Below are 230,023 nucleotides of genomic sequence, written 5' to 3'. Positions count from 1 at the left end.
ACCTGTCGGTCATCGCGAACGCCATGCGCCGACTGCGCGAGCGGCCGCCGACGGAGCTGGCCGGTCTGGCCATCACCCGTGCCGAGGACCTCACCCGGGGCACCGAGACGCTCCCGCCCACCGACGGCCTGCGCTACACCCTCGAAGGCGCCCGCGTCATCGTCCGCCCCAGCGGCACGGAGCCCAAGCTGAAGTGCTACCTCGAGGTGGTCGTCCCGGTCGCGACACACGCCGACCTCCCGGCCGCCCGCGCCAAGGCGACCGACCTGCTCGAGACGATCAAGCGGGACCTGTCCGCGGCGGCCGGCATCTGAGCCGTACGCGGCTTGCCGGTCGCTCCCGTCCCTGGTCGCTCCCGACCGTTCCCGAAAGGGTGCCCCCATCCGGAGGCACCCTTTCGGGCGTTTTCCCCCCGGCAGTTGACCCGCGCTCCACGCCCCGCCCCATCCCCCGGGCAACGGTGGACGGGAAAGCGCACCGCCAACCGCCTGGAGCAGCGCCGTGTACACGACCGCATCCCGGCAGACCACCCGAGCGACCACCCGAGAGGCCCCCACCCCCGGAAACCACGTCCCTCCCGGCTCCCGCCTCCCACCACCTCCACGCACCCTCCCCGCTCCACTGCGCGCCCTGCGCCACGCGGCCCCCGCCCTCCTCGCCTACCTCGCCGTACGCGGCACGGGCCTGCTGCTCCTCACCGTCTGGGCGCACCGCCAACAGCACGGCGTCTGGCCGATCCTGGCGACGCAGTGGGACGCCGACTGGTATCTCGGCATCGCCGACCACGGCTACGCACACGCACTCGGCACCGCGTACAACGCCAACAACCTCGCCTTCTTCCCGCTCTACCCGGTCCTGGTCAAGGCGGTCGCGGCCGTCACGCCCGGCACCCGCGCCAGCACCGGCCTGGCCCTCGCCGTCATCGCCTCCTTCGTCGCCGCGTGGGGCGTCTTCGCCGTCGGCGACCGGTTGCACGGCCGCCGGGTCGGCGTCCTCCTCACGGTCCTGTGGGCCGCGCTCCCGGTCGGCCTGGTGCAGTGGATGGGCTACACCGAGTCCCTGTTCACGGCGCTCGCGGCCTGGTCGCTGTACGGCGTGCTCACCGGCCGCCTCCTCACCGCGGCCTGCCTCGCCGCGCTCGCGGGCCTGACCCGCCCGACCGGCATCGCGGTGGCGGCGGCGGTCACGGTGACGGCCCTGCTCGCGCTGCGCCGCCGCTTCCGCCTCCGTACCCTCGCGGCCGCCGCGGTCGCGCCGCTCGGCTGGTGCGGATACGTCGGCTGGGTGGGCCTGCGCGTGGGCCGCTGGGACGGCTACTTCGCCGTGCAGCGGCTGTGGCGCAATGAGCTGGACGGCGGCCGCGAGACCCTGCGCGTGATGCGACGGCTGCTGGTGTACGACCCGCGGCCCGGGCTGTTCCTGGTGATGGTGACGCTCACGCTGATCGCGTCGGTGGTGCTGTTCGGGCTGTCGGTGTGGGATCGGCAGCCCGTGCCGCTGCTGGTCTTCACGGCCGTACTGCTGACGATCGTCCTGGGCAGCGGCGGCGTCTACTTCCCCCGCGCCCGTTTCCTTCTCCCCGCCTTCCCCCTCCTGCTCCCCCTCGCCCTGCACCTGACCCACGCCTCCCGCCGCTACCGCACCCTGGCCCTTACGGCGGCGGTCGCCGGCTCGGCGTACTGCGGCGCGTACATGGCACTGGTGTATCCGGGCGCGCCCTGAGGTTCCGTCCGCGCTTCCGCGATGCCCACGGCGAGCAGCGCGCGGCCCCAGCGGGCGTCCACGCTGCCGCACGTCACTCACGCCGACTCGCGGCCGAGCAGGCCGACCTACCGACTCAGGCCCTCAGGACGTACCCAAACCCGCAGGCCGCTCAGGCCCCTCAGGCCATCACCAGCAAGATCACCAGCAACACAGCCCCCGCAAGCACCGGCCCCGCCACCTCATAAGCCCACCGCACGGTCACCTCACCCTGCGCGGACTCCGCCGTCTCCCGGTGCTCCAGCAGTTCGCGCAGGTCGTCCATGACCTTGTCGGTCTCGGCCCGCATCGGTCCACTCGCGTCGACATCCCCTCGCGGCGCCCCGAACCCGAGCCCTCCGAGCCCCGTTCCCCCGCCCGCGCGGCCACCGCGCTCGCCCCGCGCGGCGGCGCTCCGCTCCGCGGCCGACCGGGCTGTCCGGCGCGCCGCCTTCTTGCGGGCCCGCAGCGAGACCGGGACCGCCCAGAGCTGGAACTTGGTGCCGGACTTGGTGACGACCTCGTTCGAGTATCCGGAGCGCAGTGCGGCGATCTGCCCCCAGGGGAGCACGATCACACGCAGGGGGTTGCGGATGCGCAGTCGGTCCTCGTTGGCGTAGACGGCGGGCCGCAGCGTGAACGCGGACACCAGCGGCACGATCAGGATCAGCGCCGCGAGCGCCAGCCACTGCGTGCGCCCCTCGCCCCGCACCAGCGCGTCCACGCCCAGCCAGAGCACGATGGCCAGCAGCGCGACGCCGCCGACGATACCCATGGGCGAGCGGAAGACCCGGTCCTTCGAGGCGGGGTCCGGGGTGGGGGGCTGCTGCTCCGGGGTCGTCATGGGCCCGATTCTGCCCGACGCCTCGGACAGCGCTCATACGCACCACCCCCCACACAAGATGAGCGCCCGGGCCTGTACAGCCGCTACGCGCGTAGATATGCTCGTCTGGTGACCATGCCCACCAATGCATCCTCCCCCGCTGCCGAAAGCGTGGGAGGTACCCCCAGCGCCCATGCCCTCACGGACGTGACCGCGTCCGACAGCACGCTGCGCCGCTTCCTCCACGGGCTGCCCGGCGTCGACGCGGTCGGCCTGGAGGGGCGCGCCGCGTCCCTCGGCACCCGTTCCATCAAGACGACCGCGAAGGCGTACGCCATCGACCTCGCCATCTCGATGGTCGACCTGACGACGCTGGAAGGCGCGGACACCCCGGGCAAGGTCCGGGCGCTCGGCGCAAAGGCGGTCCACCCCGACCCCACCGACCGTACGACTCCGGCGACCGCGGCCGTGTGCGTCTACCCCGACATGGTGGCCACCGCCAAGCAGGCCGTCGCCGGCTCGACCGTGAAGGTCGCCTCGGTCGCCACCGCCTTCCCGGCCGGCCGCGCGGCCCTCGCCGTGAAGCTGGCCGACGTGCGCGACGCCGTCGCGGCCGGTGCGGACGAGATCGACATGGTCATCGACCGCGGGGCGTTCCTCGCGGGGAACTACCTGAAGGTGTACGACGAGATCGTCGCCGTGAAGGAGGCCTGCGGGGCGAGCGCCCGCCTCAAGGTCATCTTCGAGACCGGCGAGCTGTCGACGTACGACAACATCCGGCGGGCGAGCTGGCTCGGCATGCTGGCGGGCGCCGACTTCATCAAGACGTCCACCGGCAAGGTCGCCGTGAACGCCACCCCGGCGAACACCCTCCTTATGCTGGAAGCGGTACGCGACTTCCGTACCCAGACCGGCATCCAGGTCGGCGTGAAGCCGGCCGGCGGCATCAGGACGACCAAGGACGCCATCAAGTTCCTCGTCCTGGTCAACGAGACCGCGGGCGAGGACTGGCTGGACAACCACTGGTTCCGCTTCGGCGCCTCCTCGCTCCTGAACGACCTGCTGATGCAGCGTCAGAAGCTGGCCACCGGCCGCTACTCCGGCCCCGACTACGTGACGGTGGACTGATCACCATGGCATCGGCATTCGAATACGCACCGGCCCCCGAGTCCCGCGGAATCGTCGACATCGCGCCCTCCTACGGCCTCTTCATCGACGGCGAGTTCGTGGAGGCGGCGGACGGCAAGGTCTTCAAGACCGTCTCCCCGTCCACCGAGGAGGTCCTCTCCGAGATCGCCCAGGCCGGCGAGGCGGACGTGGACCGCGCGGTGAAGGCCGCCCGCAAGGCCTTCGAGAAGTGGTCGGCGCTGCCCGGCTCCGAGCGCGCGAAGTACCTGTTCCGCATCGCCCGGATCATCCAGGAGCGCAGCCGGGAGCTGGCCGTCCTGGAGACCCTGGACAACGGCAAGCCGATCAAGGAGACCCGCGACGCCGACCTCCCCCTGGTCGCCGCGCACTTCTTCTACTACGCGGGCTGGGCGGACAAGCTCGACCACGCCGGCTTCGGTGCGTCGCCGAAGCCCCTGGGTGTGGCCGGCCAGGTCATCCCCTGGAACTTCCCGCTGCTGATGCTGGCGTGGAAGATCGCCCCGGCCCTCGCGACCGGCAACACGGTGGTGCTCAAGCCCGCCGAGACGACCCCCCTGTCCGCCCTGTTCTTCGCGGACATCTGCCGCCAGGCGGGCCTGCCCAAGGGCGTCGTCAACATCCTTCCCGGATACGGCGACGCGGGCGCCGCGGTCGTCGCGCACCCGGACGTGAACAAGGTCGCCTTCACCGGCTCCACGGCCGTCGGCAAGGAGATCGCGCGGACCGTCGCCGGCAGCCGCAAGAAGCTCACCCTGGAGCTGGGCGGCAAGGGCGCCAACATCGTCTTCGACGACGCCCCGATCGACCAGGCGGTGGAGGGGATCGTCAACGGGATCTTCTTCAACCAGGGCCAGGTCTGCTGCGCGGGCAGCCGTCTGCTGGTCCAGGAGTCGATCCAGGACGAGCTGCTGGACTCCCTGAAGCGGCGCCTGTCGACCCTCCGTCTCGGCGACCCGCTGGACAAGAACACGGACATCGGCGCGATCAACTCCGAGGAGCAGCTCACCCGCATCACCTCGCTCGTCGAGCAGGGCGAGGCGGAGGGCGCCGAGCGCTGGTCGCCGGCCTGCGAGATCCCGACCTCCGGCTACTGGTTCGCCCCGACGCTCTTCACGAACGTCACCCAGGCGCACCGGATCGCCCGCGACGAGATCTTCGGCCCGGTCCTGTCGGTCCTCACCTTCCGCACGCCGGACGAGGCCGTCGCCAAGGCCAACAACACCCCGTACGGCCTGTCGGCGGGCATCTGGACCGAGAAGGGCTCCCGCATCCTGGCGGTGGCGAACAAGCTCCGCGCGGGCGTGATCTGGTCCAACACGTTCAACAAGTTCGACCCGACCTCGCCGTTCGGCGGCTACAAGGAGTCGGGCTTCGGCCGCGAGGGCGGCCGCCACGGCCTGGAGGCGTACCTCGATGTCTGACAAGAACGACAAGACCGAGCGCGCCGAGCGGCTCTCCGTCTTCAAGACCTACAAGCTGTACGTCGGCGGGAAGTTCCCGCGTTCCGAGAGCGGCCGGGTGTACGAGGTGTCGGACTCCAAGGACAACTGGCTGGCGAACGTACCCCTGTCCTCCCGCAAGGACGCCCGTGACGCGGTCGTGGCCGCCCGCAAGGCGTTCGGGGCGTGGTCCGGCGCGACGGCGTACAACCGCGGCCAGATCCTGTACCGCATCGCCGAGATGCTGGAGGGCCGCCGCGAGCAGTACGTCCGTGAAGTCGCCGACGCCGAGGGCCTGTCGAAGTCGAAGGCGGCGGCGCAGGTCGACGCGGCGATCGACCGCTGGGTCTGGTACGCGGGCTGGACCGACAAGATCGCCCAGGTGGTCGGCGGCGGAAACCCGGTCGCGGGCCCGTTCTTCAACCTCTCCTCCCCCGAGCCGACGGGCGTGGTGGCCGTCCTGGCCCCGCAGGAGTCGTCCTTCCTGGGCCTCGTCTCGGTGCTGGCCCCGGTGATCGCCACGGGCAACACGGCGATCGTGGTCGCCTCCGAGAAGTCCCCGCTCCCCGCCCTCTCCCTCGGCGAGGTCCTGGCCACCTCCGACCTGCCGGGCGGCGTCGTCAACGTGCTGTCGGGCCGTACGGCGGAGATCGCGAAGCCGCTGGCCGCGCACCAGGACGTCAACGCGATCGACCTCGCGGGCGCCGACGACGTACTGGCGAAGGAGCTGGAGATCGCGGCGGCGGACAACCTGAAGCGTGTCCTGCGTCCACAGCCTGTGGATTACACGGAGACTCCCGGCATCGACCGCATGACGGCGTTCCTGGAGACCAAGACGGTCTGGCACCCGACGGGGTCGCTGGGCGCGTCGGGCTCGTCGTACTGACACCGGCCCACAGACCAGAGGGCCGTGCCTCCTCTCCGTCCGGAGGAGACACGGCCCTCTTCCTCTGCCCCCCCGATGCCCCGGACGCCCCGGAGGTCACCGCCCCGAGGACCCTCAGGGCGTTCAAAATGTGACGCACGTTTCAATCTCCGTCCACCGGGTCGTTCCCTGGCCTGGCCATGCCTCACACTGGTGTCCCGTGAGTTCCCAACCGCCCATACCGACGCGAGTCGTGCTGCTCTGCGGCCCCTCCGGCTCCGGCAAGTCCCTTCTCGCCGCCCGCTCCGGTCTTCCGGTGCTGCGGCTCGACGACTTCTACAAAGAGGGCGACGACCCGACCCTGCCGCAGGTCCCCGGGAGCGCCGACATCGACTGGGACCACCCGGACTCGTGGGACGCCGACACGGCCGTGGCGGCGATCACGGAGCTGTGCCGCACGGGCCGTACGAACGTGCCGCTGTACGACATCTCGCTCAGCGCCCGCACGGGCGAGGAGGCCGTCGAGATCGGCCGGACCCCGCTGTTCATCGCGGAGGGCATCTTCGCGGCCGAGATCGTGAGCCGCTGCCGGGAACTCGGTGTGCTGGCCGACGCGCTGTGCCTGAGCCGCGGCCCGGTGAAGACCTTCCGCCGCCGCTTCGTGCGCGACTTGCGGGAGGGCCGCAAGTCGGTGCCGTTCCTGCTGCGCCGCGGCTGGCGTCTGATGCGTCTGGAGCAGTCGATCATCGCCCACCAGACGTCCCTGGGCGCCCACGCCTGCGACCGGGACGAGGCCCTCGGCCGCCTCACCGCGGCCGCCGCGGGGCGGTGCCCGGCGGCGACCGGGGCCACCTGAACGAAGCCGGCGCCTGCTCCGTCGTAGGACCGGAAAACGGTCCCGTGGAAAGGAAGCCGATGACGACTGCTCTCCAGGCCGGCCGACGGCTGATCATGACGTCCCTGCTCCTCGCGGCGGCCGTCGGCTGCGCGGAGTCGGGCGGTACGGGCGGTTCGCCCGCGGCGTCGTGTGCGTACCTGGTCACCTACGACGGCCGCACCTACCTGGATGTCGCGAACGTCGACTTCACCGTCGGCGAGAAGCTGGGCACCGCCACGATCCCGGCGTGCGACGACACCCCGAACGACGCCGGGAACACCGTGCCCGAGGGCAGGATCACGGCCTACGAGGTCGAGGGGACGGACCCGGCCGTCGCCATCGCCGTGGGCGACACACCCGCCGAAGCAACGCTCATGAAGGTCCGCTGACCACACAGCGAAGCGGGACTGGACGGACCCCCCGGCCCTCCAGCCCCGCACTCGTTGTGCTCCCCCGCTTCCCGGTCTCCCGGACCCCCGTGGTGGAGCATCCCCCGTGTTTCCCCCGTTGGTCCCCCCGCGGGCCCCCCGGCCCCCGTTGGGTCCCCCCACTTGCCACCGCTCCCCCGAGCGGCCCCCCAGACCTTCAGGCGACGAGCTCCCCGAAGGCGTCCTCCTCGTCACGGCCGAAGCTGAGGACCTCGTCCTCGCGCAGCCGGCGGAGCGACCGCCAGATGCTGGACTTCACCGTGCCGACACTGATGTCGAGGATCTCCGCGATCTCCGGGTCGGTGCGGCCCTCGTAGTAGCGCAGGACCAGCATCGTGCGCTGGAGTTCGGGGAGGCGGGTGAGCGCCTGCCACAGGACCGCGCGCAGCTCGGTGCCGCGCATCGCGTCCGTGTCGCCGGGCGTCTCCGGCAGCTCCTCGGTCGGGTATTCGTTCAGCTTGCGGCGGCGCCACGCGCTGATGTGCAGGTTGGTCATGGTGCGGCGGAGGTATCCGCCGACCGCGGCCTTGTCGCTGATCCGGTCCCATGCCCGGTACGTCGAGAAGAGGGCGCTCTGCAGGAGGTCCTCGGCCTCGAAACGGTCACCGGTCAGGTGGTAGGCGGTTGCGTACAGGGAGGCGCGGCGCTCCTGGACGTAGGCGGTGAACTCCGCCTCCGACAGCGAGCGACGACGCTCCCCCGAGTCCTCCCTGTACGCGGCTCCCCCGTGCGTTTCCCCCGTGAAACCGTCAACCACCGTCATGTACGTGGTGTGCTGACGCCCGGTGCCGCGAGCGCACCCCCGCCCGCTCACGGCACCGGACTTCTCCGAACCCCGGCCCCCGTTCACGTCGTGCAGACGCGTGATCACTGCGCTGGTGCTGGTGCCGTGCAGCGTGTTCATCTCGCGCCCCCCGTCGTGGACTTCCGGTGTTCTGCTCGTTCGTCTTGCTCGACTTGCTGTCGTGCGTCTTGCTGTCTTGCCTGTGCCGAAAAGCTTGCCCGGGCACCTTCATGGCCGTGTCCGCCGACTGTCACAGACCTGTCACAGGGGCCGGCGCCAGAGGTCGCCCCCAGGCGCGGGACAGTCCGGTCACAGACAAACGCGCTACGTGCGCGTAGCCGTACAGCTCGTACAGGTGTCGAAAGACCGCCCCGCATGGGCCAGAATGACCCCCGTGCCTTCCCTGTTGCTGATCGAGGACGACGACGCCATCCGCACGGCCCTGGAGCTCTCACTGACGCGCCAGGGACACCGTGTGGCCACGGCTGCCACCGGCGAGGACGGCCTGAAGCTGCTGCGTGAGCAGCGGCCGGACCTGATCGTGCTGGACGTGATGCTGCCCGGCATCGACGGCTTCGAGGTGTGCCGCCGCATCCGGCGCACCGACCAGTTGCCGATCATCCTGCTGACCGCGCGCAGCGACGACATCGACGTCGTGGTCGGACTGGAGTCCGGCGCGGACGACTATGTCGTCAAACCCGTGCAGGGACGCGTCCTCGACGCCCGGATCCGGGCCGTGCTGCGGCGCGGGGAGCGGGAGTCCAACGACGCGGCGACGTTCGGCAGCCTGGTCATCGACCGCGCGGCGATGACCGTGACGAAGAACGGCGAGGACCTCCAGCTGACCCCGACCGAGCTGCGGCTGCTGCTCGAACTGAGCCGCCGGCCGGGCCAGGCCCTGTCCCGCCAGCAACTGCTGCGCCTCGTCTGGGAGCACGACTACCTCGGCGACTCACGCCTCGTCGACGCCTGCGTCCAGCGCCTGCGCGCCAAGGTCGAGGACGTCCCGTCTTCCCCGACCCTGATCCGTACCGTCCGTGGGGTCGGCTACCGCCTGGACACGCCTCAGTGACAAAGACGCAAGGGGGGGTCCGCGGCTGGTTCGCGGCTCGTAAGGGAGTGTGGTCGCGGCTGCGTTTCACCAGTCTGCGGCTGCGGCTCGTGGTCGTCTTCGGCCTGGTGGCGCTCACGGCCGCCGTGTCGGCGTCCGGCATCGCCTACTGGCTCAACCGCGAGGCGGTCCTGACCCGCACTCAGGACGCGGTGCTGCGCGACTTCGAGCAGGAGATGCAGAACCGCGCGGGCCTGCTGCCCGAGACGCCGACGCAGGACGAACTGCAGCACACCGCCGGGCAGATGGCCAACAGCAGCCAGCGCTTCAGCGTGCTGCTGGTCGCCGACAACGCCGACGGCACGCCCGCCTACGGCTCCTCCGGCGGCCTGGACGGCTTCACGCTCGCGGACGTGCCCGCGTCGCTGCGCACGGCGGTGAACGAAAAGCAGCCGGTCAACTCCACCAACAAGTCGGAGTACCACCTGTACTGGCAGCGGATCGTGGAGGACGACCAGCCGTATCTGATCGCCGGCACGAGGGTGAACGGCGGCGGTCCGACCGGCTACATGCTCAAGTCCCTGGAGCAGGAGGCCAAGGACCTCAACTCCCTCGCCTGGTCGCTCGGCATCGCCACGGGCCTCGCGCTGATCGGCTCCGCGCTGCTCGCGCAGGCCGCCGCCACGACCGTACTGAAGCCGGTGCAACGGCTCGGTGCCGCCGCCCGTCGGCTCGGCGAGGGCAAGCTGGACACCCGCCTCAGGGTCTCCGGAACGGACGAACTGGCCGACCTCTCACGGACGTTCAACAACGCCGCCGAGGCGCTGGAGAAACGCGTCGACGACATGGCCGCACGCGACGAGGCGTCCCGCCGCTTCGTGGCCGACATGTCCCATGAACTGCGCACTCCGCTCACCGCGATCACCGCCGTGACGGAGGTGCTGGAGGAGGAGCTGGAGGCGGAGACCGGCTCCATGGACCCGATGATCGAGCCCGCCGTACGCCTGGTCGTCAGCGAGACACGCCGCCTGAACGACCTCGTCGAGAACCTCATGGAGGTCACCCGCTTCGACGCGGGCACGGCGCGCCTGGTCCTGGACGACGTCGACGTCGCCGACCAGATCACGGCGTGCATCGACGCCCGGGCCTGGCTGGACGCGGTGGACCTGGACGCCGAGCGCGGCATCATGGCCCGCCTGGACCCGCGCCGTCTCGACGTCATCCTGGCCAACCTCATCGGCAACGCGCTCAAGCACGGCGGCTCGCCGGTCCGCGTCACGATCCGGGAAGCGGACGACTCCGTCGTCATCGAGGTCCGCGACCACGGCCCCGGCATCCCCGAGGACGTACTCCCGCACGTCTTCGACCGCTTCTACAAGGCCAGCGCCTCCCGCCCCCGCTCCGAAGGCAGCGGCCTCGGCCTGTCCATCGCCCTGGAGAACGCCCACATCCACGGCGGCGAGATCACCGCCGCCAACTCCCCCGAGGGCGGCGCGGTGTTCACCCTGCACCTGCCCCGGGACGCGTCGAAGCTGGCGGAAGAGGACGGCAACGAGAACGACGGCACGGGCGCCGACGACACGAAGAAGGGGGACGCGTGATGCCGGAGCGGAACGTACGCCGTCTGCTGGCACTCTCCACCCTCACCGCCGCCCTCCTGACCGGCTGCGGCATACGCTCCACGGAGGTCCCCACCGACTTCGGCCCCGCCCCCTCGCGCGTGCACTGCTCACTCTCCGAACCGAACGTGTCGATGCAGGCCGCGCGAGGACTCCCGGTGCAGGTGTTCCTGCTCTGCGGCTCCCAACTGGTCGCCGTCGACCGGACCGTACGCGTACCGGAAGGCACGGCGGACTCGGAGCGACGCGTCCTCGTGGCCCAGGGCCTCCTCGACGAACTCGAGGCAAGTCCGTCGCCGGACGAGAAGGAGGCCGGCTACACCACGGACGTCCGCGGCGCCATGAGCGTGAGCAGCCCCCGCGCCGACGACCCCGACGAGGCACTGCGCCTGAGCACACGCCCCAACGACCTCACGTCGTACGCACTCGCCCAGATCGTCTGCACCTTCTCGGACTCGACAGCAGCCGAGGGCGACGGCTCGGTAATCCTGGGCGGCCCCGACAACGAGCCCCCACGCCGCTACGAGTGCACGGACGAGGTCCGCACCCGCCCAGGCAGCAACGAGCCCCCGTCGACCGAGGTAACGAACGGCTGACACACAGGCTCCGGGGCAGGCAGCCGCGTACGGCGGCGCGGCCCCGACCCACAACGCACCCGCAGGCGCTGCGCGAACCCCCACCAAGGCCGCACAGGCCGCCGCAGGCATCCCCCGGCCCCACCGCCGGAGGCCCCCGCACAGGCCGCCGCAGGCATCCCGGCCCCACCGCCGGAGGCACGTGTGGCGGACGCCTCACCCCACTACGCCCCGTCCCGGAACCGATCCTGCCGGGGGGCGCGTCTTGGGGGGCGTGCAGCGTCAAGGCTCCATCGGCGGCAGCGCCGTGATCCGCATCCGTGCGACTGGGGGTGTCCTCCTGGTCGCGCATCTCGCGTTCGTCGCCTGGCTCACGCTGCGCCCCCTGGACGTCCCCTGGGTGATGCCGGCCAACCTGCGCCCGTTCGCCGGGATCAGGGCGGATCTGGCGCTGGGCTGGCAGGAGGCCGCCCGCCGCATCATCGAGGGGCTCGCGCTGCTCGCACCACTCGGCGTACTGCTCCCGATGGCACACGGCAGACTCACCGCCTCCCCTCTCGGCTCCCTGGTCCGCGCGGTCGCCGCCGGCGCCCTGATCTCGCTGGGCATAGAGCTGCTGCAGACCGGCGTACCCGGCCAGGTCGTAGACGTCGACTCACTGCTGCTGAACACCGTGGGCGTGGCCTTGGCACACACAACGGTGGTCCCCGCGGCCCGCGCCTGGCTCCGCCGCAGGTCCGAGCGCGCACACCGGGCGACGGTCCCCCAGGAGGAGCCCACTCAGGGTCGGACCCCGACGATTCCCAGGGTCGGGATAGCTCCGTAGAGTGACGCTTTGCCCGCTTCGTCGCCATAGCGTTGATGTCAGATGAGGCAACGCCTCGTCAGGCCCCACAAAGGGGCCTTCGACTGACGCTCGCGAAGGAGCCGCACCATGACCGCGCTTGCCCGCCCCACCCACGGCCGCATGATCGGCGGCGTGTGCGCCGCGCTGGCCCGGCGCTTCGGCACCTCCGCGACGACGATGCGCGTGATCTTCCTGGTCTCCTGCCTGCTCCCGGGGCCGCAGTTCCTGCTCTACATAGCCCTGTGGCTCCTGCTCCCCTCGGAGGACAAGGCGAACAAGACGCGCACCGCCTGGTGAACCGCCCGACGCGCAGGCGTACACACGTACGCCGCTGGGGCGCACCCGGTGTCCAAGGGTGCGCCCCAGCGGCGCGCTTCGGGTGAACGGACTCAGCCGAGCGGAAGGCCGTTCACGGGGAGGCCCTGGGTGGGCAGACCCTGCGTGGGCAGACCCTGGGTGAGCCCCTCGGTCGCCAGGCCCTGCACCGGCAGCCCGCCGAGCAGCCCGACCACGCCGGTCGGGCCACCGGCCAGCGCCCGCTCGGCAGCCGGCTGCACGCCGGACTGCACACCGGTCTGCGCGGCGGCCAGTCCGCCGGTGACCGCCTCGGGCCCCTGGGCCAGCCCCGCACCGGCACCCGGCGCCGCCTGGGCGAGGTCCCCGGCAGGGAGGGTCTGAACGGCGCCCAGCGCCGCGCCGGCGGCGTCCGGGGCGACCGGCGCGGCGTTCGCGGCGCCCGCACCGGCGGCGGCGAAGGCGGCACCGAGCGCGGCGACACCGAGGGTCTTGGCAGCAGACTGCTTCATGAAATGCGTCCTCGAAAATTCGATACGGGTTGTGAGCGGTTCTCGACCGTAAACACGCCCAGCACGCCGCCGCAAACATCGAAATGAGGACGGATTGTGAATGGTGCCTGCATTCCCTGTAGGCGGAGAGCCCCCAGTCACCCCTCCTCGGCCGCAGAGTCGCTGGTAGACGTGGCCTGTCGGAAAAGCCACTCGGACTTCAGTTCGGCATATCCGGGCTTGATGACGTCATTGATCATCGCGAGCCGTTCATCGAAAGGAATGAACGATGATTTCATCGCATTGACGGAGAACCACTGCATGTCGTCGAGCGTGTAACCGAATGCCTCGACAAGGTGCTCGAATTCCCGGCTCATGCTGGTGTGGGACATGAGGCGGTTGTCGGTGTTCACGGTGGCCCGGAAGTGCAGCCGGCGCAGCAGACCGATGGGGTGGGCGGCGTAGGAGTCGGCGGCGCCCGTCTGGAGGTTGGAGCTGGGGCACAGCTCGAGCGGGATGCGCTTGTCCCGTACGTAGGAGGCGAGCCGGCCGAGCTTCACCGAGCCGTCGGCGTGCACCTGGATGTCGTCGATGATGCGCACCCCGTGCCCGAGCCGGTCGGCGCCGCACCACTGCAGGGCCTGCCAGATGGACGGCAGACCGAAGGCCTCGCCCGCGTGGATGGTGAAGTGGTTGTTCTCGCGCTTGAGGTACTCGAAGGCGTCGAGATGCCGGGTGGGCGGATGGCCGGCCTCGGCGCCCGCGATGTCGAAGCCGACGACACCGAGGTCGCGATAGCGGTTGGCGAGTTCGGCGATCTCCAGGGCGCGGGCGGCGTGCCGCATGGCGGTGAGCAGGGCGCCCACCCGGATACGCTGGCCGTTCTCCCGCGCGATCCGCTCGCCCTCCCGGAAGCCCTCGTTGACGGCCTCGACGACCTCTTCGAGGGTGAGCCCGCCTTCGAGGTGCTGTTCGGGCGCGTACCGCACCTCGGCGTAGACGACCCCGTCGTCGGCGAGGTCCTCGGCGCACTCGGCGGCGACCCGGACGAGTGCCTCGCGGGTCTGCATCACTGCGACGGTGTGGGAGAAGGTCTCCAAGTACCGCTCCAGGGAGCCGGAGTCGGCCGCCTCGCGGAACCACACGCCGAGCTTGGCGGGGTCGGTCTCGGGGAGCTGGGAGGAGCCCGTCGCGCGGGCGAGCTCGACGACGGTGCCGGGGCGCAGCCCGCCGTCGAGGTGGTCGTGCAGCAGAACCTTCGGCGCCCGGCGGATCTGGTCCGAGCTCGGGATGGTCTCCATCTGGGCAGTCTGGCTCGTCATTTTCGCACTGTAGCGCCTACGCGCGTAGACGGCGCGCTCATCGCGCCGTTTCCCTCGCTGTACGAATCCGTCGATACGTAACGGTGACCCCACGGCAGGGTGGCGTACACCCGCGCTTCTGACACTGTTCTGTCATGGCAACCCAAGCGACGCCGGTTCGCAGGGCCCGGCTGGGCAGAGCGATCGGGCCGGAGCCGACAGCGGTGAGCGGCGTGGTGCTCCTGCTTCCTGGCGGTGATGAGGTCTCACATCGCAAGCCGGCAACGTTGTTGGCGACCTCGTACGTGCGGACGCTGGGGCGCCGCCTGATGCGGGCGGCACGCGGGGAGGGGCTGGCCGCGCATGTCGTCCACTACCGCTTTCGCGGGTGGAACGGCACTGCCGCGAACCTCGCGAGCGACGCGTCATGGGCCGCGGACGAGGTCGTACGGCGCTATGGGGACGTCCCGGTGTGCCTCGCCGGGGTCGACATGGGCGGGCGGGCTGCCCTGCACGCGGGTGGCCACGAGGCCGTCAACTCCGTGCTGGCGATTGCCCCTTGGTTGCCGGAGGAGGACCTGGCGGCCTCACCCGAACCGGTGAAACAGCTCGGCGGGCGGCGGGTGCTGGTGGTGCACGGCACGAATGACGAGCGCACCGATCCCGAGCTGTCGTTCCGGTTGGCGGAGCGGGCGAAGAAGGCGAACAGGGACGTGTGCCGGTTCGAAGTGCACTCCGATCGGCATGGGTTGCATCAGCATCGCGACGAAGTCCTCGCGTTGGCCGAGGACTTCGTCATGGGGGTGCTGTTCGGGAGGGCATTCTCCCGGCCGGTCGCCGACGCGTTCGCGGCTCCGCCGCCGCTGGGGTTGCGGATGCCGTTGGCCTCCGGCTTCGGGCAGAGACGATAGCGCCGTAGGGGTTGCGATTGTCCTCGGACTGCCGGTCGTCCGTGGCTGGTCGCGCCCGCGCGGCGGAGCCGCACAGTGAACAGGGTCCCGCGCCCCCCTAGGTCGGCAGCAGGCTGCCCCTCCTCGAGAGCAAGAACTTCTTGAAGGCGGCCACCGGGGGTGTGTCCGGTCGGTCCGCCAGCCAGGCCACGCCGATTTCGCGGGCCGCGCGTGGGGCCGTGACCGTCAGCTCCGCCACTCCCGGGCGGGGCACCGCCGGCGGGGGCAGCAGGGCGACTCCCAGGCCCGCCGCCACCAGCCCCCGCAGTGTCTCCGCCTCCTCACCCTCGAAGGCGATGCGCGGCTTGAAGCCTGCCTCCTGGCACAGGTCGTCGGTGATGCGGCGCATGCCGTAGCCCGGCTCCAGGGTCACGAAGGTCTCGTCGGCCGCCTCGGCCAGGCGGATGCGTTTGCGCGCCGCGAGGCGATGGTCGGCCGGGACGACCAGGCGGAGTTTCTGTTCGTCCAGGCGGCGGGCCACCAGGTCGGGGGCGTCCGGCACCGGGGAGGTCAGGCACAGGTCGAGCTCACCGGAGCGCAGACGCTCGATCATCGCCTCGCCGTAGTTCTGGACGAGGCTGAAGCGGATGCGGGGGTGGTCGGCGCGGAAGGCGTGGATCAGGCCGGGGACCGTTTCCGCGCCCATGGTGTGCAGGAAGCCGAAGGCGACCTTGCCGGTGGCCGGGTCGGCGTCGGCGCGCACCTCGTCGGCGGCGCGCTCGATCTCGGCGAGGGCGCGTTCGACGGAGGTGAGGAAGGTGCGGCCGGCGGGGGTCAGGGAGACCGTACGGCCGTGGCGGGCGAACAGGTCGACGCCCAGGTCCTGTTCGAGGCGGGCCATGGCACGGGAGAGCGTGGACTGCGGGACCTGCATCTCCTGGGCGGCCCGGGTGACGTGCTCGGTGCGGGCGACGCCGGCAAAGTACGCGAGGCGGGGCGCCAGCAACATCACCATGTCTTCTGTGTCACTGGATGGTGACAGGCGAGCTCGTGACCTCTGCTGATGCTCCATGGGAACGATTATGGCCAATCCATGCATTGGACGGATCAGCGGGATCGTACGTAGCTTCGAAGCATGTCTCCCGCCAGTACCGGGGCGTCCACCATCGTGGGCGCCGCACCCTCTGTCCCTGTCGTCGACTCCCGTATGGCCCCGGGCGGCCCCGGCTACCGCCGGATGAGCTTCGCCCTCTTCCTCGCCGGTGTCGCGACCTTCGCCCTCCTCTACTCCACGCAGGCCCTGCTGCCGCTGATCTCGGGTGAGTTCGGGGTGGCGGCGAGCGAGGCGAGCTGGACGGTGGCGGCGGCGACGGGCGGTCTGGCCCTGTTCGTACTGCCGATGAGCGCCCTGTCGGAGCGGTTCGGACGCCGTACGGTCATGACGGCGTCGCTGGCGGTCGCGGTGACGGTCGGGCTGCTGGTCCCCTTCGCGCCGAACCTGACCGCCCTGGTCGTGCTGCGGGCGGTCCAGGGCGCAGCGCTGGCCGGACTCCCCGCGTCGGCGACGGCGTATCTGGCCGAAGAGGTCCGCCCGAAGGCGCTGGTCACGGCGATCGGCCTGTTCGTCGCGGGCAACAGCGTCGGCGGGATGAGCGGCCGGGTCATCACCGGCTGGGTCGCGCAGGAGTGGGGCTGGCGGGTCGCGATCGGTGTGATCGGCGTGATCGCGGTCGCGTGCGCGGTGGCCTTCCGGCTGCTGCTTCCGGCGCCGCGCCACTTCAAGCCGGGCTCGCTGCGCCCGCGCGTCCTGGCCCGCACGGTCCGCGCCCACCTCGCGAACCCGCTGCTGTGCCGCCTGTACGCGATCGGCGCCCTGTTCATGACGGTCTTCGGCGGCGTGTACACGGTGATCGGCTACCGCCTGACGGAGGCGCCGTTCGGCCTCCCCCAGGGCGTCATCGGCTCGATCTTCCTGGTGTACCTGGTCGGTACGGTGTCGGCGTCGACGGCGGGACGGCTGGTGGGCCGCCTGGGCCGCCGAGGCGCGCTGTACGCGTCGGGCGCGACGACGGCGACGGGTCTGCTGCTGTCCCTGGCGGGCTCGCTCCCCCTGGTCCTGCTGGGTCTGGTCCTGATCACCGGCGGCTTCTTCGCGGGGCACGCGGTGGCGTCCTCTGCCGTCAGCAAGACGGCGACGCAGGGCCGCGCCCAGGCCTCGGCGCTGTACCAGTCGGCCTACTACATCGGCTCCAGCGCGGGCAGCACCATCGGCGCGATCGCCTTCCACGCGGGTGGCTGGGCCGGCACGGTCGGGGTCGGCCTGCTGGCGGTGCTCGGCGTCGTGACGATCACGGTGTTCGGGACCCGGGCGGCCCGGCTGCAGCGGCAGCAGCTGGCGACGGCGGCCTGATCCTCCGGTACGTCCCCTCCCCCTGGTCGGGGCCGGTTGTCAGTGGCCGCGGATAGTCTCCGCGATCACTGACGACCGGGCCGACCAGGGGGATTTCTGATGCAGTTCCGAATCGAGCGGGCCGCCTTCGCCGAGGCCGTGGGGTGGGCGGGGCGCGCGCTTGCGTCGCGCACCCCGGTGCCGGTGCTGGGCGGTCTGCTGCTGGCCGTCGACGCCGGGCGGCTCACCGTCTCGGGGTTCGACTTCGAGGCGGCCGCGCGGACGGAGGTGAGCGCCGAGACCACGGGGGCCGGCGAGGTGCTCGTGCCCGGGCGTCGGCTGCTGGACATCTGCCGGGTGCTGCCGGACGGGCCGGTGAGCTGTGCCCTGGAGGGCACACGGTTCACGGTGGAGGCGGGCGGCACCGAGTTCGGCCTTTCGACGCTGCCGCGGGAGGAGTATCCGACGCTGCCGTCACAGCCTGCGGCGTACGGCAGTGTGGACGCCGCGGCGTTCGCGACCGCCGTCGGGCAGGTCGCCGTGGCGGCCGGGCGGGACGAGACGCTGCCCGTGCTGACCGGCGTGCAACTGCGCCTGGACGGCGACTCGATGACCCTGGCGGCGTCGGACCGGTACCGGTATGCCGTACGGCGGGTGGAGTGGAAGCGGGACGGGGCAGCGGGCTCCGAGGCTGTCGTGGAGGGCTCCGACGGTGTCGTGGACGCGCTGGTGCCCGCACGGCGGCTGCTGGACGCCGCGCGGGCGCTGGCGCGGTGCGGGGCCGTGCGGGTCGGGCTGGACCCGGCCGCCGGTGGTGGGCTCATCGGCGTCGAGGGCGGGGGCCTGCGGACCGTCGTACGGCTGCTGGACGGGCAGCTGCCGAAGTACGGGTCGCTGTTCGACATGGGCGGGGCCGCCGTCGCCGAGGTGGAGTGCGGGGCGCTGACGGAGGCGGTACGGCGGGTCGCCGTGGTGGCGGAGGCGAGCAGTCCGGTGCGGTTGGACTTCTCGGCCGACGGGACCGTGCTGCTGCGGGCCGGGTACGGGGACGACGTGGCGGCGCAGCGGCTGCCGGCCGTGCTGAGCGGCGCCCAGGAAGTCGCCGTGGCCTTCAACCCGGCGTATCTGCTGGACGCGCTGAACTCCTTCGAGGCAGCGCGGCTGCGGCTGGAACTGCTGGGGACGGGGCAGCGGGCACTGCTCAGTGCCGTGTCTGCCGAGGATGGCGCGGCCGACAGTCACCGGCATCTGCTCATGTCCGTGAAGCAACTGGTCTGACACCGGCTCCGACCTGGGCGTTTGTGCGCTCCGGGGGCCATTGTCAGTGGGCTGCGGTAGCTTCCGAAGTGTGGGGCGCGATGAGGCGCACTTCGGGACAGGGCCACAGGGGTGGGTGGACGATGAGCGACGGTACGGCGACTACGACAACGGACCTCGACGTCAGGCTGGAGAAACACCGCGTCGAACTGACCGGGTACTGCTACCGCATGCTCGGCTCGTCCTTCGAGGCCGAGGACGCGGTGCAGGACACGATGGTCCGCGCCTGGCGGAGCTACGAGAAGTTCGAGGGGCGCTCCAGCCTCCGGTCGTGGCTGTACCGCATCGCGACGAACGTCTGCCTGGACATGCTGACCGCCGGCAACAAGCGGGCCAGGCCCATGGACCTGACGGAGTCGACGCCGCTGGCTCAGGCGGCGCTCTCGCCCCGTCCGGACAACACCTGGCTGGAGCCGATGCCGGACAGCCGGGTGCTGCCCACGACCGACGACCCGGCGGAGGCGGCCGTCGCCAAGGAGTCGGTGCGCCTCGCCTTCATGGCCGCCCTGCAGCAACTGCCGCCCAAGCAACGGGCGGTGCTGATCCTGCGCGAGGTGCTGGCCTGGAAGGCGAGCGAGGTCGCCGAGCTGCTCGGCACGACGGTCGCGTCGGTCAACAGCGCGCTCCAGCGGGCCCGCGCGACACTCGCCGAGCAGCAGCAGCCGGGCAGCGGCGCCGACGCCTCCGACCCGCTGGACGACGAACAGCAAAAGCTCCTGGAGCGGTATGTCGCCGCCTTCGAGGGCTACGACATGACGGCGCTGACGGCCCTGCTGCACGAGGACGCCATCATGACGATGCCGCCGTTCGACCTGTGGCTGACCGGCGTCAAGGACATCACCGGCTTCATGACGACCCTCGGCGCCCCCTGCGCCGGCTCGCACCTGGTCCCGGTCCAGGTCAACGGACTGCCGGGCTTCGCCCAGTACAAGCCGGACCCGGAGAAGGGCGGCTTCACCCCCTGGGCGGTCCAGGTCCTGGAGATATCAGACGGCCGGATCACCGGGTTCCACTGCTTCCTCGACACCCAGCGCTGGTTCCCGCTGTTCGGGCTCCCCCTCCATCTCGAAGCGGAGGCCGACCAGGTCGAGGAGGGCGTGTAGGGCCGGGTCCGGGTCGCGTAGCCGTATCCGGCCCCCGGCACGCCGGGCGGCGAGCTGCAGCCGCGCCAGCAGGTCGACGGCGCCGAGCCCCGGCGGCCCGAGCCCTCCGACGTCACACACCACGACTCGGGTTCCCGAGGCCTCCAGCAGCGCACGCACGTCGTCGCACAGCCCTGCCACCTCGTCCCGGGTGACGGGGCCGGCCAGCACGAGTACAGCGGGTGTCATGGCGTCCACGATCGGTAGACCGGGCGGGGCGGCGTAACTCATCGGGCCAGCTCCGGTCGCCGTATTCCCGCTGCTCGTGGCCCGTGCGCGGGTGTCCGCCGACCGAGATCACGTTGACCCGCTGCCCTCCTTCCCCAGAGGGTTGGCTGTATGCCCCACGCATCAGCGCATCCCCGAATACCCTGCGGCCTCCTCTCCGCCGAGGAGGCGCCGTGCAGGGGGTGTTGACGGGGTTCGCGGTGATCGCGGTCGTCATCGGGGTGGGCTATGTGATCGGCCGGCGCGGTTACCTCGGCGGCAATGGCCGCGAGGTGCTGACCAAGCTGGCCTTCCATGTGGCGTCCCCGGCCCTGCTGTTCACCACGCTGGCGCAGACCGACCTCTCGGTGATCTTCTCCAGTCGCCTGCTGGTCACTGCACTGAGCACGGCCGCGGCGGCCGGAGTCTTCGTCACGGTCGGGGTCGTACGGCGCTGGGGCGTGGGCCGCACGACGATCGGCGCGCTGTGCTCCAGCTACGTCAACTCCGGCAACCTCGGCATCCCCATCGCGGTGTACGTCCTGGGCGACGCCTCGCTGGTGGCGCCGGTGCTGCTGTTCCAGCTGGTCGGGGTCACCCCGATCGCGCTGACGGTCCTCGACCTGTCCGGCGAGGGCGAGAAGGGCCCGCTGTGGCGGCGGCTGCTGACGCCGTTGCGCAACCCGATCGCGGTGGGCTCACTGGCGGGGGTGGCGGTGTCGGCGGCGGGGTTGAAGGTCCCGGCGCCCGTCCTGGACCCGCTGACCCTGATCGGCGGCATGTCGGTCCCGGCGGTCCTGCTGGCCTTCGGGATCTCCCTGTGCGGCAGCACGATGCCCGGCCGGGGCCCGGACCGGCATCCGGTGCTGCTCTCGGTCGCGTTGAAGTCGGTGGGCCAGCCTGCCGCGGCCTGGGCGCTGGCGGCGGGGGTGTTCGGGCTGCGGGGCGCTCCGCTGCTGGACGTGGTGGTGACGTCCGCGCTACCTGCGGCGCAGAACCTGTTCACGTACGCGTCGAGTTACGGGGTGGGTGAGCGGTTGGCGCGGGACTCGATTCTGCTGTCGACGGTGTTGTCGGTGCCGGTGCTGGTGGGAGTGGCGGCGTTGTTGGGGTGAGGGCCTCAGGTCAGAGGGAAGATGCCGGTGTCGAGGACCAGCTTGAACGGTGCGGGTAGCGTCAACTCCTCGCCGTACTCCACCGAGGCGAGGACTCGGTACGTGCCGCTCTGAGGTTCTCCGTAGAGCGTCGCCGTGGGGCGCCCCGACTGCCAGGCGTCCAGGAGAAGGTAGAGCGGCACGCCTGCCACGGCGTAGCCATGGGCCTTCTTGATGCGATCGTGGTTCGCATTGCTCCGGGACGTGACCTCGACGACCAATTCCGCCTCGCCTGCGTGCACTCGCGTGCCACGGCGCAAGGCAGCTCTCGGCACCACACACAGGTCGGGAACGAACAGGCTGCCCGTCTCCGGACACGTCAGCCCGAGGGTCTGATAGATACCCCAGTCGCAGCCAGGAGGTCGTGCGCCGTACAGGAGCTCGTGAAGCAGCTCGGCAGTGTCGTTGTGCTCTTCGGACGGCGGCGGCGGCACGGTGACGACCGCTTCGATGATCTCCACCTTGCTGCCCTCGGGAGCGTCCGTCTCCTCCCAGACACGGACGATCTCGTCCCAGTCCGTGCCCTCAGGGGCACCGGACTCGGCGGCGAGTGCGCTCATGGCGGTCTCCAATCGGTCGTCACCGATCCCAGCATGCCGAACGGGACCGGCGCCGGTCCACCGATCCCGTTCACCCGAAAGGGAAACCGCCTGGTCAGGCGATACGTTCCAGCACGACAGGCGACGCCGTGAAGTCCGTCCCCGTCGCCGCGATGTCGTACGACCCCTCCACCGACTGGAGCGCGTACTCGAAGCGCTCCGGGGTGTCGGTGTGCAGGGTCAGCAGGGGCTGGCCCTCGGTCACCGTGTCGCCCGGCTTGGCGTGCAGTTCGATGCCCGCGCCCGCCTGCACCGGGTCCTCCTTGCGGGCACGTCCGGCGCCCAGGCGCCAGGCCGCGACACCGATGTCGTAGGCGTCGAGGCGGGTCAGGACACCGGACGACGGTGCCTTGATCACGTGCTGCTCGCGCGCCACCGGCAGCTCCGCGTCCGGGTCGCCGCCCTGGGCCGCGATCATGCGGCGCCAGACGTCCATCGCCGAGCCGTCGGCCAGGGCCTTGGCCGGGTCGGCGTCCTTCACTCCGGCGGCGTCCAGCATTTCGCGGGCGAGAGCGATCGTCAGCTCGACCACGTCGGCGGGACCGCCGCCCGCCAGGACCTCCACCGACTCGCGGACTTCGAGGGCGTTGCCCGCCGTCAGGCCCAGCGGGGTCGACATGTCGGTCAGCAGGGCCACCGTCTTCACGCCGTGGTCCGTGCCCAGCCCCACCATCGTGGACGCCAGCTCGCGCGCGTCCTCGATGGTCTTCATGAAGGCGCCCGTGCCGACCTTCACGTCCAGGACCAGAGAGCCCGTGCCCTCCGCGATCTTCTTCGACATGATCGACGAGGCGATCAGCGGGATCGCCTCGACCGTGCCGGTGACGTCGCGCAGTGCGTACAGCTTCTTGTCCGCGGGGGCCAGCCCGTCGCCCGCCGCGCAGATCACCGCGCCGGTGGTGTCGAGGACGTTCAGCATCTCCTCGTTCGAGAGGAGGGCGCGCCAGCCCGGGATCGACTCCAGCTTGTCGAGCGTGCCGCCCGTGTGGCCGAGGCCTCGGCCCGAGAGCTGGGGAACGGCGGCCCCGCAGGCCGCCACCAGGGGCGCGAGCGGGAGGGTGATCTTGTCGCCGACGCCGCCCGTGGAGTGCTTGTCGGCGGTGGGGCGGGACAGGGACGAGAAGTCCATGCGCTCGCCGGAGGCGATCATCGCGGCCGTCCAGCGGGCGATCTCACGGCGGTTCATGCCGTTGAGGAGGATCGCCATGTTGAGGGCGGCCATCTGGTAGTCGGCGACCTCGCCGCGGGTGTACGCGTCGATGACCCAGTCGATCTGCTCGTCGCTGAGCTCGCCGCGGTCCCGCTTGGTGCGGATGACGGAGATGGCGTCCATGGCCATGGCTTGGCTTCCTTCCGAGGGTTCCAGAAGTCGTACGGCCCCTCCGAGCCGGTCGTGTGAACAACTCGGAGGGGCCGCACGGGAGTTACGAGTTACTTGGTGAGGTGGCCCGGCCCGAAGGCCTGGGGCAGCATCTCCGACAGCGGCAGGATCCCCGCCGGGGTCTCCAGCAGCAGGTCCGGCCCGCCGAACTCGTACAGCAGCTGTCGGCAGCGGCCGCACGGGACCAGGGGGTCGCCGTTGCCGTCCACACAGGTGAAGTGCGTCAGGCGGCCGCCTCCGGAGTTCTGCAGCTCCGAGACCAGTCCGCACTCGGCGCACAGGCCGAGACCGTACGACGCGTTCTCGACGTTGCACCCGGTGATCGTGCGGCCGTCGTCGACCAGGGCCGCGACGCCGACCGGGTAGCCGGAGTACGGGGCGTAAGCGCGGGACATCGCGTCCCGGGCCGCCGCGCGCAGCTTGTCCCAGTCGACGTCGTGGGAGGCGGCCGAGGTCACTTGCCCTGGCCCTTCCGGTACGGCAGGCCGTCCGCCTTCGGCATGCGCAGGCGTTGCGCGGACAGTGTGAGGACGATGAGCGTGATGACGTACGGCGTGGCGGAGACGACCTGGTTCGGGACCTCGTTGGTGGTGGCGTACCAGGCGTACACCAGGGCACCGACGACCGCGGTGATCATCGACGAGGCGTACTTCTTGGTGACCACGAGCCAGATGGCGCCGATGATCAGCAGGAGCGCGCCGAGCAGCAGCAGGGCGTGGACGTTCTGGGAGCCGCCGCGCAGGTTGAGGCTGTCGGTGTAGCCGAACAGACCGGCGCCGAGGGCGAGACCGCCCGGCATCCAGTTGCCGAAGATCATCGCGGCGAGACCGATGTAGCCGCGGCCGCTGACCTGGCCCTCCAGGTAGAAGGGGTTGGCCACGATGGAGAGGAAGACACCGCCGAGGCCGGCCAGGCCGCCGGAGATGACCACGGCGATGTACTTGTACTTGTAGACGTTCACACCGAGGGACTCGGCCGCCACCGGGTTCTCACCGCAGGAGCGCAGCCGCAGACCGAAGGCCGTACGCCACAGGATCCACCAGGTCGCCGGGATCAGCGCGATGGCGATCAGGGTCAGCCAGGAGACGTCGGTGACCAGGCCGCCGAGCAGGCCGGCGATGTCCGAGATGAAGAACCAGCCGTGGTTGTTCAGGTCCCGCAGCCCGTCGGACAGGCCCGGCACGGTGAAGTGGCCGAGCGAGTCGATCGCCGGGGACTGCTTGGCGGAGCCGCCCGCGTGGCCCTCGAAGGCGAGGGGCGCGAGGTAGCGGGTGATGCCGAGGGCGAGGATGTTGATCGCCACACCGGAGACGATGTGGTTGACCCTGAAGGTGACGGTGGCGATGGCGTGCAGGATGCCGCCGATGCAGCCGCCGATGATGCCGACGACGACACCGGTCCACGGGCCCCACTGGAAGCCGGCCCAGGCGCCGAACCAGGTGCCGAGGATCATCATGCCCTCGAGGCCGATGTTGACGACGCCCGCCCGCTCGGCCCACAGACCGCCGAGACCGGCGAGGCCGATCGGCACGGCGAGCTGGAGGGCGGTGGACATCTGGCTGACGTTGGTGATGCCGTCGGCGCCGGTGATGATGCGGACGATCGAGGTCAGCGCCAGGGCTCCGGCGATGACCAGCAGCAGGACCTGCCACGACAGGCGGCGGCCGGTCGGCGCGGCGGGCTGCAGCGTGGGCTGGTTGACGTCGGTGGCGGTGGTCATCGGCCAGCCACCTCCTTCGTGTTGTTGTCGGCGCCGAGCACGTGGCCGGCGGCGAGTTCTGCGCCGACCCGGCGCTGCTGGCGGCGCAGGCCCCACTCACGGACGGCCTCGTAGGAGACGACGACCGAGAGCACGATCAGGCCCTGCATGATGACCGCGATCTCCTTGTCGTAGCCGTGGAAGTCCAGCTCGGGCGACGCCTTGTCGAGCCAGGCCCACAGCAGGGCGGCGAACGCGATGCCGACGGGGCTGTTGCGGCCGAGCAGCGCGATGCCGATGCCGAGGAAGCCGATGCCGGTGGGGAAGTTCAGGCTGTACGTGTGGGTGTCGCCGAGCAGGATCGGCAGGCCGGCGAGGCCCGCGATGCCGCCGGAGATCAGCATGGCGGTGAGCACCATGCGCTTGGGGTCGACACCGCTGGCCGCGGCGGCGGACTCCGAGGCGCCGGAGGCGCGCAGGTCGAAGCCGAAGCGGGTGCGGTTGAGGACGACCCAGTAGCCGATGCCGAGCAGGACGGCGAGGAAGACCAGGCCGTAGATCTCGCCGGCGTCACCCATGTCGATGCCGGGGACCCAGCCGGACTCGTGCATCTCGCCGGTGGTGTTGTTGTTGCCGACCTTGACGCCGAAGACGTTCGGCAGCCACAGGTAGGCGATCACGGAGGTGGCGATCGCGTTGAGCATGATCGTCGCGACGACCTCGCTGACACCGCGGGTGACCTTCAGGACACCGGCGATGCCGGACCAGAAGGCGCCGGTGCAGACCGCGGTGAGGATCAGCAGCGGGACCTGGAGGGCGGCCGGCAGGTTCGCGTGGGCGCCGACGACGGCGGCCATCATGGCGGCGAGCTGGTACTGGCCGTCGACGCCGATGTTGAACAGGTTCATCCGGAAGCCGATGGCCACCGCGAGGGCCGCGATGTAGTACATCGAGGCCTGGTTGATGATCAGCACCTGGATGTCCGAGAAGCTGAGCTGCTCGAACATCAGGGTGTACGGCTCGACCGGGCTCTTGCCCGAGGCGAGCAGCACGATCGCGCTGAGCACGAAGGCCACGGCGAGCGCGATGACCGGTCCGGCCACGGCGAGGAGCACGCGCTCCTTGTCGAACTTCTTCATCAGCGGGCCTCGTCTTCCGGAGACTCGGGAGACTTGCGGATCTCGGGAGTCTCGGGGGTGTCTGCCGGGGACTCGGGGGTCTCGTCGTGTTCCAGGTGACCGGTGGCGGCACCGGTCATCGCCGAGCCCAGCTCCTCCGGGGTGATGGTGGCCGGGTCGGCGTCGGCGACCAGCTTGCCGTTGTAGATCACGCGGAGGGTGTCGGACAGGCCGATCAGCTCGTCCAGGTCGGCGGAGATCAGCAGCACGGCCAGGCCCTCGCGGCGGGCCTCGCGGATGTGGTCCCAGATGGCTGCCTGCGCGCCGACGTCCACACCACGGGTGGGGTGCGCGGCGATGAGGAAGCGCGGCTTGTGGCTCATCTCGCGGCCGACGATCAGCTTCTGCTGGTTGCCGCCGGAAAGGGAGGCGGCGGTGACGTCGATGCCGGGCGTGCGGACGTCGTACGCCTCGACGATGCGGCGCGTGTCCGCCTGCGCGGCCTTCGGGTCCAGCCAGACGCCCTTGGCGTTGGGCTTCTCGGTGACGTGGCCGAGGATGCGGTTCTCCCAGAGGGGGGCCTCCAGGAGCAGGCCGTGGCGGTGGCGGTCCTCGGGGATGTAGCCGATGCCCTGCTCGCGGCGCTTGCGGGTGGTCCAGCCGGTGATCTCCTCGTCGATCAGCGTGATCGTGCCGGAGTCGGCGCTCTTGAGGCCGATGAGCGCGTCGACCAGCTCGGTCTGGCCGTTGCCCTCGACGCCGGCGATGCCCAGGACCTCGCCCGCGTGGATGGTGAAGGTGATGTCGTCCAGCAGGGCCTTGCCGCCGGCCGCCTCCAGGCGCAGCTTGTCCACCGTGATGACGGGGCGGTCGGTGACCGTCGACTCCGCGGTCTCCGGCGTCGGCAGCTCGCTGCCCACCATCATCTCGGCGAGCTGGCGCGGGGTGGTCTCGGCGGGAACGGCGGTACCGACGGTCGTACCACGACGAATGACGGTGATCTCGTCGGCGACGGACAGCACCTCGCCCAGCTTGTGGGAGATGAAGATGACCGACAGGCCCTCGGCCTTCAGCTCGCGCAGGTTGTCGAAGAGCGCGTCGACCTCCTGCGGCACCAGGACGGCCGTCGGCTCGTCGAGGATCAGCGTGGTGGCGCCGCGGTAGAGGACCTTGAGGATCTCCACGCGCTGGCGGGCGGCGACGCCGAGCTCCTCGACCAGGAGGTCGGGCTTCACGCCGAGGCCGTAGCGCTCGGAGAGCTCCTTGATCTTGCGGCGGGCCTTGGCGCCGATGCCGTACAGCTTCTCGCTGCCCAGCACGACGTTCTCGAGGACGGTGAGGTTGTCGGCGAGCATGAAGTGCTGGTGCACCATGCCGATGCCGCGGACGATGGCGTCGGCCGGCGACGAGAAGGTGACCTGCTCGCCGTCGATCGCGATGGTGCCCTCGTCCGGCTTCTGCATGCCGTAGAGGATCTTCATCAGCGTCGACTTGCCGGCGCCGTTCTCGCCGACGAGGGCGTGGACGGTGCCCTTGCGGACGCTTAGGTGGATGTCGTGGTTGGCCACGACGCCCGGGAAACGCTTAGTGATCCCGGCGAGTTCGACGGCGGTCACCTGACCGTTGACCGCCGCGCCGGCCGGAGGGCTGCTGGACGCGTTGATGGCGCACTCTCCTGGGGACGGGGGTCGTCTACGCGCGTAGCGCCCCTATGGCCTGATAAGGGGCCGACGCACCGCGACAACGGGGTACGGGGAGAAGCTTCCCCGTACCCCGTTGAGCGGACGTAACCCCTCGGTTACCGCTGCTCAGGGTGTTGCTGCAATCAGCTGGACTTGACCTTGATCTCGCCGCTGATGATCTTCTCCTTGGCCGTCTTGATGGCGTCCTGGAGCTCGGTGTCGTCCGCGAACTTCGGGTTGGAGTTCGACAGGCCCACCTCGCCGGTCTTCAGATCGCCACGAACGATACCGGTCTCGGGCTTGCCGTCCTCGACCGACTTCGCCAGGTTGTACACCGCCTTGGCGACGTCCTTCATCGCCGAGGTCAGGATGGAGTCCTTGTACTTGGCGAGGGCTTCCTGCTTGTACTGGTCGGAGTCGACACCGATCGCCCACACCTTGTTGGCGGCGGCGGCCTCGATGACACCCTGGCCGGACAGGCCGGCGGCCGCGTAGACGACGTCGGCCTTCTTCTCGATCTGACCCTCGGCGGCCGACTTGCCCTTGTCCGGGCTGGCGAAGCCGCCCTCCTCCGCGGTCTGCGTGAGGTACTGGGAGAGGACCTTGACCTTGGGGTTGGTGTCCTTGACGCCCTGCTCGTAGCCGGCCTGGAACTTGTGGATCAGCGGGATGTCCACACCGCCCACGAAGCCGACCGTGTTCGTCTTGGTGCTCTTGGCGGCGGCGACACCGGCCAGGTACGAGGCCTCCTCCTCGGAGAAGACCAGGTCGGCCACGTTCTTCGACTCGACCGTGGAGTCGTCGACGATGCCGAAGGTGGTGTCGGGGAACTTCTCCGCGGCACCCTTCACGGCGGTGGCGTACGCGTAGCCGACACCGATCACCGGGTTGTAACCCTGCTTGGCCAGCGACACCAGTCGCTGCTCCTTGTCGGCGTCCGTCTCACCCTCGGTGGGCTCGACGTCGGCGGTGTCGTACTGGAACTCCTTCTTCGCCTGCTCCAGGCCCGCGTACGCGGCGTCGTTGAAGGACTGGTCGCCCTTGCCGCCGACGTCGTACGCGATGGCGAGGCCCTTGTTGCCGCCCTTCGACTCCGACGACGAGGCCGAGGTCGAAGTGCCGCCGCAGGCGGAGAGAGCGAGGGCCAGAGAGGCGGTCGCTGCGCCTGCGACCGTGATCCGGGAAATCCGGCGCATGTGTAGAGCTCCTGTCGGTTCGCCCAGCGCCGGACGGTACAGCTCGGGACAGCTTCACAGCTACGGCGCTGGCTTTCGCCGCAGATTAACGCGCGTAGACCTGCCTGAAAACCCCTTCTGTCCACCTTGTTATGCGCCCGTGGCCAACACCACGTCAGACCTTGACCAAGGCCTTGCCGACAGCAAACAGAGCGTGGCGGTGGGTGATCCGGAGAAGCCGGGAACGACAGAGCGGGCGGGCACCCCCCGGATGCCCGCCCGCTCTGTGTGCGTACGACCGCTGCTACTCGGTCTTGACCTTGATGGAGCCGTCGATGATGCCCGCCTTGGCCTTCGCCACGGCGTCGGACAGGCCCGCGATCTTCGCGAACTCCGGGTTGGACTCGGACAGGCCGACGCCGTTGACCTTCAGGTCGAAGGTCTGGGTGCCGGTCAGCGGCTTGCCGTCCTGGACGGACTTGGCCAGCGCGTAGACCGCGCCACCGACGTCCTTGAGAGCGGAGGTCAGGATGTAGTTCTTGTAGTTGGCGAGCGCCGCCTGCTTGTACTGGTCGGAGTCGACGCCGATCGCCCAGACCTTGGCCTTCGCGGCGGCCTCGATGACGCCCTGACCGGACAGACCGGCCGCCTGGTAGACGACATCGGCCTTCTTCTCGATCTGGCCCTCGGCGGCGGCCTTGCCCTTGTCGGGGCTGGAGAAGCCGCCCTCCTCCGCGGTCTGGGTCAGGTACTGGGAGACGACCTTGACCTTGCCACCGCTGGTGTCCTGGACACCCTGCTTGTAGCCGGCCTCGAACTTGTGGATCAGCGGGATGTCCACGCCGCCCACGAAGCCGACGGTGTTGGTCTTGGTGGCCTTGGCGGCGGCGACACCGGCCAGGTAGGAGGCCTGCTCCTCGGCGAAGACGAGGGAGGCGACGTTGTCGCCCTCGACGACCGAGTCGACGATGCCGAAGGTGGTCTTCGGGTACTTCTTGGCCACGGCCTCCATCGCGGGGCCGTAGGCGAAGCCGACGCCGATCACCGGGTTGTAGCCCTGCTTGGCCAGCGACGCCAGGCGCTGCTCCTTGTCGGCGTCCGTCTCGCCCTCGGTGGGCTCGATGTCGGCGGTCTGGTAGCCGAACTCCTTCTTGGCCTTCTCCAGCCCGGCGTACGCGGCGTCGTTGAAGGACTGGTCGCCCTTGCCGCCGATGTCGTACGCGATGGCGAGGCCCTTGGCCGCGCCGCTCGCGTCGCTGTCGCCGCCGCTGTCGCTGCTGGTACCACCGCACGCCGTGGCAGCGAGCGCGATCGACGCAACCCCCACCGCGACACGGGTCAGTTTGGATATCCGACGCATCGTGAAGTCCCCATTCTCCAAGCCCCGCAGTGGGTGCTGAGTTCGGCGCACATTAACGCGCGTAGACACTCCTGGGAACGGGGTTCCGTCGTGCCGTTATCCATTCGTGCCGATGGCCGGTTACGCCCTTGTGAACCACCGGACCGAAAGGTGCGCATGGGACATTGCACCCCCTTACGCACCACACATTCCGTCACCAGGGCTGTCGTCAGCGTGATGGCGCTCGGGTGGGATCGCCATGCGCTCAGGCTGCCTCCGCGGCACGTCGGCCGCAAGCGGAGGGTGCTCTCTCGGCGCCGCATGCAGCAACGCCCTCAAGGGGCGCAGGGAACTGCGCGACCGGCCACAACGAGCCCGCAGTCGCTGAACAACCTCGCCCCTTACAGCGAGGGCGCTCCGACTAACCCGCGGCAGCGTCGAGCAGCGCCGCCGCCGTGAACAGCTCCACCCCCACCTTGATGGCGGACTCGTCGACGTCGAAGTCCCCTTGGTGCAGATCCCGCCCGATCCGGTCACCAGGCGTGCGTACACCCAGGCGGGCCATGGCGCCGGGGACGTGCTCCAGGTACCAGGAGAAGTCCTCGCCGCCGAGGCTCTGCTCGGTGCCCTCGACGGAGTCGGCGCCGCGGCGGGCGGTCATGGCGTCGCGCAGGAGGTCGGTCGCGGCGGGGTCGTTGACGACGGGCGGGACGCCTCGGATGTAGTTGATCTCCGACTTGGCGCGGTGCAGGTTGGCGATCTCGTCGATGGCGGCGACGACGAGGTCGGGCGCCTGCCGCCAAGTGTCGAGGTCGAGGCAGCGCACGGTCCCGGAGAGCTCGGCGTGCTGCGGGATGACGTTGGGCGCGTGGCCGGACTCGATGCGGCCCCAGGTCACGGCGAGGCCGCTGCGGGCGTCGGTGCGTCGGGCGACCAGCGCGGGCACGTCGGCGACGACCCGGGCGGCGGCGGTGACGAGGTCGGTCGTCAGGTGGGGGCGCGCGGTGTGCCCGCCGGGCCCGTCCAGGGCGATTTCCAGCCGGTCGCAGGCGGACGTGATGGCGCCCTGCCGCAGTCCGATCTTCCCGGCGTCCACCTTGGGGTCGCAGTGCACGGCGAGGATCCGGCCCACCCCTTCGAGCACCCCGCACTCGATGACGTCGGCGGCGCCTCCGGGGAGCACCTCCTCGGCGGGCTGGAAGAGCAGGCGGACGGGGCGGGGCAGCTTGCCCTGTTCGAGCAGTTCGGCCAGTACCAGGCCGGCGCCCAGCACCGCGGCCGTGTGGACGTCGTGGCCGCAGGCGTGCGCCCGGTCGGGGACGGTCGAGCGGTACGGGCAGTCACTCTTCGTGTCCGGGATGGGCAGGCCGTCGATGTCGGCGCGCAGGGCGAGCATGGGGCGCTCGCCGTCCCACTCCCCGATGTCACAGACGAGCCCGGTTCCGATGGCGAGCACGCGGGGGCGCAGGCCTGCCTTCTCCAGGCGGGCCTTGATCGCGGCGGTCGTACGGAACTCCTGGTTGCCGAGTTCCGGGTGCATGTGCAAGTCCCGCCGGAACTCGACGAGTTCCGCACGGAGCGCCTCCGGCAGGATGCCGGGAAGGGCGGCTTCTCCGGTGTGATCGGCCTCGGACTCTGCGGACATCAGTTGGTTCACCCTCTAAAGGGTAGGACGCTGGGGTGGCCAACTGACCCTCGATCAACAAAAGTTCAACCCGTTTGGGGAAGAAAATCTGGCCGCCCGACGCATAGGTATCGGTTTGGGTGGGTAAACTCGCGCGACTTTCCGGCCAGTCGATCATGGAATCGACGGAGACGGAGAGTGACGATTTCAGCCACCCACACCTCAACGCATACCACGCCCCGGACAGAACCGTCGGTTCTGTTCACCTGTCGGGATCGCGGACCCCTGGTGAACTTCCGGACGCCCGTCCGTCCGCCGGACTAGGGTGCGGCCCGTGACCGCCGACTTCCTGCAGGCCACCCGAGCCTCGTACGACGCCATGGCCCCCGCCTACGCGGACCGCTTCTCCGACTGGACGGCCGACAGCACTCCCCTGGACCGCTCCCTGGTCAGCGCCTTCGCCGAACTGGCCCGCGAGCACACCCCGGCTCCCGTCGCCGACCTCGGCAGCGGCCCCGGCTCCGTCACCGCCCATCTGCACACCCTCGGCCTGCCGGTCTTCGGCGTCGACCTCTCGCCCCGGATGGTGGGCCTGGCCCGCCGCGCGTATCCCGAACTCCGCTTCCACGTCGGCTCGATGACGTCACTGGACCTGCCGGACGAGACGCTGGGCGGGATCGTCGCGCTGTACTCGATCATCCATGTGCCGGACGATCACCTGCTCACGATGTTCACCGAGTTCCACCGGGTGCTCGTGCCTGGAGCCCCGGTGCTGCTGGCGTTCCAGTCCGGCGACTGCGAGGACCACCTGCACCTGAGCGAGCGCTTCGGCCAGGAGATAGCGCTCGACTACTACTGGCGCACCCCGGACCACGTCATCGCCCACCTCACCGAGGCGGGCCTGCGGCTGTACGCCCGGATCGTGCGGGAACCCGACGGCGAGGAGAAACGCCCCCGCGCCTTCCTCCTCGCCGAGAAGCCCGTTCCCGGACCGCGCTGACCTCCGCCGTCGCGCTGGGCCACCCCGGCCTCCGGGCCGGGCCGGTCCTCCCCGTCACACCACGCTGACCGCCGACAGCCGATGCACGTCCCGCGCCGTCCCCGTAACCCCCGACAGGAACCCCTGCGCCCGCGGCGAGGCATTCTCCGTCAGCCACGCCGGGTCGATGTCGCACACCGCGACCCGGACCTCCGTGCCGGTCAGGGCCAGTGGCAGGGTGTGGACGACGGTCGACGGGAAGCTCAGGATCGTGCGGCCGATGGGGCCGCGGCGGGCGATCAGCTCCAGGGGGAGGTCCGGGCGGACGATCTCCAGGCCCGTCTCGACCGCCAGCCGGTGCAGTTTCTCCGCGCTCTCGCGACGGTGGGCGAAGTAGCGGGTCGCGCCGTGGGCCTTGGCCAGGGAGCGGACCGCCTCCAGGTAGCGGTCGCCGTCCACGACCCCCGTCTCGACCAGCGACGTACCCACCATGTCCGCGCCCTTGGTGATGCGGGGCGGGCCGAAGCGGGCGCGGGTCCAGGCGAAGGTGTTGGCGGTGACCGTCACCCCCTCGGGTGTCTCCTCCATCGGCATCGAGGAGAAGATCTCGACCGTGCGGTGCTCGCTCGGTGTCAGGCGTTTGCGCGCCGCCGACGACACCGGGGCGAAGACCAGGTCGCGCGGGCCGGGACGGCCGCCCTTGCGGTGCCAGCGCACCAGGCGTTCGCCGCGGGCGAGTTGGGCGACGAACTCCATGGTCGCCGTGCCGTCGTCGACGACGACCAGGTCGCGGGCCTTGGTGATGGTCAGCAACAACTGGACGTACCTGGAGAACGGGTCCCCCAGGACCACGCGGTCGGCGCGGCGGAGCCGGCCCGCGAGGCCGCCGATCGTCTGGAAGGGAGCGGCCGCGCCGCCCCGCGCCTCCTCCCAGCGGACCTCGTGCCCCTCGTCCCGCGCCAGCTCGGCCATCCGGCGCAGCTGGCCGCGGGTCATCGGGTCGATCGGGGACAGGACGACGAGGGTGAGTCCCGCGCCGAGTGCGTGCTCGCGGGCGTGGGCCCACTCGAGCACGTTCAGGAGCTGTACCGGGCTCTCGACGAAGGCGAGAGTGTGGGGGCCGGTGTTGCCGGCGCGGTGGCTCATCGACGTACGACCGTCCCGTCGTAAGGCGCTCATGCGGCGCTCGTATTCAGCTCGTGTTGCTGGTGGTCAGGGAACTCGAACGGCGCCGAGTCCGAGCGCCCCGTACTCGGAGCGCTCGGACATCGGCGCGCGCGTTCGAACTCGGTGCGTTCCGGGTCAGACCGAGACCGGCTCGCCCGCCGCCGCGGCGATCTCCGCCTCGGCGACCACACCGGCGACGCGGCGAAGCTTCTTCATCGGGCCGAGCTCGGAGTCGTAGACCTTCTTGACGCCGTCACCGAGCGAGGCCTCGATGGTGCGGATGTCGCGGACGAGGCGGGTGAGGCCCTGCGGCTCGACCGAGGCGGCCTGGTCCGAACCCCACATCGCGCGGTCCAGGGTGATGTGGCGCTCGACGAAGACGGCGCCGAGGGCGACCGCGGCCAGCGTGGTCTGCAGGCCCGTCTCGTGGCCGGAGTAGCCGATCGGGACGTTCGGGAACTCCTTCTCCAGGGTGTTGATCGCGCGGAGGTTGAGCTCCTCGGCCTTCGCCGGGTAGGTGGAGGTGGCGTGGCACATGACGATGTTGTCCGAGCCCAGGACCTCGACCGCGTGGCGGATCTGCTTCGGGGTCGACATGCCGGTCGACAGGATCACGGCCCGGCCCGTCGAGCGCAGGGCGCGCAGCAGCTCGTCGTCGGTGAGGGAGGCCGAGGCGACCTTGTGGGCCGGGACGTCGAACTTCTCCAGGAAGGCGACGGCCTCGGTGTCCCACGGGGAGGCGAACCAGTCGATGTTCTTGGTCTTGCAGTACTCGTCGATCTGGCGGTACTCGTCCTCACCGAACTCCACCCGGTGGCGGTAGTCGATGTAGGTCATCCGGCCCCAGGGGGTGTCGCGCTCGATGTCCCACTGGTCGCGCGGGGTGCAGATCTCCGGGGTGCGCTTCTGGAACTTCACGGCGTCACAGCCGGCCTCGGCTGCCGCGTCGATGAGCTTGAAGGCGTTCTCCAGCTCACCGTTGTGGTTGATGCCGATCTCGCCGCAGATGTAGACGGGCTTGCCCGGGCCGACTTCGCGCGAACCGAAGGAGCGGAGGCGGGAGTTGGTGCTCATGGCAGAGATGTCCTTACTTGGTGAGGGAGTCGAGAGAGGGGCCGAGGATCCAGCTGGCGATCTCTCGGATTGCGCCGTCGCCACCGGGGGTGGTGGTGACCGCGCGTGCGGCGCCGCGCACGACGTCGTGGGCGCTCGCGACCGCCACGGGCCAGCCCACGAGGGCGAAGCACGGGAGGTCGTTGACGTCGTTGCCGACGTAGAGCACGCGCTCAGGCGCGATGCCCTGCTCCTCGCACCACTGCTTGAGTGCGAGGTCCTTCCGGTCGATGCCGTGCAGCACGGGAATCTGCAGCTTCCGTGCGCGGGCGGCGACGACCGGGTTCTGCTCCGTGGACAGGATCAGCATCTTCAGCCCGCTCTTGCGCAGGGCGGCGATGCCGAGGCCGTCTCCGCGGTGCACGGAGACGAACTCCTTTCCATCGGCATCGATCAGCACCCGGTCATCGGTCTGGGTGCCGTCGAAGTCCAGTACGACCGCGTCGATGTCGTCGGCGGTCGGGAGGGCGCCGGGTCGGTCCGCGTCGAACAGCGGCGCCAGCGCGCGGGCGCGGGCCAGGTCGTGCGGATCATCGATCTCCAGGACCCGGGCGGGGTCGGTGCGCACGAGTTCGGTGCGGCCGAAGAAGCGATGCTTGTGCTCGCGGAAGCCGTCGGCGTCCATCGCGTAGGCGGCGCCGGTCTCCAGGAAGTCCTGGGGGCGGTCCTGGCGGCGCGGGCGGAAGGACTTGTCGTGGTTGACGCCGTAGCCGCCGCCGGCTGCGGTGGTGGTGCGGGTGGCGACGGTGTCGGTGCCGCCCTCTACGGCCTGGCGCTCGGCGCGTACGGCAGCCGTGGGCTCGTCGTCGCCGTGGCGCCACACGAAGCCGTGGAAGGGCGCGACGGTCAGCGAGGTGTCGGCGCCGTTGGCGACGATCGCCTTGACCACGCCGTCGATGTCCTCGCGGACGATGAAGGGGCTGGTGCACTGCACGAGCAGGACCACGTCCACCGGCGAGCCGTGCAGCGCCTCGTGCGCGTCCATGGCGTGCAGCACGGCCGCCTCGGAGGTGGCGGTGTCGCCGGCGATGGCGGCGGGGCGCAGCACGACCTCGGCGCCGGCCTGGCGGGCGGCGGCCGCGATGCCCTGGTCGTCGGTGGAGACGACGACGTCCGTGACGAGCCTGGAGGCCCGGCACTCGCGCACCGCACGCGCCACCAGCGGCACGCCGCCGACGGGCATGAGGTTCTTCGCGGGCACGCCCTTGGAGCCGCCGCGCGCGGGGATGACGGCGAGCACGCGCGGCACCGAAGTGCCTTGACCTGCTTCCGGGTTGGACATGGGTTCTGCTCCTTGACGTGAGGTCTGGCGGCTCACAGCTCGCCCATCCGCCGGATGACCGGCGCCACGCGCTGCACGCCGTGCCGGTAGGCGCCGCGCGCCGCCCGGCGCACTATCTGGCGGACCGGGCCGGGCTCCTTGTCGTGGGCGGGGGCGCCGGGCAGCGGGCTGCCGTCGGGGCCGAGGTGGTGGCGGGCGAGGATGCCGGGCAGATAGCCGGGGGCGGTGGCCGGCGTGTAGTACGGCGTGAGGGCGGGCAGTCCGCCGGGCTGCTGGAGCAGCTTGGCGATGCGCTCGCGGGCCGCGTCGAAGGCGGTGGCATACGAGCCGTCGGCGACGACGCCCTGCCGGGACACCCACTCCTCGTCGGGCGTCGGGCTGTGCCCGTCGTCCAGCTGGTCCCAGGAGGCGAGGCACCCGGAGCCCACGAAGTGGTGGTTGCCGAGCACCTCGCGCACGCCGAGGTCGCTGAGGACGACGGTGGGGATACGGCGGTGCAGGGACTCCAGCGCCGCCGTGGAGCTGATCGTGACCAGCAGGTCGGTGCGGTCGAGGACCTCGCCCATGTTCCCGTACACCAGCTGGAAGTTGGCCGGCGGGTCGAGGCGCTGCACCAGCTTCTGGTACGGCAACTCCTCGATGTGCGTGGTGTGTTCGCCGGGCTTGGAGCGCAGCTTCAGCAGCACCTCGCGCTCGGGGTGCTTGCGGGCGTGCTGGATGAGGCGGTTCAGCAGGTACGTACGGTCCCTGCGGTTGTCCGGCACCGAGGGCTGGGCGGCGAAGACGACCGTGTACGGGTCGTGCTCGCCGGCGTAGGGCTCGCCGCCGAGGAACGGCAGCGCCACCTCGGTCACCGCCGAGGAGTCGGCGCCGACCCCGTCGTACACCGCGCGGAACCGCTCGGCGTCCTGGCGGGAGTTGGCGAGGACGAGGTCCGCGCCGTGCCGCAGCAGCAGGCCGTCGGCGAGCTTCTCGTAGACGACGCCGACATAGCCGGTGACGACGACGGGCCGCTCGGACTGCCCCTCCCAGACCCGCTTCAGGCCGTGCAGCATGGCCTGGACGCCCCCGCCGACGAGGGAGAGGACCAGGACGTCGTACGACTCCTGCGCCATGACGCGCAGGAACTCGACGGCGGTCACCTCACGCAGGGAGTCGGCATGAACGCCGACCTCCTGGAGCTGTCGGGGAGTGGGGGTGGCCCGGCCACGCAGGAGGAATCCGTCCAGGCGGATGTCCGAATTCTCCGGAGCGATGCGGTTCGCGGTGAGCGCGCCCCATTTCCACCGGGTATCGGAATCCGCGAGTACGGCAACTCGTCGGGTCTTCGTCGCACTTGCTGGCACGTCGAAGACGCTAGGAAGCGATTGAGAGGTTCTGCCCAACCCAAATGCAACAAACGGTTAACAGCACATCGACGAACGGCGAATCAGCTTCCGAAGCCGTTGAAAAAAAGTCTGGTTCACTGCATCGCCACGCGTCGTTCACCTGACATCAAGCTCCGGGTAAAGACGGGAGCCGGACCGCCGCCTAACGTCCTTCACGTGGTCAAGCTCTCGGTCATCGTGCCGTTCTACAACGTGCAGCAATACGCGCCAGACACCTTGAAGAGCCTGCGTGCGAACACACGCGAGGACTTCGAGTTCATCCTCGTCGACGACTGCTCGACCGACGGGACACCGGACATTCTCGCGCGCGCGGAGCGTGAGCTGCCGGGCGCGGTGGTCGTCAGACACGAGCAGAACGGAGGGCTGGCCACCGCACGGAACACGGGCATCGACAAGGCGCGTGGCGAGTATCTGACGTTCCTGGACGGCGACGACTGGCTGGCGCCCGGCTACTTCCCGCAACTTCTCGCGGCGATCGAGGAGTTGGGCTGCGACTTCGTGCGCACCGACCATGTGCAGTGCACGGGGCGGGCGCGCAGCATCCACCGGGTGCCGCACGGCCGGCGCTGGACGGTGATGAATCCGCGGGAGGCGATCCTGCCCGCCGACCGGTCGACGTCCGTGGACTACGCGTACGCGTGGGCGGGCATCTACCACCGCCGCCTCGTCGACCGCGGGGTGCTGCACTTCACCCACGGGCTGCGCACCGCCGAGGACCGGCCGTGGATCTGGAAACTGCACCGGGAGGCGGAATCCTTCGCCGCGGTGGGGCTGCTGGGTGTCTACTACCGGCGCGGAGTGGCGTCCTCACTCACCCAGATCGGTGACGTCCGGCAGCTGGATTTCATTCGTGCGTTCGATCAGGTAATCGAGGAAACGGCGGCCGACCCCGAGGCCGATAAGCTGCTTCCAAAAGCCGTGCGTACTTATTGCGCGATCATGGCTCATCATCTCGGACAAATCGAGAGGTTCGAACCCGCCGTGGCTCGAAAACTGCGCTCGATGAGCGCCGCCGCCCTGAAAAGAATGCCGCAGGACGTGCTCGCGGAGGTAATGGACTCGATGGACGCGCAGCGCGCCGCCCGGCTGCGACGGGTGCGCCGCCGCTCGATGGGGGCACGGACGGTGGCCGCCTGATGCCGCGCACCACCCAGATCTTCTGCGCCTCGACGCTGTACGGCGCCGCGACCCTGGCCGCCGCCCTGGACGCCGGGCTCTTCGCACCGGCCGACCGCCGGCTGCTGCTGGTCACCAACAACGCGACCAACCCCGAGATCACCCCGTCCGTCGACGCGATGCCGGGCTTCGCGGCGCTGCGCGAGCGTTTCGACGAGGTGCTGTCCTGGAACGCGACCATCGCGCCGTTCCACCCCGGCGGCTGGTCGCCCCGCGCGGACGACATCCCCATGTGGGAGCGGTACGTACGGCTGCTGTGGCACCTCGGCGACGACGAGGTGCAGCTGGCCGTCGAGTCCGTCCAGGTCAATCCGGCCCTCGCGCTGTGCCAGCTGTTCACCGGCGCTCCCGTCGACGTCTACGCCGGCGGCCTCGTGAGCTACGGCCCCACGCGCGACAAGGTCGACCCGCTGGTCGGCACCCGCATCGGGCGCCTGCTGCACCTCGATCTCGTCCCGGGCCTCACCCCGCTGCTGCTGACCGAGTTCGGCGTCCCGACCGAACTGGTGCCGTCCGAGGCGTTCCTCAAGGTGATCGGCGAACTCGCCGAGGGCGAGGGCGAGTTGACCGCGACCGCCTCGGCGACCGCCACGGCCACCGACGCCCAGCCGGCCCTGTTGCTCGGCCAGTACCTCTCCGCGCTCGGCATCCTCACCGACGCCGAGGAGGAGGACGTGCACCGGCAGATGGTGCGCGGCGCCGTCGAACTGGGCCACCGCAGGCTCGTGTTCAAGCCGCACCCCGTCGCGCCGGCCCGCTGGTCGACGATCCTGGAGGACGAGGCGAAGAAGCTGGGCGCCGAACTCACCCTCCTGGACCGGCCCGTACTCGCCGAGGTGGCCTTCCAGCGGCTGCGGCCCGCCCTCGTCGTCGGCTGCTTCTCGACCGCGCTGCTGACCGCCGCCGGTCTGTACGGCGTCCCGGTCGCGCGGGTCGGCACCGACACCCTGCTGGCCCGGCTCGCGCCCTACCAGAACAGCAACCGCGTGCCGCTGACCATCGTCGACGCCCTGCTCCCCGACATCGCGGACGCCTCCGCGGTCGGCGGCTGGGCGATGCCCCCACGCGAGCGGGTGGACGAACTGGCCGCGCTGCTCAAGGCGGTCGGGTTCGCGATGCAGCCGAAGATCTACCCGGGGCTGCGCGACGCGGCCGAGGCCTACCTCACCCACCACCTCAACCCGCACACCTGGCGCTACTTCAAGCGCAAGCGCCTGACCTCGCTGGCCCTGCCGGGCGCCGTACCGGCCCAGCTCTCCTTCATCCCGCGCAACGCGACCGTACGCCGACTGGCGCGCCGGGCGCGGGCGCTGAAGCGCGCGGCGGTGAAGAGGTAGCGGTGGCTGTTCATCCGAGTGACATCTGTGAGCTCCCCATGCGTCAACCGTCACTCACCTTTCACCCGTCGGAGGTACGTAGGTTCGGTTGTCCTACGACTCCACGAGAAGGGCCCCCAGGATGAGCGCGGCTGACCAGGCCACGGCACCGCACATACGGCTGCCCCTGTCCGACCGGCCGCCCGTCCGGCCCCGGGCGGCGAGCCGGCTGCGCGCCCTGGACGGGCTGCGACTGATGGCCGCGCTGATGGTGTGCATGTACCACTTCACCGGCAAGAACGGCGAGGTCGCCAACTCCTGGCACCAGTCCCCCGGGGTCATGTTCCCGACGCTGTCGCAGCTGTCCACCTACGGCAGCCTGGGCGTGCAGTTCTTCTTCGTCATCAGCGGGTTCGTGATCTGCATGAGCAGCTGGGGCCGCAGCCTCGGCGACTTCTTCCGCTCCCGGATCTCCCGCCTCTACCCGGCGTACTGGGTGGCCATCGTCATGGTCACCGGCGCCGCGGTGCTCCTGCCGGTCGTCGTCCACCCGGTCCGGCCGGACGAGTTCCTGGTCAACCTCACGATGATGCAGCAGCCGCTGGGCGTGCCTCGGGTCCTGGGCGTGTGCTGGACGCTGTGGGTGGAGCTGAAGTTCTACGTGCTCTTCGCGCTGTTCGTGATCTGGAAGGGCGTCACCTACCGCCGAGTGGTCACCTTCTGCATCCTGTGGACGCTCGCCGGTGCCTTCGCCCGGGTCGCCGACAACCCGCTGACCGACGAGCTGGTGATGCGCGACCACGCCCCGTTCTTCATCGGCGGCCTCGCGCTGTACCTGATCCACCGCTTCGGCAGCGACCTGCTGCTGTGGGGGATCGTGGGCATGTCCTTCCTGCTGGGCCAGCGCTACTCGGTCACGGCGCTGTGGCACCCCGGCGCCCAGGGTGAGTTCCACCGCTCCCCGTACGTCATCCAGGCCATCGTCTTCTGCGCCTTCGCCGCCGTCGCGGTGGTGGCGCTGGGCTGGACGAGCTGGGCCAACTGGCGCTGGCTGACGGTGGCGGGGGCGCTGACGTACCCCTTCTATCTGATCCACGAGCACCTGGGCTGGTTCTTCATCCGGGTGCTGCACCGGGGCCTCGGCCTGGGCTCCTACGCGACGCTGGCGCTGTCCGTGCTGAGCCTGCTGGGGCTGGCCTGGCTGATGCACCGGTTCGTGGAGAAGCCGTTCGGGCCGAAGCTGAAGCGGGGGCTGCCGGCCGTACGGTTCTGAGACTGAAAGGCAGTTGGGGCGCCCCGTGGCTCGGGGCGCCCCAACTGCCGTTACGGGTCGGCGCGTTACTTCCGCGTCGTCTGCCGCAGCTGCCGTACGGCCTTGCGGACCGCCGGGTGCCGGCGCAGCGCCTCCGCGCGGACCGGGCTGCCGCCGGGGAGCCGGAGGCTGGTGAGGCGGCGGCGCTTGAAGTAGCGCTGGTACCGGTCCAGGTTGGCGGTGAGCCAGGCGGCGACCTCGTCGCGCGAGCCGTGGTGCTTGCGGGACTGCATGCAGTAGCCGACGCTGCGCACCAGCGGGGCCAGGCCCTCGGCCATCCCGGCGAGTTCGAGCTGCGAGCCGAGCTCGGCGTGCTCCGCGTCGGGCAGGGCCGCGTCGATGATGGTCAGCGGGATGCGGTTGCTGTTCTCGTACGGCGTGATGCGTTCGAGGAGCAGTTCCGTGCCGACTCGGGCGACGGGGATGCCGTAGAAGGCGGCGGCGGTCATCAGCGCGGTGGAGAAGCAGCCGATGACGAGCTTCGGCTTCAGGAAGGCGAAGACGGTCTCGGCGAGGACGGGCTCGTTCAGGACGGTGAGCCTGACGCCGAGTTCGGCGGCGACCGCCTCCAGCGACTCGTTGAAGACGGCCGGTGCGCTCGGGTGCGGCTTGAACAGGATGTCCTGGTGGCCGGCGCGGGCGGCGGCGCGCAGGAACCGGATGTGCAGCTGCTCCTCCTCGTCCTGGGTGATCAGGTCGATGGCCGAGAGGTACTGGCCGAGGAGGACGGCGGTGGGCGGGCTGTCGGCCGGAAGTCGCTCGGCGAGGACACCGGCGCCGGACTCGCCGATCTGGGCGAGGACGTCGATGATCGCCTCGTTCGGGACGGCCTCGGGCTCGACGCCGTACTCGGCGAGGAGCATGGGCGTCAGACCCGGCACCAGGTCCAGGTGGAGGACGCGCTTGATGCGGCTGCTCATGCCGTGCGGGATGCGGTTGCGGGTGGGGCCGTAGCTCATCAGACCGTCCGCGTACACATGGATCGGGCTGTCCGCGAAGATGTCCGCGACCGCGCGGGAGGGGTTGGCCTGGATGGACTCGCAGGCGATCTCGACCGGCTCGTCGCCCAGGTTCCAGGCGAGGCGTACGGCCTTCTCCCACAGCAGGGCGTCCTGGCCGCGCGGTGACCAGCCGGCCGGGTGGTGCGGGGAGATGAACTCGTTCCAGGAGCGCACCTCGTCGAACTCGGGGCGCAGCTTCTCGAAGCCGGCCATCTTGTCCAGCGGGGTGCCGACCTCGGGGATCGCGGCGGTGTTGCTGACGACGAGGATGCGGCGCACGCCCTCGCGCGGGCCGAACTGGCCGGCCCGTATGGCGGCGGTGACCGTCGCGGCCGCGTACTGCGTGGCCGAGAAGAAGATCTGGATCATGCCGCCACTCCCTTCATGCCGCCCCTTATCCGGCGCAGCATGTACACGCGCTCCTCGCCCATCCCGACGAGGGCCTCTTCCAGTTCGTCCTCCGACATCCTGCCCAGCGCCTCCGCGGCCATCTGCTTCAGCTTGGCCGCGATGCTGCGCTCGAACCGGCCGCGGCTGAGCAGTTGGTGGGCGATGACGACGCAGTAGTTGCGCAGCGCCTTCTTGCGCAGCCTGCCCACCTCGGGGTCGTCGGCGAGCTCTGCGAGGACGAGGTCGAAGGAGCGGAAGAAGTCCAGCTGGCGAACGTCACCGATTTGAGTGAGCGAACTGGCCACGCCCCGGCGGTAGAAGACCCCGCGCAGGCTGGCGACGGCGTAGGAGTCGGCCCTGCGGTGCAGGTCCCAGATCCAGGGGCGGTCCTCGGCGGTCTTCAGTCCGTCGTGGAAGCGGAGCATGCCCTTGTCGAGGAGGCGGCGGTGGTAGACGCCGGCCCAGGCGTACGGGTAGTCGACCATGGTGGTGTCGTCGACGGGGAGGATCGAGGTGCGCGGGTCGAGCGGGGTGTGCCGTCGTCCCTCGGGCGCCCGGTGGACGGTCCGCTCGATGCCCGTGACCTGCACGTGGTCGGTCCGTACGAAGTCGACGTCGAACCGCTCGATGGCGTCCACGAGATCCGCGAGATAGCCCGGCGCCAGCCAGTCGTCACCGTCGAGGAAGGTGAGGTAGCGGCCCTCGGCGGCGTCGATGCCGGTGTTGCGCGCGGTAGCCAGTCCGCCGTTCTGCTCGTGCCGTATCACCCGACTGTTCTTGAGTCTCTTCGTCAGCGTCAGCAGCGCTTCGTACGTCTTGTCCTTGGTGGACCGGTCCTCGACGAAGATGAACTCGAAGTCGTCCCGTTCGTTGTTGACCAGGCTGGTCACCGTCTCGGGTACGTACGACTCGATGTTGTAGCAGGGGACGATCACGGACAGGGTGGATTGGTTGGCCACGTGTGCACACCTGGATTCTCAGCGGGAAATCTCCGCGATCCTAGGAACGCACGAGCTGCTTGAACGCGACACCTCGCCGACCTCCAGGTGAACTCGGCATGACATCACCATGCCGCGGCCCCACGCCGGCCGCCGGGCCGCGCCGGGCTTCGTACGGCGTCCATCATTCCGCTACACGATGACCGGCGCGTGTCCATCCCCCGCTGATGAGGTGTGGCCCGGACTGACGTGAGCGCGTCAGTTCGAAGGATTTGTGTTCGACCAACTCTGCGAAGGAGTAAGGGAATGCGTATCCGCAACAGACTGGGCAGCTTGGCCGCCTGTGTCGCCGCGGCGACGGGGCTCACGGTGGCGGCGGCCGGCTCCGCCTCGGCTGTGACGACCACCGTTCAGGTCTGGGGCACCTCGGGCACCTACCTCGGCAGCGGCTACTTCCACGGTGGCGGCTCGGGCGCGATCGAGGTGTACGACGCCTTCTGCGACGGCGACAACGGCATCATCGCCGCCGCCTATGTGTGGCGGAACAGCTCGTGGACGACCAGCGGACTGGTGAGCGTCCGGGGCTGCGGCTCGACCAACTACAACGGCCTCGCCGACAACAGCCCCCGTCCGGCATACGGCGAGGAAGTGAAGTTCACCGTGTGCAAGCTGCTGCCCGACGGCACCTGGAAGGACTGCATCAACACCTACGTCGAGAACTACTGATCGCCTACCCCACCGGGTACCGCGCCTCGATCCCGGCGATCACCAGGGCGAGCCCTTCCTCGAAGTGCCGGTCGTAGTCCTCGAACATCTCCGCGCCCGCCTGAGCCGACAGGGGAAAGTCGGCCATCAGGCGGGCGCGTTGCGCTACGTCGTAGCCCTCGCGGCGCTCGCCGGGCAGCGGCTCGACGCCCTGTTCCTCCGTGACGAAGCCGAGGGTGTAGAAGTACGTCGCCGAGGTCGCGCGGACCGCCTGGGCGAGGGTGAAGCCGGCGGTCGTGAACAGGCGCAGGTTGTCCTCCATCTGTTCGGCGTGCTCGATGCCGGTGAAGCGGGAGCCGCTGAAGACCTTCGCGCCGTCGCGGTAGCGGAGCAGCGCCGCGCGCAGTCCGCGGTTGGACTTGAGCAGCCGTTCCTGCCAGGTGTCGGCGGGGCCGAGGGGCGTCCCGGCGACCATCCGCCGGTACATCTCGGTCGCCATCTCGTCCAGCAGTGCCTGTTTGTCCTTGAAGTGCCAGTACAGGGCCGGTGCCTTGACGTCCAGCTCCTTGGCGATGGCGCGCAGGGTGAGGCCGTCCAGACCGACCTCGTTCAGGAGCTTGAGGGCGGTGTCCGCGACGCGTGTGCGGTCGAGGGGCGTCCGGCGTTCCGTAGTCACGCTTGACAGCTTAACGGCGTTAAGGCCACCCTTGCACCCAAGCGCACTTAACAGCGTTAAGGAGAATGGATCATGGCTGCACGAACCGATGTACCGGCTGTACGGACCGATGTACTGATCGTGGGCGCGGGCCCCACCGGCCTCACCCTCGGCATCGACCTCGCCCGGCGCGGGGTGGAGGCGCTGGTCGTGGAGCGGGCCGACGCGCTCCTCCCCGGATCACGCGGCAAGGGGATCCAGCCGCGCACGAGGGAGGTCTTCGACGACCTGGGCGTACTCGACGCGATCCACGCGGCGGGCGGCAGCTATCCCGTCGGGATGATCTGGCAGGACGGGAAGCGGGTCGGCGAGCACCAGATGTTCGACCCGGCGGAGGTGACGGAGGACTCGCCGTACACCGAGCCGTGGATGGTGCCGCAGTGGCGGACGCAGGAGATCCTGTTCGGCCGGCTGGAGGAGCTGGGCGGGAAGGTCGCCTTCGGCCGGGAGGTCGTCGGGGTCACACAGGACGAGGACGGAGTGACGGTCCGCTTCGCGGCCGGCGAGAGCGTCCGCGCACCGTACGTCGTCGCCGCCGACGGTGGCCGCTCGGCGCTGCGGCGGTCTCTCGGCATCGGCATGACCGGGGAGACCGTCGACCCGAGCCCGATGCTGGTGGCGGACGTCAGGATCACGGGCCTGGACCGCGACAACTGGCACATCTTCCCGCCGAGCGGGGAGGGCGACGGCTTCCTGGCCATCTGCCCGCTCGCGGGTACGGAGGACTTCCAGGTGGTGGCCCAGTTCGCGGAGGGTGCGTCGGTCGACGTCTCCCTGGAGGGCATACGCAAGGTCGTAGCCGCGCGCTCGCATCTGGCGCCGGAGGACGTGACCGAGGTGCGCTGGGCCTCGGACTTCCGGCCGCGGGCTGCGCTGGCGGACCGGTTCCGGGACAGGCGGGTGTTCCTGGCTGGGGATGCCGCCCATGTGCATTCACCGGCCGGCGGGCAGGGGCTCAACACCAGCGTGCAGGACGCGTACAACCTGGGGTGGAAGCTGGGGGCGGTGCTGCGGGACGGGGCGGACGAAGCTCTGCTGGGCACGTACGAGGAGGAGCGGCGGGCCATCGCGGCGGACATGCTGGGGCTGTCGACGAGCGTGCATCGCGGGGAGGTGCGGCGCGGGGAGGCTACGCGTCAACTGGGGCTGGGGTACCGGGAGTCGAGCCTGACGGAGGAGACGCGGGACGCGGTGGGGGCGGTGCGGGCCGGGGATCGGGCGCCGGACGGGGTGCTGGGTGGCGTGCGGCTGTTTGATGCGTTTCGGGGGCCGCACTGGACGTTGGTCGCGGTGGGGGTACAAGCGGCCGAGGTGCCGGAAGCGGTGCGGGTGATTCGAGGGGGCCCCGCGCAGGGGACGTACGGATCCGGGTTGTTCCTGGTGCGGCCGGACGGGTACGTGGGGTGGGCCGGGGACCAGGCAGCCGGGCTCATGGGCTACCTGGCCCGCTTCGGCCTGCGCTAGTCGTCGTCGCCGTCGAGGAGGGTGTCGACGGCGAGTTCGAGGGTGACGCCGACGGATTCGGGGACGGGGACGGTCTGGCCGCGCTTGAAGCGCTGGGGGTCGGCGTACTTGCCATCGGCCGGGTCCTGGTAGAGGAGGACCTCGTCGTGTTTGCGGTCGGCGATGAGGTAGGCAGGGACGCCGGCCTGGGCGTAGCACTCGACCTTGGGGCCGAGGTCGTCGGACCAGTTCGACGACGTCACTTCCACGACCATGCGGAAGACGTTCGGAGCGTAATAGTTCTTCGTGACGTGAGCGTCGCGGAAGTCCTTGTCGACGATGGAGAAGTCAGGGATCGCGAAGTCCTCAGGCAACGTGGGCAGCCAGAGTCCGATGCCCTGGACGTACCTGAGCCCAGCCTTCCGTGCCCCGGCCATATGGAATTGCACGACCAGCCAAGACAACGACAGCGCATGCGAGCCGTCCGGCGGCGGTGTCACAGTGAGCCTCCCCTGGAGAATCTCCACGCGGTGGCCAGGCAGTGCACGGGCAAGCTGGGCGGCAGCCTCGCCCAGGGTCAGCTCCTGCTGTAGTACGGCCATGGCGTCCTCCTTTTCGGGGCCCACTCTGCAACGAGCGTAACCGGAGACACCCGGACTCAGCTCGTGATCACTCATACGGAGTAGTCGCCCAGCTCAGAACGCATCGCTGGGCACATAAGTCCCCCAGATCTCCCGAAGGGCGTTGCACACCTCCCCCACAGTCGCCCGAGCCCGCAGCGCCTCCTTCATCGGGTACAGGACGTTGTCCGCCCCCTCTGCCGCCTTCTTCAGCGCGGCCAGCGCCGAGTCCACCGCCCCCTGGTCCCGCTCCTCCCGCAGCTTCGCCAGCCGTTCCGCCTGCTGGGCCTCGATGGCCGGGTCCACGCGGAGCGGCTCGTACGGCTCCTCCGCGTCCAGCTGGAAACGGTTCACGCCGACCACGACCCGCTCGCCGGCGTCCGTCTCCTGGGCGATCCGGTACGCGCTGCGCTCGATCTCGCTCTTCTGGAAGCCGTGCTCGATGGCCGACACCGCGCCGCCGAGGTCCTCGACCTTCCGCATCAGCTCGACCGCCGCCGCCTCCACGTCGTCGGTCATCTTCTCGATGACGTACGAGCCCGCGAAGGGGTCGACCGTCGCCGTCACGTCCGTCTCGTACGCGAGGACCTGCTGCGTACGCAGGGCCAGGCGGGCCGACTTGTCCGTCGGCAGCGCGATCGCCTCGTCGAAGGAGTTGGTGTGGAGGGACTGGGTGCCGCCGAGGACCGCGGCGAGGCCCTGCACGGCGACCCGGACGAGGTTGACCTCCGGCTGCTGGGCCGTCAGTTGCACGCCGGCCGTCTGGGTGTGGAAGCGGAGCATCAGGGACTTGGGGTTCTTCGCGCCGAACTCCTCCCGCATCACCCGGGCCCAGATGCGGCGAGCGGCACGGAACTTGGCGACCTCTTCGAGGATCGTCGTACGGGCCACGAAGAAGAAGGACAGGCGCGGCGCGAAGTCGTCGACGTCCATGCCCGCCGCCACCGCCGTGCGGACGTACTCGATGCCGTCGGCGAGGGTGAAGGCGATCTCCTGCGCGGGCGACGCGCCCGCCTCGGCCATGTGGTAGCCGGAGATCGAGATCGTGTTCCACTTCGGGATCTCGGCCCGGCAGTACTTGAAGATGTCGGCGATGAGCCGCAGGGAGGGCTTCGGCGGGAAGATGTACGTCCCGCGCGCGATGTACTCCTTCAGCACGTCGTTCTGGATCGTGCCGGTGAGCCGGTCCGCCGGGACCCCCTGCTCCTCCGCCACCAGTTGGTACAGCAGAAGCAGCAGCGCGGCCGGCGCGTTGATCGTCATCGACGTCGACACCTTGTCCAGCGGGATCCCGCCGAACAGCACCCGCATGTCGTCGATCGAGTCGATGGCGACGCCCACCTTGCCCACCTCACCGTGGGCGATCGGCGCGTCGGAGTCGTGGCCCATCTGGGTGGGCAGGTCGAAGGCGACCGACAGGCCCATCGTGCCGTGCGCGATCAGGTCGCGATAGCGGGCGTTGGACTCCGTGGCCGTGCCGAACCCGGCGTACTGGCGCATCGTCCAGGGGCGGCCCGTGTACATCGTGGGATACACGCCACGGGTGAAGGGGTACGAGCCGGGCTCGCCCAGCTTCTCGGCCGCGTCCCAGCCGTTCAGCGCGTCCGGCCCGTAGACCGGTTCGATGGGCAGTCCGGACTCCGACTCGCGCGCCATCGTGTGTGCCTCCGCATCGCTGTGGTTGTTACCCGCCAGTACAGACGATTCGCCACGGACTGTAGCGGCCGGGCCGGCGCCCGATGGAGGGCTCCGCCCTGGGACCTTGCTCACAGGGCCGTGCACTTCCGTGTGCGCTTCCTTGTGCACTTCTGTGTCCAACCATGCCGCGTAGTTCGCAACCGGTCACGCGCGGGGAACATCTCAGGTGACATCAGGGCGGTCGGCCCGGCGGGGTGGCCGCGGTGAGACGACGGGGGCCGGGATGCGTACCAAGGGCATGGGGAGATCGACTGCGGTACTCGCTGCGGGCGCCGCGCTGACGGTGCTGTGCGGCTGTACGGTGCAGGCTTCGGGCGAGGAGCAGCGCTCGCCGGTGCGCATCGACCTCCCGAGCGGCACACCGTCCCCGAAGTCCGCGCCGCCCGACGACAAGCCGAGCGCCGAACCCGCGTCGCCGGCGCCCGCCGTGCTGTGGTCGCGGGGCGACGAGGGCCGTGACGTGCGCGAGCTCCAGGCCCGGCTGCGGCAGATCGCCTGGCTCTTCGACGGGCCGACCGGGACGTACGACGATCTGACCGAGCGGGCCGTCAAGGGCTTCCAGGGCAAGCGCGGGCTGCCGAAGACGGGGAAGACCGACGAGGTCACCTGGGAGCGGCTGCTGAAGATGACGCGCGAGCCCGGCAAGTGGGACCTGTACCTGATGGGCGGGCAGCCCGCCGACGCGCCGGACGCGCGGTGCCTGACCGGGCGGGTGCTGTGCATCAGCAAGTCGAGCCGGACGCTGCGCTGGATGATCGACGGGCGGACGCTGCTGACGGTGCCGGTGCGGTTCGGGGCGCAGTACACACCGACGCGGGAAGGTGTGTTCAGCGTCTACTGGAAGTCCCGGCACCATGTGTCGACGCTCTATGACTCGCCCATGCCGTACGCGATGTTCTTCAGCGGTGGCCAGGCGGTGCACTACTCGTCCGACTTCGCGGCCACGGGTTACGCCGGCGCCTCGCACGGCTGCGTCAACGTACGGGACGAGCGAGCCATCGGGGAGATGTTCGATCAGGTGAGGACCGGCGACAAGGTCGTCGTCCACTGGTGAGGCGCGGGGCGCGGATGAGGTGGGCCGCAGAGGAAGCGGGCCGCAGATGAAGTGGGGCGCGGGCGGGACCGGGGGAACGTGTCCCGCCCGCGCCGATGCACGAGCCGCAGGTACGGGGGGAACCCCGGCTCTGTGCGAGGGCCGATGACCAGTCGGCTCACTCAGATCAGCGCCACGGCGGCCGAAAGTGTCACTCCCGGCGCGAAGAATTTTCCGAGAATCACAAAACCGCAGGTCAGCGACGTGTGACGGGAGTGACTACGACCGACTCCAGCTGGGGCAGCACGGCGCGGTCCGACAGGAGGACGGCCACGGCAGAGGGGGCTTGCCCGGCGTCGGCGGTGTGGTGGCCGCCCACCAGGCCACGGCTGGCGCCACGGTCGGCGCGCGAGCCGGCCGAGCGGTCCTTGTGGCCGTCTCTGCCCTTGTCCCGGTCCAGCGCTCGGTCCGGGTAGTCGTCGTCGCCCTTGTCCTTGCCCTTTTCCGGGCCGTCCTCGCCCTTGCCGTCGTCCGGCAGCGACCGGACGCTTTCGCCGACGCCGGTCAGGACGCTCTTGCAGTACTTGCGCACGGTGACGGAACCGCCGGCCGCGCTCTCCAGGGCGCGGCGGCGGTCGCCGGACAGCTGCTTGCCGTCGCGCAGGTCGCGGCAGGACGAGGTGACGGTCCGCCACCAGCCGCCGGAGCGATCCTCACGGTCGGGGGCGGCGGTTTCGCGGTCCGGGGCCGGGCCGCCGGGTGGCGTGTCCTGGGTGTTCCCGGAGCCGGTGGGGCCCCGCGAGCCGCCGTCGGGCGTGGGCTCGCCCTGCATACCGCGCTCCGGCGAGGGCGAGGGCGACAGGAGCGGGCGGTCCGGCACCGACGCCGAGACCGAGGCAGCCGGGCGGCCCCGCTCGTCGCGGTCGAACGGCGTCGGCAGGACTCCGGTTCCGGCCGCCACGGCGACCCCGCCGACCATGCCGACGGCCAGCGCGGCGGCGAGACCGAGCCGTACTGGACGGGCCCAGCGGGGGCGACGGGCGGCGCGGTCGGGGGCGCCGATGCGGACGAGTCCGGCGTCGGAGCCCTGGGAGGCGCGCGAGGCGGAGCCGTGGCCGAGGGTCGCGGAAGCGTCGTCCCGGTCCGCGCGCGCCGCGCGGAACGCCGCCAACGCGGCGGCCTCTCCGGGGAGTTCCGCGCTGCTCAGCGGGGGTTCGACGGTCAGGGACTCAAGCGTCTTGGCGAGCTGTTCGGCCTGGTCGCGGTCGGCCGCGTCGACAGCTTCGAGTGACTCTCCGCGCAGCAATCGCTCCGCAGTTTCGCGGTCCAGCCACCTGTACTGCTCGTCGGCCATCACACATCCTTCTGCGTCCGCGTGACGCTTTGCGTCACACTCGCAGACGTCACCGCACGGTCGCGGGTTCCTCGCTGGGGAGGCAGGGCATCGAGCACCCCGGCCGATTCCGGATCGTCGCCGAGCAGCTCGGCGAGCCGCTTCAGACCCCGGTGCGCGGCGGTCCGTACGGCACCCGGACGCTTGCCGAGCGTCTCCGCGGCCGTCTTGGCGTCGAGCCCCACGACCACGCGCAGGACGACGGCCTCCGCCTGGTCCTGCGGCAGGCGCGCGATGAGGGAGAGGGTGCCGTCGGTGGCCAGGGCCTCGATGGCCTCGCCCGCGGTGTCGGACTCGGCGGCCTTCCCGGTCAGCTCCGTCTCGTCGCCGCCGATCGCGGGGCGGCGGCCGCGCATGCGTATGTGATCCAGCGCACGGTTGCGGGCTATTCGGGCGGCCCAGCCGCGGAAACGGTCCGCGTCCCCGCTGAATCGCTCCAGGTCACGCGCTATCTGCAGCCATGCCTCCGACGCGACGTCCTCGGCGTCGGGGTCGCCGACCAGCGTCCGTACGTACCCGAGCAGCCGCGGGTGCACGGAGCGGTACACAGTCCGGAACGCGGTCTCGTCCCCGTCCTGTGCCGCAAGCACCGCGGCAGTCAGCTCCGCGTCGTCCCCCAGCACTGGTACCTCAATTGATGGTTGCGGCTTCAAGACCGCAGGTCGTTGCGGTGGTCATACACCCTCCGCGTCCGGCGCGAAAGGCACGTTACGGCCTGAAAGAGCCGCTCGTCCATGTCCGTACAACATGCAACTACCCAGGACAGCGCGTTGTCCGCGTCCAGGTGTGACAGAAAACGCAGTCATGGCGCTGTAGAGAGTACGGGCCGCCGCGCGGCCCGTGCCGCGCGACGGCCGGGGCCTCTCCTGTGGGGGGTGGCGGCCCCGGCCGTTGCCTCGGCCGAGGACGTCGGGCCGACATCAGCCCTGGTTCTCGGCCTTCTCCGCCTTCTCGGCGCCCTTGCCGGACGTGTTCTCGTCGCTCGGGCCCTGATGGCTCGGTCCCTGGTCGTTCGAGCCCTGGTCGTTCGAGTTCTGTTCGTTCGAGCCCTGGTCTTTCGAGCCCTGGCCGTTGCCGGTGGCACCGCCCCCGTCGGCCTCCTTGCTCGGCTCGCCCTTCGCCGCCGCGGTCGCCAGTTGCTCGGCGCAGTACGCGGCCACCTTGTCCTCGCCGCCCGCCGCCGTGACGAGCCGCTGCCAGGACGTCGAGTCCAGGGCCTTCCCGCGCTCCTCGACCTGGGCGTAGGCGCGGCACTTCGCCTCGGTGTCCTGGGCGGTGGCCGGATGGCCGGGCTTGCCGGAGACAGCGTCGGACGCGGCGGAGGACGGTTCGGCGGCCGGCAGACCGGGAGCGCTGTTCGACTCGGTGGGCCCGTCCTTGTCACCGGCGGGGGCGTCCGAGGAACCGGACGAACCGATCGCGGCGAACGCCGCACCGCCCAGCGCGAGGCTCGCGACGAACAGGGAGAGCGTGGTCTTCGCCGAGCGCGCGAAGCGCCGTTGCGCACGGGGCCGCCAGTCGTCCCGGCGCCGGGTGCGCGCCCGGTGGGCCCCCGCGTCCCGGGCGGCCCGGAACGCGGCCACGGCCCGCTGCTCGCCCTCGGCGTCCACGCGGTGCCCGCGCAGTACGGCGGCGGAGAGCAGCGCCTCCAACGCGGCGTCGTCGAGCATCACGGTCGGGCCGGACGCGTGGCCGGTGATGTGCGGGGACGCGTGCCCGGAAGCCATGCCGTCAGGGTGCACACGCCGACGGCCGGTGGACCCACCGCCGCTCTGCCGTTCACCCATGTCCGTTTCCCGTTCCTGTCCGTCTGATCTCAATGCGGCCTACGTGATGCACGTGTCTTACGTGATCTACGTGACCTGTCTGCCAGCTGTGACGCACAAGCTCGTAGAGCCTGTACGTACCTCACGCCCCGTACGACTCACTGCGCACACCAGCTTCGCCTCAACGAGGCGCCGATGTCGCGCCCTGGCCGTCGCCGTCACGCTCACTGTTCATTTCGATTCCCCCAGCGTCCGGGGGCCGTCATCCGTCACACCTTCGACGCCCAGCTGTTTGGCCAGGCGCTTCAGACCCCGGTACGCGGCCGTGCGGACCGCGCCCGGACGTTTGCCGAGGACGCGGGCCGCGGCGGGGGCGTCGAGGCCGACCACGACCCGCAGCAGCACGGCCTCGGCCTGGTCCCGCGGCAGTCCGCGGACCAGCTCCAGGGCGTGCTCCGTGGAGATCGACTCCAGCGCCTGGTCGTACGTGTTGTACGCACCCGGCAGGTCCAGTACGTCCTGTTCCAGCGCCGACGACCGGGGCCGTACCTTCTGCCGGCGCAGATGGTCCAGCGCCCGGTGCCGGGCGATGGTCGCGCTCCAGCCCCGGAACCCGGCCCCGTCGCCCTTGAACCGGGCGAGGTCCCGGGCGATCTCCAGCCAGGCGTCGGACGCCACGTCCTCGGCGTCGTCCCCGACCAGCCCGCGCAGGTACCCGAGCAGTCCTGGCTGCACCAGCCGGTAGGCGACCGCGAAGGCGGCCTCGTCACCTTCCTGGGCCCGCGCGACGGCCGCGCCCAATTCCCCGTCGTGCGCGTGCCCGCGGCGGGGTTCCCCTCCTTGGCGCAAGAACTGTCCTCGTCCGTACCGGCTCGCGGCGCGTCCGTACCTTGCGGCACGGGCGTGCACGCCCTTGTCCTCCACGGTCCTCAGCGTCGTGCCGGAGATAAGTGTCACAGGGCGCCCGTCACCCCACTCCCTCCGGCAACACGACGGCTCTCTCGGACGGCCCCGAGGTCCGCTCGGTCACGGCCTGGCCGTAGCGGATGCTTCCCGTCCCGTGCGGGATGCGCAGCACGCACCGGAAGGTGTGCGAAGTGACCTGATGTGTCAGGGAGTTGAGGACGAGCGTCTCCTCGGCGCGCTCCACGGTGATCCCGCTCTCCGGTGCGGGCACGCCGGCCGCGCGCAGCTGCTCCAGGGTCGGAGCGAGTTCCCGCAGGGCCTTGCGTACGACGCCCTGGTCCCGTACGGCGGGCAGCGCGGCGGACGCGGTACGGACGCGCAGCTCGATCCGCTGGTCCGCGGCAGTGACGGAGACCGCGTCGCCGTACTCCTCGAACGTGTCGAGGGCGGCCACCGGGTCCTCGACCTTGCCCGCGATCTCCGGGTCGGAGAGGGGCCCGTGCCGCCAGGCGGCGTCGCCCTCCTTGACGTAGCCGACGCCGTCGACGACGTAGAGCTCCTCGGACTCGGTCACGCCCTTGCTGCTCCGGCTGCTGCCGACGGAGTGCAGCGCCCATGGCTCGCCGGTCGTCCGGTGCACCTGCGCCGAGTAGGTCGCGCCGCTCTTGTGCCCTTGGAGCACCAGCTCCTCACTCCCCTGCACGCTGAAGCGCCAGCCCTCCTGCGCGGCCATCGCCTGCTTGGCCAGGGCGAGGAACTCGGCGGAGGTCTCGGGGGTGGGTTCGGGTGCGGGTTCGGGTTCGGGGGTGGCGCCGACGGGAGCGGTGGCCCGGCGGTCCGGCTCGGGGAGCGCCGCGTCATCCGCGTCCGCCGAGCACCCGGTGAGTGCGGCCGAGACGACCAGCGCGGCCGTCATGGCGAGGCGTTTTCCCATGGAACTTCTCATGCCGCTTTCTGTGTCACTCTTCATGCCACGGCTCTCCGTGCCCGCCCGTGCAAGGTCAGGTAGAAGGTCTGCAGGGACTCCCCGGGGCCACCGGCCTCGAACCGGTTGTGGACCTTGCCGAGCGGATTCCAGACCCGGCCGTCCGGCATACGCACCCCGACCGACTGGCCGAAGTAGGCGCGCTGGTCGGCGTCGAAGTCCACCCACACCGCCCCCGCGCGGCGCACGAGGACCTCACCGACGTACGCCCCGAGCCCCCGCAGCGTCTCCCGCGCGCGCTCCCGGTCCGCGCCGCCCTTGCGCATGCCGTCGATCAGGAAGTCGACGAGGCGCAGGCTGGCCACCGAGTAGTCCAGCGGCAGCCGGTTCCCGGCGGTGACTCCGGCGACGAAGGTCGCGGCGTACGGGCCCATCTCATGCGCGCCCGGCGCGCGTTCGTCCACTGTGCTCATGGGACCCCACCCCTTTGCTCCGTCGACGGAAGGACTCCTTCTGGTCCCCCCGCTGACCAAGCGGACGTCACCTCGTGAACATCACGGGTAACGAGGGTGTTCATTCACACACAGCAAAGTCACAGGTGACGTACAACCTTTCGGCTTCTCGTGCGTCTTTGATGCGGCCGTCGAGGCCGCGCGGCAGCCGCGTACAACCATTGCGACTCATCGCATGTCAGAGAGCTTGCCGCACACCCGCCTTGCATCGGCGGGGACTTCACAGGGCCAAGCCGCAGCGATGGCATACGATGCGCGCGCCCCCCTCATAAAGTTCACATAAGAGGATGTACACGTCATGGCAACCCGTAGCTCGCACCGTTCTGCTCGTGGCATATCCGCCGTCGTCGCCCTGCTCGCGATCGGCGCCGCGGGATGCTCGGATGTATCGGATGCCGTCGACAGCGCCAAGGACGGCGCGAAGAAGGTGGCCCGCCAGCGGTCGGTGTTCTCGCTGGAGGTCGGGGACTGCTACAACCCCAACAACAAGGGCGAGGGCGAGGAGGTCCTCGTCGAGATCGTGCCCTGCGCCGAGGGGCACACGGGGCAGGTCGTCGCCGATTTCAAGATCGACGAAGGGTCCTCGTACCCCGGTGACGACGCGATCTCGGGGATCGCCGACGAGCGTTGCCCGGTCGAGGCGGGGAAGTTCGCCCCGGACACCTGGGCGCTCCCCAAGGGTGTCGCGATCTTCTACTACACGCCGACCAAGGAGAGCTGGGCGACCGGCGACCGCGCGGTGACCTGCACCTACAACAAGGAGTCGGGCACGTTCACCGGCTCCTTGGACGCCGACGCGAAGTCCTTCAAGGCCGAGCAGAAGACGTATCTGACGGGTTCGAACGCCGTTTACGACGCCCTGTGGGCGAACCAGTCCGAAAAGGACGTCGAGGAGGACCTGGCCGCCTACAAGGCGCAGGCCAAGGCCGTCGCCACCGCGCTCGACGCACACCTCGAGGGCCTGAAGGGCATCGAGGGCGCGCAGGTCGGCAAGCTCCGCGACCAGCTGAAGAAGACGGCCACGCACTGGAAGGCTGCCGCGAACGCCGCCGACGCCGACGCGTTCTACATCGCCTACGACCCGGCCTTCACCGGCATCGACCCGAACAAGACGGTCGCCGCCCGTAAGGAGCTGGGCCTGGCCACCACCGTCCCGGCCGACGAGGCCGAGGTCTGGGCGGCCTGACACCCGTCGGACCAGCGGGGCCGCGTCCGCCGAGGACCCGGCCCCGCCTCCTGTCGGCACCGGCAAGGGCGGCAACTGGAACGCGGGACCTCGGCTACTCCCAGGCGGTCATCTACAGCAAGACCACCCTGGGCACCCCGTCGAGAGCCACCTGACCCGGCCGGGACCCCGCCCATTCACGGGGTCCCGGTCGGGTCATGTCACAGGGGCGCGGGCGGGGCATGCCCGCGCCGCTCCCACGCCGTCGCCTACCGCCGCGACTCCCCGTGCGTGGCGTCCCGGCACAGCAACCGCAGCGACCCGTCGCCCGCGAAACACCGGCGCGCCTCGTCGATCGGGTCCCACAGCCGTCCGTCGGGCGTGCGGATCCAGAAGTCGCCGCCCGACGTCCACCACTCGGCGCCGGTCTGACGGGCGATCACCTCACCGGCGTACGCACCGAGACCGCGCAGCGTGTTCTCCACGGCGGCATACGGCGTCCGCTCGTCGCGCAGCCCCTCGATCATCCGGTCGACCCGCCACAGGCTCTGCGCCGAGTAGTCGAGCCGCAGCCGCGCCCCCTCGCGCATCGTCGCCACCGCGTCCGCCGCCCACCGCACCGGCTTCGTCGCGGCTGGGGGCCTGGTTTCCTGCTGAGTCGTCACATTCTTGAGAGCGTGGCCGAACAGCGTTTCGTCACCCGGATCCGGGGGCTGCCCGGGACCGGTGCAGGACCGCCGCACCGCCACCCCAGCACGGTCACAGGACTCCCTCAGGAAACAGGTTTACGCGGGAGTTCATATTGACGCGAGAGTGACGCTTCGCCGCTGCCGTGCGCTCCAGTCACTGATGAGCATGTACTTCCATCTCCGCGCGGTACCGCCCTCGGCGCTGCGCAACAGCCCCACCTGGTTCCAGCGCCTGTTCGAGGACGACTGGGACACCGTGCGGGAGCGGATCGGCCGGCATCGCGAGGAAGTGCTCGACAAGCTGTACGGCGAGGTCGAGCTCCTCTACTGCGGCATCCCCCCGAACCACGCGCCCGAAGGCCCCCGCACCCACGTGGTCCTCGGCGGCCGCCCGGTGTTCCACACCGGCTCGTCCCTGCCCCCGTTCCTGCTGCTCACCGCATCCCAGGTGACCGGGGTCGCCGAGTACCTGAAGGCGGCCGACTTCGACGACCTGTGGCGGCACGCGCGCGTGCAGCTGCTGCGGCCGTACGGCGCGCCGGACGCGGAACCCGAGATGCGCGGCCTCTTCGCGGCGACCCACCGCGACCTGACCGCCTTCTACGCGCGGACGGCCGACTACGGCGACGCGGTGGTGAAGTGGCTGATGAGCTGACGGCCCGGGAGGGACCGGGCGGTCACGGGTGTGCGTGCGTCAAGCCCTCCCCCGAGCCCGCCGCGACACCACCGCCCGCAGCACGCGCCGCCCCTCCGTCGACACCTCCAGCGCCCGGCGCAGCCCGCCCGCACCATGCTGGGCGAGCAGCTCCAGGACGCTGATCTGGCGGCGCAGTTCGGCGGCGACGAGCGGCGACATGCCCTGCGCACGGCCCTCGATCGTCGGAGCCCCACCGGCCCGAACGGAGTTGAGAGCCTGCGGCAGTGCGTCGGCCGAGGACGCGTCGTCCTCCGCGGGGTCGAGCAGCCGGTGTATCTGCAGCGAGGCGACCGAGCAGGCGTCGGCCCATATCCGCGCCTCGGGGGCGGACCGTACGGCGGGAGCGGCGGCCAGCATCCGCCGGGCGAGCAGCGCGGCCTCGTCCTCGACGTCCTCGTCGTCCACGACCTCCGCGACGCCCAGCTTCCCGCGCACCTGGTCAAGGAGTTCACCCCACGCGGCCGGGTCCCCGCCGGCCGCGAGGTTCGCCCACAGCGGCCGCAATGCCTCGTCGTCACCGCCCAACAGGGGCACACACCGATCCAAACAAGCCAACCCGCTGGCGGCCAGTCCGCGTTCGTCGGCCTGAGCGATCAGTTCCACCAGGCTCATCCACGCCTCCCTAAGCGGGTCAGTCATGAGGGTCGGGGCCCCCGCACAGGCCCCTGGAAGGCTCCTTCCTTAACGGAGCCCGCACTTCCCCTTACTGCGTGCAACGGCCCGTGAGTGTCACAGGGGCACGACGCCGAGCCGGTCGAGCAGCCGGAAGAAGAGGTTTTCGGCCATTGGGTCCGCTTCAGCGGTGAGTACGTCGATCAGCGGCTCGGCGTTCACTTCGTGCCCGGCCTCGGCGGCCCAGGCGACGGCCCGGTCGGCGGCGTCACCGGGTTCGAGGAAGTAGTCCTCGACCGTGAGCCCCTCGTCCCCGGCGCCGAGGTACCCGGCCATCGCCGCCCGCGCCAGACAGGTCGTCCACGCCCCGCTCTCCGGAGCCGCCGCCTCCACGACCACGCAGTCACTGTCCATGACGTACCCGAAGAGCGCGGGCGACCCGGTCTCGCGTGCCAGGGCGTTCATGTTCCCGACCTCGCCGTCCCCGCTCGGGTACTCCCACACCTGCCAACCGCCCGGCGCCCGATCGCGCAGGGTCATGCCCTCGGCGCCCGCCAGCGCGTCCAGCTCCGCCAGCGGCCGCTCGGCGCGGCCCACGACGAAGTACCCCCAGTAGCCCATCCCGGTTCCCCCTGGCTGCTCGGTTCGGCTGGGCCGAATACACCACAGTCGTACGCGGGTTCGCAGCCATATGGGCCAAATCCACAGCTCAGCCCAGGTCAGGCCGGCTCAGCCCGGCTTCAGCTCAGCCGGTCCGCGAGCGCCCTGAACTCGGTCCAGGACAGCTCCGGCTTCCCCGCGTCCCACAGCTTCTGCACCGTCGCCCGCAACGGCATCCGGATCCCGGCCGCGACCTGCGCCTGGGTCTGCGAGTTCGCGAGATCGCACCACACCGCGAAAGACCCGCCCAGGATCTGGTCGTCGTAGCCGGCCGGCACGGCCGCCGTCCCCCGCACGACCCGCGGCGTCCACTGCTCGTAGATCCGCTGGCCGGTGGGATAGACGAAGGTCTGCGGCTGCCCGAGCACGTAGTAGAGGAACTCGTCGTTGTAGTTGATCAGTTCACGCCCGGCCCGCAGATACTCCGCCGGCACCCGCGCACCGATCTCCTTGCCCGTCCAGTACGCGACCTGGATCTCCTTGTCCGGCTGGACGGACGTGTCCCGGAAGAACCCGTCGTTCCAGGCGCGGGGAACCCGGTCGTGGGCCCGGACCGTGTCGGCGCGGTCGTTGAGCCAGCCGGTGGTCAGGTCGGCGACGGTCCCGCCGGAGCCGTAGGCCTCCCGCGCGGCGGTGGCGAGCTGCGGGTAGCTCGCCTGCGGGTCGGACACGGTCAGCGCCTGGTACTCGTCCCCACCGAGATGCCACTGATTGCCGGGAAAGAGACCGACGTACTCATTGAGCAGATCGTCGACGATCGCGGCGGAGTCGGGGTTGGAGATGTCGATCGCCCCGCGCGTGGCGACACCGGACGCGTTCCGCAACTGCAGCTGCGGATGCGCGGCGATGACCGCCCCCAGATGCCCGGGCGAGTCGATCTCGGGCACCACGGTGATGTGCCGACTGGCCGCCAGCTTGACGATCTTCCTGACCTGCGCCTTGGTCAGATGCTGCTGGGAGACGATCTCGGGATGCGAGTCGGACTCGATCCGAAACCCCTGGTCGTCGGAGAAGTGCAGTCCCAGCTGGTTGAACTTCAGGTCCCCCAGCTCCCGCACCCGGTCCTCGATCCAGTCGGCGGTGAAGTGCTTGCGGGCGATGTCGAGCATGAACCCGCGCACCGGCTTGGCGGGCTCGTCGCGCACGACGCCCTCCGGCGCCGTACCCCCACCATGGACCTCCTGCTTGAGGGTCCGGGTCCCGTAGAAGACCCCCGCCTCCCCCGGCCCGCTGACGGTCACCCGCCCACCGCGCACGGTCATGGCGTACGACTCCGGGTCCGCGCCTTCGTCGTCGTTCAGGGCCAGCCGCAGATCCCCGGCCCGCACGTCGTCCTTCTCACCGGCGTACGTCAGCCCCAGCTCACCGGCGACGAGCCGCCCCTCGTCGGCGAGCTCGGCGTCGCTCACGACGACCCGCTCCCCACGCGCCGGACGCCAGCCCGGCCCTCGGGCGGCGGTGTGGGAGGTGACGGCCGGGATGGTGCGGGGGGCTTTCGAGAGCGGATACGACCGAGTGGGTGTCGGAGTCGGATCGGTCGCCTTCTTCGAGGCGGAGGGCGAGGCGGCCTCGGACGTACCCGCGGCCGACCGCCCCTGCTGCGACCCGGCCGGCTTTCCTCCGTCGTCGCCGGTGGCCAGGAGCCCGAGGCTCACCCCTGCCGCGACCGTCACGACGACGACCGCGACGATCAGCACCCACGTCTGCTTCAGCGCCGTCTTCGCCGGGGCCCGGCGCCTGTGCTTGTGCTGGCTCACGGCGCCAACCTAGGCCCTGGGGCCACCCTGAGGCGTCCACCACACGTTCCGAAACTCTCCCGTTCGGCTGAAATTCGGGCATCCGTCGGACACCGCACGTCCACACTCGGTAACGTGGCGCCACTCCTGCCCCAGAATCCCCTGCCGAAACCCACGTGACGCCCACACACCTTCCTGGCCCAGTCGCCATACCGTCGCTGCCCGAGCAGACTCGCACTCCACCGTCCCCCACCGCGCTGGAGTCCTTCAACACTGCCCCCGCCGACGAGATCCTGCGAATTCTCCGAACCTGCCTCCGCAGCCCTCGCTGGGCCACCCGCATCGCCGACCACCGCCCCTACCCCGACGTCGACTCCTTGTTGGCGGCTTCGGACGAGGCGGCGTACGACCTGGCACCGGCGGATCTGGCGGAGGCACTGGCAGGAGAAACGTTGCCTGTACTGCCGGAGGGGGCGTACGGGGCGGCGCATACAGCCATGAGTGCCGCGAATGCCGCATACGAGGCGAGGTTCGGCCACGCGTTCGTCATCTGCCTGGACGGCCTGACACCGAACGAGGCCCTGGACCACGTCCTCGCAGGCATCCGATCACGATTGACGAACGATCCGGAAGAAGAACGAGTCCTTGCGGCAGAGGAACTCCGGCGCCTTGCAAGAGCACGGTTGCTCGACTCCCTAGGGGCGCGGGGAACCGCGCGACCAGCCCCTACGGCGCCGCACTCGGCAAATAACCGCACACACCGCCCAATTAGCCGCCAATAACCCATCCGCGTGCCAGTTTGATCACACCGATAGGCCCGGCGTAATCGCCGCAGGCAACCGTGGATACGATGCTGAGGGCCGGTGGACCGTACCCGGCCGGGCCCGACCGACAGCACAAGCCGGCGCGGCCCCAATCCCCGCTCCCGGAGGAACTTCCGTGCCGGCTGGAACGCTGTACCGCGGCCGGGAAGGAATGTGGTCCTGGGTGGCTCACCGAGTCACCGGCGTCCTCATTTTCTTCTTCCTGTTCGTTCACGTGCTGGACACTGCTCTCGTCCGTGTCTCCCCCGAGGACTACGACAAGGTCGTAGCCACGTACAAGACGCCGATCGTCGCGCTGCTGGAGTACGGCCTCGTCGCCGCCATCCTCTTCCACGCGCTCAACGGCCTGCGTGTCATCGCCGTCGACTTCTGGTCGAAGGGCCCGCGCTACCAGAAGCAGATGCTCTGGTCCGTCGTCGGCCTGTGGCTCGTGCTGATGCTGGGGGCGATCTACCCCGTCCTCGGTCACGCCGCTCGTGAACTGTTCGGGAGCTGACGCGTATGTCCACCACTGAAACCACCACGACCGGTATCGGCCCCGTCGAGGGCGAGTCCCTCTACAACGTCGACAACCCGGCCCCCTTCATCGAGGCCCCGCGCAAGCGCACCAAGAAGACCCCGAAGTCCACGCGGGGCAACTTCGAGATGGCCGCCTGGCTGTTCATGCGCCTGTCCGGCGTTGTGCTGGTCGTCCTGGTCATCGGCCACCTGCTGATCCAGCTCGTGCTGGACGGCGGCGTGTCGAAGATCGGCTTCGCCTTCGTGGCGGGCCGCTGGGCGAGCCCCTTCTGGCAGGTCTGGGACCTGTTGATGCTCTGGCTCGCGATGCTGCACGGCGCCAACGGCCTGCGCACGGTCATCAACGACTACGCGGAGCGCGCGAACACCCGCCTGTGGCTCAAGGGCCTGCTCTACACCGCCACGGTGTTCACCATCCTGCTGGGCACGCTGGTGATCTTCACCTTCGACCCGAACATCCGCTAGGCACGGGGCTGAGGTAATCCACTCATGAAGATCCACAAGTACGACACCGTCATCGTCGGCGCCGGTGGCGCGGGCATGCGCGCGGCCATCGAGTCGACGAAGCGCAGCCGCACCGCCGTGCTGACCAAGCTCTACCCCACCCGCTCCCACACGGGCGCCGCGCAGGGCGGTATGGCCGCCGCGCTGGCCAACGTGGAGGAGGACAACTGGGAGTGGCACACCTTCGACACGGTCAAGGGCGGTGACTACCTGGTCGACCAGGACGCCGCCGAGATCCTGGCGAAGGAGGCCATCGACTCGGTCCTCGACCTGGAGAAGATGGGCCTGCCGTTCAACCGCACCCCGAACGGCACCATCGACCAGCGCCGCTTCGGCGGTCACAGCCGTAACCACGGCGAGGCGCCGGTGCGCCGGTCCTGCTACGCCGCGGACCGCACCGGCCACATGATCCTCCAGACGCTGTACCAGAACTGCGTCAAGGAGGGCGTGGAGTTCTTCAACGAGTTCTACGTCCTGGACCAGCTGATCACCGAGGTCGACGGCGTCAAGAAGTCGGCCGGTGTCGTGGCCTACGAGCTGGCGACCGGTGAGATCCACGTCTTCCAGGCGAAGGCCGTGATCTACGCGTCCGGCGGCTGCGGCAAGTTCTTCAAGGTGACGTCGAACGCGCACACGCTGACGGGTGACGGCCAGGCGGCGGTCTACCGTCGCGGGCTGCCGCTGGAGGACATGGAGTTCTTCCAGTTCCACCCGACCGGCATCTGGCGCATGGGCATCCTGCTGACGGAGGGCGCCCGCGGTGAGGGCGGCATCCTCCGCAACAAGGACGGCGAGCGCTTCATGGAGAAGTACGCGCCGGTCATGAAGGACCTCGCGTCCCGTGACGTCGTCTCCCGCTCCATCTACACGGAGATCCGCGAGGGCCGCGGCTGCGGCCCCGAGGGCGACCACGTCTTCCTGGACCTGACGCACCTCCCGCCGGAGCAGCTGGACGCCAAGCTCCCGGACATCACGGAGTTCGCGCGGACGTACCTCGGTATCGAGCCGTACACCGACCCGATCCCGATCCAGCCCACCGCGCACTACGCGATGGGCGGCATCCCGACGAACGTCGAGGGTGAGGTCCTGGCGGACAACACGACGGTGGTCCCGGGCCTGTACGCGGCCGGCGAGGTCGCCTGCGTGTCTGTCCACGGCGCCAACCGCCTGGGCACGAACTCGCTTCTGGACATCAACGTGTTCGGCAAGCGGGCCGGCATCGCGGCGGCGGAGTACAGCCAGAAGGCGGACTTCGTCGAGCTCCCGGAGAACCCGGCGGAGCTGGTGATCGACCAGGTCGAGCAGCTGCGTACCTCCACCGGCACCGAGCGGGTGGCGACGCTCCGCAAGGAGCTGCAGGAGACCATGGACGCCAACGTCATGGTGTTCCGCACGGAGCAGACGATCAAGACGGCGGTCGAGAAGATCGCGGAGCTGCGCGAGCGCTACCGGAACGTCTCGATCCAGGACAAGGGCAAGCGGTTCAACACCGACCTGCTGGAGGCCATCGAGCTGGGCAACCTGCTCGACCTGGCCGAGGTCATGGCGGTGTCGGCGCTGGCCCGCAAGGAGTCCCGCGGCGGTCACTACCGCGAGGACTACCCCAACCGAGACGACGTCAACTTCATGCGCCACACCATGGCGTACCGCGAGGTGGGCGACGACGGCGCCGAGTCCATCCGTCTCGACTACAAGCCGGTCGTCCAGACCCGCTACCAGCCGATGGAGCGTAAGTACTGATGGCTACCCCCGTTATGGACAAGGTGGAGGCAGAGTCCGCCGCGTCCCCCTACATCACGGTCACGTTCCGAGTCCGCCGCTTCAACCCGGAGGTCTCGGCCGAGGCGACCTGGGAAGACTTCCAGCTGGAGATCGACCCGAAGGAGCGCGTCCTCGACGGCCTCCACAAGATCAAGTGGGACGTCGACGGCACGCTGACCTTCCGCCGCTCCTGCGCCCACGGCATCTGCGGCTCGGACGCGATGAGGATCAACGGCAAGAACCGCCTTGCCTGCAAGACCCTCATCAAGGACATCAACCCCGAGAAGCCGATCACGGTCGAGCCCATCAAGGGCCTCACGGTCCTGAAGGACCTGGTCGTGGACATGGAGCCGTTCTTCCAGGCGTACCGGGACGTCATGCCCTTCCTCATCACGAAGGACACGAACGAGCCCACGCGCGAGCGCCTGCAGACGGCCGAGGACCGCGAGCGCTTCGACGACACCACGAAGTGCATCCTCTGCGCGGCCTGCACCTCCTCGTGCCCGGTCTTCTGGAACGACGGCCAGTACTTCGGCCCGGCCGCCATCGTCAACGCGCACCGCTTCATCTTCGACTCGCGTGATGAGGCCGGCGAGCAGCGCCTGGAGATCCTGAACGACAAGGACGGCGTCTGGCGCTGCCGCACGACCTTCAACTGCACGGACGCCTGCCCGCGCGGCATCGAGGTCACGAAGGCGATCGCCGAGGTGAAGAAGGCGCTGATCACGCGCCGCTTCTGAGGTCGTTTTCGATACGGCCTTTCGTACGGCTGTGAGGGCCCCGTTTCCGTTGGGAGCGGGGCCCTCTGCGGTGCGCGCACCCGTTTGGGTGAAGGTGATCGTCAAGGACATACCGGCGCTGCTCGGCCTACGATGATGCTCTCGGCACCACCCACAGGAGGCACCGATGTCCACAGCAGCCGTCGAGCAGCCTCACGATGACGTCTCGCTGACGGCCCTGGCCGAAGAGATCATGGAACGCCATCCGGGGTATCGCGTCGAGATCATCGGAGGCCAGATCCTCGTGACCCCGTCCCCGGACGCTGCCCACGCCTGGGCTCTGACCACCCTTGTACTGCCCTTCGCCATGGCCGGGCTCCACGGAGGCGATACAGCAGTCCTCCAGAATGTCAGCATCTGGCTACCCGACGCTCCCGAGGACTTCGCTACCCCCGACCTCTGCATCGTCGACGCCGACATCGACGACCACCACATCGAGCGCAACTGCTACGACTCCATCGCCTTCCGAATGGTCCTGGAAGTCACCTCCAGCAATTGGAAGACCGACCTGCACACCAAGGTCGGCGCCTACGCCGACGCCGACGTTCCCGTCTACGTGATCGTCGACCGCAAGCACCAGCGTCTGCACGTCCTCACCGACCCTGCGGACGACGAGTACACGACCCACCGCTTGTACTCCCCTGGTGAGATGGTCACCCTGCCCGATTGCATTGGCGCACAGGTCAAGCTCGATGTCGCGGAGATCCTGAAGGCGGGCCAGGCGAAGAAGTGATGAGGCGGGGCAAGTCGAAAAAAAGGGGGCATTCCTTGGGGCCTTGCGCGCTTACCGTGCACCGGCCTTGCGGATGAGTTCCTCGGCCGCCTCCCGGTCACCCGAGAGGAAGGGGTGCACCAGTTCGACGTAACGCACCTGGCCTTCCAGCGACTTCTTCATCTGCTTCTGATTACGGGCGCTGAACGACACACCGCCCCTCTTCTCGACGACACCTGCCGCGATGGCCAGCTGCTCGACATTGGCCTTGATCTTGCCGGTCTCCGTTTCAAGGACCGCGCTGACCCTGACATGGACTTCGAACCACTCGAAGTAGAACTCGTACGTCAGGCCCCCGCTGCTGTAACAGGACGTGGCGAGCAACAGGTCGGATCTGCGTTCACCCGGCCCCTCCAGCCCCCGCCTCTCGGCCGCTTCCGCGAACAGCGCCCGCACCTCCGCGAAGAACACCTTCGCCGCCGGAACACCCACCCCGTCCCCCTCACGCGATCAAGACACCCCAGGCGCCTTCCTCAGCCAACTCCCCTGCCCTCACTGTGACTTGCGAGAAAGCGGTTGCACACTTTCCGCATGGCATTTCTGAGGAAAGCAGCCGCCGCAATCTGCACCGCAGCGACCGTACTGCTCGCAATACCCGCCACATCATCGGCGACCCCCACGTCCTACGGAACCCTGGCCCGGGAGAACTTCGACCGTCTCCCCCTGGGCCCGGTGACGGCCGGCAGCGGATGGAGCGCCGACACCTCCAACGGCACCCTGACCGTCGCCCCCAGCAGCACCGGCCACGGCCGCGAACTCCGCGTCCACACCGAGGGCAACGGCCGGGCCTTCCTCGCCTTCCCCGACCTGACCGCCCCCGGCAACAGCTACTGGGCCCGCCTCCGCCTCCGCGTCGACGCCTTCCCCACGGCCCCCGACTGGGCCCACTGGACCATCGCCGAGGCGTCCGGCCCGGACTCCCCCACACTGGTCCGGCCCCTGGGCGGCCAGTACGCCCCAACCGACAAGGGCAACTTCTGGGGCGTCGGCTCGGACCTCGGTCCCACGGGCGACTGGACGTCGTGGAAGACATCGGCGCCTGCCACGGCCGGCAAGTGGCAGTGCGTCGAATTCCACCTGGACGCCGCCGACAACCGCGTCACCGTCTACTTCGACGGCGTCGAGCAGCCCGACCTCACGGTCTCCACCGACCACCACGGTGGCACCTCGGATCCCTTCACCTTCCCGACCTTCGACAAGCTGAAGCTGGGCTGGCAGCTCTACCAGGCCGACCCGACGCCGTCGTCGTACGACATCCGAATGGACGACATCGCGGTGAGCACGCGACGGGTGGCCGGCTGCTGAGGCCGACGCCGGGGCCGGCGCCGGGGCCGACTGGCGGGCCTGGCTCAGGGTGACAATCACCGGCTCCGGCGGATCATCCCCTTATTCTGACGGCATGTCAGATGACGAGTCGTACGAACTGCTCGGGTTCGACAACGTGCTGCTGCCGGTCGGCGACCTCGACGAGGCCGTCCGGTTCTACGAGCGGGCCGGGTTCGCGGTCGGGTTCCGGCTCGACGAGGCCGGGATCGCGCTGCTGAAGGTCGGGGGCGAGACGCCGGGCATCCTGCTGCGGCAGGAGGAGGAGTTGAGGCACCGGACGCCCCCGTGGCCCTCCCCGCGCGTGTGGCTGGAGGTGCCGGACGCGCGGGCGGCGGCGCGGGCGTTGACCGACGCGGGCGTCGCGCCGCTCGACGAGCCGTTCTCGGTGGCCACCGGCTGGACCGTCGAGATGGCCGATCCCTGGGGGAATGTCATCGGGTTCACGGACTACTCCAAGCGGCCGGAGCTCGGGCGCAGGCCGTGACAGGGCTCCCGTCAGAGGCGTGACGGAGGCTCTCATCGTGCGTGACGCAGGCCTCACCCAACTGAGTTGAACATGTTCAAAGACGGGCCTAGAGTCTTCCTCGTCAGCATTTTGAACGTGTTCAGAAGGGGGAGGCAATGGACCGCACGGTCATCGCCTACGTCATCTACCTGGTCGTCAGCATCGCGCTGACCATCTGGGTGGCCCGCACTCTCAGCCGCAACGGACGGATCTTCCTCGCCGACGTGCTGCGCGGGAACGAGAAGCTCGCGGACGCCGTGAACCACCTGCTGGTGGTCGGCTTCTACCTCGTCAACCTCGGCTTCGTCGCGCTGTACCTGAGCGACGACGGAACCGTCCTCGACACCCGCGGCATCTTCGAGGCCCTGTCGACCAAGCTCGGCGTGGTGCTGCTGGTGCTCGGTGTGATGCACCTGGGCAACGTCTACGTGCTCAACAAGATCCGGCGGCGCGGGGTGCTGGAGCGGGAGCAGATGCCGCCGGTCACGCCGCAGGACTGGGTCGCTCCGTCGGCCGGGGCGTGAACGACATGGCCGGCGTGACGGACGACACCGACGCCGACGCGATCGCGGGCACGGGTCCGGGTCCGGGTCCGGGCACGGTCGGCGGGCCTCAGGCCTCGCGCCCCGGGCCCGCCGCCCCGGTCCGGCGACTGACCGTCCTCTACGACGCGCAGTGCTCCCTGTGCACGTTCCTGCGCGACTGGCTCGTACGGCAGCCGCAGTTGGTGCCGCTGGAGCTGGTGCCGGCCGGGTCGGACGAGGCACGGCGGCGCTACCCCGGCCTCGACCACGGCGCCACCCTCGAAGAGATCACCGTCGTCGGCGACGCCGGGCAGGTCTACCGGGGCCAGGCCGCCTGGATCGTCACCCTGTGGGCCCTGCGCGAGCACCGGCCGCTCGCCCATCGCCTCAGCACTCCGTCGGGTGCGCGGCTCGCCAAGGGGGCCGTGCTCGCAGCCGCCAAGTGGCGCGGGGCGCAATGGGGTGGGACGCAGCGGGACAGCGCGCAGCGGGGCGGGCGTGGCTATCGAAGCGCGGACGGGTGGTCGTACGACCCGAGTCAGGGCTGGACGTACAACCCGCCGGGCTGCGACAGCGGCAGCTGCGCCACGCGGTGAGGCCGGAGGCGGCCAAGGAGGTCCCGGCGACGAGAGGGCCCAAACCACCCTGAACTGCGCGATTTCCGACCCGGTTTTGGCATGCGCCCTTCCAAAACGCTGCTCGGGTTGGCACGCTGCCTCCGGTTCTCCACTCCGCACACGCACCGACTGTCTGTCAGCCGGACGGCCCACCCGGTCGCCCGGTCCCCCCATCGCAGAAGGAGTACGCGTGAGAGGCATACCCGGCGTCACCCGCATACCCCGCCCCCTCCTCGGCGCCCTGGTCGGCGTCACCGCACTGCTCACCACCGGCGCCCTGGCCACCCCCGCGAGCGCCGCGCCGAGGTCCGACACCTCGACCACCGTCAGCGCGGTCTCGGCCGGCGCGCAGCAACAGGCCCGTGACTTCTGGACGTCGGAGCGGATGCGCGAGGCGACCCCGCTCGACCTGGTGAGCGTCAACGGCCACTTCGACGGCGGCTCTGCGCCCCTCAAGGGCGCGGCGACCACCGTCGCGCCCAGCGCCCCGGCCGCTGCGGTCGGCAAGGCCGTGTCCGACATCGGCCTGCTGGCCTTCCCGAACACCGGCGGTCAATGGAGCGGCGGCGGTGCGGTCGTCTCCACGGCCGGGCGGGTGTTCTTCAGCTACCAGGGGCGTACGGCGTCCTGTTCCGGCAACGCCGTCACCAGCGCCAACAAGAGCACCGTGATCACGGCCGGCCACTGCGTGAAGCTGGAGGGCGCCTGGCACACCAACTGGGTCTTCGTGCCCGGCTACCACGACGGGCAGGCCCCCTACGGCCGGTGGACCGCGTCCAAGACCCTGTCCACACCCCAGTGGACGGCGAGCGAGGACATTAACTACGACGTCGGCGCCGCCGTCGTCGCCCCGCTGGACGGCAAGCTGCTCACGGACGTCGTAGGCGGGCAGGGACTGGCCTTCAACACCGGCTACAACCTGCGCATGTACTCGTTCGGCTTCCCTGCCGCCGCTCCGTACGACGGCGAGAAGTTCATCTACTGCAGCGGCACCACCAACCGCGACTTCCTGCTGTCGAACGACCACGGCATGAACTGCAACATGACCGGCGGCGCCAGCGGCGGCCCCTGGTTCACGCAGTTCAACGAGTCCACGGGCACCGGCCTGCTGTCCTCGGTGAACAGCTTCAAGTACAACTTCCTGCCGAACCGGATGTACGGCCCGTACTTCGGCGCCGACGCCCAGAACCTCTACCAGACGGCACAGACCTCCTGACGTCCGACCGAAACACCACTCGTTAGGCTCTCGTTCCGTGTCCTCGAAGAACGACAGCCCTGAACAGGGCGACGCACCCAGCAAGTCCGAGCAGACCCGCGCGCTGATCCTGGAGACCGCCATGCGGCTGTTCCAGGAGCGCGGCTACGACAAGACGACGATGCGGGCGATCGCCCAGGAGGCCGGGGTCTCCGTCGGCAACGCGTACTACTACTTCGAGGGCAAGGAACACCTGGTCCAGGGCTTCTACGACCGGCTCGCCGCCGAGCACAGGGCGGCGATCCGGGACGTCCTGGCCACGGAGACCGACCTGGAGGCGCGGCTGGCGGGCGTGCTGAAGGTGTGGCTGGACATCGCCACGCCGTATCACGAGTTCGCGGTGCAGTTCTTCAAGAACGCCGCCGATCCCGCCAGCCCGCTCAGCCCCTTCTCCGCCGAGTCGGAGCACGCGCGCGTGGAGGCCATCAACATCCATCGCCAGGTGCTGGCGGGCGCGACGAAGACCAAGGTGCCCGAGGAGCTTCGGGACGTACTGCCCGAGATGATGTGGCTCTCCCAGATGGGGATCGTCCTGTACTGGGTGTACGACCGGAGCGAGGGGCGCGAGCGCAGCTACCGGCTCGCCGAGCGGGGCGCCCGGTTGACCGCGCGGGGCGTGTCGCTGGCGCGGTTCCGGGTGCTGCGGCCGTTGGTGCGTGAGGTGCACGACCTGTTCACGGACTTCCTGCCGGGGATGACGAACGCGATCCCGGATCCGGCGAAGAAGAAGGCGGACAAGGATGCCACCGGCAAGGGGGCGCCCGCCGAGGACGAGCGCCCCTGAAACCGCATCCGGTGGGCGTCAGTTGACGGCGTCCACCTCGTCCTCGGCCGGCTCGCCCTCCGCCAGTTCGACGTCGTGCACCAACGGCCCGTCCGCCACGACCACCTGACCCGCCCGGGAGGCGTACGACACCGCGCTGGTCGCCAGCAGATACGTCCCCGGCGCCGGCACCGAGACGATGTACGACCCGTCGGCCAGGGACGTCACCTGGTCCAGCCGGCGCCCGCCCGTCGTCAGCAGCGTCACCGCGGCGCCGTCGACCGGCTCACCGTCGGCGCCCCGGACGAACCCGTGGACGACCGAGGCCCGGCCCGCCACGACCGGCTCCTCCTCGGCCGCCACCGCCATCTCTTCCTTCGGCTCGACCGCCAGATGCGGCAGCCGCTTCTCCAGCCAGTCCGGCAGCCACCAGTTCGCGTTGCCGAGCATGTGCATCGCGGCCGGCACCAGCGCCGTACGCAGGATGAAGGCGTCCAGGGCGACGGCTGCCGCGAGGCCGATGCCCGCCATCGCGCCCTCCATGTCGCCGCTCAGCACGAACGCGCTGAACACACAGATCATGATCAGGGCGGCGGAGTTGATGACCCGGCTGGTCTCCGCGAGGCCGACGCGGACCGCGCGGGCGTTGTCCTTGGTGTGCACCCACTCCTCGTGCATCCGGCTCACCAGGAACACCTGGTAGTCCATGGAGAGGCCGAACAGCAGGGACAGCATGATGACCGGCAGGAACGAGGTGATCGGGCCCTCCTTGCCGACGCCGATGAGCTCGGTGCCCCAGCCCCACTGGAAGATCGCCACCAGGACGCCGAAGGACGCGGCCGCCGCGATGAGGTTCATGAGGGCTGCCGTCAGCGGCACCACCAGTGAGCGGAAGGCCACCAGCAGGAGCAGGAAGCCGAGCGCGATGATCGTCGCGACGAAGTACGGCAGGCGGTCGCCGGTCACCGAGGCGAAGTCCTTGAAGACCGCCGTCACACCGCCGACATGGGCCTCGGCGCCGGACCGCGGGATCACGTCGTCGCGCAGGCGGTCGATCAACTGGTCGGTCTGCTCGGACTGGGGGGAGGTGGTCGGAACCACCTGGATCACCGTGACGCCGTTCGCAGGCGGCACGGCGGCCACCTGGGCGACGCCCTCAGCCGACCGGATGCCGTTGACCAGGCCTTGTGGTGCGTCGCCCTCGACGACCACTTGGAGCGGGCCGTTGAAGCCGGGGCCGAAGCCCTCGGCGAGCAGGTCGTAGGCCTGCCGGGTCGTGGTCGACTCCTGGTGGTTGCCCTGGTCGGTGGCGCCGAGGCGGATCGACAGCACGGGGATCGCGAGGACCGCCATCACGACGAGGGCCAGCGCCGCGACCGGGCGCGGACGCCTTTGGACGTACGACGACCAGCGCGCCGCAGGGCCGCTCGCCTCCGCCGGCTCCGGTCCCGCCGCGACGAGCCGGCGCCGCTGCCTGCGGCTGAGCACCCGCATGCCGAGCAGGCCGAGGAGGGCCGGCAGCAGGGTGATCGCGGCCAGGACGCTGAGGACGACCGTGAGCGAGGTCGCGATGACCACGCCGTCCAGGAACCGCATGTTCATCACCAGCATTCCGGCGAGCGCGATGCACACCGTGCCGCCCGCGAACAGCACCGCGCGGCCGGAGGTGTTGAGCGCGGTCACGGCCGCCTCCTCCGGCTTCATGCCGCGCAGGATGCCGCGCCGGTGCCGGGTGACGATGAACAGGGCGTAGTCGATGCCGACTCCGAGGCCGATCAACGAGCCCAGCAGCGGGGCCACTTCGGGCACGTCCGCGACATGGCTCATCAGCATCGTCGCGATCATGCCGGTGCCGACGCCCGCGATCGCCACGATGATCGGCAGCAGCATCGCGAAGAGCGAGCCGAAGGCGAGGAACAGCACGACCGCCGCCGCGAGGATGCCGACCGCCTCCGCCGTGCCCTGCGGCGGCTCCTGGGTGCGGGCGATGGCCTGGCCGCCCAGCTCGACCTGGAGTCCGCCCTGTTCGGCGGCCTGAGCCGTGTCGACGACTTCCTCGATCAGCTCCTTGGGGACGGCGTTCGCCTGCTCGGTGAAGGTGATCTGCGCGTACGCGATCCGCCCGTCCTTGCTGATCTGCGCGGCCCCTTGTGCCCCGTACGGGTCGGTGACCTCACCGACCCCCTTCATGCGCCCGATCTCCTCCAGCGCGGGCTCGATCCGGGACCGTACGGACTCGTCCCGTACGGATGCCCCGCCTTCCCCGTCCACCTTCCACACCACCGTGTCGGTGTCGCCGGCGCGCTCCGGGAAGGCCTTCTCCATCAGGTCGTACGCGGTCGCGGAGTCCGTGTCCGGGAGGGAGAAGACGTTCGCGTAGTTCGTGCCCGCGGCCGAACTCGCCGCGCCCAGGCCGAACAGTGCCCCCAACCACAGCACCAGGACCACCAGCCGGTGCCGATAGCACCACCGTGCCAAAGTCGCCACGCTCAACGCTCCTTATTCGGTTCGGTCGGTCCCCCAGGTCCTGGGCAACAGGATTGGTGGCGCCGCGCGCGCGTGGCAGGCGACGGCCATGACTCTCAAGGAACTCCAAAGGGCGAAGGAGCCCGACTGTCAGTGGCCCCGCCGATACTGGGGGCATGACGACGGGTTCTGGCACCGTGCTGGTCGTGGAGGACGAGGAGAGCATCGCTGACGTCCTCGCCATCGCCCTGCGCTACCACCGGTTCGAGGTCATGATCGCGGGCACGGTCCGCGAGGCGCTCGCCCTCGCCGAGCACACCCGGCCCGACGTGGCGCTGCTCGACGTCATGCTCCCGGACGGGGACGGCCGCGCCCTCGGGCGTGAACTGCGCGAGCGCCGCCCGGACCTGGCGCTCGTCTTCCTCACCGCGCGCGACTCGCCCGCCGAGATCGTCGGCGCCCTCGGCTTCGGCGACGACTACATCACCAAGCCGTTCAACATCGACGAGGTCGTCGCCCGCATCACGGCGGTACTGCGCCGCACCCGACCGGCCGACGTCCTCCCGCAGCGGCCGCCGCTGCGCTACGGCGACCTGGAGCTGGACGAGACGACGTACTCGGTGCGCCGCGCGGGCCGCACCGTCGAACTCACCCCCACCGAGTACGCGTTGCTGCGCTTCCTGGTGCGCAACGGCGGCCGGATCGTGCCCAAGGAGCAACTCCTGCGCCATGTCTGGCAGTACGAGCACACACCGCCCGAGTCGACCGTCGTGGAGACCTACATCAGCTATCTGCGCCGCAAGCTGGACGCCTTGGGACCGCCGGTGATCACCACGCGGCGGGGCGTCGGATACGGGCTGGCATGAGGGCTCCCGGGATCCTCGACGTCTGCCGTCGGCGCGGCGTCCACTCGCTGCGCGGCAAGCTGACGCTGGCGAATGTGGCGCTGCTGGCCGTCGGCATCGTCGTGGCGACCGCGGTCAGCCTGATGACCGCGCGGTTCTATCTGCTCGACAAGGTCGACACCGAACTGAAGAGTGCGCGCACCACGCTGGCGAACGCCGGGTTCACCCTGCGGCAGATCGAGTCACTGAGCGAACTCGGCATCGCACTGGACAGATTCACCGACGGCGGGTCGACGGACACGGATCCGCTGCCGAGCCCGACCATGGTGTACGTCGCGGTCGACTCCGCAGGGCAGCCGGTGGCCCTGGGGCCGTTGAAGCCGACACCGCGCCAGCGTGCCCTCGCGGCCGCCGCGAAGGACCCGGTCGCCCTCGCCGCCGGCGAGGAGCCGCGGGACGTGCGGGTCGAGGGTGCCCGCCACCGGATGGTCGGCGCGCGGTTGTCGGACGGGACGGTCGTGCTGATCGCCGTCCCGACCGAGGGCCTGCACGAGGGCATGGGCAAGGCACTGAGGATGGACCTCGCCGTCGGCACCCTGCTGCTGGCCCTGCTCGGCTGTCTGACGATGTTCAGCGTGCGCCGCCGGATGCGGCCGCTGGAGGACATGGTCGAGACCTCGTCGGCGATCGCCGAGGGCGATCTGACCCGGCGCGTCCCCTCCAGCCGCGACCCGACCCTGGAGGTCGAACAGCTGCGGGTCGCCCTCAACTCCATGCTCCACCAGGTGGAGTCGGCGTACCGCACGCGCGAGCGCAGCGCGGCCCAGCTGCGCCGCTTCGTCGGCGACGCCTCGCACGAGCTGCGCACTCCGTTGTCCGCGATACGCGGCTACCTCCAGCTGTACGACAAGGGGATGCTGCCGGAACCGGCCGAGCGCAGACGTGTCTGGGACCGGATGAACGGCGAGGTCGACCGCATGGGGCACCTCGTCGACGAGTTGCTCACCCTCGCCCGTCTCGACCAGCGCCCCGAACTGCGTTTCCGCAACGTCGACTTGAGCCGCCTGGTGCGCGACGCCGCCGAGGATCTGCGGGTGCAGCAGCCCGAGCGGCCCATCACGGTCGGCGCCGAGGGCACCTTGCTCGTGCACGCCGACGAGTCGGGGCTGCGGCAAGTGCTGGGCAACCTGCTGAGCAACGTACGCACGCACACGCCGGCCGATGTGCCGGTGCATCTGGGGGTGGAGCGGGCGGACGGGGTCGTACGGCTGCGTGTCGAGGACAAGGGGCCGGGGCTGTGCGAGGAGGACGCGGCACGTGTCTTCGACCGGTTCTTCCGGGCCGGCGGGGGTGCGGGCAGCGGGCTGGGGATGGCGATCGTGCAGGGGGTGGTGGAGGCACACGGCGGGGAGGTGGCGGTGCGGACGGCGCCGGGTGAGGGGCTGGCGGTGACGGTGACGCTGCCGTCACATTGAAGCTGCCGAGGGGGGTGGCTTTACAGCCGTAAAACTTTGCCGCGTCTCATGGGTTGGCGTCGACGAGGATCAGCGCCCACACCGTCTTCCCGTGCCTCCCCCGGCTCCACACCCCCCACGCCGCCGCCAGGTTCTCCACCAGGTGCAGGCCGCGGCCGGTCTCCTCCCACTCCCCCACCACCCGTAGCCGAGGCTCGAGTTGGCCCTCGTCCGACACCTCTATCAGACAGGAGCCGTCGGCGAGCGCGGTCACGGCGACCTCGAACTCGCGCTCCAGGAGCGGGCCGTGGCGTACGACGTTGGTGGCCAGCTCGGAGACGAGCAGCACCGCGTCCTGAAGCGCCGGATCACGTGGTCCGTGCCCCCAGTCGGCCAGGTGGTCCCTGACCCGGTGCCGGGCGAGGCCGACGGACGCCGGGTGCCGGGGCAGCCGGAAGGCATTGCGTCTCAACACGTTTGCTCCTCACCCCGCGCACACCTCCGTCACATGGTGCAGCGCCGAGTGCCTTCCTGGCATCCCCGCATGAAATGTCCAGGCAGCGAGATCGCGTCAGATCCAGGTGAGGCGCCAGAGCCGGAAGACACCGGTGCCGTCCGACAGATACTGGCCACCGCCGACGTCCTCGCTGGTGACGACGTACTCCTTGGCCTGCCACAGCGGGATCACCGGGACGTCGCGGGCCACGGCCTCCTGCAGTGAGCGGAAGTCCCGGGTGGCCTCGCTGCGGTCGGCGAACTGCTGGCTGGACATGATCAGCCGGTCGACGGCCTTGTTGCTGTACCCGGTGTTCATGGTGCCGTCGGTGCCGACGAGCGGGCCGCCGTAGGTGTCCGGGTCGGGGAAGTCGGCGACCCAGCCGACGGCGTACGCGTCGAGCTTGCCGCCCGCCCAGCGCTTTTGGAAGTCGGTCCACTCGTATCCCTTGACCGTCACCTTGAACAAACCGCTCGACTCCAGTTGCCGCTTGATCTCCGCGGCCTCCTCGGCTCCTGAGCCGCGGCCGATGCCGTAGCCGTAGGTGAAGCGGACGGGCAGGCTGACGCCGGCCTCGGTGAGCAGGGCGCGCGCCTTGGCGGTGCTGAGTTCGGGATAGGTGTCGAAGAACGACGTCGTGTGGCCGGTGATGCCGGTCGGGATCAGCGAGTACAGCGGGTCGACGGTTCCCTTGTACACCGTGGCGGCCAGTTTCTCGCGGTCGATCAGCCAGGCCATGGCCTGGCGGACCCGGACGTCGTGCAGGGGTGAACCCGCGCGGGTGTCGAAGTAGAGATTGCGGATCTCGGAGCTGTCGGCCTCGGAGACGCGCTGGCTGGGGTCGGCGGCGTTCAGGCCGGCGAGGACCTCGGGCGGCAGCGTGCGGGTGGCGACGTCGATCCGCTTCTCCTTCCACGCGCTGTTGAGGGCGTCCGAGTCGGCGTAGTAGCGCAGTTCGACGGGACGGCCGGTGCCCTTGAGGGCGCCCTGGTAGTGCGAGTTGGGCGCGAGGACGGCCTCCTTGCCCTTGGTGTACGCGGTCAGGGTGTACGGGCCGGTGCCGTCGACAGCGTTGTCGCTGCGCAGCGCGTCGGCCGGATACTTCTCGCGGTCGACGATGGCGCCCACCCCGGTGGCCACCTTGAGCGGGAACGTGGCGTCGGGCGAGGACAGATGGAAGGTGACCGTGCGGCCGCTCGCACTCACCGAACCGAGGGTGTCCAGCAGGGAGGACGGGCCCACGTCCGACTTGATCCGCTTGACGCGGTCGAAGGAGTACTTGACGTCCTCGGCGGTCATCGCGCGCCCGCTCGGGAAGGTGAGGCCCTCGCGCAGGTCGCAGCGGTAGGTCTTCAGGCCGGCGCCGGCGAAGGCGCAGCTCTGCGCCGCGTCCGGCACGGGTGCGACCCCGCCCGGCTCGAAGGTCAGCAGTGACTGGAAGACGTTGCTGAACAGCGCCCAGGAACCGGCGTCATAGGCGCCCGCCGGGTCCAGCGCCGTCACGTCGTCCGTCGTGCCGACCGTGATGGTCCTGTCGTCGTTCTGCTGCGACGGCAACAGCTGCCAGCCGCCCACTCCCACGGCCGCCAGCACGAGCAGCGTCGCGAGAATCCGCATGCGAACCGAACGCATGGGTGTGCCCTCTCCCCAGGCCCTCGAAGGGCCCCCGCATGAGCAATGGATTTACGCCACTCCCCTAAGTGGCGCGCACACCTAATCACACGGGTTTCATCAGGGGGAAGAGGATTCTGGCGACATGGGAAAGAACTTACCTACGGGGGTTTCCGGCAGGTTTCACAGGCTGTTCACAGGTCGGGGGTGGCGGGTTGAGGGACGGCCGACGGCGGTCCTCAGGCCTGACGGGACGCCAGCTCGATCACCGTGATGTCCGACGGGGCGCCCACGCGTGTCGGCGGACCCCAGGCGCCCGCGCCCCGGCTGACGTACAGCTGGGTGTCGCCGTAGCGCTCAAGGCCGGCCAGGGTCGGGTTGGCCAGGTCCGCGACGAGGTTGCCGGGCCAGAGCTGGCCGCCGTGGGTGTGGCCGGAGAGCTGGAGGTCGACGCCGTGGTCGACGGCGTCGTGGATCTGGACCGGCTGGTGGGCGAGGAGCACGCACGCGCGTGCCCTGTCCCGGTCGCCGAGGGCCTTGGCGAAGTCGGGGCCCTGGCCCTCGCTCTCGCCCGCGACGTCGTTGACGCCGGCCAGGTCGAAGTGGGGCAGTTCGGTGCGCGCGTTCTCCAGGGGGCGCAGGCCCAGGCGGCGTACCTCGTCCACCCACTGCTCGGCGCCCGAGAAGTACTCGTGGTTGCCGGTGACGAAGAACGCGCCATGTCTTGCCCGGAGTTGGGCGAGCGGGGCCGCCGCCGGACCGAGGTCCTTCACGCTGCCGTCCACCAGGTCGCCGACCACCGCGATGAGGTCGGGCTGGGTGCCGTTGATCGTGTCGACGACCTTCTGGGCGAAGCCCCGGCCCAGGACCGGGCCCAGGTGGATGTCGCTGACGACCGCGATCCGGTAACCGTGCGCCGCGCGCGGGAGCTTGGCCAGCGGGACGGTGACCCGCTTCACCTTCGGGCCACGCAGCACGCCGTAGGTGCCGTAGCCGACGGTTCCCACGGCGGCCGCGGCTGCGGCACCGGCGACGACTCGGGAGACGAAGAGACGGCGGGTCGGGGCGGCCAGGGAGCGGGAGGGGTCCGCGGGATCCGGGTCGGGGGCCGGGGTCGGGGTCGGGTCGCTCGCGGACGGCGGGGGCGGGGCGGTCGTGAGCGCCGAGGTCGGGGCGGACGCGGGCGGGAGCATCTGAGGATCGGCCGGCTGGGTGGCGGGGGTCGTAGCAGGCGTCGCGGCGGGTGTCGAGGCGAGTGCCGTGACCGCCGTCGCTCCCGCCGGCGCGAGCACCGGCTGCTCCTCTACGGGCTCCTCCGCGCGCGCCCGCCGTTCGAGCCACCGACGCAGCAATGGCCGTACGAGTTCACCCGCCAGCACACCCAACAGCAGGTATATCGACAGGGCCAGCCACAGGAAGCCCGGCCAGGCCAGGATCTGCTGGAGTCGGAAGGGCGCGCCCCCGCGCTCGGCGACTAGGGCACCGACCGTCAGCACCCAGCCGCCGGCGATCACCACCACGCCCGCGCGTCGCACGAACCCGGGGCCGCGGGTCGTGTCGCGGAACAGGCGGCGCCACACCAGCCAGTTGCCCGCCACCAGGGCGGACAGGACGAGCAGTGCGACAAGCGCGAAGACGATGACCACGCCGACGTTCCCTTTCCGTTGCGTGCTGAGTGAACGCCCGGGGCGTCGGCCGAGTTCCTATGACGTCCGGCGCAGTGCGCGCACTCCGCGCAACCCGATGACCCCGACGACCGTCCCCAATACGAAGGAGACGACGGCGAGCACCAGGTGCACCCAGAAGTACGCCGTCGGGTGACCGTCGTCGAACGCGAGCCCGCTGCTGTCCTTGATCAGGTTTTTGACGAAAGTGACCCAGATGACCCAGCTCCACACCCCGAAGGCGAGCAGGAACCAGGAGACGGGGCGGCTGAGCTTCATGAGTTCAGTATCGCCGTCGCGTGTCCGGTCCTCCGAGCGGGGTGGGGGCAGAAGCGGGACTTCCATGGCAACGGCATGTACGTTCTCGGTCGTGCCCGCACCCAAGAAGACCGTCAGGCGCTCCCTGCTGGTCACTTCCGCCGTCCTGTCGTCCCTCGCGCTGACCGCGCCCGTCTCCTACGCGGCTCCCAAGCCGTCACCGAGTACGAGCCCCTCGGCCACTCCCCCGGCGAACATGTCGACCGTGGGCGGCGACCGGCTGGGGCAGCCCGGCACGCAGGTGAACCTCGCGAGCGGCGTCCCCGTGCTGCCCAAGGACCTCACCGCCCGCTCCTGGGTCGTCGCCGACGCCGAGTCCGGCGATGTGCTGGCGGCGCACAACGCGCACTGGCGGCTGCCGCCCGCGAGCACCATGAAGATGCTGTTCGCGGACACGGTGCTGCCGAAGTTCCCGAAGACCATGGAGCACAAGGTCGTCCCGTCCGACCTGGCGGACATCGGCTCCGGCTCCAGCATGGTCGGGATAAAGGAGGGCGAGACGTACTCCGTCCACGACCTGTGGCTCGGGGTCTTCCTGCGCTCCGGCAACGACGCCGTGCATGTGCTGTCGAAGATGAACAAGGGCATCAAGAACACCGTCAAGGAGATGAACGAGCACGCCGAGGAGCTCCAGGCACTCGACACGCACGCGGTGTCGCCCGATGGCTACGACGCTCCGGGCCAGGTCTCGTCTGCGTACGACCTCACCCTGATCGCCCGCTCCGGGCTCCAGAAGAAGGACTTCCGCGAGTACTGCTCGACCGTCACCGCCAAGTTCCCGGGCGAGACGAAGAAGAGCAAGAAGGGCAAGTCCGTCCGGGAGTCCTTCGAGATCCAGAACACCAACCGGCTGCTGAGCGGCGACTCCGACATCTCCGTCTACCAGGGCATCGCCGGCGTCAAGAACGGCAACACCACCAACGCCGGCGCCACCTTCACGGGCGTGGCCGAGCGGGGCGGCAAGGTGCTGCTCGTCACGGTCATGAACCCGGAGAAGAGCGAGCACAACGAGGTCTACAAGGAGACCGCGCGGCTGTTCGACTGGGGCTTCCAGGCGGCAGGCAAGGTGCAGCCGGTGGGTGAGCTGGTGCCGCCGAAGAGCGCGACTCAGGCCGGCGCGCAGCCGGGTGCGAACGACTCCGGGGAGGCCGGTGGCGCCGGGAACGCCGAGGAGTCCTCGAAGCCGGCGGTGGGCGCCTCGGCCGCGGGCGGCTCGAGCGGCATCGGGGTCGCGCTGGGGATCACCGGCGGGCTGCTGGTGCTGCTCGCGGCGGGCGCGTTCCTGATCAACCGCCGGTGGCCGCTGCCCGACCTGGTGCGCCGCCGGAGCCGCCCCTGACCCCGGGCTTCTCGGGGACCCCGGGCTCCGGGTCCCCGGCCTTCTCGGGGCCCCCTGGCTTCTCGGTCTCGCCCGTCTCTTCGGAGGCGTCGGCGAGTTCGACCTCCTTGCCCTGCGTCGCCGTCCAGGCGGCGCAGAACACCACCAGCTTCGAGGTGAAGTTGATCCACAGCAGCAGGGCGACCGGCACGCCGAACGCGCCGTACATGCTCTTCGTGGCCACGCCCTGCATATAGCCGCTCAGCAGCAGCTTCAGCAGCTCGAACCCGACCGCGCCGATCAGCGCGGCCACCATCAGCCGACGGCGCGGCGGTTCGACGCCGGGCAGCAGGGTCAGGACGTAGAGCAGAAGCAGGAAGTCGGCGAGTACGGCGACGAGGAAGGCGGCGATCTGCAGCAGCACGCCGCCCCAGCCGCCCTCGTCGATGCCGAGCTGCCGGGTGATCCAGCCGACCATGGCGGAGGCGACGGCGGAGGCCGCGAGCGTCACGAGCACGGCGCCCCCGAAGCCGACCAGGACGCCCGCGTCCTTGGCCTTGCGCAGGACAGGATTCCCCTCGTCCTCGGGCAGTTCCCACACCGCGCGCAGACACTCGCGCATGGAGCCGACCCAGCCGATGCCGGTGAACAGCAGGACGGCGCCGGCGATGAGGCCGACGGTGCCGGCGTTCTGGACGAGGGCGTCGATGTCGAGCTGGTCGGCGATGCCGGGGACCTGGTCGGCGATCTTGTCCTCGAGCTCGTCCTGCTGCCCCGTGCTGAGCGTCGCGGCGGCGATCGCGGCGGCCACGGTGAGCAACGGAAACAGCGCGACGAAACTGGTGAACGTCATCGCGGCGGCCAGCCGTGTCCACTTCACCCGGTCCATGCGCTCGTACGACCGCCACGCGTGCGTGGTCATCAGCCGGGCCACCATCGGCCCGACGCCGGGAAGTTTCTTCAGCCAGTCCATGACCCGACTCTGCCCTCGGTGCGGAAGACCAATGTCCGAGTGCCCCAGAACCGCAGAACTGTAGCCAGCACCATCCCGATTCCTGCCCCGGAGACCGTGTCCGCGCGCTGCGAGGTGAGGCCGAGGCCGTAGTGGCTCACGGTGAGACACAGAAGCTGTACGACCGCTCCGGCGATGTTCACCGCGAAGAAGACGGCACAAGGGCGCACGCCTCTAGGGTGGGTGTGGCGGTAGGTGCCGAGCGCGTTCCCGGCGTAGGCGACCGTGCAGCCGGCGATGAAGGAGAGGGCCTTGGCGGTGAGGGGGTCCAGGGCGGCGGGACCGCGGAGGCAGGTGAAGAGGGCGAGGTCGACGGCGTAGGCGAGGAGACCGACGGCGGCGAAGCCGAGGAGTTCGCGTCGGTCGCCCCACGCACGCGTGCCTACCAATTGGCTACCGCCAGCCCGTACATCGCCAGCCATGCCATACCGATGAGGGCGAGCGCGCGGTCGTGCAGGACGACGTCCTCGGGTTCGCCCGCCGTGCCGCGGTCGGCAAAGACGGCGTAGCGCAGGATCGCGAGGATGAAGGCGACCATGGACAGCTGGCGCCAGGGCAGCACGCTGGTGTGCGGGAGGCCGCCCTCCTCCATGGCCCACAGGCAGTACGCGAGGACGGCGACCCCGGCCGCCAACTGCCAGACGAAGCGCAGATAGCCGGTGGTGTACTCGGTGAGCAACGCACGCGTGGCGCCCTCTTTTCCGGCCATCTGCACGGCTTCTGAGTAGCGCTTGGCCGACACCATGAACAGCGCCCCGAACCCGGTCGTGATGAGGAACCAGCGCGACAGCGGGATGCCGAGCGCGAGCCCGCCGACCATCGCCCGCATCAGGAACCCGGTCGTGACGACGACGAGGTCGACGACCAGGACGTGCTTGAGGCTGACGCAGTACGCCAGTTGCATAACGAGGTACGCCGTGAGCAGGGCCGCCACGGCGGGCGAGGTCAGCCAGGCCGCGACGGCCGGCGCGAGGACGGCGAGGGCGCCTCCGACGGCGTACGCGACGGGCACGGGGACCTGTCCGGCGGCGACCGGGCGGCAGCGCTTGGTGGGGTGCGCGCGGTCCGCTTCGGCGTCACGGGCGTCGTTGACCAGATACACGGCGGCGGCACAGGCGGTGAAGAGGGCGAAGACGAGCGCGAGTTGGATCAGGGCGCGGGTCGAGAAGAGCTCGCCGGCGGCGGCGGGAGCGGCGATGACCAGGATGTTCTTGACCCACTGCTTGGGGCGCGCGGTCCTGAGGAGGCCTTTCGCGAGCGCGCCGAGGCCGCCCTTGCGGGGTGGTGGTGCGGCCTGCCGCGGGGGCGTGCGCTGCTCGTGGAGCATTGCCTCCGTGGTGTGCGCGGCACTCGTGAGGCGCGCTGCCTCAGTCACGGGCGCTCCCCCTCCTCATCCAGCCCGCCCCGGCGCACGCCGTGAGCGCCCCCAGGGCCGCGCCCGCCGCCACGTCCGAGGGGTAGTGCACGCCTACGACCAGGCGTGACACGCACATCGCGGCGGCGAGCGGCGGGATCACATACGCGCCGAGCGCGCCGTAGGCGACGGCGGCCGCCGCTGCGGAGGTCGCATGGGAGCTGGGGAAGGAGTGTCGGCCGGCGGTATGCACGAGGGGTGTGACGTGCGCCGGGCGCGGGCGGCGCACCAGCCTTTTCACACCCATGCTGACGAGGTGCGCCCCCGCGGTGAGCGCCGTGCCGCGCAACCAGGCGCCGCGTCGCCCCCTGTCCACGGCGGCCCCCGCGAGGCCCGCCGCCAGCCACAGCGCGCCGTGCTCGCCGGCCCAGGACAGGGCGCGCGCGGCGGTGGCGACGCGGGGGTCGCGGCCGCGGGCGTGGAACGCCGAAAGGATCCGGTGTTCGGTGCCCCGAAGGCTCCGTCGGTCCGTGCCCCCGCGGCTTCGGTGGTCCATGTCGTCGAGGCGGTCCATGTGGACTCACTGTTCACGTCCACCTCGCCATAACTACGAACATATTGGGCGACATCCCATTAATCACCCATTTTGGGGAGACAGGGGATGTTTCAGAACTAGTAGTCCATATAGGGGCGCTACGGTCGCGGACATGCCTGCCGACACCGTCTCCGTCACGGGATGGGGCCGCACCGCCCCCACCACCGCCCGTCTGATCCGCCCACGGACGTACGAGGAGGCCGCGGCAGCCGTTCGGGGCTGTGGGGCCCGCGGGGGCATCCCGAGGGGCCTGGGGCGGGCGTACGGGGACGCGGCGCAGAACGCCGGGGGCGCGGTGCTCGACATGACGGGCCTGGACCGCGTCCACGCGATCGACGCCGACGGCGGCACCGTGCTGTGCGACTCGGGTGTCTCCCTGCACCGGCTGATGGAAGTGCTGCTGCCGCTCGGCTGGTTCGTGCCGGTGACGCCCGGCACCCGCTATGTGACGGTCGGCGGAGCGATCGGCGCCGACATCCACGGCAAGAACCACCACGTCTCGGGCTCCTTCTCCCGCCACGTCCTGTCCCTGGAGCTCCTCACCGCCGACGGCGAGATCCGCACCGTCCGCCGCGGCACACCCCTGTTCGACGCCACCACCGGCGGCATGGGCCTGACCGGCGTGATCCTGACCGCGACGGTCCAACTCCAGCCGGTGGAGACCTCGCTGATGTCGGTCGACACGGAACGCGCGCGGGACCTCGACGACCTGATGGCACGCCTGGTCGCCACCGACGAGCACTACCGCTACTCGGTCGCGTGGATCGACCTGCTGGCGCGCGGCGCGGCGACGGGCCGCGCGGTGCTCACGCGCGGCGACCACGCGCCCCTGGAGGCGCTGCGTGAAGGCACGCGCGCGCGTAGAGAGCCGCTCGCCTTCCGCCCCTCCCGCCTGCCCGCCGCGCCCGCCTTCCTGCCGGAAGGACTGCTGAGCCGCCGGACGGTCGGCTGGTTCAACGAGCTCTGGTACCGCAAGGCTCCACGCGCGCGTACCGGCGAACTGCAGAGGCTCTCCGCCTTCTTCCACCCGCTGGACGGCGTCCCCCACTGGAACCGGATCTACGGCCGGGGCGGCTTCGTGCAGTACCAGTTCGTCGTCGGACACGGCCAGGAGGACGCCCTGCGCCGGATCGTGCGGCGCATCTCCGAGCACCGCTGCCCGTCCTTCCTGGCCGTCCTCAAGCGTTTCGGAGACGCCGATCCCGGCTGGCTCTCCTTCCCCGTCCCCGGCTGGACGCTGGCCCTGGACATCCCGGCCGGCCTGCCCGGCCTCGCCGCTCTCCTCGACGAGCTGGACGAGGAGGTGGCCACGGCAGGCGGGCGGGTCTACCTCGCCAAGGACTCCCGGCTACGGCCCGACCTGCTCGCCGCGATGTACCCCCGCCTGCACGACTTCCGCGCGCTGCGCGCGGAGCTCGACCCGCGCGGGGTGTTCGTGTCGGACCTGGCCCGCCGCCTCGGCCTTTAGAACTCTCGGACCCTCAGATCTCTCGAACCCTCAGATCTCTCGAACCCTCAGATTCCTCGGCCCCTCAGATCCCTCGGACTCTCAGATCCCTCTAGGAGCTGTCGTGAAGGACGCCTTCGGCATCCCCCAGTCCCTGCTCGTCCTCGGCGGTACGTCCGAGATCGCGCTGGCCACCGCACGCCGCCTGATCGCGCGCCGTACCCGCACGGTCTGGCTGGCGGGCCGTCCGTCGCCCGCCCTTGAGCAGTCCGCGGCCGAGCTGCGCGCCCTGGGTGCCGACGTGCACACCGTGGCCTTCGACGCGCTCGACCCCGAGTCCCACGAGGCGGTGCTCGGCAAGGTCTTCGCGGAGGGCGACATCGACATGGTGCTCCTCGCCTTCGGAGTCCTCGGCGACCAGGCGCGCGACGAGCGTGAGCCGCTGAACGCGGTACGCGTCGCCCAGACCAACTACACGGGCGCCGTGTCGGCGAGCCTGGTCAGCGCCGGCGCCCTCCAGTCCCAGGGCCACGGCTCGCTCGTCGTCCTCTCCTCGGTCGCCGGTGAGCGGGCCCGCCGCGCCAACTTCATCTACGGCTCCAGCAAGGCCGGCCTCGACGCCTTCTCCCAGGGCCTGGGCGACGCACTGCATGGAACGGGCGTGCACGTCATGGTCGTACGCCCCGGATTCGTACGCTCGAAGATGACCACCGGCCTGGCGGAAGCCCCCTTCGCGACCACCCCGGAGGCGGTCGCGACGGCCATCGAAGTGGGCCTGCGCCGACGCTCGGAGACGGTGTGGGTCCCGGGCGCGCTCCGACTGGTGATGTCGGCACTGCGGCATGCGCCGCGCGGGCTGTTCCGCCGCCTACCGATCTGAAGCGCCCAGGGGGCGCGAGGCTGTGTCCAAATGCGGCTCCGCGGCGCGGGCGCGACCAACCACAACGGCGAGGCAGACGCTCGACGGCAAACCGTGGCACCCCACTCGCGGCCCGACCAGCGGAGCTAACTCGCCGGGATGGACCCGTGCTCCACATGGCCCGCCTGCGGCGGAACCACCGTGCCCCCGAAGGTGAAGTCCTTCAGCTTGCGCCACACGCCGTCGGCGCCCTGTTCGTAGAGGGCGAAGCCGGTGCAGGGCCATCCGGCCTGGTAGTCGGCCAGTTCTTCGAAGGCGCGGTCCATCGACTCGTCGTCGATTCCGTGCGCGACCGTGACATGCGGGTGGTACGGGAACTGCAGTTCGCGTGCCACGGGCCCAGAGGCGTCACGGACCTGCTTCTGCAGCCAGGTGCAGGCCTCGGCGCCCTCGACGACCTGGACGAAGACGACGGGTGAGAGGGGCCGGAAGGTGCCGGTGCCGGACAGCCGCATGGGGAAGGCACGGCCGGCGGCCGCGACCTCGACGAGGTGGTCCTCGATCGCGGGCAGCAGCGAGGCGTCGACCTCTGTCGGCGGCAGCAGCGTGACGTGCGTGGGGATGCCGTGAGCCGCGGCGTCGCCGAAGCCCGCGCGCCGCTCCTGGAGCAGGCTGCCGTGAGGCTCCGGGACCGCGATCGACACGCCGATCGTTACGGTCCCCACGTCATCTCCTGTCGTCTGTTGGTGAGCGTGAGTGGCCGCCGTGGCAGCCACTCGGCTATCGACTGTACGGCTACGGCCGGGCTGCGGGCAGGCGCAACCGTAGTGATATGCAGCGCTGTACGGGCTCAGTGCTTCGCGGGCAGGAAGCCCACCCTGTCGTACGCCTGGGAGAGCGTCTCCGCGGCGACGGCGCGCGCCTTCTCCGCGCCCTTGGCCAGGATCGAGTCCAGCGTCTCCGGGTCGTCCAGATACTGCTGGGTGCGCTCCCGGAAGGGCGTCACGAACTCGACCATGACCTCGGCGAGGTCCGTCTTGAGCGCACCGTAGCCCTTGCCGTCGTACTTCTGCTCCAGTTCCGCGATTCCCGTCCCCGTGAGGGTCGAGTAGATCGTGAGCAGGTTGCTGACGCCCGGCTTGTTCTCGACGTCGTAGCGGATGACGGTGTCGGTGTCGGTGACCGCGCTCTTGACCTTCTTGGCGGTGGTCTTGGGTTCGTCGAGAAGGTTGATGAGGCCCTTCGGCGTGGACGCCGACTTGCTCATCTTGATCGACGGGTCCTGAAGGTCGTAGATCTTCGCCGTCTCCTTGAGGATGTACGGCTTCGGGACGGTGAAGGTCTGGCCGAAGCGGCCGTTGAAGCGCTCGGCGAGGTCGCGCGTGAGCTCGATGTGCTGGCGCTGGTCCTCGCCGACAGGCACCTCGTTGGCCTGGTACAGCAGGATGTCCGCGACCTGCAGGATCGGGTACGTGAACAGGCCGACCGACGCCCGCTCGGCGCCCTGCTTGGCGGACTTGTCCTTGAACTGGGTCATGCGGGACGCCTCGCCGAAGCCGGTGAAGCAGTTCATGACCCAGGCGAGCTGGGCGTGCTCGGGGACGTGGCTCTGGACGAACAGCGTGCAGTGCTCGGGGTCGAGTCCGGCGGCGAGGAGCTGTGCGGCGGCCAGGCGGGTGTTGGCGCGCAGCTCCTTCGGGTCCTGCGGGACCGTGATCGCGTGCAGGTCGACGACCATGTAGAACGCGTCGTGGGTCTCCTGCAGCGCCACCCACTGGCGGACGGCACCGAGGTAGTTGCCGAGGTGGAACGAGCCTGCGGTGGGCTGAATTCCGGAGAGCACGCGGGGTCGATCAGAGGCCATGCTCACCATTCTCTCAGGTGTCGGGGGCCGATCCGGAACCGCTCGGAAACAGATGTGACACAGCTGGGAACCGATCCGGTCCGAGCGGTGTACCAAGAGTGTGAAAACGCGGGAGGGGGGCCGCATCGACGATGAGGCCGCGGTGATCGCACGCGTACGAGCCGGGGAGCCGGAGGCGTACGCGCAGCTGGTGCGGGCTCATACGGGCATCGCGCTCAGGGCGGCCGCCGCGCTCGGGGCGGGTGCGGACGCGGAGGACGTGGTGCAGCAGGCCTTCGTCAAGGCGTACTGCTCGCTGGGCCGGTTCAAGGACGGCGCGGCGTTCAAGCCATGGCTGCTGTCCATCGTGGCCAATGAGACGAGGAACACAGTGCGCACGGCGGCCCGCCAGCGCACCCTCGCCGGGCGCGAGGCGGCGTTCGTGGAGGCACAGCCGCTGATACCGGAATCGGCGGACCCGGCGGTGGCCGCACTGGAGATAGAGCGCCGCGCCGCCCTGCAGGCCGCGCTGGAAAAGCTGAGCGAGGAGCACCGCCTGGTCGTCACCTACCGCTATCTCCTGGAGATGGACGAGTCCGAGACGGCCCAGGCCCTGGGCTGGCCCCGGGGCACGGTGAAATCCCGGCTGAACCGCGCGCTGCGGAAGCTGGGGCGCTTGCTGCCGGATTTTCAGCCTCGGGAAGGGGGTGATGAGCGTGAGTGACGGCACCGGGTCCGGCGAAGGCGCCGATCGGAATGGTCTGCGCGCCGGCGGCGGAGGCGCGGGTGATCGCGGTCGGCGTTCGGACGCGACACAGCTGCCGGAGGAGCTGCGGGCACTCGGGCGTTCCCTGGACGCGCCGGGTGCGGCGGACGGCGCCGAGACGATGGTCGAGCGGGTACTGGGGCAGATACTCGCCGAGCGGCTGCCCGTGCCGGTGGCCGAGCCGCCGGGTCCGGCCGAGCGGCTGCGGGCGGTGCGACGCTGGACCCAGGTCCGGTGGCGTTCGCTGACCGCGGCGCTGTGCGGCCTGCTTACGGTGCTCGCGCTCACGCCCCCGGTGCGGGCAGCGGTCCTCGACTGGTTCGACTTCGCCGGTGTCGAGGTGCGGTACGACCCGTCGGCCGTGCCCTCCCCCGGCGCCGAGGTGCCCGGCTGCGGCCGCCCGGTGTCGCTCGCCCAGGCCGAGCGCCGGGCCGGGTTCGAGCCGCTGGTGCCTGAGGAGCTCGGCATGCCGGACACGGTCGCGGTGACGGGTGAACCGCCGGGACGGTTCTTGGTGAGCCTGTGCTGGCGTGAGGACGGGCGCACGATACGGCTGGACCAGCGGCGGGCGAACCTGGACATCGGCTTCACCAAGACCGTGCGCGAACCGCCGGAATGGATCTCCCTGGACCCCCACACCCCGGACGGCGCCACCTCCGACCCGGCCCTGTGGTTCCCCCGACCGCACCTGCTGACGTTCTGGCTGGTGGACACCGGCGGGGAGCGCTACGCGCGCGAGGAACGGACGGCGGGGGCGACGCTGCTGTGGGCCCACAGGGCCGAGGGCGAGCCGGTGACGCTGCGGCTGGAAGGGGTGGCGTCGAAGGAGCGGGCGGTGGAGATCGCGCGGTCGCTGGAGAGGCCGTCCGAGGAGCCATCGAGGTAGTCGGTCCCGACGGGGCCTGTCCGACGGGGCCACTCCGAAGGGGGCCAGACCGGAGGAGGCCGGTCCGGAAATAGTCGGAGTGGGATGGGAACCCAGGCGGGTCGGGCGGTGTACCAGAAGTGACATTGCGGCTCGGGGACGGGCCGCACGGGGATCGCTTGGCTCGGGGGTTCGGATGTGCGGACATGAGGTCGGCCGCTGGGGGGACCGATTGCGGGGGCAGGGGCTCGGCTGCTCGGGAGGCGGATCGCGCGGGCACGGGGCCGGTTGGAGGGGTAGGTGCCGTGAACTGGCAGCGCTGACAGGGGCGTTGGTGGCGGCCCTGGCCCTCCTGGTGTGGGGTGCGGCGCCCGCGTCGGCCGGAGGACCGACAAGCGTGCTCCTGGTCTCACCGGAGAGCACGGAGACGGCAGCGCTCTACTACTCCGACAGGGAGTACGGAGAGCTGGAGCAGCTGCTCGGCACAGCGGGCAAGGGCACCCGTGACAAGCCGCCCGAGGCAGGCCTGACTGTGGCCCGCCAGATCAACATCACGTGGATGGTCCATGACGTGACGCCGTGGCGCCTGGACCGGGTCTACCCGGTCGACAAGGGACAGGACGTCTGGATACACACAGCGGCGAACCTGGACAGCACGACGAACGGCACCTGGCACCGCGCCGATCATCCGTCCCAGCTGCGCGCCCTGCTCAAGAAGCTGGGCCTGATGGGCAAGGTCTCGGGCGGGGGAACGGCTGCGATCTTCCCGCCGGGGTGGCAGGAGGGCGGGGCGGACGATGCCGCGAAGGACTCCTCCGACCTCACGACCGACGCTGCGGACAAGGCGACCGGGGCGTCCCCTGCCCGGTCGGGGTCGGGGTCGGGGTCGGGTGACGGCACTGACTGGTGGTGGGCGGTGCCCGGCGCGGCGGCCGGAGCGGTGCTCGCGCTGGTACTACGCCCCTTCGCCACCCGGCTGCTGCCGTTGGACCGTCTGCGGGGTGAGCCGGGGCCGAGGCAGGAGCTGCGGGACGCATGAGGGCCGGTCTGGGTGGATCCGTACGGCTCGCGGTACTGCTCGCACCGGTGGCGGCAGCGCTGGTCCTGTCCGGCCCCGCGCCGAGCGCCGCAGCAGCGCCGACGCAGGGCGGGGACGTACCCGACGTGGCGATGGTCGTCGCGGGCGGCACGGGACGGACGACGGCGTTGCGCTCCGGCGAGTCGGCCTTCGCCCGCCTGTGGCAGCTGTTGCAGCCGACATACGTCGGTACGGAGCGGGTGGCGGAGGACTGGGTCGAGGGACGTCATCCGCCGATGCGGATCACCGTGGTCTGGGGACTGACCGAGGTCGGCGGCTGGCCGCGGACGAACCGGCCTCCGGGAGGGGACGTGGCCGTTCAGCGGCAGGACCAGCTGTTCGTGACCGCGGACGGCACACCCTGGGTGCGCTCGGATCTCGCACCGGAAGTGGAGGACGACGACATCCGCTGGCATCGGGCGCCGCGCTCGGTCTTCGAGCGGCTGGACCTGGCGGGGCTGCTCGGTGAGACGGAGGACGGGCTGGTCGAGGTCGCTGCCGCCGGGGACCGGCCCGGCCCGGTGATGGGTGATCCCGGGTGGGCGGTGGCAGGGCTGGTCGTCGGGGTCGCGACCGGCGTCGGCGGGACGCTGCTGATACGCCGCGCGGCGGCCCGGCCGGGAGCCGGACCGCCGCGGGAGGAGCCACGACAGGAGTTGATCGACCTGGACGTGTGAGGTCCCTGGCGCTTTGGTGCGGCTGTCAGCCGAGGTCGATCTCCGGGTACAGCGGGAAGCCGGCCACGAGGTCGGTGGCGCGGTGGGAGATCTCGTCGGCGACCTTCGGGTCGAGGACGTGCTGGGCCTTGGACGGGGCGCCCTTGCTGGTGGTGCCGGGCTCGGTGGTGGTCAGGACGCGGTCGATGAGGGCGGCGACCTCGTCCATCTCGGCGGTGCCCAGGCCACGGGTGGTCAGGGCAGGGGTGCCGATGCGGATGCCGGAGGTGTACCAGGCGCCGTTGGGGTCGGCGGGGATGGCGTTGCGGTTGGTGACGATTCCGGATTCGAGGAGCGCGGCCTCGGCCTGGCGGCCGGTGAGGCCGTAGGAGGAGGCGACGTCGATCAGGTTCAGGTGGTTGTCCGTGCCGCCGGTCACGAGGGTCGCGCCCCGGCGCATCAGGCCTTCCGCCAGCGCCCGGGAGTTGTCGACGATGCGCTGGGCGTAGTCGCGGAAGGACTCCTGGCGGGCCTCGGCGAGGGCGACGGCCTTGGCGGCCATGACGTGCGGGAGCGGGCCGCCGAGGACCATCGGGCAGCCGCGGTCGACCTGGTCCTTGAGGGAGTCGTCGCACAGGACCATGCCGCCGCGCGGGCCGCGCAGCGACTTGTGGGTGGTGGTGGTGACGATCTGGGCGTGCGGGACCGGGTCGAAGTCGCCGGTGAGGACCTTGCCGGCGACGAGACCGGCGAAGTGGGCCATGTCGACCATGAGCGTGGCGCCGACCTCGTCGGCGATCTCGCGCATGATCCGGAAGTTCACGAGACGGGGGTAGGCGGAGTAGCCGGCGACGATGATCAGCGGCTTGAACTCGCGGGCGGAGGTGCGCAGCGCCTCGTAGTCGATCAGGCCCGTGGCGGGGTCGGTGCCGTAGGAGCGCTGGTCGAACATCTTGCCGGAGATGTTCGGGCGGAAGCCGTGGGTGAGGTGGCCGCCGGCGTCCAGGGACATGCCGAGCATGCGCTGGTTGCCGAAGGCCTGGCGGAGCTCGGCCCAGTCGGCCTCGGAGAGGTCGTTGACCTGGCGGACGCCGGCCTTCTCCAGGGCGGGGGCCTCGACGCGGGCGGCGAGGACGGACCAGAAGGCGACGAGGTTGGCGTCGATGCCGGAGTGGGGCTGGACGTAGGCGTGGCGGGCGCCGAAGAGCTCCTTGGCGTGCTCGGCGGCGAGGGACTCGACGGTGTCGACGTTGCGGCAGCCGGCGTAGAAGCGGCGGCCGATGGTGCCCTCGGCGTACTTGTCGCTGAACCAGTTACCCATCGCCAGGAGGGTGGCCGGGGAGGCGTAGTTCTCGGAGGCGATCAGTTTGAGCATCTCGCGCTGGTCGGCGACCTCCTGGCCGATGGCATCGGCCACGCGCGGCTCGACGGCGCGGATCACGTCGAGGGCGGCACGGAAGGCGGTGGACTCGTTGGAGAGGGGCTCGGCTGACATGGGGACCTCCGGACGTCGTGTGCAGCGATCACGGTACGGCCCAGGCGCACGGCACTCGGTCTGGACTCGGTCCAGGGGCCGCTCCCCGATGGTTGGTCCATCCCAGCGCGCCAGTCACGGCCCGTCGATCAGCCTACCGGGCGCGCCGATGTCGCATGGTCCCGCGTCCACCATGCGAGCAACGATAGGAAGGGGCCGCAAAGCACTCGTACGGCCGGAAATGGACAGTGGCCACGAGCCTCGTGACTGGCGGAGCACGAGCCCTCGTGGTGGCGGAAACGGAGAGCCCCGTGAGTACGTCGAGCACCACCGAATCCCTGATCGCCGCGGTCGACGCGCACAGCGCGCACAACTATCACCCGTTGCCGGTCGTGGTGGCGACGGCGGACGGGGCCTGGATGACGGATGTGGAGGGGCGGCGGTATCTGGATCTGCTGGCCGGGTATTCGGCGCTCAACTTCGGGCACTGCAATCGCCGGATCGTTCAGGCGGCGAAGGCGCAGCTGGAGCGGGTGACGTTGACGTCGCGGGCGTTTCATCACGACCGGTTCGCGGCGTTCTGCGAGCAGCTCGCCGAGCTGTGCGGGATGGAGATGGTGTTGCCGATGAACACGGGGGCGGAGGCGGTGGAGACGGCGGTGAAGACCGCCCGGAAGTGGGGGTACCGGGTCAAGGGCGTGCCGGCGGAGATGGCCAAGATCGTCGTCGCGGGCAACAACTTCCACGGCCGTACGACGACGATCATCAGCTTCTCCACCGACCCGGAGGCGCGGGCGGACTTCGGGCCGTACACGCCGGGCTTCGAGATCGTGCCGTACGGGGATCTGACGGCGATGCGGGATGCGCTGACGGAGAACACCGTGGCCGTGTTGCTGGAGCCGATCCAGGGCGAGGCGGGGGTTCTCGTGCCGCCGGCCGGCTATCTGCCGGCGGTGCGGGAGCTGACGCGGGAGCGGAACGTGCTGTTCGTGGCGGACGAGATCCAGTCGGGGCTGGGGCGCACGGGTCGTACCTTCGCGTGCGAGCACGAGGGGGTGGTGCCGGATGTGTACGTGCTCGGCAAGGCGCTCGGGGGCGGGATCGTGCCGGTGTCGGCGGTGGTGTCCAGCGCCGCGGTGCTCGGGGTGTTCCAGCCCGGGGAGCACGGGTCGACCTTCGGTGGGAATCCGCTGGCCTGTGCGGTGGCGCTGGAGGTGATCGCGATGCTGCGGACGGGCGAGTTCCAGGCGCGGGCGGCGGAGCTGGGCGAGCATCTGCACCGGGAGCTGGGGCTGTTGGCGGGGACGGGGCGGGTGACGGCGGTTCGGGGGCGCGGTCTGTGGGCCGGGGTCGACATCGCCCGTGCCTACGGCTCGGGGCGGGAGGTGTCCGAGAAGCTGATGGACCGGGGGGTGCTGGTGAAGGACACCCTCCCCCACAGCCTCAAGGGCGCGAGCGGTGCCCCCACGGCGACGATCCGCATCGCGCCACCGCTGGTGATCGGGAAGGAGGATCTGGACTGGGGGCTTGCGCAGTTGCGGGGCGTGCTCGGGATGTGAGCCGACTCGGCTTCGTGACGCGGGTTCGGGGCGGAGGGTGGCGTCACGCCGGGTGAGCTGCCGGGTGCGGTTTCCGTCGTATGCGGATGGCCGGGTGGTCGGCGTCGGCGTGATGCTGGAGATCTGCCGGCAGGGTCGTGGACGGTGGTTCGGGGGAGCCGGGCCGGGCGGCGGCATCGGGTGCGCCGGCCCGGGCGACTCGCCCTCGGGGTGGGGCCGTTACAGGATCACGTGGGGCAGGAAGCGTGCGTACTCGTCGGTGATCAGGCCGGACGACTCGCGGATGCCGAGGCCCGCCGACTCGTCCTCGACGACCCATGCGCCGAGGACGACGTGGTTGCCGTCGAAGGCGGGGAGCGGGGCCAACTGCTGGTAGCAGCAGGGCTCATCGCGGACTACTGCCTCGGCGCCGGGTTCGTGGATGGTCACGCCGGCGCCTTCCCGGCCCAGCAGGGGCTTGGCGACGTAGCCGGTCGTGCTCGCCAGTTCCCTCGGGCCGTCGAGATATGCGGGCAGGAGGTTCGGGTGGTCCGGGTAGAGCTCCCAGAGGATGGCCAGGAGGGCCTTGTTGCTGAGGAGCATCTTCCAGGCGGGTTCGATCCAGAGGGTCGTGCCCGTGCCGCCGCCGTTGTCGAGGGTGTCGAGGACGTGGTCGGCGAAGCGGTCGGTGGTGAGCCACTCCCAGGGGTAGAGCTTGAAGCAGCTGCGGATGAAGCGGAGTTGGTTGTCGACGAAGCGGCCCGAGAGGCGGTCCCAGCCGATCTCCTCCATGGAGATCCAGCTGGTGTCCAGGCCCGCCTGCTCCGCGGTCTCCTTCAGATAGGCGACCGTCATCATGTCCTCGCCGAGTTCGTCGGCGGAGGAGTAGGCGAAGTAGAGGGGGTTGCCGGGCGGGAGCAGGGCGGACTGCTTCTTCCAGGCGGCGACGAGGCGTTCGTGGAGGGAGTTCCACTGGTCGGCGCCGGGGAAGCGCTCCTCCATCCAGAACCACTGGGGCGAGGCGGCCTCGACCAGTGAGGTGGGGGTGTCGGCGTTGTACTCGAGGAGCTTCGCCGGGCCGGTGCCGTCGTAGTGGAGGTCGAAGCGGCCGTAGACGGAGGGGAGTTCGGCGCGCCGGCGCCAAGCCTCGGCGACCGCGTCCGCGACGCGCGGGTCGGTGATGCCGAGGTCGGCGAAGCGGCGGGAGACGACGAGGTGTTCGGCCGCCGTGAGGCACATGCGGTGGAGTTCCTCGACGACCTCCTCCAGCGCCTCGACCTCCGGGAGCGAGAACACATAGTGGGCGCTCTCGTCCCAGTACGGGCGCAGGGAATTGTCGGGGTGGCGGGTGAGGGGGTAGATGAGCCCCTGTTCCTCGACGGTCTGCTGCCAGCCGGGGCGGGGTTCGATCGTGCGGCGCTCCATGTGTACGGGGTCCTGCTCAGCCGCCGCTGCTGCCCGAGCCCGAGCAGCCGAAGCCGCCTCGGTCGACGGCCTCGCTGCGGCTGAAGGTGCCGAAGTCGGCGCGGCCGTCGTCGGTGTCGGCGTCGTAGTACCAGGCGGCGTCGGAGCTGCTGGACTTCTTCCGCTTGCTGCCCTTGGCGTACGACGAGCTCGAACTGGTGCCGGACGTGCAGTTCTTGTCCGCGATGATCTTGTAGCCCTCGTAGGTGTAGCTGTCGCGGTCGACGCAGCGGCGGTCGGGTTCCGAGCCGCAGGAGGTCAGGGCCGCCGCTATGACTCCCATGCCGCCGAGCACGACCGTGCTCGAGCGCAGCCTGCGTCGCGTTTCCGCCATTCGTGTCTCCCCCGTCTGGTGGTTCGTTCCCGCCTGGTTGTTCGTTCGGCGGACAGCCTAGAGATCGTTGTGCGGGCGGCTGTCGGGGGGCCTGCCCTTCTCCCCCTCCCCTACAGTCGCTTTGTGTTGTTTGGGATGGTGTGTGCGCTGGGTGCGGCGGTCTGTTTCGGTACGGCCACCGTCTTGCAGGCGATGGCCGCGCGGGCTGCGGGCGCTCAGGGAGGCGGGGGCGGCGAGGCGGGGGTGTTGCTGCGGGCGCTGCGGCAGTGGCGGTATCTGGCCGGGCTGGCGCTGGACGGGCTCGGGTTCGTGTTGCAGGTCGTCGCGCTGCGGTCGATTCCGATCTACGCCGTCGGGGCCGCGTTGGCGTCCAGTCTCGCCGTGACGGCGGTGGTCGCGGCGCGGTTGCTGCGGGTGCGGTTGAGCCCGGGTGAGTGGGGTGCGGTGGGGGTGGTGTGTGCCGGGCTGGCGATGCTGGGGCTGGCGTCCGGGACGGAGGGGGATCGGGCGGGGTCGGACGCGCTGAGGTTCGCGATGCTCGGGGTGGCCGTGGGGGTGCTGGTGGTGGGGCTGGCGGGTGGGCTGCTGCCGGAGCGGGGGCGGGGGTTGGTGCTCGGGCTGGCGGCCGGGTTCGGGTTCGGGGTGGTGGAGGTGGCGGTGCGGCTGATCGACTCGGTCGCGGTGTCGGAGGTGCTGGTGAATCCGGCGACGTATGCGCTGCTGTTGGGGGGTGGGGCGGCGTTTTTGGCGCTGACGTCGGCGTTGCAGCGGGGGGCTGTGACGGTGGCGACGGCGGCGATGGTGATCGGGGAGACGGTCGGGCCGGCGGTGGTGGGGGTGGTGTGGCTGGGGGATCGTACGCGGGACGGGTTGGCTTGGCTGGCTGTGTTGGGGTTTGTGGTGGCTGTGGCGGGGGCGGTGGTGTTGGCGCGGTTCGGGGAGGCGCCGGTTGCCTCCGGCGGTGAGGTCGAGGGGCGGGGGGCTGCTGTGCGGTGACGGTTCGTCGTGGTTGCGGTCCGGGTGGATTCGCCCCCGCCGCCCCTACCCGTCCCGTCCTTGAAGGGGCTCCGCCCCTTCGCCCCCGCCGGGGGCGAAGCCCCCTGGACCCCCATCGGCCCTGAACGGGCCTCGTCCTCAAACGCCGGACAGGCTGGATGATGCCGGCCGGCGCCGGGAAGTAGCCGCCGCCGCAGTGAGGCAGAGCCCCCGCGGGTGGGCGGGGGATCGGGATGGCCGTACTCGTCCTCACACGCCGGACGCGCTCGAATGCCTGACCTACGCCGGGAAGTGACCGCCCCCTTCGCAGGCCGTAGTGCTCTCACGGCAACGCCCTGCACAGCGCCTCCAATGCGCCCGCCCACGCGTGGTCCGGTGGTGTGCCGTAGCCCACGACCAGGGCGTCCACTGGCTGCGTGATGGCGGCCTCGTGGCGGTAGAAGGTGAGGCCGTGGAGGGCGAGGCCCTGCCAGTTCGCCGCCTGGACCACTGACTGTTCCGTGCCGGGTGGGAGGCGCAGGACGGCGTGGAGGCCGGCGGCGATGCCGGTGACCTGGAGGTGGGGGGCGTGTGTGGCCAGGGCTCGCACCAGGGCGTCTCTGCGGCGGCGGTAGCGCAGGCGGGCGGCGCGGACATGGCGGTCGTAGGCGCCGGACGTGAGGAACTCCGCCAGGGTCAACTGATCCAGGGCCCCGCAGGTGTCCACGCCGCCCTTCGCCGCCGTCACCTCCTCCACCAACGTCGGCGGCAGCACCATCCAGGCCAGGCGCAGGCCGGGGGCGAGGGACTTGCTGGCCGTGCCCAGGTAGACGACGTGGTCGGGGTCCAGGCCTTGCAGCGCGCCGACCGGCTGGCGGTCGTAGCGGAACTCGCCGTCGTAGTCGTCCTCCAGGACCAGCCCGCCGGTGCGGCGCGCCCAGTCCACCACCGTCGCCCGGCGGTCGCGGTGCAGGGGTACGCCCATGGGGAACTGGTGGGCGGGGGTCAGCAGGACCGCGCCCACGTCAGGGGACTGCGTCTGGCGCGTCGACTCCGCCTCGCGCGTCATCTCCGCATCTCGCGTCAACTCCGTTGGATTCGTGCCGAGTTCGTCGAAGGGGAGCGGGACCGTCTCCAGACCGGCCGCCGTCAGCTGCTTCCAGTGCGGCACCAAGCCGTACGACTCCACCGCGACCCTCTCCACCCCGCGCGCCCGCAACACCTTGCCGAGCAGCTGCAGTCCGTGCACGAAACCCGCGCACACCACGATGCGTTCGGGGTCGGCGCGCACGCCCCGCGCGCGGGACAGGTAGCCGGCGAGAGCGGTGCGCAGTTCGGCGCGGCCGCGCGGGTCGCCGTAGCCGAGGGCCTGGTTCGGGGCGGCGAGGAAGGCGCGACGGGCCGCCTTGAGCCACTCCGTGCGGGGGAAGGCGGCGAGGTCGGGGGTGCCGGGGACCAGGTCGTAGGCGGGGCGGGGGCGCTCTCGCGGGGAGAGGGCGGTCGTCGTGCCCGTCGGCGGGGTCACCGTGCGGTCGGCCACCCGGGTGACCGAGCCCTGGCGGGCGGTGAGCCAGCCCTCGGCGACCAGTTCGGCGTAGGCCTCGGCGACCGTGTTGCGCGCAATGCCGAGGTCGGCGGCGAGGGAGCGGGAGGAGGGCAGCCGGGTGCCCGGAGCGAGGCGGCCGGTGCGGACCGCGTCACGCAGGGCGTCGGTCAGGCCCCGGCGCAGGCCCGGGCCAGTCGGTTCCAGGTGGAGGTCGATGCCCAGAGTGGCCCAAGGTTTTGCCATGAAAGTGGACCATACTCCTGGGCTGCTTCGTTCCTAGGGTCGAGATCATGACCACGATCGACAGCACCGCGACCGCCCCGACCGCCCCGACCCCCACGACGACCGACACAAACGGCGCAAACGGCACAAATGGCGCAGCCGACACAATCGTCACGAGCGCCACTGCAGTGGAGTACGCGCCCGAGCACCCCTCCCGGCTGCGCTGGGCCGAGCATGCCCCCGACGTCTACAAGGCGATGATCCGGCTCGACGCTGCCGCTCGGAAGGGGCTCGAACCGAAGCTGTACGAGCTGGTCAAGATCCGTGCGTCGCAGATCAACCACTGCGCGTTCTGCCTGGACATGCACACCAAGGACGCGCTCGCGGCGGGCGAGAGCGTCGAGCGGATCGTGCAGCTCGCCGCCTGGGAGGAGTCCGCGCACTTCTACACCCCGAAGGAGCTCGCGGCGATCGAGCTGACGGAGGCGGTGACCGTACTGACGGACGGGTTCGTGCCCGACGAGGTGTACGACCGCGCCGCCGCGCACTTCGAGGAGGCCGAGCTGGCGCAGCTCATCGCCGCGATCACGGTGATCAACGCGTGGAACCGGTTCGGGGTGACCTGCCGTATGACTCCGGGGCACTACCAGCCGGGGCAGCACCAGTGACCCGTACGGCACCAGTGACCCGTACGAATCTCCTCGACCGTGAGGTCGGGCAGGCCATGTCGGCCGTCAGTGCCGCCGCGAAGGCGGGCCTCGGCGACCCCGCGCTCGCCGAGCTCGTCGTGATCCGGGCCTCGCAGCTCAACCACTGTGCCTTCTGCCTGGACATGCATCTCGCCCTCGCCCGCAAGCACGGCGTGAGCGAGAAGCAGCTCGACCTGCTGGCCGCCTGGGAGGAGGCCGGGGACGTCTTCAGCGAGCGGGAGCGGGCCGCGCTCGCGCTGGCCGAGGCCGTCACCGTCCTCACGGAGGGCTTTGTGCCCGACGACGTGTACGACCGTGCCGCCGCGCACTTCGACGCCGTCCCGCTCGCCCATCTCATCGGGCTGGTCGTCGCCATCAACAACTGGAACCGGGTGATGGTCACCCGCCGCATTCCACCTGGGGGATACACACCGTGACCAAGATCGAGGCCTTCCGCGCGCTGCATCGACGAAAGGCGCCCGGCGACCCGCTCGTCCTGCCCGGACCCTGGGACGCCGCGAGCGCCCGCGTCTTCGTCGAGGCCGGGTTCCCGGCGCTCGCCACACCGAGTGCGGGTGTCGCCGCATCCCTCGGGTACGAGGACGGGCAGACCCCGGCCGACGAGATGTTCGCGGCGGTCGCGCGGATCGTCCGGGCGGTCGACGTGCCGGTGTCGGCGGACATCGAGGGCGGGTACGGGATCGCGCCGAAGGAGCTGGTGGACAGGCTGCTGGAGACGGGTGCCGTGGGGTGCAACCTGGAGGACTCCGAGGACGGGACGCTCAAGGACCCGCGGGCGCACGCCGACTGGCTCGCCGAGGTGCGGCACGCGGCCGCCGACCGGCTCTTCGTCAACGCCCGGATCGACACCTTCATCCGGGCACACGGTGGCGCCGGCCCCAAGCAGGCCATGGAACAAGCCGCCGAACGGGCCATCGAGCGGGCCGCGTTGTACGTCGCCGCGGGCGCCGACTGCGTGTATCCGATCGGTGCCCCCACCGACGTACTGCCGCTACTGCGGTCCGGGATCCAGGGGCCGATCAATGTGCACGGCACCGTGACCGGTGGCCCCTCGCCCGCCGAACTCGGCGAACTCGGGGCCACCCGGATCACGTTCGGGCCGGGGCTCCAGCGCAGGGCCGCCGAGGCGCTGCGCGAGATCACCGCGCACCTCGGCTAGCGGCTCAGGACAGCCACGCCTTCCACGTGGACTCGTGGCTGTCCACCCACTTCTTCGCCGCCTCCTCCGGCGACAGCTTCTGCTCGGCGATCATCAGGGAGACCTCGTTCTGGTCCTCGGTCGTCCACTTGAACTTCTTCAGCAGGGCCGCCGCCTCCCCGCCGGTCTTGGCGAAGTCCGAGTTGAGGTACTTCTGCAGCGGGGTGTGCGGATAGGCGCAGGCGACCTTCTTCGGGTCGGCGTCGCAGCCCTCCTTGTACGCCGGCAGCTTCACCTCGGTCATGGGGACCTTCTTGAACAGCCACTGCGGCTCGTACCAGTACGTCAGGAAGGGCTTCTTCTCCTTGGCGAACTGTTTGATCTGCGTGATCTGCGCGGCCTCCGAACCGGCGAACACCACCTGGTAGTCCAGGTCCAGATTGCTCACCAGCGCCTTGTCGTTGGTGACGTAGGAGGGCGAGCCGTCCATCAGCTGGCCCTTGCCACCGCTCTCGGCGGTGCGCATCCGGTCGGCGTACTTGTTCAGGTTCTTCCAGTCGGTGACGTCCGGGTGCTGCTCGGCGAAGTACGTCGGGACGTACCAGCCGATGTGCCCGGTGACCCCGAGGTCGCCGCCGGGCACGATCGTCTTCTTGTCCTTGACGTACCGCTGCTCCTCCTCGGGGTGGCCCCAGTCCTCCATGAGCGCGTCGACGCGGCCCTGGCTGAGCGCGTCCCAGGCGGGGACCTCGTCGATCTGGACGGTGTCGACGCGGTAGCCGAGCTTGTGCTCCAGGAGGTACTGGGCGACGGCCACGTTGGCCTGCGCGCCGACCCAGGACTGGACGGACAGGGTCACGGTCTTGGCGCCCTGCGCGTTGGCGAACGGCGAGGCCTGCTTGGTCATGTCGGCGGCGCCGCAGCCGGTGAGCAGCAGAAGCGAGGACACGCCGGCCACTACGGCAGTCGTACGGAAATGGCCACGGACAGGTTTGCGAAGTCGCATGTCACGCTCCCTTCTTCGCGCGGCGTTCCGTCGGCTGGGTCACCCGGTCGAGCATCAGGCCCAGGCAGACGATCGCCGCGCCGGCCACCAGACCGGTCGCGAGGTCGCCCTGGGCGAGGCCGGCGACGACCTCGTAGCCGAGCGCGCCACCGCCGACCAGGCCGCCGATGATGACGACGGCGAGGACCAGGACGACGCCCTGGTTGACGGCGAGCAGCAGCGCCGGGCGGGCGAGCGGGAGTTGGACCTGGCGCAGCTGCTGGGCGGGCGTCGCGCCGAGCGAGCGGGCCGACTCCAGGGCGGCCGGGTCGACCTGGCGCAGGCCCTGGGTGGTGATGCGGACGACGGCGGGCAGGGCGTAGACGACGGCTGCCGCGACGGCCGGGGCGCGGCCCACGCCGAACAGCGCGACCACCGGGATCAGGTACACGAACTGCGGCATCGTCTGGAAGACGTCCAGGACGGGCCGCAGCAGGCGTTCGACCCGGTCGCTGCGCGCCGCCGCGATGCCGGTCGCGAAGCCCAGGACCAGGGTGACGGCGACGGCCGCCAGCACCTGGGAGAGGGTGTCGAGCGACGGAGTCCACACGCCCAGGACGCCGATCGCGGCCATGGCGAGCACGGCGGTCAGCGCGGTGCGCCAGGTGCCGATCAGCCAGGCGAGGGCGGCGACGATCAGCAGGACCGACCACCGGGGCAGCCACTGCAGGGTGTCGCGCACGGGGTCGAGGACCCAGGTGGTGAAGTGGGCCGCCCAGTCGGCGGTGCCGCCGATGACGGGGACGCCGGAGTAGAGGTGGTCGGTCATCCAGTCGACGGCGCGGTTGACCGGCTGGGCGATGTTCAGGGCCCAGGCGTCGGGCCAGTCGAGGCGTCCCGCCAGCCGCCCGGCGACGGCTACGGCCACGGCGGCGACCAGGGCGTACAGCCAGCGTGCCCGGCCGCCCGGCCGCGGCTCGTCACCGAGCGCCTCCCCCGCCGCGCCGGTCACCCGGTCCAGTACGACGGCGAGCAGCACGATCGGGATACCGGCCGCGAGTGCCGCGCCCACGTCCACGGACCCCAGCGCCTGGTAGACGCGGTCACCGAGGCCGCCCGCGCCGATGACCGACGCGATGACCGCCATGGACAGCGCCATCATGATCGTCTGGTTGAGGCCGAGGAGGAGCTCCTTGCGGGCCAGCGGGATGCGGGCGGTCAGCAGGCGCTGCCGCGCGGTGGTGCCGAGCGACTCGACCGCCTCCAGCACCTCCTTGTCGGCGCCGCGCAGGCCGAGGGCGGTGAGCCGGGCCATCGGCGGGGCGGCATAGACGACGGTGGCCAGGACGGCCGCGGGGACGCCCATGCCGAAGACCAGGACGACGGGGAGCAGGTAGGCGTACGCCGGGAGCACCTGCATGGTGTCCAGGACGGGGCGCAGGATTTTGTCCATACGGTCGGAGAGACCGGCGGCGAGACCGAGCAGCGCGCCCACGGCGACCGACGCGAGGACCGCGACGACCATGAGCGCGAGGGTCTGCATGGTCGGGATCCACATGCCGAGGAACCCGCAGGCCAGGAAGGCGATCCCGGTGCCCGCGGCGAGTCTGAAGCCGGCGACGCGCCAGGCGACGAGGGACGCGGCTGCGGTGACGCCGGCCCAGCCGGCCGCGAGCAGCACCAGGTACACGGCGCGTACGCAGAGCACGACCGCGTTGCTGATGTGCCCGAAGAAGTAGAGGAACAGCGGGTGGCTGTCCCGGTTGTCGATGATCCAGACGCTGGCCTTGGTGAGCGGCTCGGTGAAGTCGACGGTCAGCGCGGCGGGCCAGGTGCCGCTCGCCCAGCGGGCGTCGGCCAGCGGTACGAGGATCGCGGCGACGAGGGCGAGCAGCAGGAGCTTGCGGATGCCGGGGCGTTTGAGGACGCCGGGAACCGCGATACGAGGGGCGGCAGTGGTGACGGTGGCCATCACGCCACCTCCTTGCTCTTCCCTGCCCCCGCTACGGCACCCTGCTCCGTCCCCGCCACGACGCCGAGGAGGCGTTCGTGGTCGACCACCCCCAGACAACGTGCCCCGTCCATGACCCGGGCCGGGGCCCCGGTACGTGCCACGGCCTCGATCGCCTCCGACACCGTCGCGTCCGGCGCCAGAGCCGGACCGCTGCCCGCCTCGTCCGCCGACGCGGTCCGCATGGCCGTACGCACGGTCATGACCTGCTCGCGCGGGACGTCGCGGACGAACTCGCGGACGTAGTCGTCGGCAGGCGAGCCCACGATCTCCTCGGGGGTGCCCAGCTGGACCACGCGGCCGTCGCGCATCAGGGCGATACGGTCGCCCAGCTTGAGCGCCTCGCTCAGGTCATGGGTGATGAAGACCATGGTGCGGCCCTCCTCGCGGTGCAGGCGGACGACCTCCTCCTGCATGTCCCGCCGGATCAGCGGGTCGAGCGCGCTGAAGGGCTCGTCGAAGAGCAGGACCTCGGGGTCCACCGCCAGCGCCCGGGCGAGGCCCACACGCTGGCGCTGACCGCCGGACAGCTGGCCCGGCCTGCGGTGCTCCATGCCCTCCAGGCCGACCTTGGCCACCACCTCGGCGGCCCGCTCGCGGCGCTCCGCCTTGCCGACGCCCTGGATCTCCAGGCCGTAGGCCACGTTGTCGAGGACCGTGCGGTGCGGCAGCAGGCCGAAGTGCTGGAAGACCATCGCGGCGCGGTGCCGGCGCAGTTCGCGCAGGCGGGTCTTGTCCATGGCGCGCACGTCCTCGCCGTCGATGGCGATGGTGCCCGCCGTCGGCTCGATCAGCCGGGTCAGACAGCGCACCAGCGTGGACTTGCCGGAGCCGGACAGGCCCATGACGACGAAGACCTCGCCCTTGCGGACGTCGAAGGAGACGTCCCGGACCGCCGCCGTGCAGCCCGTGCGCGTGCGCAGCTCGGCCGGCGCGAGCGCGGCCAGCTCGGGGTCGGCGGGGACGCGGTGCGCCTTGGGGCCGAAGACCTTCCACAGGCCCTCGACGGAGAAGACCGGCGCGGTCGGGGGCTTGCGGGTCTCGGGCGTCGAGGTCCCGGGGGTCGAGACCTCGAGTATCGAATTCTCGGGCGTCGAGGTCCCGGACGTCGAGGTCTCAGGCGTAGAAGTCTCGGGCGTAGAAGTCTCGTTCGTAGTGTTCTGAGGCGTCGTACTCATCACGCCTCACCTCCCATCAGGTCCACGGCCTTCTCCCCGACCATGAGCACCCCGATCATCGGGTTCACGGCGGTCATCGTCGGGAAGACGGAGGCGTCCGCGATACGGATGCCCTCCAAGCCGCGGATCCTCAACTGCGGGTCCACGACGGCCAGTTCGTCGTCGGCGGCGCCCATACGGCAGGTGCCCGCCGGGTGGTACACGGTGTGCGCGACCTTGCGCGCGTACTCGCTCAGCTCCTCGTCGTCCGTGACGTCCGGGCCGGGGCACACCTCGCGCTTGAGCCAGCTCGCCAGCGGTTCGGTGGCGGCGATCTCGCGGGCGATACGGATGCCGTCGACCAGCGTCCTGCCGTCGTAGTCGTCCTCGTCGGTGAAGTAGCGGAAGTCGAGGGCGGGCTTCACGGCCGGGTCGGCGCTGGTCAGGTACAGCCGGCCGCGGCTCTTGGGCTTGGGGATGTTCGGGGTCATGGACACCCCGAACTCCGGCCGCTCGTAGCCCAGTCGCTCGGGGTTGTCCGTGAAGGGGATCTGGTAGAAGTGGAACATCAGGTCGGGGCCCTGGTGTTCGGGGTCGCGGCGGACGAACAGGCCCGCGTCGGAGTCCATCGCCGAGTTCTCGGGTATCGGGCCGTGGGTCTCCCAGACGATCACCGACTCGGGGTGGTCGAGCAGGTTCTCGCCGACGCCCGGCAGGTCGTGGACCACGGGTATGCCCAGCTGGGTGAGGTCCTCCTTGGGGCCGATGCCGGAGTGCATCAGCAGGCGGGGCGTGTCGACGGCGCCCGCGGACAGGACGACCTCGCGCCGGGCGCGGATCAGCAGCTCCTCGCCGTCCTTGGTGCGCACGTGCACGCCCTCGGCGCGGGTGCCGTCGAGCTCCAGCTTGTACGCCCAGGTCTCCAGCAGGATGGTGAGGTTCTCGCGCTCGTCCATCACCGGGTGCAGATACGCCACCGACGCCGAGGAACGCTTGTTGTTCTCGGGGTGGTAGGCGAGGTCGAAGAAGCCGACGCCCTCGGTGAAGGGCTGCTTGTTGAAGCCTTCGACGCGCGGCACGTCCAGCGCGCCCTGCGCCGCGTCGACGAAGTCACGGGCGATGGCGTTCCGGTCCTGCTCGTCGACCGGGACGATGTTGTTCTTCAGCCGGGCGAAGTACGCCTCCATCGGCACCGCGCCCCAGCCCTTGGCGCCGGCCGCCTCCCACTCGTCCCAGTCGGACGGCAGCGGCTTGAAGGCGATCAGGGTGTTGTGGCTCGAACACCCGCCGAGGACACGGGCGCGGCTGTGCCGGATGTGCGAGTTGCCGCGGGGCTGCTCGGTGGTCGGGTAGTCGTAGTCCAGCTCGCCGCCGAGCAGGCCCATCCAGCGGCGCAGGGTCAGCACGTCGTCGCGGCCGACGTCGCTGGGGCCGCCCTCGATGACGGCGACGGTGACATCCGGGTTCTCGGTGAGGCGGGAGGCGATGACGGAGCCTGCGGTGCCGCCGCCGATGACGACGTAGTCGTACGTGTGGGGGGTGGTGTCGGGCATGGGGTGGTACTCCAGGGTGGTTCGGGCTGGACGGGCTTACGGGGCTCGGGTCAGCCCGCGAACCAGCGCACCGGCTTGGGCGCGAGGTTCTGGTAGACGTGCTTGCTCTCGCGGTATTCGGCGAGTCCGGCGGGGCCGAGCTCGCGGCCCACCCCGCTCTTGCCGAAGCCGCCCCACTCCGCCTGCGGGAGGTAGGGGTGGAAGTCGTTGATCCAGACGGTGCCGTGCCGGAGGCGCCCGGCGACCCGGCGGGCCCGGCCCGCGTCGGCGGTCCAGACGGCGCCCGCGAGGCCGTACTCGGTGTCGTTGGCGAGGGCGATCGCCTCGTCCTCGGTGCGGAAGGTCTCGACGGTGAGGACCGGGCCGAAGACCTCCTCGCGTACGACGGCCATCTCGCGGTGGCAGTGGTCGAGGAGGGTCGGCTCGTAGAAGTAGCCGTTCTGCGGCCGCTCGGGCGAGGGCTCGGGACGCTTGCCGCCGGAGCGCAGTACCGCGCCGTCCTTGAGCGCGGAGTCGACGTACGCCTCGACCTTGGCGCGCTGCTGCTCGGAGACGAGCGGTCCGCACTCGACGCCGTCCGCGGTGCCGCGACCGAGGCGGATACGGCTTGCCCGGCGGGCGAGTTCGGCGACGAACCGGTCCCGGATCGACTCCTCGACGATGAGGCGGGCGCCCGCCGAGCAGACCTGACCGCTGTGGATGAAGGCGGCGTTGAGGGCCTGGTCGACGGCGGTGTCGAAGGCCTCGTCGGTGGCGCAGGCGTCGGCGAAGACGACGTTGGGGTTCTTGCCGCCGAGTTCGAGGGCGACCTTCTTGACGCTGGGCGCGGCGGCCTGGGCCACCTTCGTGCCGCTGACCAGGCCGCCGGTGAAGGAGACGAGGTCGACGTCGGGGTGCTCGGCGAGCCGGGCGCCGACGGAATGGCCGGGCCCGGTGACGATGTTGGCGACGCCGGACGGGAGACCGGCCTCGACGAGCAGCTCGATCAAGGCGATCGTCGTCAGCGGCGTGATCTCGCTCGGCTTGACGACGAAGGTGTTCCCGGCGGCGAGCGCGGGCGCGATCTTCCAACTGGCCTGGAGGAGGGGGTAGTTCCAGGGCGTGATCAGCGCGCACACGCCGACCGGCTCATGGACGACGACGCTGTGGATGTCGGGCGAGCCCGCGTCGACGACCCGGCCCGGCGCCTCGGCGGCGACGAGGTCGGCGAAGTAGCGGAAGGCGTCGGCGACGCAGTCGATGTCGACCCGGCCCTCTTCGACGGTCTTCCCGGCGTCGCGGCTCTCCAGCAGACCGAGCTTCTCGCGGTCGCGCGTCAGCAGGTCGGCGACGCGGCGCAGCAGGGCGGCGCGCTCGGCGACGGGAGTGCGGGGCCACTGACCCTGGCCGCCGTCGAAGGCCCGGTGGGCGGCCGCCACGGCCAGGTCGGTGTCCTTCTCGTCACCCTCCGCGACCACGGCGAAGGGCAGGGCGTCCGCAGGGTCGAGAATCTCGCGCGTCGCGCCGGTGACGGCTTCGCGCCACTCGCCGCCCGCGTGAATCGTCTGGTGTGCCTGCCGCGCCTGCTGTCCGGTCATGATCGGTGTTGCCTTCCGTTCCTGGTCGGTGCCCCTGAGTCACACAGGTGTCACTCACGAGGACCGTCATCGCCTGCCCGGGCCCTCGGATTGCATGCGCAATCGATGGCCGAAAGTGTGCTGTGTCACTGAACATGCGGGCAAACAGGAACGAAAGGGACGCCGAAGGCTGGTTCAGAAGCCGTGGAGTGGTTCAGAAGTCCGCCGGCGGGTCCTCCCCCACCCGGCCGTCGATCGACTCGCGGATCATGTCGGCCTGGCCGAGATGGCGGGCGTACTCCTCGATCATGTCGACGAGCAGGCGCCGCAGGCTCGGCGACTCCCCGCGTGCCGTGGTGTACGCGGCGAGGTGTCCGGCACCGCCCTCGGCGACGGCCTTGCGCACATGGACCCGCGAGCGCGCCACCGCCGCCGCCCACAGCGCGTACAACTCGTCCGGACTGTCCTGGGCGGCCGAGCGCCATTCCCAGTCGGGCTCGGCATCCCAGTCGGCCGCGTCCCAGGGCGGTCCCAGCTCCACCCCTGACAGGCGCCGGCTGAAGTACTCGTCCTCGACGAGGGCCAGGTGCTTGAGCAGCCCGCCCAGGGTGAGCGTGGACGGTGCGAGCCGCGCGCCCAGGCCGGCTGCGTCGAGGCCCTCACACTTCCAGGCGAACGTCCTGCGGTTCCGTTCGAGGCAGCCGATGAGGGTGTCGATCTCGTCGCCCGCGACGGGTGGCTCGGTGACGACCTGTTCTTCGGTGTCGTAGCTCATGACGGCAGACTAGGGTCGGTTCCGGTCGATCCACTTCCGGAATCAAAGGTCACCTGGGCCGAGGATGAGCCACGACGAAAGCCCCACCGCCCGCGCCCTCCTGCTCCTCGAACTCCTCCAGAACAACCCCGGTATCACCGCCGACCGCCTGGCCGACCGCCTCGGCGTCTCCGAGCGCGCCGCCCGCCGCTATGTCGGCATCCTGCGCGAGGCCGGCATCCCCGTCGAGTCCACCCGGGGCCCGTACGGCGGCTACCGCCTCGGCCGGGGCCTGCGCCTGCCGCCGCTGATGTTCACCCCGACCGAGGCGCTCGGCCTGGTCATGGCCGTACTGGACGGCCATCACGACGCGGCCGACCCGGCCGGCCCGGTGGGCAGCGCGCTCGGCAAGCTCCTGCGCGCCCTGCCCGAACCGGTCGCGCACCCGGCCGAGGCGGTCCGCAAGGTCAGCGCCCGGGGTGGGCCCGACGCCGCCTCCCGCCCCGACCCCGACACCACCGCCGCCCTCGTCCAGGCCGCCGCCGCACACCGCCGCCTGCGCCTCGGCTACCGGCTGGGCTCGCGCGGCGAGCGCACCATGGAGGTCGATCCGTGGGCGGTCGTCGTCCACCACGGCCGCTGGTATCTGCTCGGCTGGTCGCACACGCGCGACGCGCGCCGCGTCCTGCGCGTGGACCGGGTCGCCACGGTGACGGCGCTCCCCGAGACCTTCGAGCCGCCCACCGGTCTGCGTCCCGTCGAGACCCTCGAGGAGCACCTCTCCCAGGGCTGGACGTATGAGGTGGAGATCGTGATCGAAGCGCCGGTCGCGCTCGTGACCGAATGGCTCCCCCGCAGCCTGGGCCGCCCCGAGCCGATCGACGACCGCACCACCCGCCTCCTCGCCACCACCGACGAACCGGACTGGTACGCCGGGCAGCTCACGGCGATCCGAGCCCCGTTCCGCATCGTCGGACCGCCGGAACTGCGGGAGGCGGCCCGAGCACTCGGCCGGCGCCTCACGGAAGCGGCCGAGGGCATGGCCGCCGACGCGACCTTTGACTAAAGTCAAAGATTATGGAGTCAGGGCCAGGGCCAGAACGAGAACCAGGGCAAGAGCCAGAGCCAGGGCATGAGCCGGAACCAGCGCCGGCGCCGACGCCGGCGAGGACTGTGTCCAGGCGCGCATCCGACACGGCGGAGCCGGTCCCGCCGGAGGACGTGACGGCCTTCCGCCGTTTCAACCGCTACTTCACGCGCCGGATCGGCGTACTGGACGACCACTATCTCGGCCAGAACCGCCCGCTCGGCGAGGCCCGGCTGCTGTTCGAGATCGGGGACGGCGCGTCCCTGCGCGAGCTCAGGAGCCGGCTCGGCCTGGACGCCGGGTACCTGAGCCGGATGGCCAAGGCGCTCGAGGCGCAGGGCATGGTCCGGCTGAGGGCCCACCCGGATGACAACCGGCTGCGGATGATCGAGCTGACCCCGGCCGGGCGGGTCGAGGTGAAGGAACAGAACCGGCGGGCCGAGGCGGCCGCGGCCAGGCTGCTCGAAGGGCTGAGCGCGGCACAGCGCACGGAACTGACCGAGGCCATGACGACGGCACGACGGCTGCTGCGCCTCGCCGGGATCACCGTCGAGGAGGTCGACGGAGCGAGCCCCGACGCCCGCGCCTGCCTGGACGCCTACGCGGCCGACATCGACGCGCGTTTCCCCGAGGGCTACGACAAGTCCTTCCTGGTCCGGCCGGACGAGGTGTCCGGGGACGCGGGCGCCTTCTTCGTCGCGTACGAGGAGGGGCGGCCGGTCGGCTGCGGGGCGCTACGGCGCCTGGAACCGGGCGTCGGCGAGATCCGCCACGTCTGGGTGCACAAGGACGCCCGCCGCCTCGGCCTGGCCCGCCGTCTCCTCGGAGCCCTCGAACATGCCGCCGCCGTACGGGAGTTGACCGTCGTACGCCTCGACACGCACGCCACGCTCACCGAGGCACAGGCGATGTACCGGGCCTGCGGATACGCGGAGATCCCCGCCTACACCGACGACATCTACGGCAGTCACTGGTTCGAGAAGCGCCTGCGGCACTCCTGAACCGCCACCGCCACCGCCACCATCACCGTCACCGACATCCCCCGCCCGCCGGGCAGAAGGACTCCAGTGCGGCGGCGAGCGGTTCGCGGACCAGTGCCGGGGCCAGGTCCTCCGGCCCGGCGGCGCGGATCGCGTACGGCGTGCCGTCGGCGGCCTCGAAGCGGTGGTCGATGACCTGGCGCGGGCCCTTGTTCTCGTCGTCGTAGCGGTAAGTGAGCTCGGACCAGGTGGCGGCCGAGGCGCGGTCCAGGGCCTGGTAGCCGGGCTGGTTCGAGAAACCGTAACCGGGGTCGTTCTCGGCGAGGTCGAGGGACTCGGCCGGGGTGTCCTCCGCCAGCGCGAAGATCTGCAGGCTGCGGCCGCCGTCCGGGGAGTCGTAGCGGACCACCGGGGCCTTGTCGCCCTGCTTCTGGCTGCGGATCCAGTCCTCGGGGACGTGGAGGGTGTAGCCGACGGGGTCCTGGGCGCGGCGGTAGCCCGGGAGCGAGGAGGGGGACGGGGAGGGGGAGTTGAGCGTGGGTGCCGACGGCGTGGTGACGGTGACGCGCGGCAGGGGAGCCGTTCCGGTGGCGGGGGCGTCGTCGCGGATGAGGTACCAGACGCCGGTGCCGACGCCTGCGCCGAGGACGGCCGCGGTGAGCAGGGCCGGCAGGAGCCGGTGGGCGCGGCGTGGTGCGGGCTGAGTGGGGGCCGGGATGTGCCAGGGCGCCGAGAACGAGGTCTGGGTCTGGGCCGACGCCCACGGTGGCGGGGTGACCGGCTCCCGTGCGAGCTCCCCCGCGGCCCAGGCCGCCTGGCCTCTCTCCTCGCTCGGCTCGTGTTTGCCGTCCCATCCGCTCATGGCAAGTCCCCCGAATCACCTGATGCTTACTGCTTCCGACGCTAGCGGCGAAAACAGTCGCGGGCCCCGTCCCGGAAGAAACCGGAACGGGGCCCGCGCAGGTTCGTGACAGAACTCAGATGAGGCCGAGGGAGCGGACCGCCTCGCGCTCCTCCTCGAGCTCCTTGACGGAGGCGTCGATACGGGTGCGGGAGAACTCGTTGATCTCCAGGCCCTGCACGATCTCGTACTTGCCGTCCTTGGTGGTGACGGGGAAGGAGGAGATGAGCCCCTCCGGAACGCCGTAGGAACCGTCGGACGGAATACCCATGGAGACCCAGTCGCCGTCGGCGGTGCCGTTGACCCAGGTGTGGACGTGGTCGATGGCGGCGTTGGCGGCGGAGGCGGCCGAAGAGGCGCCACGGGCCTCGATGATTGCCGCACCGCGCTTGGCGACGGTCGGGATGAAGTCCTCGGCCAGCCACTTCTCGTCGCTCACGACCTCGGCGGCGTTCTTGCCGGCGATGGTGGCGTGGAAGATGTCCGGGTACTGGGTGGCGGAGTGGTTGCCCCAGATGGTGAGGCGCTTGATGTCGGAGACCGTGGAGCCGGTCTTCTTCGCGAGCTGGGTCAGCGCGCGGTTGTGGTCGAGGCGGGTCATCGCGGTGAACCGCTCGGCCGGTACGTCGGGCGCGGCGGCCTGCGCGATGAGCGCGTTGGTGTTGGCCGGGTTGCCGACGACCAGGACCTTGATGTCGTCCGCGGCGTGGGCGTTGATGGCCTGGCCCTGCGGCTTGAAGATGCCGCCGTTGGCCTCGAGGAGGTCACCGCGCTCCATGCCCTTGGTGCGGGGGCGGGCGCCGACGAGCAGCGCGACGTTGGCGCCGTCGAAGGCGACGTTCGGGTCGTCGCTGATGTCGATGCCCTTGAGGAGCGGGAACGCGCAGTCGTCGAGCTCCATCGCGGTGCCCTCGGCGGCCTTGAGCGCGGGCGTGATCTCCAGGAGGCGCAGCTTGACCGGCACGTCCGCGCCGAGCAGCTGGCCGGAGGCGATGCGGAAGAGCAGGGCGTAACCGATCTGGCCGGCCGCGCCGGTGACGGTGACGTTCACGGGAGTGCGGGTCATGGCGTTCTCCGTATGACAGCTGGCGGTGAGGGCATCCCTGCCCCGGGGTGCGGGACGTAGAGATGATCGATCTCTTGGCATCAAGAGATCCACCCGTCAGGCTATCGCGCATCCGGGATCTCGCACTGCCGGGTCCGTGTGGCCCGCCCCACAGAATGACCATGACTGCGGCAAAGGGGCGGCCCACTACGGCAAAAGGGGGGCGGCCGCCCGGTCCGGGAGAGGTGGAACCTGGGCGACCGCCGGGTGGGGGTACCGATTGCCGGACTCCCGTGGGGGTACGGTGCGCGTTCCCACTTTGCCGACGGCCATTCCTGTCCGACTCGAAATTTTTCGCCGCTCAACACCCACCACCGGGACGCCGGACACCAGGCGCCAAACGCCGGACGCCGGACGCCGGACAGGCTGGGATTGCCTGTCCGGCGTCGAGAAGCAGAACCGCTGGGGTCCCAGGGGTCCTTACTGCGTGCACCCTTCCTGCCCCGCGGCCAGCGTCGCGCAAGCCGTGGCGTCGCCCGCGTCCTTCACGGCCACCATCGGCGTGTACGCGATCGTGTCCCCGGCGAGGGTGATCGATCCGGTCTGCTTCGTCTTGCCGACCCTCACCACCACCTCGTCCCCTTGCGCGGCCTGAGTGATACGCCCCCACGCCGCGCCGCACGTCTCGCTGTAGCGCACCTCGACCACGGCCGTGCCGACGGTCGCCGTCTTGGCGGTCGTCACCAGGTCACCGCTGCAGCCCATGCTCTCCGCGTCCTTGCCGGTGCAGGAGGCACCGCTGCACTCCACCCCGGCCGGCAGATCGGGATCCGTCGTCACGGAAGGCGAGGGCGACTTGGCCGCGTCCTCGCCCTTGTTCCCGCTGCCGGGGTCGGTGAGGTAGAACACCGCCGCGATCACGACCAGCACACCGACGACCCCCGCGAGGAACATCGTCAGCCGCCGCTTGCCACCACCGCCGCCGGAGGATCGGCCCCCCGGACGAGGCCTCTGCGGAGGCTCGCCGTACGGACTCGGCATCCCCGCCGAAGCCGACGACACCGCCCCGGACACCCCGGGTCCGCCGGACGCGCCGGGCCCGCCGGACCCGCCGGCCGTTCCCGACGGCGCCGCTCCCGCCGTACGACCACCCGACGGCGACGGACCTCGATACCCCGCCAGCCCCCACGAGTTACCGCCGGAGTCGCGGACGTCAGCCCCGCCGGAGCCCCGGCCCGCCGAGTCCCGTACGGCCGAGTCCCGGACCGGGGTATCCCGGACCGCCGAGTCGCGCACCGCGGAGTCCCGCACGTCCGGCGCCGTAGGCTGCGCCGGCACCGTGGGCGGCACGGTCGGGGCCACGCCCGCCGGTCCCGCCACCCCAGGCGTCGCCGTCGCGCTGCCGCTCTTGCGGGCGGTCTTGGCCGCCTTCGCGCTCCCCTTTGCGTTCGCCGGCGGCGCCCCGAACTCGCTCAGCGCGGCGCGCGCCTGGGAGATCCGGATCGCCTCCATGGTCATGTCGTGGCGCATCTCCGAACGGCTCCATGCCCGTTCGGCGAGCTCCCACATCGTCGTCAGATGAACGGGATTGGTGCCCGTGACCTCGGCGAGCGCCACGATCGCGCCCTTGGGCGCGAGCAGCCGCCCGTTCAGGTACCGCTCCCAGGACGTCTTGCTGTATCCCGTACGGTCGGCCAGTGCCGCGATGCTCAGACCGCTGCGGTCCACGAGCCGGCGCAGCTGGCTCGCGAACTCCCTGACCTGCGGATCGAGTTCATCCGGCAAGGCCCTCCAACGAGGCATTGCTTCCCCCCTCTTCCCCCCGGTTCGTGCTGGTGTTTCTCGCGTTTCCCCCGCGCGTGGTGCCCTCTGCCGAGTCCCCGTTCTGGCTACCCACAGGGATGCGCCCAACAAGGATCTCAGTTCCCGGGGTGGGGGCGCACGGGAGCATCGGAACCGTGGCCATGCACCGTTGCACGCCCACCGGACCGCGTCCAGTGTTCCACCGGCTTCCCTCTCCGGCCGACGCAACCCTGGCAGTAAGCCCTTGCCAACCACTCGGGACGCCCCGACCCGTCCCGATCGACCACGCTAGCCCGCCCGTTGAGTGACTTCCTTGCAAATCCGCGAACTTGTCAACACATCGACACACAGAAAGCACATAAACGATCACCTGCGTCACATGCGCCGCATTCGGGCAATCAAGACGCGAACGCCTCGCCGAGCTCAGCCCAGCGCAAGGGCCCCGATCACCGCCGTCAGCACCAGAACCACGACGAGCGCGACGGCGACCGCCAGCAGCCGACGCGACGGTGGCTCCTGCTTCTTCGGCGGGGCGTCCCACCACGGAAGGGTGGGGTCGTCCTCGTACTCCTCGGCCCCGTCCGCACCCTCCGGCTTCGCCGGCACCGTCGCGGGCTTCGGCCACGCCTGCACGGCCAGTTCCCACCGGACCCCGAAGCGCTCCGCCTCCTCCTTGTCGATCCCCGCCACCCGGCACAGTGCGTCGACCGCCTGCCGGGGCGGGGGCTGGGTGGCGTTGAGGTAACGCTGCCAGGAGGACTTGCTGTACGCCGTGCGCGCACCCAGCGCGACCAGGCTCAGGCCCGTACGGTCCTTGAGCTGCCGCAACTGCTCCACGAAGTGCCGCACCTCCGGCGGCAGATCGTCGGGCAGCGGCTGCCAGGCACCCATCGCCTCCGAACCAGATCCGATCGGGTGACGACACGGAGCGGCGCAATGGTTCCCGACGCACCCCGATGTACCCCGACGTAGCGGAACGGTCACTTCCGTGCCACAGCGCACTGACAGGCGTTGAACAGCCCCTTCAGCGTGCCCGAGGGTTGACGAAGACGGCGGCCCGTCCTTCCTCGGGGGAGGGGACGGGCCGCCGTCACGCAAGGACCGGGACCGGAGTCAGTTGCTCACCGTGAAGTGCAGGGTGTCCTTCAGGAACGGGATCACCAGCAGCGGCTTCGGCTGCGCCATCAACGCCAGCAGCACGATCACGAGGCCCAGCCCGCCGTACGTCACTATGTCCGTGAAGCGCGAGCGCACGGCGAGCATGCCGACGCTCGGCAGGAGCCAGCGCAGCACCGCGCCGGCCAGCAGGGCACCGCCGATCACCAGCGTGCCGACGCGGAAGACGTCGAGCGCGGTGATGAACAGGCCGACCCCGACCAGGCCGAGGACGAGCAGGACGGGCCACTGCCGGGCGGGGGCGGGGGCGTCACCGCCCGCGGCCCGGCCGCCGCCCTCAGGGCGGGCCGTGTCCCTGGTGAACAGCGGGAACCGGCGGGTGGTCCGCCGGGGCACACCGTCCGCGTCCGGGGCGCTCACCGGGTCCCGGACCTCGATCTCCTCCGCCCCGGCGGCGTCCTGCGCCCTGGCCATGTCCTCCGCCCTGCCGGCGGAACCCTCAACCGACACTGCGCTCCGCCGCCTCGACCACGTTGACCAGCAGCTGCGCCCGGGTCATCGGGCCGACGCCACCGGGGTTCGGGGAGATCCAGCCGGCCACCTCAGCGACGCCGGGGTGGACGTCGCCCACGATCTTGCCCTCGGCGTTGCGCGAGACACCGACGTCGAGGACGGCCGCGCCGGGCTTCACGTCCTCGGGGCGGACCAGGTGGGCGGAGCCCGCGGCCGCGACGATGATGTCCGCGCGACGCAGGTGCGCCGCCAGGTCCCGGGTGCCCGTGTGGCACTGGGTCACGGTCGCGTTCTCGCTGCGCCGGGTCAGCAGCAGCGGCATCGGGCGGCCGATGGTGACACCGCGGCCGACGACCACGACCTCGGCGCCCTTGATCTCCACGCCGTGCCGGCGGAGCAGGGTGAGGACTCCGTTGGGGGTGCAGGGCAGCGGGGCCGGCTCGTTCAGGACCAGGCGGCCGAGGTTCATCGGGTGGAGCCCGTCGGCGTCCTTGTCCGGGTCCATCAGCTCGAGGATGCGGTTCTCGTCGATGCCCTTGGGCAGCGGCAGCTGGACGATGTAGCCGGTGCAGGCCGGGTCCTCGTTCAGCTCGCGGACGACGGCCTCGATCTCCTCCTGCGTCGCCGTGGCGGGCAGCTCGCGCTGGATGGAGGCGATGCCGACCTGGGCGCAGTCGCGGTGCTTGCCGGCGACGTACTTCTGGCTGCCGGGGTCGTCCCCGACCAGGATCGTGCCGAGGCCGGGCGTGACGCCCTTCTCCTTCAGCGCCGCCACGCGGGCGGTCAGATCGGACTTGATCGCGGCTGCGGTGGCCTTGCCATCGAGAATCTGGGCGGTCATGGGTCCCATCCTCGCGGATGACGCCCTCCCGGTTCCAATCCGGGTCGCCTGTGGCCTTGGACACCGTATCTCCGCCCGTATCCCCCCATGATCAGTGATGTTGCACTTGCACAACACATAGGGAATGCGGCTGGACAAGTAAGAGCCGACTAAAGAACGATGTGACAGAAGTGCCGCGGGCAGTACCGGGGGGACACACCGCATCCGAAGACCTTCCTCCGAACCGTGCCGCGCGTCCCCGCACTCGGAAACAACGGAGGAAAGACCGCCATGAGTTTCGGCGACCCGAACAACCCTTACGGCCCGCCGCAGCCGCCTCAGGGCCAGCCCGGCTACCCGCCGCAGCAGCCCCCGGCCCAGCCGGGCTACGGCTACCCGCAGGGCGCCGCTCCCCAGCAGCCGGCCGGCTACGGCTACCCGCAGCAGGGCCAGGCTGCCTACCCCGGCTACCCCGGCTACCCGGGCGGGAACATGATGCCGATGGAGATGCCCGGTCTGATGAAGACCGCGCGCGTCTTCCTCTTCATCCTCGCCGGTTTCGACATCCTGTTCGGCATCATCACCGGTGTCGCCATCGGTGCCGTCCAGGACGTGTCCAACGGCGTCGGCAGCGGCGACTCCACCGACACCCTGGCCGGTCTCGGCTTCCTGGTCGCGGGCCTCCTGGTGGCCCTGGGCGCCCTCTCCATCTTCCTGGGCGTCAAGTTCAAGAACGGTGGCAGCGGCATCCGCATCACGACGATCGTGTACGCGTCGCTGATGGTCCTCGGCAGCATCTACAACATCGTGGCCGGGGGGACGGGCTCCGCCACCTTCGGCGGCCTCATCTCCCTCGCCATCGCCGGCATCATCCTCGCCTCGATGGTCAACAGCGCGGCGACGGCCTGGTTCAGCCGCCCGCGTTACTGAACGCTGCACGGGATTCACCGAACATTCACGCAGCTTCACGCGTGACTGAAGAGTTCACGCCAATTAACAGCCGGGGCCGTGTCTCACCCGTATGAGGGGGACACGGCCCCGCTGCGTCGCCCTACTCTGACGTGGGTAGCCGTCAGGCACGGGGAGACGCACCTTGTACAGCATCATCGTGGTACCTCCGCCGACCACGGAGGACGAGACGACCGACCGCGCCCAGCTCCGACTCGCGCCCGGCGAGCGGCTCAGCTTCGGGCGTTCCGCTTCCGACAACGACCTCACCATCGCGCACGACGGGGTGTCCCGCAGAGCCGGTGAGATCACCGCGCAGGGCGCCTTCTGGATACTGAGCAACCTCAGCCGGGAACAGACGTACGTCGTGGAGAACCCGGAGGGTGCGGGCGAGCACATCAAGGTCGGGCCGGGGCGGCTGGACGCGCCGGTCCCCTTCGAGTTCTCGCGGATCGTGCTGCCGGCGGCCGGCGATCTGCTGGCGGTCGAGGTGTGGGCGCCGCGCCACGACTACCTCAGCCCCGACGGCGGCCTGGACGGCGCGACGACCGCCCCGGCCTTCTCGGTCGACCGCACCAAGCGGTACTTCGCGGTCCTGGCCGCCCTGTGCGAACCCCGGCTGCGCGGCGAACCGCACGCCCCACTGCCCACGGTCGACCAGGTCGTGGACCGGCTCCGCCCCCACTGGCCTGCGGCGTCCCGTACGTCGGTTCAATGGAACATCGACTACCTCGCCGTGAAGCTGCGGCTCAAGCCCGGCCCGGAGACCGCGGACACCGGCCCGCGCCTCAACGGCAAGAAGGAGTCCCTGGTGTCGCTGGCGCTCCGTTTCGATCTCGTACGGGAAGACGACCTCATCGTGCTGAGAGAGCCCGCGTCCTCATCGGCCCCCGCGCCCGGCCGGGCGGCCCGGTGACCGAGCCGTACGCCGTGCCGGTGCCGAAGGGGTACCGGGTGGGCGGATGGCAGGTGCGGGAGCCGATCGCCACGGGGGCGTTCGGGAGCGTGTACGAGGGCAGGCGCGCCGCAGCCGACACGGACCGGCCGGCCGAGGTGGCCCTGAAGTTCCTGCCCACCGGCACCGGAACCCCCCGCCAACTCGCCCACCTGCGCGAACTCATCGACCGCGAGGTCGAGTTGCACCGCAGACTGAAGCAGCCACGGCTGATCCGGATGTACGAGACCCTCGTCGTCGACGACGCGGACCACCCGGCCCTCGACGGCGCCACGGTCCTCGTACTGGAGAAGGCGGAGCGCTCCCTGTCCGCGCTGCTCCAGGCGGAGCCGCGGCCCGCCGCCGGTCCCGCCCTGCTCGCGCAGATCTGCGAGGGGCTGGCGCAGCTGCACCACGCCGGCTGGGTGCACGGGGACCTCAAACCGGCCAATGTGCTGCTGATGAAGGACGGTTCGGCGCGGCTCGCCGACTTCAACATGGCGGCGGAGCTGGAGGGCACGCACGCGTACACACCCGCCTTCTCGACGCCCGACTACACGCCGCCGGAGCTGCTCTGGTCGGAGATCGGCGAGCGGGGCCGCCGGATCCGCCCGTCGGCCGACGTCTGGGCGTTCGGCGTCCTGGCCCATCTGGTCCTCACCGGCTCCTTCCCGCTCCCCGGCGCCACACCGACGACCCGCCGCGACGCGGCCGCCGCCTACGCCCGCGGCACCGACGAGCTGCGTCTGTCGCCCGAACTCCCGGACGCCTGGCGGGAGATCGTGCGGGACTGTCTGACCCGTACGCACACCGACCGGATCGGCAGTCAGGCGCTGCTGCGGCGGGTGGAGGCCGCGGCGGGCACCGGCCGCTCACCGCGCCTGCCGCGCGTCCTGCTCCCACGCCGCCGCTCCCGCCGTACGACGATGCTGGCCGCCGCGACCGCCGTGGTGGCGGTGTCCGCCCTCGGCTACGGCATCAGCACCTGGGCCGGTACCGGGACCGAGGGTGCCGGCGGCTCGGGCGGCGAGACCACGAAGGCCACGGCCGCGACGTACGGCGCATCCGAACTCCGTACGGACAAAGGCGTCCCGGTGGCCTATCGCCGCCTGATCGTCGACTCCGCCCACGACTGCGTCCAGCCGGAGGTCACCCCCGCGCTGATCGCCGCCCTGCTGAAGGCGGAGAGCAACTTCGACCCGGACCTCTCCGACCCGTCGGTGGGCAAGGAGGGCGAGTACGGCATCGCCCGCTGGACGCCGAGCCTGCTGCGCTGGTGGATCCGCGCGGACGGCGTCCCCGCGACGGAGACCCCCAAGCCTCCCCTCACGCCGGCCGAGTCCATCCCGGCCGTGGGCCGCTACCTCTGCTACATGGAACCGCTCCTCGATCAGAACGGCTTGTCCGGCGACCGCCAGGTGCTGCTGGCGGCCGCGTACCGGACCTCGACCAAGGTCGTGAACAACGCGGGCGGTGTTCCCCCGAAGTACCGCGACTACGCCGCCCGCGTCGCCCACTACCTCAAGGAGTACACGCCGCCCGGCAAGAAGTGACCCTGAGAGGTCTGAGGTACCGCTCGCGGGCGGCCGGCGACACGGTGTTCCTGTCCACCAACGGGGGTGGCACCACCGGAAGGACACCGACCATGAAGCGCATGCTCGCCTCGCTGGGTGCGGCGGCCGTACTGGCCACGGGCGCGATCGCCCTGACCCCGACGGGCGCGTCGGCGGCACCGAACGGCTGCTGGGGGAACGCCGGCACGAAGACCGACCCCGAGGGGCGCACCTACACGGCTCGCTACTGCCACAACTACCAGGGTGGCGACATCATCTGGGCCCGCAACAAGATCGGCTACATGTACGCGGGCGACAACTGGTTCGTCTGCCAGACGAAGACCCCGGGCTATGAGAACCCGCCCGTCGGCAACGCCCGGAACGACTGGTGGCTCTACACCCAGGGCGACACCGGCAGCGAGCACAAGGCCTGGGGCTGGTTCCCGGCGACGAAGGTCTCGGGCGGCAACAACTACGAGCCCGTCCCGGGCCTGCCCACCTGCTGACCACCCGATCCACGGCCTCCGGCTCCCTCGGGGGAGGGCCGGAGGCCGCCGCACGGACGCGCCGGGGCACGGGCAAAGCTTCGTCCTCCGTCATGAACGTCCCCTATTCTCCTCTTAGTTGGACTGGGGGAGGGTGGCCCTCATGGAATCGGGCGAGGGGACGAATCCATGTACAGCGTCATCGTCGTACCACCGGCCTGCGCCAGGGCGGACGACCAGATCAAAATCGCCACAGGTGAACGGCTCGCCTTCGGCAGGGCGGGCACCGGCGGCCTCTCCATCACGCACGAAGGGGTGCCCCGGGTAGCCGGTGAGATCGCGGCGCACCGCAACTTCTGGCTGCTGAGCAACCACAGCGAGGACCAGACCTACGTCGTGGAGAACCCGGAAGGCGCGGGTGAGCACATCAAGGTCGGGCCGGGCCGGCTCGACGCGCCCGTGCCGTTCGAGTTCTCGCGCGTGGTCCTGCCCGCGGCGGGCGATCTGCTCGCCTTCGACGTATGGGCACCACGCCACACCTTCCGCAGCGTCGCGCGCACCGGTCTCTCCGGTGCCCTCACCGCACCGGCGTTCACTCTCGACCGCAGCAAGCGGTACTTCGCGGTGCTGACCGCGCTGTGCGAACCCCGCCTGCGCGGGGAACCGCACGCCTCGCTGCCGGCGGTCGAGCAGTTGGTGGAACGCCTGCGGTCGGTCTGGCCGGCGGTCAGCAGGTCCGCGGTCTACTGGAACATCGACTACCTGGCACTCAAGCTGCGCCTGCGCCCCGGCCCCGATACCGCCGAGCCCGGACAGCGAGTCAACGGCAAGAAGGAATCGCTGGTCTCGCTCGCGCTCCGCTTCGACCTCGTCCGCGAGGACGACCTCGCCGTGCTCGCCGTAGGCCCGAGCGAGGTGGTCCGGTGACCGGGCAGTCGTACGTCGTCCCCGTCCCGAAGGGATACCGGGTCGGTCACTGGGAGGTTCGCGAGCCGCTGGCCTCCGGTGCGTTCGCCACCGTCTACGCGGCGCGGCTCACCGGGGAGCGGGCTCCGGAGCTCCCCCGCGAGGCGGCGCTGAAGTTCCTGCCCACCGGCACCCGCACCCCGCGTCAACTGCGCCACCTGCGCGAACTGGCCGAGCGCGAGGTGGACTTGCTGGGCAGGCTGCGGGCACCCCGGCTGATCCGCATGTACGACACGATGACGGTCGACGCCCCGGACCACCCGGAGCTGGACGGCGCCACGGTCCTCGTCCTGGAGCGAGCCGAGGGCTCCCTGGACGCCGTACTCGAACGCACGCCGAAGCCGGAGGCGGGCCCCGCCCTGCTGGCCCAGATCTGCGAGGGCCTGCACCAGCTGCACCACGCCGGCTGGGTGCACGGCGACCTGAAGCCCGCCAACGTACTGCTGCTCAAGGACGGTTCGGTACGACTGGCCGACTTCAACATGGCCGCCGAGCTCGAAGGCACCCACGCCTACGCCCCAGCCTTCGCCACACCCGACTACACCCCGCCCGAGCTGCTCTGGCCCGAGATCGACGAGCGGGGCACCCGCATCCGGCCCTCCGCCGACGTCTGGGCCTTCGGCGTCCTCGCCCACATCGTCCTGACCGGTACCTTCCCGCTGCCGGGCGGCACGACGGAGGCACGCTGCGACGCGGCGACGCGCTACGCGCGCGGCACCGAGGAACTGCGCCTGTCCCCCGAACTGCCCGACGTGTGGGAGGAGATCATCCGGGACTGCCTGGCACCCAGACACGCGGAACGTGTCACCCGCGTCCCCGACACCCCAGCGCTGCTGCGCCGGGTGGAGCAGGCGGCCGGCACCGCTCGCTCGGCCCGGCTGCCCAGACTGCGGCCCCGCCGATGGCGACGTCCGGTGCTCGTCGCGGCGCTCGCGGCGGTGGCCATGGGGGCGGCGATGACGGTGACGTACACCCTGCGCGACCAGGCCCCGGCCGCCACGGCACCGCCCAGCTGCGAGCGGCCTGTGGTGTACGAGGACGGCAAGCACGGCCACGGCTACACCGCCGGCTGGAACAGCACATGGGACTTCACCATCGCGCAGGGCGACGGCGGCAGCCAGGTCCGCGAGGCCCAGTGCCTGCTCAGGTACCTGCACGGCATCACCGAGGTCGGCGAGGTCGACGGCGACTTCGGCCCGCTGACCCACGGTGCGGTCGTCACCTTCCAGAAGCGGACCGGGCTGGATGCCGACGGCATCGTGGGGCCGAAGACCTGGCAGGCGCTGCGCAAGGCCAAGGAGGCCTGATCTCCGCAGGGTCCCAGCCTCAGAGCGAGCGGACGAAGAGGGCCCAGGCGTGGGTGGGGAACACCAGCGCGGGGCCCTCCGGGTTCTTGGAGTCGCGGACGGGGACGAGGGCGGGCAGGTTGTCGGCGACCTCGACGCACTCACCGCCGGTGCCGTTGCTGTAGCTGCTCTTGCGCCACAGCGCCGAGCTCAGGTCAATCTCGTGGCTTGCCATCTCGATAGTCCTCCGCCGCTGCCTGGATCATGGCCAGGGACGCCTCAGGCGACAATGCGGCGGCCCTGAGCAGATCGTACGACTCGCGGTACTGCTTCACGAGCGCCGGGTAGTCGATGAGTTGCCCGCTGTGCAGACTCTCGGCGTACACCACAGGAGGGGCATCCGCGAAGGTCATGATCCTGGTCATGCCCATCATGAACGGATGGGCGGCCACGTCTTCCGGAACGATCTGCAGAATCGAGTGCGTGGTCCTGACCACCCCCGCGATGTGTTCCAGCAGTTCGGCCATCTGCTCGGCCGGGAGTACCCGGCGCCGGATCAGCGACTCGTCCAGGATCGCCCAGAACTTCGGCGGATTCTCCGAGCCGAAGAGCTCCGCCCGCGCCATCCGGACGTTCACCTTCTCCTCGACCTCTTCGTCGGAGGCACGGGGCATGGCCGCCCGAACGATCGCCCGCGCGTAGTCCGGCGTCTGCAGCAGCCCAGGCACAAGCATCGGCGCCCAGTCCTCGATCGTCTCCGCATGCTTCTCCATCTCCGCGACATCCGCGAAGTACTCCGCATGCCCCGACTGCTTCGCCTTGCGGGCGTCTTCACAGCGCCGCTCGAAAAAGCCGTCCGTCTTCAACACCTTGTCGACGTGCCGGGCCAGATCCATCGGCATGCGCCGCTCGCCCCGCTCGATCTGGCTGAGGAACGGGATGCCCCGAAAGCTCCCTTCCGCCAGCTGTTCGAGCGTCAGGCCTGCGTCCTCCCTCTTGAAGCGCAACTCGGCGCCGTAGAAGGAGGGGATGTTCGCCGACGCGTCGGGATCCTTACGAGGGGGCACAACTCACCACCGCCATTTGCCAGTTACCGTGCGCAATCCAAACGCCTTTCACGGTACGCCGCGTGACGCCAGTCTGTGACTGATTCCTCACAGAACGCACAGGACGCAGAAAGGCGGCGCCCATGCACCCCCACCACGACACCACGGCCTGCCTCGAACAACTCCGCACCGCCCTGGAGGCGAACGGCATCACGCTCCCCTCCCTCGGCATCGACATGCCGACCTTCGCGGCCGGGTACACGGCACCGCCCCTCATCGCACTCGGTAACTGCAACGCGGCCGCTGCCCAGGCCCTCATCACCGCCCTGCGCAAGGCGGCCGACCGGTGACCGGACCGTTCGTCCTCGAACTGCTCGCGCTCCCCAAGGCCGTACCCGAGGTACGCCGCTCCGTACGCGAGCACCTGGGCGTACCGTGCCCCGAAGTACAGCTCTGCGTCAGCGAGTTGCTCACCAATGTGATCGCCCACGTCGGCGAAGGCACACCCGTGACCGTTCGCCTGGTGTGCGGCCAGGACGGCCGTGTGCGGGTGGAGGTCACCGACCCCGATCCGCACGCTTGGCTCATCGCACGCCAGCCCGGCGAGGACGACGAGACGGGCCGTGGGCTCCTGCTGCTCGACGCGGTCGCGCGGCGCTGGGGCGTGTGGCTGACCCCCGCCGGCAAGACCGTGTGGTGCGAGCTGCGCCCTGAATTGTTCTAGGTACCGCCCACCCGTCGATCCCGCCACAGTGGACCTTGAACACCCCGTGGGGGCTCCCCACGGGGCTCGTTGTCCCGAACGGGGGAAGGAAGAACACCATGTCGATCATGCGCAAGTCCGCTGTGGCGGCCGCAGCGGCGGCGGCTCTCTGGGCCGGTGTCGCGATACCCGCCGGTGCGTCCACGACGGATCCTCAGGCGCCTGCAGGGGACGGCTGGATCCGCGTCACCAGCGAGGAGCTCAGCACCAAGGTCTGGAACTGCCATTGGGAGCAGACCGAATCGTGGGGCTCCACGAAGGGCTGCGCCACCCCGCACAAGGCCGAGGGCTGGGTCAAGGATCTCAAGGCGGACGGCTATTGCGTCCAGATCGCCATCCACTGGAAGGGCAAGAACGGCGAGTCCGACTGGGACTACTCGCCCGAGGCTTGCCCGGAGGGCGACAAGGACGAGTTCACCAAGGCGCCCGGCGACGGCAGCCACTGGACGGCCGCCGGTAGGGACGTCTGGTTCAAGAAGGTCTGAGGATCACCTCCGCCAAGGGCCCGTCGGTCGCAACCGGCAGGCCCGGCCTTACGGCCCCGGCTCAGTCCGGTGTCACGGTGAAACACCGCCGTTCCCCTTGACGCATCAGACAGGCCCGTACGCGGTTCAGCTCCGCGTCGGAGACGGCCGTCATGGGCGTCGACACCGAGCTCATCTCGTCGAACTCGTCCTTGACCTGGGCCTGTTGGACATCGTGGCCCGGCACGACGAGCTCCACGCGGTCGCCCCTCGTGCCCCGGTCGATACGGGCCCACACCGTGTCGCACACGTCGGAGTGGCGCACCTTGACCATCGTGCCGTCGAGGCGCTGCTCCCCCAGGGAGAGGGGTGGCTCCGCCGCCGTGGAGCACTCCTGGTCCTCGGCACCCTTGCCGGTGCAGGAGGCGGCGTGGCAACCAGGGCCCGGGGCGGAGAAGTCCGCCGCCGCGGTGCGGTCACCGACCGGGCGGTCGCCGGGGCCGGCCAGCACGATCAGCGTCCCGGCGGCCAGGAGGGCGAGCACGCCGAGGGCTCCGGCGTAGAGCCAGGGGATACGGGATCGGGGCGTCGCCGAATCGGCAGGAGGGGGTGCCGCGCCGGGCCTCGTACGCGCAACCTCCTCCTTCGGCGTCGTACTCCTGGCCGCGCTCTCCGCTGTCTCCGGGCGCCCCGTCCGCCCGGCCCGGCCGCTCCACGCGGCTTCCGCCAGCTGCCACAGGGCGAGCGGGCGCTGCGGTTTCACGCCTGCCAGCGCGCACAGTTGCTCCACCGCCTGCCGAGGCGGCAGGGTCCGGCCGTTGAGGTAGCGCTCCCACGAGGACTTGCTGTAGGGGGTCTTGGTGGCCAGCGCGGCCAGACTCAGCCCCGTACCGACGCGCAGCTCGCGCAGCGTCGTGGCGAGCCGGGCGCACTCCGGGGGCACCTCTCGCGGACCGCCCGCCCGCCGGGGGCCGCGCTCGCTCACGTGCGCAGCACCTTCCAGGTGTCCGGGCCGACTATCCCGTCCACCGCGATCTTGCCCTGGTCCTGGAGCCGCCGTACCGCGCGTTCGGTGTTGTTGCCGAAGGCTCCGTCGACGACGCCCGGCGAGACGCCGTGGTGCTCCAGGAGGCACTGTGCCTCCACGACCGCCCAACGGGACGCGTCCCGCTGGAGCTGCTCCGTGCGCGTGCGGCTGTAGCCCGCGTACAGCAGGCCGTCCTCGTCGTCCCGCTCGACCTCGCACTCGTACGTCGTGCCGGCCTTGTAGACGAACGCTCCGAAAGAGGGGTGGACCGCGCCGGTGTACGGCTTCCGGTCCGCGGCGGCCGGCGTTTGCGTGGCGGTGTCCTCCCACGGAGCCAGTAGCACCAGGCCGGCCAGCATCACCAGGGACGTGGTGACACTGGAGAGCAGGATGGCCGGCCAGGGCACGGGCTGGCGCGAAGCCGGGCGTACCCGTAGGTGGTCCGCATCCGGCGTGTCCGGCGAACCGGCCGTCTCCGGTGCCGACGACGGCATCGGCGCCTCCGCCGCCAGTTCCCGGAGCGCCAGCAGGGGTGCGGCCTCCGTGTCGCAGGCCCGCGCGAGCGCCTCGACCGCCTCCTCCGGCGGCAGCGCCCTGCCGTTGAGATAGCGGTCCCAGGACGATTTGCCGAATCCCGTCCTGGACGCGAGCGCCGTGATGCTCAGTTCGCTGCGGTCCTTGTGCTCGCGCAACTGCACCACGAGCTGCCGAAGTCGCGGATCGAGCGACTCGGGCAGGTCCTTCCACCGGGACATGGTCCACCCCCATGTTGTCCGAACAGCCTGTCCAAGGATCCCAGAGCCGACGTGTCGTGAGCACGTCGCCCACGCCGTCGTTCTGCGGCCGGTCACGGCTCACGGACCCACGGGCCACCGTCACAGCGTCCCGCCCCAACCCCACCAGGGACGGAATCACCGCAGGTCAGAGCCGACCGCATCCCATGATCACCCCACCTCCCCGACCGTGCTGGCGCACCTGATCCGGCACATCGCATCCTCGAACCGTCATGGCAGGCAGCGCGGTCCACCCCCGCGCCGCCTGCCATCCAGAGTCCGAACGCCACAGGGGGAGATGATTCCGTGAGCGATCCCAACGTGCTCGCGGCCCAGAGATGGGTCAACGACACATACGCCGGCGTGGCCGGGTACATCGCCTGCGACGAAGACGGCGCCACCGGATGGGGCACCGTGCTCAGCCTCACGCAGGGCCTCCAGCACGAGCTCGGGATATCCCCCACCGTGCAGAACTTCGGCCCCGGCACGTTCACCAAGGTCAAGGAACGCAACCTCAGACCCTTCGCGGAGACGAACAAGAACATCGTCCGGATCTACAACGCGACCTTGTGGTGCAAGGGCTACTACGGCTCGGCGACGGCCGACACCTGGGACAGCACGGCCCAGGCCTCGATGACCGAGCTCTACGGCGACATCGGCATCCCTGCCGGCCGGCCGGTCGATGCCGAGTTGTGGGCCCGCGTCACCAAGGCGCTGCTGCGCATGGACCAGTTCCGCCGGGTGCCCGAGGGCGAGGCGGCGATCCAGAGCATCCAGCGGTACCTCAATTCCCGCTACGTGGTGGACATCCGGATCCCCGCCATGAACATCGTTCCCTGCGACGGCGTCTACTCGCGCGACGTCCAGCAGGGCCTGATGATGGCCATCCAGTACGAGATCGGCATCGCCAGGGACGAGATCACCGGGTACTTCGGGGACAAGACCATCGCGGGTCTGAAGAGCAACCCGTACACCCCCGGGGACGACGGCCCCCTCGCCATCCTGTTCCGAGCCGCATGCCGCTTCAACTCCCCGACTTACGACGAGGACTACGGCGAGTACCACTACAGCTCGTCCTTCGACGCGGCGGCCGAGGGCGAATGGATCCGCGCGTTCAAGCGTTTCTCCCTGCTCCAGCCGGTCAACGCCGAGGGCGACTACCAGACCTGGGCGCAGCTGCTGGTCTCCATGGGGGACCCGATGCGCGCCGCCAAGGGCTGCGACGGCATCACGACCATCACGCCCGAACGCGGCAAGGCCTTGTACGGCAAGGGTTACCGCCTCGTCGGCCGTTACCTGGACGAGAAGTTCGGACCGGGAGACGACGGCTGGCTCGACAAGGCCATCAAGCCCGGCGAACTGAAGGCCATCTTCGATTCCGGCCTGCGGGTCTTCCCGATCTCCCAGTACTACGGCGGGGAGGCGAGCGAGTTCACCTTCGCGAGAGGCGAGGAAGACGCCGAGAAGGCGTACACGAAGGCCAGGGGACACGGCTTCAACCGGGGCACATGCATCTACTTCGCGGTCGACTACGACGCCACCGGCACCGAGATCAACTCGCACATCATCCCGTACTTCAAGGGCGTCCGGTCGGCCCTGGCGCAGCGCGGCAACTACTACCAGTTCGGTGTGTACGGCTCTCGCAACGTGTGCGACCAGGTGTCCCGCAACACCGGGGCCCGCTGGTCCTTCGTGTCCGGCATGTCCTGGGGGTTCTCCGGCAATCTCGGCTACCCGCTGCCGCGCAACTGGTCGATCAACCAGATCCGCGAGTACGACTTCGACGGCGACGGCGTACGGGACCTCGACCACGACGTCTGGCGGGAGACGACCGACTCCGGGTCGGCTTCGGTCAACTCGGCTGCGGTGGGCCTCGATCAGTTCGTCGTGGGGTTGCAGAAGCTGGAAGCCGCGGCCGACTTCTACGACGACCCTCAGGGCAAGAGCCGCAACCAGCTGGTTCTGGAGTTCTTCCGGTACGGGATCTACGACTCGCTCGCGTGGAACGTGCTGCTCGACCCGATCGACGAGAAATGGATCAAGCATGTAAAGGCTCGGGACATCTCGGTGCGGGACTTCCTGGAGTTCACCGACCCGGTCACGCAGGCCACACTCGGTACCCAGCACCTCATGGCCTCCACCGAGGGCATCGCGGAGTACGCGAGCAACACCAGCGAGGCCAACTTCGGCGACACCGTGGGCTGGGGCGGCGACCTGATGACCTTCTACGCCGAGTGGCGCAAGAACAGGAACGCCTACCCGACTGGTCTGGCGTTCTGCCAGGACCGCCTCGCCAGGCCCGACGTCGACTCCACCTTCGGCTACGGCGACTTCCTGGAGGACGCCGACGCGTTCAACCTCGGTCTCCGCATCCGTTCCGGACAGCGCATCTCACAGGCCGTGTCGGACTACTACTCACGGGCGAGCATAGGTGGCGACGTCAACGCTCCCCACCGCTTCCGCGCCTTCTACGTGAACCGGTTCGGCGCGGACAGCGCGAACATCGAACGCCTCGCCAAGGCCGTTCTGGTCGGCGACGACCTGTTGGAGTCCGGCGCGAACCTGTGGCAGTTGGACGGCCTGCTGGAGGACACCGACCAACTGCCCACCTCGATTCCCGCCTCGGAGTTGAACTCCTTCCTGCTGGGCTTCCGTTGGGCCCTGACCGACCGCGTCGAAGCCGAGGGAGGCTCGCTGTGAGCATCGACCGCCGCACCTTGCTGCTGGGCACCGGAGCAGCCGCCGCGCTGACCGCACTGCCCCGTCCGACATGGGCTGCCGACACGGCCGACGCCCCGGGCACGGCCGACCGGGCGGCGAAGGACTGGACCTCCGAGCACAGCGACAACGGCTGGACGATCGACGCGGACGCCGTCGCGGCGTTCCCCGTAGAGGGCTCCGACGCCACCGTACGGCTGCATCACGCCGCGGCCGCCGTCCTGCTGCACGTCGCGAGGCGCTGGCACTACGAGGTCGCCCCGCTGCACGGTTCCGGGGACGTCGCGGGCCACCGGACCGACCCCGCCGTACGGGCCGCCTTCGAGTCGAACTACCTCTCCGGCACCGCCGTCGCCCTGCACCCCCTGCAGTACCCGCTCGGGGCCGGCGACGGCCTGTGGCCTCACCAGAAGAGGATCGTGCGCGACATCCTCGCCGACTGCGACGGCGTGGTGCGCTGGGGCGCCGATCTTTCTCCCGCGGCCGAATGCCACTTCCAGATCGACGTGGCGCCCCGCTCCAAGGCCCTCGCACGACTCACGAGGACATTCCGCGACCGGTCCGTGAAGCGCGCCGGACCGCGCCCCGGCGCGGTGGACGACCCGACGGCACCCGAACGGCGGGCCAAGGCACGTCGGCTGGAGCAGATACAGGTGCAGGTCACGAACTGACCGGCCACACCCAGAACGAGGAGAGAACAACAGTGAGCAGCACCACCACCGCACGACTCCCGAAGACACTTTCCGCGCTCGGCGTCGCCGTCCTGGCGGCCGGGCTGCTGACCGCCGCCAACGGCTCCGCGGGCGCCGCGACCGGCAACGCACACACGGGGACGGCCGAACGGATCGCGGTCGAACCGGGCGAGGCCCTGCTCCTCGGCTCGGGCACCGTCACTCCGGCGTCGGAGGCCAGTGAGTGGCTCGTCCTCGCCCGCAACCAGTGTTCGCAGGGCTATGCGTGCTTCTTCAAGTACGACCCCGATGTCACAGGGAACGCCTCCGTCGGCCACAAGTGCTCGTACAGCACGAACACACGCAACGCCGACCAGCTCTGCTCCTGGATGCACGGTTTCCAGACCAACGTCTACCCCAACGGCTATCCCGTGGGCGGCATCTACAACAAGAGCAGCAAGCGCGTCTACTACTGGACCAACGGAACGTGCTCGGGAGACCGCATCGGGTCCACCGCGAGCAACACCGGGGGCGGCCTCGCCGGTACGTACAAGGTCAAGGGCATCAAGTTCGGCAGCAGCACGAGCGGTTGCTGATCCACTCGCTCACACCCGAAAGGAACACACCCATGTCCAAGCTACGGGGGAAGATCGGCCTCGGCATCCTGGTCGCGGGCCTGTCGACTCTGCTCACCGTCACCCCGGCACAGGCCGCGTACGCGAACAACTCCGGGGCGTACGGCACCACGTTCGTGGACGGCGACGACAGCCTCACCGACGACTTCGGCGACCACTTCGAGGAACTCGGCAACTCGCTCTGCTACGGCTGCAGCGAATCCTCGAACACCGACATCGTCATGCTCTGGCAGAGCATCCTGGCCGCCGAACACCTGATGGAGCCTTATGACATCGACGGATACTTCGGCGCCCAGACCAAGGCGGCCACCATCACGTGGCAGAAGCGCTACGACCTGACTGCCGACGGATGGGTCGGCGACGCCACCTGGAGCAAGGCCGACGACCGGCTGGAGTGGAGCGGTTCCGCCGTGCGGTACAAGAGCGGCGGGCTCTTCGGGTTCGTGGAACTCCACCGCGGAGACACCTCCAAGTACCACGACGGCGGCGCCTACCACCTCCACAAGGTGATGCAGGGCGACGGGGTCTACGTCTTCGAGACGGGGACGCGCATCTATCACCGCAGCAAGACCATCAGCCACTACTGACGCCGCTGCGCGGTGGCGGTGAGCGTCACGTCGTCACGCTCACCGCCACCACCCCCCGTCGCCCAGCAGCGCGATAGCCTCGTCAACGACCGTGGAAGAAAGACGCGTTGGGGAAGAGAAAGCACTCGGGGGACAGATGAGCGACCAGCGGCAACCCGTGCCGCCGCACGGGCCGACGTCCGATGACGTCGGCCTGCAGCAACTGCAAGAAGCGGGCGCGACCCCGCTGCAACGCACCGACCCCGGCCGCATCGGACCGTACCTGCCCCTCGGCCTCCTCGGCAGCGGCGGCATGGGCCGGGTCTACCTCGCCCGCCCCGCCGACAACACCCCCGGCCTCGCCGCCGTCAAGGTGATCCGCCCCGAGTACGCCGAAGACCCCCGCTTCCGCAGGCGCTTCGAGCGGGAGGCCTCCGTACATGCCCGGGTCCACACCCCGCGTGCGCCGCAGCTGCTCGGCACCGGGTTCGACGACACGCTGCTGTGGATGGCGACGCAGTACGTGCCCGGCCTCAACCTCGCCGACGCCGTGCGCGACTGCGGCACACTGGCGCCGGCCGGCGTGTGGCGGCTGGTGGCGGACCTCGGGCAGGCCCTGTCGGCGATGGCCGCCGCCGATGTCGTACACAGGGATCTCAAGCCGTCCAACGTGATCCTGTCCCCGCAGGGCGCGCACGTCATCGACTTCGGCATCGCGCAGGCCGCCGACAGCAGCGCGATCACCTCGACCGGGAGCAGGGTCGGCACACCGGCCTTCATGGCGCCCGAGTATCTGCGCGAGGGGCGGTGCGACACCGCCTCCGACGTCTTCTCGCTCGCGGGGAGCCTGATCTACGCCGCCACCGGCCACGCCCCCTTCGGGGACGGCACCGGCGTCGACGTGATGCACCGGGTCGCCTTCGAGGAGCCCAAGCAGGAGATCATGGCGGAGCTCTCGGCCGGGGACCCCGCGTTGGCCGCTCTCCTGTCCGCCTGCCTCGCCAAGGACCCCGCCGTGCGCCCCACCCCACGGCAGCTCACCGACGCCGCCACGGCCGCCGGCCACGGCCGCGCGGCCGTCTGGCACGAGCCTCTGAGCGCCCGGCTGCTGGCACGGGGGCAGGCCTGCGACGTACTGGAACAGGTCGCCGTTCACGAGACCGTCCAGTTGCGTGCGCCGGCACAGCAGCCTGCGCCTCCCGGCACCGCGTTCGGACCGTCTGCACCGCCCTCCTGGCAGCACGCCACCCCCATCCAGACCCCGTCGCCGGAGGACGGGGGCGGTGGGAAGAAGCGGAAGGCCCACCTCGCCGTCGCCGCCGGCCTCGCCGTGTGCGCCGTCGCCGCGGGCGCCTTCTTCCTCACCCGCCCGTCCCTCGACGAAACGGCCTCGGCCGCACCGACGACAGTCGGCAGCACCGCCCCCGACGACGCGCACGCCTCTCCCCTCCCCAGCTCCTCCACGTCGCCCTCCGGCGACAAGGACAACGAGAAAGGGAAGGGGAAGGGGAAGGACACCAGCCCGGGGGATGCGGAGGCCGAGAAGTCAGAGAGCCCGAACGCACCCGTAGGCGGCGCAGGCGCAACGCAGTCCACCCCCACCGACGAAGCCGCCCCCACATCCGACGGCGACGACAGCGGCGGCAGCAGTGGCGGCACCGCCCCGACCGCCACCCCCACCAAGACCGCCACCACACCCGCCACCCCGCCCTGGATCTCCCAGTGCACGTACTACTTCGGCACCGAACTCACCGACTACGGCGACAAGGGCCAACGCGTCGTCCAGGTGCAGTGCATGCTCACCAAGCGCGGCTACGGCGTCGGCAGCGCGGGCGTGGACGGCGAGTTCGGCAGGGACACCGAGTCCGCGGTCAAGCAGTTCCAGAGCTCCAAGGGACTTGAGGTGGACGGTCAGGTGGGTCCCAACACCTGGGCGGCGCTGCGCAGTTCCACATGACGCAGGGCCCGCCGTCGATCGAACGGCGGGCCCTGCGTCACATGCGGATCAGTGGAAGAAGTGCCGCGTCCCGGTGAAGTACATCGTGACGCCCGCCTTCTTCGCGGCCTCCACCACCAGCTCGTCACGGACCGAACCGCCGGGCTGGACCACGGCCTTGACGCCGGCCTCGGTCAGGATCTCCAGGCCGTCGGGGAAGGGGAAGAAGGCGTCGGAGGCGGCGTACGAACCCTGCGCGCGCTCGGCGCCGGCCCGCTCGACGGCCAGCTTCGCGGAGTCGACGCGGTTGACCTGCCCCATGCCGACGCCCACCGAGGCGCCGTCCTTCGCGAGCAGGATCGCGTTGGACTTGACGGCCCGGCAGGCCCTCCAGGCGAAGGCGAGTTCCGAGAGTTCCTCGGCGGTGAGCGCCTCACCCGTCGCCAGGGTCCAGTTGGCCGGGTCGTCGCCGTCGGCCTGGAGGCGGTCGGTGACCTGGAGGAGGGCGCCGCCGTCGATGGGCTTGACCTCGGCGGGGTGGGAAGGCGCGGCCGGGGCCTTCAGGACCCGGATGTTCTTCTTCTTGGCGAGGGCCTCCAGCGCGCCGTCCTCGTAGTCGGGCGCGACGATGACCTCGGTGAAGATCTCGGCGACCTGCTCCGCCATCTCCTTCGACACCGGGCGGTTGACCGCGATCACGCCGCCGAACGCCGACAGCGGGTCACACGCGTGTGCCTTGCGGTGCGCCTCGGCCACATCCGAACCGACCGCGATGCCACAGGGGTTGGCGTGCTTGATGATCGCCACGGCCGGCTCGGCGTGGTCGTACGCGGCACGGCGGGCGGCGTCCGTGTCCGTGTAATTGTTGTACGACATCTCCTTGCCGTGCAGCTGCTCGGCCTCGGCGAGACCGACGCCCGTGCCGTCGACGTAGAGCGCGGCGGGCTGGTGCGGGTTCTCGCCGTAGCGCAGGGTGCTCTTGCGCTCCAGGGTGGCGCCGAGGAAGTCGGGGAACATCGAGTCGTCGACGGGCGCGTAGGCGCTGGCGAACCAGCTCGCGACCGCGATGTCGTACTCGGCCGTGTGCCGGAAGGCCTCCGCGGCCAGCCGCTTGCGGGCGGCGAGGTCGAAGCCGCCGTCCTTGACCGCGGCGAGGACGTCCGCGTACCGCGCCGGGCTGGTGACCACGGCGACCGACGGGTGGTTCTTGGCGGCCGCGCGGACCATGGAGGGGCCGCCGATGTCGATCTGCTCGACGCACTCGTCGGGGGACGCCCCCGAGGCGACGGTCTCGCGGAACGGGTACAGGTTGACGACGACGAGGTCGAAGGGCTCGACGCCCAGCTCGGCGAGCTGCTCGCGGTGGCTCTCCAGCCGCAGGTCGGCGAGGATGCCCGCGTGCACGCGCGGGTGCAGGGTCTTGACGCGGCCGTCCAGGCACTCGGGGAAGCCGGTGAGCTCCTCGACCTTGGTGACGGGGACGCCCGCCGCGGCGATCTTCGCGGCCGTGGAACCGGTGGAGACGAGCTCGACACCGGCCTCGTGCAGCCCGCGCGCGAGGTCCTCGAGCCCGGTCTTGTCATAGACGCTGACGAGCGCCCGGCGAAGGGGCCGCTTGTTGCTCTCGGCGGTGGCGGTCACTGAATAACTACCTTTCGTCCCTCAATGCGATAGCCGTTGCGGGCGAGCCGCCCCACGACCTCGACGAGCAGCCTTCGCTCGACTTCCTTGATGCGCTCGTGCAGAGCGCTCTCGTCGTCCTCGTCCCGGACCTCCACCACGCCCTGAGCGATGATCGGCCCGGTGTCGACGCCGTCGTCGACGAAGTGGACGGTGCAGCCGGTGACCCTGGCTCCGTACGCGAGGGCGTCACGGACGCCGTGGGCGCCGGGAAAACTGGGGAGAAGGGCCGGGTGGGTGTTCACGAACCGCCCGCCGAAACGCGCGAGGAACTCCTTGCCCACGATCTTCATGAACCCGGCGGAGACGACGAGATCGGGCTCGTAGGAGGAGACGGCCTCGGCGAGCGCCGCGTCCCACTCCTCCCGGCTGTCGTAGTCCTTGACCTTGCGCACGAAGGTCGGCAGCCCGGCGCGCTCGGCCCGCGCGAGCCCCTCGATGTTCTCGCGGTCGGCACCGACGGCCACGATCTTTGCGCCGTACGCCTCGGCACCGACGGCGGCGATCTCGTCGAGCAGCGCCTGCAGATTGGTGCCGGATCCGGAGACCAGCACGACGAGGCGCTTGGCACGCTCGGCCACGGGCTTGGCGGCCACGGTGGGGCCCTTTCTCGGGGGTGCGTTCTTCATGCGGCCGACGCTTTGTATATTCGTACGAATGCATCGCGCCCCGGGATACGGGGAAGTCTACGAAGCGGCCGACCGTCAGCAACGATACCGGCACTACGGGCAGCCCCCACGGGACGGGGGCGTGGCCGGAAGGTAGCGTCTGGGGGAGCTGGCCCGGGAACGCGGTCGTGGTGCGGTGCGTTCACGAAGTGACAGCTCATGTCGGATCAGTCGTTCACCAAGGGGAAGACGCTCACTTGATGTCGGACCGCAGCCTGCGACTCCTCACTCTCCCTCCGCAGTCCGCGCAGGGAGGGAAGCGTGGCGCCGTCCTGCTGCGAGAGCGGCCCGCCTCGCCTCCCGACGCGCCCTCGGGCAAGAAGCCCGGCGACGAACAGAGCAGCGGCGCCCAGGACGACAACCCCTTCGCGCCCCCTCCGGAGGGCACACCGGACCGCCCGTGGCAGCCGCGGCGCCCTTCGGGCGAGGACGGCTCGCAGGGGTCGGGCGAGGGTGGCGGGCACTCCCCCTGGGGCAGCCAGTGGAGCGACCGCCAGCCGGGCCGCTCCCCCGACGGCTTCGGCGACCGCCCCCGCGGCGGCCCCGAAGGCCCCGGAAACGGCGGCCCGACCTCGGGCATGCGCTGGGACCCCACCGACCCCGCCCAGCGCCGCGCTCGCTACGCCCTGCTCTCCGGTATGTGGGCCTTCTTCTTCGCCCTCTTCAGCTGGCCGTACGTCGCGCTGCTCCTCGGCGCGCTGGCCCTCTACTGGGGCATCACCAGCCTCCGCACCAAGCCCCGCACCCCCGACCCGGACACCCCGGCCCCCCGCCCCACCGGCCGCCCCCAGACGACAGCGGCGGTGAGCGGCCTGGTCACGGCGTCCCTGGCCATCGCGGTGGTCGCGGCCGGGTTCACGGCGCAGGTGGTCTACAGCGACTACTACACCTGCACGAACGATGCGCTGACGAACGAGGCGAAGCAGGCGTGCAATGAGCATTTGCCGGAGGAGTTGCGGGGGGTTCTGGGCACGACGGATTAAGGATCAAGGCGACGGCTCGGGTGACGACTCCGGCGGTTGCTCCTGCGACTGCTCGGCCGACGGCTGCGGCGACGGCTCGGTGAGCGGGTAGTCGTACGGCTCGAAGGTCGTGTCGTGGTCGTACGCCAGGTGCGGGATGCCCTGGCCGGAAGCCTCGTAGGGAGCATCCTCGGCGTACTGCGCAGACCGGGCGTCCTGGTCCTTGCCCTGCTGCGGGAGGGACTGGTCCGGCGCCGGGGCCGTGACAGGGGCCTCCTCGCCGTAAGCGTTGTGCCCCGTCTTGGAGTCCGTCTTCGCGCCCGTCCACGAGTCAGCCTTCGCACCCGTCTTGGAGTCCGTCGGCGCTCCCTCGCGCTCCCCCGACTCCGCCGCCCGCGACAGCCTCCCGCCGGCCAACGGCAGCCGCTCCCGCAACCGGCGTCCACCCGGATCCGAGCCGCTCTCACCCGAGCCACCCTTCCCCGAGCCGCCGTCCTTCGAGCCGCCCTTCCCCGAGCCGCCATCCCCCGAGCCGCCCTTCCCCGACGCCTCCACCCGCGGCTTGCCGATCCGCGCCCCCTGCGTCTCGCTCCCCTGCTCCGCCCGACGCACCGCCCCCGCCCGGCACCGCCACGCCCGCACGAGCACCGCCACAGGGACCGCCAGCCCCGCGACCCACGCCAGCGTCGCCGCCCCCGCCTGCCACCACACCGGCCCGAAGCTCGCGAGCATCCCGACACCCAGCGGCCCACCCGACTGAGCGGCCAGCACAGCGACCACGACCGCGCAGAACACGGCAGCCAGCACGGCAACCGCGGCAGTACGCCCGCCCGACCAGACCTCAGCAGCCACGTGCCCAGCCCGAGACGGGGCCGCGACAGCTGCCCGCCCGCCCTGGGTCCGATACCCCTCAGCGGCCCGCCCGCCCTGGGTCCGAACCTCCTCAGCAGCCCGCCCACCCCCCGTCGCCGCCCCGGCCACAAACCACCCGACCACCACCCCCGCCACAACCGGCACCGCCCCGACCCCCCACTGCACAGGCCCCGCAACCCCCGCGTCCGGCAGCGCCTCCAGCAGCGGAAGCGGCGGCAGCAACGGCGTGGGGGCCGAGGACGCCGGCGCCACCACATGCCCCGCCCCGAGCACGAAACCCGGGCCCAGCGCATACGTCGCCGCCCACACCGCCGCGTTCGGCACGAGCGCCAGGCACAGCAGCAGCACCGCGAACCGCCCCGACCACCCCTCCGTCAGTTGCAGAAATGACCCTCGCGTCGCCGTGCCGTGCCACACCAGCGACCCGCCCACCAGCAACGCCCCGCCTCCGACCAGGGCCGCCGCGCCGGCCACGGCCGCACGCGCCGCCGCGCCGAGACGGGCGCGCGCCCGCACCCCGGGCACCAGCCGCCGTACCCATCTCGGCAGCCCGGCCAGCACACGCTCCACCACCTCGGGCGGCCGTCCGCACGCCGTCCACACCCCCGCCCCCGCCGCTCCCATCACGACCGCCGACACCCACAGTCCGGTCCACCACCACGCGGGCCGCAGCTCGCCCCCCGCCGCGTACACCGCGGCCGCCGTCCCGATCCCGAGGTACCCGAGCACGACGCCCGCCCACGCCGTGCGCCCCGGCACCAGTGGCATCCCATCGCCGCCGTCCGCCGCCGTGTCGCGTGCCGCCCGGTGCACCAGCAGCACCGGCAGTACGAGCAGCAGCATCGGCGTGACACCCATGGGCGCGGGGACGCCGGAGAGGGTGTCGGTGCGGACCAGTTCGGCGCCGTGCGCCAGCAGCCACAGCACGGCGGCGATCCGCAGCGCGCCCCCCGGCCCGCTGTCCGGATACGGCGAACTGACCCACAGCACCATCACCAGCACGGCGAACACACCCAGCCCCAGCCCCGCCGCCACCGCGCCTGACAGAAGGCTGGCGCCCAGCCCGGGCGTTCGGCCGCGCAGCCGCGTGAGCAGGGACGACGGGGGCGTTCTGCGAGCGGTCATGTCGATCACGCCCGCCATGCTCCCAACGACACGCGCTTTTCCGTCGTAACAGGCGAACCTCCGATGTGTCGCTCAATATATGTTTATGTACTTTTTCGTACGAAAGGGCGCGTTATGACGCAGAGTCCCGGCGGGAGGAGAGAGGCGTACGCGGAAGTGCTCAGCTCCCTCGCGGAGAAGACGGAGGCTCAGCAGGCCCCGGAAGAGCTTGAGGTGATGGCACGTCAGCCACCCGAACGGCGCCCCCTCTCCCCCGCCCAGGCCTTCGACGCTCTCTACGCCTTCTGCGCCCCCGCCCTCGTACGGCAGACGTACCTGCTCACCGGCCGCCGCGAACTCGCCCGCGAATCGGTCGAGCGGGCCTTCCAACTCGCCTGGCAGCGTTGGCCGGAGGTGGCCCGTGACCGGGACCCGGCGGGCTGGGTGCGGGCGACGGCGTACGACTGCGCCCTCTCCCCCTGGCACCGGTTCCGCCCCCGATACCGGCACCCCGAACCCCCGCCGCCGGACGCGTCCGACCGCGCCTTGCTGGACGTACTCCTCGAACTCCCGGCGTCACAGCGCCGCACGCTTCTTCTCTACGACGGTGTGGGCCTCGACCTGCCCGAAACGGCGGCGGAGACGGAGGCCAGCACCCCGGCGGCCGCGAACCGCCTCCTCCACGCCCGCGCCACGGTCGCCGCCCGCATCCCGGGTCTGTCCGACCCCACCGAACTCAACCGCCGTCTGGCCGAACTGGCCTCTGTGGAGCGCTTGCGCGCGGCCAAGCCGACGACGGTACGCGACGGCAGCGAACGCCGGGCCCGCTTCTGGACGCGAGCGGCGATCGCGTTCACCGTGGCCCTCATCGGCACGACGGCCCTGACACTGCGAACGGCACCGACCCGATACGAGCCACCGGTACCGCCGGGGGCGACGGTGCGCGGGGTACCGCCGAGAGTGGCGCCGGGGCCGCTGTCGGAGGCGGAGCTGGAGCTGAGGGCGAAGCTGCGGTCCGAGATGCAGAACGGGCCGGAGAGACTGGCACCGCAGGTCGAGTAAACGCCGGTAGGCCCGCTCCCACAGAGGGAACGGGCCTACCGGCGTTCAGCTGGGTGCCGTAACTAAAGCCGCAACTACAGCCGTAACTGCGGCCGTAACTACGTTCAGCCGCCGAGGATCTCGCGAGCCAGCTTCGCCGTCTCGGTCGGCGTCTTGCCGACCTTGACGCCGGCGGCCTCGAGGGCCTCCTTCTTCGCCTGGGCGGTGCCGGACGAACCGGAGACGATGGCGCCGGCGTGGCCCATGGTCTTGCCCTCGGGCGCGGTGAAGCCCGCGACGTAGCCGACGACCGGCTTGGTCACGTTCTCCTTGATGAAGGCCGCGGCCCGCTCCTCGGCGTCGCCACCGATCTCGCCGATCATGACGATCAGGTCGGTGTCGGGGTCGGCCTGGAAGGCGGCGAGCGCGTCGATGTGCGTGGTGCCGATGATCGGGTCACCACCGATGCCGACGGCGGTCGAGAAGCCGATGTCACGCAGCTCGTACATCATCTGGTACGTCAGCGTGCCGGACTTCGAGACCAGGCCGATGCGGCCCGGCTTGGTGATGTCGCCCGGGATGATGCCGACGTTGGACTGACCCGGGGTGATGATGCCGGGGCAGTTCGGGCCGATGATGCGGGTCTTGTTGCCCTTCTTGCCGGCGTACGCCCAGAAGGCGGCCGTGTCGTGCACGGCGATGCCCTCGGTGATCACGACGGCCAGCGGGATCTCGGCGTCGATGGCCTCGACGACCGCGTCCTTGGTGAACTTCTCCGGCACGAAGATGACGGAGACGTTGGCGCCGGTCTTCTCGATGGCCTCCTTGACGGTACCGAAGACCGGTACCTCGGTGCCGTCGAAGTCCACGGAGGTGCCCGCCTTGCGCGGGTTCACGCCGCCCACGACCTCGGTGCCGTCACCGAGCATGAGCTTGGTGTGCTTCATGCCCGTGGAGCCGGTCATGCCCTGGACGATGACCTTGCTGTCCTTGTTGAGCCAGATAGCCATGGTGTGTTGTGTCCTCGTCCTGAGTGCTTACTTGGCGGCGTGAGCCAGTTCGGCGGCCTTGTCGGCCGCGCCGTCCATGGTGTCGACGCGCTGGACCAGCGGGTGGTTGGCGTCGGTGAGGATCTGCCGGCCGAGCTCGGCGTTGTTGCCGTCGAGGCGGACGACGAGCGGCTTGGTGACTTCCTCGCCACGGTCCTCGAGGAGCTTCAGGGCCTGGACGATGCCGTTGGCGACCTCGTCACAGGCGGTGATGCCACCGAAGACGTTGACGAAGACGGACTTGACGTCCGGGTCGCCGAGGATGATCTCCAGACCGTTGGCCATGACCTGGGCGGAGGCGCCACCGCCGATGTCCAGGAAGTTGGCCGGCTTGACGTTGCCGTGGTTCTCACCGGCGTAGGCGACGACGTCCAGGGTGCTCATGACGAGACCCGCGCCGTTGCCGATGATGCCGACCTCGCCCTCGAGCTTGACGTAGTTGAGGCCCTTCGCCTTGGCCGCGGCCTCGAGCGGGTTGGCCGCGTCCTTGTCGTGGAGCTCCTCGTACTCGGGGTGGCGGAACTCGGCGTTCTCGTCGAGCGACACCTTGCCGTCGAGGGCGATGACGTCACCGGAGGCGACCTTCGCGAGCGGGTTGACCTCGACGAGGAGGGCGTCCGACTTGATGAAGGTGTCCCACAGCTTGATCAGGACGTTGGCGACCTTGTCGGCGACCTCGGCCGGGAACTTCGCCGCGGCCACGATCTCCTGGGCCTTGGCCTCGTCCACGCCGTCGATAGCGTCAATGGCGATCTTGGCGACGGCCTCCGGGCGGGTGGCCGCCACCTCCTCGATCTCCATGCCGCCCTCGACGGAGGCGATGGAGAGGAAGGTGCGGTTGGCACGGTCGAGGAGGAAGGAGACGTAGTACTCCTCCAGGATCTCCGGAGCCGTCTCGGCGATCATGACCTTGTGGACCGTGTGGCCCTTGATGTCCATGCCGAGGATGTCGGTCGCCCGGGCGACGGCCTCGTCCGCGGTCGCGGCGAGCTTGACGCCACCGGCCTTGCCACGGCCGCCGACCTTCACCTGTGCCTTGACGACGGACTTGCCACCGAGGCGCTCAGTGGCTGCGCGGGCCGCCTCAGGCGTGTCGATGACTTCACCGGCCAGCACCGGTACATCGTGCTTGGCGAAGAGGTCCCTCGCCTGGTACTCGAACAGGTCCACGCGCTTCCGTCCCTATCAGTGATCTCGCGGTTCGTTGGATGCGTGGGCGTGCCGCGAAGGGCAACGTGACGTCCGCCGTCTGTCACAAGGGAGGCGCACACGGTGTCCGAGCGCGCGGCATGTCCGTCTCGCAGGTTATCGCTGCTTGCAGGAGGCCCCTAAATCGAGGGTCACACCTGAGCGGTGATACCTGTCACATGATGCCGCCATCAGCAAAGATCTCTGGCACAGCGTGCCGCCTGTGAGGTTCCGGTAGCGCGCCGGTAGCGCAACGGGAAGGACCTCACCGGGCTGGGGTTGACCCGGTGAGGTCCCTTGAGCAGCCCGAAGGGGCACGAATGGGCCGCCCCTGTGGGTTTTGGGCCGGTGATCCCCACCCCAATGGGGATCACCGGCCCTTCCGCGGGGTTCCGGTCGGATCGGCCGACGGTGTTCGGCCGTCCGGGTCCCTTGGCCCCGCGGAGTCGGTCGGTCGCCTCGGCGGGCGCGGGTCGCGGACGCGGGTGGTGCGTGCGTTCGCGGTCACGCCCGCCGTGGCGGCGGGTGCGCCGTACGCGGCTCCGCCGGGAGCCGTCGTACGACGCCGGGGTGGTGCGGTCAGCTGTGGTACGCGCCCCCCTGGTAGAGGTCCTGCTGGTAGAGGTCCTGCGCGTAACCCGGCGTGACCGACTGGGCGACCCCCTGCACACCGGTGCTCGCGTTGCCGGCCAGCGGGCCAGCCGAGTACTGGACCGTGCCGGTCAGGTCCTCGGCGAAGGGCGCGGCCTGCGCGGCGACACCGTGCGCGAAGGGGTCGACCTCGCCGACGACCCCGCCCGCGAACGGCCGCACATCGCCGGCCACGCCGTACGCCAGGGTCGTGGCGCTGCCGCCGACGCCCTGCGCGACCGGCTGAACGGTGTCGACGACTGTGTCGACGACGGGCTGCACGGCGCCGGTGACGCCGTACGCGAAGGGCTGCGCATGAGCGGCGACCCCCCCGGCGAAGGGGACGGCCTGCCCGGCCACCCCGTGCGCGAACGGGTCGACCTCGCCGACGACCCCGCCGGCGAACGGCCGCACATCGCCGGCCACGCCGTACGCCAGCGCACCCGCGTCCGCGACGGCCTGCCCGGCGACCGGCACGACGCCGTGGACGGCGGTGCCGGCGACGGGCGGCAGGACGGCACCACTGCCGTCCCCGGTCACCTGACCGACCAGACCGGTGGCGTACGGCGGTACGTCCGCGGCGACGCCCTGCACGACCGGCTGAACGTCGGAGACGGCGCCGGAGGCGATGGGCTGGACATCGGCAACGGTGCCGTGGGCGAAGTGCTGTACGTCGCCGACCGCGCCGTGGGCCACCGGCTGCACGCCCTGGACAGCACCGCCGACGACCGGCTGGACCCCCTGGACCGCACCGGCGGCGACCGGCTGAACGCCCTGGACCGCACCGGTGGCGATCGGCTGGACGCCGGCGACGGCCTGGCCGGCCACGGGCTGGACGTCGGCGACGACGCCGTACGCCAGCGCCGTCGCGGCATCGACCGTGTGCCCGGCGGTCCGGGCGACCCCGGCCACCGCGCCCTGGGCGACCGGAACGACGCCGTCCACCGCCTGGCCGACGACCGGCTGCACCCCGGCCACGGCGCCGACGGCCACGGGCTGGACGCCGGCCACCGCGTTTCCGGCGACCGGGGTCACCCCGGCCGCGGCGTGGGTGGCGGTGGGGACTACACCGGCAACAGCGTGTTGGGCTGTGGGGACGACGCCCTCGACGGCGTGCCCGGCAACCGGGCGCACGCCGTGCACGGCCTCGGTGGCGATCGGCGGGACGGCCGCGTCGGCGGTCTGCCCGACGACCGGGGTGACCGTGCCCGGGACGGCGCTGACCGTGCCGACGACCCGCTGCTCCACGCCGCCGACCGTGCCGGTGACATGGCCGGGGACGGCGGAGACGGATGCCTCGGCGGCCGTCTTGACCGCGGTGGCCTTGCCCGTGGCGGTGGACTTGGCGGCCGTCGCCGTGCCCGCGGTCCTGCTGTCGGCGTAGGCGACGGCGGCCTGCCCGGCGCCCTGCACACCGGCCGCGGTGCGACCCGCGCCCGCGACGGCGTACTGCGCCTTCGTCCGTACGACGCCCTCGACGCCCTGCGCCTGCGAACGGGCCGCCGCCTGTGTGCCCTGCAGCTTCGTCTGGGCGGCGGCGAGCGCCTTCTCCAGCTCGGGGGCGAAGGCGGCGAGGGGGCCGAAGAGGTAGTCGATGGTGCCGGGGAGCTCCGGGGCGTCCTGCGATGCGTTCCTGACATCGGCGACGGCATCGCGGGCGTCCGCGGAGAGATGGGCCCCGGCCTGAGCGGCCGCCTTGTCCGCGCGGGCGGCCTTGGCGCCATGGATGACCTGGGCGGCGCCCTTTGCCTTGGCGGCCTTGGCGGAGGTGGCAGAGGTGGCGGAGGACGGGACCGTGACCTTGGCGTCGACGTAACGGCGGGCCTGCTCGGCGGTGCTGGCGGGCGCCGTCTTGGCCGTACCGGCGGTGTCGGAGGCCGTCTCGGTCACCGTGCTGGTGGCGCCGTCGGTGACGCCGGAGACGGTGTCGGTCACGTCGGAGACGACGCCGTTGACGGTGCCGGTTACGGCGCCGAGCAGGCCGGGGTCATCGGCGCTGTCGGCCGCGGCCGTCGCGTCGGTGGTCGTGTCCGGTACGGAGAGGGTGGAGGCGGGCAGCTCGTCCGCGCTTGCGGCGGCCGAACCGAGCGCCCAGGCGCCGGTGACACCGGCGGCTATGACGATCGAACGGCGGATGTTCTTGTTCATACGTGCGTCGGATCCCTAGATCTTGGGGCTCCGAAGGCCCCCGGAGGAACGGAGATGCGAAGAACTCCATGGAATTCCGGGACTTCGGACGGTTTGGGGACATTCCGGCGCCGGTTCGGGTCGCGGTCCGGGCAGTTGGGGACCAGCGGGACCGGGTACGGCACCGGCGGCTTCCGTCCGGGGGATGTCGGTGACATCCGGGAGCTGGGGGGTCTCCGGACGGGCGGGCAGACCTGTTTCCGCCCCCGCGCGGCAGGTCTACGGCGGGGAGGGTCGGCCTACCGGCCTAAGCGGGGGAAACCGGAATGTCCCGGTGCCTGTCCTGGATCTCGTCCGCGTCGACACGGGCGGCGGCGCCGGGCACGAGCCGCATCGGAGGCCGCTGGTTCAGCGAGACGGCGTGTGCGTCACCGTGCCGCGACGAACCGCTGTCCCCCGCCGAACGGTTGCCCAGCACACCGCCCGGCTGATCGACCGGCGCTGGGTGGACGGGGACGTAACCGACGGTCGCACCGCGGTGCGCGCCGCCGACGACCGGGGCGTGCGACGAGATGACGTCAGCGATGTCGGCGACATCGGCGACGACCCGGGGGCCGAAGACGACGGCCACTTCTTCCTTGCCGTTACGCCCCTCGCCGTCGCGTCCGTCGCCCGACGCGGGCGCCGCGAACCCCGGCTGCGGCGCCCCGGTGACGGGCGCGGGCAACGTCTGCCCCGGCACCGCGGGCACCTCGGGAAGCTCCGTACCGGGAAGTCCTGGCACCCCGGGGAATTCCACCCCCGGCATGCTCGGCCACGCCGGCGACTGGGGCGCCGTCGGCGGCACGGGCAGCGCAGGCAGCGCAGGCAGCGACGCCAACGGCGGCACCTTCGCCTGCAGCTCGGCCAGCCCCTCGGTCAACCCCTCCGTCACGGACCGCACGACGTCGCCGACCGGCTGTACGACATGGGGGCCGACGGCCTGGGGGGCCTGGTCCTGGGGGGCCTGGTCCTGGGGAGCCGGATGCGGAGGAGTTGTCGGCTTGGCCGGAGCGGCCGACTCATCGCGAACACCGCCGGGCTTGGCCGGCACGGTCGCGACCCCCTCGACCGAACTCTCCGTCGCCGACCGCAGATCGGCGGAGGACGCGGAGGGTGAGGAGAGTGAGGAGGCTGCGATGGATGAAGAAGCCGCGTTGGATGAGGAGGCTGCGGTGAACGAGGAGGCTGCGGACGTGGCCGGCGACGCAGACGAACTGCCCACCGACACCCCGTCCGCCGCATACGCCCGCTCTCCGCAGAGGAACCCGAGCGCGAACAGACCGCCCACCAGCAACACCGCCTGCAGCGCACGCCGCCCGGCCGCCGTGCGCACGACGCGCAGAGCGGCACCCGGCAGAGCGGCTGGCCAGGTCAAGGGGGACGGTCCTCCCATGCGACGGAACGAAGTACGCGTGATGCGCAGCGAAGTACCCGTGACGAGCAGCGAGTCGATGCGACGCGGTACGGACGAGCGGAGCGCGGCGCACCGCTGAACAGGTGTCCGATACTCGCACGGCCCTCCCGAGGTTGCGCAAGCCCCCCGTTCCCGATGCGCCTCATGTCCCTTTTGCTGGACCAAGTCGGACGTCACCAGGTCGACAAATCACCAGTCGCTCAGCGCCGTTCCGCCTCGTCACGCTGCCTCCTCGGCCTCACGCCATGTCCTTAGACCGTGTCCGGCACCGGAATCGGCCGCTTCTCGATGGCCGCCGCCATCACATCCGGGAACAGGTCGGGCGTACAGGCGAAGGCCGGTGCGCCCAGCGCCGCGAGCGCCGCGGCATGCTCTCGGTCGTACGCGGGCGCCCCCTCGTCCGACAGCGCCAGCAGCGCCACGAACTGCACCCCCGACGCCTTCATCGCGGCGACTCTCTTGAGCATCTCGTTCCGTATGCCTCCCTCGTACAGGTCGCTGATCAGCACGACCACCGTCTCCGCGGGCCGGGTGATCTGCGACTGGCAGTAAGCGAGCGCCCGGTTGATGTCCGTGCCGCCGCCGAGCTGAGTGCCGAACAGGACGTCGACCGGGTCGTCGAGCTGGTCGGTGAGGTCGACGACGGATGTGTCGAAGACCACGAGCCGCGTACTGATGGACCGCATGGACGCCAGCACGGCCCCGAACACCGACGCGTACACCACGGACGCCGCCATAGACCCGGACTGGTCGATGCAGAGGACGACCTCCTTCTTCACGGACTGCGACGCCCGCCCGTACCCGATGAGCCGCTCCGGCACGACCGTCCGGTACTCCGGCAGGTAGTGCTTGAGGTTGGCCGCGATCGTGCGGTTCCAGTCGATGTCGTGGTGGCGTGGCCGGTTGATCCGGGCGCTGCGGTCGAGGGCACCGGTGAGGGTGGCCCGGGTGCGGGTGGCGAGCCGCTTCTCCAGGTCCTCGACGACTTTGCGCACGACGGCCCTTGCCGTCTCCTTCGTGGTCTCCGGCATCGCCTTGTTGAGCGACAGCAGCGTGCCGACGAGGTGCACGTCCGCTTCCACCGCCTCCAGCATCTCCGGCTCCAGCAGCAGGGTGTTCAGCCCGAGCCGGTCGATGGCGTCCCGCTGCATGACCTGAACGACGGACGACGGGAAGTACATCCGGATGTCCCCGAGCCATCGCGCCACGGACGGCGCCGACGCCCCGAGCCCCGCCGAACGCTCCTTCCCCGGCCGCTCCTTGTCCCCCTTGCCGTAGAGCGCGGCGAGCGCCCCGTCCATCGCGGCGTCCCGCCCGGAGAGCGCGCATCCGGTGCCGTCGGCTTCGTCCCCGCCCAGCACCATCCGCCACCGTCGCAGCCGCTCCCGGTCCGGATCCATGGCTTCGGTCGTCATCGGCATGCTCCCTTGCGAGGCCGATCCCACAGCGGGATCACCGGGATTACCGGGATCAGGGGGATCACCGGGGTCAGCAGCACAGCCGTAGTCGTGGGCCCGCCTGGCACCGGGAACCCATGCGCTTGCCTGCCGGTACCCACCGCTCCGGCCCGCTCCCTCAGCTCCGTCACACCATCAGTCGTCATCCCGTCGCCCCCACAAGGTCGTTCTCACCAAGCTCGTTCTCGAGGTTCTCTTCCAAGTGGTCCAGCCCCAGCAGCAACCGCACCACCGGCAGCACCGCATCCGCCCGCTCCAGGTCGAGCTCGGCGGCGAAGCCGGGTATGCCGGAGCCTCCGGCCCCCGTGCTCCCCCGCACCCCTGGCCCACGCCGCACCAGCTCACCCAGGGTCCGACGCACTCCCGGCTCATACGCCGAGAACGTCCGCCTCAGCAGCGGCAGCACGTCCGTGAACGCCTCCGCCGGCACTCCCGTCAACCACGCATCGACCAACCCGAGCAGCCGCTCGTCATGGACGAGCAGCATCCCGCCCCCGGAACCGCCACCGACGAACCCCTCGATCCAGGCGGCCGCGTCCCCCGGCGGCGTCCCCGGCGACAGCGCGAGCCCCATCAACCGCGCCGCCTCGTCCTGCGCCAACTCCCCGTCATCCAGCAGCAGTCGGACGGCACGCCCCCGGATGACACCCGGCACGGTGTCCCGCACGGCCAGCACCCGAAGCACCCTGTGCCACCGCTTACGCAGGTCGCCGTGGCCGTGGTCGAGGGCGAGGGCGAGCGCGGTGCTCGGGGTGTCGCCGTGGCCTGTGGTGCCGCGTCCTGAGGGGGTACCGCTCTCTCCTTTCTCTCCTTGGGTGCCGCGGCCTGAGGGGACGCTGCTATCACCTTGGGCGCCGCGGCCTGACGGGGCGCCGCCCTCGTCTCGGGCACCGTGTCCCGCAACGGCGGCCTCGCTCTCGGTACCCCCGTCCGATGCGGGAACCTCACCCCCCGTGCTCCGGCCCAACGCGGGTGCCTCGCGCCCTGCACCCCGTCCCGAGGACACCGCGTCGCCCAGCAACCCCACCGCCCCGTGCACCGCGTCCACATGGCGCCGCATTTCCTCCGCCGCGTCCGCGTCCAGAGCGGCGCAGGCCGGGGGGAGGCCGACGAAGATGCGCTCGGCGAGCCCCGCGGCGACCTCCGTGAGCGCTTCGGTGTCCGTGCCGCGCACATCGCCGTACCGCAGGGAACGGACCAGTGCGGGCAGGGCCTGGGCGAGATGGCCGACGTCCGCGTCGAGGGCGGCCCGGTCGGCGAGGATCCGCATCACCGCGGGCAGCGCGTCCGGCAGTTCGGCCAGCAGGCAGCGCTCGGCCAGCGCGGTGACGTCGGCCAGGCCCTGCGCGGCGACGGCGTCCGCCTCCGCCTTGGCGGTCGCCGCGGAGAACACGGTGGTCCCCCACACCCCGGCCTCCGCGACCCGCACGGACAGCTCGGGCTCCCACCGCAGCCGCCACGTCTCCCGGAACGTCCCCGTGCTGCCCCGCGACGCGACCGGCTCTCCCCACTCCACGCCGAGCAGTCGCAGCCGGTGCAGCAGCCTGCTGCGCTCGGCGTCGTTCTCCTTGCGCAGGTCGAGCTCCAACTCCCGCTCCAGCGCCTCCGGTTTGAGCCGCAGCCGACGCTGGATCCGGTCCAGGTCCCGCTGCAACGGCACCGCCGGCGCCGACCGCGGCACCTCCCCCAGCACGTCCCCCACGACGAGCCGGTCGTGCACCAGCGCCAACGGCAGGTCCGAGCCCTCGCACATCACCGCCCGCACCGCGTCGGTCGTCTCGCTCAACCCCGGCAACGGGCGCCCCCGCATCGCCGCGAGCGTCTCCGCCAGCCGCACCGCCTCGATGACATGCGCCGAGGACACGATCCGGTCCTCGTCCCGCAGCAGCCCGGCCACCTTGGTCATCCACCGCTCGACCGGTCGGTCCGGCGCGCCGAAGAGATGCCCGTACCACCCCGGCGAGTCGATCCCCGCCCCGTACCCGCTGACCCGAGCCAACCGGCGATACGTCCACGGCACCCACGTCATGTCGGCCTTGACCTTGGGCAACCCCTTCAGCAGCGCCTTGTCGGCGGCCACGGTGCTCTTCCGCCGCAGCGCGGGCACATGCCACGCCCCGCACACCACGGCCACCTCATCCCCGAACTCCCGCTGAGCAGCCCGCACTTGGAGCCGCATATACGCCTCCCGCACGAGATCCCGCTCATGCCCCCCGCTCCCGTACGCCTCCCGCAACGCCCCCATGGCCTCCTCAAGCCCGAGAAACGGCGCGAACGCGTTACCGTCCCCCACTCCCCGGTGCTCGAAGACGTCCTCCCACCACCGCTCGGGATCGTCATAACCAGCGGCATCGGCGAGCACGGCAAGGGGATCGACCCGGACATCGGCACGGGAGCCACTCCCGTCCGCCCCACCGACGTCAGACGCACGGTCACTCCCTGAGCCGCCCTCCGCCGCAGAACCGCCCCCCGGACCGCCTTCTGGCGTAAGGCCGCCCGACAGGCCGACTTCCGGCTGGCCGCCACCCGCCGAGCCAGTGTCCAGGGTGCCGTCGTCAGCCGAGTCGGGTACCGACACACGGCCCCCTGCCCCACCGGCGTCAGCTGCCCCGCCCTCCTGGCCGACACCCTCGGTTTCCGGCTGAACGCCACCCTCGGTGCCCGGCTGAACGCCACCCCCGTGCCCCGACTGGGCGCCACCCTCAGTCCCCTGCTCAGCGTCGCCCCCCGGCTCCGCCTCCCGCCCCACCCCGCCCCCCGTATCGAGCGCGGCCTCATCCTGCCTGCCCCACGCCAGCGTGTGCGTGGCCGGCAGGTCGATGAAGCGGGCCGGGACCTGGTGCTCCAGGGCCCAGCGGATCGCGACCCACTCCGGGGAGAACTCGGCCATCGGCCAGAAGGCCGAGCGGCCGGGCTCGTCCACGGCGTGGGCGAGGAGGGCGACCGGCGGGCGCATGTCCTCGTCGGCGGCGAGCAGGATCAGGGCATCCGCCTCCGGCGGTCCCTCGATCAGCACGGCCCGCGGCCTGGCCGCATCCAGCGCCGCACGCACGGCCCGCGCCGACCCGGGCCCGTGGTGCCGCACGCCGAGCAGCAGCGGTCCCGGCGGCTTCGATACCGGGGCGGGTGCAACCGAAGTGCCCGAGCACCCCGCCGACACGTCCCCCGCCCAGTAGGCACTCGCCTCCATACCCTCGCTCCCCTCCCCGTCAACGCCTGTCACACCGTCCCCCTCGCCTCCGCTGCCACCATGTGTCCTCACCGCACGCCTCCCGACCTAGCAGTTCCCCCACGGTCACAGAACCGCCCTCACCGCCCCGCCGATCACCGCCCCGCCGATCACCGACTCGCCCACGCGACCACCGCGCGCACCCTCGGCCACCACCCCGGCCGCGCCCCGCGTCACGACGGGCGAACTGCCCCGCACCACGGCCTCCAAGTCACCCCGCGCCATAGCCTCCGAGCCGCCCCGCATGCCGGCCCCGAGGAACCCGCATCACAACCCCCCGAGCCCCCCGCCACACCACCGCGCACACCCCCCTCACGGCCCACCCACCCGGCCTCGTCCAGCCCGCCTCGTCCACCCCGCCTCACCGCGCCACCCCGGCCGCGGATCCGCCCGCCGTCGACCCACCGCCCGCCTTAGATCCGCCACTCGGACGCCCCCACCCAAGGTCGTCGTTCACGCGCTCACCTCCCGGCACGCCCGGTAGAAGTCCGTCCAGCCGTCCCGCTCACGCACGACCGCCTCCAGGTACTCCTGCCAGATGGTCCGGTCGGCCGCCGGATCGCGGACGACGGCGCCGAGGATGCCCGCGGCCACGTCGCCGGATCGCAGGACGCCGTCGCCGAAGTGGGCGGCCAGCGCGAGGCCGTTGGTGACGACGGAGATCGCCTCGGCCGTCGACAGCGTGCCGCTCGGCGACTTCAGCTTGGTGCGGCCGTCGGACGTCACCCCGTCGCGCAGCTCGCGGAAGACTGTTACGACGCGGCGGATCTCGTCGATGCCGTCGGGCGCGGCCGGCAGGTCGAGGGAGCGGCCGATCTGGTCGACGCGGCGGGAGACAATGGCCACCTCGGCCTCGACGCTCTCCGGCAACGGCAGCACGACCGTGTTGAAGCGGCGGCGCAGAGCGCTGGAGAGGTCGTTGACGCCTCGGTCGCGGTCGTTGGCCGTGGCGATGAGGTTGAAGCCGCGGACCGCCTGCACCTCCTGCCCCAACTCCGGTATCGGCAGCGTCTTCTCCGACAGGATCGTGATCAGCGTGTCCTGCACGTCGGCAGGAATACGGGTCAGCTCCTCGACCCGTGCGGTCATCCCCTCCGCCATGGCCCGCATGACGGGGCTCGGCACGAGGGCGTCACGGCTCGGCCCGTGCGCGAGCAGCTGCGCGTAGTTCCAGCCGTAGCGGATGGCTTCCTCGGGCGTGCCCGCCGTGCCCTGCACGAGCAGCGTCGAGTCGCCGCTGACCGCCGCGGCCAGGTGCTCGGAGACCCAGGTCTTGGCGGTGCCGGGCACGCCGAGCAGGAGCAGGGCGCGATCGGTGGCGAGCGTGGTGACGGCGACCTCGACCAGGCGGCGCGGGCCCACGTACTTCGGCGTGATCACCGTGCCGTCCGGCAGCGTGCCGCCGAGCAGATACGTGGCCACCGCCCACGGCGACAGCTTCCAGCGGGCCGGGCGCGGACGGTCGTCCTGCGCGGCCAGTGCGGCGAGTTCATGGGCGAACGCGTTCTCGGCGTGCGGCCGCAACGCCTCGGCCGGTTCCGTCTCCCCCGCTTCGACGGACGTCGGTGCTACGGACACAGGCATGGCAAAGTCCCCCTCCAGCTCGGCCGGTTCAGCCGTTTCGGATCTGGCATCCACCGTGCACCACGCCACTGACAATGCGTTCCGACCTGCGCAAACGCGCCCGTGAGGCCGCCCGCAAGACCTCGGCCCCGGCCGATTGTCAGTGGTGGGATCTACCTTCGATGGCATGACTCAGCAGGGGGTGCGCTGGACCGCGGACCAGGTGCTGGCACTGGCGCCTGACGCCGCATCACGCAAAGCGGGAAGCAAACTCGGCGCGGCGGGGCCGTGGTCCGAGGCGGGGAGTTCCGACGAGGGGACGGTGTGGGGGCTGTGCAAGGGCAGTGGCAGCAAGCCGTATCAGACGGTCATCGACATCGCGGACGCGGCCGGGCCCGCGTACAAGTGCAGTTGCCCGAGCCGGAAGTTCCCGTGCAAGCACGCGCTCGGGCTGCTGCTGCTCTGGGCGGGCGGGGAAGGTGCGGTGTCGCCGGGGCAGCCGCCGGACTGGGCGGAGCAGTGGATAAAGGGGAGAAGGCAGCGCGCGCAGGACAAGCGAGCGGCGGGCGCGTCCGGATCCTCGTCCGCGTCCGGTGACCCGGAAGCGGCTCGGCGCAGGGCGGAGCGCCGGGCCCTGCGGGTCACCGCGGGCGCGACGGAGTTGGAGCAGCGCCTGGCGGACCTGCTGCGCGGCGGCTTGGCCGGCGCGGAACAGGCGGGGTACGGACCGTGGGAGGAGACGGCGGCCCGCATGGTCGACGCCCAGGCCCCTGGACTGGCCGCACGGGTGAGGGACCTCGGGGCGATCCCGGCGTCCGGTCCCGGCTGGCCCGTGCGCCTGCTGGAGGAGTGCGCCCTTGTGCACCTCCTCGACCAGGGCTGGCTGCGCCGCGAGCGGCTGCCCGACGGCCTGGCGGACACGGTTCGCTCCCGCATCGGCCTGCCCGCCTCGGCGGACGGCCCGCCGGTGCGGGACCGCTGGCTGGTCCTCGCCCAGTACGACACGGCGGACACAAAACTGACGACGCGCCGGATATGGCTCTACGGCGCCGACTCGGGCCGCACCGCGCTGCTCCTCTCCTACGGCGCCGCCGGCCGCGCCCCGGAGCTGGCGCTGCCGGTGGGACTGGTCCTGGAGGCGGAGGTGTCGGCGTACCCGGGCGCCGGGCAGCTGCGGGCGGCTCTGGGCGAGCAGTTCGCACCGCCCGCGCCCGCAGCGATACGGCCGCCGGGAGTGACGACGACCGAGGCGACCGCCCGTTACAGCGAGGCGCTCCGCGACGACCCGTGGCTGGACTCCGTCCCGGTGACCCTGGACCGGGTCGTACCGGCCCCGGACGGCGACTCGTGGCAGCTGGCGGACGCCGACGCGGACACGGCACTGCCACTCACCCCGGCCGCCCGCGCCCGCCCCGGTCTGTGGCGCCTGGTCGCGCTGGCGGGCGGCGCACCGGTCAAGGTGTTCGGCGAGTGCGGCCACCGTGGCTTCACCCCGTTGACGGCCTGGCCGGAGGGGACGGGAGAGGCGGTGCAGCTGTGCTGAGCGGCGCGTCTCGTGCCGCCCCTGCGACGGATTGTGCGATACCCGCCGCCCCGGCCGGACGTCCCATCCATCTCACCGGCCACGCGACGGGCGTGGGCCTCAACCCCCTCCGCGGCACCCCTCACTAAGGAAGAGAGGAAGGAACCTCATGAACAGGCCCTCCGTTCCCGTGGGTTCCCCCGCGCCGGGCGCCGTGAATTCGCCCGCGCCGGGAACCGTCGACTCGCCCGCGCCAGGAACCGTCGACTCGCCCGCCCCGGGAGCCGTGGACTCGTCCCCGTCCGGCGCCTGGGAGGAGCTCGTCACGGCGGCGCTGCTCGGCACGGACCGGCGTAGACCCCCGGGCTGCGCGCCGGGGCAGGAGGCGCCGAAGGCGCTGCTGGACGTGGCGGCCGTGGAGACCGTACGGCGGCGGGCGGGGCTGCGGCCGGCGCGAGCGGCGCAGCGTCCGCAGCCGGCCCCCGAGGACCCGCGACCGGCGCTGCCCCCGGCGGCCGCTCGGAGGTTGGCGATGCTGCTGGCCGACCGTCCCGGCGCGGCGGGCGGCGGCCGCAGAGGCACGGCACCGGACCTCATGGAGCTGCTGCCCCAGTGGCTCGCGACGGCGAACGACCGTGGTTTCGCGCCGCCCCCTCAGTCGCTGCCCGCACTGCTGGACGCGGCGCGGGGGCGTACGGATCTGCGGCCGGCGGCGCTGACGTTCGCGGGCCCGCGCGCGGTGTGGCTCGCCCGGCTGAACCCGGACTGGCGGTTCGCCCTGCGCGCGGCGCCCGGCGGGGGCGCGGCGCTGCCGCAGCTCGAGGACTCGGCCAGGGTCCAACAGCTGTGGCAGGAGGGGCTGTTCGCCGAGCGTGTCGGCCTGCTCTCCGCGATACGCGTGCGTGAGCCCGCCGCCGCGCGCGAGCTGCTGACCGCGACATGGGCGACGGAGCGGGCCGAGGACAGGCTGATGTTCCTCGACTCGTTGCGGACGGGGCTGGGCCCGCAGGACGAGCCGTTCCTGGAGCAGGCGCTGGCCGACCGGAGCCGCAACGTCCGAGCGACGGCGGCGGAGTTGCTCTCCGCACTGCCGGGTTCGGCGCTCGCCGCGCGGATGGCGGTGCGCGCCGGGTCGTGCGTGGCGCTGGACCACACGCAGCAGACGCCGGCGATCAGTGTCGAGGCGCCGCACGAGTGCGACACGGGCATGGAGCGCGACGGTGTCGTGGCCAAGGCCCCGGCCGGGCGGGGTGAACGGTCGTGGTGGTTCGGCCAGTTGGTGGAGGCGGCGCCACTCAGCACGTGGCCGGGGCGGCTCGGAGGGCGTAGTCCTCGGGAGATCGTGGCACTGCCGGTGGCGGACGACTGGCAGGGCGAGTTGCACGCGGCGTGGTGCCGGGCGGCGGTACGGCAACGGGACGGCGAGTGGGCGAGGGCGCTGCTCGGCTCACCCTCGGCTCCCGAAGCGGGCGGTCCAGGGGCGGTGTCCTTGGCCGAGCGAGCGAAGCTTCTCGGCACGCTGGGCTCCGCGGAGCGGGCCGAGTGGGTCGCCGGGTTCATCGCGGCGCACGGTCTGTCCGAGGCGTTTCAGCTGCTCGGGGTGTGTGCGGTGCCGTGGGCGGCGCCGCTCGGGCGGGCGGTGGTCGACGCGCTCAACATCGCGCGGGACGCGGGGAGTTATCCATGGAGTTTCAGTGGAGTGATGGGGCTGGCCGAGCGCTGCCTGGACCCGGCCGAGGCGAGCCGCCTGGACGGCCTGCAGGCGGTGCCGGACGAGTCGGAGGACGCCTCGCCTGGGGCCGGGGGGTACTGGGCGGAGGCGTTCCAGCGACTGGTCACGACGTTGCGGCTGCGGGCGGCGATGACCGAGGAGCTGGAGACGTAGACACCCTGAGGCCTCCGGTCGGACTCCGGCCCGCACCCCAGGCTCCTGCCCACGGCCTGCTCCCCGCACGCGGCCCCGGTCGAGCGCAGCGGCTATGCCCCCGCCGGCTGATGTACGTTCGCCCGCACCCAGTCCACGATCGACTGCGTCGTCGCCCCGGGCGTGAAGATCTCCGCGACGCCCTTCTCCTTCAGCGGGGGGATGTCCGCCTCGGGGATGATCCCGCCGCCGAAGACCAGGATGTCCTCCGCGTCGCGCTCCTTGAGGAGTTCGATCACGGCGGCGAAGAGGGTGTTGTGGGCGCCGGAGAGGATGGACAGGCCGATCGCGTCGGCGTCCTCCTGGATCGCGGTGTCGACGATCTGCTCGGGTGTCTGGTGAAGCCCGGTGTAGATGACCTCCATACCGGCGTCGCGCAGCGCCCGCGCGATGACCTTGGCCCCGCGATCGTGGCCGTCGAGTCCCGGCTTGGCCACCACCACGCGGATCGGACCGGCTGCCACACCCATCACTGCCTCCATGAAGCGACTACATCCATCCGTACCGACAAGTACCGCCCATATATGAGTTATGCCGCACAGCTGGCACATGTCATACATGGTGCGCGTATTGCACTTTTCCGCTGCTCACCGCACCGGACGCGCCACTACGGCACGGACGCCCCGGGCCACGCCGCCCGAAGAAGTGAACGAACGTTATCTCCAGCATCCCGCAACCGGCAGTTTCGCGGTGCAGACCGAGGGGGAAATCACACGGTGGGACACGTTCGCCGCGCACCGTTCCACATCTTTGCGGCACACGGGCCGCAGCAGCTTGCGGTACCCGCGTCGCAGCGGGACCACGCGCAACGGGAGCCGCAACGAGGTCGCCGCACCACCGCGCCGCAGGCCGCGCGCCGTGGCGGTGCGGCGCATCGACGGTCGCACGAAGGGCACGTAGGGCAGGTAAGGCACGACAGCGGGGAGCCTCGTCGCCACACCGGCAGGGAGCCCCGGCAGGTCATCGGCGCACCACGGCCGACAGGACTGGCTCACGCCACGCGCCTCGCTCACCCCATGCGCCCTCCTCATGCCCCGCCGACCACCTCCGCCGCGGCTTCCCACGAGGGCACACGGGGGCCGGAGCCGTCCTCCTGCGTGCCGCAAGGAGGTCGGCCATGAAGGTCACCGGGGCAGCACTCCCCTTTCTTCCGCTCTGTCGGCGCCTGCTCCCGAGCAGACTCGCCGGCCTCTCCGTGGCCCTGCTGAAGGCGACCGCCCTGGAGATCGCGATCCTCGCCGGACACCTGCTCCTGTATCCCTCCGGCATCGCCCAGGAGCGCCGGACCACTCCGGCACTCCCCGCACAGGACACCGCCCAGCTGCCGACGGAGACCAAACCCCCCGTCGTCCTGCTGCACGGCTTCATAGACAACCGCTCGGTCTTCGTCCTGCTGCGCCGCAGCCTCGCCCAGCACGGCAGGCACCAGGTCGAGTCGCTCAACTACTCGCCGCTGACCTGCGACATCCGCACCGCCGCCGAACTGCTCGGCCGGCACATAGAGGGGATCTGCGAGCGCACCGGCAGCAGCCAGGTCGACATCGTCGGGCACAGCCTCGGCGGGCTCATAGCGCGTTACTACGTGCAGCGTCTCGGTGGCGATCTCAGGGTCCGCACGCTCGTCACGCTCGGCACACCGCACTCCGGCACCCGTGTCGTCCCACTGGCGAACGCGCATCCCATCGTGCGTCAGATGCGCCCCGGCTCACCGGTCCTCGATGAGCTGGCCAGGCCCGCGCCCGGCTGCCGTACCCACTTCGTGAGCTTCTGGAGCGACCTCGACCACTTGATGGACCCGCTGGAGACGGCCTGCATCGACCACCCGGACCTGATGGCGCAGAACGTCCGCGTGAGCGGCATCGGCCACCTCGCCCTGCCGGTGCACCCCGCCGTGGCGACCGGGATACGGCAGGCCCTGGACACCGCACGGACCGGAGCCGAAGCCGCCGCACAGGCCGACGGCCTGACAGTGGCGTGACCGCCCGCCTGAACAGCACCCTCGACGACCCCGGCAGCAGCCCCAACACCTGATTCACACTCGGCACACAGCCTCAGGACAGCCGCCCGACATCGAACATTCTTCGAACGCAAGGCCAAACTCGCGCCCGCAGTCCGCCAAAACACGGCCGAATGCCCGTTTCCTGCGCGCGCAAAACCTGCCGAAGATTGTCGTGCCCGCGTACCGCCGGGTACAGTCGCCGCACTGCTCTGGCAGCCCCTGTTGTCGAGGCGAGAGAGAAGTTGGTGAACGATCGTCACCCGTCGGGGACCATGACCTCCTCGGCTACGGCTTCCGATGCCGCCTCGGCGCACTACGCGTCGTACGGCGCTCAGGAAGCCCACTACGGTGACTCGACCACCTACGGCACCTACGACGCCAACCAGTTCGGCGCCGCCGGCCACGCCCACGCCGCCCCGACCTTCGACGCGGACCCCCTGTTCGGCAGCCTTCCCGGCGAGAACACGGGCGCGTACGACTCCACGCAGTGGTCCACGGGCAACCACCACACCGTGAACTACGACGCCTACGCGGCCCAGCACCACGCCGCGTACGACAGCGGCGCGTACGACACCACGGCCTGGACGGCCGAACACGAGCGACTCGCTTTCGTTCCGCAGCAGGCCAACGGCCACGACACCTCCGGCCATTGGGACGCGAGCAGTTGGCTCCAGCCCGACCAGTCCAACGCCCCGGCCGACCAGACCCAGCAGTGGGAATGGGGCACGCAGGCATTCGACACCGGGGCGTACGACGCCACGCAGTGGAACTCCGACGGCGGCACCGGCACCCCCGCGCAGGCAGCCGACGAGTACGAGCAGTCAGCAGAATCCTTCGATCAACAGGCGACCGCGCTCTTCGAGCAGATCGAGCACGCCACCCCCACCCCGTACGACGACCCGACGACGTACGACGACTCCACCACGTACGACCCCGCCGCGTACGGCGACCCCGCCCAGCGCGAAGCCGAGTTGAGCGCCACCGGCGAGTTTCCCGCCGCCGCCCCGCTCCTCGACGACCAGGAGGAGTCCGCTCCGGCCCCCTCCTCGCGCGCCGCCTCCCGCAGCGGGGCCCGCTCCCGCCGCCGTACGCCCCCCAAGCGCTCCGCGCTGCTGACGATCGCCGTGCCCTCGGCGTGTGTGATGGGCGTCGCGGGGATCGCCGCCGCCTCCGTCGGCAGCCTGGCGACCGACGACAAGGACACGACGACGACGGCCTCGGACGCCGAGGCCGTGAAGCCGTCCATGGCGAACAACAAGCTGGACACCCAGCTCGAGAGCCTCTCCGCCGGCGCCGACGACTTCGCCGACCGGGCCAGCCGTACGCAGGAGCGCATCGACCTCAAGGCCCAGCAGGCGGCGGAGAAGAAGAAGGCGGCGGAGGAGGCGGCCCGCAAGGAGCGGCTGCGCCCCAAGTTCGCCCTTCCGGTGGCGCAGCACGGCCTCAGCGCCTACTTCGGCCAGGCCGGCATCAACTGGATGTCCGTGCACACCGGCATCGACTTCCCCGTCTCGTACGGCACGACGGTGATGTCCGCGACCGACGGCACCGTCCGGACGCAGTGGAACAGCGCCTACGGCAACATGATGATCGTGACCGCGAAGGACGGTACGGAGACGTGGTACTGCCACCTCTCCAGCTACCGTGTCGCCTCCGGTACGACGGTGAAGGCCGGCGATCCGATCGCGTACTCCGGCAATTCCGGCAACTCGACCGGACCGCACCTGCACTTCGAGGTACGACCGGGTGGCGGCTCGGCCATAGACCCGCTTCCCTGGCTGCGCAGCCACGGGATCAACCCGACGTAGCGCCCCGACGCAGGCGACTCTTCGTGATGCGGCGCCCCCGCCCTGCAGCGGGGGCGCACACTTGTCGTTGCTAGAGCTTCTCCACCGGCGCGTACCGCAGCAGCAACCGCTTCGGCTTGGTGTCCCCGAAGTCGATCGTCGCCTCGGTGTTCGCGCCCGTGCCCTTGACCGCCATCACGGTGCCGAGCCCGAACTGGTCGTGCGTGACCCGGTCCCCGACCGCCAGCTGGACGACGGGCTTCTCCGAGGTACGGCGCGTGGCGAAACCGGACGCGCCCGAGGCCGCGGAGCGTGAGCGGGACGAGGACAGCGAGGCGGCCACACCGGACGCCGGGCCGGAGGAGACCGGTGCGGTGGCGCCCGTGCGCTTCCAGTCCACGTGCGCCGCCGGGATCTCCTCCAGGAAGCGGGAGGGCGGGTTGTACGACGGCTGCCCCCACGCGCTCCGCATCGACGACCGCGTCAGATACAGCCGTTCACGCGCGCGCGTGATGCCCACGTAGGCGAGCCGCCGCTCCTCCTCCAGCTCCTTGGCCTGGCCGAGGGCGCGCATGTGCGGGAAGACGCCGTCCTCCATGCCGGTGAGGAAGACGACCGGGAACTCAAGTCCCTTGGCCGTGTGCAGGGTCATCAGGGTGATGACGCCGGAGCCGTCCTCGTCCTCGTCGGGAATCTGGTCGGAGTCGGCGACCAGGGCCACCCGCTCCAGGAAGTCCGCGAGCCCGCCGGAGGCCTCACCCTCACCCGACTCCTGCTCGAACTCCAGGGCCACGGCCGCGAGTTCTTGAAGGTTCTCGATACGGGTCTCGTCCTGAGGATCCGTGGAAGCCTGCAACTCGGCGAGATAGCCGGTCCGCTCGAGCACAGCCTCCAGGACGGTCGCCGGTCCGGCGCCGGACTCGACGATCGTACGGAGCTCCTCCATCAGCGTGTTGAACCGCTTGACGGCGTTGGTCGACCGCGCGGCCATGCCGTACGCCTCGTCCACGCGCTTGAGCGCCTGCGGGAAGCTGATCTTCTCCCGCTGTGAAAGGGCGTCGATCATCGCCTCGGCGCGGTCACCGATGCCGCGCTTGGGGACGTTGAGGATCCGCCGCAGCGGCACGGAGTCCTCGGGGTTGGCCAGTACCCGCAGGTAGGCCAGGACGTCCCGGACCTCCTTGCGCTCGTAGAAGCGGACCCCGCCGACGACCTTGTAGGGCAGGCCGACGCGGATGAAGACCTCTTCGAAGACACGGGACTGGGCGTTCGTACGGTAGAAGACCGCGACGTCGCCGGCCTTCGCGTCCCCCGCGTCGGTCAGTCGGTCTATCTCGTCGGCGACGAACTGCGCCTCGTCGTGCTCGGTGTCGGCGACATAGCCGGTGATCCGCGCGCCCGCGCCCGCGTTGGTCCACAGGTTCTTGGGGCGGCGGGACTCGTTGCGCTCGATGACCGCGTTGGCGGCGGTCAGGATCGTCTGCGTGGAGCGGTAGTTCTGCTCCAGCAGGATCGTCGTCGCCTGCGGGTAGTCCTCCTCGAACTGGAGGATGTTGCGGATGGTGGCGCCCCGGAAGGCGTAGATCGACTGGTCGGCGTCACCCACCACACACAGCTCGGCGGGCGGGATGTCGTAGTCGCTGGGCGGTACGTCGACCGGGTGCTCGCTGGTCCCGACGAGCTCGCGCACGAGGGCGTACTGCGCGTGGTTGGTGTCCTGGTACTCGTCCACCAGCACATGGCGGAAGCGACGGCGGTAGTGCTCGGCGACGTCCGGGAAGGCGCGCAGCAGGTTGACCGTCGTCATGATCAGGTCGTCGAAGTCGAGGGCGTTGGCTTCCCGCAACCTCGACTGGTACAGGGCGTAGGCCTGAGCGAGGGTCTTCTCGAAGCCGTCCGTCGCCTGGGCGGCGAAGTCCTCCTCGTCGATCAGCTCGTTCTTCAGGTTGCTGATCTTGGCGCTGAAGGACTTGGGCGGAAACCTCTTCGGGTCGAGATCCAGGTCCCGGCAGACGAGCGCCATCAGCCGCTTGCTGTCGGCGGCGTCGTAGATCGAGAAGGACGACGTGAACCCGAGCTTCTTGCTCTCCCTGCGCAGGATGCGGACACACGCGCTGTGGAAGGTCATCACCCACATCGCGTTCGCGCGCGGGCCGACGAGCTGCTCGACGCGCTCCTTCATCTCGCCCGCGGCCTTGTTGGTGAAGGTGATCGCGAGGATCTGCCCCGGATGCACATTCCGCTCGGCCAGCAGATGGGCGATGCGGTGGGTGAGCACACGCGTCTTACCGGACCCGGCGCCGGCCACGATGAGCAGCGGCGTGCCGGAGTGGACGACGGCCGCACGCTGGTTCTCGTTCAGCCCTTCCAGCAGCGCGGCCGCGTCGATGGCCGGGCGCGGGGCGCCGTCGCGGTAGTAGGCGTCCCGGTCCGGAGGCACGTCGAACTTCCCGCCGAACAGATCGTCCGGAACCGGCTCCGGAGAGTGATCGTCCTCGGGCGGCGGGGGTTCTTCCTCGTGGGCCCGTGGGGCCTGGAGGTCCGCCAGGAAGCTGTCGTCAAAGAGGCTGCTCATCGCTCTCCGAGTCTAGGGCGCCCCACTGACAGCCCGCGGCCACCCCGAGAACATCGCCGGTTTCAGAACCAGACGATCTTCCAGACCCGACCCCCCCGCACCCCCCTCACCCTCCACACCCCTCCCGTCACGATCCGCAATCGCCCCGAACCCGGACTTCCCACCGACGACCAAAGCACCCCCCCAGTGACCGAAGACACCTAAAGCCAGCACATCACCCAAAAAACACAACACCCCGCAGACCCACCCCCATCAACCACCACCCCCAACTCCCTGACCCAAGGTCACGAAAATGTATCGGGCATATCGAACATCAACCTTCACAGGGGCCACACGAGTTGGCTACCGTGCCGGACAGGCCGTACGACCTCCACCGGCGAACGTCGCCGGGCCGCACGGCCTCCGCCGAGTCCGGTACGCCGCCGCGCTGCCGGAGCCGGGGACCCACCGAACTTGGGGTGAATCGGCCCGACCCTGCCCAGGGACAGGCCGTAGGGCAACCCTTCCGGACCACCCGCCCGAACCCGACAGCTAACTCGGTAGGCGGAGTACGGAAGGAGTCGCCTCCCTTGGCGTCGCACCGCAAGTCGCGTCCCGCAGGTACGCGCGTAGCAGGCATACGGCCCCCCGCCCTCGCCACGGCGGCCCTCACCTCCGTGGCCCTGCTGTCCCAGACGGCCAACGCGAGCCCCTCGGCGGACGACAAGCCGAGCCTCGAAGAGGTCGAGAAGAAGGTCGACGACCTCTACCGCCAGGCGGAGTCGGCGACCGAGAAGTACAACGCGGCCAAGGAGAAGACCGCGAAGCAGCGCAAGCGCGTCGACACCCTCCTCGACGACGTCGCCCAGCGCACCCAGAAGCTCAACGACGCGCGCGAGGAACTCGGTCGCAACGCCGCCGCCCAGTACCGCACCGGCGCCGCCGCCCCCGACACGGCGACCTTCCTCCTTGCGGACACCCCGCAGGACTACTTCGACCAGACCCAGCTGATGGACCGCATGACGGGCCGTCAGAAGGAGGCGGTCGACGACTACTTCACGCAGCAGTCCGCGACGATGAAGAAGCGCCAGGAGGCCACCCAGAGCCTCGAGACGCTCACCGAGTCGCAGAACGACCTGCAGACTGCCAAGACCACCGTCCAGCAGAAGCTGTCCGACGCACGCGAACTCCTCTCGAAGCTGACGGCGGAGGAGAAGGCACGCCTCGCCGCGATCGAGAAGCGCAAGCAGGAGGAGGCCGCCCGCAAAGCGGCGGAACTGGCCCGGCAACAAGCAGAGGCCGAGGCCGAGCGCCAGCGCCAGGAGGCGGCCCAGCAGCAGGAGAGCAGCGACTCCTCGTCCGACTCGGGCACCTCGGACTCGTCCACGTCGGACTCCTCGTACGCCACCAAGGCCGAGAAGGCCCTCGCCTTCGCCCGCTCCCAGATAGGCAAGCCGTACGTCTGGGGCGCCACCGGCCCCGACTCCTACGACTGCTCCGGCCTCACCCAGGCCGCCTGGAAGGCCGCGGGCGTCGACATCCCCCGCGTCACCTACGACCAGGTCAACGCCGGCACCACGGTCTCCCTCTCCAACGCCCAGCCCGGCGACCTGATCTTCTTCTACGACGACGTCACCCACGTGGGCCTCTACATCGGCAACGGCATGATGATCCACGCCCCGAAGCCCGGTGCGTACGTCCGCGAGGAGTCGATCTACTACGACGGAGAGTCGTCGATCCACAGCGTGGTCCGCCCGGCCTGACCACGTGTAGGTTCCGATTAGAGATGTCGCTGTCCGAGTGGCTTGTCGTCAACTTGTCAGTCGACACGCTCTCTGCGGTCCACGGCCAGGCTCAGAGCCTGGCCGTGCTTTACCGCACGGGTCCACTACGTCGTTGGTCTTCCGGGCTTCTCATTCACGTTACTCGTGGTGGTTGCCAGTGTCTTGGTGTCGATGGCATCGGACACGAAGGGGCAGCCATGGGGACTGGTCCAGGCGTCGCGGACGCGACAGGTAGTCGGACGGTTCGGGCGGCTTATCGGCGGGCCGACGGTCGGCTGGTCGAGGCCGTACTCGACAGGATCCCAGTGGACGAGGTGGCCGGCGGACAGCCGGTACGCGAGTTCCGTTGGTACCGGGGCCGGAAGCACTACTCGGGCTGGTACCACGCCGCCACGACGGGGCGTCTCGTGGCTTACGAGAGTCGGCTGGAGCTCGCCCGCATCATGATCGCCGATTTCACACCGGATGTCGTGGAGATCGCGGCCCAGCCGTTCCAGTTGGTCGGCGCTGACGGCGACCGCATTCGCCGTCATGTTCCTGATCTGTTCCTCGTGCATGCCGACGGTTTGGTGACCGTCGTGGACGTCAAGGCACCCTCACGCATGAGGGAACCCAAGGTGATCGCGCAGTTCGACTGGACACGCCAGGTGTGTTCGCGCCGCGGCTGGGCCTATGAGACCTGGTCGGGGGCCGAGCAGACGGTCGTGGAGAACGTGCGGTTCCTCGCCGGCTACCGGCGCCGGGAGCTGGTGGAAGCCTCGCTCGTCCCGCGTGTGATGGAAGCCGCCGCCTGCCAGCCGACGATCGGGGCCGTCGAGGCCGCGCTTGCCGGGCACCCGTGCGAGATCATCCGTCCGGTCGTCCTGCACCTGGTGTGGTCCGGTCAGCTCGTTGCTGACCTGCGGACTCCGCTGAACCGTGCAAGCCGGATCCGGGTGAGGGCATGAACGCATACGCAGTGTCCCTGTTCCCGGGAACGCGTCTTTTCTTCGGCGGTGACGTCGTCGAGGTCGTGGACGTCGACGGGCTCCGGACGACGGTCCGTAACGAGCGGACGGGCGAGTACGGCTCTGTTCCGCTCGGGCAGCTGGCGGCCAGCGCCCGGTCGATGGATGAGCCTGCGCCGACTGCCGCGGACGGGGTGGGCCTGCTGCTTGCGTCCTTGTCGGCTGACCAGCGTCAGCGGCTGCGGGAACGGGCCGGGCACGTCCGTGAAGTGCTCAGCGGCTACCGGTCCGGGCACGCAGCCGATGCTCTGCCGGTCGAGCCCAGGCCCGAATACGATCCCGATCTCCCGCTCAAGGAGCGGACCGCGGCCAAGGCCGCTGAGCTGGGTGTTTCGCCTCGAACGTTGCAGCGTTGGGTGACCGCCTACCGGGAAAGCGGTGATGCGGGACTCGTGGACGCCCGCGCCGGGAGGGGGTCAAGCATCGATCCCCGGTGGGAAGAGGCGGTCCGCCGCGTGGTGGCGGAGTCGGTGACCAGCTCGACACCTACTCGGTCAGCCCTGTTGTCGCGGGTCGAGGAACGGCTGATCAGCCAGTACGGCAAGGGCGTCGTCGCTGTTCCGTCGCGGAGCACGGCCTACGCGCGGCTTGCCATGTTGACCAAGGGCACGAACGCGGTCTCCGGCAGCGCCAAGGCACGCCGCTCGATCGCGGACAGGCCACGGGGCGCCTACGGGCGGCTGCGGGCTGCCAGGCCGGGTGAGTACGTCGTGCTCGACACCCAGGACCTGGACATCTACGCCATGGAACCGGTGACCTGCCGGTGGGTTCCGCTCCAGCTCACCGTCGCTCAGGACCTTTTCTCACGCTGCATTGTCGGCCTGCGGGTGACCGCCTGTTCCACGAAGGCGCTCGATGTCGCCGGTGTGCTCTTCGAGGCGATCTGCCCTCCGCTGGAGCACTCGGCCCGGCCCGCAGTGGCTCCTTACCACGGCCTGTGGGATGAGGTGGTGTTCACCGAGGAAGGTCTCGTGCCGGGCGGCGGATTGTGTCCCCCGGAGACACTGGTCATCGATCACGGTCGAGCGTTCATGTCGGCGCATGTCATCGGGGTCTGCACCCGCCTGGGGATGTCCATTCAGCCAGCCCAGCCGAAGAAACCCACGGACAAGCCGACCGTCGAACGCTTCTTCCGCACTCTGCGGGAGGGACTCATCCAGCACCTGCCCGCCTACAAGGGACCTGACGTCCACAGCCGCGGCGAGGCGGTCGAGGATGCCGCGTTCTTCTTCATCCACGAGGTGGAGGAGATCATCCGTGAGTGGGTCTCGGAGGTCTATCACCGCCGTGAGCATGACGGACTGGTCATTCCGCAATGGCCGAAGCTGTCGTTGTCTCCGCTGGAGATGCTGCGCATCGGTCTGGCCCGGGCCGGACGGCTGCGCATGCCGGCGTCACCGGAGCTGGCCTTTCAGTTCCTCGCGGTCAAGCCGCGCACTATCCAGCACTACGGGGTCGAGGTCGACGGGCTGCGTTACAACGGTCCCGTTCTGGACGGCTACCGCAACGCACCCAGCCCTTATCCCGGTTTCGGACGGCAGTGGCCCATTCACGTCAACCCTGACGACGTACGGTTCGTCTACTTCCAGGACCCGGCCGACGACTCCTGGCACTCTCTGAACTGGGAACACGCACCCGCACTGCACATGGCGTTCAGCGGTGAGGCCGCCGCCCATGCCCGAAGGCTCGCCGCCCGGAAGGGCCGACACGTCGACTCCTCGCAGGCGCTTGCGGATCTTCTGACCCGTTGGGATCAGGGCATGGTCACCGATCGGCGCGAGCGCCGCATTGCGGTGAGGCTGTCGGCGGAACGCGGGGCTCTGTCTCTGCCGGTGCTGCCGGAACAGTCCGGCCCTCTTACGTCTCCGGAGCTGCGGCTGGTGCCGGAGCTGCCGCCCGGGGAAGGCGACGACGAGGCCGAGCTGTTCGACGTCCCCGAAGGCGACGACTTCTACGCCGACGCCTTCGAGGTGATCGAGTGAGGCAGCCCAATCTGTTCAGCCTCTCCCGCAAGGAGGGCTGGCGGTGCTTCGCCGACGCCTCGCCCCGGCAACGGCCTGAGACACTGACACGGGCCCGGCTGACCGCGCTGGGCGAGGCGGCAGCCGAGGACTACAACGACGCCCGCCACGACTGGCACGCGAATTTCGGCATCGTGCAGACCCCGCAGCTCGCAGCCATTCACGACGAACTCGAACAGATCGTGGCCAGCAACCGTCAGGACGGCGACCGCATCCGTTCCGCCGCCGTGATCGACGCCTTGCCGGGCCTGGGCAAGACCACCATCGCCAACCTGTTCGGCCGCGACTTCGACCGCCAGCAGATGCGCCGTCTGTCCCCGGTTACCGAGGCCGGGCACGAACGCATCCCTGTCTTCCGCGTCGGACTGACCTCCAACACCACCCTGCGAACCCTGAACCGGATGATCTGCGAGTACTACGGCCATCCGGCCACCGACCGAGCGAACGCCGCCGCTCTGGCCAGTCACGCCCTGGACTGCGTCCTGTCCTGCGAGACCCAGCTCGGCATCATCGACGACATCCACTTCATCGACCTGGACCGCCGCGACGGCCTGGCGGTGTCCAACCACCTCAAGTGGCTCGCCAACGAACTACCGGTCACGTTCGTCTACGTCGGTGTTGGCCTGGCCGAGCGGCGGTTCTTCGCCGACGGCCTGACCGGCAAGAACGTGGCCCTGGCCCAGACCGCACGCCGCTGGACCCGGCTGGGTGTCGATCCGTTCCAACTCGACACTGAGCAGGGCCGTCGCCACTGGCGGAGCCTGATCAAGGCCACCGAACGCCAGCTCGTCCTTGCCGAGCACCGGCCCGGGATGCTGCTGCGCAACGCGGACTATCTGTTCGAACGCACCAGCGGGCACATCGGGTCGTACTTCACTCTGGTCATGCGGGGCTGTTACCGCGCGATCCGCAACGGCACGGAAGCCGTCACCCGCGAGGTGCTGGACGGGGTCCGGCTGGACGAAGCATCTGAACAGGCGCGCAAGCAACTGGCCGCCACGATGGCCCACGCGAAGATCACCACCGTGTTCGGTGATGTCTCGTGACCGAAACGCGTGTGCTGCCACTGCGGATACCGATCCTGCCTGGTGAGGGCATGGACAGCTGGCTGGAAGCGCTGAGCCGCCGCAATGGCCTGACCTTCTCGGCGTTCCTGCGTGTCCTGGGTCTGCCCCGGCACTCCCTCACCCGCCCGCTCGTCACCGACCTGCCCACCGCCTCCCTGCGCGCGCTGGAGGCCCGCACCGGCCTTCCGCCCGGCCGCCTCGACCGAGCGATGATCGGCCCCGGCTTCCCCTTCGGCCCGCGACGGCAACGCCGATGCCGGTTCTGTCCCCAGTGCCTGGCCGAGCGGAAGGGACGATGGCTGCTGAGGTGGTGGCTCCCCTGGGTGTTCGCCTGCACCACACACGGGGCACTGCTGCACGACACCTGTCCCGGCTGCGGCAACGGGACACGCGTGAGGCTGCCCGGGCACACTCACCGCTTCCCGCCAGCGGTCTGCACCGTGGGCTCTCGCCTGGCTTCGATCTGCGGCACCGACCTGACCAGCGCCGTGCTCATGCCGTTGGCTTCCGATCACCCCGTGCTGGCCGCACAGCGTCGCATCGATGTCCTGCTCGCCGACACAGCACCGATCACGGCCCGCACGGTCCTGGCTGATCTCAACCACTGCACGTCATGGCTAATGCACACGATCGACGACCACGACGTCGCTCCCATGGGCGCAACGATCCAGCAACTTTGGCAGCACCGGCCGCTGGCCACGCGGACCCCCGCCGACCGGGTCAAGCCTCTCGGCGCCGCCGTCAGCGGCGTCATCGCTCACACGGCTCTGCCCTTCCTCGACACCGATGACGCCTTCGCCGTCCAGGCCGTCCGCCTCCTGCGAGCCCGGCACGACACACCGAACAAGGTGATCCCCCGGGGAATGACCACCGCACAGTGGTCCCAGCTCTCGCCGCCCACGCAACGCCGCTTCCTGCACGCCGGCGACCACACGATGGGCGCCCTCGACCGCGTCCGGTTCTCCTCCTGTACTTCGCGCGCCCGCGTCCCGGAACCTGACGATCAAAGCGCGACCGCACGCATCCGGCATGTCCCACAGCTCCTCTGGCCCAGCTGGACAGTCCGGCTCATGCCCCGGGAGGGAACGCAGGAGAACCTGTTCCGTGGCATCGCCGCGGCACTTCTGCTCCTGCCCGGCGAGCCGGACTTGAGGGCACGAGGCGTCACCGACCGGCTGGGCCCACACCTGCCGAACGCCATGACCGTCACCTTGCAGCGCGCACTCAAGTCCAGTCATCCCGCCGTGCTCACCGCGCTCTGCAACCTCGCCCACTACCTCGACGATCACGGCAGCCCCATCGACTACGAGCGCCGCCGACGCCTCATCCCCGCAACCCCGATCACGCCCGACGAGTGGCGGGAACTCTGCTTCCGCGCAGGCACCCAGCCCGGTGAACAGCTCAACAGCAAGACCTCCCAGGCACCCCGCTACCTCAATGCCCAGCGCTACCTCAACCAGCTACTCACCGGGGCGGACCTGACCGATCCCCGCCATCCCCTCGCCCTGCGATCAGTGTCCGACCGCTCCAGATACTTCGCCTTCCCGCCCTCTTTGACCCTCGCCCAGCGCGACGCGCTCCACCATCACGCGGTCGGCATCCTGCACGACCTGAACATCGACGAACCGCTGACCTGGGAACCACCGCAAGAATGCGCCGACGGGCTCGCCCTTCCCGGCCGACGCCTCGACGACCTCGACCTGGAGGAAGTACGCCGCATCGTCATCACCGAACAACGCGCCCCACGAGAAGCAGCCAGGGAACTGGACACCACCCTCACCCACATCCGGTTCGCACTCGAACGCGTTCCCCGCGAACCCCGCACCTGGGGCAGGCGATCGAGCGTCGGCTCTTGGCGCCTCCGCCAGCAGGCCAAATCCATCTTCACGGCGGACTTCCTCCAGCGCGAGTACGTCGACAACGGCAAGCCCCTCCGAGACATTGCACGGGAAACGGGCATCCCGCGCCCGCTCGCCGTTGCTCATGCCCGCGCCCTCGGCATCACCGTCCGCCGGACGCGCAAGCCCTTCCCCATCGACCCGGCCTGGCTGCGCGAGCAGTACCTCACTCACAAACGCTCCACCCACGACATCGCCGAAGAACTCGGCACAGATGACGAGACAGTCCGCCGACGCCTCAAGCACCTGAAGATCCCCCTGCGGCCACCAGGAGTGCACAGCCGTACGATCATGACTAAGACCGACGCCAGACTCCCGCGGGCCGTCCGGGCCGCCGTCGAAGGCACACTCCATGGTTGGTTGCGGCTCCACCGTTTCCAGATCTCGATGCGCTTCCCGTCTCTCGACAGCGCCGCCCAGTACTTGAAGGCCGAACCGAACGCCCTGGCCACACAGTTTCAGCGACTGGAACACAACATCGGCACAACGCTCTTCAAGCGAGCAGCCTTCGGCCGACCTCAGCAACCCACCCAGCAGGGCCGACAACTGTTGCGCAGCCTCGATGAAGCCCGAGTACAGGTTCTCATGATCAGCGCGCTTCAGCATGATCAGATCACGGCTCCACCCGACGATCACACCCTGGAAGCCGCCCACGCCAAGTTCAGAATCCGCCGCAACCCCAGCCGACCCACCCCCTTTAGCGATATCACTGTCGAGCGTGTTCGCATCACCGGACCAACGCTGACCCTCCTGCGGGACTTGCTGACCCGGCCACGGGAGGAGTTCTACGGAGCCGAGGTCATCAAACGCACCGGGCTCGAAGCAGGAACGCTCTATCCCCAGCTCAAGCGACTCGAACGCGCAGGATGGCTCACCAGCCGCCTCGAAGACGACGTTGCCTGGATGAGCAGAGCCACCCCGGGCCGCGGCCCCGGCAGGCGCCGCACCTTCTACACCCTCACCGCTGAGGGGCACCGAGCCGCCCATCTCGAAACTCAGTACCGCGCCAAGAACTGAAGAAGCAGTGAGGCCGGGTGATGTCAGGCGGCGGGAATCTACAGCTAGTGGGGCGGACCGGCAGTATGCGCGGTCAACTGGGGCCTAGTGCCGTCGCCTTGCTTGAGTTCAGGGTCTGGGGCGTACGCCATCGTCACATCCCGGACAATCTTCCACATCGATGGAATTTACCGCCCTGCAGTCGTTGCAACTCCAATGCGTCGGCGCAGGCAAGGTTTGATGCGCACCCTTCGGCCGGACCGATAGATCAGCGTCTCGGCGCAGCGCTTTCGTGACCGAACCGTCGTGGTCAAGATTTGATGCCACTGAGATCACCATCCCTGCCGCATATCGATAGTCTGCTGAATCCGAGCAGGCGGCCTGGGTCAGCAAAGGCAAGCGTTGGTCACCGGCAGTCAGAATAGCAATTGCGTAGAACAAACCTGCTCTCGACCGCGGCCAACGTGACATATCTTTACTGAAGATCTCCCGACTATCCCACGGCACTCCTCCATCGAGGTTGGCCAGCACATTCGCTGCAGACCATGCTATCCATGAGGAATCCGCTTCGAGGCAGGCCAGCAACGTCAACTGCTGATCTCCAGTAAGACGTCTCTCCAAATGAGGAGACAGCACTGGCTTAACCAATGGCGCGGTTCCTGCGACAAGCCATTCATCGAGTAGAGAGTCCGCCTCGATATTCTGCTGTAGATGCCGCGCTTGGGCGGCTACCTCCGCCTTGTTGATGTCGTACGCATCTGCTATCGCGTCGAGCCATGCGCGGCGAATTACTGGAGTATCATGAATAAACGCCCGATCAATCTCAGATGCAGCGCTCTTGGAGTAGCCGGTCGCTGTGAGCAGATTTCCCATGTCGCCGAGAGACCAGAGGTTTTCGCTTTCGGACTCTGAGTGCGGGCCCCCGAGTGACGTTAGATCAGATAGCAGCTCCGCTCTATCGTCCCTCATATTAGACGCCCATTCACGCATTCTTTCGGTTAGGCCCCGCCAGCGCCCACTTGTATCAAATCCCGCACGTGCGAGTTCAGCAAAAATTTGTTCAGCGATTCTGCCGGGGGCATGCTTCGCAATCTCGAATAGTCGCTCACCTTGGTCGTCAGCAAGTTCGCATAGATATTTAGCTGCGGCCAAAGCGACCTGATCTAGACCGGGTTTGAGGTGGCCGCCGCTAACTAGCTCAAACCGACGTCGCCCCTTCTGAACCATCTCCGAATCCAGCGGAAGGGGGATCGCAAGCACCTCGGCGATGGCAGCAATACCCGAGCTAGTCAATTGGGCAGCGTCCGTTCGTGCATCTGTCAACTCGCACAAGGCGGTTGCAATTGCTTCGGCACTGTCATCGAGCTCAGCACTTCTTATAATGTTCGCTCGCTGACTCCTCAGTGCTGGCGGCAACGCAAGCAGGCAAGCAGCTTCCACGAAAGGCCAAGGGCCTGCAGCACGTGTTTCATCCCAGAGGGTAGGAAATTGCTCCGGAGGGCTGCTGGGGCCACGCGTGGCGGGTGGGGCACCTTCGAGGGACGCAACCACTCCGTCTGCAAGCTCACGTAGACACCAATCCATTTCACTGGCCGAGAGTTTCACGATATCTCGGACCGCGAGATCGGCCACCATGAGAGTGGCTTCTGGTCGCGAAGTGGCTCCGACTTCGAGAAGCACCTCAGTCATTCGGGGATCAAGCCCGGCAGCAAGCGCGATCGCACCATCCGAGTCCGTATATTCAAGGGATGCGGATAGCCAACCCCTCAATTCCTCTGGCGTGCAATCCTTCGCCCACATGGCGGTAGCGATCTCAGTAAACACTTTACTGCGAGTAGTGAGTTCTTCTGCGGAATTCACGACGAACACGGCGACATATTCGTCCCAGAAACGGAGAACGTGTTCTGCCACCTCTGTAGCTGCGGCCGGCGACATGTCCCAATGTTTGGGATCCCTTAGCATCTCGCTCAGAGATTCAAGCGCTTTCTCACGTGTAGGAGTTGCCCCACCGTCAAGGAGTCGCCCAAGTACTACGAACCCGCGAATCAACATGGACGTTGTCAACGCGGGTGACCAAGGCCGATCAGGGTCGAGTGTTCCCCGAAGCTGTTCCCACCTTGCTACAGATTGCTCTACCGCGCGATGCAGCAATGCTGCGCGCCCTTTGGGAAGTTCCGCATCCGATGCGTTGGCACAAATAAGTGCTAGCAAGATGGCAAGCAAGGGCACGGTGAGGAGATGCTCGTGGTGTTCTTTTGCGTCTTTGATCCAGGCACGCCGTCTCGCCAACCACGCTGTTCGGTTCGGCTCGAAAAAGCGCGCATCAGCACACGCAACGAGAATCCTATCTACGCTTTCGCTGAGATCCTTAGGACTTGTGAGTTCCACTCGCGGCAGCCCAAGACGAGTGGCCGGAATCTGAGCGTTCGCCCGTGTCGCCAACACAAATCCACAATTTGGGTGCAATGCAGCCAGAATTTTAGCTAGCTGCTGCGCAACCCATGGGGCGCGAGCGCCACATTCATCAAGACCGTCACATAGGATGATTGCACGTCCGTTTGCAAGTTCATCAGTCAAATATTCGGCAAGCGGTGTACGTTCCGCACTCGATACGGTGTCTGATGTAACGCTGTCAATGATGCCATCGATAGTCAGCCGTTCTGGCTGCTGTTTCAACAAACGCGGCAGCGCTACAGGAAGCGGAGCGGGGGCCTCAGGGTGGGTGGCACAGTGGGCTGCAATCTCACGCAACGCGACTGATTTACCTGATCCCGGTTGACCAATGATCAGCATCCGGCGCCAACGCCTTAGATACTGAAGGAGATACTGGGATGTGCGCTCGCCTTCAATATCGATCTGTAGGCTGCCAATGATATCGTCCACTACAATAGGTGGTAGGTCTTCGGCAAGCAGGCTGAGGTCGATCCGCCCAGCATCCTCCTTGAGTCGAGTGCGGTAGTTATCAACGGCATTCAAGCGGGAGGCCACTCGCATGGCAGTCGGACCCCCCGGGTCAGAAAATACAGCCAAATTTGCGTTTCTTAGCGTAAGAACCCAGTCATCGACGGAACTCCCGAGCGCCTCTCCTGCCTGTCGATGAAAGAAATCAGCTAGAGTACTCACCGCGCGCTGTCCCTGTAGGTCAGCGACGATAAAGTCCATTAGAGCAGCGAGAAAATCCCGGTGGGTTGCTGGGGCAGTTGAGTTGGGTACATGTAGGACACGTGCCCGATCGAGTACTAGCTCATACGCAGCAGGAGGAAGCAAGTCCGTAAGAGTTTTGAACGCTGCTTTTTCGTCGCTGCTCTCCATGCGCAGGTTCGCGCGATGGCGTCGCAAGGCTCGGTCAAGGTTCTTTATAGGGCCAACCAGTTCCTCGCCGGCGATGACTAGAAGGTCATCAGGACCAAGTGTAGGAACCTGCCCTATCCAGCCAGTAACAGTGTCCTCAAGCGGTCGCCCTTTGTCGATCTTTCGCTTCGCGGACACGTAAGCTCGACGCCCATCGGAAAAGGTAACGCGGATATCGTCGGTGGGGTCGCTGGTCTCGAAGTCCAGCCGAGCAGGATCCACTCCAATTGGCAAATAGAGCCCGGAAACCGGGCGGCCGCGGAGTCCATGGACGGCCAAATGCGTAGCCAGTTCACACCGAAAGACGCTACCGACCTCGCCAGCCTGGCCAGCTCTACTCAACGCAACCACATCCCCGCTCTCAGGTTGCCTGCACGCAAGTGCGACGTATCGTGCAACTAAAGGTTTCCATCTAACCGATTTGATGACAACCGCGCTTGCCCATCGGGCCGAGAGTGCGACCTCGGATGCCACTGGGTCCTCGCCCGCCGCAGCATTGGCAGGCCCGACGAGATCTCCTACTTCATCGCCTGCCCCGCCGAGACCACGCTGGACGAGCTGGTCCGGGCCGCGGGGAGCCGCTGGGCGATCGAGGAATGCTTCCAGACCGCGAAGCAGGAGTGCGGCCTGGACGACTACCAGATCCGCTGCTACCCCGGCTGGCACCACCACGTCACCCTCGCCATGGCCGCCCACGCCGCCCTGACCGTTTTGCGGGCCCGCGCCCTCGACACAGGGAAAGCAGACGCGGATTCTCCCCGCTCATAGCTCTGAGCCTCGCCCAGATACGCCGCCTGTTTCAGCCGGCTCACCCAATGCTACTTCGCCCCCGTCGAACAGATCCTGCACTGGTCGCCCTGGCGGCGAGGACACCAGCAGCAAGCTCGCACCTCCACGAACGACGAGGCCACAGCCCATAAGCACGTTGCAGTACCAGTACGTGGCCTCCGCCAGCGCGATGCCCAGACGCCCGCGGGGCCTTAACCAATGTGGTCTGCGGAGTATCGCCCCTTGGTAGGGCGTGGCTGCCGGAGTGAAGACAGCCCACGACCGAGCCGCATCTAGCCAAGGCACATCGAAGGCGGACCTACAGGTCTGCACGCGCCCGAGCAAAGAGGGGCCTCAGAAGCAGCTAGCAAGCTTGATCAACGTTGAGCGGTGCGGTGCCATCCTTACGGCAGCCATCGCTCGAACAGTCAAAAATGGCTGTCTGAAGGCAACTGCCCGCGAGGGGCTGCATTTCCGTGCAGCGAGTCACGGTTCATCGCGTCAGTCTTGCACCGGGGGCCTAGTCTCCGAGAGAGTCCCCTGCTCGACGTCGAAAACAGCCAGTAGCCGGGAAGGTTGGACATGCAGACCGTGAGCAAGGTTGAGCAAGGTCGTCAAGCTTGGATTGCGTTGGCCATGCTCGATATAAACCACTCCGCGGAAGCTCAGGCCGCTATGGTCTGCCAGCTCCTCCAAGGACATGCCCCGATCCTCGCGCATGCGCCGAAGATGCAGTCCGAACGCGTGGAGCACAGGATCGGGCAGTGACGGAGACACGGAGTTGACTTGATCACTCGCGCCTCTTTGACCACCATGAACAGCTGTGCATAATTTTTCTGTGGCGTGTGGAGAGGGCTCAGTAGGTCCAGTCCGTCCGTGACAGGTCCGGCCGCACCCAACGGCTTGGAGGTAGCGACGTGCCCGCTCGGCGTAGGTATCCGCCCGAAGTCATGGAACGTGCCGTGCGCATGGTGCTCGACATCCGCGCGCAGGACCCGGACCGTGTTGGCGTGGTCGGTACTGTTGGCGACCTCATGAAGGTGCACCCTGAAGTCTTGCGACACTGGGTTAAGAAGGCCGACTCAAGCCGTCATACACCCTCGGTTGAGGCTCCAGGGGGCGATCGGCTACACGAGCTGGAGCGCGAAGTCCGAGACTTGCGCCGCGCCAATGAAGTTCTCAGGGCCGCCACGTTGATGTTTGCCTCAGAACTCGAGTGCGTCCAGCTCCGCTGACGACTCAAGATCTCCCGCAGGGCCGGCTCCTCTGAAGCCACCTCCAGCTGGCATGTAGCGCTGAGTAACTACCGGGCTACGGTTGTGCTGTTGGAAGGCCGCAGTATCGGAAACCCGAGGCGCACCAGCGGGCCACGCAGGCAGGATCACCGCATGCTCATCACACCGCGCCCTGGCGCAGACCGGAAGAACATCCGGCAGGTCCTCAGCAGCGTCCACACCACGGCTATGAACCTGCAGCGGCCGTACGGCAGCGCCTTCGAAGGGCTGCTGACGTACTTGGACTGGGCCACGGAGTCCGCGCGGATGCTGCGCTCCCAGATCAGCAATCGGGACCTCGACCAGCTCGTGTTCACCGACCGCTACCGGGCGCTCCTGGGCAGCTGCGGCACGCTCGCCGGGACCGCCCAGCAGCGCCTCGTGAACGGTCTGGTCCAACTTGAGGTCACCGAGCGGATCGAGGCGTTCGAGGCAGCCGTGGCCGCGTTGGATGCACGGATCGGCCGGTGGAGCCAACGGGAGGTATTCGTCGTGGCCGACTCCAGTTTCTACATCCAGAACGAGGTGAAGTTGGCCGACGTCGACATGCACGTGGTGCTCGACGTTCCGCGCTGGCAGTTCGTGCGGCTGTTGTTCCCGATCGTGGTGGTCGACGAGCTGGACGACCTCAAGGATGCGAGCAAGCAGCGGGCCCGCTGGCGTGCCGCCCACACCCTCGGTCTCCTTGACGGGGTCCTCCACGGCGGTATGCACGGCGTCCTGCATGAGGGGGAGCACACCGTTCAGGACGGTGAGACCCGCGGCAGGGTCAACGTGGAGATCGTCCTCGATCCTCCCGGCCACGTGCGCCTGGACCGCCCCGATGTCGAGATCATCGACCGGACAGTAGCTATCCAGGGACTGGCCGGCCGTGATGTTCGGTTGCTGACGTGCGATACGAGTCAGCACACCCGGGGTCGGGCCGCCGGGCTGAAGGTGACGAAGGTAGCGACGAAGGATCCCGGGGACGAGCCGGACTGGTCGGCCCCAGACAAGTCTGGCACTGGCGTACGCGCGCAGCGGCGTGCCCGGCAGGCCGAAGCCGAGGCTCCGGCGGCCAATTGAGAGACGACTACCACAGCACTAACCAGGCGCCCCATGTCACCTGGCGGTAGCCAAACGAGAACAGGCCTAAACCGTAGGCCAATCTTGAACCTCACCTGTGATCGATCCGCTCCCTCGTCGCCGACGTATGGCCCGGCGCGATCAAAGACTCAGTGCGCATTCCGTGCGGGCCGAGGCTACCGAACGCCTCCTGGCGGACCACTGTCGAAGTGCAGACCGTTCTCGTGGGCGGAGCCCTGTGCGACGTGGGAACCGAGACCATACGCCGAAGAAACCGACAGATAGTCCGGACGAAACCCTGACAGGAAGCCTGGACAGCACATCCGAAGCCTCAGGTCACGTCGCCGCCAAACGACAAATGAATTCGGAACCTACACCACGCCTGGCGCGCCTCTTCCCCACGCGCGCGTGTCCTGTTTTCCGGCACGCGCGCGTGTCCTCATTTCCGGCACGCGCGCGGCGTCGTTACGGGCACGCGCGCGTGAGGGCCCACCACCCGGCCTTCCCCCCTGCTGGTACTCGACCTGGCCTGGTACGCAGCCCTGCTCATCGCCGAGGTCGCATGGCCACGGCTGCACTACGACGTACGCCGCTGGGCAACCGTGTTCCCGATGGGGATGACCGCCGCGGCGACACTCTCCGTCGCCACTGCCGTAGACGTGCCGTGGCTCAAGACCCCCGGCGAGGTACTGCAGTGGATCGCGGTGGCGGCATGGCTGACGGTCACCGCAGCCGCGCTACGGACCTACACCGGACACGACACCGGCCCGGGCCCCGGCCCAAGCCCCGAACCCAACGCCGGAGCAAAGACCGCCCCCGGAACCACCCCCGACTCCGACATCACGTCCACAACACAGCGATGAAGACGTTCGCCATGGTCAGCAGCCCGACCACCCCGAACAGACTCTTGTCCACCGTCTCGTCGTCCCGCTTCACATAGACGAGTCCGAGGATCACGATCAGCAGCGCCAGCTTCACACCGATCTTGATGTTGTTGACGGACTGATCGTCCGCCTGATTGAGACCGACGAGGATCACCCCGGTGACCAGCATGGTCAGCGCGCCGTGCAGCATCGCGGGGACGAACCGGGCGGTGCCCTGGCCCATCGCCTTCATCTGGGTGAAGAAACCACCGAGCAGCGCGGCGATACCGATGATGTGCAGGCCGACGAAGAGATGGATGAGTACGTCCATGGAGCCGGAGCCTAATCAGCACCGAACAACCACCCGACACCACCCCACTCGAGGCACTGCCTCGACTCACTTACTCGACGCACTTACTCGACGCACTCCACCCAGCCCCTACCGATCTTGCATATATGCGGCCCATAGCACCCGGCCACCGCCACGACCCCGGAAACCACCACATCGGTCAGCACACTGCGTGAACACGACGGCCCCACCCCGGGATCACGCTCACTTACGGTCATCCCGCGGTCCGCTCCCGGCACTTCCGCACAACGCGTTACCGACCCGACACAGCGAGGTTTAGCGTCCTCCACCAGGTGACCGGCTCCCCACCGCCGCCCGGGCCAGGGGCGGCAGTCGGACACCACCGCCGAGAAAAGTCCGGCGGCGGCCCGCTCCCCCTGTGCAGGCCGCCGCCGGACGCGTAACCCGCCTCCCGGCGCCCTACGGCCGCTCCCCCAGGCGCCAGTACGGGACGAGGCGGTCGTAGGCGGTCGTACGAAAGGACGTGCAGTCCACGTGGCAGCGCACCGCAAGCCCCGTCAGCGCTCGGTCGGCGGCAACACGGCCCGCACGGCATGGACGATCGCCCTGGCGGGTGCGGCGACGGCGACGGGGTTCGACGGGACCGGACACGCCGAGCCGCAGCTGACACCGGAGCAGGTCAAGGCGAAGGTGGACAAGCTGTACCAGGAGGCGGAGGTCGCGACCGAGAAGTACAACGGCGCGAAGGAGAAGGCGGACGCGGCCGAGCGGCGGATCAGGACCCTGCAGGACGAGGCCGCGCGCAAGACGGAGAAGCTCAACTCGGCGCGGGAGGCGCTGGGTTCGATGGCCGCGGCGCAGTACCGCGACGGCGGCGTCGACCCGTCCCTCCAGCTCGCACTCTCCGACGATCCCGACCGGTACCTCGACGGAGCGGAGTTCGCCGAACGCGCCGGCAACCGCCAGGCCGCGTCCGTCGCCGGCGTCCGCGAGCAACTGCGCGAGATCGAGCAGCTGCGCGGAGCCGCACGCGTCGAACTGACCTCGCTGAAGTCCCGCCAGGCCGAACTACAAGGGCACAAGAACACGATCACCGGCAAGCTGGACGCGGCCCGCAGCCTGCTCGCCCAACTGACCGCCGAGGAGCGCGCCCGGCTCGGTGAGGGCCCAGGCGGCACGGACCGCGCCGCACGCTCCTCCACAGGCCCCCGCAACGCCCTGACCACCCCCGGCGCCGCCACAGCACAAGCACCCAACTCACGTGCTGCCGCGGCAATTTCGTACGCACAAACCAAGCTCGGCAGCCCCTACGTCTGGGGCGCGACCGGCCCGAACGCCTTCGACTGCTCCGGCCTCACCCAGGCCGCGTACCGCTCGGCCGGCATCTCCCTGCCCCGCACGACCTACGCCCAGATCGACGCCGGCCGCCGTGTCTCCCGCGCCGAACTGCTCCCGGGCGACCTGGTGTTCTTCTACTCCAGCATCAGCCACGTGGGCCTCTACATCGGCAACGGCCAGATGATTCACGCCCCGAACCCGTCGGCACCGGTCCGGGTGGCCCCGCTCGACGAGATGCCGTTCGCGGGGGCCACGCGGGTGGTGTGAGCCAGCGCGCCGGGACCGGAGCGCTGCCTGTCCGGGCCCGGGTCACACCAGACGTCGTGCCGTCGCCCACCGCGTCAGCTCATGCCGGTTGGACAGCTGGAGCTTCCTCAGGACCGCCGAGACATGGGACTCGACCGTCTTGACGGAGATGAAGAGCTGCTTGGCGATCTCCTTGTAGGCATAGCCACGGGCGATCAGCCGCAGCACCTCACGCTCGCGCTGAGTCAGCCGGTCGAGGTCCTCGTCGACCGGCGGCGCGTCCGTCGACGCAAAGGCGTCCAGTACGAACCCGGCAAGGCGCGGCGAGAAGACCGCGTCACCCTCCTGGACCCGGAAGATGGAGTCGACCAGATCGGTGCCGGTGATCGTCTTCGTCACGTATCCGCGCGCACCGCCCCGGATCACCCCGATCACATCCTCCGCCGCGTCCGAGACGGACAGCGCGAGGAAGCGGACCGGCTGCTCGGCGTCCGCCATCAACGGGGCGCAGCGGCGCAGGACTTCGACCCCGCCGCCACCCGGGAGGTGCACGTCGAGGAGGACGACCTCGGGCCGGGTCGCGGTGATGACCGTGACCGCCTGGTCGACGTCCGCGGCCTCGCCGACGACCTCGACGCCGGTCTGCTCGGTCCGGCCGATCTCGGCCTGGACTCCCGTACGGAACATGCGGTGATCGTCGACGAGGACCACGCGCACGTGCCGCTCGCCCGCGCTCCCGCCGGTCGACTCCACAGGCTCGTTCGCCTCGGTCGGGTCGCTCATGACGTCTTCTCCGCCCTCTCCATCTCCAGCTCGACCTCCGTACCGCCGCCGGGTACCGCCCTCAGTCGGGCCGTACCGCCGTTGCGCTCCATGCGGCCGATGATCGATTCTCTAACGCCCATGCGGTCGGCGGGTATCGAGTCGAGGTCGAAGCCCGGACCGCGGTCCCGGACGGACACGAAGACGGTCTTCCCCTCCACCTCGGCGTAGACCTGTACGGCGCCGCCCTCGCCACCGTACTTCGCGGCGTTCACCATCGCCTCGCGCGCGGCCTGCATCTGTGGGCCGATTTTCTCGTCGAGCGGGCAGTCGCCGACGACCACGACCTCTATGGGGACGCCGTGCTTGTCCTCCACCTCCGCGGCGTTGCGCCGGACCGCGTCGGCGAGGTTGGTGGGTTCGTCGGCCTCGTCCTTGCCGGTGCCCTCGGGTTTGTAGAGCCAGGTGCGCAGGTCGCGCTCCTGGGCGCGGGCGAGGCGACGGACCTCGTTCGCGTTCTCCGCGTTGCGCTGGATCAGGGTCAGGGTGTGCAGCACCGAGTCGTGGACGTGCGCGGCGACCTCGGCGCGCTCCTGGGCGCGGATGCGCATCAGGCGTTCCTCGGAGAGGTCCTGGGTCATCCGGACCAGGTACGGCCCCGCGAGGAGCGTTATGCCGACGAGGACCGCCAGGGCCGCCTGCAGGACGGAGTCCAGGTGGGCGGCGGAGCCCTGCAGGACGAAGATGCCGGAGACGCCGGCCGTGACCAGGACGACGCCGCCTGCGGCACGCAGCAGAGTAAGCGTGCGCCGACGCCGCCCGACCTCCATCCAGCGGGCCCGGCGGGCGTTGTCCGCCTGGCGCCAGACCAGGGCGACGCCCGCTCCGACGAGCACGGCGGGCAGGAGGTAGGCCTTGGCGCCGCTGCCCAGGTCCACGCTGCCGACGAAGACCATCGCCACCACGACCATGAGGAGCAGCGCGACGATCTGCCCCCTGTCCGGCTTGCGGGCGACAAGTCTGCGGCGGCCGTCGGCCGCGGTCTCGGTGGCGAAGGGAGAAGGCCGCTGCGCGTCGACGCCGCCGACGCCGAGCGGCACGAAGAACCAGAACGCGGCATACAGCAGCGCACCGAGGCCGTCCGCCATGAACAGGCCGACGAAGACGAGTCGCACCCAGATGACGGGCAGGCCGAGATGCCCGGCGAGCCCCCGCGCCACGCCCCCGAGCCAGCGTCCGTCGCTGCTGCGGTAGAGCTTGCGCGGCGGCCGCGGTTCGACGAGTGGCGCTGCTGCGGCTTCCGGCATGCCATCGATGTTCACACGGCCGGAGCAGCAGGGCATCAGGGTCGACCCCCGAGACGCCCCTGATCTTCGAGGACCGTCGCGTCGAACGCTTCCCCAGACCCCCCTCAGGGACCGATATCAGGGTCCGACCAGGGTCATTCCGACTCCCGCCACGCCGACCCGCCCGTCACCATGGACACATGACAGATCACCAGCCCGCCGCGGACTCCGTGCCCGAGCCGGACGCCGTGCCCACCGCGGGCACCCGGCCCGGCCCGGCACCCGCGAGCGCCGCGGGTGAGGAACCGCGCGCGCACGTAGGCGCAGAAGCAGGGGCGTCCGCCGAGGCGGGTGCACTCGACCCGCCGCGCAAGTTCCGGCGCGACCGGCGGTACAAGATGCTGGCCGGCGTGTGCGCCGGGCTCGGCCGGCGGTGCGACATGGATCCGGTGATATTCCGGATCACCCTCGCCGTGCTCTCCGCGACCGGCGGCATCGGCCTCATCTTCTACGGCTTCGCCTGGCTCTTCGTCCCGTACGAAGACGAGGACGAAAACGAGGTGCGCAAGCTGCTCACCGGCCGCGTCGACGGCCAGGCACTGACGGCCGTGCTGTTCGCGCTGGTCGGCTGCGGCGTGTTCCTGACACTGCTGAAGAACGGCGGAGTGCTGGCCTTCGCCATCGTCCTCTCCCTTCTCCTCGCGGGCGCCGGTTACTGGTCGCGGCACCGCGGCACCCCCGACCCCGACCCCCTCGCCGCCCAGGCCGTCGCCGACGCCCCACCCGAGGCCCAGGCACCACCGGTCCCCGCCGCCTACCCGTCCTGGTGGCGCGACCCCATCGTCAAGGACGGCACGCACGACGGCGGCACGGGCTATCTCTGGGGCCCTCGCGACTCCCGCGACCGCGACATCGCGGCGGCCGTCAACATCAGCCTCGGCACCACCTGGAGCAGCCGCCAGGACATACGCGACCGACGCCCGCACCAGCCAAAACCGCGCGGCCCCCGTTGGATCGGCGGCTGGGTGTTCCTGCTGGCCCTGCTCGCGGGCGCCCTCGGCACCAGCGCGACGTGGGAGGACCACGCACTCGGCACCAGCCTGCAGACCGGCCTGTCCTGCGCGCTGCTCGTCCTCGGTCTGGGCATAGCGGTCAGCGCCTTCCTGGGCCGCACGGGAGCGGGCTCCATATTCCTGGCGATCATCACGGCAGGCCTACTGGCCGCCTCCGCCGCGCTGCCCAAGGACATCGGCACCCACTGGATCGAGCGGAACTGGCGACCGGCGGCCGTGGCGGACGTACAGCCGCAGTACGACCTCGGCACCGGCGTCGGCACCCTGGACCTGTCCCGGTTGAAGCTCACCGAGGACCAGACGGTGACGACGAGAGCAGAAGTGGGCGTGGGCCGACTGAAAGTGATCGTCCCCAAGGACGTGACCGTGGAGGTGAGCATCGAGGTGGGGGTGGGAGACATCCAGTTGCCGGGTGACGACAAGCAGGACGTGGACGTTGCGCCGGACAAGCACAAGGAGCTGACCCTGACACCGGCCACGGGCACCAAGGACGCGGGCACGTTGGACCTCGACCTCAACGTCGGCGTGGGACAGGCGGAGGTGAGCCGTGCTACGTCATGAGTTCCAGCCCGGCAGACTGGTCGCCGGCGCCTTCCTGACCCTCGCGGGCATCATCTACGCCGGTGACGCGGGCGGCACCTGGGAGACACCGTGGTTCGTGGTGATCCCGCTGGTCGTGGGCGGCCTGTGCCTGGCAGGCACGGCAGCGGTCCTGACCAGGGCGATACGCAGACGCCGAGGATCGCCCCGCGAAGCCAACCCGACGCCCCCGGAGCCCCATCCCGACGCACACCACTGACCCATGCGTCAGGCCCACGCCGACTGGGCTACCGAAAGCCACCCGTCCGCTGCCGTCGCCGCGCGCGAAGTGCGGCGTCCAGGGACAACATGGGGGCGCCCGCAAGCACGAGAGGCAGCCAGGCCATCAAATAGGCCAGGTCATTGCCGTAGTAGTACGGATCGGAGGCCCAGCTCACCGTCAACCACAGACTCAGCGAGATGAGCGCACCGCCGAGTGCCGCCACGCGGGCGAACAGCCCGACCAGGGTGCCGATACCGACGACCAGCTCGCCGAAGGCGATGGCGTAGCCGAAAGCAACGGGGTTCTCCAGCGACATGTCGACCATGGCCGGAATCGCCGCGGAGTCACGAACGGCCCGCATCATGTCGCCGATCGAGCCCGAGCCGGCGTCCTTCATGAAGGCGCTGTCGGTGAGTTTGTCCAGGCCGGCGTAGATGAACGTGACGCCGAGGAAGACGCGGAGCGGCAGTAGCGCGTACCGGCCGGCGGTATCCCGCCAGTTCCGGTCGCCGTCGAGGTAAGGGGTGTGCGTGCCCGTGTGCATACCGTGAGTCATCGCCCGTAGCCGCCTCTCGCCCGCCGTGCCGTGACCCCTCAAAAGACCATACGTACGCAACACCGCCGCCGCTCAACCCTGTCCCGACCGCCTTTTTCTGACCGAGCCCGACTGGAGGTGTGTAACCCAGCCCCCCCCGCTTCGGCCCTGAACGGGCCTCGTCCTCAAACTCCCCCAGAGGGGGCACCCCCAGACGGGCTGAATTGCCTGGACCGGCGTCGAGAAGCGGAGGCCCACCCGCATCGTCCACGCGCACCCCCGCGGCGCCGCAGTCGCCCACGGCGGAAAGGGGACGTGCCGGGGGGTGTCCGCCCGCAGTGGCCGGCGTCAACACGCAGCACCTCTTGGCCTAAGGGCGACCGCCGGTCCGAGGACGGACACCCCCCGGCGCGGCCCCGACCCACAACGCACCCGCAGGCGCTACGCGCACCCCCACCGAACAGCAACGGGCCGCCGCAGGCATCCCCGGCCCAACCGCCGGAGGCAACCGTCACTCAGTCACGTCAATGCCGTACCGGTTGGTCTCCACCCCCGCCGCAGTAACCACCTGCACCTCCACCCGCCCCGGCTCCACATCCGCCGGCACAGGCACCCTCAGCACCGCGTCCGTCGGGTTGCTGAACCCCCCGCTGACCGGCACCAACGGCACATGCACATGCACCGCCCCGATCCGCACCACCATCCGCGACAACCGGTCGGCACCCTGCGCCCCGGGCGGCACGAACCCCGCCCCCCGGATCTCGATGTCGTCCCCCGTACGGATCGGCCCGTCCAAGTCACCGGCCTCCCGCGCCCGCACCACAGAGAGGATCACCGGCCGACCCCCCTCCGCATACTTCCCGGCCAGATACGTCGCCGCCGAGATCAGCACCACCACAGCCAACCCCCATGGCAGATCGGGCAACTGATCCGGCCGCCGCCCCAACCGCACCGCCGCGAACAGCAAAGCGACCCCACTGATCACGACGTACTGGATGTCCGCGAACGTCCCCCGCCCCGCATCATCCGTCAGCAGATCCGCCGCCCGAGGCCGATCCGCCCGCACCTTCTGCAGCCGCTGCCCGAGCACCCGCACCCCGACAACCCGCCGCACCAGCACGGCGATCGCGCACACGACGGCGAGCACGGTCACCACACCGGCCCCCCGCCCGAGCTCGAGACCGGCGATCACCGCGTCGCGCTCCCCGTGCCCGGACGCCCCCACAAGCCGCCCCACCAGCACCAACACGGCGTACGCCACGAACAGCACCCAGGCACCGGCCACCGCACGCGACGTGGACAGCCGGTTGTCCTCACCGATGACCGGCGCCAGCGCCCCGCCCCGCGCCCGGTGGAACCAGGACGCCGCGGTCAGTGCCCCGGCCGTCACCAGCGCCGCCAGCAGCCCGGCCGTACGCGCCGAAGTCCACCCCGCCCCGATCGCCGTGAGCGCCTGCACCAGCAGCAGCACCACGACCAGGACCCAGACCACCGACGCCGTACGCCACCACAGTCGCGCCAGCCACGCCCCGCCCTCGGCCCGCGCTCGCTCGGCGACCAGTTCCGCCGACTGCGTCAGCTCCTCCGAGACCCACTGCCGGGAGGCCGAGGCCGAGTGGGCCACCGCGGCCGGCAGCCCCTGCCCGGCCGCGAACTCGTCCCGCTTCAGCAGGAATGCGGCGACCGCGCGCCGATGCCCCGCACGCGCCCCGTGCGGACAGTCCCCACAGGTGCAGCCGCCCCCATGCGCGCCCGCAGCCGCGCCGCCCTGCCCAGCCTCCTGCACCGCCACGCCCGATGCCCGCCTTCCGTACAACGCTCACGACCTGGTACCCCAGCGACCAGATGACCTCATAGGCCACATGACCTCATGGGTCTCATGACCTCATGGCCCTATTGCCTCATGGCCTTATAGCCGCACGGCCCTCCGACCGGCACCCGGATCTCACATACCGGCCATCACAGATCGCGGCCGCGAACCGGGCCCACCGACAACTCCCGTACGACGAAAGCGAATTGTGCCGCACACCACCGCCCCCCATCCCACCGGTCCGGTGGGTGCGGGTGATGAGAGGGCCATCGTGTTGACCCGGCTGCGAGAATTTCCCTATGGCCGAGATCATCCAGCGCGACGGGACCTGGGCCTTCGACGGCACAACGGTCCGGATCACGCCGGGACTCCACCGCTCCGTGCCGCTGTTCCGGCAGACATACGGGGAGATCGCCGTACCCCTCGAAGCCGTCGCGAGCATCGTCTTCGAGCCCGAACGCAAACGCGGACGACTGCGTATGCGGCTGCGTGAGGGTGCCGACCCGCTGCTCCAGGCGACCGGCGGACGGCTGCCCGACCCGGCGGATCCGTACCGGCTGACGGTGGACATCGACCGTGCCGGGGTCGCCGAGTACGTCGCCGAGGAGATCCGGCACGCACTGCTCCTGGACCAGATCCCCAAGGAACCGACCAAGACCTACCTCCTCCCCGGCCCGCCCGTCCCCGTCTCCGTCCGCTCCTCCGACGGCACGGTCTCCTTCGACGGCACCCAGGTGCGGATCGACTGGTCCGACACCTCCGACCGGGTCAAACGGGCGACCGGCCCGCGCATCATCAACGTCGGTGACCTCGTCCAGATCGAGTGGCTGCCCAACTCCGGCTACGAGGACGGCTTCCTGCGCTTCGTGACCCGCGAGACGGTGTTCTCCAAACTGCCGCCGGAGAAGGACCCGTACGCCCTGGACCTGTGGGGCAGCGCCCGTCGCGACCTGCTCACGGCCCTGGTCGCCACCGCGGTCACCGCCCGTCTGCCCCACCCGTCCACCCGCCCCGGCGTCGACCACGCCGACCGCCCCCAGCTGGCGGCGTCCGTGCCACCTCCGGCCGACCACCACGACGTACTGCTGCGCCGCCTGCGGGAGTTGGGCGAGCTGCACCGGGACGGCGTGCTCACGGACGAGGAGTTCGCGATGACGAAGGCCGTCGTCCTCCGGGGTTTCTGACCCAAAGCCTCTGAACCGCCGGCGGCCCCACCGAACCCTCAGCTCAACAAATCCGGCTCACTCCGGCTCACGTCCTGCCACAACGGCTGATAGTTGATCCACGCCACCAGATCCCCGCCCAACTGCTCCCGCGTGGCCACCGCCTGCCGATGTTCGATGAGCACCGGACGCCCCGCGGCCTTCGCGGTCAGCTGCACCTGACTGGACCGTTCCATCGACAGGAACCACCAGGCCGCCGCGTCCACCGAGTCACCGACGGTCAGCAACCCGTGGTTGCGCAGGACGAGCGCCTTGCGTGAGCCGAGCGCGGCCGCGATCCGCCGGCCCTCCAGGGCGTCGACGGCGACCCCCGAGTAGGCGTCGTAGAGCGCGTGGTCCTCGTAGAAGGCGCAGCTCTCCTGGGTGATCGGGTCCAGCAGTTCCCCCAGTGCCGCGAGCGCCCGCCCGTGCACCGAGTGGCAGTGGGCGACGGCGACGACGTCCGGGCGGGCGGCGTGGACCTGGGAGTGCACGGTGAAGGCCGCCTGGTTCACGTGGTAGCGGCCCTCGATCACCTGTCCCTCGGAGTTGGCGAGGACCAGGTCGCTGACGGTGACGTGCTTGAACGGCATCCCGAACGGGTTCACCCAGAAGCAGTCGCTGAACTCGGGATCGCGCGCGGTGATGTGCCCCGAGACCCCGTCCTCGAACCCGAGCCGCCCGAAGATCCGCAGCGCGCCCGCGAGCCGCTCCTTGCGGTGGCGGCGCTCGTCCGCGACCGACTCGTGCATCGGCGGCATGGCGAACTGCAGCCGGTCGGTCGGCAGCGGCGTGGGCGGAGTGGGCCCGAGGGGCGTCCCGTGCATGTGTCCTCCAGCACTGGGGTGCTTTACGGGGCGGAAGTTACCGTCGGTCAGCGCAGGAGAACAGAGATGTTCCGTGAAGATGACGCACGCAACCCTTGCCGGGGCTCACGGGTCTGGTGTGCGGAACCAGAAATTCAGCGTCACTTTTCAGCCGGGAGCCCCTGTGAGCCTCGCCGACCGCCGCGTCACCGCCCTCATGCGCCAGATCGCCTCCGAGGACGTCGTCGAGATTGTCCACCCCTACACCCGGCTGCGGACCCTGGGCGCACTCGCGTACATCGCCGAGTGCTACGGCTTCCGGTACGCGGACGTCCGCCGCGTCGGCGAGAACAAGACCCTGCACGTGTACCTGGTCCGCGACGACGCCCCCCGGGCACAGCAGCGCGCGGCGGCCAACGCGGCCGCGTTCCCGCAGGCGGGCGCGGGAGGCCCGGTCCCCGGCATGCACCCGGGTTCGCTGACTCCCCTCCCCGAGGCGCAGCCGGACGTCGACCTGATCACCGCGCTCATCAAGCACGACTCCCTCGGGGCGGTGGGCGATCGCAAGCGGCTGCTCGCCATAGCCTGGGCCTCCGCGGCCCTGTTCCCGGTCCTGGCCCTGCTGACCGCCAAGCCCGCCGTCCTGCTCCCGCTCGCCGTCCTGATGCCGGCACTCCTGCTGGGTGCCCTGCGCCTCAACACGACCCGGCGCGCGAAGCTGGCCCAGCAGCTCACCACCGCGGGATGCACGCCGTTGCGGGACGAGGAGGGCCGGGAGAGATACGTCCGCCCTGTGCCGTACGCGGCATGACGCCGCCGTCAGGGGCGGACACCTCGGATACCCGACAGCAGATGTCGGGTATCGGCGCGACACTCACCGTATGACCACACACACGGCAGCGAACTGGGCCACCTTCACCGAGGCGGAACCGGACCTCGCCCGCACCGCGGAGGAGCGGTTCAGCGCCTTCACTCACCATGTCCTCGCCACGCTCCGCAAGGACGGCTCCCCACGCACCACCGGCCTCGAGGTCCGCTTCCTGAACGGCGAGCTGTGGCTCGGCATGATGCCGGACTCGCTCAAGGCGCTCGACCTGCGCCGCGACCCGCGCTTCGCGCTCCAGGCGAACCCGGGCGAGGGCACCGGCATGGGCGGCGGAGACGTGCGGATCAGCGGGCGGGCGATCGAGGTCGAGGACCCCGAGCTGAAGGCGGCGTACACCGAAGAGGTGGAACCGCCGGAGCCGTTCCACCTCTTCCGCACCGAGCTCACGGAGGTCGTGAGGACCTACGTCGAGGACGACAAGTACCTCGTCGTCCAGACCTGGAAGCCCGGAGCGCCGGTGCGCACGCTCAAGCGGACCTAGGACCTAGCAGGACCCGGCGGGGCCTACTCCCACTCGATGGTCCCCGGCGGCTTCGAGGTCACGTCGAGGACGACGCGGTTGACGTCCTTGACCTCGTTGGTGATCCGGGTCGAGATCCGCGCGAGGACCTCGTACGGCAGCCTCGACCAGTCGGCGGTCATCGCGTCCTCGGACGAGACGGGCCGCAGGACGATCGGGTGGCCGTAGGTCCGCCCGTCACCCTGCACGCCCACGCTGCGGACGTCCGCGAGCAGGACCACCGGGCACTGCCAGATGTCCCGGTCGAGGCCGGCCGCCGTGAGCTCCTCGCGGGCGATGGCGTCGGCCTCGCGGAGGAGGTCGAGACGCTCCTTCGTCACCTCGCCGACGATCCGGATGCCCAGGCCGGGACCCGGGAAGGGCTGGCGCTGGACGATCTCGTCCGGCAGACCGAGCTCCTGGCCGACCATGCGGACCTCGTCCTTGAACAGCTTGCGCAGCGGCTCGATCAGCTGGAACTCGAGGTCTTCCGGCAGGCCGCCGACGTTGTGGTGGGACTTGATGTTCGCGGTGCCGGTGCCGCCACCGGACTCGACCACGTCGGGGTACAGGGTGCCCTGGACGAGGAACTCCACGGCCGGGCCCGCGTCCGCGATGATCTCGGCCTGGGCCTGCTCGAAGACCCGGATGAACTCGCGGCCGATGATCTTCCGCTTCTCCTCGGGGTCGGTGACCCCGGCGAGCGCCTTGAGGAACCGCTCCTCCGCGTCCACGACCTTCAGCTGTACGCCGGTCGCGGCCACGAAGTCCTTCTCGACCTGCTCGGTCTCGCCCTTGCGCATCAGGCCGTGGTCGACGTACACGCAGGTCAGCTGGGAGCCGATGGCCTTCTGTACCAGGGCCGCCGCCACGGCGGAGTCCACGCCGCCGGACAGACCGCAGATGGCGCGCTTGTCGCCGACCTGCTCGCGGATGGCCGCGACCTGCTCCTCGATGACGTTGCCGGTGGTCCAGTTCGGGGTCAGACCCGCACCGCGGTACAGGAAGTGCTCCAGCACCTGCTGGCCGTGCGTGGAGTGCATGACCTCGGGGTGGTACTGGACGCCGTACAGCTTCTTCTCGTCGTTCTCGAAGGCGGCGACCGGGACGACGTCCGTGGAGGCCGTCACGGAGAAGCCCTCGGGGGCGGCGGAGCAGGCGTCGCCGTGCGACATCCACACGTGCTGCTCGGCCGGGGTGCCTTCGAAGAGGGTGGAGGACGACTTCGATACGTGCAGATCCGTACGGCCGTACTCGCGCGCACCGGTGTTGTCGACCGTCCCGCCCAGGCTCTGCGCCATGAGCTGGAAGCCGTAGCACATGCCGAAGACGGGGACGCCGGCCTCGAAGAGCGCGCGGTCGAGGCGGGGGGCGCCCTCCTCGTACACGGACGAGGGGCCGCCGGAGAGGATGATCGCCGCCGGATTCTTGGCGAGCATCTCGGCGACCGGCATGGTGCTCGGCACGATCTCGCTGTAGACCCGGGCCTCGCGGACGCGACGGGCGATGAGCTGGGCGTACTGCGCACCGAAGTCGACGACCAGAACGGTGTCGGGGGCGGCTGCGGGGTTCGCTGATGACACGGGTTGCCTTCCGGCGGTGAGCGAGGTGTGTGTGAGGCCGAGTCTACCGGGCGCGGCGGGAGCCCCCTGGGGCCGAAGCCCGTCTCAGGATGCGAACCGTCTTGGACACCGCTCTCCCCCACGGCATACTGACCCCATGCTCACGCACCCGACCTTCCTCTTTACCTATGGCACCCGGCCCGCCGGCTGCCATGGTCGTGCTGCTTGAGCAACTGACAAGCGACTTCCCAGGCGCCCCGGGCCGACAAGGTCCGGGGCGTCTGGCGTTTCCGGATCCTGTCGCTCCGGGGCGGCCCACCCGTCCAGCGAGGAGCCCCCGAAATGACCACCACCGCCACCGAGAAGACAGGCGCGCACACCGCTGAGGCCGCCGGCGTGATCACCGGTGCCCGTGAACGCATCGACGCGCTCGACGACCGGATCATCGGCCTGATCCAGGAACGGATGGCCGTCTCCGCCGTGGTCCAGGAGGCGCGGATCACCTCCGGCGGACGGCGGGTGAACCTCTCCCGCGAGATGGAGATCCTCAACCACTACAGCGAGGCGCTGGGCAAGCCGGGCACGGCGCTCGCCATGACGCTCCTCGAACTGTGTCGCGGTCGCATCTGAGTTCGGGCCCCCTCTCACTCGTCCGGCGCGTGACGCCTCCCGGACCCCTTCGTTGGTACCGGTGTCCGTGCCAGCCAGGGGCGGGCCCGAAAGAACCACGCGTGGCTCGCTGGAGCGATGAGGTGTACGGATCATGCCGTGCGCCGTGGGACCTCGCTCCAGGTAAGTGACCGGACGGCAGGGGACAGCAGCCCGGTCACCCAAGAGAACGGTCGGCTCCGGGGACGCCCGGGGCCGACCGGCGGAAATGCCGGAACGGAGTACAACGCCGGGTCGAGCGGTTGCGGCGGCCTCGCCCGTCCAGCACGATGCGACGACAGGACCAAGGACCAGCGGCGCAACCCCCCGGCGCCGCTTCCCAAGCACCGACGCTGCCCTGACGTCGGTGCTGACGAAAGAAGGGCCCCGCGGCTCCGCCCTGCGGGGCCCTTCTCATGTCCGTTCTCATGTCCGTCGGACTACGACGTCGTCACGTGCGCGAGACGGTGCCGCACTCACCCTCGGCCCTCTCCAGCTCCCTGCTGCGGTCGTACGGGTCGACCACCGTGCCGGAGGGCCCGGGACTGGCGGACAGATCGGCCTGGAACAGCGGCTGGATGAGACCGTCGCCGTCCCGGCAGTTGTCGTTGGAGATCTCGCCGTCGAGGTCGTACACCCAAATGCGCCCCTCGGTTCCCTGGTATCTGGCGGGATCCAAGACGTCCACCTCGACGACCCGGCGGACGATCGTACGGGCGACCTCGCTGCCGCCACCGGCCTTGGCCAGCGGATACACGAAGGTGTAGTCGGCCCGGATCCGCGCCTGGCCGGCGTTGTCACCTGGTTCGACGGTCATCCGGCCGCGGACCCTGACCTCGGTGCCCACGAGTTCGACCTTGTCCGGGTCGAAGCGGGTGAAGGTCCACGTGGGGTCGTTCTTCACCGTGGGGTGGCGCAGGGCGGACCGCAGGTCGGAGAGATAGTCCCGCTGCAGAGGGTCGACGAGCGCCAGTGCCTTCTTCGGTTCGGCGCCGTACAGCACGTCGCGGTCGAGGTTCGAGGCGACCAGGAAGTCCTTGGTCAGGCGCAGCGCCGTCGTGATCCGCGCGGCGGAGACCCCGCGGACGGCCTTGGGCACCTTCGGCACCTCTATGGCGTCCGCGCCCGCGGCCCAGCGGTCGGCCGGGGAGCCGATGAAGGGCTGCTCCCGGGTCGGCAGGCCGGCGGTGCCGGCGGGCGCGTCACTCGGCCGGCTCGTCTCCGGGGCCAGCGGTGACGCCGAAGCGGATGCCCCCGCCGAGTCCTCGGAACCGCCCGGCAGCAAGGACAGCGCGGCGGAGGGCTTGAGCGCGATCAGGGCGACCGCGACGGCGAGCAGCACGCCGAGGGCGCTCCAGACCTTCCGCCGGCGCGAGCTGCGGTCGTTCATCTCCTGCCAGGCGGGGCCGGTGCGCCACCCTTCGGGCTGCCAGGGGTCGGCGGGCGCCTTCTTCCTCCCCCAGCGGCGTCCGGCGCGCGACTTGCGGGCCTCCGCCTCGTCCAGCGCGCGCAGCCGTTCGGCCACCATTCGTGCCCGTGCGGACGGTTCCTTCGGGGCGGCGGCGTGATCGCGCTCGGCGTCCTGGACGAACTTCTCCCATGCGTCGTCCGATATGGACGAGCCCCCGGGCTGGGACGAGGAGCCACCGGAGTCACGGTCGGGCGTGGACTCCGGTCTGGGCCCTTCGGACGGCTTGTCGGTCACGGCGGTGTGCGCTTCCTCTCAGCGGGCTGTCGGCCGGCTGAGCGTACGTCAGCTCCGTACGTCGGCTCCGGGCGGCCGAGCAGATCCCCTCTGGCGTGTGACGCAGGCCACATAAGAAACCTGTTAGTGAGGGCACAACCATTCACAGCCGTCGCCGATCAAACCCTGCGTATCAACGGCCACACCCGCGCCCCACACGCGGAGGCCTCCCTGCCATATGCGTGTTGCGAGGTCGCAGCACTCCGGACTTTCGAGGTCTTCATGAAGCTTCGCCGTGCCCTGGCCGCCGCAGCCACGACGGCTGTCATAGCGCCGATCGCTCTGCTTTCCGCGCCGGCCGCGTTCGCCACGGACGACCCGACGCCGACGGCGTCGGAGAGCACGCCGACCGTCGAGGAGCCGACGCCCACCCAGGACGAGGTCACGCCGACCACCGAAGAGCCGACGCCCACCCAGGACGAGACCGCGCCGACCACCGAAGAGCCGACGCCCACCGAAGACGAGACCGCGCCGACCACCGAAGAGCCGACGCCCACCGACGAGCCCACGGCCTCCACCTCCCCGTCGCCGAGCGCCAGCGAGAGCGCTCCGGAGGAGGTCGACTACTGCGAGGACGCCGACGACGAGTCCATCGGCCTCAGCGAGGACCTGCACAGCGGTCTGTCGGGCCTGCCCGAGACGATCGTCGCCGGCAGCGGCTGGACCAACTTCTCGTTCGACGTCTCCAACTCCGGTGACCAGGACATCAAGAACATCAAGCCGCTGATCGGCGTCGCGGCGCTCGGCTGGGACGACGTCGACTACTCCGGCCAGATCAAGGTCCAGGTCTTCAACAAGGAGACCGGCAGCTGGCAGACCCTCGCGGACGCTGCCGGTGAGGGCGCCACCTTCACCGCGTTCGCGCTCGACGCCGGCCAGTCGACCTCGTTCAAGCTGCGGCTGAATGTCAGCGGCAAGGTGCCGGACTCCATCGGCATCACCGGCGGCTTCGCGCAGTACTCGGACGCCGAGGGCTGCTGGGTCGCCGACGACCCGAACGGCTGGATCTACTTCTTCGACATCCTCGCCGCGGGCTCCGACCCGGGTAACCCGGGCGACGCCAAGCCGCAGACCGGTGGCCAGGCCCCGATCTCCGAGGTCAGCGACGTCGACGTCGACGGCGCGCTCGCCGAGACCGGCTCCAGCTCCAACCTCCCGATCATCGCCACCATCGGTGGCGTCGCGATCGTCGCCGGTGCCGGCGTCATGTTCGCGATGAAGCGTCGTCGGAGCGGTGCCGAGGCCTGAGCCTCATCAAAGCTCGACGCAAGACAGAGAAGGACCTGCGCTCGGAGGGGGGTGCAGGTCCTTCTCTGTTGTCCGTTCTTTGTTGTTCGTCCGGCCGCCTGGCCTACTTCTTCGGCGGCACCGCCGGCATCCCCAGGAATGGCAACCGCAACGCCCCGAACGCCTCCGCCGGGACCGCCGGTGACTGCGGCTCGACCGGCTTCAGGCGTTCGTACGCCGCCCCCTGCACCGGACGCGGGTCGGCCTCGCCCTTGTTGGGCCAGTACGACATCGCCCGCTCGGCCTGTGCGGTGATCGTCAGGGACGGGTTCACGCCCAGGTTGGCCGAGACCGCCGCTCCGTCGACGACCGAGATGCCGGGGTGGCCGTACAGGCGGTGGTACGGGTCGATCACGCCGGTCTCGGGTGAGTCGCCGATCGGGCAGCCGCCGAGGAAGTGGGCGGTGAGCGGGGTGCCCATCAGCTCGCCGACGTTGGAGCCGGCGAAGCCGTTGATGTCGGCCGCGATCACCGAGGCGGCCTCCGAAGCCGCCCTGATCTGCTTGGGGTTGGGCGAGCCATGGCCCTGGCGTGCCGTCAGCAGGCCCTTGCCCACGCCGTCCGGCTTCAGATACGTCGTCAGCGAGTTGTCCAGCGACTGCATCACCAGGCCGATGATGGTCCGCTCCGACCAGCGGCGGTTGGACAGGGAGCGCAGGACCAGCAGCGGGTGCCGGGCCGCGTTGCGGACCCAGGCGGCGACACGCGAGGAGCCCTCCGCGTACGGGACCTGCAGGATCGACAGGCCGCCCATCGAGTTGGAGCCCTTGCCGTAGCGGACCGGCTCGATGTGGGTGTTGGCGTCCGGGTGGATGGACGACGTGATGGCGACTCCGCGGGTGAAGTCGACCTTCGCCTCGCCCGTCGCCTTGCGGTAGCGCCGGTTGTCGGTCTGCGCGCCGACCAGGGCCTCGGAATTGGTGCGGGTCAGCTCGCCCAGCTTGGATGACAGATACGGCAGTTGGCCGCCCGCCTTCATGCGGTGCAGCAGGGTCTGGGTGCCGTACGTACCGGCCGCGATCACCACCCGGCGGGCCTTGAACAGCCTGCCCTCGCCCTTCTTTCTGCGGTCGGTCGGCAGGGTCGCCACCGCGTAGCCGCCCTGCGAGTCGTCCGTGATCGACACGACCGTCGTCAGGGGGTGGACCACCGCGCCCGCCTTCTCGGCCAGGTAGAGGTAGTTCTCGTTCAGCGTGTTCTTCGCACCGTGCCGGCAGCCCGTCATGCACTCGCCGCACTCGGTGCACGCCTTGCGCGCCGGGCCCGCCCCGCCGAAGTACGGGTCGGCCACCTCCTGACCCGGCGTGGCCCGCGCCGCCCCCTCGGCGTCCTTGCCGTCGCCGAAGAAGACGCCGACCGGCGCCATGTGGAAGCTGTCGCCGACGCCCATCTTCTCGGCGGCCGCCTTCAGGTGGACGTCGGAGGGGGTCATCGTCGGGTTGAGGCGTACGCCGAGCATGCGCTGGGCCTGGTCGTAGTACGGCTTGAGCTCCTCCTGCCAGTCGGTGATGTCACGCCACTGGGGGTCGTCGAAGAAGGCCTTCGGTGGTACGTAGAGGGTGTTGGCGTAGTTCAGGGAGCCGCCGCCGACGCCCGCTCCCGCCAGCACCATGACGTTGCCCAGCAGGTGGATGCGCTGGATGCCGTACATGCCGAGCTTGGGGGCCCAGAGGTAGTTCCTGAGGTCCCAGGAGTTCTTCGGGAGGGACTCGCGGGTCCAGCGGCGGCCCGCCTCCAGTACGCCGACGCGGTAGCCCTTCTCGGTCAGGCGGAGCGCCGTGACGGAACCGCCGAACCCCGACCCGACGACGATGACGTCGTAGTCGTACCCGTCCTCGTCCCGGGTCTGGACAGACTTCTCCTGTGACACGTGCTCTCCTCGTTGAGAACGGGTGGTGCTGACTAGCGGAAGCGGAACGCCTTCATCAACCTCAGGCTCCGGCTCATGAACTGCGCGTACTTCTCGTCGTCCATCCCCAGCGACGGCGCCATCGGCAGCAGCCGCTGCTGGGCGACCGTCTGGGCCTCCGTGTACTTGAGGATGCCCTCGGAGCCGTGGCGGCGGCCGAGGCCGGAGTCCTTCATGCCGCCCATGGGCGACTGGACGCTGCCGTAGGCGGGGGCGTAACCCTCGTTGACGTTGACCGTGCCGGTGCGCAGACGGGCGGCTACCGCGCGGCCGCGGCTGCCGTCCTTCGTCCAGACCGACGAGTTGAGGCCGTACGGAGTGGAGTTGGCGTGCTCGATCGCCTCGTCCTCGGTCTTGAAGCGGTAGATGGAGACGACCGGGCCGAAGGTCTCCTCGGAGCAGACGGTCATCTCCGGCTCGACGCCGTCGAGGATGGTGGGCTCGAAGAAGTACGGGCCGATGTCGGGGCGGGCCGTGCCGCCGGCGACGAGCTTCGCGCCCTTGGCGACGGCCTCCTCCACATGCCGGCTGACCGTCTCCAGCTGCCGCTCGCCGACCAGGGAGCCCATGTCCGCGCCGTACGCGAGGGACTTGCCGAGCCGCATCGCCTTGGTGCGGGCGGCGAAGCGCTCGACGAAGGTGTCCGCGACGGACTCGTGGACGTACAACCGCTCGATGGAGATGCACAGTTGGCCCGCGGAGGAGAAGCAGGCGCGGACGGCGCCCGCGGCGGCCTTCTCGATGTCCGCGTCCTCAAGGACCAGCATGGCGTTCTTGCCGCCGAGTTCGAGGGAGACGCCGACCAGGCGGGCGGCGGCACCCTGGGCGACCTCGCGGCCGGTGCGGGTGGAGCCGGTGAAGGAGACGTAGTCGGCGTGCCTGACGACCTCGGGGCCGACGACCGGGCCGTCGCCGAGGACGACCTGGAAGACGTCGGCGGGCAGACCGGCCTCTATGAGCAGGTCACGGGCCCACAGGGCGGTCAGGCAGGTCTCCGTGTCCGGCTTCATGACGACCGCGTTGCCCGCGACGAACGCCGGGAGCGCGTCGCCGACCGACAGCTCCAGGGGGTAGTTCCAGGGGGCGATCTGGCCGACGACACCGCGCGGGTGGCGCAGCTCGGTGACCTTCGTCAGCGTGGGCATGGCGCCCGCGTGCCGCTTCGGCTTGAGGTAGGCGGGTGCCTTACGGCCGTAATGGCGGGCCGCGACGGCTACGGCCTGCACCTCCTCGTGGGCGTGCAGACGGGCCTTGCCGGTCTCCAGCTGGATGAGGTCGAGGACCTCGGCCTGGCGTGCGAGCACCAGGTCGTGGAAGCGGAGCAGGACGGCGGCACGCTGCCGTACGGGGACCTGCGCCCAGACCGCCTGGGCCGTGCGGGCCGCCTCGAAGGCCTTGTGCACATCCTCGGGCGTGGATTCGGGCAGGTCGGCCAGCTTCTCGCCGGTGAACGGCGTGTGGTTGGCGGTGCGACCGGAGCCGACCACGCCCTTGGTGAGCTGGGCCACCAGCTCGGGGGTGACCACGTCGGCGGCGGTACGGGCGCCCTCCGGGGCGGGGGCGAGGGGGTTCGTGCCGGTCTTGGCCGGGGCCTGCGCGTCCGTCATGAGCCGCAGAGTATGCCGGAGCGGGGCCTTTGTGTACCCGTCGGTAACGCGGATTCACCGAGTGCTCACACGACGCCAGTGTCCACTGGCAACAAACGCGCTGATCAGGGCGTTGCACAGGGACGATCAGATGCGGGTCAGTCGGGTCCGATCTCAAGTCGGTCACGGGCGCCCTTGAAGACCGCGGTGCCCTTCTTCTCCGTGGGCGTGCCCTTGGGCATGTCGACGCGCAGCTCGTACATCCGGTCGTCCCCGGTGACCACGAACAGCTGCATCACACGGCTCGGGGACTCCTCCATGTCGTAGGTGGTGTCGGAGAGGACGGCGTCGTAGCCCTTGAAGGTGGTGCGCGTGGACTGGGTGCTCGCGTCGTGGTTGTACATGTCCCAGGTGTCGTGCGCGTTCTGCGCCTGGTCCAGCAACGGGCGGGGCGCCTTGTCCCACTGGGTGAGGCGGACCTGGACGAGGCCGATGTCGTAGACCACGAGCCGGGGCGGGTCGGTGGCGCTGCCTTCCCGCGCCATCTCCTTGTATTCGGCGGGGAGGGAGAGGACGGCGTCCATGTCCTTCTCCCGGTGCTCGATCCAGGTGCCGGCGGAGGGGGTGGGACTGGGGGTGGGGGTGGTGGCTGGGGCCAGGGGGGCCGAGGTGTAGACGGGGTTCATCTCCTTGAGGTCGTCGCCCTTGTCGACGAGGAAGGAGGAGGTGGCGAACCAGGTGCCGCCGACGAGGAGAACGCCCAGCACCGCGACGGGGATCGGGCGGAGGAGGAAGCGGCCCTTGCCGTTCGGGAACGAGGACGTGGGGTCGGAAGGCGACGTGGAGGTCGGCGGGGACGCGGATGCGGATGCGGATGTCTGCCCGGACGCGGATGCGGAAGTCGGCTCGGACCTCGACGTGGCAGTCGGCCCGGACCCCTCCGTGGAAGCCGGCTCGGCCGACGGCTCCGGCATCGCCTTGGCCGGTGGCTCGGGCTCCGGTTCACCCGCCGCTTCGGACGCCGCCGCACCTCCCAGCCGTACCGTCCCCGAATCCTCCGCGAACTCCCGCAGTCCCGAGGCGTCCTGCGGCCCCGACCCTGCCGAACCCCCGGAGGGAACCGGCACCGGCCGGCCCTCCGCCACCGCCTCCAGCGCCGACCCGGCCTCCTCCGCGCCGGGCCTTGCCTCGGGATCCTTCTCCAGCAGCCGTACGATCAGCGACCCCAGCGGCCCCGCCTGTTTCGGCTCGGGTGGATCGGCGGCGAGGATCGCGGCGAGCGTGGACTCCAGTGTCGTACGGCGAAAGGGGGACCAGCCCTCCACGGCGGCGTACAGGAGCACGCCCAGCGACCACAGGTCCGAGGCGGGGCCGGCGCCGGTGCCGGACATCCGCTCGGGGGCGACGAACTCCAGGGAGCCGATGAACTCGCCGCTGACGGTGAGGGATTCCTCGCCCTGGATGTGGGCGATGCCGAAGTCGGTGAGGACGACTCGGCGATGGGGGCCGAGGAGCACGTTGGCGGGCTTGACGTCCCGGTGGACGATCCCGACCGCGTGCGCGGCACGCAGGGCACCCAGGACGGCGACGCCGATGCGGGCGGCCTCGGCCGCCTCCACCGGGCCGCGCTGGAGGAGCTCGTGCAGGGACTCGCCGCGGATCAACTCCATGACGATCCAGGGCAGTCCGTCCTCGACGACGACGTCGTGGATGGCGACGGCGGCCGGGTGGTCGACGCGGGCGGCGGCGCGGGCCTCACGGTAGAGCCGGTGGGCGGCCCGCTGATGGGCCGCGTCCTCGGGGTCGCCGGGCAACCTCGGCTGCTTGACGGCGACTTCGCGCTCCACCAGTTCGTCGAGCGCCCGCCAGACGGTGCCCATGCCGCCGGAGCCGATGCGCTCGACGAGGCGGTAACGCCCGCCGATCACACGCTCCTTGTGGCCAGTGCCGTCCCCGTCGTTGGTCATGTCTCATGACTACCTTGCGGGGCGGGCACTTCGCCAGTTCAGAGCTTGTCGAGGTCCAGGTTCGCGATGGTCGTCTGCGCCACCTCGCGTCCACGCTCCACGAAGTCGCCCGCGCCCGGGTAGCTGACGGTGAGCTTGTACATGTCGCCGGCAGAGGTCTTGTAGTAGAAGATCCGCATTTCGCGGGGGCGGGGGTTCTGGGTGTCGGTGGTGGTGTAGACGACCGTGTTCTCGGCGGACTTCTTGCCTTGGTAAGTGGTCTGCTGGGGATCCGTCTTCGGGTTCGCCGGCATGCTGGCCTCGTAGGAGCCGCTCTGCTTGAAGTCGCCGTCGTCGTCGTACATCTCGGCGGCCGCGGAGCCCGCGATGGTGCTGCTCGTGTCCTCGGCCTTCTTGTCCAGCCTCAAGCCGATCGAGATGGCGCCGCTCGCGTCGGTGTACGTGACCCAGTGGTCGTCGTCCGTGTCCTCGGGCACACCCCGCTTGTAGCCGTCGGGCACCGCGAGGGTCGCGGCGAGGGCCTTCTCCTGGCGGGTCTTCCAGTGGTCCGGCAGCGGCCCCGCGAACGGGTCGGCGATCACCAGGTACGCCGCCACCGCGGCCGCGACGACCGCCGCACCGAGCCCGAGCAGCGCCTTGCGCCCCAGCCGGATGCCGCCCTTGCCACCGTCGGCGATCCGCACGATCTGCGTGGCGACCGGCTCAGGCGGGTTGGCCGCCTGTTCCAGCAGCGCACGCGTCTGCGCGGCGTTCGGGCGGCGCGCCGGGTCCTTCTGGAGCAGGCCGTTGATGACCTCGGCGAGCGGGCCCTGGGCCGAAGCGGGCGGCGCGGGCGTGGCGTTGAGGACCGACTGGAGGGTCGCCGCGGTGTTGCTGCGGCGGAACGGCGAGACGCCTTCCGCCGCCGCGTACAGGACGACACCCAGGGACCACAGGTCGCTCGCCGGTCCCGGCCGCTGGCCCAGCACCCGCTCGGGCGCGATGTACTCGGGCGAGCCGACGAAGCCGCCCGTGTCGGTCAGATTGGTCTCGCCCTCGATCTGGGCGATGCCGAAGTCGGTGAGGACGACGCGGTCATGGCGGCCGAGGAGGACGTTGTCCGGCTTGACGTCCCGGTGCAGGATGCCCGCCGCGTGGGCGGCCTCCAGCGCGCCGAGCACTTCGAGGCCGATTCTCGCCGCATCCCGGGCCCCGAGCGTGCCCTCCTGCAACGCGGCGCCCAGCGAACGGCCCTGCACCAGCTCCATCACGATCCACGGCTGGCCGTCCACGACGGCGACGTCATGCACGTTCACGACCGCCGGATGATCGAGCCGGGCCGCGGCGCGTGCCTCGCGGCGCATCCGCTCGAAGGCATTCGCACGTTCGCGCTCGGGAAGGTGATCCGGTATGCGGGGCTCCTTGACGGCGACCTCGCGGTCCACCGTCTCGTCCTTGGCCCGCCAGACCGTACCCATGCCGCCGTGCCCGAGCTTGGCGAGCAGCCGGTATCGGCCCGCGATCAGCCGGCCGGTTCCGGGGTCCGGGTCGGTGGGCTGGTCGGCGGGCGCGGCGGGCCGACCGGGCACGGACTGTTGCGGTACCGACTGTTGCGGTACGGCCCGAGTGGGCGCCGCGTACGGGTTGTCGGGGTGGGGAACAGGCCCCGGCGGGTTCGGCTGCGGCGGTTGCAGTTCGAAACTCGTCGGCTCGTCGGACCGGTAAGGGACTCCCCCGTTGTTGCTCATGGTCCATCAATATCGCGGCAAGCGCTTCGGCATCCAGCGGGAATGCTTTCCGGTCACAGAGCCGTGACTCAGGTCGCCACTTATCTCCCCTTTATTCGGAGTTGGTGGGGGACAGAGTCGGAGTGCCCGGTGAGGGAGACGTATTCGAGGAGGGAGACGTACTGGGCGAGGGAGACGTACTGGGCGAGGGAGACACACTGGCCCCACCGGACGAACCTGCCGTACCGGACGGCCTCACCGAGGCCTTGGGGGCCGAACTGGTCGGCACCACACCCCCGTCCCCGCCCCCGTTCGCCAGCAGCGCCGCCGCCGACACGCCCGCCACCGCCATCGCAGCGACCAGCATCGCGGTGGCCAGCACGCTGCGCGTGGAGTACCGGCGCTCCGCACCGCCGAACCGTTCCGGCACAGCCATGGCCACAGGCGCAGGCGCGAGCCCCGTCTCCAGGAACTCCCGCAGCATCCGCTCCGCCCCCGCCGCGTCCAACCGCAGCCCCGGATCCCGCTCCAGCAGCCCCTGTACGACGGGCAGGATCGGCCCCGCCTGCGCGGGCGGACGAATCTCGTCGGACACCACGGCGAGCACGATGCCGCTCAACGAGTCGCGCCGGAACGGTGATTCGCCGCTCAGCGCCGCGCACAGGAGCGCACCCACCGACCACAGGTCGGCCGCGGGACCGGTCCTGGCCCCGGACATCCGCTCGGGCGCGGTGTACTCCGGCGAGCCGACGAAGGACCCGGACTCGGTGAGCGTGGAAGTGCCCGGCACCTGGGCGATTCCGAAGTCGGTGAGGACGACACGGTCGGTGCCGTCCTCGATGAGCACGTTGGCCGGCGTGATGTCACGGTGCAGAACCCCGGCGGCGTGAGCCGTGCTCAGTGCGCTCAGCAGGTCGACGCCGATCCGGGCGGCCTCGAACGCGTCGACGGGCCCGTGCGCCGCGATGCGGTCGGCGAGGGAGTCCCCGTCGACCAACTCCATGACGATGTACGGGCGCTCGTCGTGCTCGAGGATGTCATGGACGACGATGACGTGCGGGTGGCTCAACTGCGCCACCGCCTGGGCCTCGCGCAGTGTGCGCTCGCGCTGCCGCCGGGCCTCGGCCGCGGAGAGCGTCTCGTCGAGGGGGAGCTCCTTGACGGCCACCTGCCGGCCGAGCAGTTGGTCGGTCGCCCGCCAAACGACGCCCATGCCGCCGCGACCGAGCGTCTCCTCAAGGCGGTAACGCCCCGCGATCACACGGAAATTGGCGCCCTCGGTCCCCATACGCCCCATCATGCCGCACCGGACTGATCGACTCCGGGGCGCCGATCAGCCAACTATGCAAAGCCGCAAAGCCTCCGCAACGCGGCAAAGAGCCTCAGGAGCCGCCCGGCTGCCAGCCCTTCAGCACCGCCGTGAACTGCTTGCGCGTGGCCGCCCAGTCCGTCTCGGGCGAGGACATGTAGATCGCGTACTCCGTGCCCTCCCGGTCGATGTACGCCTGGTCGATGGCGCGGCGCGGCCCGGGGAAGGGCGTGTCCTTGGCCAGCGCGTTCCAGGTGTACTCCCACAGGGAGCCGTCGCGGTCGCGGTAGAGGTTCTTCTTCAGCGACACGGTCGCGTAGTCGACCAGATGCCGCCTCACCTGGTCCTCCAGGTCGCGCTGGTGGTCGTAGGCGTTCGCGAAGTCGGGTGAGGTGTCGACGGCGATGCGGACGAAGTGCTCGCCACCGTCGGGCGAGTAGTCGACCTGCTGGAGGCCGTCCACCTCCTTGCCGACCACCTTCCGCTCCCAGCCCTTGGGCAGGTACAGGCTGAACCCGAAGGGGTCCTCGACCCGCTCCCAGTCGGCGGGCACGCCGCCCGCCGGGCGCCGGCCGTCCGTCGCCGAGGCACTCGGCGAAGGCGCGGACGATACGGACGTACCGCCATCGCGCTGCGGCCCCCACTGCTGCAGCACCACCGCGGTGCCCCCGCCGACGATCGCGGCGAGCACGACGAGAAGAGCGAGCGAGCGCAGCCGACGGCGAGGCCGGGTCGGCCCGACGGGCGCGGAGCCGGTGCCCGCGGTGCCGTACGGCGGGCCGCTCCTCGCCGGACCGTTCATCGGCGGATACGGCGTGCCCGTCGGGGTCTGACCGTTCATCGGCGGGTACGGCGTACCGGTCGGGGTCTGGCCAGTCATCGGCGGATACGGCGTGCCCGTCGGAGTCTGACCGGTCAACGGCGGATACGGCGTGCCGGTCGCCGCCACCGAGCTCGCACCCGCACCCGCGCCCGCACTCACGGCCGCCCCGCTGTCTGCGCCCCCCGTGCGCACCTCCGGCTCGTACCGCGTGTGCTGCGTCGGGACGTATGCCTGCGCCGTGCTCGGCCGTCGCCCCTCCGCCGCCTCGGCCAGCATCTGCTCAGCCTCGGCCGCGTCGGGCCGGGTGGCCGGATCCTTGCGCAGCAGGGCGGCGATCACGGGCCCGAGCGGGCCGGCGCGTTGCGGCTCGGCGGGCTCCTCGTCGACTACCGCCTGCATGGTGCTCAGCGGCGACGTGCGCCGGAACGGCGAGCGTCCCTCCACCGCCGTGTACAGCGTCGCGCCGAGAGCCCACAAGTCGGAGGAGGCGCCCGGGTCGTGGCCGCGGATGCGCTCGGGGGCGAGGTAGTCGACCGAGCCGACGACCTCGCCGGTGCGGGTGATGGTGGAGTCGCCCTCGATCTGGGCGATGCCGAAGTCGGTCAGCAGGACGCGGCCGTCCTCGGAGATCAGGACGTTGCCGGGCTTGACGTCGCGGTGCAGGACTCCGGCGGTGTGCGCGGCGCGCAGCGCCCGCAGCACCCACAGGCCGATACGGGCGGCCTCGGTCGGCTCGACACGTCCGCTCTCCTTGACCGCGTCGGCCAGCGAGTACCCCTCGACCAGCTCCATCACGATCCACGGCCGGCCGTCGTGCTCCAGCACGTCGTGCACGGTGACGACGGCGGAGTGGTTGATGCGCGCGGCGGCACGGGCCTCGGCGCGCGTGCGCACGAGCAGCCGCTCCAGGTCGCTCTCGTTGACGTAGAGCGCCGCGGTCAGCTCCTTGATGGCGACGGCCCGGTGCAGCACCTCATCATGCGCACGCCAGACACGGCCCATACCGCCGCTGCCGATCGCCTCGGCGAGCCGGTAGCGCCCCGAAACGAGCTGGCCCTGCATCTGATTCACGTTGCCCCGCAATGCTCTTGACAGGCTCAGATTAGGGACCGGCCGAGGGGACGGGAACCGCGGGGGTGCCAAGGAGACCGCACTGTGATGGTTGTCGCTTTCGGGAACGCGACTCAACCCTCACGCAGGGTCGACAGGCGGATTCAGCGGGTGACCCGGCCTTCAGCCGGTGGCCTGATAGGTCGCCGACGCCTGCTCGAACAGCCGCGTCACCTCGTCCCGCTCGGCCTCCGGGCCGCGCAACTGCACCACGTGGTACCGCCCGCCGATCAGGATCGCGACGTTCCGCACGAACAGCTCACGCCCCTGGTCGTCGGTCCAGGTGAACTGCCCCTCGGCCATCGTCCGGTCGCCGACCCGGATGGTCTTCAGCCCGCCGGAGGAGGCCCAGCTGGAGTCCCGGTACGGCTGCAACTCACGCTCGTGCTCCCGCTGGTAGACCATGGGATCACTGCCGTACTCGTCCGCGGTGTCCCGGCCCGGTACGACGATGAGGTCGAACTCGCCGTGCGAGTACACGACCTGCCCGCGCCCGTTCTCCGGTGTGCGGTTCCAGCCGTTGGCCACGGCGATCCGGAAGCCGGCCGCGTCCTTGCGCAGGGTGAAACCGTCGGGGACTTCGGGGCCGTTGGTCTGTGCCTCGGTGGAACCGGCCGACTCCGAGGGGCTGTTGCCGGACTCCGGGGAGGTCTGGTCGGGCCGCGGCTCACTGCTCGCGTCGGCCGACTGCTCGGGCGCCGCCTGAGTGGCCCCGCTCGCGGCTCCGGTGCGATCGGCGTCGGCCGTACCGCCGTTGCCGTTGCCGCTGTCGGCCTTCGGCATGAACAGCATGGCGTACGCGATCGCCGCGGCCATGCCCAGCATCACGAGCAGCAGCAACGTACGCCCGAGCCGGCGCGGTGACGCCGTCTCCTGCTTGGCCCGCTTGTGTCGCCCGTGATGCGCGGGCAGCCCGGCCCGCCGTCGGCGCACCAGCTCGCCCCGGCGCCGCACGATCGGCAGCCGGTTGGGGTCGACCGGCGGAGCGGCGACGACATGCGCGCCGGCCTCCGGCTCGGGCGCGGACCGCACCAGCGAGCGCAGCCAGCCCCGCAGCTCCTCGAAGTCGAGGCGCTCGGTGGGGTCCTGACGCAGCAGCGACTCCACGACCGGCCTGAGCGGCCCGCACTCCTCGGCGTAGGCGGGCGGCTCCGCGCACACCATCTGCACCAGCTCGGCCGTCGACTCCTCCGGATACGGCGCATGCCCCTGAACGGCCCGGAAGAGCAGCGCCCCCAACGCCCACAGGTCGGTCGCGGGCCCGATCGGCGCGGCGAGCTGCCAGTTCTCATGCACGGGCCCGGCCTGCTCCGGCGCCCACCGCTCGGTCACGGGCCCCACCACAGCCATCCGAGCCTGCCGGGCCCGCTCCGCGCCGAGCGCGGTGGTGGGTCCACGGCGAGCGGGGGCGCCGGCTACCAAGTCGCCCCAACGGGTCGGCGGATGAGGGGAGTTGACGGAGGGCGGTGAGGTGGGGCCGGCCGCGGTGGAGGGGCCACCGGGGGCGGGGATGCCCAGGGCAGGGATGCTTGTGGTGCCGCTGAAGTCGGGAGCGGGAATGCCGCCGGCAGGGAACCCGTCGACGCCCGGTGCGGGCGCGCGACCGTCGTCGGCCGCCGGTGCGCCCTCGGCCCCGCTTCGGGGCGTGGCGCCGTACCAGGGCGTGGTCTGCGCGCCGTACGGGTCGGCAATCCGGCCGGGCGGCGTGGTGCTGCCGTTGCCGTCGGGGTACGGCTGCTGCGTCGAGCCGTTGACTTGGGCGGCGGGGCCGCCTTCGGGCGTCTGGCGGGCGCCGGGCAGTGCGGCCCGCCCGTTCTGCTGCGACTCCTGCACCCGGGCGGCGGCACGGGCTCCCGCCCGATACGCGGCGATCGCTCCGGCCCGCGCGGCCCTGATGTCCCCACCGGTTTCGAAGCCGCCGCGCGATGCCGCACCGGAAACCCCTGTCCCGTCACCGGCGTCACCCCCGGGCGCCGACAGCCCCTCGGCCACCCGCGCCTCGATCGCGGCACGCCGAGCAGCCTCGGGATCCGCACCACCGGCACCGGCACCACCGACGCCGGGCGCCCCCGCGCCGCTCGCCGCACCGTCTCGGGGAACCGGCAATCCCCCGGCCGCCCGCGCCTCTATCGCGGCACGTCGGGCAGCCTCGGGATCCACGCCACCAGGGCCGGGCCCGCCACCGAACGCCGCAGTCCCGCCGCCCCCACTCCCGTCACCGTCCTCGACCGGCACCGGGTCATACCCGCACAGCGCCTCCTCCGCGGCCCCGACCGCGAGCCCGGTCAGCATCACCCGGCCGTCGTCGCAGACGAGCACGGTACGGGCGGTGATGTTCCGGTGGACCCAGCCATGCGCGTGCAGCACCCGCAGCGCCATGAGGACGTCGGAGGCGACTTCGGCCGCCCGATACGGCGTCAGCGGTTGCTCGGCCAGCAACGCCGCCAACGGACGCGCGGCCACGAACTCGCTCACTATCCACAGCGAACCGCCCTCGGCGAACACGTCGAAGACCTGGTCCAGCCGAGGATGGTCGGGGATCCGCGCCGCGGCCTGCGCCGCCTCGACCGCCCGCCGGACGGCGGGATCGCTGGGCCGGCGCGCACTCGACCGCGTCGAGGTCCGGCGCCCCGCCCCACGCTCCCGCGTATCCCGGGCGGTGAACCCGTCGGGCAGACCCTCGGCGTCGAGCACCTCCGCCTCGACGACCTCCGGCAACGGCACCTGCCGGACGAGGACTTCCTGTCCGCTGTAGGTGTCGAAGGCCCGGGTCTCGGTGAGCTCGTACTCGTCGGAGGGCGGCAGCGGCAGGCGGTAGCGGTCGGCGAGCACCCGACCCGCGTAGTCGTCCACGTTGCCTCCCCCGGCCGCCCGGTTGGTCAATTCCGCTCGCCTTGCGTCCCGTTCCGGACGCACGACTGGATGCGTACGGTCCGCAAGCATTCACGATACGTGCCGGAGGCAACCCGCAAAGAGGGGTTGCTGTATCTCACCGCTCAACCCTGCCCGCCGCGGCCCCGAACCGAGAGCCGCTCACGTCACGACTTCCGCTCGAACGTGTTCGTCAGCGTCCGCCATGTCTCCTTGCGGAGGTTGCCGTCCCAATTACCGGCTTTCGCGGTGTACATCAGCGCATATCCGAGATGGTCGTTCACGACGAAGCCACGGTCGATCGTCCGGTACTTCGTCCCGCCCTCGGCATAGGTGAACTCCCAGTCGGCCGTGTTCCAGCCGCGGTAGTCCACCGCCTCTATGCGGATCCTCTTGTACTGCGAGCGCACCATGCCCCGCTCCTGGTTCTTCCAGTCCGCCACCGGGTCGTCCTTCGGCGTGGACGTCCAGGCGACGAGCAGCTTCTGCCCGTCGGGCCCGGTGAACCGGTCCCCGGCCGACCCCGTGGACTGGAACTTCCACCCCTTGGGCAGCCCGATCGAGTACCCCTGGCCCCCCTTGTGGGTCGACGCGGCCCCGCTGTCGCTCCCGGATCCCGCCTCGGCACCGCTCCCGCCGGTCGCGCTCGTCCCGGCGCTCGGCGTACTCCCGGTCTCCTTGCCGGATCCCGTCCCCGCACCGGAGTCGGCGGACGCGGTCGCCTCACCGTCCGTACGGGTGCTGTCCTTCTCGTCCTGCTTGGTGTCGGCACTCGCGCTGGCGGAGGCTTTGGCCTTGCCCCCGCTCGCGGACGCCTTGGACCCGTCGCCGTCCCCGTCGAGCACGAAGGCCAGCACCACTCCGATCACGGCCAGCACCACGACCACCGCGATGATCACCAGCGTCCGCTTCGGCACCACATCGGTCAGCGGCGCCCTCGGCACGGGCCGCGGCGGCAGATCCGGCGGCGGCACCACGGGCCACCCCGAACTCCGGCCGCCGCCACTCTGCCCGTTCGCGGTCCGAGCATCCCGCTCACCGGCACCGGAACCGGCCTTGTCACCGACACCAGTGTTGGTACCAGCGTTGGTATCGGCGCCGACGTCAGCCCCGACAGCAGAGCCGGCCGCCGCTGCGTCCTTGCCCCCGGAAGTCCGGCCCGAACTCCCTGCCGCCGCCGACGACGACGCCCCGGCCGCGCCCGCTCCCGCGGACGAACCCCCGGCCGCGCCGCCACCGGACCCCGAGGCAGCCTTCTCACTCCCGGACTTGCCACGCGCCGCAGCCGCCGACCCAGCCGCGCCGGCACTCACCGCGGCCTTCCGCACGGAACGCAGCGCCCCGCGCAACCGCTCCCCGGCCTCCTCGCCCCGCTTGCCCCCAGACCCGGACCCGGCACCCGAACGGCCCTTGTCCGCAGGCGCGTCCGGCTGCGGCGGCAACGGCACGACCCTCGTCGCGTCCAGCGCCGGCTCCGGCTCGTCCTTGGGCTCGGGCGCGTGGATGACGGCGTTGAGCATCGCCCGCGCACCGGCGTCGTCGAGCCTCTTGGCGGGGTCCTTGGTGAGCAGGCCGTAGATGACGTCCTTCAACGGCCCCGCGTTCTTCGGCTCCTCCAGCGGCTCGGTCATCACCGCCGTGAGAGTCGCGATCGCGGAGCCCTTGTCGTACGGCGGCACGCCCTCGACCGACGCGTACAACAGCCCGCCCAGCGACCACAGGTCGGCCGCCGGGCCCGGCTTGTGGCCGCGGGCCCGTTCCGGGGAGATGTAGGAGGGCGCGCCGACGAGCATGCCGGTCGAGGTGATGGACGGGTCGCCCTCGACCTGGGCGATGCCGAAGTCGGTGAGCACGACGCGGTCGGTGTCGGACTCCAGCAGGACGTTGGACGGCTTGACGTCCCGGTGCAGGATGCCCTCGCGGTGCGCGGACCGCAGCACGTCGAGGATCGCCAGGCCCACCTCGGCCGCCCGCTTCGGCTCGAGCAGGCCGTCCTCGCGGATGACCTCGGCGAGCGACTTGCCCTCGACGAGTTCCATCACGATCCACGGCCGGTCGTCCTCTTCGACCACGTCGAACACCGTCACCGCACTGTTGTTGCGGATCCGGGCGATCGCCTTGGCCTCACGCAACGTGCGTGTGATCAGCCGCCGCTTCTCCTCCTCGTCGATGTTCGACGGGAACCGCAGCTCCTTGACGGCGACCGTCCGCCCCAGGGTCTCGTCCTCGGCTCGCCACACCGTGCCCATGCCGCCCCGGCCGAGCACATCGCCCAGCCGGTACCGCCCCGCGAGGAGACGCTCGCGGTTGTCCTGACGAGTGTCCTGACGAGATGTCCCCGCCCGCTCCGCCTCCGACATGCGTCCCCTCATACAACCCGCCCTGACAGAGGCTCCATTGTCTCTCACCCGACAAGTGCCCAACGCCCAGGGTGCCCGTCACATCGCCACGCCACCACACGGCCCGCACCTCCCGGCCACGGCGGACCCGAGCCCAGCTGAATCGAACATTCCGCCGCCCGGCATGATGAGCCGCGACAAGGAAAGGAACCCCGCATGGCGCGACCGACGATGCCGCCGTTTCGGACACTACTGGGCATTCCTGTGTCCCTGGCCCTCCTCGGTCTGGTGTCCGTTGCGCTCCTCGGTCTGGCTCCCATCGCCTCCTCGGCGCCCCCGGTATGGGCGACCGGCGCCCTCCTTCCATTGCTCGTCACCGAGGGCAAGGCCCCCGCCACGGCCCTGCTGGCCCATGAGGAGACCGGCACCCGCTACGCCCAGACCGGTCCGGGCATCGCCCCCACCGACCATTTCCGCGCCGGCAGCGTCACCAAGACCTTCATCGCGACGGTCGTCCTTCAACTGGCCGGCGAGCGACGGCTGTCCCTGTCCGACACGGTGGAGCGGCATCTGCCTGGTCTGGTGCGCGGGGCGGGCAACGACGGTCGCGCGCTGACCCTTCGTTCCCTGCTGACCCACACCAGCGGCCTGTACGACTTCACCGCCGAGACCGGGGGCACCGTCCCCGTCACGCCGCTTCAGGCCGTACGCATCGCACTCACCCACCCCCCTGCCGACCGCGGCAGCTTCTCCTACTCGAACACCAACTACGTCCTGCTCGGCCTGGTCATCGAGCACGTCACCGGCCGCTCCTACGCCACCGAGGCCGAGCGACGCATCGTCGCTCCGCTGGGTCTGACCGGCACCTCCTTCCCTGGATCCCGCACCTCTCTTCCCTCCCCGCACGGCCGCGCCTACGCCACCGACGGGACCGACGTCACCGAGCTCGACCCGCGGGTGGCCGGCGCCGCGGGCGAGCTGGTGACCACGCTCGCCGACCTCGACCGCTTCTACGCCGCACTGCTCGGCGGCCGGCTGCTGCCCCCGCGCCGGCTGCGCGAGATGCTCGACACCCGTGCCGCACATGGCTCGTACGGCATGGGGCTCTTTCCCGTGAAACTGCCGTGCGGCACCGTCGTATGGGGGCACAACGGGCGCATCTCCGGCAGCTACGTGCGCTCCGCGGCCACCGTCGGCGGTCGTCGCGTCCTCACATTCCGGGTGAACACGACGGCGATCGCAGATCCCGGTCTCGAACCCCGGCTGCTCGCCGCCGAGTTCTGCCCTCGCACCTGGTAGAACGGCCGAGGTTCGAGCAGAGATCCCAGCTCCAGCCACCCGTTCGAGTGACGTTCTGTCGCATACGGTGCACTACAACGGCACGATGTCCGGCGCCCCCAATCGCGCCGCGTCCGCCGTCAGGTCGTCCGGCTGCCGCTGCGACTCCCGCTCGGCCTCCACCCGCTTCTGGTAGTGCTCGATCTCGCGGTCGATATGGTCCTTGTCCCAGCCCAGCACCGGCGCCATCAGTTCGGCGGCCTCGCGCGCGCACCGCGACCCGCGGTCGAACGTCTCGATCGAGATGCGGGTCCGCCGCGTCAGCACGTCATCCAGATGCCGCGCCCCCTCGTGCGAGGCGGCGTAGACGATCTCGGCGCGCAGATAGTCGTCGGCGGACTGCAGGGGTTCACCGAGGGTGGGATTGGCGGCGATGAGTTCGAGCACCTCCTCCGCCAGCGATCCGTACCGGTTCAACAGGTGCTCCACCCGCACCACATGAAGCCCCGTCCGCGCCGCGATCCGCGCCCGCGCGTTCCACAGCGCCCGGTATCCCTCGGCGCCCAGCAGCGGAATGTCCTCCGTCACGCACTCGGCGACCCGCATGTCGAGACCGTGCACGGCAGCGTCCACCGCATCCTTGGCCATCACCCGGTACGTCGTGTACTTGCCGCCGGCCACGACGACCAGCCCGGGCACGGGGTGCGCCACGGTGTGCTCGCGCGACAGCTTGCTGGTGGCGTCCGACTCGCCGGCGAGCAGGGGCCGCAGTCCGGCGTACACGCCCTCCACGTCGTCCCGGGTCAGCGGCACCGCGAGCACCGAGTTCACGTGTTCCAGCAGGTAGTCGATGTCCGCGCTGGATGCGGCCGGGTGGGCCTTGTCGAGGTCCCAGTCGGTGTCGGTGGTGCCGACGATCCAGTGCCGGCCCCAGGGGATGACGAACAGCACGGACTTCTCCGTGCGCAGGATCAGCCCGGTCGAGGAGTGGATGCGGTCCTTGGGTACGACCAGATGGATGCCCTTGGAGGCGCGTACGTGGAACTGTCCGCGCTCCCCCACCATCGACTGGGTGTCGTCGGTCCACACACCGGTCGCGTTGACGATCTGCTTGGCGCGGATCTCGTACTCCCCGCCCGCCTCGACGTCCTGCACCCGGGCCCCGACGACGCGCTCGCCCTCACGCAGAAACCCGGTCACGCGCGCGCGGTTGGCGGTCTTGGCGCCGTAGGCCGCCGCCGTGCGCACCAGGGTGGCCACATAGCGGGCGTCGTCCATCTGGGCGTCGTAGTACTGCAGCGCCCCGACCAGCGCGTCCTTCTTCAGAGCGGGGGCGACGCGTAGGGCGTGACGGCGGCTCAGGTGGCGGTGCAGGGGCAGGCCGCGCCCGTGGCCGCGGGCCATCGACATGACGTCATAGAGCGCGACGCCCGAACCGGCGTACAGGCGCTCCCATCCCTTGTGCTGCAGTGGGTACAGGAAGGGCACCGGCTTCACCAGATGCGGGGCGAGCCTCTCCAGCAGCAGGCCCCGCTCCTTCAAGGCCTCCCGGACGAGCACGAAGTCGAGCATCTCCAGATAGCGCAGGCCGCCGTGGATCAGTTTGCTGGACCTGCTCGATGTGCCCGATGCCCAGTCACGTGCCTCGACCAGGCCGGTGGACAGTCCGCGAGTGGCCGCGTCCAGGGCGGTGCCCGCGCCCACGACGCCGCCGCCCACGACCAGTAGGTCCAGCTCGCGCTCGGCCATTGATGCCAGTGACTCGGCGCGCTCCGCCGGCCCCAGTGTCGCTGTCCTCACCGCTGCCTCCCGCTCATCGGTCGCGTAGGCCGCACCCGTCGGGCGAAGCCCGCTTCGTACCCCCCATGCCCAAATTCTGACCGGGTTGCCCGACTTCAGCCACCACGCGCCCCCAGCCTGTGGACAACACTCACGGAAACGCCAACGTCCAATCCCGCAAATCGGTCATATTTACTCCTAGTCTGACATTGCGCTCCCTCGTCCTGTCCACAGGGCTTGCGCACCCGCACCGCTTCGGTTATTGGGAAGGACGGCCCACGCCATGCCCGCAGATCTCGCCGTCATCGGACTCGGCTTGTACGGCCTGCCCCTGGCCCAGGCCGCCGTCGCCGCCGGCATCCCCACGCTCGGTTACCGGACCGGGCCGGAGCCCGGCTCCCTCAGCCCAGCCGAGTTGCGCCGGATGCTCGCGGGGGGCTTCCGGCATGCCACCAGCCCCGCCGAGCTCGGCCGCGTGCGCACCGCCGTCATCTGCGCGCCCACCCCGCGCGGAGCGGACGGCGGGCTCGATCTGAGCCAGGTGGAGGCGGCCGCCCGCACCCTGGCCGGACGACTGCGCCCGCACACCACCGTGATCCTGGAGTCGCCCGTCCCCCCGGGCACCACCGAGAACGTTCTGCGCCCGCTCCTCGAAGAGGGCTCGGGGCTGCGCGCCGGCCGCGATTTCCACCTGGCCTACTCCCCCAGCCGCGTCGACCCCGGCAACCGCGACTTCACTCCCGCCAACACCCCCAAGGTGATCGGCGGCCTCACCCCCGCCTGCACCGAGTCGGCCGCGGCCTTCTACGGTCGGCTCACCGACAAGGTGGTACGCGCGCGTGGACCGCGCGAGGCGGAGACCGTGCAGGTGCTGGAGACCAACTTCCGGCACGTCAACATCGCCCTCGTCAACGAAATGGCCGTCCTCTGCCACGACTTGGGCGTCGACCTGTGGGACGTCATCCGCTGCGCGGAGACCAAGCCCTTCGGCTTCCAGGCCTTCCGCCCCGGCCCCGGCGTCGGCGGACACGCAGTCCCGCAGGAGCTGACCGCCCCCGCGGGCCGCACCCTGCGGATGGTCGAACTGGCCCAGCAGGTCAACAGCCAGATGCCCCGTTACGTCGTCCAGCGTTCCGCCACCCTCCTCAATGAGCACGGCAAGTCCGCGCGCGGCGCCCGCATCCTCCTCCTCGGCGTCACCTACAAGCCCGATGTCGCCGACCAGCAGGCCACGCCCGCCCAGGAGCTCGCGATCCGGCTGATGGAACTGGGCGCGTCCGTGAGCTACCACGACCCGCACGTCGCGTCCTGGAACGTCCTGGACCGCCCGGTGCCGCGCGCGGACTCCCTCTACGATGCCGCCGCCGACGCCGACCTGACGATCCTGCTCCAGCAGCACCGCACCTACGACCTCCAGGGCCTGTCGGTGAAGGCCCAGCTCCTGCTGGACACCCGGGGGGCGACACCCATGGGGGCGGCCCACCGGCTCTGACCACGACAGCCACCGGCCACCCCGCGAATTCACTGGCGAAGCGGGGCGGTCGGCCTGTTACTCTTCGGCGTCTCGTCGCACAGTCGTGCGCAGTCACACCGCTCATTCAAGGTCCCGCAGGGGACCGACAGTCCCGTGGGGGGATTCCTGTCATGACCCAGTCAGTGCCGCCGTCTCAGCCCACCGACGGCAACCCGTTCGCCCAGCAGCCGGACGCCGTGCCCCCGGCCCCGCCCGCGCCCGCGCGCAACAACATCGCCCTCGGCATCGTCGCCGCCGTCGTCGCGGCCCTGGTCACCGCCGGTATCTACGGCGGCATCGTCGGCGCCACCGAGTACGAGATCGGCTACGCCGCGGTCGGCGTCGGCTTCGTCATCGGACTCGCCGCCGGCAAGATCGGCGGCGCCAACCCGGCACTGCCCGTGGTGAGCGCGATCCTCTCCCTGGGCGCCGTCTACCTCGGCCAGCTCATCGGCTTCGCGGCGATCGGCGCCGACGAGCTCGGCGTCTCCCTGACCACGGTCCTCACCGACCACTTCGACGTGGTGACCAAGGTCTGGAGCGAGGAAGCGGACGCTCTGACCTTCGTCTTCCTCGGCATCGGCGCGTTCGCCGCGTTCTCCGGCGCCAAGAAGGCCGCGGCCTGAGCCGTCCCGCACGCATGCGAAGGGGCCCGGAACACCTCTCGGTGGTCCGGGCCCCTTTCGTTCGGGCCGGGCGCGGCGTCAGCGCTGGTGCTGCGAGTCCGCCACCGTCACCTCGACGCGCTGGAACTCCTTGAGCTCGCTGTAGCCGGTGGTGGCCATGGCGCGGCGCAGGGCGCCGAAGAAGTTCATCGAGCCGTCCGGGGTGTGGGACGGGCCCGTCAGAACCTCCTCGATGGTGCCGACCGTGCCGAGGTCGACCTTCTTGCCGCGCGGCAGCTCCTCGTTGACGGCCTCCATGCCCCAGTGGTGGCCCTTGCCCGGCGCGTCGGTCGCGCGCGCGAGCGGGGAGCCCATCATGACCGCGTCGGCGCCACAGGCGATTGCCTTGGGCAGGTCGCCGGACCAGCCGACGCCGCCGTCCGCGATCACGTGCACATACCGGCCGCCGGACTCGTCCATGTAGTCACGGCGGGCCGCCGCCACGTCCGCGACCGCCGTCGCCATCGGCACCCGGATGCCCAGGACGTTGCGCGTGGTGTGCGCGGCGCCGCCGCCGAAGCCGACCAGGACGCCCGCCGCGCCGGTGCGCATCAGGTGCAGGGCCGCGGTGTAGGTGGCGCAGCCGCCGACGATCACCGGGACGTCGAGCTCGTAGATGAACTGCTTCAGGTTCAGCGGCTCGGCCGCACCGGAGACGTGCTCCGCCGAGACCGTCGTACCGCGGATGACGAAGATGTCCACGCCCGCGTCGACGACCGCCTTGGAGAACTGGGCGGTGCGCTGCGGGGAGAGCGCGGCGGCGGTGACCACGCCCGAGTCGCGCACCTCCTTGATGCGCTGCCCGATCAGCTCCTCCTTGATGGGGGCGGCGTAGATCTCCTGCAGGCGGCGCGTGGCGGCCTCCGTGGGCAGCCCGGCGATCTCGTCGAGCAGCGGCTGCGGATCCTCGTACCGCGTCCACAGGCCCTCGAGGTTCAGCACGCCGAGGCCGCCGAGCTCTCCGATGCGGATCGCGGTGGCCGGGGAGACGACCGAGTCCATGGGGGCGGCCAGGAAGGGCAGCTCGAAGCGGTAGGCGTCGATCTGCCAGGCGATCGAGACCTCCTTCGGGTCCCGCGTACGGCGGCTCGGGACGACGGCGATGTCGTCGAAGGCGTACGCCCTGCGGCCGCGCTTGCCGCGCCCGATCTCGATCTCAGTCACGTCTGTGGCCTTTCCCTGATGCGTTTCAGCGTCTTCCAGTATCGCCGACGGGTACGACAAGGGCGGCCCCGGTGCTTCCCGGGGCCGCCCTTGGTGTGCTTCACGCGCGCGTACGGCGACGAACTCCCCACGCGCGCGGGGACGTCAGCTACGGCTCACTTGCGGCTGTAGTTCGGCGCCTCGACCGTCATCTGGATGTCGTGCGGGTGCGACTCCTTCAGGCCCGCCGAGGTGATCCGCACGAAGCGGCCCTTGGACTCCATCTCCTCGATGGTGGCCGCGCCCACGTAGCCCATGGTCTGGCGCAGGCCGCCGACGAGCTGGTGCAGGACGTTGGCCAGCGGGCCGCGGTAGGGCACCTGGCCCTCGACGCCCTCGGGCACGAGCTTGTCGTCGGAGGAGACCTCACCCTGGAAGTAGCGGTCCTTCGAGTACGACTTGGCCTGGCCGCGGGACTGCATGGCGCCCAGCGAGCCCATGCCGCGGTACGACTTGAACTGCTTGCCGTTGATGAACAGCAGCTCGCCCGGGGACTCCTCGCAGCCCGCGAGCAGGCTGCCCAGCATGACGGTGTCGGCGCCGGCGGCGAGGGCCTTGCCGATGTCGCCGGAGTACTGCAGGCCGCCGTCGCCGATCAGCGGGATGCCCGCGGGGCGGGCGGCGAGGGAGGCCTCGTAGATGGCGGTGACCTGCGGGACGCCGATGCCGGCGACCACTCGGGTCGTACAGATGGAGCCGGGGCCCACACCCACCTTGATGCCGTCTACACCGGCGTCGATGAGGGCCTGCGCGCCGTCGCGCGTGGCGACGTTTCCGCCGATCACGTCGACGGAGACGCTGGACTTGATCTTCGCCATCCAGCTGAGGGCATTGCTGTTGTGGCCGTGCGAGGTGTCGACGACCAGGAAGTCCACACCGGCCTCGGCGAGCGCCTGGGCGCGCTCCAGGGCCTCGGGGCTGGCGCCCACGGCGGCACCGACGAGCAGACGGCCCTCGGAGTCCTTGGCGGCGTTCGGGTACTTCTCCGCCTTGACGAAGTCCTTGACGGTGATGAGTCCCTTGAGGACACCCGCCTCGTCGACCAGGGGAAGCTTCTCGATCTTGTGGCGGCGCAGCAGCTCCATCGCGTCGCTGCCGGAGATGCCGACCTTGCCGGTGACCAGCGGCATCGGGGTCATGACCTCGCGCACCTGACGGCTGCGGTCGGTCTCGAAGGCCATGTCGCGGTTGGTGACGATGCCGAGCAGCTTGCCGGCCGGGTCGGTGACGGGCACGCCGCTGATGCGGAACTTGGCGCACAGGGCGTCCGCCTCGGCGAGCGTGGCCTCCGGGTGCACCGTGATCGGGTCGGTGACCATCCCGGACTCGGACCGCTTCACCAGGTCGACCTGGTTGACCTGGTCCTCGACGGAGAGGTTGCGGTGCAGTACGCCGACGCCGCCCAGACGGGCCATCGCGATCGCCATGCGCGACTCGGTGACCTTGTCCATGGCGGCGGACAGGAGGGGGATGTTCACCCGGACATTGCGGGAGATGCGGGACGAGGTGTCGACCGCGTTGGGGAGCACTTCCGATGCACCCGGCAGCAGCAGCACGTCGTCGTAGGTCAGCCCGAGTGTCGCGAATTTACCGGGCACTCCGTCGACGTTGGCAGTCATGACACCTTCCCCAAATGGCCTTGATCGGTGCGGATGTCCATGCTAACGGGAAGCACGGCCAGCAAATTCCACGGTTCTGTATGGCTCCGGGCTTCGTATGTTCGTACGGAATCGAAGAGGAGCCTGTTCATTTGGGGGCGCACTCAAGGGAGTACACGGCGAGCTCTACTGCTCGGCCAGCGCTCGCAGCCTGCTCAGCGCCCTGTGCTGGGCCACCCGGACCGCTCCGGGTGACATTCCCAACATCTGACCCGTCTCTTCCGCGGTCAACCCCACCGCGATCCTCAGCAGCAACAGCTCCCGCTGGTTCTCGGGCAGGTTGGCCAGCAGTTTCTTGGCCCACTCGGCGTCGCTGCTCAGCAGCGCCCGCTCCTCCGGGCCCAGGGAGTCGTCCGGGCGTTCCGGCATCTCGTCGGACGGAACGGCCGTCGAGCCGGGGTGACGCATCGCCGCCCGCTGCAGGTCAGCCACCTTGTGCGCGGCGATGGCGAAGACGAACGCCTCGAAGGGGCGCCCGGTGTCCTTGTAACGCGGCAGCGCGAGGAGGACCGCGACGCAGACCTCCTGAGCGAGGTCCTCGACGAAGTGGCGGGCATCGCCCGGAAGGCGGGACAGCCTGGTGCGGCAGTAGCGCAGGGCCAAGGGGTGGACGTGCGCGAGCAGATCGTGCGTGGCCTGCTCGTCCCCGTCCACGGCGCGATGGACGAGTGCACCGATCGCCCCTTGGGCATAAGCCGCCTCGTCGTCGCGCATCGGTCCATGGTGCCTTGCGGCCGTACGGTCCGCGGCATCACGCCCGATGTTGTGCACTGAAGCGTTATGAGCAGGTGCGCCGGCACTCATCCCCTGCGCCCTCCCCTTCCGCTCGACCGACTCGTCCCCGAGAGACTCCACATCTCAAGGATGCGGCATCCGCGCCGAAACGAGCAGCGGGCACCCGGCAGGCCGCTTTGCCACCACCGCTCACCTTGCGGTACACGCGCGGAATCGCGCTGTGAAAAGCAGCCCCGCCCGCCACGCGGCAGGCGGGGATCCCGGTGCCCCCGCTGAGGCTCACCTACCGGACCAGGCCCCACCGGAAGCCGAGCGCCACGGCGTGCGCCCGGTCCGAGGCGCCGAGCTTCTTGAACAGGCGTCGGGCGTGCGTCTTGACGGTGTCCTCGGAGAGGAACAGCTCGCGGCCGATCTCGGCGTTGGAGCGGCCGTGGCTCATGCCCTCGAGGACCTGGATCTCGCGCGCGGTGAGCGTCGGTGCGGCGCCCATCTCGGCGGAGCGCAGCCGACGCGGGGCGAGCCGCCAGGTGGGGTCGGCCAGAGCCTGCGTGACGGTGGCGCGCAGCTCCGCGCGCGAGGCGTCCTTGTGCAGATAGCCGCGGGCACCGGCGGCGACCGCGAGGGCCACGCCGTCCAGGTCCTCGGCGACGGTGAGCATGATGATGCGCGCACCGGGGTCGGCGGACAGCAGCCGCCGTACGGTCTCGACGCCGCCCAGACCGGGCATGCGTACGTCCATCAGAATCAGGTCCGAGCGGTCGGCGCCCCAGCGGCGGAGGACTTCCTCGCCGTTGGCCGCCGTCGTCACGCGCTCGACGCCGGGCACGGTCGCGACCGCACGGCGAAGCGCCTCTCGGGCAAGCGGGGAGTCGTCGCAGACGAGGACGGATGTCATGGCCGCCCTCCGCAGCTGATGCACGTCACCTTGAGCCTCCAGGCTGGTACGAAATCGTCACCTGTGCGGTCGACCGTCTCGGACGCCTGCCCGAGCGCTTGTTCCTTCAACCGCCTCGCCCTCTCAACGACGGTCACTCGAAAGAGTTACGGGGCCATATGCCGTCTTCGGCACTCTACGTGAGGGGGCGGACACGGGGCAGACATGCACGACGGACCCTCAATGTTTCATCACAACCCATGCCCCATTCAGCCCTTTTTCTTCCCATTTGTTGGCGCCTGAGGCTAGATTCGCAATGAGTCATATTTTCATCTCCTTAGATCGTAGATGTACGGTCGTGGACACCGTATCCGCCCAGAACGGCTACAAGGGGTCACGCAATGGCAGATTTCTCCCGCCTTCCCGGACCGAACGCGGACCTGTGGGACTGGCAGCTGCTGGCTGCCTGTCGCGGGGTGGACAGCTCGCTCTTCTTTCATCCGGAGGGTGAGCGCGGTGCGGCCCGGAGTGCACGCGAGAACTCGGCCAAGGAGGTCTGCATGAGGTGCCCGGTGCGCGCGCAGTGCGCGGCGCACGCGCTGGCCGTGCGCGAACCGTACGGCGTGTGGGGCGGCTTGACCGAGGACGAGCGTGAGGAGCTCATGGGGCGGGCGCGCAACCGGCTGGTCTCGGCGTCGACGACCAGCGGAGAGGCCGGCCCGCACAACTGAAGGAACGTTTCTTCAAGAAGGGCACGCGCACGCGTGCCCTTGTTTTTTCGCTGCGCCCTTGCCTTCGCTAGCGGGCGGCGGCCCGCGTCAGCTGCTCGAGCGTCGCCGCCACCGCCGGCACCTGCGCGAGGTCGGGCAGGGTGAGGGCGACGATCTCCCGCCGCACCGCCGGCTCCAGTGTCACCATGCGTGCGCCCCGCGGTCGTACGGACTCGACGGCGAGCTGGGGCAGGACGGCCACGCCGAGGCCGGCGCCCACGAGGCCGACGACCGCCGGATAGTCGTCGGTGGCGAAGTCGATGCGGGGCGTGAAGCCCGCGCTCTCGCAGACCTCGATCAACTGCCCCCGGCAACGCGGGCATCCGGCGATCCACGGCTCGGCCGCGAGTTCCCCGATGGCGACCGACCCCGAGGGTGCGGTGCGCGCGAGCCGATGCCGTTCGGGTACGAGGGCGACGAGACGGTCCGTCAGCAGCGGGCGTACGACGAGGTCGTCCCACTCCCCTTCCGGGGCGCCCGCGGCACCCTCGTACCGGAAGGCGAGGGCCACGTCGCAGTCGCCCTCGCGCAGCATCTCGACCGACTGCGGCGGCTCGGCCTCCTCCAGGGAGACACGGGTGCCGGGATGTGCGGCGCGCAGAGCGGCGAGGGCGGTGGGGACGAGGGTGGAGCTGCCGCTGGGGAAGGACACGAGGCGTACGCGCCCGGCCCGCAGCCCGGCGATGGCGGCGACCTCCTCCTCGGCGGCGGTGAGTCCCGCCAGGATCCCGGCGGCGTGCCGCACCAGCGCCGCACCGGCCTGGGTCAGCCGCATCTCGCGCCCGGTGCGGACCAGCAGGGGTGTGCCGACGGACGCTTCCAGGGCCTTCATCTGCTGGCTGACGGCGGGCTGGGTGCAGCCCAGTTCGCGCCCCGCCGCGGAGAAGGAACCGGTGGCGGCGACGGCGCGCAGCACACGGAGATGACGAGCCTCGATCACCTGTCGAGCATAAGCGAGCCTTGGACATGGTGCCGAATAATGCATGGACGCTTTGGCTCATGGTCGCCTACCGTGCCGGCATGAAGCTTCTGTCTGTGAACCTGGGCCGTAGGAAGCACGTGTCGTACACGGATCACCCGGAGGGCGTGACCGGGATCGACAAGCGGCCGGTGGAGGGGCCGGTGCGGGTGGCGGCGCCAGGGCCCAAGGGGATCGGGGCCAGCGGGGTGGCCGGGGACGAGGTGTGCAGCATGCGCCACCACGGCGGCGACGACCAGGCCGTGTACGCGGTGGCGCGCGAGGACCTCGACGACTGGGAGCGCGAGCTGGGGCGGTCGCTGGCCAACGGCGGGTTCGGCGAGAACCTCACGACTTTTGGCCTGGACGTGTCAGGCGCGCTGATAGGTGAGCGCTGGCGGATCGGGTCCGAGGTGGTGCTGGAGGTGACGTCCGGCCGGATTCCCTGCGCCACCTTCCAGGCCCATGTGGGTGAGAAGCAGTGGGTGAAGCGGTTCACGGCGAAGGCTGCGCCGGGCGCGTATCTGCGAGTGATCGAGCCGGGCGAGGTCCGGGCGGGCGACGCGATCGAGGTCGTCCACCGCCCGGATCATGACGTGACGGTGGCGCTGCAGTTCCGGGCGGTCACGACGGAGCGGAAGCTGCTGCCGCGGCTGCTGGCGGCGGGTCAGGCGCTGCATCCGGAGTCGCTGGCAGCCGCTCGGAAGTACGTGTCGCAGCACGGGGCCTGACGGTACGTCGGCCAGCGGCCTGCGATGGCGGTCGCCCAGGCGCGGCACGGCTCCTAGGGGGAAACCCCGGACGAGCGGCGGGGGTTGACTCGGGGTGGTCCAAGGGACGACCCGGATGTTCGGCGGGCGGCCGACGAGGACGCTCGAAGCATGTCTCGCTTCAAGCGCGTCCTCATCGTTCTGGGCTCCGTCATCACGGTCCTCGTGCTGGCGGTCGGCGGCCTGTTCGCATGGCTGTGGACCGGCGCCGACGTCAGCACGGTCGGCAAGGCGTCGTTCGACAACGCGCTGGCGATACCGCCGCTGGCCGAGTCGTCCGTCGACAAGGACGGCACCCGCGTCTTCGACCTGCGCATGCGCGCGGGCGAAACGGAGTTCGAGGCCGGCCGGAAGACCCCACCTGGGGCTTCAACGGCTCTTATCTCGGCCCGACGCTCCGTGCGGCGCGCGGTGAGAAGGTCCGCGTGCGCATAGCGAACGGGCTCGACGAGGCGTCCAGCGTGCACTGGCACGGCATGCACCTGCCCGCGCGGATGGACGGCGGCCCGCACCAGATGATCGACCCCGGCGGCACCTGGACTCCCCGGTGGAGCGTGGACCAGCCCGCCGCGACGCTCTGGTACCACCCGCACCCGCACGGCGCGACCGAACAGCACGTGCGCAAAGGGCTGGCCGGCATGTTCATCCTCGACGACGAGCGGTCCACCAAGCTCGCCCTGCCGAAGCGGTACGGCGTCGACGACCTGCCCGTCATCGTGCAGGACGTGCGCTTCGACGGCGCGAAACTCGACGGCGGCCGCAAGATCATGCAGAACGTGGGCTTCCTCGGCGACCGGACGATGGTGAACGGCACGCTGCATCCCTACCGGGAGGTCGACGACGAGCTGATACGGCTGCGGCTGCTCAACGCCTCGACGGCACGCACCTACGCCTTCGGGTTCCCGGACGACCGTGCCTTCTCACTCATAGCGACGGACGGAGGTCTGCTGGAGCGGCCCGAGTCCATGGACCGCCTCCAGCTGTCGCCGGGTGAGCGAGCCGAGATCGTCGTACGGATGCGGGCGGGTGAGCGCGTGATGCTGCGCAGCTTTCCGCAGGACAACTACGGGGACAGCTGGCAGCGGAGGTTCGGTGGGGGCGACGACTCCTTCGACGTGCTGGAGCTGCGGGCGGCCGAAGAGCTGCGGCCCTCGCCCGGGATACCCACCGCGCTGGGCGAGTTGGAGACACCCGACGGCACGGATGCGGTGCGGGGCCGGCACTTCGACCTGAAGCGGTCCGGTATCAACAAGCGGTCGATGGACATGGGCCGTGTCGACGAGACGGTCACGCGCGGGACGACGGAGGTGTGGACGGTCCGCAACAGCAACGGCATGCCGCACAACTTCCATGTGCACGACGTGCAGTTCCGGGTGCTGGAGGTGAACGGTGAGGCGCCGTCGGCGGCGCTGCGCGGGCCGAAGGACACGGTGTTCCTGCCGAACGGGACGACCATGAAGCTGGCGCTGCGCTTCACCGGGCCGGCGGATCCGGACACGCCGTACATGTACCACTGCCATCTGCTGTTCCACGAGGACGAGGGGATGATGGGCCAGTTCGTGGTCGTGGAGAAGGGACAGCGGGCGCAAGCCCCGTCGGGGACACGCGGGACACCCGGTCACTCGGGGCACAAGCACGGCTGACAACGAGCGGAAGCGCACGGTCCGGGTCACTAATCTTGCGCCATGACAACGGCATTGATTACGGGATCGACCGCGGGCATCGGCGCCGCGTTCGCGCGGCGGCTGGCGGCCGACGGGCATGACCTCGTCCTGGTGGCCCGGGACACCAAGCGGCTGCGGGAGCAGGCGACCGAACTGCACGACCGGCACGGCATCGAGGCGGAGGTGCTGACGGCCGACCTGGCGCAGGACAGCGGCATCGAGGCCGTCGCCGCCCGCCTCGGCGACCGCAGGAACCCCGTCGACCTGCTGATCAACAACGCCGGCTTCGGCAACAAGGGCCGCTATCTCGACGTCTCCATGGCAGACGAGCTGATGATGCTCAAGGTGCACTGCGAGGCGGTGCTGCGGCTGACCTCGGCGGCATCGGCGGCGATGCGGGAGCGGGGGCGCGGGGGTGTCGTCAACGTCGCGTCGGTCGCGGCCTTCGTGCCGCGCGGGACGTACGGCGCGTCCAAGGCGTGGGTCGTGCAGTTCACGCAGGGAGCGGCGCGGGATCTGGCCGGGAGCGGGGTGCGGCTGATGGCGCTGTGCCCGGGGTTCGTGCGGACGGAGTTCCATCAGCGGGCGGGGATGGGGACGGACAACATTCCGGGGTGGATGTGGCTGGACGCGGACAAGGTGGCGGCTGCGGCGTTGGATGATCTGGCGCGGGGGAAGTCCCTGTCGATTCCGGATCCTCGGTACAAGGTGCTGATGGGCGCGACGAAGCTGGTGCCTCGGGGGTTGCTCGGGGGGATCAGTTCGAAGACGGGGCGGAAGTACGGGCCGCAGTAGGCGCAGGCTGGTCCGCCGGGCGTCGGCGCAGGAAGCCGACGTTCAGCGGGACGGTGCCGGGCGCGACGCGGATCAGGGCGGGAAGGACCGTCGGCGGCTCAGGCGCCGCATGGCGTCGTGACGCCGTCGCCGACAGGCACAGCGCCCCTCCGGCGGGGAGAATGGTGCTGTCCAGCCGCACCCAGGGGGCCGGGAGGCGATGACGTCATGACCTTCGTACAGCTCATCGACTGCAGGACCAGCCGCTTCGACGAGATGAACCGGCTGATGGACAGGTGGGTCGAGCAGACCAAGGGCAAGCGGACGGCGACGCACGACATCATCGGGAAGGACAGGGCGGACTCGGCGCACTTCATCGAGATCGTGGAGTTTCCGTCGTACGAAGAGGCGATGCGGAACTCGAACCTGCCCGAGACCGATCGGATCTTCCAGGAGATGGTCGCGCTCTGTGACGAGACGCCGACGTTCACCGATCTCGACGTCGTACGGAACGAGCAGCTGAACGTCCTGGCAGCGCGGGCCTTCTTCGAGGCCATGGGGAAGATGGCGCCGGAGGGCATCGGTGAGCACCTCACGGACGACTATGTGGATCACGATCCGTCGTATCCGCAACCCGTGCAGGGCATCGACGGGGTGCGTGAGCAGTACGCCGGCTGGCGTGCCGCCTTCGACTTCACGTTCCGGATCGACGACCAGCTGGCTCAGGACGACCAGGTGTGCACCCGGTGGACATGGGTCGCGCGGCACAAAGGTGAGTTCCTGGGGATTCCGGCGACCGGGCAGGACGTGGCCATGCAGGGCATGACCTGGCAGCGGTTCCGGGAGGGCAGGATCTGCGAGAGCCACTGGCTCTACGACCGGGCGGGGCTGCTGGAGCAGTTGGGGGTACTCGGTCAGTGACCCGGCCGCGAGAAGGCCGGTGAATCGCCCGCGAAGGGAGAAGCCCCCCGATGCGACAGCAACGGGGGGCTTCTTCGGGTGGTGCGTGCCTCAGTGGGCGTGGCCGTGGCCGTGACCAGCGGCGGCCGGCTCTTCCTCTTCCTTCTTCTCGACGACCAGGGTCTCGGTCGTCAGGAGGAGGGAGGCGATGGAGGCGGCGTTCTCCAGGGCGGAGCGGGTGACCTTGACCGGGTCGATGACGCCGGCCTTGACCAGGTCGCCGTACTCGCCGGTGGCGGCGTTGAAGCCCTGGCCCTTGTCGAGCTCGGCGACCTTGGAGGTGATGACGTAGCCCTCCAGGCCGGCGTTCTCGGCGATCCAGCGCAGCGGCTCGACGACCGCGCGGCGGACGACGGCGACACCAGTGGCCTCGTCGCCGGTCTTGCCGAGTCCGCCCTCCAGCACCTTCGCGGCGTGGACGAGCGCGGAGCCACCACCGGAGACGATGCCCTCCTCGACCGCGGCGCGGGTCGCGGAGATGGCGTCCTCCAGACGGTGCTTCTTCTCCTTCAGCTCCACCTCGGTGGCGGCGCCGACCTTGATCACGCACACGCCGCCGGCCAGCTTCGCGAGGCGCTCCTGGAGCTTCTCGCGGTCCCAGTCGGAGTCGGTGTTCTCGATCTCGGCCTTGATCTGGGCGACGCGACCCGTGACGTCCTCGGCGTTGCCGGCGCCGTCGACGACGGTCGTGTCGTCCTTGGTGACCGTGACACGGCGGGCGGAGCCCAGCACGTCCAGGTCGGCCTGGTCGAGCTTGAGGCCGACCTCCTCCGAGATGACCGTGGCGCCGGTGAGGACCGCCAGGTCCTGGAGCATCGCCTTGCGGCGGTCACCGAAGCCGGGGGCCTTGACCGCGACCGCGTTGAAGGTGCCGCGGATCTTGTTGACGACCAGGGTCGACAGGGCCTCGCCCTCGACGTCCTCGGCGATGATCAGCAGCGGCTTGGAGGCACCCGACTGGATGACCTTCTCCAGCAGCGGCAGCAGGTCCTGGATGGAGGAGATCTTGCCCTGGTTGATGAGGATGTACGGGTCCTCGAGGACGGCCTCCATGCGCTCCTGGTCCGTCACGAAGTACGGCGACAGGTAGCCCTTGTCGAAGGCCATGCCCTCGGTGAAGTCCAGCTCCAGACCGAAGGTGTTGGACTCCTCGACGGTGATGACACCGTCCTTGCCGACCTTGTCCATCGCCTCGGCGATGAGCTCGCCGACCTGGCTGTCCTGGGCGGACAGACCGGCCACGGCGGCGATGTCGGACTTCTCGTCGATCGGGCGGGCCGAGGCGAGCAGGTCCTCCGACACGGCCTTGACCGCGGCGTCGATGCCCTTCTTGAGCGCGGCCGGGGAGGCACCCGCGGCGACGTTCTTCAGGCCCTCGCGCACCAGCGCCTGGGCGAGCACGGTGGCGGTGGTCGTACCGTCACCCGCGATGTCGTTGGTCTTGGTCGCCACCTCCTTCACCAGCTGGGCGCCGAGGTTCTCGTACGGGTCCTCGACCTCGACCTCACGGGCGATGGTGACGCCGTCGTTGGTGATGGTGGGCGCGCCGAACTTCTTGTCGATGACGACGTTGCGGCCCTTGGGGCCGATCGTCACCTTGACCGTGTCGGCCAGCTTGTTGACGCCGCGCTCGAGGGCGCGACGGGCGTCCTCGTCGAACTTCAGGATCTTCGCCATGACAGCGGGAGCCCTCTCGGAAATCTGTGGGTGAAAAAGACACTGCGCCCCGGGCGCCCGGCTTCTTATGTGGTCGCGGGGGCCAGGGGCGCAGCTGGAAGCAACTGAATGCTCGAGGTGACTACTTCTCGATGATCGCGAGCACGTCGCGAGCCGAGAGGACGAGGTACTCCTCGCCGTTGTACTTCACCTCGGTGCCGCCGTACTTGCTGTACAGCACGATGTCGCCGGTCTTGACGTCGAGCGGAAGGCGCTCGCCGTTCTCGAAGCGGCCCGGGCCCACGGCCAGGACGACGCCCTCCTGGGGCTTCTCCTTGGCGGTGTCCGGAATGACCAGGCCAGAGGCCGTGGTCTGCTCGGCGTCCAGCGGCTGGACCACGATGCGGTCCTCGAGCGGCTTGATGGCAACCTTGGAGCTGGCGGTCGTCACGATCCGACCTCCCCCTTCGGAGATCTCACGGGGTTAACTGTCTGAGGTGGCGACCAGGTCGATCCGTCGTCGCGGGTGCCGGACCTGCCCGTCGCGTAGTTGGCACTCTCCAGTGGGGAGTGCCAGAGCCGAGACTATGACCGCGATTAGCACTCGGTCAAGCGGACTGCTAATTCGCTCCGCTGACTGAGCCGCGTTCCTGGTCACGTGGCGTTGCCGTGAGCGGGCTGAGATATGCGGACCGACGCCGGAAGTTCCGTCAGACGTAGTCCTCCAACCGGCCCACCGTCAGCCCCCGCCCCTGGATCTCCCGCAGCAGCCGCGTCGTCCGCTCCCGCAGGCTCAGGCCGGTCGGTTCACCCGAAGGGACGGAGACGATGTCGCCGGGACGCAGTCGGGCCGGGCCC

General features: G+C 70.3%; 203 protein-coding genes, 2 pseudogenes and 2 riboswitches (2 of these 207 running past the window's edge). Of the genes and pseudogenes, 99 read left to right on the top strand and 106 right to left on the bottom strand.

Annotated elements, in window-relative coordinates; translation table 11 throughout:
- Both EHO50_RS24760 and EHO50_RS24755 read left to right on the top strand, forming a co-directional pair.
- Positions 1–314 carry the final stretch of a phospho-sugar mutase gene (locus EHO50_RS24760; RefSeq protein WP_128433351.1) on the top strand. It extends 1,318 nt beyond the left edge of the window, so 314 of the gene's 1,632 nt are visible here — the last part of the coding sequence; its start codon lies beyond the left edge, outside the window; its stop codon occupies positions 312–314.
- 187 nt (positions 315–501) lie between these two features.
- Positions 502–1,722 (top strand): hypothetical protein, encoded by a 1,221-nt coding sequence (locus EHO50_RS24755; RefSeq protein WP_128433350.1) that lies wholly within the window; start codon positions 502–504, stop codon positions 1,720–1,722.
- 160 nt (positions 1,723–1,882) lie between these two features.
- On the opposite strand, the gene EHO50_RS24750 is transcribed toward EHO50_RS24755, so the two are convergent.
- The gene (locus EHO50_RS24750) at positions 1,883–2,584 is read right to left on the bottom strand and encodes a PH domain-containing protein (RefSeq protein ID WP_128433349.1); all 702 of its coding nucleotides are present in this window, start codon (positions 2,582–2,584) and stop codon (positions 1,883–1,885) included.
- A 114-nt stretch (positions 2,585–2,698) separates the two neighbouring features.
- On the opposite strand from EHO50_RS24750, the gene deoC reads away from it, so the two are divergent.
- From deoC to EHO50_RS24725, 5 genes are all read left to right on the top strand, one after another.
- On the top strand, positions 2,699–3,691 hold the full coding sequence (gene deoC / locus EHO50_RS24745; protein WP_128433348.1) for a deoxyribose-phosphate aldolase: 993 nt from the start codon (positions 2,699–2,701) through the stop codon (positions 3,689–3,691).
- Between the two features lie 5 nt (positions 3,692–3,696).
- Positions 3,697–5,133, top strand: coding sequence for an aldehyde dehydrogenase family protein (locus tag EHO50_RS24740; RefSeq protein ID WP_128433347.1), 1,437 nt, complete (start codon positions 3,697–3,699; stop codon positions 5,131–5,133).
- On the top strand, positions 5,126–6,037 hold the full coding sequence (locus EHO50_RS24735; protein WP_128433346.1) for an aldehyde dehydrogenase family protein: 912 nt from the start codon (positions 5,126–5,128) through the stop codon (positions 6,035–6,037). Before EHO50_RS24740 ends, EHO50_RS24735 begins: the two co-directional genes overlap by 8 nt.
- Before the next feature lie 199 nt (positions 6,038–6,236).
- Positions 6,237–6,872 (top strand): uridine kinase family protein, encoded by a 636-nt coding sequence (locus EHO50_RS24730; protein ID WP_246101386.1) that lies wholly within the window; start codon positions 6,237–6,239, stop codon positions 6,870–6,872.
- A gap of 59 nt (positions 6,873–6,931) precedes the next feature.
- On the top strand, positions 6,932–7,282 hold the full coding sequence (locus tag EHO50_RS24725) for a DUF6281 family protein (RefSeq protein ID WP_128433345.1): 351 nt from the start codon (positions 6,932–6,934) through the stop codon (positions 7,280–7,282).
- A 196-nt stretch (positions 7,283–7,478) separates the two neighbouring features.
- On the opposite strand, the gene EHO50_RS24720 is transcribed toward EHO50_RS24725, so the two are convergent.
- Positions 7,479–8,225 (bottom strand): SigE family RNA polymerase sigma factor, encoded by a 747-nt coding sequence (locus EHO50_RS24720; RefSeq protein WP_128433344.1) that lies wholly within the window; start codon positions 8,223–8,225, stop codon positions 7,479–7,481.
- 274 nt (positions 8,226–8,499) lie between these two features.
- Between EHO50_RS24720 and afsQ1 the strand changes: the two genes are divergently transcribed.
- The 5 genes from afsQ1 to EHO50_RS24695 all read left to right on the top strand — a co-directional run bounded on the left by afsQ1 (position 8,500) and on the right by EHO50_RS24695 (position 12,494).
- Positions 8,500–9,177, top strand: a complete 678-nt coding sequence (afsQ1, locus tag EHO50_RS24715; RefSeq protein ID WP_067017699.1) for a two-component system response regulator AfsQ1 — start codon at positions 8,500–8,502, stop codon at positions 9,175–9,177.
- A complete protein-coding gene (locus EHO50_RS24710) occupies positions 9,174–10,757 on the top strand; it encodes a sensor histidine kinase (RefSeq protein WP_128433343.1) in 1,584 nt (527 codons plus the stop codon). Before afsQ1 ends, EHO50_RS24710 begins: the two co-directional genes overlap by 4 nt.
- Positions 10,757–11,371 carry a hypothetical protein gene (locus EHO50_RS24705; protein ID WP_128433342.1) on the top strand — a complete coding sequence of 205 codons (615 nt, stop codon included), beginning with the start codon at positions 10,757–10,759 and terminating at the stop codon, positions 11,369–11,371. The genes EHO50_RS24710 and EHO50_RS24705 overlap by 1 nt, the downstream gene beginning before the upstream one ends.
- A gap of 253 nt (positions 11,372–11,624) precedes the next feature.
- Entirely contained in the window at positions 11,625–12,176 is a 552-nt protein-coding gene (locus EHO50_RS24700) for a VanZ family protein (protein ID WP_128433341.1), read from the top strand.
- A 108-nt stretch (positions 12,177–12,284) separates the two neighbouring features.
- Entirely contained in the window at positions 12,285–12,494 is a 210-nt protein-coding gene (locus EHO50_RS24695; protein ID WP_128433340.1) for a PspC domain-containing protein, read from the top strand.
- Positions 12,495–12,586: 92 nt separating this feature from the next.
- Here EHO50_RS24695 and EHO50_RS24690 read toward each other — a convergent pair whose 3' ends face one another.
- Together EHO50_RS24690 and EHO50_RS24685 are read right to left on the bottom strand one after the other, a co-directional pair.
- Entirely contained in the window at positions 12,587–13,003 is a 417-nt protein-coding gene (locus EHO50_RS24690; RefSeq protein ID WP_128433339.1) for an ATP-binding protein, read from the bottom strand.
- Between the two features lie 137 nt (positions 13,004–13,140).
- Complete coding sequence (locus EHO50_RS24685) at positions 13,141–14,304, bottom strand: adenosine deaminase (protein ID WP_128433338.1); 1,164 nt, start codon at positions 14,302–14,304, stop codon at positions 13,141–13,143.
- A gap of 134 nt (positions 14,305–14,438) precedes the next feature.
- Between EHO50_RS24685 and EHO50_RS24680 the strand changes: the two genes are divergently transcribed.
- A complete protein-coding gene (locus tag EHO50_RS24680; RefSeq protein WP_128433337.1) occupies positions 14,439–15,194 on the top strand; it encodes an alpha/beta hydrolase in 756 nt (251 codons plus the stop codon).
- Between the two features lie 97 nt (positions 15,195–15,291).
- Here EHO50_RS24680 and EHO50_RS24675 read toward each other — a convergent pair whose 3' ends face one another.
- Complete coding sequence (locus EHO50_RS24675) at positions 15,292–16,245, bottom strand: LysR family transcriptional regulator (RefSeq protein WP_128433336.1); 954 nt, start codon at positions 16,243–16,245, stop codon at positions 15,292–15,294.
- Between the two features lie 63 nt (positions 16,246–16,308).
- Between EHO50_RS24675 and EHO50_RS24670 the strand changes: the two genes are divergently transcribed.
- From EHO50_RS24670 to EHO50_RS24660, 3 genes are all read left to right on the top strand, one after another.
- Positions 16,309–17,583: an MFS transporter gene (locus tag EHO50_RS24670; RefSeq protein WP_128433335.1), complete on the top strand. Its 1,275-nt coding sequence runs from the start codon at positions 16,309–16,311 to the stop codon at positions 17,581–17,583.
- 99 nt (positions 17,584–17,682) lie between these two features.
- Positions 17,683–18,840, top strand: a complete 1,158-nt coding sequence (gene dnaN, locus EHO50_RS24665) for a DNA polymerase III subunit beta (RefSeq protein WP_128433334.1) — start codon at positions 17,683–17,685, stop codon at positions 18,838–18,840.
- 122 nt (positions 18,841–18,962) lie between these two features.
- Positions 18,963–19,982 (top strand): sigma-70 family RNA polymerase sigma factor, encoded by a 1,020-nt coding sequence (locus EHO50_RS24660; protein ID WP_128433333.1) that lies wholly within the window; start codon positions 18,963–18,965, stop codon positions 19,980–19,982.
- Here EHO50_RS24660 and EHO50_RS24655 read toward each other — a convergent pair.
- Positions 19,866–20,252 carry an STAS domain-containing protein gene (locus EHO50_RS24655; protein WP_128433332.1) on the bottom strand — a complete coding sequence of 129 codons (387 nt, stop codon included), beginning with the start codon at positions 20,250–20,252 and terminating at the stop codon, positions 19,866–19,868. The genes EHO50_RS24660 and EHO50_RS24655 overlap by 117 nt on opposite strands.
- Before the next feature lie 170 nt (positions 20,253–20,422).
- On the opposite strand from EHO50_RS24655, the gene EHO50_RS24650 reads away from it, so the two are divergent.
- Positions 20,423–21,343, top strand: a complete 921-nt coding sequence (locus EHO50_RS24650; protein ID WP_128433331.1) for an AEC family transporter — start codon at positions 20,423–20,425, stop codon at positions 21,341–21,343.
- Positions 21,344–21,348: 5 nt separating this feature from the next.
- Here EHO50_RS24650 and EHO50_RS24645 read toward each other — a convergent pair whose 3' ends face one another.
- The 9 genes from EHO50_RS24645 to EHO50_RS24605 all read right to left on the bottom strand — a co-directional run bounded on the left by EHO50_RS24645 (position 21,349) and on the right by EHO50_RS24605 (position 32,020).
- Positions 21,349–21,942, bottom strand: a complete 594-nt coding sequence (locus EHO50_RS24645; protein ID WP_128433330.1) for a Uma2 family endonuclease — start codon at positions 21,940–21,942, stop codon at positions 21,349–21,351.
- A 94-nt stretch (positions 21,943–22,036) separates the two neighbouring features.
- The gene (locus tag EHO50_RS24640) at positions 22,037–23,314 is read right to left on the bottom strand and encodes a thymidine phosphorylase (RefSeq protein ID WP_181449693.1); all 1,278 of its coding nucleotides are present in this window, start codon (positions 23,312–23,314) and stop codon (positions 22,037–22,039) included.
- A 98-nt stretch (positions 23,315–23,412) separates the two neighbouring features.
- Entirely contained in the window at positions 23,413–23,820 is a 408-nt protein-coding gene (locus tag EHO50_RS24635) for a cytidine deaminase (RefSeq protein WP_128433328.1), read from the bottom strand.
- Entirely contained in the window at positions 23,817–25,082 is a 1,266-nt protein-coding gene (locus EHO50_RS24630) for an ABC transporter permease (RefSeq protein ID WP_128433327.1), read from the bottom strand. The genes EHO50_RS24635 and EHO50_RS24630 overlap by 4 nt, the downstream gene beginning before the upstream one ends.
- On the bottom strand, positions 25,079–26,200 hold the full coding sequence (locus EHO50_RS24625) for an ABC transporter permease (RefSeq protein ID WP_128433326.1): 1,122 nt from the start codon (positions 26,198–26,200) through the stop codon (positions 25,079–25,081). The genes EHO50_RS24630 and EHO50_RS24625 overlap by 4 nt, the downstream gene beginning before the upstream one ends.
- Positions 26,200–27,795 (bottom strand): ABC transporter ATP-binding protein, encoded by a 1,596-nt coding sequence (locus tag EHO50_RS24620; RefSeq protein WP_128433325.1) that lies wholly within the window; start codon positions 27,793–27,795, stop codon positions 26,200–26,202. Before EHO50_RS24620 ends, EHO50_RS24625 begins: the two co-directional genes overlap by 1 nt.
- A gap of 209 nt (positions 27,796–28,004) precedes the next feature.
- On the bottom strand, positions 28,005–29,057 hold the full coding sequence (locus tag EHO50_RS24615; RefSeq protein WP_128433324.1) for a BMP family lipoprotein: 1,053 nt from the start codon (positions 29,055–29,057) through the stop codon (positions 28,005–28,007).
- A gap of 283 nt (positions 29,058–29,340) precedes the next feature.
- Positions 29,341–30,396 (bottom strand): BMP family lipoprotein, encoded by a 1,056-nt coding sequence (locus EHO50_RS24610; RefSeq protein ID WP_128433323.1) that lies wholly within the window; start codon positions 30,394–30,396, stop codon positions 29,341–29,343.
- Between the two features lie 400 nt (positions 30,397–30,796).
- On the bottom strand, positions 30,797–32,020 hold the full coding sequence (locus EHO50_RS24605) for a M20 family metallopeptidase (protein WP_128433322.1): 1,224 nt from the start codon (positions 32,018–32,020) through the stop codon (positions 30,797–30,799).
- A gap of 304 nt (positions 32,021–32,324) precedes the next feature.
- On the opposite strand from EHO50_RS24605, the gene EHO50_RS24600 reads away from it, so the two are divergent.
- Positions 32,325–32,999: a class I SAM-dependent DNA methyltransferase gene (locus EHO50_RS24600; protein ID WP_128433321.1), complete on the top strand. Its 675-nt coding sequence runs from the start codon at positions 32,325–32,327 to the stop codon at positions 32,997–32,999.
- A gap of 54 nt (positions 33,000–33,053) precedes the next feature.
- Here EHO50_RS24600 and EHO50_RS24595 read toward each other — a convergent pair whose 3' ends face one another.
- The 4 genes from EHO50_RS24595 to EHO50_RS24580 form a co-directional block, all read right to left on the bottom strand.
- Complete coding sequence (locus tag EHO50_RS24595) at positions 33,054–34,124, bottom strand: hypothetical protein (RefSeq protein ID WP_128433514.1); 1,071 nt, start codon at positions 34,122–34,124, stop codon at positions 33,054–33,056.
- Positions 34,125–34,280: 156 nt separating this feature from the next.
- Positions 34,281–35,219 (bottom strand): N-acetylneuraminate synthase family protein, encoded by a 939-nt coding sequence (locus EHO50_RS24590; RefSeq protein WP_128433320.1) that lies wholly within the window; start codon positions 35,217–35,219, stop codon positions 34,281–34,283.
- A gap of 13 nt (positions 35,220–35,232) precedes the next feature.
- Positions 35,233–36,540: an N-acylneuraminate cytidylyltransferase gene (locus EHO50_RS24585; RefSeq protein ID WP_128433319.1), complete on the bottom strand. Its 1,308-nt coding sequence runs from the start codon at positions 36,538–36,540 to the stop codon at positions 35,233–35,235.
- Positions 36,541–36,572: 32 nt separating this feature from the next.
- Positions 36,573–37,886, bottom strand: coding sequence for a DUF6716 putative glycosyltransferase (locus EHO50_RS24580; protein WP_128433318.1), 1,314 nt, complete (start codon positions 37,884–37,886; stop codon positions 36,573–36,575).
- 198 nt (positions 37,887–38,084) lie between these two features.
- Here EHO50_RS24580 and EHO50_RS24575 point away from each other — a divergent pair, with 198 nt between their 5' ends.
- From EHO50_RS24575 to EHO50_RS24565, 3 genes are all read left to right on the top strand, one after another.
- Complete coding sequence (locus EHO50_RS24575; RefSeq protein ID WP_128433317.1) at positions 38,085–39,065, top strand: glycosyltransferase family 2 protein; 981 nt, start codon at positions 38,085–38,087, stop codon at positions 39,063–39,065.
- Positions 39,065–40,441, top strand: coding sequence for a polysialyltransferase family glycosyltransferase (locus tag EHO50_RS24570; RefSeq protein ID WP_128433316.1), 1,377 nt, complete (start codon positions 39,065–39,067; stop codon positions 40,439–40,441). Before EHO50_RS24575 ends, EHO50_RS24570 begins: the two co-directional genes overlap by 1 nt.
- 121 nt (positions 40,442–40,562) lie before the next feature.
- Positions 40,563–41,693, top strand: a complete 1,131-nt coding sequence (locus tag EHO50_RS24565; RefSeq protein ID WP_181449684.1) for an acyltransferase family protein — start codon at positions 40,563–40,565, stop codon at positions 41,691–41,693.
- A 65-nt stretch (positions 41,694–41,758) separates the two neighbouring features.
- Here the strand turns inward: EHO50_RS24565 and EHO50_RS24560 are convergent, their stop codons facing one another.
- Positions 41,759–43,102, bottom strand: a complete 1,344-nt coding sequence (locus EHO50_RS24560; protein WP_128433315.1) for an alpha-2,8-polysialyltransferase family protein — start codon at positions 43,100–43,102, stop codon at positions 41,759–41,761.
- A complete protein-coding gene (locus EHO50_RS24555; protein WP_128433314.1) occupies positions 43,099–44,082 on the bottom strand; it encodes a glycosyltransferase family 2 protein in 984 nt (327 codons plus the stop codon). The genes EHO50_RS24560 and EHO50_RS24555 overlap by 4 nt, the downstream gene beginning before the upstream one ends.
- 285 nt (positions 44,083–44,367) lie before the next feature.
- Here EHO50_RS24555 and EHO50_RS24550 point away from each other — a divergent pair, with 285 nt between their 5' ends.
- Complete coding sequence (locus tag EHO50_RS24550) at positions 44,368–44,787, top strand: hypothetical protein (RefSeq protein WP_128433313.1); 420 nt, start codon at positions 44,368–44,370, stop codon at positions 44,785–44,787.
- 4 nt (positions 44,788–44,791) lie between these two features.
- Here the strand turns inward: EHO50_RS24550 and EHO50_RS24545 are convergent, their stop codons facing one another.
- A complete protein-coding gene (locus EHO50_RS24545; protein ID WP_128433312.1) occupies positions 44,792–45,442 on the bottom strand; it encodes a TetR/AcrR family transcriptional regulator C-terminal domain-containing protein in 651 nt (216 codons plus the stop codon).
- Between the two features lie 72 nt (positions 45,443–45,514).
- On the opposite strand from EHO50_RS24545, the gene EHO50_RS24540 reads away from it, so the two are divergent.
- Entirely contained in the window at positions 45,515–46,945 is a 1,431-nt protein-coding gene (locus tag EHO50_RS24540) for an FAD-dependent oxidoreductase (protein WP_128433311.1), read from the top strand.
- Here the strand turns inward: EHO50_RS24540 and EHO50_RS24535 are convergent.
- Together EHO50_RS24535 and EHO50_RS24530 are read right to left on the bottom strand one after the other, a co-directional pair.
- Positions 46,942–47,526: a Uma2 family endonuclease gene (locus tag EHO50_RS24535; protein WP_128433310.1), complete on the bottom strand. Its 585-nt coding sequence runs from the start codon at positions 47,524–47,526 to the stop codon at positions 46,942–46,944. The genes EHO50_RS24540 and EHO50_RS24535 overlap by 4 nt on opposite strands.
- Positions 47,527–47,619: 93 nt before the next feature.
- Positions 47,620–49,200: an acyl-CoA mutase large subunit family protein gene (locus EHO50_RS24530; protein ID WP_128433309.1), complete on the bottom strand. Its 1,581-nt coding sequence runs from the start codon at positions 49,198–49,200 to the stop codon at positions 47,620–47,622.
- Positions 49,201–49,480: 280 nt separating this feature from the next.
- On the opposite strand from EHO50_RS24530, the gene EHO50_RS24525 reads away from it, so the two are divergent.
- Positions 49,481–50,296, top strand: coding sequence for a L,D-transpeptidase family protein (locus EHO50_RS24525; RefSeq protein ID WP_128433308.1), 816 nt, complete (start codon positions 49,481–49,483; stop codon positions 50,294–50,296).
- A gap of 235 nt (positions 50,297–50,531) precedes the next feature.
- Here EHO50_RS24525 and EHO50_RS24520 read toward each other — a convergent pair whose 3' ends face one another.
- The 6 genes from EHO50_RS24520 to EHO50_RS24495 all read right to left on the bottom strand — a co-directional run bounded on the left by EHO50_RS24520 (position 50,532) and on the right by EHO50_RS24495 (position 55,738).
- Positions 50,532–51,629 (bottom strand): hypothetical protein, encoded by a 1,098-nt coding sequence (locus tag EHO50_RS24520; protein ID WP_128433307.1) that lies wholly within the window; start codon positions 51,627–51,629, stop codon positions 50,532–50,534.
- Complete coding sequence (locus EHO50_RS24515) at positions 51,629–52,291, bottom strand: RNA polymerase sigma factor (RefSeq protein WP_062150839.1); 663 nt, start codon at positions 52,289–52,291, stop codon at positions 51,629–51,631. The genes EHO50_RS24520 and EHO50_RS24515 overlap by 1 nt, the downstream gene beginning before the upstream one ends.
- 297 nt (positions 52,292–52,588) lie before the next feature.
- A complete protein-coding gene (locus EHO50_RS24510; protein ID WP_181449683.1) occupies positions 52,589–53,395 on the bottom strand; it encodes a hypothetical protein in 807 nt (268 codons plus the stop codon).
- A 270-nt stretch (positions 53,396–53,665) separates the two neighbouring features.
- On the bottom strand, positions 53,666–54,283 hold the full coding sequence (locus EHO50_RS24505; RefSeq protein ID WP_128433306.1) for an RNA polymerase sigma factor: 618 nt from the start codon (positions 54,281–54,283) through the stop codon (positions 53,666–53,668).
- Positions 54,284–54,401: 118 nt separating this feature from the next.
- A complete protein-coding gene (locus tag EHO50_RS24500) occupies positions 54,402–55,274 on the bottom strand; it encodes a hypothetical protein (protein WP_128433305.1) in 873 nt (290 codons plus the stop codon).
- A gap of 32 nt (positions 55,275–55,306) precedes the next feature.
- A complete protein-coding gene (locus tag EHO50_RS24495) occupies positions 55,307–55,738 on the bottom strand; it encodes a hypothetical protein (RefSeq protein ID WP_128433304.1) in 432 nt (143 codons plus the stop codon).
- 337 nt (positions 55,739–56,075) lie between these two features.
- Between EHO50_RS24495 and EHO50_RS24490 the strand changes: the two genes are divergently transcribed.
- Complete coding sequence (locus EHO50_RS24490) at positions 56,076–56,963, top strand: septum formation family protein (protein WP_128433303.1); 888 nt, start codon at positions 56,076–56,078, stop codon at positions 56,961–56,963.
- A 248-nt stretch (positions 56,964–57,211) separates the two neighbouring features.
- On the opposite strand, the gene EHO50_RS24485 is transcribed toward EHO50_RS24490, so the two are convergent.
- Complete coding sequence (locus EHO50_RS24485; RefSeq protein WP_164904927.1) at positions 57,212–57,607, bottom strand: hypothetical protein; 396 nt, start codon at positions 57,605–57,607, stop codon at positions 57,212–57,214.
- Positions 57,608–57,797: 190 nt separating this feature from the next.
- Here EHO50_RS24485 and EHO50_RS24480 point away from each other — a divergent pair, with 190 nt between their 5' ends.
- Positions 57,798–58,286 (top strand): DUF1877 family protein, encoded by a 489-nt coding sequence (locus tag EHO50_RS24480; protein WP_246101384.1) that lies wholly within the window; start codon positions 57,798–57,800, stop codon positions 58,284–58,286.
- A gap of 39 nt (positions 58,287–58,325) precedes the next feature.
- On the opposite strand, the gene EHO50_RS24475 is transcribed toward EHO50_RS24480, so the two are convergent.
- The 3 genes from EHO50_RS24475 to EHO50_RS24465 all read right to left on the bottom strand — a co-directional run bounded on the left by EHO50_RS24475 (position 58,326) and on the right by EHO50_RS24465 (position 61,357).
- Positions 58,326–58,940 (bottom strand): hypothetical protein, encoded by a 615-nt coding sequence (locus EHO50_RS24475; protein ID WP_128433301.1) that lies wholly within the window; start codon positions 58,938–58,940, stop codon positions 58,326–58,328.
- 117 nt (positions 58,941–59,057) lie between these two features.
- Positions 59,058–59,561, bottom strand: coding sequence for a hypothetical protein (locus EHO50_RS24470; protein ID WP_128433300.1), 504 nt, complete (start codon positions 59,559–59,561; stop codon positions 59,058–59,060).
- Between the two features lie 119 nt (positions 59,562–59,680).
- Positions 59,681–61,357 carry a beta-N-acetylhexosaminidase gene (locus EHO50_RS24465; protein ID WP_425472252.1) on the bottom strand — a complete coding sequence of 559 codons (1,677 nt, stop codon included), beginning with the start codon at positions 61,355–61,357 and terminating at the stop codon, positions 59,681–59,683.
- A gap of 155 nt (positions 61,358–61,512) precedes the next feature.
- Here EHO50_RS24465 and EHO50_RS24460 point away from each other — a divergent pair, with 155 nt between their 5' ends.
- The 6 genes from EHO50_RS24460 (at position 61,513) to EHO50_RS24435 (ending at position 66,456) form a co-directional block, all read left to right on the top strand.
- The gene (locus EHO50_RS24460; protein ID WP_128433299.1) at positions 61,513–62,118 is read left to right on the top strand and encodes a 2-oxo-4-hydroxy-4-carboxy-5-ureidoimidazoline decarboxylase; all 606 of its coding nucleotides are present in this window, start codon (positions 61,513–61,515) and stop codon (positions 62,116–62,118) included.
- Positions 62,119–62,275: 157 nt separating this feature from the next.
- On the top strand, positions 62,276–62,656 hold the full coding sequence (gene sdhC / locus EHO50_RS24455; protein WP_078504082.1) for a succinate dehydrogenase, cytochrome b556 subunit: 381 nt from the start codon (positions 62,276–62,278) through the stop codon (positions 62,654–62,656).
- Between the two features lie 5 nt (positions 62,657–62,661).
- Positions 62,662–63,144, top strand: coding sequence for a succinate dehydrogenase hydrophobic membrane anchor subunit (locus EHO50_RS24450; RefSeq protein ID WP_128433298.1), 483 nt, complete (start codon positions 62,662–62,664; stop codon positions 63,142–63,144).
- Positions 63,145–63,168: 24 nt separating this feature from the next.
- Positions 63,169–64,923 (top strand): succinate dehydrogenase flavoprotein subunit, encoded by a 1,755-nt coding sequence (gene sdhA / locus EHO50_RS24445; protein ID WP_128433297.1) that lies wholly within the window; start codon positions 63,169–63,171, stop codon positions 64,921–64,923.
- Positions 64,923–65,684, top strand: coding sequence for a succinate dehydrogenase iron-sulfur subunit (locus tag EHO50_RS24440; protein ID WP_128433296.1), 762 nt, complete (start codon positions 64,923–64,925; stop codon positions 65,682–65,684). Before sdhA ends, EHO50_RS24440 begins: the two co-directional genes overlap by 1 nt.
- A gap of 166 nt (positions 65,685–65,850) precedes the next feature.
- Positions 65,851–66,456, top strand: coding sequence for a Uma2 family endonuclease (locus EHO50_RS24435; RefSeq protein ID WP_128433295.1), 606 nt, complete (start codon positions 65,851–65,853; stop codon positions 66,454–66,456).
- A gap of 51 nt (positions 66,457–66,507) precedes the next feature.
- Here the strand turns inward: EHO50_RS24435 and EHO50_RS24430 are convergent, their stop codons facing one another.
- Positions 66,508–66,927, bottom strand: coding sequence for a hypothetical protein (locus EHO50_RS24430; RefSeq protein WP_128433294.1), 420 nt, complete (start codon positions 66,925–66,927; stop codon positions 66,508–66,510).
- Between the two features lie 99 nt (positions 66,928–67,026).
- On the opposite strand from EHO50_RS24430, the gene EHO50_RS24425 reads away from it, so the two are divergent.
- From EHO50_RS24425 to EHO50_RS24400, 6 genes are all read left to right on the top strand, one after another.
- Positions 67,027–67,800: a LamG domain-containing protein gene (locus EHO50_RS24425; protein WP_128433293.1), complete on the top strand. Its 774-nt coding sequence runs from the start codon at positions 67,027–67,029 to the stop codon at positions 67,798–67,800.
- A gap of 94 nt (positions 67,801–67,894) precedes the next feature.
- Positions 67,895–68,305 carry a VOC family protein gene (locus EHO50_RS24420; protein ID WP_128433292.1) on the top strand — a complete coding sequence of 137 codons (411 nt, stop codon included), beginning with the start codon at positions 67,895–67,897 and terminating at the stop codon, positions 68,303–68,305.
- A gap of 137 nt (positions 68,306–68,442) precedes the next feature.
- Positions 68,443–68,850 carry a hypothetical protein gene (locus EHO50_RS24415; protein ID WP_128433291.1) on the top strand — a complete coding sequence of 136 codons (408 nt, stop codon included), beginning with the start codon at positions 68,443–68,445 and terminating at the stop codon, positions 68,848–68,850.
- A gap of 5 nt (positions 68,851–68,855) precedes the next feature.
- The gene (locus tag EHO50_RS24410) at positions 68,856–69,446 is read left to right on the top strand and encodes a thiol-disulfide oxidoreductase DCC family protein (RefSeq protein WP_128433290.1); all 591 of its coding nucleotides are present in this window, start codon (positions 68,856–68,858) and stop codon (positions 69,444–69,446) included.
- Positions 69,447–69,657: 211 nt separating this feature from the next.
- Positions 69,658–70,683: a trypsin-like serine peptidase gene (locus EHO50_RS24405; RefSeq protein WP_246101382.1), complete on the top strand. Its 1,026-nt coding sequence runs from the start codon at positions 69,658–69,660 to the stop codon at positions 70,681–70,683.
- Between the two features lie 37 nt (positions 70,684–70,720).
- Positions 70,721–71,506: a TetR/AcrR family transcriptional regulator gene (locus tag EHO50_RS24400; protein ID WP_128433289.1), complete on the top strand. Its 786-nt coding sequence runs from the start codon at positions 70,721–70,723 to the stop codon at positions 71,504–71,506.
- Positions 71,507–71,524: 18 nt separating this feature from the next.
- Here EHO50_RS24400 and EHO50_RS24395 read toward each other — a convergent pair whose 3' ends face one another.
- On the bottom strand, positions 71,525–73,963 hold the full coding sequence (locus tag EHO50_RS24395; RefSeq protein ID WP_128433509.1) for an MMPL family transporter: 2,439 nt from the start codon (positions 73,961–73,963) through the stop codon (positions 71,525–71,527).
- A 164-nt stretch (positions 73,964–74,127) separates the two neighbouring features.
- Between EHO50_RS24395 and EHO50_RS24390 the strand changes: the two genes are divergently transcribed.
- Positions 74,128–74,817, top strand: coding sequence for a response regulator transcription factor (locus EHO50_RS24390; protein WP_128433288.1), 690 nt, complete (start codon positions 74,128–74,130; stop codon positions 74,815–74,817).
- Positions 74,814–76,271, top strand: a complete 1,458-nt coding sequence (locus EHO50_RS24385; protein WP_128433287.1) for a sensor histidine kinase — start codon at positions 74,814–74,816, stop codon at positions 76,269–76,271. The genes EHO50_RS24390 and EHO50_RS24385 overlap by 4 nt, the downstream gene beginning before the upstream one ends.
- 46 nt (positions 76,272–76,317) lie before the next feature.
- On the opposite strand, the gene EHO50_RS24380 is transcribed toward EHO50_RS24385, so the two are convergent.
- From EHO50_RS24380 to EHO50_RS24365, 4 genes are all read right to left on the bottom strand, one after another.
- Complete coding sequence (locus tag EHO50_RS24380) at positions 76,318–76,725, bottom strand: ATP-binding protein (protein ID WP_128433286.1); 408 nt, start codon at positions 76,723–76,725, stop codon at positions 76,318–76,320.
- A 96-nt stretch (positions 76,726–76,821) separates the two neighbouring features.
- A complete protein-coding gene (locus EHO50_RS24375) occupies positions 76,822–78,378 on the bottom strand; it encodes an ABC transporter substrate-binding protein (RefSeq protein WP_128433285.1) in 1,557 nt (518 codons plus the stop codon).
- 218 nt (positions 78,379–78,596) lie between these two features.
- Positions 78,597–80,003 carry a metallophosphoesterase gene (locus EHO50_RS24370; RefSeq protein ID WP_128433284.1) on the bottom strand — a complete coding sequence of 469 codons (1,407 nt, stop codon included), beginning with the start codon at positions 80,001–80,003 and terminating at the stop codon, positions 78,597–78,599.
- A gap of 57 nt (positions 80,004–80,060) precedes the next feature.
- Positions 80,061–80,300, bottom strand: a complete 240-nt coding sequence (locus EHO50_RS24365) for an SCO4848 family membrane protein (RefSeq protein ID WP_048587018.1) — start codon at positions 80,298–80,300, stop codon at positions 80,061–80,063.
- Between the two features lie 91 nt (positions 80,301–80,391).
- Between EHO50_RS24365 and EHO50_RS24360 the strand changes: the two genes are divergently transcribed.
- A complete protein-coding gene (locus tag EHO50_RS24360; RefSeq protein WP_342786978.1) occupies positions 80,392–81,678 on the top strand; it encodes a D-alanyl-D-alanine carboxypeptidase family protein in 1,287 nt (428 codons plus the stop codon).
- Here EHO50_RS24360 and EHO50_RS24355 read toward each other — a convergent pair.
- From EHO50_RS24355 to EHO50_RS24340, 4 genes are read right to left on the bottom strand one after another with little or no spacing between them, the layout of a single operon-like run.
- Complete coding sequence (locus EHO50_RS24355) at positions 81,626–82,630, bottom strand: YihY/virulence factor BrkB family protein (protein WP_128433282.1); 1,005 nt, start codon at positions 82,628–82,630, stop codon at positions 81,626–81,628. The two genes, EHO50_RS24360 and EHO50_RS24355, sit on opposite strands and share 53 nt — an antisense overlap.
- A complete protein-coding gene (locus tag EHO50_RS24350) occupies positions 82,618–83,091 on the bottom strand; it encodes a GtrA family protein (RefSeq protein WP_128433281.1) in 474 nt (157 codons plus the stop codon). Before EHO50_RS24350 ends, EHO50_RS24355 begins: the two co-directional genes overlap by 13 nt.
- Entirely contained in the window at positions 83,052–83,996 is a 945-nt protein-coding gene (locus EHO50_RS24345) for a decaprenyl-phosphate phosphoribosyltransferase (RefSeq protein WP_128433507.1), read from the bottom strand. The genes EHO50_RS24350 and EHO50_RS24345 overlap by 40 nt, the downstream gene beginning before the upstream one ends.
- Before the next feature lie 40 nt (positions 83,997–84,036).
- Complete coding sequence (locus tag EHO50_RS24340; protein ID WP_425472251.1) at positions 84,037–84,597, bottom strand: phosphatase PAP2 family protein; 561 nt, start codon at positions 84,595–84,597, stop codon at positions 84,037–84,039.
- A gap of 133 nt (positions 84,598–84,730) precedes the next feature.
- Here EHO50_RS24340 and dprE1 point away from each other — a divergent pair, with 133 nt between their 5' ends.
- The gene (gene dprE1, locus EHO50_RS24335; RefSeq protein WP_128433280.1) at positions 84,731–86,086 is read left to right on the top strand and encodes a decaprenylphosphoryl-beta-D-ribose oxidase; all 1,356 of its coding nucleotides are present in this window, start codon (positions 84,731–84,733) and stop codon (positions 86,084–86,086) included.
- Between the two features lie 103 nt (positions 86,087–86,189).
- Entirely contained in the window at positions 86,190–86,945 is a 756-nt protein-coding gene (gene dprE2, locus EHO50_RS24330) for a decaprenylphospho-beta-D-erythro-pentofuranosid-2-ulose 2-reductase (protein WP_128433279.1), read from the top strand.
- A 125-nt stretch (positions 86,946–87,070) separates the two neighbouring features.
- Here dprE2 and EHO50_RS24325 read toward each other — a convergent pair whose 3' ends face one another.
- Positions 87,071–87,649: a 2'-5' RNA ligase family protein gene (locus EHO50_RS24325; protein ID WP_128433278.1), complete on the bottom strand. Its 579-nt coding sequence runs from the start codon at positions 87,647–87,649 to the stop codon at positions 87,071–87,073.
- A gap of 125 nt (positions 87,650–87,774) precedes the next feature.
- Positions 87,775–88,788, bottom strand: coding sequence for a tryptophan--tRNA ligase (gene trpS / locus EHO50_RS24320; protein WP_128433277.1), 1,014 nt, complete (start codon positions 88,786–88,788; stop codon positions 87,775–87,777).
- A 142-nt stretch (positions 88,789–88,930) separates the two neighbouring features.
- Between trpS and EHO50_RS24315 the strand changes: the two genes are divergently transcribed.
- From EHO50_RS24315 to EHO50_RS24300, 4 genes are all read left to right on the top strand, one after another.
- Positions 88,931–89,491, top strand: coding sequence for an RNA polymerase sigma factor (locus EHO50_RS24315; protein ID WP_128433276.1), 561 nt, complete (start codon positions 88,931–88,933; stop codon positions 89,489–89,491).
- On the top strand, positions 89,478–90,419 hold the full coding sequence (locus EHO50_RS24310; RefSeq protein WP_246101380.1) for a hypothetical protein: 942 nt from the start codon (positions 89,478–89,480) through the stop codon (positions 90,417–90,419). The genes EHO50_RS24315 and EHO50_RS24310 overlap by 14 nt, the downstream gene beginning before the upstream one ends.
- Positions 90,420–90,795: 376 nt before the next feature.
- Positions 90,796–91,437 carry a hypothetical protein gene (locus EHO50_RS24305; RefSeq protein ID WP_246101377.1) on the top strand — a complete coding sequence of 214 codons (642 nt, stop codon included), beginning with the start codon at positions 90,796–90,798 and terminating at the stop codon, positions 91,435–91,437.
- The gene (locus EHO50_RS24300) at positions 91,434–92,153 is read left to right on the top strand and encodes a hypothetical protein (protein WP_246101375.1); all 720 of its coding nucleotides are present in this window, start codon (positions 91,434–91,436) and stop codon (positions 92,151–92,153) included. The genes EHO50_RS24305 and EHO50_RS24300 overlap by 4 nt, the downstream gene beginning before the upstream one ends.
- Before the next feature lie 25 nt (positions 92,154–92,178).
- On the opposite strand, the gene EHO50_RS24295 is transcribed toward EHO50_RS24300, so the two are convergent.
- Entirely contained in the window at positions 92,179–93,627 is a 1,449-nt protein-coding gene (locus EHO50_RS24295; RefSeq protein WP_128433275.1) for a glycine hydroxymethyltransferase, read from the bottom strand.
- A 31-nt stretch (positions 93,628–93,658) separates the two neighbouring features.
- A riboswitch (ZMP/ZTP riboswitch) is annotated at positions 93,659–93,755 on the bottom strand.
- A gap of 162 nt (positions 93,756–93,917) precedes the next feature.
- Between EHO50_RS24295 and rocD the strand changes: the two genes are divergently transcribed.
- Positions 93,918–95,165 (top strand): ornithine--oxo-acid transaminase, encoded by a 1,248-nt coding sequence (rocD, locus tag EHO50_RS24290; protein ID WP_128433274.1) that lies wholly within the window; start codon positions 93,918–93,920, stop codon positions 95,163–95,165.
- A gap of 219 nt (positions 95,166–95,384) precedes the next feature.
- Here rocD and EHO50_RS24285 read toward each other — a convergent pair whose 3' ends face one another.
- Together EHO50_RS24285 and EHO50_RS24280 are read right to left on the bottom strand one after the other, a co-directional pair.
- A complete protein-coding gene (locus EHO50_RS24285; protein WP_128433273.1) occupies positions 95,385–96,569 on the bottom strand; it encodes a glutathionylspermidine synthase family protein in 1,185 nt (394 codons plus the stop codon).
- Between the two features lie 16 nt (positions 96,570–96,585).
- Positions 96,586–96,942, bottom strand: coding sequence for a hypothetical protein (locus tag EHO50_RS24280; RefSeq protein WP_128433272.1), 357 nt, complete (start codon positions 96,940–96,942; stop codon positions 96,586–96,588).
- A 135-nt stretch (positions 96,943–97,077) separates the two neighbouring features.
- On the opposite strand from EHO50_RS24280, the gene EHO50_RS24275 reads away from it, so the two are divergent.
- Positions 97,078–97,938 (top strand): DMT family protein, encoded by an 861-nt coding sequence (locus EHO50_RS24275; RefSeq protein ID WP_128433503.1) that lies wholly within the window; start codon positions 97,078–97,080, stop codon positions 97,936–97,938.
- Between the two features lie 322 nt (positions 97,939–98,260).
- On the opposite strand, the gene pdxR is transcribed toward EHO50_RS24275, so the two are convergent.
- Positions 98,261–99,706 carry a MocR-like pyridoxine biosynthesis transcription factor PdxR gene (pdxR, locus tag EHO50_RS24270; protein WP_128433271.1) on the bottom strand — a complete coding sequence of 482 codons (1,446 nt, stop codon included), beginning with the start codon at positions 99,704–99,706 and terminating at the stop codon, positions 98,261–98,263.
- 47 nt (positions 99,707–99,753) lie between these two features.
- On the opposite strand from pdxR, the gene EHO50_RS24265 reads away from it, so the two are divergent.
- Genes EHO50_RS24265 through EHO50_RS24255 form a run of 3 tightly spaced genes read left to right on the top strand, consistent with a single transcriptional unit; the run spans position 99,754 to position 101,554 of the window.
- Positions 99,754–100,353: a carboxymuconolactone decarboxylase family protein gene (locus EHO50_RS24265; protein ID WP_128433270.1), complete on the top strand. Its 600-nt coding sequence runs from the start codon at positions 99,754–99,756 to the stop codon at positions 100,351–100,353.
- Positions 100,354–100,367: 14 nt separating this feature from the next.
- A complete protein-coding gene (locus EHO50_RS24260) occupies positions 100,368–100,811 on the top strand; it encodes a carboxymuconolactone decarboxylase family protein (protein WP_281288240.1) in 444 nt (147 codons plus the stop codon).
- Entirely contained in the window at positions 100,808–101,554 is a 747-nt protein-coding gene (locus EHO50_RS24255) for an isocitrate lyase/PEP mutase family protein (protein WP_128433269.1), read from the top strand. Before EHO50_RS24260 ends, EHO50_RS24255 begins: the two co-directional genes overlap by 4 nt.
- A gap of 4 nt (positions 101,555–101,558) precedes the next feature.
- Here EHO50_RS24255 and EHO50_RS24250 read toward each other — a convergent pair whose 3' ends face one another.
- The 6 genes from EHO50_RS24250 to EHO50_RS24225 all read right to left on the bottom strand — a co-directional run bounded on the left by EHO50_RS24250 (position 101,559) and on the right by EHO50_RS24225 (position 109,570).
- The gene (locus tag EHO50_RS24250) at positions 101,559–102,539 is read right to left on the bottom strand and encodes an ABC transporter substrate-binding protein (RefSeq protein ID WP_128433268.1); all 981 of its coding nucleotides are present in this window, start codon (positions 102,537–102,539) and stop codon (positions 101,559–101,561) included.
- Between the two features lies 1 nt (position 102,540).
- On the bottom strand, positions 102,541–104,490 hold the full coding sequence (locus tag EHO50_RS24245; RefSeq protein WP_128433267.1) for an ABC transporter permease: 1,950 nt from the start codon (positions 104,488–104,490) through the stop codon (positions 102,541–102,543).
- Positions 104,490–105,707: a betaine/proline/choline family ABC transporter ATP-binding protein gene (locus EHO50_RS24240; protein ID WP_246101373.1), complete on the bottom strand. Its 1,218-nt coding sequence runs from the start codon at positions 105,705–105,707 to the stop codon at positions 104,490–104,492. Before EHO50_RS24240 ends, EHO50_RS24245 begins: the two co-directional genes overlap by 1 nt.
- Complete coding sequence (locus EHO50_RS24235) at positions 105,707–107,239, bottom strand: GMC family oxidoreductase (RefSeq protein WP_128433266.1); 1,533 nt, start codon at positions 107,237–107,239, stop codon at positions 105,707–105,709. The genes EHO50_RS24240 and EHO50_RS24235 overlap by 1 nt, the downstream gene beginning before the upstream one ends.
- Positions 107,240–107,289: 50 nt before the next feature.
- Positions 107,290–108,816: an aldehyde dehydrogenase family protein gene (locus EHO50_RS24230; protein WP_128433265.1), complete on the bottom strand. Its 1,527-nt coding sequence runs from the start codon at positions 108,814–108,816 to the stop codon at positions 107,290–107,292.
- Between the two features lie 193 nt (positions 108,817–109,009).
- Positions 109,010–109,570, bottom strand: coding sequence for a DinB family protein (locus EHO50_RS24225; protein ID WP_128433264.1), 561 nt, complete (start codon positions 109,568–109,570; stop codon positions 109,010–109,012).
- A 64-nt stretch (positions 109,571–109,634) separates the two neighbouring features.
- Here EHO50_RS24225 and EHO50_RS24220 point away from each other — a divergent pair, with 64 nt between their 5' ends.
- Positions 109,635–110,615 carry a helix-turn-helix transcriptional regulator gene (locus EHO50_RS24220; protein ID WP_128433263.1) on the top strand — a complete coding sequence of 327 codons (981 nt, stop codon included), beginning with the start codon at positions 109,635–109,637 and terminating at the stop codon, positions 110,613–110,615.
- 107 nt (positions 110,616–110,722) lie between these two features.
- Positions 110,723–111,637, top strand: coding sequence for a bifunctional helix-turn-helix transcriptional regulator/GNAT family N-acetyltransferase (locus tag EHO50_RS24215; RefSeq protein WP_246101371.1), 915 nt, complete (start codon positions 110,723–110,725; stop codon positions 111,635–111,637).
- 28 nt (positions 111,638–111,665) lie between these two features.
- On the opposite strand, the gene EHO50_RS24210 is transcribed toward EHO50_RS24215, so the two are convergent.
- From EHO50_RS24210 to EHO50_RS24185, 6 genes are all read right to left on the bottom strand, one after another.
- Positions 111,666–112,478, bottom strand: coding sequence for a hypothetical protein (locus tag EHO50_RS24210; protein ID WP_128433261.1), 813 nt, complete (start codon positions 112,476–112,478; stop codon positions 111,666–111,668).
- A 115-nt stretch (positions 112,479–112,593) separates the two neighbouring features.
- Positions 112,594–113,583, bottom strand: a complete 990-nt coding sequence (locus EHO50_RS24205) for a malate dehydrogenase (RefSeq protein ID WP_128433260.1) — start codon at positions 113,581–113,583, stop codon at positions 112,594–112,596.
- 459 nt (positions 113,584–114,042) lie between these two features.
- Positions 114,043–115,365: a helix-turn-helix domain-containing protein gene (locus EHO50_RS24200; protein ID WP_128433259.1), complete on the bottom strand. Its 1,323-nt coding sequence runs from the start codon at positions 115,363–115,365 to the stop codon at positions 114,043–114,045.
- A gap of 423 nt (positions 115,366–115,788) precedes the next feature.
- Complete coding sequence (locus EHO50_RS24195; RefSeq protein ID WP_128433258.1) at positions 115,789–116,256, bottom strand: helix-turn-helix domain-containing protein; 468 nt, start codon at positions 116,254–116,256, stop codon at positions 115,789–115,791.
- Between the two features lie 222 nt (positions 116,257–116,478).
- On the bottom strand, positions 116,479–116,955 hold the full coding sequence (locus tag EHO50_RS24190; RefSeq protein WP_128433257.1) for a DUF3017 domain-containing protein: 477 nt from the start codon (positions 116,953–116,955) through the stop codon (positions 116,479–116,481).
- Positions 116,956–116,980: 25 nt separating this feature from the next.
- On the bottom strand, positions 116,981–117,835 hold the full coding sequence (locus EHO50_RS24185; RefSeq protein WP_128433256.1) for a bifunctional methylenetetrahydrofolate dehydrogenase/methenyltetrahydrofolate cyclohydrolase: 855 nt from the start codon (positions 117,833–117,835) through the stop codon (positions 116,981–116,983).
- Positions 117,836–118,105: 270 nt separating this feature from the next.
- On the opposite strand from EHO50_RS24185, the gene EHO50_RS24180 reads away from it, so the two are divergent.
- From EHO50_RS24180 to EHO50_RS24155, 6 genes are all read left to right on the top strand, one after another.
- Entirely contained in the window at positions 118,106–118,744 is a 639-nt protein-coding gene (locus EHO50_RS24180) for a hypothetical protein (RefSeq protein ID WP_128433255.1), read from the top strand.
- 163 nt (positions 118,745–118,907) lie between these two features.
- Positions 118,908–119,678 carry an FHA domain-containing protein gene (locus tag EHO50_RS24175; protein WP_128433254.1) on the top strand — a complete coding sequence of 257 codons (771 nt, stop codon included), beginning with the start codon at positions 118,908–118,910 and terminating at the stop codon, positions 119,676–119,678.
- Positions 119,675–121,249: a protein kinase domain-containing protein gene (locus tag EHO50_RS24170; protein ID WP_128433253.1), complete on the top strand. Its 1,575-nt coding sequence runs from the start codon at positions 119,675–119,677 to the stop codon at positions 121,247–121,249. Before EHO50_RS24175 ends, EHO50_RS24170 begins: the two co-directional genes overlap by 4 nt.
- 92 nt (positions 121,250–121,341) lie before the next feature.
- The gene (locus EHO50_RS24165) at positions 121,342–121,755 is read left to right on the top strand and encodes a hypothetical protein (protein ID WP_246101369.1); all 414 of its coding nucleotides are present in this window, start codon (positions 121,342–121,344) and stop codon (positions 121,753–121,755) included.
- 168 nt (positions 121,756–121,923) lie between these two features.
- Positions 121,924–122,661 carry an FHA domain-containing protein gene (locus EHO50_RS24160; protein ID WP_128433252.1) on the top strand — a complete coding sequence of 246 codons (738 nt, stop codon included), beginning with the start codon at positions 121,924–121,926 and terminating at the stop codon, positions 122,659–122,661.
- Positions 122,658–124,007: a protein kinase domain-containing protein gene (locus EHO50_RS24155; RefSeq protein ID WP_128433251.1), complete on the top strand. Its 1,350-nt coding sequence runs from the start codon at positions 122,658–122,660 to the stop codon at positions 124,005–124,007. Before EHO50_RS24160 ends, EHO50_RS24155 begins: the two co-directional genes overlap by 4 nt.
- A gap of 19 nt (positions 124,008–124,026) precedes the next feature.
- On the opposite strand, the gene EHO50_RS24150 is transcribed toward EHO50_RS24155, so the two are convergent.
- Positions 124,027–124,221, bottom strand: a complete 195-nt coding sequence (locus EHO50_RS24150; RefSeq protein WP_128433250.1) for a DUF397 domain-containing protein — start codon at positions 124,219–124,221, stop codon at positions 124,027–124,029.
- The gene (locus EHO50_RS24145) at positions 124,202–125,053 is read right to left on the bottom strand and encodes a helix-turn-helix domain-containing protein (protein ID WP_128433249.1); all 852 of its coding nucleotides are present in this window, start codon (positions 125,051–125,053) and stop codon (positions 124,202–124,204) included. The genes EHO50_RS24150 and EHO50_RS24145 overlap by 20 nt, the downstream gene beginning before the upstream one ends.
- A 122-nt stretch (positions 125,054–125,175) precedes the next feature.
- On the opposite strand from EHO50_RS24145, the gene EHO50_RS24140 reads away from it, so the two are divergent.
- The 3 genes from EHO50_RS24140 to EHO50_RS24130 all read left to right on the top strand — a co-directional run bounded on the left by EHO50_RS24140 (position 125,176) and on the right by EHO50_RS24130 (position 126,280).
- On the top strand, positions 125,176–125,382 hold the full coding sequence (locus EHO50_RS24140) for a hypothetical protein (RefSeq protein ID WP_128433248.1): 207 nt from the start codon (positions 125,176–125,178) through the stop codon (positions 125,380–125,382).
- Complete coding sequence (locus tag EHO50_RS24135; RefSeq protein ID WP_128433247.1) at positions 125,379–125,756, top strand: ATP-binding protein; 378 nt, start codon at positions 125,379–125,381, stop codon at positions 125,754–125,756. Before EHO50_RS24140 ends, EHO50_RS24135 begins: the two co-directional genes overlap by 4 nt.
- Before the next feature lie 107 nt (positions 125,757–125,863).
- On the top strand, positions 125,864–126,280 hold the full coding sequence (locus EHO50_RS24130) for a hypothetical protein (protein WP_128433246.1): 417 nt from the start codon (positions 125,864–125,866) through the stop codon (positions 126,278–126,280).
- 61 nt (positions 126,281–126,341) lie between these two features.
- Here the strand turns inward: EHO50_RS24130 and EHO50_RS24125 are convergent, their stop codons facing one another.
- Positions 126,342–127,244, bottom strand: coding sequence for a helix-turn-helix domain-containing protein (locus tag EHO50_RS24125; protein WP_128433245.1), 903 nt, complete (start codon positions 127,242–127,244; stop codon positions 126,342–126,344).
- Positions 127,241–128,041, bottom strand: a complete 801-nt coding sequence (locus tag EHO50_RS24120; protein ID WP_128433244.1) for a helix-turn-helix domain-containing protein — start codon at positions 128,039–128,041, stop codon at positions 127,241–127,243. The genes EHO50_RS24125 and EHO50_RS24120 overlap by 4 nt, the downstream gene beginning before the upstream one ends.
- 324 nt (positions 128,042–128,365) lie before the next feature.
- Here EHO50_RS24120 and EHO50_RS24115 point away from each other — a divergent pair, with 324 nt between their 5' ends.
- From EHO50_RS24115 to EHO50_RS24095, 5 genes are all read left to right on the top strand, one after another.
- On the top strand, positions 128,366–130,759 hold the full coding sequence (locus tag EHO50_RS24115; protein WP_128433243.1) for a glycoside hydrolase domain-containing protein: 2,394 nt from the start codon (positions 128,366–128,368) through the stop codon (positions 130,757–130,759).
- Positions 130,756–131,448: a hypothetical protein gene (locus EHO50_RS24110; RefSeq protein ID WP_128433242.1), complete on the top strand. Its 693-nt coding sequence runs from the start codon at positions 130,756–130,758 to the stop codon at positions 131,446–131,448. The genes EHO50_RS24115 and EHO50_RS24110 overlap by 4 nt, the downstream gene beginning before the upstream one ends.
- A 32-nt stretch (positions 131,449–131,480) precedes the next feature.
- On the top strand, positions 131,481–132,044 hold the full coding sequence (locus EHO50_RS24105; RefSeq protein ID WP_128433241.1) for a hypothetical protein: 564 nt from the start codon (positions 131,481–131,483) through the stop codon (positions 132,042–132,044).
- 32 nt (positions 132,045–132,076) lie between these two features.
- The gene (locus EHO50_RS24100; RefSeq protein ID WP_128433240.1) at positions 132,077–132,670 is read left to right on the top strand and encodes a peptidoglycan-binding domain-containing protein; all 594 of its coding nucleotides are present in this window, start codon (positions 132,077–132,079) and stop codon (positions 132,668–132,670) included.
- Between the two features lie 136 nt (positions 132,671–132,806).
- Complete coding sequence (locus tag EHO50_RS24095) at positions 132,807–134,606, top strand: serine/threonine-protein kinase (RefSeq protein WP_128433239.1); 1,800 nt, start codon at positions 132,807–132,809, stop codon at positions 134,604–134,606.
- A 48-nt stretch (positions 134,607–134,654) separates the two neighbouring features.
- On the opposite strand, the gene purH is transcribed toward EHO50_RS24095, so the two are convergent.
- The gene (purH, locus tag EHO50_RS24090; protein WP_128433238.1) at positions 134,655–136,226 is read right to left on the bottom strand and encodes a bifunctional phosphoribosylaminoimidazolecarboxamide formyltransferase/IMP cyclohydrolase; all 1,572 of its coding nucleotides are present in this window, start codon (positions 136,224–136,226) and stop codon (positions 134,655–134,657) included.
- Positions 136,223–136,861, bottom strand: coding sequence for a phosphoribosylglycinamide formyltransferase (gene purN, locus EHO50_RS24085; RefSeq protein ID WP_128433499.1), 639 nt, complete (start codon positions 136,859–136,861; stop codon positions 136,223–136,225). Before purN ends, purH begins: the two co-directional genes overlap by 4 nt.
- A gap of 272 nt (positions 136,862–137,133) precedes the next feature.
- Between purN and EHO50_RS24080 the strand changes: the two genes are divergently transcribed.
- Entirely contained in the window at positions 137,134–137,916 is a 783-nt protein-coding gene (locus tag EHO50_RS24080) for a hypothetical protein (protein ID WP_128433237.1), read from the top strand.
- A gap of 3 nt (positions 137,917–137,919) precedes the next feature.
- On the opposite strand, the gene EHO50_RS24075 is transcribed toward EHO50_RS24080, so the two are convergent.
- A complete protein-coding gene (locus EHO50_RS24075; RefSeq protein WP_220096461.1) occupies positions 137,920–139,911 on the bottom strand; it encodes a cell division protein PerM in 1,992 nt (663 codons plus the stop codon).
- Positions 139,912–140,007: 96 nt separating this feature from the next.
- Between EHO50_RS24075 and EHO50_RS24070 the strand changes: the two genes are divergently transcribed.
- Positions 140,008–140,934: a SigE family RNA polymerase sigma factor gene (locus EHO50_RS24070; RefSeq protein ID WP_128433236.1), complete on the top strand. Its 927-nt coding sequence runs from the start codon at positions 140,008–140,010 to the stop codon at positions 140,932–140,934.
- Between the two features lie 104 nt (positions 140,935–141,038).
- Here the strand turns inward: EHO50_RS24070 and sucD are convergent, their stop codons facing one another.
- From sucD to EHO50_RS24025, 8 genes are all read right to left on the bottom strand, one after another.
- On the bottom strand, positions 141,039–141,923 hold the full coding sequence (gene sucD, locus EHO50_RS24065) for a succinate--CoA ligase subunit alpha (RefSeq protein WP_128433235.1): 885 nt from the start codon (positions 141,921–141,923) through the stop codon (positions 141,039–141,041).
- Between the two features lie 27 nt (positions 141,924–141,950).
- Positions 141,951–143,132 carry an ADP-forming succinate--CoA ligase subunit beta gene (sucC, locus tag EHO50_RS24060; protein ID WP_128433234.1) on the bottom strand — a complete coding sequence of 394 codons (1,182 nt, stop codon included), beginning with the start codon at positions 143,130–143,132 and terminating at the stop codon, positions 141,951–141,953.
- Positions 143,133–143,729: 597 nt separating this feature from the next.
- On the bottom strand, positions 143,730–145,928 hold the full coding sequence (locus EHO50_RS24055) for a hypothetical protein (RefSeq protein ID WP_128433233.1): 2,199 nt from the start codon (positions 145,926–145,928) through the stop codon (positions 143,730–143,732).
- Between the two features lie 286 nt (positions 145,929–146,214).
- Positions 146,215–147,324 carry a hypothetical protein gene (locus EHO50_RS45670; RefSeq protein WP_164904926.1) on the bottom strand — a complete coding sequence of 370 codons (1,110 nt, stop codon included), beginning with the start codon at positions 147,322–147,324 and terminating at the stop codon, positions 146,215–146,217.
- 290 nt (positions 147,325–147,614) lie between these two features.
- Entirely contained in the window at positions 147,615–148,778 is a 1,164-nt protein-coding gene (locus EHO50_RS24040) for a VWA domain-containing protein (RefSeq protein WP_128433230.1), read from the bottom strand.
- Positions 148,779–148,962: 184 nt separating this feature from the next.
- The gene (locus tag EHO50_RS24035; protein WP_246101368.1) at positions 148,963–152,010 is read right to left on the bottom strand and encodes a DUF5682 family protein; all 3,048 of its coding nucleotides are present in this window, start codon (positions 152,008–152,010) and stop codon (positions 148,963–148,965) included.
- Between the two features lie 105 nt (positions 152,011–152,115).
- Positions 152,116–152,274 carry a hypothetical protein gene (locus EHO50_RS44110; protein ID WP_164904925.1) on the bottom strand — a complete coding sequence of 53 codons (159 nt, stop codon included), beginning with the start codon at positions 152,272–152,274 and terminating at the stop codon, positions 152,116–152,118.
- Positions 152,275–152,502: 228 nt separating this feature from the next.
- Positions 152,503–153,633, bottom strand: a complete 1,131-nt coding sequence (locus tag EHO50_RS24025; protein ID WP_128433229.1) for an ATP-binding protein — start codon at positions 153,631–153,633, stop codon at positions 152,503–152,505.
- 166 nt (positions 153,634–153,799) lie between these two features.
- Here EHO50_RS24025 and EHO50_RS24020 point away from each other — a divergent pair, with 166 nt between their 5' ends.
- On the top strand, positions 153,800–155,155 hold the full coding sequence (locus EHO50_RS24020) for an SWIM zinc finger family protein (RefSeq protein ID WP_128433228.1): 1,356 nt from the start codon (positions 153,800–153,802) through the stop codon (positions 155,153–155,155).
- A gap of 148 nt (positions 155,156–155,303) precedes the next feature.
- The gene (locus tag EHO50_RS24015) at positions 155,304–157,019 is read left to right on the top strand and encodes a DUF5691 domain-containing protein (protein WP_220096460.1); all 1,716 of its coding nucleotides are present in this window, start codon (positions 155,304–155,306) and stop codon (positions 157,017–157,019) included.
- Positions 157,020–157,111: 92 nt separating this feature from the next.
- Here the strand turns inward: EHO50_RS24015 and icmB are convergent, their stop codons facing one another.
- Positions 157,112–157,528, bottom strand: a complete 417-nt coding sequence (gene icmB / locus EHO50_RS24010) for a coenzyme B12-dependent isobutyryl CoA mutase small subunit (protein WP_128433227.1) — start codon at positions 157,526–157,528, stop codon at positions 157,112–157,114.
- A gap of 647 nt (positions 157,529–158,175) precedes the next feature.
- Here icmB and EHO50_RS24005 point away from each other — a divergent pair.
- A complete protein-coding gene (locus tag EHO50_RS24005) occupies positions 158,176–159,036 on the top strand; it encodes an esterase/lipase family protein (RefSeq protein ID WP_128433226.1) in 861 nt (286 codons plus the stop codon).
- Positions 159,037–159,329: 293 nt separating this feature from the next.
- Positions 159,330–160,865 (top strand): M23 family metallopeptidase, encoded by a 1,536-nt coding sequence (locus tag EHO50_RS24000; protein WP_246101418.1) that lies wholly within the window; start codon positions 159,330–159,332, stop codon positions 160,863–160,865.
- A gap of 70 nt (positions 160,866–160,935) precedes the next feature.
- Here the strand turns inward: EHO50_RS24000 and pcrA are convergent, their stop codons facing one another.
- Positions 160,936–163,419: a DNA helicase PcrA gene (pcrA, locus tag EHO50_RS23995; RefSeq protein WP_128433224.1), complete on the bottom strand. Its 2,484-nt coding sequence runs from the start codon at positions 163,417–163,419 to the stop codon at positions 160,936–160,938.
- A 393-nt stretch (positions 163,420–163,812) separates the two neighbouring features.
- Positions 163,813–163,980: riboswitch (cyclic di-AMP (ydaO/yuaA leader) on the top strand.
- 8 nt (positions 163,981–163,988) lie between these two features.
- Between pcrA and EHO50_RS23990 the strand changes: the two genes are divergently transcribed.
- From EHO50_RS23990 to EHO50_RS23970, 5 genes are all read left to right on the top strand, one after another.
- The gene (locus tag EHO50_RS23990) at positions 163,989–165,161 is read left to right on the top strand and encodes a C40 family peptidase (RefSeq protein WP_128433223.1); all 1,173 of its coding nucleotides are present in this window, start codon (positions 163,989–163,991) and stop codon (positions 165,159–165,161) included.
- 218 nt (positions 165,162–165,379) lie between these two features.
- Complete coding sequence (locus EHO50_RS23985; protein ID WP_128433222.1) at positions 165,380–166,129, top strand: TnsA-like heteromeric transposase endonuclease subunit; 750 nt, start codon at positions 165,380–165,382, stop codon at positions 166,127–166,129.
- A gap of 65 nt (positions 166,130–166,194) precedes the next feature.
- The gene (locus EHO50_RS23980; protein WP_164904924.1) at positions 166,195–168,171 is read left to right on the top strand and encodes a helix-turn-helix domain-containing protein; all 1,977 of its coding nucleotides are present in this window, start codon (positions 166,195–166,197) and stop codon (positions 168,169–168,171) included.
- Positions 168,168–169,256 carry a TniB family NTP-binding protein gene (locus EHO50_RS23975; RefSeq protein WP_128433220.1) on the top strand — a complete coding sequence of 363 codons (1,089 nt, stop codon included), beginning with the start codon at positions 168,168–168,170 and terminating at the stop codon, positions 169,254–169,256. The genes EHO50_RS23980 and EHO50_RS23975 overlap by 4 nt, the downstream gene beginning before the upstream one ends.
- The gene (locus tag EHO50_RS23970) at positions 169,253–172,192 is read left to right on the top strand and encodes a TniQ family protein (protein WP_128433219.1); all 2,940 of its coding nucleotides are present in this window, start codon (positions 169,253–169,255) and stop codon (positions 172,190–172,192) included. The genes EHO50_RS23975 and EHO50_RS23970 overlap by 4 nt, the downstream gene beginning before the upstream one ends.
- A 108-nt stretch (positions 172,193–172,300) precedes the next feature.
- On the opposite strand, the gene EHO50_RS23965 is transcribed toward EHO50_RS23970, so the two are convergent.
- Positions 172,301–175,660 (bottom strand): NACHT domain-containing protein, encoded by a 3,360-nt coding sequence (locus tag EHO50_RS23965; protein ID WP_246101367.1) that lies wholly within the window; start codon positions 175,658–175,660, stop codon positions 172,301–172,303.
- A 333-nt stretch (positions 175,661–175,993) separates the two neighbouring features.
- Between EHO50_RS23965 and EHO50_RS23960 the strand changes: the two are divergent.
- Positions 175,994–176,290, top strand: a pseudogene (locus EHO50_RS23960) (IS701 family transposase); the annotation flags it as partial.
- 501 nt (positions 176,291–176,791) lie between these two features.
- Here the strand turns inward: EHO50_RS23960 and EHO50_RS23955 are convergent.
- Positions 176,792–177,043, bottom strand: a complete 252-nt coding sequence (locus EHO50_RS23955; protein ID WP_281288246.1) for a helix-turn-helix domain-containing protein — start codon at positions 177,041–177,043, stop codon at positions 176,792–176,794.
- Positions 177,044–177,207: 164 nt separating this feature from the next.
- Between EHO50_RS23955 and EHO50_RS23950 the strand changes: the two genes are divergently transcribed.
- The 3 genes and pseudogenes from EHO50_RS23950 to EHO50_RS23940 all read left to right on the top strand — a co-directional run.
- Positions 177,208–177,525 carry a transposase gene (locus tag EHO50_RS23950; RefSeq protein ID WP_281288239.1) on the top strand — a complete coding sequence of 106 codons (318 nt, stop codon included), beginning with the start codon at positions 177,208–177,210 and terminating at the stop codon, positions 177,523–177,525.
- Positions 177,526–177,678: 153 nt separating this feature from the next.
- Positions 177,679–178,629 (top strand): PIN domain-containing protein, encoded by a 951-nt coding sequence (locus EHO50_RS23945; RefSeq protein ID WP_128433215.1) that lies wholly within the window; start codon positions 177,679–177,681, stop codon positions 178,627–178,629.
- A 509-nt stretch (positions 178,630–179,138) separates the two neighbouring features.
- A pseudogene (locus EHO50_RS23940) lies at positions 179,139–179,492 on the top strand (SLAC1 family transporter); the annotation flags it as partial.
- Here EHO50_RS23940 and EHO50_RS23935 read toward each other — a convergent pair.
- A complete protein-coding gene (locus EHO50_RS23935; protein WP_128433214.1) occupies positions 179,470–179,823 on the bottom strand; it encodes a hypothetical protein in 354 nt (117 codons plus the stop codon). The pseudogene EHO50_RS23940 and the gene EHO50_RS23935 overlap by 23 nt on opposite strands.
- Before the next feature lie 513 nt (positions 179,824–180,336).
- On the opposite strand from EHO50_RS23935, the gene EHO50_RS23930 reads away from it, so the two are divergent.
- Positions 180,337–181,407: a C40 family peptidase gene (locus tag EHO50_RS23930; protein WP_128433213.1), complete on the top strand. Its 1,071-nt coding sequence runs from the start codon at positions 180,337–180,339 to the stop codon at positions 181,405–181,407.
- 42 nt (positions 181,408–181,449) lie between these two features.
- Here EHO50_RS23930 and EHO50_RS23925 read toward each other — a convergent pair whose 3' ends face one another.
- Together EHO50_RS23925 and EHO50_RS23920 are read right to left on the bottom strand one after the other, a co-directional pair.
- Entirely contained in the window at positions 181,450–182,169 is a 720-nt protein-coding gene (locus EHO50_RS23925; RefSeq protein ID WP_093905187.1) for a LuxR C-terminal-related transcriptional regulator, read from the bottom strand.
- A complete protein-coding gene (locus EHO50_RS23920) occupies positions 182,166–183,491 on the bottom strand; it encodes an ATP-binding protein (RefSeq protein WP_181449681.1) in 1,326 nt (441 codons plus the stop codon). The genes EHO50_RS23925 and EHO50_RS23920 overlap by 4 nt, the downstream gene beginning before the upstream one ends.
- 143 nt (positions 183,492–183,634) lie before the next feature.
- Between EHO50_RS23920 and EHO50_RS23915 the strand changes: the two genes are divergently transcribed.
- Together EHO50_RS23915 and EHO50_RS23910 are read left to right on the top strand one after the other, a co-directional pair.
- Positions 183,635–185,068 carry a PspC domain-containing protein gene (locus EHO50_RS23915; protein WP_128433211.1) on the top strand — a complete coding sequence of 478 codons (1,434 nt, stop codon included), beginning with the start codon at positions 183,635–183,637 and terminating at the stop codon, positions 185,066–185,068.
- The gene (locus EHO50_RS23910) at positions 185,055–185,306 is read left to right on the top strand and encodes a hypothetical protein (RefSeq protein ID WP_128433210.1); all 252 of its coding nucleotides are present in this window, start codon (positions 185,055–185,057) and stop codon (positions 185,304–185,306) included. The genes EHO50_RS23915 and EHO50_RS23910 overlap by 14 nt, the downstream gene beginning before the upstream one ends.
- A 28-nt stretch (positions 185,307–185,334) precedes the next feature.
- Here the strand turns inward: EHO50_RS23910 and EHO50_RS23905 are convergent, their stop codons facing one another.
- Both EHO50_RS23905 and EHO50_RS23900 read right to left on the bottom strand, forming a co-directional pair.
- Positions 185,335–185,865: a DoxX family protein gene (locus tag EHO50_RS23905; protein ID WP_128433209.1), complete on the bottom strand. Its 531-nt coding sequence runs from the start codon at positions 185,863–185,865 to the stop codon at positions 185,335–185,337.
- Between the two features lie 490 nt (positions 185,866–186,355).
- A complete protein-coding gene (locus EHO50_RS23900; RefSeq protein WP_128433208.1) occupies positions 186,356–187,636 on the bottom strand; it encodes a hypothetical protein in 1,281 nt (426 codons plus the stop codon).
- A gap of 317 nt (positions 187,637–187,953) precedes the next feature.
- Between EHO50_RS23900 and EHO50_RS23895 the strand changes: the two genes are divergently transcribed.
- On the top strand, positions 187,954–188,838 hold the full coding sequence (locus EHO50_RS23895; RefSeq protein ID WP_128433207.1) for a DUF4429 domain-containing protein: 885 nt from the start codon (positions 187,954–187,956) through the stop codon (positions 188,836–188,838).
- 38 nt (positions 188,839–188,876) lie between these two features.
- Here the strand turns inward: EHO50_RS23895 and EHO50_RS23890 are convergent, their stop codons facing one another.
- Entirely contained in the window at positions 188,877–189,683 is an 807-nt protein-coding gene (locus EHO50_RS23890; RefSeq protein WP_128433206.1) for a class II aldolase/adducin family protein, read from the bottom strand.
- Between the two features lie 163 nt (positions 189,684–189,846).
- Between EHO50_RS23890 and EHO50_RS23885 the strand changes: the two genes are divergently transcribed.
- Positions 189,847–190,473 (top strand): hypothetical protein, encoded by a 627-nt coding sequence (locus EHO50_RS23885; RefSeq protein ID WP_128433205.1) that lies wholly within the window; start codon positions 189,847–189,849, stop codon positions 190,471–190,473.
- Positions 190,474–190,543: 70 nt separating this feature from the next.
- Positions 190,544–191,029, top strand: coding sequence for a pyridoxamine 5'-phosphate oxidase family protein (locus EHO50_RS23880; protein WP_128433204.1), 486 nt, complete (start codon positions 190,544–190,546; stop codon positions 191,027–191,029).
- A 23-nt stretch (positions 191,030–191,052) separates the two neighbouring features.
- Here EHO50_RS23880 and guaA read toward each other — a convergent pair whose 3' ends face one another.
- The gene (guaA, locus tag EHO50_RS23875; RefSeq protein ID WP_128433203.1) at positions 191,053–192,630 is read right to left on the bottom strand and encodes a glutamine-hydrolyzing GMP synthase; all 1,578 of its coding nucleotides are present in this window, start codon (positions 192,628–192,630) and stop codon (positions 191,053–191,055) included.
- Between the two features lie 321 nt (positions 192,631–192,951).
- Between guaA and EHO50_RS23870 the strand changes: the two genes are divergently transcribed.
- The gene (locus tag EHO50_RS23870; RefSeq protein WP_164904922.1) at positions 192,952–193,239 is read left to right on the top strand and encodes a chorismate mutase; all 288 of its coding nucleotides are present in this window, start codon (positions 192,952–192,954) and stop codon (positions 193,237–193,239) included.
- 469 nt (positions 193,240–193,708) lie between these two features.
- Here EHO50_RS23870 and EHO50_RS23865 read toward each other — a convergent pair whose 3' ends face one another.
- Positions 193,709–194,962, bottom strand: coding sequence for a serine/threonine-protein kinase (locus EHO50_RS23865; protein ID WP_246101365.1), 1,254 nt, complete (start codon positions 194,960–194,962; stop codon positions 193,709–193,711).
- A gap of 261 nt (positions 194,963–195,223) precedes the next feature.
- On the opposite strand from EHO50_RS23865, the gene EHO50_RS23860 reads away from it, so the two are divergent.
- Complete coding sequence (locus tag EHO50_RS23860) at positions 195,224–196,249, top strand: LPXTG cell wall anchor domain-containing protein (protein ID WP_128433201.1); 1,026 nt, start codon at positions 195,224–195,226, stop codon at positions 196,247–196,249.
- 103 nt (positions 196,250–196,352) lie between these two features.
- Here the strand turns inward: EHO50_RS23860 and EHO50_RS23855 are convergent, their stop codons facing one another.
- The 8 genes from EHO50_RS23855 to EHO50_RS23820 all read right to left on the bottom strand — a co-directional run bounded on the left by EHO50_RS23855 (position 196,353) and on the right by EHO50_RS23820 (position 211,929).
- Positions 196,353–198,158, bottom strand: a complete 1,806-nt coding sequence (locus tag EHO50_RS23855; protein ID WP_128433200.1) for a GMC family oxidoreductase N-terminal domain-containing protein — start codon at positions 198,156–198,158, stop codon at positions 196,353–196,355.
- A gap of 32 nt (positions 198,159–198,190) precedes the next feature.
- On the bottom strand, positions 198,191–199,804 hold the full coding sequence (locus EHO50_RS23850; protein WP_128433199.1) for a succinic semialdehyde dehydrogenase: 1,614 nt from the start codon (positions 199,802–199,804) through the stop codon (positions 198,191–198,193).
- 137 nt (positions 199,805–199,941) lie between these two features.
- Positions 199,942–201,750 (bottom strand): serine/threonine-protein kinase, encoded by a 1,809-nt coding sequence (locus EHO50_RS23845; RefSeq protein WP_128433198.1) that lies wholly within the window; start codon positions 201,748–201,750, stop codon positions 199,942–199,944.
- 38 nt (positions 201,751–201,788) lie between these two features.
- Entirely contained in the window at positions 201,789–203,477 is a 1,689-nt protein-coding gene (locus EHO50_RS23840; protein WP_128433197.1) for a serine/threonine-protein kinase, read from the bottom strand.
- 91 nt (positions 203,478–203,568) lie between these two features.
- Positions 203,569–204,744: a serine/threonine-protein kinase gene (locus EHO50_RS23835; RefSeq protein WP_128433196.1), complete on the bottom strand. Its 1,176-nt coding sequence runs from the start codon at positions 204,742–204,744 to the stop codon at positions 203,569–203,571.
- A 94-nt stretch (positions 204,745–204,838) separates the two neighbouring features.
- Positions 204,839–206,650 (bottom strand): serine/threonine-protein kinase, encoded by a 1,812-nt coding sequence (locus tag EHO50_RS23830; protein ID WP_128433195.1) that lies wholly within the window; start codon positions 206,648–206,650, stop codon positions 204,839–204,841.
- Positions 206,651–206,821: 171 nt separating this feature from the next.
- On the bottom strand, positions 206,822–209,551 hold the full coding sequence (locus EHO50_RS23825) for a protein kinase (protein ID WP_128433194.1): 2,730 nt from the start codon (positions 209,549–209,551) through the stop codon (positions 206,822–206,824).
- A gap of 185 nt (positions 209,552–209,736) precedes the next feature.
- On the bottom strand, positions 209,737–211,929 hold the full coding sequence (locus tag EHO50_RS23820; RefSeq protein WP_128433193.1) for a serine/threonine-protein kinase: 2,193 nt from the start codon (positions 211,927–211,929) through the stop codon (positions 209,737–209,739).
- 210 nt (positions 211,930–212,139) lie between these two features.
- On the opposite strand from EHO50_RS23820, the gene EHO50_RS23815 reads away from it, so the two are divergent.
- Positions 212,140–213,207 (top strand): serine hydrolase domain-containing protein, encoded by a 1,068-nt coding sequence (locus EHO50_RS23815; protein WP_128433495.1) that lies wholly within the window; start codon positions 212,140–212,142, stop codon positions 213,205–213,207.
- A gap of 72 nt (positions 213,208–213,279) precedes the next feature.
- Here the strand turns inward: EHO50_RS23815 and EHO50_RS23810 are convergent, their stop codons facing one another.
- Positions 213,280–214,986, bottom strand: coding sequence for a glycerol-3-phosphate dehydrogenase/oxidase (locus tag EHO50_RS23810; RefSeq protein ID WP_128433192.1), 1,707 nt, complete (start codon positions 214,984–214,986; stop codon positions 213,280–213,282).
- A gap of 262 nt (positions 214,987–215,248) precedes the next feature.
- On the opposite strand from EHO50_RS23810, the gene EHO50_RS23805 reads away from it, so the two are divergent.
- Together EHO50_RS23805 and EHO50_RS23800 are read left to right on the top strand one after the other, a co-directional pair.
- Positions 215,249–216,457, top strand: a complete 1,209-nt coding sequence (locus EHO50_RS23805; protein ID WP_128433191.1) for a nucleotide sugar dehydrogenase — start codon at positions 215,249–215,251, stop codon at positions 216,455–216,457.
- Between the two features lie 152 nt (positions 216,458–216,609).
- Complete coding sequence (locus tag EHO50_RS23800; protein WP_128433190.1) at positions 216,610–217,104, top strand: hypothetical protein; 495 nt, start codon at positions 216,610–216,612, stop codon at positions 217,102–217,104.
- 78 nt (positions 217,105–217,182) lie between these two features.
- On the opposite strand, the gene EHO50_RS23795 is transcribed toward EHO50_RS23800, so the two are convergent.
- From EHO50_RS23795 to EHO50_RS23780, 4 genes are all read right to left on the bottom strand, one after another.
- The gene (locus EHO50_RS23795) at positions 217,183–218,307 is read right to left on the bottom strand and encodes a GuaB3 family IMP dehydrogenase-related protein (RefSeq protein ID WP_128433189.1); all 1,125 of its coding nucleotides are present in this window, start codon (positions 218,305–218,307) and stop codon (positions 217,183–217,185) included.
- A 155-nt stretch (positions 218,308–218,462) separates the two neighbouring features.
- The gene (gene guaB / locus EHO50_RS23790; protein WP_128433188.1) at positions 218,463–219,965 is read right to left on the bottom strand and encodes an IMP dehydrogenase; all 1,503 of its coding nucleotides are present in this window, start codon (positions 219,963–219,965) and stop codon (positions 218,463–218,465) included.
- A gap of 165 nt (positions 219,966–220,130) precedes the next feature.
- A complete protein-coding gene (locus EHO50_RS23785; RefSeq protein WP_128433187.1) occupies positions 220,131–220,718 on the bottom strand; it encodes a sigma-70 family RNA polymerase sigma factor in 588 nt (195 codons plus the stop codon).
- A gap of 304 nt (positions 220,719–221,022) precedes the next feature.
- Positions 221,023–221,634, bottom strand: a complete 612-nt coding sequence (locus EHO50_RS23780) for a response regulator transcription factor (RefSeq protein ID WP_003948568.1) — start codon at positions 221,632–221,634, stop codon at positions 221,023–221,025.
- A 380-nt stretch (positions 221,635–222,014) separates the two neighbouring features.
- Between EHO50_RS23780 and EHO50_RS23775 the strand changes: the two genes are divergently transcribed.
- Complete coding sequence (locus EHO50_RS23775; RefSeq protein ID WP_128433186.1) at positions 222,015–222,344, top strand: WhiB family transcriptional regulator; 330 nt, start codon at positions 222,015–222,017, stop codon at positions 222,342–222,344.
- A gap of 67 nt (positions 222,345–222,411) precedes the next feature.
- Here EHO50_RS23775 and EHO50_RS23770 read toward each other — a convergent pair whose 3' ends face one another.
- On the bottom strand, positions 222,412–223,323 hold the full coding sequence (locus EHO50_RS23770) for a LysR family transcriptional regulator (RefSeq protein WP_128433185.1): 912 nt from the start codon (positions 223,321–223,323) through the stop codon (positions 222,412–222,414).
- A gap of 80 nt (positions 223,324–223,403) precedes the next feature.
- Here EHO50_RS23770 and EHO50_RS23765 point away from each other — a divergent pair, with 80 nt between their 5' ends.
- The 4 genes from EHO50_RS23765 (at position 223,404) to EHO50_RS23750 (ending at position 227,470) form a co-directional block, all read left to right on the top strand.
- Positions 223,404–224,072, top strand: a complete 669-nt coding sequence (locus EHO50_RS23765) for an MOSC domain-containing protein (RefSeq protein ID WP_128433184.1) — start codon at positions 223,404–223,406, stop codon at positions 224,070–224,072.
- 230 nt (positions 224,073–224,302) lie between these two features.
- Positions 224,303–225,754 carry a multicopper oxidase family protein gene (locus EHO50_RS23760; RefSeq protein WP_246101364.1) on the top strand — a complete coding sequence of 484 codons (1,452 nt, stop codon included), beginning with the start codon at positions 224,303–224,305 and terminating at the stop codon, positions 225,752–225,754.
- A gap of 42 nt (positions 225,755–225,796) precedes the next feature.
- Positions 225,797–226,570: an SDR family NAD(P)-dependent oxidoreductase gene (locus tag EHO50_RS23755; protein WP_128433183.1), complete on the top strand. Its 774-nt coding sequence runs from the start codon at positions 225,797–225,799 to the stop codon at positions 226,568–226,570.
- Between the two features lie 207 nt (positions 226,571–226,777).
- Positions 226,778–227,470, top strand: a complete 693-nt coding sequence (locus EHO50_RS23750) for an ester cyclase (RefSeq protein ID WP_128433182.1) — start codon at positions 226,778–226,780, stop codon at positions 227,468–227,470.
- Positions 227,471–227,560: 90 nt separating this feature from the next.
- On the opposite strand, the gene groL is transcribed toward EHO50_RS23750, so the two are convergent.
- The 3 genes from groL to EHO50_RS23735 all read right to left on the bottom strand — a co-directional run.
- Positions 227,561–229,186, bottom strand: a complete 1,626-nt coding sequence (groL, locus tag EHO50_RS23745; RefSeq protein ID WP_128433181.1) for a chaperonin GroEL — start codon at positions 229,184–229,186, stop codon at positions 227,561–227,563.
- Between the two features lie 121 nt (positions 229,187–229,307).
- A complete protein-coding gene (gene groES / locus EHO50_RS23740) occupies positions 229,308–229,616 on the bottom strand; it encodes a co-chaperone GroES (RefSeq protein ID WP_055493212.1) in 309 nt (102 codons plus the stop codon).
- Positions 229,617–229,875: 259 nt separating this feature from the next.
- Positions 229,876–230,023, bottom strand: the final stretch of a protein-coding gene (locus EHO50_RS23735) for a polysaccharide deacetylase family protein (RefSeq protein WP_246101362.1). Its footprint extends 734 nt past the window's final position; 148 of the gene's 882 nt are visible here — the last part of the coding sequence; its start codon lies off the right edge, out of view; its stop codon occupies positions 229,876–229,878.

It is taken from the genome of Streptomyces cyaneus, from assembly GCF_004028635.1.
Lineage (GTDB): Bacteria > Actinomycetota > Actinomycetes > Streptomycetales > Streptomycetaceae > Streptomyces > Streptomyces cyaneus.
The sequence above is the reverse complement of the archived record's forward strand: the minus strand, read 5'-3'. Positions and strand labels throughout refer to the sequence as shown.

Excerpts from the sequence above, each read along its gene's own strand:
- EHO50_RS24095 (WP_128433239.1), top strand. The coding sequence starts at position 132,807 with ATGAGCGACCAGCGGCAACCCGTGCCGCCGCACGGGCCGACGTCCGAT.
- icmB (WP_128433227.1), bottom strand. The coding sequence starts at position 157,528 with ATGGGTGTGGCAGCCGGTCCGATCCGCGTGGTGGTGGCCAAGCCGGGA.
- EHO50_RS24500 (WP_128433305.1), bottom strand. The coding sequence starts at position 55,274 with ATGGGAAAACGCCTCGCCATGACGGCCGCGCTGGTCGTCTCGGCCGCA.
- EHO50_RS24475 (WP_128433301.1), bottom strand. The coding sequence starts at position 58,940 with ATGAGCCTGGTGGAACTGATCGCTCAGGCCGACGAACGCGGACTGGCC.
- EHO50_RS24540 (WP_128433311.1), top strand. The coding sequence starts at position 45,515 with ATGGCTGCACGAACCGATGTACCGGCTGTACGGACCGATGTACTGATC.
- EHO50_RS24615 (WP_128433324.1), bottom strand. The coding sequence starts at position 29,057 with ATGCGCCGGATTTCCCGGATCACGGTCGCAGGCGCAGCGACCGCCTCT.
- EHO50_RS23870 (WP_164904922.1), top strand. The coding sequence starts at position 192,952 with ATGACCACCACCGCCACCGAGAAGACAGGCGCGCACACCGCTGAGGCC.
- EHO50_RS24740 (WP_128433347.1), top strand. The coding sequence starts at position 3,697 with ATGGCATCGGCATTCGAATACGCACCGGCCCCCGAGTCCCGCGGAATC.
- sucD (WP_128433235.1), bottom strand. The coding sequence starts at position 141,923 with ATGGCTATCTGGCTCAACAAGGACAGCAAGGTCATCGTCCAGGGCATG.
- EHO50_RS24150 (WP_128433250.1), bottom strand. The coding sequence starts at position 124,221 with ATGGCAAGCCACGAGATTGACCTGAGCTCGGCGCTGTGGCGCAAGAGC.
- EHO50_RS24180 (WP_128433255.1), top strand. The coding sequence starts at position 118,106 with ATGAGTTTCGGCGACCCGAACAACCCTTACGGCCCGCCGCAGCCGCCT.
- EHO50_RS24355 (WP_128433282.1), bottom strand. The coding sequence starts at position 82,630 with ATGGACTGGCTGAAGAAACTTCCCGGCGTCGGGCCGATGGTGGCCCGG.
- EHO50_RS24130 (WP_128433246.1), top strand. The coding sequence starts at position 125,864 with ATGCGCAAGTCCGCTGTGGCGGCCGCAGCGGCGGCGGCTCTCTGGGCC.
- EHO50_RS24685 (WP_128433338.1), bottom strand. The coding sequence starts at position 14,304 with ATGACGAGCCAGACTGCCCAGATGGAGACCATCCCGAGCTCGGACCAG.
- EHO50_RS23785 (WP_128433187.1), bottom strand. The coding sequence starts at position 220,718 with ATGCGCGACGACGAGGCGGCTTATGCCCAAGGGGCGATCGGTGCACTC.
- EHO50_RS24225 (WP_128433264.1), bottom strand. The coding sequence starts at position 109,570 with ATGAGCTACGACACCGAAGAACAGGTCGTCACCGAGCCACCCGTCGCG.
- EHO50_RS24250 (WP_128433268.1), bottom strand. The coding sequence starts at position 102,539 with ATGCGACTTCGCAAACCTGTCCGTGGCCATTTCCGTACGACTGCCGTA.
- EHO50_RS23780 (WP_003948568.1), bottom strand. The coding sequence starts at position 221,634 with ATGACATCCGTCCTCGTCTGCGACGACTCCCCGCTTGCCCGAGAGGCG.
- EHO50_RS24285 (WP_128433273.1), bottom strand. The coding sequence starts at position 96,569 with ATGGAGCGCCGCACGATCGAACCCCGCCCCGGCTGGCAGCAGACCGTC.
- EHO50_RS24470 (WP_128433300.1), bottom strand. The coding sequence starts at position 59,561 with ATGGGCTACTGGGGGTACTTCGTCGTGGGCCGCGCCGAGCGGCCGCTG.
- EHO50_RS23860 (WP_128433201.1), top strand. The coding sequence starts at position 195,224 with ATGAAGCTTCGCCGTGCCCTGGCCGCCGCAGCCACGACGGCTGTCATA.
- EHO50_RS24660 (WP_128433333.1), top strand. The coding sequence starts at position 18,963 with ATGAGCGACGGTACGGCGACTACGACAACGGACCTCGACGTCAGGCTG.
- EHO50_RS23760 (WP_246101364.1), top strand. The coding sequence starts at position 224,303 with ATGGCTGTGGACCGGCGCCGACGTCAGCACGGTCGGCAAGGCGTCGTT.
- EHO50_RS23805 (WP_128433191.1), top strand. The coding sequence starts at position 215,249 with ATGCCCGCAGATCTCGCCGTCATCGGACTCGGCTTGTACGGCCTGCCC.
- EHO50_RS23835 (WP_128433196.1), bottom strand. The coding sequence starts at position 204,744 with ATGGGGACCGAGGGCGCCAATTTCCGTGTGATCGCGGGGCGTTACCGC.
- EHO50_RS24490 (WP_128433303.1), top strand. The coding sequence starts at position 56,076 with ATGGCAACCCGTAGCTCGCACCGTTCTGCTCGTGGCATATCCGCCGTC.
- EHO50_RS24480 (WP_246101384.1), top strand. The coding sequence starts at position 57,798 with ATGTACTTCCATCTCCGCGCGGTACCGCCCTCGGCGCTGCGCAACAGC.
- EHO50_RS23890 (WP_128433206.1), bottom strand. The coding sequence starts at position 189,683 with ATGCACGGGACGCCCCTCGGGCCCACTCCGCCCACGCCGCTGCCGACC.
- EHO50_RS24670 (WP_128433335.1), top strand. The coding sequence starts at position 16,309 with ATGTCTCCCGCCAGTACCGGGGCGTCCACCATCGTGGGCGCCGCACCC.
- EHO50_RS24165 (WP_246101369.1), top strand. The coding sequence starts at position 121,342 with ATGAAGCGCATGCTCGCCTCGCTGGGTGCGGCGGCCGTACTGGCCACG.
- EHO50_RS23775 (WP_128433186.1), top strand. The coding sequence starts at position 222,015 with ATGGCAGATTTCTCCCGCCTTCCCGGACCGAACGCGGACCTGTGGGAC.
- EHO50_RS24200 (WP_128433259.1), bottom strand. The coding sequence starts at position 115,365 with ATGCCTCGTTGGAGGGCCTTGCCGGATGAACTCGATCCGCAGGTCAGG.
- EHO50_RS24525 (WP_128433308.1), top strand. The coding sequence starts at position 49,481 with ATGGGGAGATCGACTGCGGTACTCGCTGCGGGCGCCGCGCTGACGGTG.
- EHO50_RS24725 (WP_128433345.1), top strand. The coding sequence starts at position 6,932 with ATGACGACTGCTCTCCAGGCCGGCCGACGGCTGATCATGACGTCCCTG.
- EHO50_RS24300 (WP_246101375.1), top strand. The coding sequence starts at position 91,434 with ATGAGGGCCGGTCTGGGTGGATCCGTACGGCTCGCGGTACTGCTCGCA.
- EHO50_RS24020 (WP_128433228.1), top strand. The coding sequence starts at position 153,800 with ATGACTCAGCAGGGGGTGCGCTGGACCGCGGACCAGGTGCTGGCACTG.
- EHO50_RS24440 (WP_128433296.1), top strand. The coding sequence starts at position 64,923 with ATGGCTACCCCCGTTATGGACAAGGTGGAGGCAGAGTCCGCCGCGTCC.
- EHO50_RS23750 (WP_128433182.1), top strand. The coding sequence starts at position 226,778 with ATGACCTTCGTACAGCTCATCGACTGCAGGACCAGCCGCTTCGACGAG.
- deoC (WP_128433348.1), top strand. The coding sequence starts at position 2,699 with ATGCCCACCAATGCATCCTCCCCCGCTGCCGAAAGCGTGGGAGGTACC.
- EHO50_RS23915 (WP_128433211.1), top strand. The coding sequence starts at position 183,635 with ATGACAGATCACCAGCCCGCCGCGGACTCCGTGCCCGAGCCGGACGCC.
- pcrA (WP_128433224.1), bottom strand. The coding sequence starts at position 163,419 with ATGAGCAGCCTCTTTGACGACAGCTTCCTGGCGGACCTCCAGGCCCCA.
- EHO50_RS24610 (WP_128433323.1), bottom strand. The coding sequence starts at position 30,396 with ATGCGTCGGATATCCAAACTGACCCGTGTCGCGGTGGGGGTTGCGTCG.
- EHO50_RS23845 (WP_128433198.1), bottom strand. The coding sequence starts at position 201,750 with ATGACCAACGACGGGGACGGCACTGGCCACAAGGAGCGTGTGATCGGC.
- EHO50_RS24310 (WP_246101380.1), top strand. The coding sequence starts at position 89,478 with ATGAGCGTGAGTGACGGCACCGGGTCCGGCGAAGGCGCCGATCGGAAT.
- EHO50_RS24035 (WP_246101368.1), bottom strand. The coding sequence starts at position 152,010 with ATGGAGGCGAGTGCCTACTGGGCGGGGGACGTGTCGGCGGGGTGCTCG.
- EHO50_RS23895 (WP_128433207.1), top strand. The coding sequence starts at position 187,954 with ATGGCCGAGATCATCCAGCGCGACGGGACCTGGGCCTTCGACGGCACA.
- EHO50_RS24230 (WP_128433265.1), bottom strand. The coding sequence starts at position 108,816 with ATGACCGGACAGCAGGCGCGGCAGGCACACCAGACGATTCACGCGGGC.
- EHO50_RS24070 (WP_128433236.1), top strand. The coding sequence starts at position 140,008 with ATGACGCAGAGTCCCGGCGGGAGGAGAGAGGCGTACGCGGAAGTGCTC.
- EHO50_RS24560 (WP_128433315.1), bottom strand. The coding sequence starts at position 43,102 with ATGATCCAGATCTTCTTCTCGGCCACGCAGTACGCGGCCGCGACGGTC.
- EHO50_RS23755 (WP_128433183.1), top strand. The coding sequence starts at position 225,797 with ATGACAACGGCATTGATTACGGGATCGACCGCGGGCATCGGCGCCGCG.
- EHO50_RS24680 (WP_128433337.1), top strand. The coding sequence starts at position 14,439 with ATGGCAACCCAAGCGACGCCGGTTCGCAGGGCCCGGCTGGGCAGAGCG.
- EHO50_RS23905 (WP_128433209.1), bottom strand. The coding sequence starts at position 185,865 with ATGACTCACGGTATGCACACGGGCACGCACACCCCTTACCTCGACGGC.
- EHO50_RS24640 (WP_181449693.1), bottom strand. The coding sequence starts at position 23,314 with ATGGACGCCATCTCCGTCATCCGCACCAAGCGGGACCGCGGCGAGCTC.
- EHO50_RS23800 (WP_128433190.1), top strand. The coding sequence starts at position 216,610 with ATGACCCAGTCAGTGCCGCCGTCTCAGCCCACCGACGGCAACCCGTTC.
- EHO50_RS24695 (WP_128433340.1), top strand. The coding sequence starts at position 12,285 with ATGACCGCGCTTGCCCGCCCCACCCACGGCCGCATGATCGGCGGCGTG.
- EHO50_RS24120 (WP_128433244.1), bottom strand. The coding sequence starts at position 128,041 with ATGTCCCGGTGGAAGGACCTGCCCGAGTCGCTCGATCCGCGACTTCGG.
- EHO50_RS24595 (WP_128433514.1), bottom strand. The coding sequence starts at position 34,124 with ATGAGCCACCGCGCCGGCAACACCGGCCCCCACACTCTCGCCTTCGTC.
- EHO50_RS24245 (WP_128433267.1), bottom strand. The coding sequence starts at position 104,490 with ATGGCCACCGTCACCACTGCCGCCCCTCGTATCGCGGTTCCCGGCGTC.
- EHO50_RS24015 (WP_220096460.1), top strand. The coding sequence starts at position 155,304 with ATGAACAGGCCCTCCGTTCCCGTGGGTTCCCCCGCGCCGGGCGCCGTG.
- EHO50_RS24450 (WP_128433298.1), top strand. The coding sequence starts at position 62,662 with ATGTCCACCACTGAAACCACCACGACCGGTATCGGCCCCGTCGAGGGC.
- EHO50_RS24735 (WP_128433346.1), top strand. The coding sequence starts at position 5,126 with ATGTCTGACAAGAACGACAAGACCGAGCGCGCCGAGCGGCTCTCCGTC.
- EHO50_RS24495 (WP_128433304.1), bottom strand. The coding sequence starts at position 55,738 with ATGAGCACAGTGGACGAACGCGCGCCGGGCGCGCATGAGATGGGCCCG.
- EHO50_RS44110 (WP_164904925.1), bottom strand. The coding sequence starts at position 152,274 with ATGGCGCGGGGTGACTTGGAGGCCGTGGTGCGGGGCAGTTCGCCCGTC.
- EHO50_RS24690 (WP_128433339.1), bottom strand. The coding sequence starts at position 13,003 with ATGAAGCAGTCTGCTGCCAAGACCCTCGGTGTCGCCGCGCTCGGTGCC.
- EHO50_RS24655 (WP_128433332.1), bottom strand. The coding sequence starts at position 20,252 with ATGAGTTACGCCGCCCCGCCCGGTCTACCGATCGTGGACGCCATGACA.
- pdxR (WP_128433271.1), bottom strand. The coding sequence starts at position 99,706 with ATGGCAAAACCTTGGGCCACTCTGGGCATCGACCTCCACCTGGAACCG.
- sdhA (WP_128433297.1), top strand. The coding sequence starts at position 63,169 with ATGAAGATCCACAAGTACGACACCGTCATCGTCGGCGCCGGTGGCGCG.
- EHO50_RS24390 (WP_128433288.1), top strand. The coding sequence starts at position 74,128 with ATGACGACGGGTTCTGGCACCGTGCTGGTCGTGGAGGACGAGGAGAGC.
- EHO50_RS23765 (WP_128433184.1), top strand. The coding sequence starts at position 223,404 with ATGAAGCTTCTGTCTGTGAACCTGGGCCGTAGGAAGCACGTGTCGTAC.
- EHO50_RS24645 (WP_128433330.1), bottom strand. The coding sequence starts at position 21,942 with ATGAGCGCACTCGCCGCCGAGTCCGGTGCCCCTGAGGGCACGGACTGG.
- EHO50_RS24510 (WP_181449683.1), bottom strand. The coding sequence starts at position 53,395 with ATGGCTTCCGGGCACGCGTCCCCGCACATCACCGGCCACGCGTCCGGC.
- EHO50_RS24675 (WP_128433336.1), bottom strand. The coding sequence starts at position 16,245 with ATGGAGCATCAGCAGAGGTCACGAGCTCGCCTGTCACCATCCAGTGAC.
- EHO50_RS24605 (WP_128433322.1), bottom strand. The coding sequence starts at position 32,020 with ATGTCCGCAGAGTCCGAGGCCGATCACACCGGAGAAGCCGCCCTTCCC.
- EHO50_RS24630 (WP_128433327.1), bottom strand. The coding sequence starts at position 25,082 with ATGACCACCGCCACCGACGTCAACCAGCCCACGCTGCAGCCCGCCGCG.
- EHO50_RS24365 (WP_048587018.1), bottom strand. The coding sequence starts at position 80,300 with ATGAAGCTCAGCCGCCCCGTCTCCTGGTTCCTGCTCGCCTTCGGGGTG.
- EHO50_RS24185 (WP_128433256.1), bottom strand. The coding sequence starts at position 117,835 with ATGACCGCCCAGATTCTCGATGGCAAGGCCACCGCAGCCGCGATCAAG.
- EHO50_RS23815 (WP_128433495.1), top strand. The coding sequence starts at position 212,140 with ATGCCGCCGTTTCGGACACTACTGGGCATTCCTGTGTCCCTGGCCCTC.
- EHO50_RS24375 (WP_128433285.1), bottom strand. The coding sequence starts at position 78,378 with ATGCGTTCGGTTCGCATGCGGATTCTCGCGACGCTGCTCGTGCTGGCG.
- EHO50_RS24280 (WP_128433272.1), bottom strand. The coding sequence starts at position 96,942 with ATGGCGGAAACGCGACGCAGGCTGCGCTCGAGCACGGTCGTGCTCGGC.
- EHO50_RS24235 (WP_128433266.1), bottom strand. The coding sequence starts at position 107,239 with ATGCCCGACACCACCCCCCACACGTACGACTACGTCGTCATCGGCGGC.
- EHO50_RS24000 (WP_246101418.1), top strand. The coding sequence starts at position 159,330 with ATGACCTCCTCGGCTACGGCTTCCGATGCCGCCTCGGCGCACTACGCG.
- EHO50_RS24205 (WP_128433260.1), bottom strand. The coding sequence starts at position 113,583 with ATGACCCGCACTCCCGTGAACGTCACCGTCACCGGCGCGGCCGGCCAG.
- EHO50_RS23985 (WP_128433222.1), top strand. The coding sequence starts at position 165,380 with ATGGGGACTGGTCCAGGCGTCGCGGACGCGACAGGTAGTCGGACGGTT.
- EHO50_RS24535 (WP_128433310.1), bottom strand. The coding sequence starts at position 47,526 with ATGGCCGTACTACAGCAGGAGCTGACCCTGGGCGAGGCTGCCGCCCAG.
- EHO50_RS24265 (WP_128433270.1), top strand. The coding sequence starts at position 99,754 with ATGACCACGATCGACAGCACCGCGACCGCCCCGACCGCCCCGACCCCC.
- EHO50_RS24100 (WP_128433240.1), top strand. The coding sequence starts at position 132,077 with ATGTCCAAGCTACGGGGGAAGATCGGCCTCGGCATCCTGGTCGCGGGC.
- EHO50_RS24040 (WP_128433230.1), bottom strand. The coding sequence starts at position 148,778 with ATGACGACCGAAGCCATGGATCCGGACCGGGAGCGGCTGCGACGGTGG.
- EHO50_RS23925 (WP_093905187.1), bottom strand. The coding sequence starts at position 182,169 with ATGAGCGACCCGACCGAGGCGAACGAGCCTGTGGAGTCGACCGGCGGG.
- EHO50_RS24005 (WP_128433226.1), top strand. The coding sequence starts at position 158,176 with ATGAAGGTCACCGGGGCAGCACTCCCCTTTCTTCCGCTCTGTCGGCGC.
- dprE1 (WP_128433280.1), top strand. The coding sequence starts at position 84,731 with ATGCCTGCCGACACCGTCTCCGTCACGGGATGGGGCCGCACCGCCCCC.
- EHO50_RS24025 (WP_128433229.1), bottom strand. The coding sequence starts at position 153,633 with ATGCCTGTGTCCGTAGCACCGACGTCCGTCGAAGCGGGGGAGACGGAA.
- EHO50_RS24410 (WP_128433290.1), top strand. The coding sequence starts at position 68,856 with ATGGCCGGCGTGACGGACGACACCGACGCCGACGCGATCGCGGGCACG.
- EHO50_RS24350 (WP_128433281.1), bottom strand. The coding sequence starts at position 83,091 with ATGGCTGGCGATGTACGGGCTGGCGGTAGCCAATTGGTAGGCACGCGT.
- dnaN (WP_128433334.1), top strand. The coding sequence starts at position 17,683 with ATGCAGTTCCGAATCGAGCGGGCCGCCTTCGCCGAGGCCGTGGGGTGG.
- EHO50_RS24220 (WP_128433263.1), top strand. The coding sequence starts at position 109,635 with ATGAGCCACGACGAAAGCCCCACCGCCCGCGCCCTCCTGCTCCTCGAA.
- EHO50_RS23850 (WP_128433199.1), bottom strand. The coding sequence starts at position 199,804 with ATGACGGACGCGCAGGCCCCGGCCAAGACCGGCACGAACCCCCTCGCC.
- EHO50_RS23935 (WP_128433214.1), bottom strand. The coding sequence starts at position 179,823 with ATGGACGTACTCATCCATCTCTTCGTCGGCCTGCACATCATCGGTATC.
- EHO50_RS24295 (WP_128433275.1), bottom strand. The coding sequence starts at position 93,627 with ATGTCAGCCGAGCCCCTCTCCAACGAGTCCACCGCCTTCCGTGCCGCC.
- EHO50_RS24275 (WP_128433503.1), top strand. The coding sequence starts at position 97,078 with ATGGTGTGTGCGCTGGGTGCGGCGGTCTGTTTCGGTACGGCCACCGTC.
- EHO50_RS24520 (WP_128433307.1), bottom strand. The coding sequence starts at position 51,629 with ATGGCCGACGAGCAGTACAGGTGGCTGGACCGCGAAACTGCGGAGCGA.
- EHO50_RS24080 (WP_128433237.1), top strand. The coding sequence starts at position 137,134 with ATGTCGGACCGCAGCCTGCGACTCCTCACTCTCCCTCCGCAGTCCGCG.
- EHO50_RS24195 (WP_128433258.1), bottom strand. The coding sequence starts at position 116,256 with ATGGGTGCCTGGCAGCCGCTGCCCGACGATCTGCCGCCGGAGGTGCGG.
- EHO50_RS24590 (WP_128433320.1), bottom strand. The coding sequence starts at position 35,219 with ATGAGCACCAACTCCCGCCTCCGCTCCTTCGGTTCGCGCGAAGTCGGC.
- EHO50_RS24210 (WP_128433261.1), bottom strand. The coding sequence starts at position 112,478 with ATGAGCGGATGGGACGGCAAACACGAGCCGAGCGAGGAGAGAGGCCAG.
- EHO50_RS24075 (WP_220096461.1), bottom strand. The coding sequence starts at position 139,911 with ATGGCGGGCGTGATCGACATGACCGCTCGCAGAACGCCCCCGTCGTCC.
- EHO50_RS24385 (WP_128433287.1), top strand. The coding sequence starts at position 74,814 with ATGAGGGCTCCCGGGATCCTCGACGTCTGCCGTCGGCGCGGCGTCCAC.
- EHO50_RS24625 (WP_128433326.1), bottom strand. The coding sequence starts at position 26,200 with ATGAAGAAGTTCGACAAGGAGCGCGTGCTCCTCGCCGTGGCCGGACCG.
- EHO50_RS24425 (WP_128433293.1), top strand. The coding sequence starts at position 67,027 with ATGGCATTTCTGAGGAAAGCAGCCGCCGCAATCTGCACCGCAGCGACC.
- EHO50_RS24055 (WP_128433233.1), bottom strand. The coding sequence starts at position 145,928 with ATGAACAAGAACATCCGCCGTTCGATCGTCATAGCCGCCGGTGTCACC.
- EHO50_RS24530 (WP_128433309.1), bottom strand. The coding sequence starts at position 49,200 with ATGGCGCGCGAGTCGGAGTCCGGACTGCCCATCGAACCGGTCTACGGG.
- EHO50_RS23830 (WP_128433195.1), bottom strand. The coding sequence starts at position 206,650 with ATGCAGGGCCAGCTCGTTTCGGGGCGCTACCGGCTCGCCGAGGCGATC.
- EHO50_RS24435 (WP_128433295.1), top strand. The coding sequence starts at position 65,851 with ATGTCCACAGCAGCCGTCGAGCAGCCTCACGATGACGTCTCGCTGACG.
- EHO50_RS24140 (WP_128433248.1), top strand. The coding sequence starts at position 125,176 with ATGCACCCCCACCACGACACCACGGCCTGCCTCGAACAACTCCGCACC.
- guaB (WP_128433188.1), bottom strand. The coding sequence starts at position 219,965 with ATGACTGCCAACGTCGACGGAGTGCCCGGTAAATTCGCGACACTCGGG.
- EHO50_RS24565 (WP_181449684.1), top strand. The coding sequence starts at position 40,563 with ATGAGCGCGGCTGACCAGGCCACGGCACCGCACATACGGCTGCCCCTG.
- EHO50_RS23880 (WP_128433204.1), top strand. The coding sequence starts at position 190,544 with ATGACCACACACACGGCAGCGAACTGGGCCACCTTCACCGAGGCGGAA.
- EHO50_RS24585 (WP_128433319.1), bottom strand. The coding sequence starts at position 36,540 with ATGTCCAACCCGGAAGCAGGTCAAGGCACTTCGGTGCCGCGCGTGCTC.
- EHO50_RS23920 (WP_181449681.1), bottom strand. The coding sequence starts at position 183,491 with ATGCCCTGCTGCTCCGGCCGTGTGAACATCGATGGCATGCCGGAAGCC.
- EHO50_RS24550 (WP_128433313.1), top strand. The coding sequence starts at position 44,368 with ATGCGTATCCGCAACAGACTGGGCAGCTTGGCCGCCTGTGTCGCCGCG.
- EHO50_RS24705 (WP_128433342.1), top strand. The coding sequence starts at position 10,757 with ATGCCGGAGCGGAACGTACGCCGTCTGCTGGCACTCTCCACCCTCACC.
- EHO50_RS24190 (WP_128433257.1), bottom strand. The coding sequence starts at position 116,955 with ATGGCCAGGGCGCAGGACGCCGCCGGGGCGGAGGAGATCGAGGTCCGG.
- EHO50_RS23820 (WP_128433193.1), bottom strand. The coding sequence starts at position 211,929 with ATGTCGGAGGCGGAGCGGGCGGGGACATCTCGTCAGGACACTCGTCAG.
- EHO50_RS23945 (WP_128433215.1), top strand. The coding sequence starts at position 177,679 with ATGCTCATCACACCGCGCCCTGGCGCAGACCGGAAGAACATCCGGCAG.
- EHO50_RS24750 (WP_128433349.1), bottom strand. The coding sequence starts at position 2,584 with ATGACGACCCCGGAGCAGCAGCCCCCCACCCCGGACCCCGCCTCGAAG.
- EHO50_RS24570 (WP_128433316.1), top strand. The coding sequence starts at position 39,065 with ATGCCGCGCACCACCCAGATCTTCTGCGCCTCGACGCTGTACGGCGCC.
- EHO50_RS24415 (WP_128433291.1), top strand. The coding sequence starts at position 68,443 with ATGGACCGCACGGTCATCGCCTACGTCATCTACCTGGTCGTCAGCATC.
- EHO50_RS24420 (WP_128433292.1), top strand. The coding sequence starts at position 67,895 with ATGTCAGATGACGAGTCGTACGAACTGCTCGGGTTCGACAACGTGCTG.
- trpS (WP_128433277.1), bottom strand. The coding sequence starts at position 88,788 with ATGGCCTCTGATCGACCCCGCGTGCTCTCCGGAATTCAGCCCACCGCA.
- EHO50_RS24340 (WP_425472251.1), bottom strand. The coding sequence starts at position 84,597 with ATGGACCGCCTCGACGACATGGACCACCGAAGCCGCGGGGGCACGGAC.
- groL (WP_128433181.1), bottom strand. The coding sequence starts at position 229,186 with ATGGCGAAGATCCTGAAGTTCGACGAGGACGCCCGTCGCGCCCTCGAG.
- EHO50_RS24345 (WP_128433507.1), bottom strand. The coding sequence starts at position 83,996 with ATGCTCCACGAGCAGCGCACGCCCCCGCGGCAGGCCGCACCACCACCC.
- EHO50_RS24160 (WP_128433252.1), top strand. The coding sequence starts at position 121,924 with ATGTACAGCGTCATCGTCGTACCACCGGCCTGCGCCAGGGCGGACGAC.
- EHO50_RS23840 (WP_128433197.1), bottom strand. The coding sequence starts at position 203,477 with ATGAGCAACAACGGGGGAGTCCCTTACCGGTCCGACGAGCCGACGAGT.
- EHO50_RS24240 (WP_246101373.1), bottom strand. The coding sequence starts at position 105,707 with ATGAGTACGACGCCTCAGAACACTACGAACGAGACTTCTACGCCCGAG.
- EHO50_RS24720 (WP_128433344.1), bottom strand. The coding sequence starts at position 8,225 with ATGAACACGCTGCACGGCACCAGCACCAGCGCAGTGATCACGCGTCTG.